The 230686-nt window shown below is 52.4% G+C and carries 206 protein-coding genes, 1 tRNA gene, 1 other RNA gene, 1 pseudogene and 1 other annotated feature (2 of these 210 cut by a window edge); of the genes and pseudogenes, 108 read left to right on the plus strand and 101 right to left on the minus strand.

What is annotated here, in order from left to right:
* From ppiD to fadM, 3 genes are all read left to right on the plus strand, one after another.
* Positions 1-1627: the 3' portion of a peptidylprolyl isomerase gene (gene ppiD, locus OOJ59_RS01320; RefSeq protein ID WP_085047635.1), read on the plus strand. 248 nt of this gene lie to the left of the window's left edge; 1627 of the gene's 1875 nt are visible here — the last part of the coding sequence; its start codon lies beyond the left edge, outside the window; its stop codon occupies positions 1625-1627.
* A gap of 146 nt (positions 1628-1773) precedes the next feature.
* On the plus strand, positions 1774-2148 hold the full coding sequence (locus tag OOJ59_RS01325; RefSeq protein WP_160955582.1) for a helix-hairpin-helix domain-containing protein: 375 nt from the start codon (positions 1774-1776) through the stop codon (positions 2146-2148).
* Between the two features lie 104 nt (positions 2149-2252).
* Complete coding sequence (gene fadM / locus OOJ59_RS01330; protein WP_087857049.1) at positions 2253-2651, plus strand: long-chain acyl-CoA thioesterase FadM; 399 nt, start codon at positions 2253-2255, stop codon at positions 2649-2651.
* A 58-nt stretch (positions 2652-2709) separates the two neighbouring features.
* Here the strand turns inward: fadM and queC are convergent, their stop codons facing one another.
* Together queC and OOJ59_RS01340 are read right to left on the minus strand one after the other, a co-directional pair.
* The gene (queC, locus tag OOJ59_RS01335; protein WP_038638285.1) at positions 2710-3405 is read right to left on the minus strand and encodes a 7-cyano-7-deazaguanine synthase QueC; all 696 of its coding nucleotides are present in this window, start codon (positions 3403-3405) and stop codon (positions 2710-2712) included.
* Positions 3406-3469: 64 nt separating this feature from the next.
* Positions 3470-5170 (minus strand): SgrR family transcriptional regulator, encoded by a 1701-nt coding sequence (locus tag OOJ59_RS01340; RefSeq protein WP_160955581.1) that lies wholly within the window; start codon positions 5168-5170, stop codon positions 3470-3472.
* 100 nt (positions 5171-5270) lie between these two features.
* Here OOJ59_RS01340 and cof point away from each other — a divergent pair, with 100 nt between their 5' ends.
* Positions 5271-6089 (plus strand): HMP-PP phosphatase, encoded by an 819-nt coding sequence (gene cof, locus OOJ59_RS01345; protein WP_069323962.1) that lies wholly within the window; start codon positions 5271-5273, stop codon positions 6087-6089.
* Between the two features lie 50 nt (positions 6090-6139).
* Here cof and OOJ59_RS01350 read toward each other — a convergent pair whose 3' ends face one another.
* On the minus strand, positions 6140-7195 hold the full coding sequence (locus OOJ59_RS01350) for a PLP-dependent cysteine synthase family protein (RefSeq protein ID WP_110498633.1): 1056 nt from the start codon (positions 7193-7195) through the stop codon (positions 6140-6142).
* 116 nt (positions 7196-7311) lie between these two features.
* On the opposite strand from OOJ59_RS01350, the gene decR reads away from it, so the two are divergent.
* The 5 genes from decR to amtB all read left to right on the plus strand — a co-directional run bounded on the left by decR (position 7312) and on the right by amtB (position 13232).
* Positions 7312-7770, plus strand: a complete 459-nt coding sequence (decR, locus tag OOJ59_RS01355; protein WP_003831023.1) for a DNA-binding transcriptional regulator DecR — start codon at positions 7312-7314, stop codon at positions 7768-7770.
* A 44-nt stretch (positions 7771-7814) separates the two neighbouring features.
* Positions 7815-9587 (plus strand): SmdA family multidrug ABC transporter permease/ATP-binding protein, encoded by a 1773-nt coding sequence (locus OOJ59_RS01360; protein ID WP_121528686.1) that lies wholly within the window; start codon positions 7815-7817, stop codon positions 9585-9587.
* Positions 9580-11358 (plus strand): SmdB family multidrug efflux ABC transporter permease/ATP-binding protein, encoded by a 1779-nt coding sequence (locus OOJ59_RS01365; RefSeq protein ID WP_038638298.1) that lies wholly within the window; start codon positions 9580-9582, stop codon positions 11356-11358. The genes OOJ59_RS01360 and OOJ59_RS01365 overlap by 8 nt, the downstream gene beginning before the upstream one ends.
* A 217-nt stretch (positions 11359-11575) precedes the next feature.
* The gene (gene glnK, locus OOJ59_RS01370) at positions 11576-11914 is read left to right on the plus strand and encodes a P-II family nitrogen regulator (RefSeq protein WP_006685697.1); all 339 of its coding nucleotides are present in this window, start codon (positions 11576-11578) and stop codon (positions 11912-11914) included.
* Between the two features lie 31 nt (positions 11915-11945).
* On the plus strand, positions 11946-13232 hold the full coding sequence (gene amtB / locus OOJ59_RS01375; RefSeq protein ID WP_085047630.1) for an ammonium transporter AmtB: 1287 nt from the start codon (positions 11946-11948) through the stop codon (positions 13230-13232).
* Positions 13233-13304: 72 nt separating this feature from the next.
* On the opposite strand, the gene tesB is transcribed toward amtB, so the two are convergent.
* Entirely contained in the window at positions 13305-14165 is an 861-nt protein-coding gene (gene tesB, locus OOJ59_RS01380) for an acyl-CoA thioesterase II (RefSeq protein WP_038638304.1), read from the minus strand.
* 211 nt (positions 14166-14376) lie between these two features.
* On the opposite strand from tesB, the gene OOJ59_RS01385 reads away from it, so the two are divergent.
* Positions 14377-14946 carry a YbaY family lipoprotein gene (locus OOJ59_RS01385; RefSeq protein WP_160955580.1) on the plus strand — a complete coding sequence of 190 codons (570 nt, stop codon included), beginning with the start codon at positions 14377-14379 and terminating at the stop codon, positions 14944-14946.
* A 31-nt stretch (positions 14947-14977) separates the two neighbouring features.
* On the opposite strand, the pseudogene OOJ59_RS01390 reads toward OOJ59_RS01385, so the two are convergent.
* A pseudogene (locus OOJ59_RS01390) lies at positions 14978-15367 on the minus strand (MGMT family protein).
* An 84-nt stretch (positions 15368-15451) separates the two neighbouring features.
* On the opposite strand from OOJ59_RS01390, the gene ffs reads away from it, so the two are divergent.
* The 3 genes from ffs (at position 15452) to OOJ59_RS01405 (ending at position 16169) form a co-directional block, all read left to right on the plus strand.
* Positions 15452-15548, plus strand: an RNA gene (gene ffs / locus OOJ59_RS01395) — signal recognition particle sRNA small type.
* Between the two features lie 154 nt (positions 15549-15702).
* Positions 15703-15954, plus strand: a complete 252-nt coding sequence (locus OOJ59_RS01400) for a hypothetical protein (protein WP_038638313.1) — start codon at positions 15703-15705, stop codon at positions 15952-15954.
* Positions 15951-16169, plus strand: a complete 219-nt coding sequence (locus OOJ59_RS01405; protein ID WP_038638314.1) for a hypothetical protein — start codon at positions 15951-15953, stop codon at positions 16167-16169. Before OOJ59_RS01400 ends, OOJ59_RS01405 begins: the two co-directional genes overlap by 4 nt.
* A gap of 59 nt (positions 16170-16228) precedes the next feature.
* On the opposite strand, the gene yczR is transcribed toward OOJ59_RS01405, so the two are convergent.
* Positions 16229-17656: a MocR-like transcription factor YczR gene (yczR, locus tag OOJ59_RS01410; RefSeq protein WP_121528688.1), complete on the minus strand. Its 1428-nt coding sequence runs from the start codon at positions 17654-17656 to the stop codon at positions 16229-16231.
* Between the two features lie 88 nt (positions 17657-17744).
* On the opposite strand from yczR, the gene yczE reads away from it, so the two are divergent.
* Positions 17745-18374, plus strand: coding sequence for a membrane protein YczE (yczE, locus tag OOJ59_RS01415; protein WP_160955579.1), 630 nt, complete (start codon positions 17745-17747; stop codon positions 18372-18374).
* Positions 18375-18438: 64 nt separating this feature from the next.
* Positions 18439-18792 (plus strand): DUF1428 domain-containing protein, encoded by a 354-nt coding sequence (locus OOJ59_RS01420; RefSeq protein ID WP_160955578.1) that lies wholly within the window; start codon positions 18439-18441, stop codon positions 18790-18792.
* Positions 18793-18843: 51 nt separating this feature from the next.
* Here OOJ59_RS01420 and OOJ59_RS01425 read toward each other — a convergent pair whose 3' ends face one another.
* Positions 18844-20397, minus strand: coding sequence for an EAL domain-containing protein (locus tag OOJ59_RS01425; RefSeq protein ID WP_085047627.1), 1554 nt, complete (start codon positions 20395-20397; stop codon positions 18844-18846).
* Positions 20398-20585: 188 nt separating this feature from the next.
* Between OOJ59_RS01425 and OOJ59_RS01430 the strand changes: the two genes are divergently transcribed.
* Positions 20586-20846, plus strand: coding sequence for a type B 50S ribosomal protein L31 (locus tag OOJ59_RS01430; RefSeq protein ID WP_038638331.1), 261 nt, complete (start codon positions 20586-20588; stop codon positions 20844-20846).
* A 1-nt stretch (position 20847) separates the two neighbouring features.
* On the plus strand, positions 20848-20988 hold the full coding sequence (gene ykgO / locus OOJ59_RS01435; RefSeq protein WP_159121101.1) for a type B 50S ribosomal protein L36: 141 nt from the start codon (positions 20848-20850) through the stop codon (positions 20986-20988).
* Between the two features lie 73 nt (positions 20989-21061).
* On the opposite strand, the gene OOJ59_RS01440 is transcribed toward ykgO, so the two are convergent.
* The 6 genes from OOJ59_RS01440 to acrA all read right to left on the minus strand — a co-directional run bounded on the left by OOJ59_RS01440 (position 21062) and on the right by acrA (position 27859).
* The gene (locus OOJ59_RS01440; RefSeq protein WP_069323967.1) at positions 21062-21532 is read right to left on the minus strand and encodes a YlaC family protein; all 471 of its coding nucleotides are present in this window, start codon (positions 21530-21532) and stop codon (positions 21062-21064) included.
* A 116-nt stretch (positions 21533-21648) separates the two neighbouring features.
* Positions 21649-22200 (minus strand): maltose O-acetyltransferase, encoded by a 552-nt coding sequence (maa, locus tag OOJ59_RS01445; RefSeq protein ID WP_085047626.1) that lies wholly within the window; start codon positions 22198-22200, stop codon positions 21649-21651.
* A 185-nt stretch (positions 22201-22385) separates the two neighbouring features.
* Positions 22386-22604: an HHA domain-containing protein gene (locus OOJ59_RS01450; RefSeq protein ID WP_002892050.1), complete on the minus strand. Its 219-nt coding sequence runs from the start codon at positions 22602-22604 to the stop codon at positions 22386-22388.
* A 27-nt stretch (positions 22605-22631) separates the two neighbouring features.
* Positions 22632-23006 (minus strand): Hha toxicity modulator TomB, encoded by a 375-nt coding sequence (gene tomB / locus OOJ59_RS01455; RefSeq protein WP_003021733.1) that lies wholly within the window; start codon positions 23004-23006, stop codon positions 22632-22634.
* A 487-nt stretch (positions 23007-23493) separates the two neighbouring features.
* Positions 23494-26643, minus strand: a complete 3150-nt coding sequence (gene acrB / locus OOJ59_RS01460) for an efflux RND transporter permease AcrB (RefSeq protein WP_038638345.1) — start codon at positions 26641-26643, stop codon at positions 23494-23496.
* 22 nt (positions 26644-26665) lie between these two features.
* Positions 26666-27859 carry a multidrug efflux RND transporter periplasmic adaptor subunit AcrA gene (gene acrA / locus OOJ59_RS01465; protein ID WP_038638348.1) on the minus strand — a complete coding sequence of 398 codons (1194 nt, stop codon included), beginning with the start codon at positions 27857-27859 and terminating at the stop codon, positions 26666-26668.
* A 141-nt stretch (positions 27860-28000) separates the two neighbouring features.
* Between acrA and acrR the strand changes: the two genes are divergently transcribed.
* A complete protein-coding gene (gene acrR, locus OOJ59_RS01470) occupies positions 28001-28651 on the plus strand; it encodes a multidrug efflux transporter transcriptional repressor AcrR (RefSeq protein WP_069323969.1) in 651 nt (216 codons plus the stop codon).
* A gap of 127 nt (positions 28652-28778) precedes the next feature.
* Positions 28779-32144, plus strand: coding sequence for a mechanosensitive channel MscK (gene mscK, locus OOJ59_RS01475; RefSeq protein WP_069323970.1), 3366 nt, complete (start codon positions 28779-28781; stop codon positions 32142-32144).
* 39 nt (positions 32145-32183) lie between these two features.
* Here mscK and OOJ59_RS01480 read toward each other — a convergent pair whose 3' ends face one another.
* From OOJ59_RS01480 to priC, 3 genes are all read right to left on the minus strand, one after another.
* Positions 32184-33095, minus strand: a complete 912-nt coding sequence (locus tag OOJ59_RS01480; RefSeq protein ID WP_137351072.1) for an Rpn family recombination-promoting nuclease/putative transposase — start codon at positions 33093-33095, stop codon at positions 32184-32186.
* A 69-nt stretch (positions 33096-33164) separates the two neighbouring features.
* On the minus strand, positions 33165-33332 hold the full coding sequence (gene rsmS / locus OOJ59_RS01485) for a pleiotropic regulatory protein RsmS (protein WP_006685679.1): 168 nt from the start codon (positions 33330-33332) through the stop codon (positions 33165-33167).
* 14 nt (positions 33333-33346) lie between these two features.
* Complete coding sequence (gene priC, locus OOJ59_RS01490) at positions 33347-33874, minus strand: primosomal replication protein N'' (RefSeq protein WP_087857063.1); 528 nt, start codon at positions 33872-33874, stop codon at positions 33347-33349.
* 69 nt (positions 33875-33943) lie between these two features.
* Here priC and OOJ59_RS01495 point away from each other — a divergent pair, with 69 nt between their 5' ends.
* The 8 genes from OOJ59_RS01495 (at position 33944) to hemH (ending at position 42110) form a co-directional block, all read left to right on the plus strand.
* On the plus strand, positions 33944-34321 hold the full coding sequence (locus tag OOJ59_RS01495) for a DUF454 family protein (RefSeq protein WP_038638360.1): 378 nt from the start codon (positions 33944-33946) through the stop codon (positions 34319-34321).
* A gap of 194 nt (positions 34322-34515) precedes the next feature.
* Positions 34516-35067 carry an adenine phosphoribosyltransferase gene (gene apt / locus OOJ59_RS01500; protein WP_006685676.1) on the plus strand — a complete coding sequence of 184 codons (552 nt, stop codon included), beginning with the start codon at positions 34516-34518 and terminating at the stop codon, positions 35065-35067.
* 117 nt (positions 35068-35184) lie between these two features.
* Positions 35185-37113 carry a DNA polymerase III subunit gamma/tau gene (gene dnaX / locus OOJ59_RS01505; RefSeq protein ID WP_085047621.1) on the plus strand — a complete coding sequence of 643 codons (1929 nt, stop codon included), beginning with the start codon at positions 35185-35187 and terminating at the stop codon, positions 37111-37113.
* Positions 36446-36510 (plus strand) — a sequence feature (DnaX frameshifting element). It overlaps the preceding gene by 65 nt.
* A gap of 57 nt (positions 37114-37170) precedes the next feature.
* Positions 37171-37500: a YbaB/EbfC family nucleoid-associated protein gene (locus OOJ59_RS01510; protein WP_003021764.1), complete on the plus strand. Its 330-nt coding sequence runs from the start codon at positions 37171-37173 to the stop codon at positions 37498-37500.
* A complete protein-coding gene (recR, locus tag OOJ59_RS01515) occupies positions 37500-38105 on the plus strand; it encodes a recombination mediator RecR (RefSeq protein ID WP_003021767.1) in 606 nt (201 codons plus the stop codon). Before OOJ59_RS01510 ends, recR begins: the two co-directional genes overlap by 1 nt.
* Positions 38106-38215: 110 nt before the next feature.
* Entirely contained in the window at positions 38216-40090 is a 1875-nt protein-coding gene (gene htpG / locus OOJ59_RS01520; RefSeq protein WP_110498625.1) for a molecular chaperone HtpG, read from the plus strand.
* A 231-nt stretch (positions 40091-40321) separates the two neighbouring features.
* The gene (gene adk / locus OOJ59_RS01525; RefSeq protein WP_003021773.1) at positions 40322-40966 is read left to right on the plus strand and encodes an adenylate kinase; all 645 of its coding nucleotides are present in this window, start codon (positions 40322-40324) and stop codon (positions 40964-40966) included.
* Positions 40967-41147: 181 nt separating this feature from the next.
* Positions 41148-42110, plus strand: a complete 963-nt coding sequence (hemH, locus tag OOJ59_RS01530) for a ferrochelatase (protein ID WP_038638369.1) — start codon at positions 41148-41150, stop codon at positions 42108-42110.
* Here the strand turns inward: hemH and aes are convergent.
* Positions 42107-43066, minus strand: a complete 960-nt coding sequence (gene aes / locus OOJ59_RS01535; protein WP_085047618.1) for an acetyl esterase — start codon at positions 43064-43066, stop codon at positions 42107-42109. The two genes, hemH and aes, sit on opposite strands and share 4 nt — an antisense overlap.
* 151 nt (positions 43067-43217) lie before the next feature.
* Between aes and gsk the strand changes: the two genes are divergently transcribed.
* Positions 43218-44522, plus strand: a complete 1305-nt coding sequence (gsk, locus tag OOJ59_RS01540; RefSeq protein ID WP_038638375.1) for an inosine/guanosine kinase — start codon at positions 43218-43220, stop codon at positions 44520-44522.
* A gap of 89 nt (positions 44523-44611) precedes the next feature.
* Here the strand turns inward: gsk and ybaL are convergent, their stop codons facing one another.
* Positions 44612-46291: a YbaL family putative K(+) efflux transporter gene (gene ybaL / locus OOJ59_RS01545; protein ID WP_042310032.1), complete on the minus strand. Its 1680-nt coding sequence runs from the start codon at positions 46289-46291 to the stop codon at positions 44612-44614.
* A gap of 225 nt (positions 46292-46516) precedes the next feature.
* Positions 46517-47737, minus strand: a complete 1221-nt coding sequence (gene fsr / locus OOJ59_RS01550; protein WP_042310030.1) for a fosmidomycin MFS transporter — start codon at positions 47735-47737, stop codon at positions 46517-46519.
* Positions 47738-47911: 174 nt separating this feature from the next.
* Between fsr and ushA the strand changes: the two genes are divergently transcribed.
* Positions 47912-49564 carry a bifunctional UDP-sugar hydrolase/5'-nucleotidase UshA gene (gene ushA / locus OOJ59_RS01555; RefSeq protein WP_160955632.1) on the plus strand — a complete coding sequence of 551 codons (1653 nt, stop codon included), beginning with the start codon at positions 47912-47914 and terminating at the stop codon, positions 49562-49564.
* Between the two features lie 240 nt (positions 49565-49804).
* Here the strand turns inward: ushA and ybaK are convergent, their stop codons facing one another.
* The 3 genes from ybaK to copA form a co-directional block, all read right to left on the minus strand.
* The gene (gene ybaK / locus OOJ59_RS01560; protein ID WP_160955631.1) at positions 49805-50284 is read right to left on the minus strand and encodes a Cys-tRNA(Pro)/Cys-tRNA(Cys) deacylase YbaK; all 480 of its coding nucleotides are present in this window, start codon (positions 50282-50284) and stop codon (positions 49805-49807) included.
* 202 nt (positions 50285-50486) lie between these two features.
* On the minus strand, positions 50487-51281 hold the full coding sequence (locus OOJ59_RS01565; RefSeq protein WP_085047617.1) for a TraB/GumN family protein: 795 nt from the start codon (positions 51279-51281) through the stop codon (positions 50487-50489).
* A gap of 100 nt (positions 51282-51381) precedes the next feature.
* The gene (gene copA / locus OOJ59_RS01570) at positions 51382-53883 is read right to left on the minus strand and encodes a copper-exporting P-type ATPase CopA (RefSeq protein WP_069323977.1); all 2502 of its coding nucleotides are present in this window, start codon (positions 53881-53883) and stop codon (positions 51382-51384) included.
* Between the two features lie 109 nt (positions 53884-53992).
* Between copA and cueR the strand changes: the two genes are divergently transcribed.
* The gene (cueR, locus tag OOJ59_RS01575) at positions 53993-54403 is read left to right on the plus strand and encodes a Cu(I)-responsive transcriptional regulator (RefSeq protein WP_069323978.1); all 411 of its coding nucleotides are present in this window, start codon (positions 53993-53995) and stop codon (positions 54401-54403) included.
* Here cueR and OOJ59_RS01580 read toward each other — a convergent pair.
* From OOJ59_RS01580 to OOJ59_RS01595, 4 genes are read right to left on the minus strand one after another with little or no spacing between them, the layout of a single operon-like run.
* Positions 54400-55116 carry a DUF3142 domain-containing protein gene (locus OOJ59_RS01580; RefSeq protein WP_160955630.1) on the minus strand — a complete coding sequence of 239 codons (717 nt, stop codon included), beginning with the start codon at positions 55114-55116 and terminating at the stop codon, positions 54400-54402. The two genes, cueR and OOJ59_RS01580, sit on opposite strands and share 4 nt — an antisense overlap.
* Positions 55086-57230: a hypothetical protein gene (locus tag OOJ59_RS01585; RefSeq protein ID WP_160955629.1), complete on the minus strand. Its 2145-nt coding sequence runs from the start codon at positions 57228-57230 to the stop codon at positions 55086-55088. The genes OOJ59_RS01580 and OOJ59_RS01585 overlap by 31 nt, the downstream gene beginning before the upstream one ends.
* 20 nt (positions 57231-57250) lie before the next feature.
* The gene (locus OOJ59_RS01590) at positions 57251-57709 is read right to left on the minus strand and encodes an NfeD family protein (RefSeq protein WP_160955628.1); all 459 of its coding nucleotides are present in this window, start codon (positions 57707-57709) and stop codon (positions 57251-57253) included.
* Positions 57706-58623 carry an SPFH domain-containing protein gene (locus tag OOJ59_RS01595; RefSeq protein WP_003831073.1) on the minus strand — a complete coding sequence of 306 codons (918 nt, stop codon included), beginning with the start codon at positions 58621-58623 and terminating at the stop codon, positions 57706-57708. Before OOJ59_RS01595 ends, OOJ59_RS01590 begins: the two co-directional genes overlap by 4 nt.
* A gap of 402 nt (positions 58624-59025) precedes the next feature.
* On the opposite strand from OOJ59_RS01595, the gene fetA reads away from it, so the two are divergent.
* Together fetA and fetB are read left to right on the plus strand one after the other, a co-directional pair.
* Positions 59026-59703, plus strand: coding sequence for an iron efflux ABC transporter ATP-binding subunit FetA (gene fetA, locus OOJ59_RS01600; RefSeq protein WP_085047614.1), 678 nt, complete (start codon positions 59026-59028; stop codon positions 59701-59703).
* Positions 59690-60469: an iron efflux ABC transporter permease subunit FetB gene (gene fetB, locus OOJ59_RS01605; protein WP_038638405.1), complete on the plus strand. Its 780-nt coding sequence runs from the start codon at positions 59690-59692 to the stop codon at positions 60467-60469. The genes fetA and fetB overlap by 14 nt, the downstream gene beginning before the upstream one ends.
* Before the next feature lie 78 nt (positions 60470-60547).
* Here the strand turns inward: fetB and OOJ59_RS01610 are convergent, their stop codons facing one another.
* The 3 genes from OOJ59_RS01610 to tesA are packed head-to-tail and all read right to left on the minus strand — an operon-like array spanning position 60548 to position 62886.
* Positions 60548-61402 (minus strand): co-chaperone YbbN, encoded by an 855-nt coding sequence (locus tag OOJ59_RS01610; protein ID WP_003847508.1) that lies wholly within the window; start codon positions 61400-61402, stop codon positions 60548-60550.
* Between the two features lie 58 nt (positions 61403-61460).
* Positions 61461-62231, minus strand: coding sequence for an SDR family oxidoreductase (locus OOJ59_RS01615; RefSeq protein WP_150344751.1), 771 nt, complete (start codon positions 62229-62231; stop codon positions 61461-61463).
* 28 nt (positions 62232-62259) lie between these two features.
* Positions 62260-62886 (minus strand): multifunctional acyl-CoA thioesterase I/protease I/lysophospholipase L1, encoded by a 627-nt coding sequence (gene tesA / locus OOJ59_RS01620; RefSeq protein ID WP_003021850.1) that lies wholly within the window; start codon positions 62884-62886, stop codon positions 62260-62262.
* Between tesA and ybbA the strand changes: the two genes are divergently transcribed.
* The 6 genes from ybbA (at position 62854) to OOJ59_RS01650 (ending at position 70080) form a co-directional block, all read left to right on the plus strand.
* A complete protein-coding gene (gene ybbA / locus OOJ59_RS01625; protein WP_038638411.1) occupies positions 62854-63540 on the plus strand; it encodes a putative ABC transporter ATP-binding protein YbbA in 687 nt (228 codons plus the stop codon). The genes tesA and ybbA overlap by 33 nt on opposite strands.
* Positions 63537-65951 (plus strand): putative ABC transporter permease subunit YbbP, encoded by a 2415-nt coding sequence (gene ybbP / locus OOJ59_RS01630; RefSeq protein ID WP_160955627.1) that lies wholly within the window; start codon positions 63537-63539, stop codon positions 65949-65951. The genes ybbA and ybbP overlap by 4 nt, the downstream gene beginning before the upstream one ends.
* Positions 65952-66138: 187 nt before the next feature.
* The gene (locus OOJ59_RS01635) at positions 66139-67272 is read left to right on the plus strand and encodes a porin (protein ID WP_069323985.1); all 1134 of its coding nucleotides are present in this window, start codon (positions 66139-66141) and stop codon (positions 67270-67272) included.
* A 245-nt stretch (positions 67273-67517) separates the two neighbouring features.
* Positions 67518-68348: a MetQ/NlpA family ABC transporter substrate-binding protein gene (locus OOJ59_RS01640; RefSeq protein ID WP_038638419.1), complete on the plus strand. Its 831-nt coding sequence runs from the start codon at positions 67518-67520 to the stop codon at positions 68346-68348.
* 63 nt (positions 68349-68411) lie between these two features.
* A complete protein-coding gene (sfbB, locus tag OOJ59_RS01645; protein ID WP_085047610.1) occupies positions 68412-69428 on the plus strand; it encodes a virulence-associated ABC transporter ATP-binding protein SfbB in 1017 nt (338 codons plus the stop codon).
* A complete protein-coding gene (locus OOJ59_RS01650) occupies positions 69421-70080 on the plus strand; it encodes a methionine ABC transporter permease (protein ID WP_137346936.1) in 660 nt (219 codons plus the stop codon). Before sfbB ends, OOJ59_RS01650 begins: the two co-directional genes overlap by 8 nt.
* Here OOJ59_RS01650 and mnmH read toward each other — a convergent pair whose 3' ends face one another.
* Both mnmH and allS read right to left on the minus strand, forming a co-directional pair.
* On the minus strand, positions 70081-71175 hold the full coding sequence (gene mnmH / locus OOJ59_RS01655; protein ID WP_085047608.1) for a tRNA 2-selenouridine(34) synthase MnmH: 1095 nt from the start codon (positions 71173-71175) through the stop codon (positions 70081-70083).
* 69 nt (positions 71176-71244) lie between these two features.
* Positions 71245-72171, minus strand: a complete 927-nt coding sequence (gene allS / locus OOJ59_RS01660) for an HTH-type transcriptional activator AllS (protein WP_038638428.1) — start codon at positions 72169-72171, stop codon at positions 71245-71247.
* Between the two features lie 227 nt (positions 72172-72398).
* Here allS and allA point away from each other — a divergent pair, with 227 nt between their 5' ends.
* From allA to glxK, 10 genes are all read left to right on the plus strand, one after another.
* Positions 72399-72881 (plus strand): ureidoglycolate lyase, encoded by a 483-nt coding sequence (gene allA / locus OOJ59_RS01665; RefSeq protein ID WP_038638430.1) that lies wholly within the window; start codon positions 72399-72401, stop codon positions 72879-72881.
* A gap of 45 nt (positions 72882-72926) precedes the next feature.
* Positions 72927-73778, plus strand: a complete 852-nt coding sequence (allR, locus tag OOJ59_RS01670; RefSeq protein WP_042309993.1) for an HTH-type transcriptional repressor AllR — start codon at positions 72927-72929, stop codon at positions 73776-73778.
* An 84-nt stretch (positions 73779-73862) separates the two neighbouring features.
* Entirely contained in the window at positions 73863-75644 is a 1782-nt protein-coding gene (gene gcl, locus OOJ59_RS01675) for a glyoxylate carboligase (protein WP_038638436.1), read from the plus strand.
* 12 nt (positions 75645-75656) lie between these two features.
* Complete coding sequence (gene hyi, locus OOJ59_RS01680; RefSeq protein WP_085047606.1) at positions 75657-76433, plus strand: hydroxypyruvate isomerase; 777 nt, start codon at positions 75657-75659, stop codon at positions 76431-76433.
* Between the two features lie 100 nt (positions 76434-76533).
* Positions 76534-77412 carry a 2-hydroxy-3-oxopropionate reductase gene (glxR, locus tag OOJ59_RS01685; RefSeq protein WP_121528703.1) on the plus strand — a complete coding sequence of 293 codons (879 nt, stop codon included), beginning with the start codon at positions 76534-76536 and terminating at the stop codon, positions 77410-77412.
* Positions 77413-77479: 67 nt separating this feature from the next.
* Entirely contained in the window at positions 77480-78730 is a 1251-nt protein-coding gene (locus OOJ59_RS01690; RefSeq protein WP_087857077.1) for an MFS transporter, read from the plus strand.
* Between the two features lie 98 nt (positions 78731-78828).
* Positions 78829-80289 (plus strand): allantoin transporter, encoded by a 1461-nt coding sequence (locus OOJ59_RS01695; protein ID WP_137351064.1) that lies wholly within the window; start codon positions 78829-78831, stop codon positions 80287-80289.
* 72 nt (positions 80290-80361) lie between these two features.
* Complete coding sequence (gene allB, locus OOJ59_RS01700) at positions 80362-81723, plus strand: allantoinase AllB (protein ID WP_085047602.1); 1362 nt, start codon at positions 80362-80364, stop codon at positions 81721-81723.
* Between the two features lie 58 nt (positions 81724-81781).
* Positions 81782-83080 carry a uracil/xanthine transporter gene (locus OOJ59_RS01705; protein WP_038638451.1) on the plus strand — a complete coding sequence of 433 codons (1299 nt, stop codon included), beginning with the start codon at positions 81782-81784 and terminating at the stop codon, positions 83078-83080.
* A gap of 21 nt (positions 83081-83101) precedes the next feature.
* On the plus strand, positions 83102-84250 hold the full coding sequence (gene glxK, locus OOJ59_RS01710) for a glycerate 3-kinase (protein ID WP_160955633.1): 1149 nt from the start codon (positions 83102-83104) through the stop codon (positions 84248-84250).
* Positions 84251-84329: 79 nt separating this feature from the next.
* Here glxK and allE read toward each other — a convergent pair whose 3' ends face one another.
* From allE to allD, 3 genes are read right to left on the minus strand one after another with little or no spacing between them, the layout of a single operon-like run.
* The gene (allE, locus tag OOJ59_RS01715; protein ID WP_121528705.1) at positions 84330-85115 is read right to left on the minus strand and encodes a (S)-ureidoglycine aminohydrolase; all 786 of its coding nucleotides are present in this window, start codon (positions 85113-85115) and stop codon (positions 84330-84332) included.
* Positions 85116-85125: 10 nt separating this feature from the next.
* Positions 85126-86361, minus strand: coding sequence for an allantoate deiminase (gene allC, locus OOJ59_RS01720; RefSeq protein WP_061381596.1), 1236 nt, complete (start codon positions 86359-86361; stop codon positions 85126-85128).
* 21 nt (positions 86362-86382) lie between these two features.
* On the minus strand, positions 86383-87432 hold the full coding sequence (allD, locus tag OOJ59_RS01725) for an ureidoglycolate dehydrogenase (RefSeq protein WP_160955626.1): 1050 nt from the start codon (positions 87430-87432) through the stop codon (positions 86383-86385).
* 316 nt (positions 87433-87748) lie between these two features.
* On the opposite strand from allD, the gene OOJ59_RS01730 reads away from it, so the two are divergent.
* From OOJ59_RS01730 to OOJ59_RS01745, 4 genes are read left to right on the plus strand one after another with little or no spacing between them, the layout of a single operon-like run.
* Entirely contained in the window at positions 87749-89416 is a 1668-nt protein-coding gene (locus OOJ59_RS01730) for an acyl-CoA synthetase FdrA (protein WP_160955625.1), read from the plus strand.
* Between the two features lie 9 nt (positions 89417-89425).
* Positions 89426-90685, plus strand: coding sequence for a DUF1116 domain-containing protein (locus tag OOJ59_RS01735; protein ID WP_038638468.1), 1260 nt, complete (start codon positions 89426-89428; stop codon positions 90683-90685).
* Positions 90686-90696: 11 nt separating this feature from the next.
* Positions 90697-91506: a DUF2877 domain-containing protein gene (locus OOJ59_RS01740; protein WP_160955624.1), complete on the plus strand. Its 810-nt coding sequence runs from the start codon at positions 90697-90699 to the stop codon at positions 91504-91506.
* A gap of 3 nt (positions 91507-91509) precedes the next feature.
* Entirely contained in the window at positions 91510-92403 is an 894-nt protein-coding gene (locus OOJ59_RS01745; RefSeq protein WP_085047596.1) for a carbamate kinase, read from the plus strand.
* Between the two features lie 41 nt (positions 92404-92444).
* Here OOJ59_RS01745 and purK read toward each other — a convergent pair whose 3' ends face one another.
* From purK to ppiB, 4 genes are all read right to left on the minus strand, one after another.
* Positions 92445-93512 carry a 5-(carboxyamino)imidazole ribonucleotide synthase gene (gene purK, locus OOJ59_RS01750; protein ID WP_038638475.1) on the minus strand — a complete coding sequence of 356 codons (1068 nt, stop codon included), beginning with the start codon at positions 93510-93512 and terminating at the stop codon, positions 92445-92447.
* Positions 93509-94018: a 5-(carboxyamino)imidazole ribonucleotide mutase gene (gene purE / locus OOJ59_RS01755; protein ID WP_038638478.1), complete on the minus strand. Its 510-nt coding sequence runs from the start codon at positions 94016-94018 to the stop codon at positions 93509-93511. Before purE ends, purK begins: the two co-directional genes overlap by 4 nt.
* A gap of 238 nt (positions 94019-94256) precedes the next feature.
* A complete protein-coding gene (lpxH, locus tag OOJ59_RS01760; protein ID WP_110498605.1) occupies positions 94257-94979 on the minus strand; it encodes a UDP-2,3-diacylglucosamine diphosphatase in 723 nt (240 codons plus the stop codon).
* Between the two features lie 2 nt (positions 94980-94981).
* The gene (gene ppiB / locus OOJ59_RS01765) at positions 94982-95476 is read right to left on the minus strand and encodes a peptidylprolyl isomerase B (RefSeq protein WP_003021875.1); all 495 of its coding nucleotides are present in this window, start codon (positions 95474-95476) and stop codon (positions 94982-94984) included.
* A 173-nt stretch (positions 95477-95649) separates the two neighbouring features.
* Here ppiB and cysS point away from each other — a divergent pair, with 173 nt between their 5' ends.
* Positions 95650-97035 carry a cysteine--tRNA ligase gene (gene cysS / locus OOJ59_RS01770; protein WP_003831109.1) on the plus strand — a complete coding sequence of 462 codons (1386 nt, stop codon included), beginning with the start codon at positions 95650-95652 and terminating at the stop codon, positions 97033-97035.
* A gap of 90 nt (positions 97036-97125) precedes the next feature.
* On the opposite strand, the gene OOJ59_RS01775 is transcribed toward cysS, so the two are convergent.
* From OOJ59_RS01775 to folD, 3 genes are all read right to left on the minus strand, one after another.
* Positions 97126-97650 carry a metal-dependent hydrolase gene (locus OOJ59_RS01775; RefSeq protein WP_069324001.1) on the minus strand — a complete coding sequence of 175 codons (525 nt, stop codon included), beginning with the start codon at positions 97648-97650 and terminating at the stop codon, positions 97126-97128.
* A 125-nt stretch (positions 97651-97775) separates the two neighbouring features.
* Complete coding sequence (ybcJ, locus tag OOJ59_RS01780; protein WP_085047592.1) at positions 97776-97988, minus strand: ribosome-associated protein YbcJ; 213 nt, start codon at positions 97986-97988, stop codon at positions 97776-97778.
* 1 nt (position 97989) lies between these two features.
* Positions 97990-98856 (minus strand): bifunctional methylenetetrahydrofolate dehydrogenase/methenyltetrahydrofolate cyclohydrolase FolD, encoded by an 867-nt coding sequence (gene folD, locus OOJ59_RS01785; RefSeq protein ID WP_003021887.1) that lies wholly within the window; start codon positions 98854-98856, stop codon positions 97990-97992.
* A 572-nt stretch (positions 98857-99428) separates the two neighbouring features.
* Between folD and fimA the strand changes: the two genes are divergently transcribed.
* The 6 genes from fimA to sfmF all read left to right on the plus strand — a co-directional run bounded on the left by fimA (position 99429) and on the right by sfmF (position 105513).
* Positions 99429-99998, plus strand: coding sequence for a type 1 fimbrial major subunit FimA (gene fimA / locus OOJ59_RS01790; RefSeq protein ID WP_038638492.1), 570 nt, complete (start codon positions 99429-99431; stop codon positions 99996-99998).
* A gap of 77 nt (positions 99999-100075) precedes the next feature.
* Entirely contained in the window at positions 100076-100609 is a 534-nt protein-coding gene (fimI, locus tag OOJ59_RS01795) for a type 1 fimbrial protein subunit FimI (RefSeq protein ID WP_160955623.1), read from the plus strand.
* A gap of 41 nt (positions 100610-100650) precedes the next feature.
* Complete coding sequence (fimC, locus tag OOJ59_RS01800) at positions 100651-101343, plus strand: type 1 fimbria chaperone FimC (RefSeq protein ID WP_038638498.1); 693 nt, start codon at positions 100651-100653, stop codon at positions 101341-101343.
* Positions 101344-101350: 7 nt separating this feature from the next.
* Entirely contained in the window at positions 101351-103972 is a 2622-nt protein-coding gene (locus tag OOJ59_RS01805) for a fimbrial biogenesis usher protein (RefSeq protein ID WP_193156924.1), read from the plus strand.
* 4 nt (positions 103973-103976) lie between these two features.
* Positions 103977-104984 carry a type 1 fimbria D-mannose specific adhesin FimH gene (gene fimH / locus OOJ59_RS01810; RefSeq protein WP_038638504.1) on the plus strand — a complete coding sequence of 336 codons (1008 nt, stop codon included), beginning with the start codon at positions 103977-103979 and terminating at the stop codon, positions 104982-104984.
* Positions 104977-105513, plus strand: a complete 537-nt coding sequence (gene sfmF, locus OOJ59_RS01815) for a fimbria assembly protein (RefSeq protein WP_121528712.1) — start codon at positions 104977-104979, stop codon at positions 105511-105513. The genes fimH and sfmF overlap by 8 nt, the downstream gene beginning before the upstream one ends.
* 49 nt (positions 105514-105562) lie before the next feature.
* Here sfmF and fimZ read toward each other — a convergent pair whose 3' ends face one another.
* The 3 genes from fimZ to fimW form a co-directional block, all read right to left on the minus strand.
* Entirely contained in the window at positions 105563-106195 is a 633-nt protein-coding gene (gene fimZ / locus OOJ59_RS01820) for a fimbria biosynthesis transcriptional regulator FimZ (RefSeq protein ID WP_038638509.1), read from the minus strand.
* A 586-nt stretch (positions 106196-106781) separates the two neighbouring features.
* Entirely contained in the window at positions 106782-107504 is a 723-nt protein-coding gene (gene fimY / locus OOJ59_RS01825) for a fimbria biosynthesis regulator FimY (RefSeq protein ID WP_087857088.1), read from the minus strand.
* Between the two features lie 386 nt (positions 107505-107890).
* Entirely contained in the window at positions 107891-108484 is a 594-nt protein-coding gene (fimW, locus tag OOJ59_RS01830) for a fimbria biosynthesis transcriptional regulator FimW (protein ID WP_085047585.1), read from the minus strand.
* A 37-nt stretch (positions 108485-108521) separates the two neighbouring features.
* Between fimW and OOJ59_RS01835 the strand changes: the two genes are divergently transcribed.
* Both OOJ59_RS01835 and OOJ59_RS01840 read left to right on the plus strand, forming a co-directional pair.
* Positions 108522-108701 carry a hypothetical protein gene (locus OOJ59_RS01835; RefSeq protein ID WP_069324008.1) on the plus strand — a complete coding sequence of 60 codons (180 nt, stop codon included), beginning with the start codon at positions 108522-108524 and terminating at the stop codon, positions 108699-108701.
* Between the two features lie 38 nt (positions 108702-108739).
* Positions 108740-108816, plus strand: a tRNA-Arg gene (locus tag OOJ59_RS01840).
* Positions 108817-108853: 37 nt separating this feature from the next.
* Here OOJ59_RS01840 and torS read toward each other — a convergent pair.
* On the minus strand, positions 108854-111610 hold the full coding sequence (gene torS, locus OOJ59_RS01845) for a TMAO reductase system sensor histidine kinase/response regulator TorS (protein WP_199963881.1): 2757 nt from the start codon (positions 111608-111610) through the stop codon (positions 108854-108856).
* A gap of 82 nt (positions 111611-111692) precedes the next feature.
* Between torS and torT the strand changes: the two genes are divergently transcribed.
* Positions 111693-112724, plus strand: coding sequence for a TMAO reductase system periplasmic protein TorT (gene torT / locus OOJ59_RS01850; RefSeq protein WP_160956082.1), 1032 nt, complete (start codon positions 111693-111695; stop codon positions 112722-112724).
* On the opposite strand, the gene torR is transcribed toward torT, so the two are convergent.
* Complete coding sequence (gene torR, locus OOJ59_RS01855; protein WP_087857091.1) at positions 112697-113389, minus strand: two-component system response regulator TorR; 693 nt, start codon at positions 113387-113389, stop codon at positions 112697-112699. The genes torT and torR overlap by 28 nt on opposite strands.
* Positions 113390-113520: 131 nt before the next feature.
* Here torR and torC point away from each other — a divergent pair, with 131 nt between their 5' ends.
* The 3 genes from torC to torD are packed head-to-tail and all read left to right on the plus strand — an operon-like array spanning position 113521 to position 117840.
* Complete coding sequence (gene torC / locus OOJ59_RS01860) at positions 113521-114699, plus strand: pentaheme c-type cytochrome TorC (protein ID WP_042309930.1); 1179 nt, start codon at positions 113521-113523, stop codon at positions 114697-114699.
* The gene (gene torA / locus OOJ59_RS01865) at positions 114689-117229 is read left to right on the plus strand and encodes a trimethylamine-N-oxide reductase TorA (protein WP_121528720.1); all 2541 of its coding nucleotides are present in this window, start codon (positions 114689-114691) and stop codon (positions 117227-117229) included. The genes torC and torA overlap by 11 nt, the downstream gene beginning before the upstream one ends.
* A complete protein-coding gene (gene torD, locus OOJ59_RS01870) occupies positions 117226-117840 on the plus strand; it encodes a molecular chaperone TorD (protein WP_160956084.1) in 615 nt (204 codons plus the stop codon). The genes torA and torD overlap by 4 nt, the downstream gene beginning before the upstream one ends.
* A 65-nt stretch (positions 117841-117905) precedes the next feature.
* Here the strand turns inward: torD and uspF are convergent, their stop codons facing one another.
* From uspF to cusR, 5 genes are all read right to left on the minus strand, one after another.
* A complete protein-coding gene (gene uspF / locus OOJ59_RS01875) occupies positions 117906-118334 on the minus strand; it encodes a universal stress protein UspF (protein ID WP_038638520.1) in 429 nt (142 codons plus the stop codon).
* A gap of 163 nt (positions 118335-118497) precedes the next feature.
* Positions 118498-119301, minus strand: coding sequence for an MBL fold metallo-hydrolase (locus tag OOJ59_RS01880; protein ID WP_160956081.1), 804 nt, complete (start codon positions 119299-119301; stop codon positions 118498-118500).
* A gap of 83 nt (positions 119302-119384) precedes the next feature.
* Entirely contained in the window at positions 119385-119594 is a 210-nt protein-coding gene (locus tag OOJ59_RS01885) for a hypothetical protein (protein ID WP_160956083.1), read from the minus strand.
* 120 nt (positions 119595-119714) lie between these two features.
* Complete coding sequence (locus tag OOJ59_RS01890) at positions 119715-121166, minus strand: Cu(+)/Ag(+) sensor histidine kinase (RefSeq protein ID WP_160956080.1); 1452 nt, start codon at positions 121164-121166, stop codon at positions 119715-119717.
* Positions 121156-121839 carry a copper response regulator transcription factor CusR gene (gene cusR, locus OOJ59_RS01895; protein ID WP_038638530.1) on the minus strand — a complete coding sequence of 228 codons (684 nt, stop codon included), beginning with the start codon at positions 121837-121839 and terminating at the stop codon, positions 121156-121158. The genes OOJ59_RS01890 and cusR overlap by 11 nt, the downstream gene beginning before the upstream one ends.
* Before the next feature lie 195 nt (positions 121840-122034).
* On the opposite strand from cusR, the gene OOJ59_RS01900 reads away from it, so the two are divergent.
* From OOJ59_RS01900 to OOJ59_RS01915, 4 genes are all read left to right on the plus strand, one after another.
* Complete coding sequence (locus OOJ59_RS01900; RefSeq protein WP_160956079.1) at positions 122035-123417, plus strand: efflux transporter outer membrane subunit; 1383 nt, start codon at positions 122035-122037, stop codon at positions 123415-123417.
* A 32-nt stretch (positions 123418-123449) separates the two neighbouring features.
* Positions 123450-123797, plus strand: a complete 348-nt coding sequence (cusF, locus tag OOJ59_RS01905; RefSeq protein ID WP_069323108.1) for a cation efflux system protein CusF — start codon at positions 123450-123452, stop codon at positions 123795-123797.
* 76 nt (positions 123798-123873) lie between these two features.
* Positions 123874-125166 carry an efflux RND transporter periplasmic adaptor subunit gene (locus OOJ59_RS01910; protein ID WP_160956078.1) on the plus strand — a complete coding sequence of 431 codons (1293 nt, stop codon included), beginning with the start codon at positions 123874-123876 and terminating at the stop codon, positions 125164-125166.
* An 11-nt stretch (positions 125167-125177) separates the two neighbouring features.
* On the plus strand, positions 125178-128321 hold the full coding sequence (locus OOJ59_RS01915) for a CusA/CzcA family heavy metal efflux RND transporter (protein WP_160956077.1): 3144 nt from the start codon (positions 125178-125180) through the stop codon (positions 128319-128321).
* Positions 128322-128373: 52 nt separating this feature from the next.
* Here OOJ59_RS01915 and rclR read toward each other — a convergent pair whose 3' ends face one another.
* Positions 128374-129228: a reactive chlorine-specific transcriptional regulator RclR gene (rclR, locus tag OOJ59_RS01920; RefSeq protein ID WP_038638546.1), complete on the minus strand. Its 855-nt coding sequence runs from the start codon at positions 129226-129228 to the stop codon at positions 128374-128376.
* A gap of 235 nt (positions 129229-129463) precedes the next feature.
* Here rclR and rclA point away from each other — a divergent pair, with 235 nt between their 5' ends.
* From rclA to OOJ59_RS01950, 6 genes are all read left to right on the plus strand, one after another.
* Positions 129464-130789 carry a reactive chlorine resistance oxidoreductase RclA gene (gene rclA / locus OOJ59_RS01925; RefSeq protein WP_268063322.1) on the plus strand — a complete coding sequence of 442 codons (1326 nt, stop codon included), beginning with the start codon at positions 129464-129466 and terminating at the stop codon, positions 130787-130789.
* Between the two features lie 168 nt (positions 130790-130957).
* On the plus strand, positions 130958-131188 hold the full coding sequence (gene rclB, locus OOJ59_RS01930) for a reactive chlorine resistance periplasmic protein RclB (RefSeq protein WP_319022736.1): 231 nt from the start codon (positions 130958-130960) through the stop codon (positions 131186-131188).
* Between the two features lie 11 nt (positions 131189-131199).
* Entirely contained in the window at positions 131200-131760 is a 561-nt protein-coding gene (rclC, locus tag OOJ59_RS01935) for a reactive chlorine resistance membrane protein RclC (protein WP_160956075.1), read from the plus strand.
* Positions 131761-132328: 568 nt separating this feature from the next.
* Positions 132329-133024 carry a flagellar brake protein gene (locus OOJ59_RS01940; RefSeq protein WP_085047572.1) on the plus strand — a complete coding sequence of 232 codons (696 nt, stop codon included), beginning with the start codon at positions 132329-132331 and terminating at the stop codon, positions 133022-133024.
* A gap of 306 nt (positions 133025-133330) precedes the next feature.
* Positions 133331-133627: a helix-turn-helix domain-containing protein gene (locus OOJ59_RS01945; RefSeq protein ID WP_268063323.1), complete on the plus strand. Its 297-nt coding sequence runs from the start codon at positions 133331-133333 to the stop codon at positions 133625-133627.
* Between the two features lie 99 nt (positions 133628-133726).
* Entirely contained in the window at positions 133727-134494 is a 768-nt protein-coding gene (locus OOJ59_RS01950) for a putative bifunctional diguanylate cyclase/phosphodiesterase (protein WP_268063324.1), read from the plus strand.
* Positions 134495-134638: 144 nt separating this feature from the next.
* On the opposite strand, the gene OOJ59_RS01955 is transcribed toward OOJ59_RS01950, so the two are convergent.
* From OOJ59_RS01955 to OOJ59_RS01965, 3 genes are all read right to left on the minus strand, one after another.
* Positions 134639-143977, minus strand: a complete 9339-nt coding sequence (locus OOJ59_RS01955) for an autotransporter outer membrane beta-barrel domain-containing protein (RefSeq protein ID WP_160956074.1) — start codon at positions 143975-143977, stop codon at positions 134639-134641.
* Positions 143978-144171: 194 nt separating this feature from the next.
* Entirely contained in the window at positions 144172-144750 is a 579-nt protein-coding gene (locus tag OOJ59_RS01960; protein WP_085047570.1) for a helix-turn-helix transcriptional regulator, read from the minus strand.
* A gap of 617 nt (positions 144751-145367) precedes the next feature.
* A complete protein-coding gene (locus OOJ59_RS01965; protein ID WP_160955735.1) occupies positions 145368-146543 on the minus strand; it encodes a DNA repair protein in 1176 nt (391 codons plus the stop codon).
* A gap of 293 nt (positions 146544-146836) precedes the next feature.
* Between OOJ59_RS01965 and pheP the strand changes: the two genes are divergently transcribed.
* Positions 146837-148231: a phenylalanine transporter gene (pheP, locus tag OOJ59_RS01970; protein ID WP_038638573.1), complete on the plus strand. Its 1395-nt coding sequence runs from the start codon at positions 146837-146839 to the stop codon at positions 148229-148231.
* A gap of 54 nt (positions 148232-148285) precedes the next feature.
* Here the strand turns inward: pheP and OOJ59_RS01975 are convergent, their stop codons facing one another.
* Both OOJ59_RS01975 and OOJ59_RS01980 read right to left on the minus strand, forming a co-directional pair.
* Entirely contained in the window at positions 148286-149530 is a 1245-nt protein-coding gene (locus OOJ59_RS01975; RefSeq protein WP_069323117.1) for a mechanosensitive ion channel family protein, read from the minus strand.
* Positions 149531-149601: 71 nt separating this feature from the next.
* Positions 149602-151041 carry an MFS transporter gene (locus OOJ59_RS01980; RefSeq protein ID WP_085047568.1) on the minus strand — a complete coding sequence of 480 codons (1440 nt, stop codon included), beginning with the start codon at positions 151039-151041 and terminating at the stop codon, positions 149602-149604.
* A 107-nt stretch (positions 151042-151148) separates the two neighbouring features.
* On the opposite strand from OOJ59_RS01980, the gene OOJ59_RS01985 reads away from it, so the two are divergent.
* Positions 151149-152012 carry a helix-turn-helix transcriptional regulator gene (locus tag OOJ59_RS01985; RefSeq protein WP_160955736.1) on the plus strand — a complete coding sequence of 288 codons (864 nt, stop codon included), beginning with the start codon at positions 151149-151151 and terminating at the stop codon, positions 152010-152012.
* Positions 152013-152058: 46 nt separating this feature from the next.
* On the opposite strand, the gene nfsB is transcribed toward OOJ59_RS01985, so the two are convergent.
* The 3 genes from nfsB to OOJ59_RS02000 form a co-directional block, all read right to left on the minus strand.
* On the minus strand, positions 152059-152712 hold the full coding sequence (gene nfsB / locus OOJ59_RS01990) for an oxygen-insensitive NAD(P)H nitroreductase (RefSeq protein ID WP_268063325.1): 654 nt from the start codon (positions 152710-152712) through the stop codon (positions 152059-152061).
* A 118-nt stretch (positions 152713-152830) separates the two neighbouring features.
* Positions 152831-153199, minus strand: coding sequence for an MmcQ/YjbR family DNA-binding protein (locus tag OOJ59_RS01995; RefSeq protein ID WP_038638590.1), 369 nt, complete (start codon positions 153197-153199; stop codon positions 152831-152833).
* On the minus strand, positions 153199-153780 hold the full coding sequence (locus tag OOJ59_RS02000; RefSeq protein ID WP_069323121.1) for a TetR/AcrR family transcriptional regulator: 582 nt from the start codon (positions 153778-153780) through the stop codon (positions 153199-153201). The genes OOJ59_RS01995 and OOJ59_RS02000 overlap by 1 nt, the downstream gene beginning before the upstream one ends.
* Positions 153781-153970: 190 nt before the next feature.
* Between OOJ59_RS02000 and OOJ59_RS02005 the strand changes: the two genes are divergently transcribed.
* Positions 153971-155125 (plus strand): MBL fold metallo-hydrolase, encoded by a 1155-nt coding sequence (locus tag OOJ59_RS02005; protein ID WP_160956280.1) that lies wholly within the window; start codon positions 153971-153973, stop codon positions 155123-155125.
* A complete protein-coding gene (locus OOJ59_RS02010; protein ID WP_003021996.1) occupies positions 155100-155441 on the plus strand; it encodes a RamA family antibiotic efflux transcriptional regulator in 342 nt (113 codons plus the stop codon). The genes OOJ59_RS02005 and OOJ59_RS02010 overlap by 26 nt, the downstream gene beginning before the upstream one ends.
* A 21-nt stretch (positions 155442-155462) precedes the next feature.
* On the opposite strand, the gene OOJ59_RS02015 is transcribed toward OOJ59_RS02010, so the two are convergent.
* The gene (locus tag OOJ59_RS02015; RefSeq protein ID WP_069323123.1) at positions 155463-155711 is read right to left on the minus strand and encodes a DUF1158 domain-containing protein; all 249 of its coding nucleotides are present in this window, start codon (positions 155709-155711) and stop codon (positions 155463-155465) included.
* Positions 155712-155777: 66 nt separating this feature from the next.
* A complete protein-coding gene (locus OOJ59_RS02020; protein ID WP_160956279.1) occupies positions 155778-156896 on the minus strand; it encodes a YbdK family carboxylate-amine ligase in 1119 nt (372 codons plus the stop codon).
* A 143-nt stretch (positions 156897-157039) separates the two neighbouring features.
* On the opposite strand from OOJ59_RS02020, the gene OOJ59_RS02025 reads away from it, so the two are divergent.
* Positions 157040-157744, plus strand: a complete 705-nt coding sequence (locus tag OOJ59_RS02025) for a GNAT family N-acetyltransferase (RefSeq protein ID WP_085047563.1) — start codon at positions 157040-157042, stop codon at positions 157742-157744.
* Positions 157745-157785: 41 nt separating this feature from the next.
* On the opposite strand, the gene OOJ59_RS02030 is transcribed toward OOJ59_RS02025, so the two are convergent.
* The 8 genes from OOJ59_RS02030 to OOJ59_RS02065 all read right to left on the minus strand — a co-directional run bounded on the left by OOJ59_RS02030 (position 157786) and on the right by OOJ59_RS02065 (position 166626).
* Positions 157786-158571 (minus strand): SDR family oxidoreductase, encoded by a 786-nt coding sequence (locus OOJ59_RS02030; protein ID WP_137346960.1) that lies wholly within the window; start codon positions 158569-158571, stop codon positions 157786-157788.
* A 34-nt stretch (positions 158572-158605) separates the two neighbouring features.
* The gene (locus OOJ59_RS02035; RefSeq protein ID WP_085047561.1) at positions 158606-159403 is read right to left on the minus strand and encodes an SDR family oxidoreductase; all 798 of its coding nucleotides are present in this window, start codon (positions 159401-159403) and stop codon (positions 158606-158608) included.
* 53 nt (positions 159404-159456) lie between these two features.
* Positions 159457-160524, minus strand: a complete 1068-nt coding sequence (locus tag OOJ59_RS02040) for an ABC transporter permease (protein ID WP_085047560.1) — start codon at positions 160522-160524, stop codon at positions 159457-159459.
* Positions 160525-160541: 17 nt separating this feature from the next.
* Positions 160542-162086, minus strand: coding sequence for a sugar ABC transporter ATP-binding protein (locus tag OOJ59_RS02045; protein WP_160956278.1), 1545 nt, complete (start codon positions 162084-162086; stop codon positions 160542-160544).
* Position 162087: 1 nt separating this feature from the next.
* A complete protein-coding gene (locus OOJ59_RS02050) occupies positions 162088-162708 on the minus strand; it encodes a DUF2291 family protein (protein WP_085047558.1) in 621 nt (206 codons plus the stop codon).
* 43 nt (positions 162709-162751) lie between these two features.
* Entirely contained in the window at positions 162752-163687 is a 936-nt protein-coding gene (locus OOJ59_RS02055; RefSeq protein WP_085047557.1) for a D-ribose ABC transporter substrate-binding protein, read from the minus strand.
* A 126-nt stretch (positions 163688-163813) separates the two neighbouring features.
* On the minus strand, positions 163814-165334 hold the full coding sequence (locus tag OOJ59_RS02060) for an FGGY family carbohydrate kinase (RefSeq protein WP_160956277.1): 1521 nt from the start codon (positions 165332-165334) through the stop codon (positions 163814-163816).
* 341 nt (positions 165335-165675) lie between these two features.
* Positions 165676-166626: a sugar-binding transcriptional regulator gene (locus OOJ59_RS02065; protein WP_085047555.1), complete on the minus strand. Its 951-nt coding sequence runs from the start codon at positions 166624-166626 to the stop codon at positions 165676-165678.
* A 360-nt stretch (positions 166627-166986) separates the two neighbouring features.
* Here OOJ59_RS02065 and OOJ59_RS02070 point away from each other — a divergent pair, with 360 nt between their 5' ends.
* Together OOJ59_RS02070 and OOJ59_RS02075 are read left to right on the plus strand one after the other, a co-directional pair.
* On the plus strand, positions 166987-167817 hold the full coding sequence (locus tag OOJ59_RS02070; RefSeq protein ID WP_085047554.1) for a transketolase: 831 nt from the start codon (positions 166987-166989) through the stop codon (positions 167815-167817).
* Positions 167810-168745 (plus strand): transketolase family protein, encoded by a 936-nt coding sequence (locus OOJ59_RS02075; protein WP_087857109.1) that lies wholly within the window; start codon positions 167810-167812, stop codon positions 168743-168745. Before OOJ59_RS02070 ends, OOJ59_RS02075 begins: the two co-directional genes overlap by 8 nt.
* 3 nt (positions 168746-168748) lie before the next feature.
* Here OOJ59_RS02075 and entD read toward each other — a convergent pair whose 3' ends face one another.
* Both entD and OOJ59_RS02085 read right to left on the minus strand, forming a co-directional pair.
* A complete protein-coding gene (entD, locus tag OOJ59_RS02080) occupies positions 168749-169372 on the minus strand; it encodes an enterobactin synthase subunit EntD (protein WP_087857161.1) in 624 nt (207 codons plus the stop codon).
* Between the two features lie 49 nt (positions 169373-169421).
* Positions 169422-171695, minus strand: coding sequence for a TonB-dependent siderophore receptor (locus tag OOJ59_RS02085; protein WP_160956276.1), 2274 nt, complete (start codon positions 171693-171695; stop codon positions 169422-169424).
* Positions 171696-171948: 253 nt separating this feature from the next.
* Here OOJ59_RS02085 and fes point away from each other — a divergent pair, with 253 nt between their 5' ends.
* The 4 genes from fes (at position 171949) to wzz(fepE) (ending at position 178663) form a co-directional block, all read left to right on the plus strand.
* Positions 171949-173166 (plus strand): enterochelin esterase, encoded by a 1218-nt coding sequence (gene fes / locus OOJ59_RS02090; RefSeq protein WP_159121131.1) that lies wholly within the window; start codon positions 171949-171951, stop codon positions 173164-173166.
* A 30-nt stretch (positions 173167-173196) separates the two neighbouring features.
* Complete coding sequence (locus OOJ59_RS02095) at positions 173197-173415, plus strand: MbtH family protein (RefSeq protein ID WP_087857112.1); 219 nt, start codon at positions 173197-173199, stop codon at positions 173413-173415.
* Positions 173412-177302 (plus strand): enterobactin non-ribosomal peptide synthetase EntF, encoded by a 3891-nt coding sequence (entF, locus tag OOJ59_RS02100; protein WP_160956275.1) that lies wholly within the window; start codon positions 173412-173414, stop codon positions 177300-177302. Before OOJ59_RS02095 ends, entF begins: the two co-directional genes overlap by 4 nt.
* A 227-nt stretch (positions 177303-177529) precedes the next feature.
* Entirely contained in the window at positions 177530-178663 is a 1134-nt protein-coding gene (wzz(fepE), locus tag OOJ59_RS02105) for an LPS O-antigen length regulator Wzz(fepE) (RefSeq protein WP_159121133.1), read from the plus strand.
* Positions 178664-178708: 45 nt separating this feature from the next.
* Here wzz(fepE) and fepC read toward each other — a convergent pair whose 3' ends face one another.
* The 3 genes from fepC to fepD are packed head-to-tail and all read right to left on the minus strand — an operon-like array spanning position 178709 to position 181499.
* A complete protein-coding gene (gene fepC / locus OOJ59_RS02110) occupies positions 178709-179506 on the minus strand; it encodes an iron-enterobactin ABC transporter ATP-binding protein (RefSeq protein WP_160956159.1) in 798 nt (265 codons plus the stop codon).
* Complete coding sequence (gene fepG, locus OOJ59_RS02115; RefSeq protein WP_160956158.1) at positions 179503-180495, minus strand: iron-enterobactin ABC transporter permease; 993 nt, start codon at positions 180493-180495, stop codon at positions 179503-179505. Before fepG ends, fepC begins: the two co-directional genes overlap by 4 nt.
* Positions 180492-181499 carry a Fe(3+)-siderophore ABC transporter permease gene (gene fepD / locus OOJ59_RS02120; RefSeq protein WP_160956157.1) on the minus strand — a complete coding sequence of 336 codons (1008 nt, stop codon included), beginning with the start codon at positions 181497-181499 and terminating at the stop codon, positions 180492-180494. The genes fepG and fepD overlap by 4 nt, the downstream gene beginning before the upstream one ends.
* A 109-nt stretch (positions 181500-181608) precedes the next feature.
* Here fepD and entS point away from each other — a divergent pair, with 109 nt between their 5' ends.
* Positions 181609-182844 (plus strand): enterobactin transporter EntS, encoded by a 1236-nt coding sequence (entS, locus tag OOJ59_RS02125; RefSeq protein WP_069323130.1) that lies wholly within the window; start codon positions 181609-181611, stop codon positions 182842-182844.
* A gap of 39 nt (positions 182845-182883) precedes the next feature.
* On the opposite strand, the gene fepB is transcribed toward entS, so the two are convergent.
* Positions 182884-183840 carry a Fe2+-enterobactin ABC transporter substrate-binding protein gene (fepB, locus tag OOJ59_RS02130; RefSeq protein WP_069323131.1) on the minus strand — a complete coding sequence of 319 codons (957 nt, stop codon included), beginning with the start codon at positions 183838-183840 and terminating at the stop codon, positions 182884-182886.
* A 187-nt stretch (positions 183841-184027) separates the two neighbouring features.
* Between fepB and entC the strand changes: the two genes are divergently transcribed.
* The 7 genes from entC (at position 184028) to OOJ59_RS02165 (ending at position 191416) form a co-directional block, all read left to right on the plus strand.
* A complete protein-coding gene (gene entC / locus OOJ59_RS02135; RefSeq protein WP_137346966.1) occupies positions 184028-185203 on the plus strand; it encodes an isochorismate synthase EntC in 1176 nt (391 codons plus the stop codon).
* A gap of 9 nt (positions 185204-185212) precedes the next feature.
* The gene (gene entE, locus OOJ59_RS02140) at positions 185213-186823 is read left to right on the plus strand and encodes a (2,3-dihydroxybenzoyl)adenylate synthase EntE (RefSeq protein ID WP_160956160.1); all 1611 of its coding nucleotides are present in this window, start codon (positions 185213-185215) and stop codon (positions 186821-186823) included.
* Positions 186824-186836: 13 nt separating this feature from the next.
* Complete coding sequence (locus tag OOJ59_RS02145; RefSeq protein WP_160956156.1) at positions 186837-187694, plus strand: isochorismatase; 858 nt, start codon at positions 186837-186839, stop codon at positions 187692-187694.
* Entirely contained in the window at positions 187694-188449 is a 756-nt protein-coding gene (gene entA, locus OOJ59_RS02150; RefSeq protein WP_137346967.1) for a 2,3-dihydro-2,3-dihydroxybenzoate dehydrogenase EntA, read from the plus strand. Before OOJ59_RS02145 ends, entA begins: the two co-directional genes overlap by 1 nt.
* Positions 188450-188451: 2 nt before the next feature.
* Entirely contained in the window at positions 188452-188865 is a 414-nt protein-coding gene (gene entH, locus OOJ59_RS02155) for a proofreading thioesterase EntH (protein ID WP_085047763.1), read from the plus strand.
* A 184-nt stretch (positions 188866-189049) separates the two neighbouring features.
* A complete protein-coding gene (gene cstA / locus OOJ59_RS02160) occupies positions 189050-191155 on the plus strand; it encodes a pyruvate/proton symporter CstA (protein WP_006685575.1) in 2106 nt (701 codons plus the stop codon).
* Between the two features lie 63 nt (positions 191156-191218).
* On the plus strand, positions 191219-191416 hold the full coding sequence (locus OOJ59_RS02165) for a YbdD/YjiX family protein (RefSeq protein ID WP_006685574.1): 198 nt from the start codon (positions 191219-191221) through the stop codon (positions 191414-191416).
* A gap of 105 nt (positions 191417-191521) precedes the next feature.
* Here the strand turns inward: OOJ59_RS02165 and OOJ59_RS02170 are convergent, their stop codons facing one another.
* The gene (locus OOJ59_RS02170) at positions 191522-192601 is read right to left on the minus strand and encodes an oxidoreductase (protein ID WP_160956155.1); all 1080 of its coding nucleotides are present in this window, start codon (positions 192599-192601) and stop codon (positions 191522-191524) included.
* 131 nt (positions 192602-192732) lie between these two features.
* Between OOJ59_RS02170 and OOJ59_RS02175 the strand changes: the two genes are divergently transcribed.
* Positions 192733-193893: a pyridoxal phosphate-dependent aminotransferase gene (locus tag OOJ59_RS02175; protein ID WP_160956154.1), complete on the plus strand. Its 1161-nt coding sequence runs from the start codon at positions 192733-192735 to the stop codon at positions 193891-193893.
* Here the strand turns inward: OOJ59_RS02175 and OOJ59_RS02180 are convergent, their stop codons facing one another.
* The 4 genes from OOJ59_RS02180 to dsbG all read right to left on the minus strand — a co-directional run bounded on the left by OOJ59_RS02180 (position 193894) and on the right by dsbG (position 197757).
* Positions 193894-194511, minus strand: a complete 618-nt coding sequence (locus OOJ59_RS02180; RefSeq protein WP_038638649.1) for an IbrB-like domain-containing protein — start codon at positions 194509-194511, stop codon at positions 193894-193896. It lies immediately after the preceding gene.
* On the minus strand, positions 194496-195719 hold the full coding sequence (locus OOJ59_RS02185) for a phosphoadenosine phosphosulfate reductase (RefSeq protein WP_038638652.1): 1224 nt from the start codon (positions 195717-195719) through the stop codon (positions 194496-194498). Before OOJ59_RS02185 ends, OOJ59_RS02180 begins: the two co-directional genes overlap by 16 nt.
* Positions 195720-195892: 173 nt before the next feature.
* On the minus strand, positions 195893-196804 hold the full coding sequence (gene citR / locus OOJ59_RS02190; protein WP_121528745.1) for a DNA-binding transcriptional repressor CitR: 912 nt from the start codon (positions 196802-196804) through the stop codon (positions 195893-195895).
* 206 nt (positions 196805-197010) lie between these two features.
* On the minus strand, positions 197011-197757 hold the full coding sequence (gene dsbG, locus OOJ59_RS02195; protein WP_085047538.1) for a thiol:disulfide interchange protein DsbG: 747 nt from the start codon (positions 197755-197757) through the stop codon (positions 197011-197013).
* Positions 197758-198123: 366 nt separating this feature from the next.
* Here dsbG and ahpC point away from each other — a divergent pair, with 366 nt between their 5' ends.
* Both ahpC and ahpF read left to right on the plus strand, forming a co-directional pair.
* Positions 198124-198687, plus strand: coding sequence for an alkyl hydroperoxide reductase subunit C (ahpC, locus tag OOJ59_RS02200; protein WP_004859485.1), 564 nt, complete (start codon positions 198124-198126; stop codon positions 198685-198687).
* A gap of 150 nt (positions 198688-198837) precedes the next feature.
* Complete coding sequence (gene ahpF / locus OOJ59_RS02205) at positions 198838-200403, plus strand: alkyl hydroperoxide reductase subunit F (RefSeq protein WP_038638660.1); 1566 nt, start codon at positions 198838-198840, stop codon at positions 200401-200403.
* 101 nt (positions 200404-200504) lie between these two features.
* Here the strand turns inward: ahpF and OOJ59_RS02210 are convergent, their stop codons facing one another.
* The 8 genes from OOJ59_RS02210 to OOJ59_RS02245 all read right to left on the minus strand — a co-directional run bounded on the left by OOJ59_RS02210 (position 200505) and on the right by OOJ59_RS02245 (position 208649).
* Positions 200505-201065 (minus strand): desulfoferrodoxin family protein, encoded by a 561-nt coding sequence (locus tag OOJ59_RS02210; protein ID WP_071888118.1) that lies wholly within the window; start codon positions 201063-201065, stop codon positions 200505-200507.
* 13 nt (positions 201066-201078) lie between these two features.
* Positions 201079-202740 (minus strand): medium-chain fatty-acid--CoA ligase, encoded by a 1662-nt coding sequence (gene fadK, locus OOJ59_RS02215; RefSeq protein WP_160955448.1) that lies wholly within the window; start codon positions 202738-202740, stop codon positions 201079-201081.
* 3 nt (positions 202741-202743) lie between these two features.
* Positions 202744-204066, minus strand: coding sequence for an MFS transporter (locus OOJ59_RS02220; RefSeq protein WP_038638665.1), 1323 nt, complete (start codon positions 204064-204066; stop codon positions 202744-202746).
* A gap of 66 nt (positions 204067-204132) precedes the next feature.
* Positions 204133-204417 carry a ferredoxin gene (locus tag OOJ59_RS02225; RefSeq protein WP_069323141.1) on the minus strand — a complete coding sequence of 95 codons (285 nt, stop codon included), beginning with the start codon at positions 204415-204417 and terminating at the stop codon, positions 204133-204135.
* Positions 204414-205706 carry an FAD-dependent oxidoreductase gene (locus OOJ59_RS02230; protein WP_160955447.1) on the minus strand — a complete coding sequence of 431 codons (1293 nt, stop codon included), beginning with the start codon at positions 205704-205706 and terminating at the stop codon, positions 204414-204416. Before OOJ59_RS02230 ends, OOJ59_RS02225 begins: the two co-directional genes overlap by 4 nt.
* Positions 205707-205751: 45 nt before the next feature.
* Entirely contained in the window at positions 205752-206708 is a 957-nt protein-coding gene (locus OOJ59_RS02235) for an FAD-binding protein (RefSeq protein ID WP_160955446.1), read from the minus strand.
* A gap of 19 nt (positions 206709-206727) precedes the next feature.
* A complete protein-coding gene (locus OOJ59_RS02240) occupies positions 206728-207492 on the minus strand; it encodes an electron transfer flavoprotein (protein WP_160955445.1) in 765 nt (254 codons plus the stop codon).
* Between the two features lie 11 nt (positions 207493-207503).
* A complete protein-coding gene (locus OOJ59_RS02245; RefSeq protein ID WP_069323144.1) occupies positions 207504-208649 on the minus strand; it encodes an acyl-CoA dehydrogenase in 1146 nt (381 codons plus the stop codon).
* A 393-nt stretch (positions 208650-209042) separates the two neighbouring features.
* Between OOJ59_RS02245 and OOJ59_RS02250 the strand changes: the two genes are divergently transcribed.
* From OOJ59_RS02250 to OOJ59_RS02265, 4 genes are all read left to right on the plus strand, one after another.
* Entirely contained in the window at positions 209043-210209 is a 1167-nt protein-coding gene (locus tag OOJ59_RS02250) for an acyl-CoA dehydrogenase family protein (RefSeq protein ID WP_038638685.1), read from the plus strand.
* 124 nt (positions 210210-210333) lie between these two features.
* Positions 210334-211647: an MFS transporter gene (locus tag OOJ59_RS02255; RefSeq protein WP_038638688.1), complete on the plus strand. Its 1314-nt coding sequence runs from the start codon at positions 210334-210336 to the stop codon at positions 211645-211647.
* 32 nt (positions 211648-211679) lie between these two features.
* The gene (locus tag OOJ59_RS02260; RefSeq protein WP_160955444.1) at positions 211680-212894 is read left to right on the plus strand and encodes a CaiB/BaiF CoA transferase family protein; all 1215 of its coding nucleotides are present in this window, start codon (positions 211680-211682) and stop codon (positions 212892-212894) included.
* A 68-nt stretch (positions 212895-212962) separates the two neighbouring features.
* A complete protein-coding gene (locus OOJ59_RS02265) occupies positions 212963-213913 on the plus strand; it encodes a helix-turn-helix domain-containing protein (RefSeq protein WP_038638694.1) in 951 nt (316 codons plus the stop codon).
* A 47-nt stretch (positions 213914-213960) separates the two neighbouring features.
* On the opposite strand, the gene uspG is transcribed toward OOJ59_RS02265, so the two are convergent.
* Both uspG and rnk read right to left on the minus strand, forming a co-directional pair.
* On the minus strand, positions 213961-214389 hold the full coding sequence (gene uspG / locus OOJ59_RS02270) for a universal stress protein UspG (RefSeq protein ID WP_016152215.1): 429 nt from the start codon (positions 214387-214389) through the stop codon (positions 213961-213963).
* Between the two features lie 188 nt (positions 214390-214577).
* Complete coding sequence (gene rnk / locus OOJ59_RS02275; protein WP_005120853.1) at positions 214578-214988, minus strand: nucleoside diphosphate kinase regulator; 411 nt, start codon at positions 214986-214988, stop codon at positions 214578-214580.
* A 276-nt stretch (positions 214989-215264) separates the two neighbouring features.
* Between rnk and OOJ59_RS02280 the strand changes: the two genes are divergently transcribed.
* Both OOJ59_RS02280 and OOJ59_RS02285 read left to right on the plus strand, forming a co-directional pair.
* Positions 215265-216095: an alpha/beta fold hydrolase gene (locus tag OOJ59_RS02280; protein ID WP_038638697.1), complete on the plus strand. Its 831-nt coding sequence runs from the start codon at positions 215265-215267 to the stop codon at positions 216093-216095.
* Positions 216096-216191: 96 nt separating this feature from the next.
* Positions 216192-216815 carry a flavin reductase family protein gene (locus OOJ59_RS02285; protein ID WP_087857129.1) on the plus strand — a complete coding sequence of 208 codons (624 nt, stop codon included), beginning with the start codon at positions 216192-216194 and terminating at the stop codon, positions 216813-216815.
* 41 nt (positions 216816-216856) lie between these two features.
* On the opposite strand, the gene rna is transcribed toward OOJ59_RS02285, so the two are convergent.
* From rna to citC, 8 genes are all read right to left on the minus strand, one after another.
* Positions 216857-217663, minus strand: a complete 807-nt coding sequence (rna, locus tag OOJ59_RS02290) for a ribonuclease I (RefSeq protein WP_160955443.1) — start codon at positions 217661-217663, stop codon at positions 216857-216859.
* 110 nt (positions 217664-217773) lie between these two features.
* Complete coding sequence (gene citT, locus OOJ59_RS02295) at positions 217774-219237, minus strand: citrate/succinate antiporter CitT (RefSeq protein WP_038638704.1); 1464 nt, start codon at positions 219235-219237, stop codon at positions 217774-217776.
* A 25-nt stretch (positions 219238-219262) separates the two neighbouring features.
* Complete coding sequence (citG, locus tag OOJ59_RS02300) at positions 219263-220168, minus strand: triphosphoribosyl-dephospho-CoA synthase CitG (protein ID WP_069323151.1); 906 nt, start codon at positions 220166-220168, stop codon at positions 219263-219265.
* Positions 220137-220691, minus strand: coding sequence for a citrate lyase holo-[acyl-carrier protein] synthase (citX, locus tag OOJ59_RS02305; RefSeq protein WP_085047526.1), 555 nt, complete (start codon positions 220689-220691; stop codon positions 220137-220139). The genes citG and citX overlap by 32 nt, the downstream gene beginning before the upstream one ends.
* A 3-nt stretch (positions 220692-220694) precedes the next feature.
* Positions 220695-222227, minus strand: a complete 1533-nt coding sequence (gene citF / locus OOJ59_RS02310) for a citrate lyase subunit alpha (RefSeq protein WP_085047525.1) — start codon at positions 222225-222227, stop codon at positions 220695-220697.
* Between the two features lie 9 nt (positions 222228-222236).
* The gene (locus OOJ59_RS02315; RefSeq protein WP_160955442.1) at positions 222237-223145 is read right to left on the minus strand and encodes an aldolase/citrate lyase family protein; all 909 of its coding nucleotides are present in this window, start codon (positions 223143-223145) and stop codon (positions 222237-222239) included.
* A complete protein-coding gene (citD, locus tag OOJ59_RS02320) occupies positions 223142-223438 on the minus strand; it encodes a citrate lyase acyl carrier protein (RefSeq protein ID WP_003831276.1) in 297 nt (98 codons plus the stop codon). Before citD ends, OOJ59_RS02315 begins: the two co-directional genes overlap by 4 nt.
* Entirely contained in the window at positions 223435-224511 is a 1077-nt protein-coding gene (citC, locus tag OOJ59_RS02325) for a [citrate (pro-3S)-lyase] ligase (protein ID WP_038638718.1), read from the minus strand. Before citC ends, citD begins: the two co-directional genes overlap by 4 nt.
* Before the next feature lie 388 nt (positions 224512-224899).
* Here citC and dpiB point away from each other — a divergent pair, with 388 nt between their 5' ends.
* Together dpiB and dpiA are read left to right on the plus strand one after the other, a co-directional pair.
* The gene (dpiB, locus tag OOJ59_RS02330) at positions 224900-226561 is read left to right on the plus strand and encodes a sensor histidine kinase DpiB (protein WP_038638721.1); all 1662 of its coding nucleotides are present in this window, start codon (positions 224900-224902) and stop codon (positions 226559-226561) included.
* Positions 226530-227210: a two-component response regulator DpiA gene (gene dpiA / locus OOJ59_RS02335; RefSeq protein ID WP_003831279.1), complete on the plus strand. Its 681-nt coding sequence runs from the start codon at positions 226530-226532 to the stop codon at positions 227208-227210. The genes dpiB and dpiA overlap by 32 nt, the downstream gene beginning before the upstream one ends.
* 149 nt (positions 227211-227359) lie before the next feature.
* Here the strand turns inward: dpiA and dcuC are convergent, their stop codons facing one another.
* Positions 227360-228742, minus strand: a complete 1383-nt coding sequence (gene dcuC, locus OOJ59_RS02340; RefSeq protein WP_038638723.1) for an anaerobic C4-dicarboxylate transporter DcuC — start codon at positions 228740-228742, stop codon at positions 227360-227362.
* A 451-nt stretch (positions 228743-229193) separates the two neighbouring features.
* Here dcuC and pagP point away from each other — a divergent pair, with 451 nt between their 5' ends.
* A complete protein-coding gene (pagP, locus tag OOJ59_RS02345) occupies positions 229194-229757 on the plus strand; it encodes a lipid IV(A) palmitoyltransferase PagP (protein WP_038638726.1) in 564 nt (187 codons plus the stop codon).
* 188 nt (positions 229758-229945) lie between these two features.
* Positions 229946-230155, plus strand: a complete 210-nt coding sequence (gene cspE, locus OOJ59_RS02350; protein ID WP_000034825.1) for a transcription antiterminator/RNA stability regulator CspE — start codon at positions 229946-229948, stop codon at positions 230153-230155.
* A 51-nt stretch (positions 230156-230206) separates the two neighbouring features.
* On the opposite strand, the gene crcB is transcribed toward cspE, so the two are convergent.
* Positions 230207-230590, minus strand: a complete 384-nt coding sequence (crcB, locus tag OOJ59_RS02355) for a fluoride efflux transporter CrcB (RefSeq protein ID WP_003831281.1) — start codon at positions 230588-230590, stop codon at positions 230207-230209.
* 90 nt (positions 230591-230680) lie between these two features.
* On the opposite strand from crcB, the gene OOJ59_RS02360 reads away from it, so the two are divergent.
* Positions 230681-230686: the 5' portion of a deaminated glutathione amidase gene (locus tag OOJ59_RS02360; RefSeq protein WP_160955900.1), read on the plus strand. Its footprint extends 783 nt past the window's final position; the window shows 6 of its 789 coding nt (coding positions 1-6); it begins with the start codon at positions 230681-230683; the stop codon falls past the right edge of the window.

The following is a 230686-nucleotide window of genomic DNA, read 5'->3' on the forward strand; positions in this document are numbered from 1 at the left end:
TATGAAAACGCTGCGTCAGCAGGTGCTGAATCGTCTTGTAGACGAAGCGCTGCTGGATCAATACTCCCGCGAGCTGAAGCTCAATATCAGCGACGATCAGGTTAAACAGGCTATTTTCGCCACGCCTGCTTTCCAGGTGGACGGCAAATTTGATAACAACCGCTACAATGCGATTGTTAATCAAATGGGAATGACCGCCGATCAGTACGCTGAGGCATTACGTAATCAGCTTACTACCCAGCAGTTGATCAACGGCGTTGCCGGTACGGACTTCATGCTGAAAGGCGAAACCGATGAGCTGGCGGCGCTGGTCGCACAGCAGCGTATCGTGCGTGAGGCGACGATTGACGTTAACGCGCTTGCCGCGAAGCAATCCGTTACCGAGCAGGAAGTTGCCAGCTACTACGAGCAGAATAAAAACAACTTCATGACGCCGGAACAGTTCCGCGTGAGCTACATCAAGCTGGACGCTGCTGCACTGCAGGAGACGGCCAGCGATGCTGATATTCAGTCTTACTATGACCAGCATCAGGACCAGTTCACTCAGCCGCAGCGTAACCGCTACAGCATTATTCAGACGAAAACGGAAGATGAAGCTAAAGCGGTACTGGATGAGTTGAGCAAAGGCGCAGATTTCGCTGCGCTGGCGAAAGAAAAATCAGCCGACATCATCTCTGCCCGTAAAGGTGGCGATATGGGATGGCTGGAAGATTCCACCACTCCGGATGAGCTGAAAAATGCCGGCCTGAAAGACAAAGGCCAACTGTCCGGTGTGATTAAATCTTCCGTTGGTTTCCTCGTTGCGCGTCTTGATGACGTACAGCCTGCGCAGGTTAAACCGCTGAGCGAAGCCCGTGACGACATTGCGGCGAAAGTGAAGCAGGAAAAAGCGCTGGATGCGTACTATGCGCTGCAGCAGAAAGTGAGCGATGCAGCCAGCAACGATAACGAATCCCTGGCGGGTGCGGAGCAAGCTGCCGGTATGAAAGCGGTTGAAACGGGCTGGTTTAGCCGTGACAGTCTGCCGGAAGAGCTGAATTTCAAACCCGTCGCTGACGTCATTTTCAATGGGGGTCTGGTTGGCGAGAACGGTACGCCTGGCAGTAACTCTGATATCATTACCGTGGATGGCGATCGCGCGTTTGTGCTGCGTATTGCAGAGCACAAAGCCGAAGCCGTTAAGCCACTGGCTGAAGTGAAAGAGCAGGTTACTGCGCTTGTTAAGCACAATAAAGCAGAGCAACAGGCTAAGCTGGATGCTGATAAACTGCTGGCGGACCTGAAAGCCGGTAAAGGCGATGAAGCGATGAAAGCCGCGGGTCTGAGCTTTGGTGAGGCGAAAACGCTGAGCCGCACTGGTCAGGATCCTCTGAGCCAGGCAGCCTTTGGTCTGAGCCTGCCAGCGAAAGACAAACCGAGCTACGGCGTGGCGAACGATATGCAGGGTAACGTTGTTCTGCTGGCGCTGGACGAAGTGAAAGCGGGTTCGATGCCTGAAGCGCAGAAGAAAGCGATGGTTCAGGGGATCACCCAGAACAACGCGCAGATTGTGTTTGAAGCGCTGATGAGCAACCTGCGTAAAGCCGCAAAAATTAAAATCGGTGACGCGCTGGAGCAACAGCAATAACCGAGGCTGCTCGCAAAAAATTGCAAAAAGTTGTATTAACCAAAGGCCGCTTTCGCGGCCTTTTCCATTTCTGTTATTTGCCGTTTGTCTGCTGTTCCGCACCTCGCTATCGTGATTCCACTGTTAACAAACACGGAGAAAACAGTATGAAACATGGAATCAAAGCCCTGCTTATCACCCTTTCATTGACCTGCGGCGCTATGGCCCAAAGCGCATTGGCTGCAGAGCCCGTTACCAAAAACCAGGCGACTCAAACCAAAGCGGATGCTTCCACAGTGGCGCAAAGCAAGGCTACGCAACCCGCTAAAGCAAGCGACGATGAAGGCACCAGGGTAAGCATCAACAGCGCTTCTGCGGAGGATTTAGCGCGAGTGATGAATGGGGTCGGACTGAAAAAGGCTCAGGCCATTGTCAGCTATCGAGAAGAGTACGGGCCATTTAAAACGGTCGATGATTTAAAGCAGGTGCCGGGGATGGGAAGTTCTTTGGTAGAGCGTAACCTGGCAGTTTTAACACTTTAATAACTTGCAGAGCGCTGAAATTTTGCCAGACTATAGAGGTCATACCAGTTATGGCCTCTTCACCCTGAATATGTACATATAAAAAAACGTAAGGTTTCTGCGCTATGCAAACACAAATCAAAGTCCGTGGTTATCATCTTGATGTCTATCAGCACGTCAACAATGCCCGTTATCTTGAGTTTCTGGAAGAAGCACGCTGGGATGGACTGGAAAACAGCGACAGCTTTCAGTGGATGACCGCTCACAACATCGCTTTTGTGGTTGTGAATATTAATATCAACTATCGCCGTCCGGCGGTGCTGAGCGACCTGCTGACTATTACCAGTCAGGTACAGCAGTTAAATGGCAAAAGCGGTGTGTTGAACCAGACTATCACCCTGGAGCCGGAAGGACAGGTGGTAGCAGATGCGTTGATTACCTTCGTCTGTATTGATTTGAAAACGCAAAAAGCGCTACCGCTGGAAGGAGAGTTGCGCGAGAAACTGGAACTGATGGTGAAGTAGTGGCTGCGAGTGCTTGCAGGCCGGATAAGCAAAGCGCCATCCGGCATCGCTCAACCCATTACTTTAACCCGGTTTTCTGCTTCATCGCCGTCATCACTGCCGGTTTATCCGCCAGATAATGGTTAAGACCGTTGGCGCGCAGATTACAGGCCGCGCAGTGACCACAACCGTCACCTTTGATACCGTTATAGCAGGTCAGCGTTTCTTCGCGTACCAGGTCCAGCTTGCCCCAGTAATCGGCCAGCGCCCAGGTTTCGGCTTTATCGATCCACATCAGCGGAGTTTCAAAGCGGATATCTTTTGCCATCCCCAGGCTCACGGCATGGTTCAGAGCCTTGACGAACTCATCGCGACAGTCAGGATATCCAGAGAAGTCGGTTTCACAAACACCGGTAATGACCGCCTCTGCCTGTACCTGATATGCGTAAATCGCCGCCAGCGTTAAAAACAGAATATTGCGTCCGGGCACAAAGGTATTGGGAATGCCATTCGCATCCGGTTCGTAATCAGGCACCGGAATGTTATCACGGGTCAGGCTACTGACAGCCAGTTCGCTAAGCAGCGTGACATCAAGCACTTTGTGCGCACGCGCGCCGAGTTTTAAGGCCAGATCACGTGCGACATCAATCTCAGCGCGATGGCGCTGACCATAATCAAAGGTCACGCAGTGGACTTCATCATACTGATGTAGCGCTTGCGCCAGACAGGTCGTGGAGTCCTGACCTCCACTGAATACAACAACGGCACGTTTCATGGCTTTTCCTGACAAATAACGAAACCCATATGGTAGCGCCTGGACGTGGTGTCGACCAGCTTCTTCATGCTGAAGGGGGCGGTAACCAGGCTTCGGTGAACTCAAACCAGCCGCGAGGATTCAGGCGAACACCGTTCACGCCTGGTGGCGCGCTAATACGATAGTGATAATTGAACAGCGGAGTCAGCGTGGCATCATTCATCAGCGTGGCGAACACTTGCTGTAACGCCGCGTGACGATCGTCTTCATTGGCCTGGACTTGCAGGGCATCCAGCGTGGTTTGCAAGTGCGTGTATTCAGGCGCATTGAGTACATGTGACCACAGTTGATCGCAACGTAACCACTGTTCGAGGGTATATTCAGGCGCTTCGCCAATCAGTCTGTCTCCCATCATCAGGTCGGCCTGCGCTAAAGGATGATTACCGTCCCAGTTTTTAGCATTATGAAATATAAGCGTTAATTCACAGCCGAGTAGCGCCAGCGCCTGGCGAAGCTGTTCAGCCATGGCATGTAGTTCAACCGGCAGGTGATACGCCAGCGTCAGTTTTTCCGGTAGCGCTACCTCGTTCAACTCATCCCATTGCGGGATCGTCCATCCAGGCAGCAGCGCATTGCTTGGGGTTATCAGGTTTTCATCTACCTCCAGCGTTTGTAGCAGGGAAGAGCGATGGATAATATTGACCAGCCGGCGGGCTTGCAAGGTATTCAGGCGCGCACTTTTTCTGAGCGTGAGATAGCAAAAACCGAGGCTTATCCCGCTGCTCACCTGGCTTAGCATGGGCAACTCTTCGGGTTTACCTATCGCTATTTGCACCGGATGGCGACAGCTGGTGCCCAAGTCCTGGGAGAAGAGTTGCGGAGTTATCCAGTATTCGATCGCTTTCAGGAGTGGATGACTCAGGTGGTAGTGATCGTGACTCTCGATACGCACCAGCTCAGGGGTAAACAACGTCAACCGGAATGGACCTGTACCTACAAACAGATGTTCCGGATGCGCCAAATGGCTGCTGTAGCTTGCCAGACGATGCGCCAGCCAGAAGTCGGGGCGATGCAGAATAAAGGTCAGACACTGGGGATGGGTCACCTCAATATGTTTGACGCTGATGAACAGCTTATTCAGCGCGGGTAGTTCTAACAGCTTCAGCAACTGCTGATGTAGCTGCGTACTGCTGACGGCATCGCCGTTATGCCAGTACAGCGTGGAGCGAATATAGAAATCCCAACGCAGGCCGTCGGCGGAGATATTCCAGTGGTGAGCTAAATCACCGCAGGGGCGTTGTGTATGCGTGTCAAACCGGGTCAGGCCAGAGAATACCTGCCCGGCGAGATGTTGCTCTGCGCGGCCAGGGAGAAATCCGGGGTGCAAAGGGTCGAGCTGGCGGTAATAGGGGATACGCAGGGTTGGCGTGTCGTTTTGCCACTGACCGCCCATAAACGGTTGTAGCAGGGTTCTTAATTCACCCGGCGCCAGTTGGGCCAGCTCCAGCACGCTAAGCTGTTCCCCCTTTTGCAGCGCCTGCTCCATCATGGTATTGCGTAGTGAGTCCGGCGTAACTAAAAAGCGTAGCTGCCCGCGTTTACCCCGCCCCGATTGGGCGTGCCACTCCAGCCAGCCTGCATCCTGCGCTTGTTTTAACAAGGTTCGCACGTGGCGTTCGCTGCAAAAACAGCGTTCAGCCAGTTCGCCAATGGTCACCGACTGCGGCTCCCCGTTCGAGGGTTGCCACAGGCGTTGGTATTGATTTAGTCGGTTCAATAGTCGCATATAAACCCGGAACAATTCATTTTATCTATTCACTATTACTTCCGTATATCTCAGGTGATACTGAATCACAAGTTAACCGCCTCACAGTGTGGAGAAAGAAATGGCTCGTCTGGCTGCATTTGATATGGATGGCACTCTTTTGATGCCGAATCACCATTTAGGTGATGAAACGCTTTCAACGCTGGCGCGCCTGCGTGAACGTGATATCACTCTGACATTTGCCACCGGTCGCCATGTGCTGGAGATGCGCCACATTCTGGGTTCTATTTCGCTGGATGCCTTTTTAATCACGGGTAACGGTACGCGCATTCACTCGCTGGAGGGTGATGTGCTGCACCGCCAGGATCTGGATCCGAATGTTGCGGATAGTGTATTGCACCAGAAGTGGGACACCACGGCCAGCATGCATGTCTTTAATGACAACGGTTGGTTCACCGGACAAGAAATTCCAGCGCTGCTTCAGGCGCATGTGTATAGCGGATTTCGTTACCAGATCGTGGATGTGAAACGTATTCCCGCCCACCAGGTAACGAAGATCTGTTTCTGTGGCGATCATGACACGCTGATCCGTCTGCGCATTCAACTCAATGAGGCGCTGGGTGAACAGGCGAATCTCTGTTTCTCCGCGGTTGATTGCCTCGAGGTGCTGCCGCTGGGATGTAATAAAGGTTCTGCGCTGGCGGTATTAAGCAACCACTTAGGTTATTCAATGGCCGAGTGTATGGCGTTTGGCGATGCCATGAACGATCGCGAAATGTTAAGTAGCGTAGGGCGCGGCCTGATTATGGGTAACGCGATGCCGCAACTGATTGCTGAACTGCCTCATTTATCGGTGATTGGGCATTGCCGTAATCAGGCAGTATCACACTTTTTGACGCATTGGCTGGACAATCCGCATCTACCTTATTCCCCCGAATGAGAGATCCCTTCCAGCAAGCCAGACTTCGCGTCTGGCTTTTTTTTGTCTGATTAGTGGGTATTCAGGAGTTGAGCCAGCTCCGCTTTCCACGGCGTTAAATCACCGATGTGCGCGTCGACCCACTGCGGGTTGTAATAGGTTTCCAGATAACGTTCGCCGCTGTCACACAACAACGTCACCAGCGATCCCGTTTCTCCTGCATCGCGCATACGGGCGGCAAGTTGTAATGCTCCCCACATGTTGGTGCCGGTTGAGGCGCCAACTTTACGGCCCAACTGCGTCTCCAGCCAATGCGCGGTGGCCACGCTGGCGGCATCCGGCACGCGCAGCATTTCATCGACCACATCAGGAATGAAAGACGGTTCTACGCGTGGGCGACCGATACCTTCGATTTTGCTACCTACCGGGCTGCGTAAGGTTGCATCGCGATCTTGCCAGAAGGGCAGAAAGACCGAGTTTTCCGGGTCCACCACCATCAAACGAGTGTCGTAGCCCTGACAACGAATATAGCGGCCAATGGTCGCCGAGGTGCCGCCGGTTCCGGCACTCATCACGATATGCCGGGGAACGGGGTTGGGCTCGCATTGCATCTGCCGAAAGATACTGTCGGCAATATTATTGTTACCGCGCCAGTCGGTGGCGCGCTCAGCGTAAGTGAACTGATCCATGTAATGGCCGTTCAGCTCACGCGCCAATTGTTCAGAAGCCGCATAAATTTCGCAGGCGCTTTCCACGAAATGACAGCGCCCGCCGTAAAACTCAATCTGTTCAATTTTACGTTTCGCAGTACACGAAGGCATAACGGCGATAAACGGTAATCCTAACAGACGGGCGAAATACGCTTCGGAAACCGCCGTTGAGCCGGATGATGACTCGATGATGGTAGTGCCTTCTTTGATCCAGCCATTGCACAGTCCATACAGAAACAGTGAGCGTGCCAGACGATGTTTCAGGCTCCCGGTCGGATGCGTGCTCTCATCTTTTAAATAGAGCTGAATGCCCGGAAACGCCGGGAGTGACAGACGAATGAGATGCGTATCCGCAGAACGCTGATAATCCGCGTTGATTTCATTGATGGCGTTTTTAACCCAGGAGCTATTCATCATTAAAAGATATCCATTTGTCATTTTGTGCCCAGAATAGCGAAAAGCACGGAAAAAATTGTTGCCATTTAGCCTTTAAAATAGAATGTAAGGAGAAAATTCTTCTCTGTGGAGTGGATATGTTAGACAAAATTGACCGTAAGCTGCTCGGCTTACTGCAACAGGACTGCACCCTTTCTTTGCAGGCGTTAGCAGATGCCGTTAATCTGACTACCACCCCTTGCTGGAAACGCCTCAAACGGCTTGAAGATGATGGTATCCTGCTGGGTCGAGTCGCCCTGCTGGATCCCGAAAAACTGGGGCTGGGCTTAACCGCGTTTGTGTTGATCAAGACTCAGCACCACAGCAGCGAATGGTATTGCCGCTTTGTCACCGAAGTCACCGGAATGCCGGAAGTTCTGGGATTCTGGCGTATGGCAGGGGAGTATGACTACCTGATGCGGGTCCAGGTCGCCGATATGAAAAGCTATGACGAATTTTATAAGCGCCTGGTGAACAGCGTGCCGGGCCTGTCTGATGTCACCTCCAGCTTTGCGATGGAACAGATTAAATACACAACTGCTCTACCGATTGAATAATTCTCCCGGCGCTCATTGCCGGAAATCTTGTCAGGACATAACGCGTGCGATTATTTGCTCAATTAAGCTGGTACTTCCGCCGGGAGTGGCGTCGCTACCTTGGAGCAGTGGCTCTGCTTATTATCATCGCTATCCTTCAGCTTATTCCGCCGAAAGTGGTCGGGATCATTGTGGATGGCGTAACAGCGCAACGCTTCACCACCGAGCGGCTGCTGATGTGGGTTGGCACAATCGCCCTGATTGCGGTGGTCGTGTACTTGCTGCGCTATGTCTGGCGCGTACTGCTGTTTGGTGCATCCTACCAACTGGCGGTTGAGCTGCGGGAAGATTATTACCGTCAATTGAGTCGCCAGCACCCCGAGTTCTATCTGCGCCACCGTACGGGTGATCTGATGGCGCGCGCCACTAACGATGTTGATCGAGTGGTGTTTGCCGCTGGCGAAGGCGTGCTGACGCTGGTGGATTCGCTGGTGATGGGGTGTGCGGTACTGATCGTGATGTCTACGCAGATAAGCTGGCAACTGACGCTTATTGCGCTACTGCCGATGCCGGTGATGGCGTTAATGATCAAACGTTACGGTGATCGACTCCATCACCGTTTTAAGCTGGCGCAGGCGGCGTTCTCCAGTCTTAACGATCGTACTCAGGAGAGCCTGACCAGCATTCGCATGATCAAGGCTTTTGGCCTGGAGGATCGGCAGTCGGCGTTATTTGCCGCAGATGCTGAAGACACCGGTAAGAAAAACCTGCGGGTGGCGCGTATTGACGCCCGTTTTGACCCAACGATTTATATCGCCATTGGGATGGCTAACCTGCTGGCGATTGCCGGAGGAAGCTGGATGGTGGTGCACGGTTCGCTGACGCTCGGCCAGCTCACCAGCTTTATGATGTATCTCGGTCTGATGATTTGGCCGATGCTGGCGCTGGCATGGATGTTTAACATTGTCGAACGCGGCAGCGCCGCCTACAGCCGTATTCGCGCCATGCTGGCTGAAGCGCCGGTGGTGGATGACGGTACTGAACCGGTGCCTGAAGGACGCGGCGAGCTGGCGGTGGCGATTCGCGAATTTCGCTACCCATTGACGGCTCAGCCAGCGCTGGAAAACGTGAATTTCCAGCTCAGACCCGGACAGATGCTGGGCATCTGCGGCCCGACCGGCGCGGGGAAAAGTACGGTGCTGTCGCTGATCCAGCGTCATTTCGATATCAGCCAAGGGGATATACGTTTTCATGATATCCCGTTATCGCGCTTACAACTTGATAGCTGGCGCAGCCGGCTGGCGGTGGTTAGCCAGACGCCGTTCCTGTTTTCAGATACCGTCGCCAATAACATCGCGTTAGGACGCCCGCAGGCCACGCAGGAAGAGATCGAACATGTGGCGCGTCTCGCCAGCGTTCATGAGGATATTTTACGTCTTCCGCAAGGCTATGATACCGAAGTGGGCGAGCGCGGCGTGATGCTGTCCGGCGGGCAAAAACAGCGAATCTCTATTGCCCGCGCGTTGCTGTTGAATGCTGAAATTCTGATCCTGGATGATGCGCTGTCGGCAGTAGACGGTCGTACCGAGCATCAGATCCTGCATAACCTGCGCCAGTGGGGTGAAGGCAGAACTGTGATTATCAGCGCTCACCGTTTATCTGCCCTGACGGAAGCCAGCGAGATTATTGTGATGCAGCATGGGCATATTGCTCAGCGTGGTGAGCATGATGTGTTGGTGCAGCAGCCAGGCTGGTATCGCGATATGTTTCGCTATCAGCAACTGGAAGCGGCGCTGTCCGATGCGCCAGAGATAAACGGGGAGGCGGCTAATGCGTAGTTTTGGACAATTATGGCCGACCCTGAAAAGGCTGCTGAAGTACGGTTCGCCATGGCGAAAACCGCTGGCGATAGCGGTAGTCATGCTGTGGGTGGCGGCTGCGGCTGAAGTCAGCGGCCCGCTGCTAATTAGCTATTTTATCGATAACATGGTGGCGAAAAACAACCTGCCGCTGGCGATGGTCGCCGGGCTGGTTGCGGCGTATGTGGGATTGCAACTGCTGGCGGCGGGTCTGCATTACGCGCAGTCACTGTTATTTAATCAGGCGGCAGTTGGCGTGGTGCAACAGTTGCGCACCGATGTCATGGACGCAGCGCTTCGTCAGCCGCTCAGCGCCTTTGATACTCAGCCCGTCGGGCAGCTTATCTCCCGAGTGACGAATGACACTGAAGTGATTCGTGACCTGTATGTGACGGTAGTGGCAACGGTTCTGCGCAGTGCGGCCTTGATCGGTGCGATGCTGGTGGCGATGTTTAGCCTGGAGTGGCGTATGGCGCTGGTCGCGATGGTCATTTTCCCGGCGGTGCTGGTGGTGATGGTGATTTATCAACGCTACAGCACACCGATTGTGCGCCGGGTTCGCGCTTATCTGGCGGATATTAACGATGGCTTTAACGAAGTCATCAACGGCATGAGTGTTATCCAGCAGTTCCGTCAGCAGGCGCGATTTGGCGAGAGAATGGGCGAGGCCAGCCGTTCGCACTATATGGCGCGGATGCAGACCCTGCGACTGGATGGCTTTTTGCTGCGTCCGCTGCTTAGCCTTTTCTCGGCGCTGATCCTCTGCGGTTTATTGATGCTGTTCAGCTTTACCTCTGGCAGTTCGATCGAGGTGGGGGTGTTGTATGCGTTTATTAGCTATCTCGGGCGGTTGAACGAGCCGCTTATCGAGCTGACGACCCAGCAGTCAATGCTGCAGCAGGCGGTTGTCGCCGGTGAACGTGTGTTCGAATTGATGGATGGGCCACGTCAACGCTATGGTGACGATGACCAGCCGCTAAAGAGTGGGGATATCGAGGTAGATAACGTTTCATTTGCTTATCGTGACGACAATCTGGTGCTGCAAAACATCAGTCTGTCCGTGCCTTCGCGTAGCTTTGTGGCCCTGGTCGGGCACACCGGCAGCGGCAAAAGTACGTTGGCAAGTCTGCTGATGGGATACTACCCGCTGACGCAGGGGGAAATCCGTCTTGATGGGAGACCGCTGTCTTCGCTGAGCCACGGGGTATTGCGTCAGGGCATCGCGATGGTGCAGCAGGATCCGGTGGTGATGGCGGATACCTTCCTGGCAAACGTCACGCTGGGCCGCGATATCTCAGAAGCGCGGGTATGGCAGGCGCTGGAAACCGTGCAACTGGCGGAACTGGCGCGCGGTCTGAGCGAGGGGATTCATACCCGGCTGGGCGAGCAGGGCAATAATCTCTCCGTTGGGCAGAAACAGTTGCTGGCGCTGGCGCGGGTGCTGGTTGAAACGCCGCAGGTACTGATCCTCGATGAAGCCACGGCCAGTATTGACTCCGGCACGGAACAGGCGATTCAGCAAGCGCTGGCGGCGGTACGTGAACACACCACGCTGGTGGTGATTGCGCATCGCTTATCGACGATTGTCGATGCGGACACCATTCTGGTACTGCACCGTGGACAGGCGGTTGAACGTGGTACGCACCAGCAATTACTGGCGGCGCAAGGCCGTTACTGGCAGATGTATCAACTGCAGCTGGCGGGCGAAGAGCTGGCGGCCAGTACGCAAGAGGATTCCATTATTGCCTGATAGCTGAGACCAACCCGGTATCGTAGGCCGGACGGCAATCAACAATCTGGTGCAAAAATGTAACGCACTATGCACCGTTATAGTGCGTTTTTTCTTCTTCTTCCCCAACTCCCCTCGGCTGGCCCGAATCATCCTGCTTTTTCATTCCTGGCACATCCCTTGCAGTATTCATCTGGTGTATCTGCAGCCACTACTGAATTCTGACTGGAGGGGATCTATGAAGCTGGTTACCGTGGTAATCAAACCGTTCAAACTGGAAGACGTCCGCGAAGCCTTGTCATCTATTGGTATTCAGGGGCTGACCGTCACCGAAGTGAAGGGGTTTGGCCGACAGAAAGGTCATGCCGAGCTGTACCGTGGGGCTGAATATAGCGTCAATTTTTTGCCCAAGGTGAAGATTGATGTGGCGATTGCCGATGACCAACTGGATGAAGTGATTGATGTCATCAGCAAGGCGGCCTACACCGGAAAAATTGGCGACGGCAAAATCTTTGTCGCCGAGCTGCAACGTGTGATTCGTATTCGTACCGGCGAAACTGACGAAGCCGCACTGTAACGTCTGACACACAGTGATAGGAAACCAAAAAATGAAGATAGCAACGATGAAAACAGGTATTGCTTCACTGGCGCTGTTGCCGGGACTGGCGATGGCGGCACCGGCGGTCGCGGATAAAGCGGATAACGCTTTTATGATGATCTGTACCGCGCTGGTGCTGTTTATGACCATTCCTGGCATTGCGCTGTTTTACGGCGGTTTGATTCGCGGTAAGAACGTGTTGTCGATGCTGACTCAGGTGACGGTGACATTTGCCCTGGTGTGTATTTTATGGGTGGTTTACGGCTATTCACTGGCCTTTGGCGAAGGGAATAATTTCTTCGGCAACTTCAACTGGGTATTACTGAAGAACATTGCGCTGACGGCGGTCACGGGGAGCTTCTACCAGTATATTCACGTTGCTTTTCAGGGCTCTTTCGCCTGTATCACCGTTGGGCTTATCGTTGGGGCGCTGGCTGAGCGTATTCGCTTCTCGGCGGTACTGATTTTTGTGGTCGTGTGGTTAACGCTGTCTTACATCCCAATAGCCCACATGGTCTGGGGCGGCGGTTTGCTGGCTTCTCATGGCGCACTGGATTTTGCCGGCGGGACAGTTGTACATATCAACGCGGCGATAGCCGGTCTGGTGGGGGCTTATCTGATTGGCAAACGCGTCGGTTTTGGTAAAGAAGCCTTTAAGCCGCATAACCTGCCGATGGTCTTCACTGGCACCGCCATTCTCTACATTGGCTGGTTTGGCTTTAATGCCGGTTCTGCGGGCACGGCGAATGAAATCGCTGCGCTGGCCTTCGTCAATACCGTGGTCGCCACCGCTGCCGCCATCCTCGGGTGGATCTTCGGAGAATGGGCGTTGCGCGGGAAGCCCTCTCTGCTGGGAGCCTGTTCTGGGGCCGTTGCGGGTCTGGTTGGCGTAACGCCTGCATGTGGTTATATCGGTGTCGGCGGCGCGTTGATTATTGGCGTGGCAGCCGGTCTGGCGGGCCTGTGGGGAGTGACGATGCTGAAGCGTTTTCTGCGCGTGGACGATCCGTGTGACGTGTTTGGTGTTCACGGCGTGTGCGGCATTGTCGGCTGTATCCTGACCGGGGTTTTTGCCGCCAGCTCGCTGGGGGGCGTGGGGTTTGCCGAGGGCGTGACCATGGGGCATCAGTTACTGGTGCAACTGGAAAGCGTAGCAATCACCATCGTCTGGTCCGGCGTGGTGGCCTTCATTGGTTATAAGCTGGCAGATATGACGGTTGGTCTGCGCGTACCAGAAGAGCAGGAACGCGAAGGTCTGGATGTGAACAGTCACGGCGAGAACGCTTATAACGCCTGATTTCTCAATATGCCGGATGGCGCTAACGTTTATCCGGCCTACAACGATATAGCCTGTAGGCCGGATAAGACATCAATTACGATTACGCATGACCCCTTCCTGTACGGTAGAAGCGACCAGCACGCCATCCTGCGTATAAAATTCCCCGCGCACAAAGCCCCGGGCGCCGGAGGCGGAAGTACTTTCGACGTTATACAGCAGCCATTCATTGATATTGAACGGACGATGGAACCACATTGAGTGGTCAATGGTGGCGATCTGAATCCCTTTTTCCAGGAAACCAATCCCGTACGGTTGCAGCGCGACGGGCAGGAAGTTCAGGTCAGAGGCATAACCCAGCAGATACTGATGGACGCGCAGATCGTCTTGCAGTTCACCGTTGGCGCGGATCCATACCTGACGGGTCGGAGGTGCGACATGACCTTTTAAGGGGTTATGAAACTCCACCGGGCGCACTTCCAACGGACGATCGTTGATGAACTTTTCTTTCAATAACGGTGGCAGAAGATGCGCCACTGAGCGGGCAATTTCTGTTTCTGATTTCAGCTCATCGGGACCCGGCGCATCCGGCATGGTTTTCTGATGTTCAAACCCGTCTTCTGGTGCCTGAAAGGAGGCGGTCATGTAAAAAATGGGTTTACCATTCTGGATTGCGGCAACGCGGCGCGCGCTGAAGCTGTTACCATCACGCAGGACTTCTACATCATAAATGATGGGTTTTTGGCTATCGCCGGGGCGTAAAAAGTAGCTGTGAAAGGAGTGCACCAGACGTTCTTCCGGAACGGTTTCTTTCGCGGCATACAGCGCCTGACCGACAACCTGTCCGCCAAAAACCTGACGTAACCCTAAGTCTTCACTTTGGCCGCGAAAGAGCCCTTCTTCAATTTTTTCCAGATTTAACAGTGTCAGCAAATTTTTGAGTGCCAGACTCATAGGAGCTCTCCAGGTGATATCGATGTCGCGCGAGTTAGGCAGAGTATAACGCAATTTTAAAAGTGGTCCGATGGGTGCAATTGTCTGAATTACTGGCCTATTACAGGCAAAAACAGCTGTCTTGTGCCACACTTAATCACGTTATGTTTTTGTTAACCACTCTTCTGGCGAGGAAAGTTCTCGCTGGTGCATAGATGATAAGGAGAATTTAATGAAACTCGTGCACATGGTAAGTGGTTTAGCGGTTGCAGTCGCTCTGGCGGCCTGCGCCGATAAAAGTGCAGATATTCAGACACCTGCGCCAAGCCCTAATACGTCAATTTCTGACACACAGTCTAAAATTCAACAGCCGAATGTATCTGGTACAGTATGGATCCGCCAGAAAGTGGCCTTGCCACCGGATGCTGTGCTAACTGTCACGCTGTCGGATGCGTCGCTGGCCGATGCGCCATCAAAAGTGTTGTCGCAAAAAGCGGTGCGTACTGAAGGCAAGCAAGCGCCATTTAGCTTTGTATTACCGTTTAACCCGGCAGATATTCAGCCCAACGCGCGTATTCTGCTGAGTGCGGCAATTACGGTGAATGGCAAACTGGTCTTTATAACCGATACCGTTCAGACGGTTATCAATCAGGGCGGGACGAAAGCCGACCTGACGTTGGTTCCCGTGCAGCAGACCGCAGTCCCGCTTAATGCTGGCGGCGGCGCAACCACCACGGTGCCTTCGACTTCACCAACCCAGGTGACTCCGTCTTCAGCCGTTCCTGCTCCCACGCAGAACTAAAGCAGTCGTAACCCTCTCCATGAGGAGAGGGTTAGTACACCCAGCGATAGCGCTGTAAATCGATTTGCCCGCTGCCGGAAACGACAACCCCTTCTGCCAGCAACGCCTGACGTTGTCGTTGCAGATCGGGGCCCGTCAGTGAAATAGCGCCGTGGCGATTGACGACCCGGTGCCAGGGCAGGGAACTACCTTTGGGGAGACGCTTAAGTACGCCGCCCACCTGGCGCGCAGCGCGCGGCGATCCGGCAAGTCTGGCGACATCGCCATAGGTGGTGACGAATCCTTCGGGGATTGACGCGACGATTTGCCAGACGCGTTGGGGGAAAGTGTCTTGTATATCCATCATTTATTCCTGCGCTAATCCTTCAGCATAATCCTGAATGGCGAGTGAGTGAAGCCGCATTGCGCAAGAAAACAGCATCCGATGCTGGATGGGTTGCATTTACAGGGTACACCAGTGATAATGCGCCTGCGCGTTGGTTAACAACGCTCTCAATGGGGGCTCTGTTGGTTCTCCCGCAACACTACTCTGTTTACCAGGTCAGGTCCGGAAGGAAGCAGCCAAGGCAGATGACGTGTGTGCCGGGATGTAGCTGGCAGGGCCCCCACCCAATTCTGCCGTCCGGCAATTTCCTTCTGCTTATCTTCTTTTTCTTTGTCACTGTATTGTCATTTTATTGTCATCAAATGCTGTCAATGTGTTTCGGGGATGTTGTTTGACGCTTTTACCGTCGCCGATCACAAGGACTTTTTACAATGTCGACTGCTGTACTGAATGTCAAAATTGATGAAGCGCTGAAAGAAAAACTTCGTCATTACGCCGAAGTGCATAATGAAAATCTAAGTGTCGCGACGGAAAAGCTGCTGCTGATCGCCTTTTCCGCCGTTGAAGAGGCGGGAGTCTCCGCTGAGGATATCGACAGCCAGCATACGGAAGAATCCGTCGTTGATGCACTGACTCCTAAAGAAATCAAAGCATTGCGCAGATTACTGAAGAAGAAAAAATGAAACAACAATCGTTCTCAACCGCCTGTAATTACAGCGAAGCCTGTGAATTGCTGCGATCTGGCTATGTGAAACATGTTCGCCTGAGCTGGAATGTCGGCAGCGATGAGTTCTTCCGTATTGCTTCCGACTGGTGTGATGCCGGGGCAAAAATTAAGAAGGACGGTGAGAATTTTGTGATTTCCCTGAAAGGTTTTCCGGTTCCTCCGCAGTTGTAATTGTGCCGGGACGTTGTTGTCCGTCACAACATACAAAAGCGGGCCCTTTGGCCCGTCGCTTAAATTATTTTGCGCATTTTCCCGCTGCTGGCCTGCAAACGCAGGTTATCCCAAATGGGTTGCAACACCCTGAAGGCGGCGCGTGCTGTATCATCCGGCAATGTGAAGGGCATGCGCAAAAAACGATCGAATGCGCCATCGAGGCCGAAGCGCGTACCGGTTCCTAACTGAATTCCCGCGCTTTCGGCGCGCGCAGCAAAGAGCGTCGCCAGCGTATCGGGTAGTTCGACCCAGAAAGAGAGTCCTCCTTGTGGTTGGGTAAACTGCCATTCCGGGAAATGTGTATGCATCAGGCTGGAGCACAGGTCGCGCTGCGATGCCAGCAAGCGTCTTCTGTCAGGCAGAAAGCGCCCGGCGTTATCCAACAACCAACGGGTGGCGAGTTGTTCAAGTACCGGAGAGCCCAAATCGAAAGTGTCGCGGGTTTGTACCAGGGCGGCAATTGTTCGTGACGAAGCCCGAATCCAACCCAAACGTAATCCTCCCCAAAAGCTTTTCCCTGCCGAACCCAGTAAAATGATTGGGGCATCGCGATTGAACGCGGCAAGCGGCGGTGGTGGCGGGGCGTCGTACCACAGGTTCACCATCGTCTCATCGACGACCAACGTCGTACGTGTTCTTTCGGCAATATCCGCCACGACCTGGCGGGTTGCGGCGTCCATACAACGCCCGGTCGGGTTGTGAAAGTCCGGCATCAGGTAGGCCATTCTGGGCGCCGTTTGCGCGATAGTGGCGACCAGACCCGCCGTATCCCAACCCTGCCCGGGTAGCGACACGCCAACGGGTCGACAGGATGCGCCCTGAATAGCGGCAATCGCCAGTGGATACGTGGGGTGATCAACGACGACGCGATCGCCAGGACCTGTCAGCAAACGCAGGATGAGCGCCAGACCGCTGACCGCACCATTCACCACCATTATTTCATCGGGCTGCGTTGGGAGTCCGCGCTCGCAATAATGCCGGGCGATGGATTCACGCAAAGCTGGCAGCCCCTGCGGCAGATACCCGGAACTCAGCAGATGCTGCGGCATCGCGAACAACGCTTGCTGATAAGCCTGATGAATTTCGGGACCGGCACTGAGCGCTGCCGTGGACAAATCAAGCGCTGTGCCAGTGCTGGTTCTCGTTGGCACATGGCGAATATGTTCCGGCAGAATAACCCGCGAACCGCTCCCATGACGGCTCTCCAGATAGCCTTCTTCACGCAGTTGCGCCATCGCGCTGGCGACGGTGGTTCGGCTCACTTCCAGAACGGCAGCGAGTTCACGCTCGCCGGGCAAACGGCTATCCAGCGCCAGCCGACCATCGAGAATCAATAGACGTAGCGCTTCTGCCAGCTGTCGCCAGAGGGGCGTTCGCGAGGGGCTTTCCTGCCAGTGGCCGAGCAGGCGCTGCAAAGACTGACTTCCATAACGGCGAGATGACATAGCAGTCCACTTTTTGAAAACTGGACGTTAATCATAGTGCCAATTGCGGGGAAGATGAAAGCTATCTGAGAGTGAGAGGGGAAAAAGCATGCTGCGTCGTTTACTTCAGCTGTATATCGGTCTGGTGCTGTACGGTGTGTCGACGGCCATGTTTGTTCGCGCCGATTTAGGGGCCGATCCGTGGAACGTGTTTCATCTGGGGGTGGCCAATTTACTGTCGATGAATATCGGCGTGGTGATTATTGTCGTAGGCGTGTTGGTGCTGCTGGCGTGGATACCGCTACGCCAGCGTCCCGGATTTGGCACCCTGAGCAATGTTATTATGATTGGGCTGGCGGCAGATGCCGCGCAGGTGGTGATTCCGGGATTCGAATCCCTGCCGGCGCGTAGCGTCCTGCTGGTGACCGCGGTGATCCTGAATGCATTAGCCACCAGTTTATACATTGGCGCTGGTTTTGGCGCGGGTCCACGGGACGGTCTGATGACCGGTATTCACGCACGTACCGGCTGGCCAGTACGACGCATTCGCACCACGATTGAAGTGTCAGTGTTGCTTATTGGTTGGCTGCTGGGAGGAACCGTGGGGGTTGGCACGGTATTGTATGCGCTGGCTATTGGGCCGTTAATTCAGATTTGCCTGCCGTGGTTTCGCCACCAGCCACAGTCGCGTATCCGAGTCAGGAGTGAACCTGGGGCACGATCGCCTGCTGGCGACTAAACTTAACCTCGACTGACGCGGCCAGAATCGGCTTGCCGCGCAGTACACTTCGGAGGTTTTTCTCATGAAGTATGTTGATGGTTTTGTCGTTGCCGTACCCGCTGAAAACAAGGAGGCGTACATTGCGATGGCGGCGAAAGCAGCTCCGCTTTTCAAGGAGTTCGGCGCATTACGCGTGGTGGAGTGCTGGGCAGATGATGTCCCTGACGGCAAATTAACTGATTTTCGCATGGCAGTGAAAGCGCAGGATCATGAAGAGGTGGTATTCAGTTGGATTGAATACCCTTCCAAAAAGGTCCGCGATGCGGCAAATCAGAAGATGATGTCCGATCCCCGTATGAAGGAATTCGGTGAGTCTATGCCATTTGATGGCAAACGAATGATCTACGGCGGATTTGCGCCCATTATGGACGAGTGATGTGACTGGCTGTGCGGCGTGCCGCCAGCCATCTCAACATCAACAGCCATGTCACAGCCGTTTTTCAGCCCACAGAATAAATTCCGCTTTTGGCAGTGCTTTACTGTAAAGCCAGCCCTGACCGTACTGCACGCCATGTTGGCGTAGCCAGGCTGCCTGATTTTCAGTTTCGATACCTTCTGCCACCATTTCCAGCTTCAGCGTCTTGGCAATCTCAATGATATGCGGCGTCACGTTGTTGTACTCCAGGGCATCAACAAAGGATTTATCGATCTTCAGGATGTCCACATCCAGATCCTGTAAATAGCTCAGGCTGGAATAGCCGGTTCCAAAATCATCGATGTATATTGAATGTCCCGCCTGACGATATTTAGCAATAAACGGCGCGCTGTTTTTCGGATCGGCAAACTCGCGTTCGGTCAGTTCCAGCGCGATTTGCGCTGGCTTAAGCTGCCAGTGCTTTACCTTCTGGCCTAACAGCGCGGGAAGCGTTTCAGAAGCCAGATCGGCTGACTCAAGGTTTATGGAGATATGCTGATCCGGGTGTTGACGCAGCCATTTTCCTAAATCGTCAAATACGCTTTCAATTATCAAACGCGTGAGGGGTTTTGTCAGTCCGGTCTCCTGCGCCATCGCGACAAAAATTTCAGGCGACAGATAGCTCCCATCGGCCTGCTGCCAACGGGCCAGTGCTTCTGCCCCGACCACTTTTCCCGTTGTGAGCGAGATAATGGGCTGGTAATGGACCTTGATATCCCGATGCTGGATAGCATCCTGCAACTGATGATGGGGGGACTGTAAGCGACGCAAAATGCGCAGAATAAAGGCGGCGGTAAGCAGGCCGATGATAATCCCGGCCGGGAGCCAGATCAGGGCTTGTCGGTGCCAGGTTTTTTGTAATGGTAGGGTAGATGCCCAGGTGACGATCGTGATGCCCAGTTCAGGAAAGGGGCGGGCATTAAAAATATTGCTATCTTTCTGAAAATGAGTGATCGAATGCTCTTGTTTTACATGCTGCAAAACGTCCGATGGCAGCGCGGCGCTACTGGCAACTACCACGTTGCGCGCGGTGCCAATGATAGTGACTTCGATTGGCCATGAGCCAAACGGGATGACGTCAATAAAGGAACCCGGATCGACCATCACGACATAATGCTCGCTACCTAAAGCTGCCATAAAACGCTTGATGCCCAAATCATTTTGCGTAGTAAGCCATGCGCGATATCCATCCGGCGTGACTTTCATTGCTGGTGGAAATGCGGCAGCCTGGCTGTTTTTTTCCAGAGATGAACATTGCGGAACATTGTCTTTGAGATACAGCACTTCCTGAATATAGCGATAGCTATATGACAAGCGACGCATTTCCAGCAGATGCTCATCACTACAAGGCACTCCCTGAAAGGACTCTATGTGGCGTAATGCTTTCCTGGCCTGCTCGCCGACGCGTTCTGTGCGCAATGCGACTCGTGTTGAGAACATATCGAGTTCATCAATAAACTTTGTTTCGACCTGACGATGTGCCAGCCACAAGCTTAAACCTACGGGGGCGAGGATAGAAAGAAACAGCACCCCTGTCACCAGGCTTATCAGATGTCGTGTTGTCACAATGATATCCTTATTAACACAGCGTAAGGAAAGTATATCCGAAAGCCGAAAAAGCTATTCGATTGGCATCATATATTTAGGGCCACTTATCACCCCGTTTGTTTGCCCGTCGCGTAAATCAGGTTGTGATTTAAATAAGAGTGGTGTACTTTAATGATTATGTTATAACGTAACAATTTGAGGTTGCCATGAAACCGGATATCCATCCTTTTTATCGTACCGTGGTGTTTCACGATACCAGTGCCAATGAATACTTTAAGGTCGGTTCGACCATCAAAACCGAACGTGAGATTGAGTTCGAGGGGAAAACGTACCCGTATGTGACCCTTGATATCTCTTCTAAGTCACATCCGTATTACACCGGAAAACAAAAGACCTTTGACAACGAAGGTAGCGCAGCCCGCTTCCAGAAACGTTTTGGTCATTTTATTGGCGCTAAGCGAGGTTAAAATGCAGGTACTCAATTCGCTTCGCAGCGCAAAACAGCGGCACCCTGACTGCCAGATAGTGAAACGCAAAGGGCGTTTGTATGTTATCTGTAAAACAAATCCGCGATTTAAAGCGGCACAGGGCCGTAAAAAAAGACGTTAATTTCTTTGCCGGCATTCAGGGACTAAAGTGCGTTTCCTTTACAGGGACGCACTTTTTTATGTCAGAGGCGAAATTACTGGCTGGCCTGCGGGCGGGTGAGCGTAAACACATCGTAGAACGAGAGTTCGCCTTTACGTGAAATCATCTTTTGCAGTTGTGTTTTATGCTCGCTATCAACGGAAGGGGAGTGCAAAATAGAGTCGATGAGTGAGGAGGGAACAAAACGCGTGTTGTACCATTCACCGTTATAACAAACTCTGAAATCCAGGACGTCGATGTCTTCATAGCGATAACGCGGCGCCACGTCGAAAAAGAAAAAGCCGTTAAGTATGACAAACAGTACTACCAGCAGCCATACCGAATCGACCAGCGTTTCTGACTGTAGCATTACCGCCAGCGTGGCAAACCATGCCACATACATACCGATAAACAGCCCCGGATGTTTGCGAATAAAACTGATGCTAAAGCGCGGTTTGTTGTCGCGCTTCTCGCGAATATTTAAGTCATCGATTGTTTCGGTAAGCAGGCGCTGTATTTCTGTCATCTCTTGCCTTCGTGATATCTGCAAAATTCAGGAGCGATCGCCCTATTTTAAAAGGGGATACCTGCTGAAGGTAGTAACAGATTAACCGCAATTTAGCATAACAGTTACATTTTAGATCACAGCGTTTTGATGATCCTCGCGGGATTACCGCCGACTACGCTGTTTGCCGGAACGCTTTTCGTCACTACCGCGCCAGAGGCTACAACGACATTATCACCGAGCGTGACGCCGGGATTGATCACTGCGCGGCCACCTATCCAGACATTGTTGCCGATAGTCACGGGCTTTCCGAACTCCAGGCCACTGTTGCGTTCGGTCGCATCCAGAGGGTGTGTCGCGGTATAGATATGGACGCCGGGTGCCAGCATGCAGTTGTCGCCAATATGGATTGGACAGACATCAAGCATGACGCAGTCGAAGTTGGCGTAAAATTCTTTACCGAGATAGATGTTATAACCGTAATCACAACGGAAAGAGGGTTCAATATATGCACCTTCGCTTTGACCCAGCAGATCATGCAGGATGGCCTGACGCTCACTTTTTGCCTCTGGCGAGGTGAGATTGTAGCGGTGAGTCAACTGACGAGCGCGTAGTCGGTCGTTGCGCAACGTTTCATCTGCCGGGCGATAGCGTTCGCCGGCGATCATTTTTTGCTTTTCTTTACTCATTACGAATTTCCTGTGTCCTGATGATCATTTCAGCACAGTAAAACGCAATGCAAGCAAAGGGAACGTTCCCGTTGGTTCGCTGTGATCGTAATCACGTGATTTGAATTAAATAACCATTGTAAATACGAAAATGGTCAGTCAGACAAACAAATGTCCCGCTATACCTGACTTAACCTCGAGAGCAATTAGCGAATGAATTTCCAAACGGAAGTTGGAATCTTGTCGTAGAGCTTATTCATGGTCAATTCAGCAAGACGGTGATCCGCTGCTGAGTAAAATACAGCCAGTTCGTTGTCGGACAATTCATATTTATTTTTTTCAATAACGCGCTCAAGCGTGTCAATTGTCTGGCAGCGTCGCAGGCGCATCAAATAATCTGTTTTAGTTAATGGTTTATCAGACATAACTCTTACCTATGATTGTAATAATTTTTAACAAGACAAACTAACAGGATTAGCCCTGGTGGCATTGACAAAACAGCGAAACAGTCGATTACCTGATTTCCGCCATTTCTGCAGATCCTGCGTATTAATACCATAACTGCTGAACAACATAAAAGTGTCATCCAGGTATTCATCTATCTGCGCAATCAGCTTATTGTCCTCATTGTACTTAATTTTATAATTAAGTGCGAAGGTTGCAATATGCTCTATCAGTTCATTGAGCTGCAAGCTGGTTGCAGAGGTAGGGTCGTTAACCCAGCCATGGTTACTTTGTTCAAGGTTTGCAAGACAGTCATGATACAGAGTTTCGCAGAGAAATTTAAGCTGCGCGATATCATGTCTTTTGGGTGAGTATTCATCCATAACGCATCCCCTTCTTCGTGGCTTAAACTAACCGAACACCTTCGGGATGGATACAACAAACTACCTGGAACTTGCCCGCGACTCCTGATGATTTAACTATAATCTAGTCTAAAAAAGATTTCATCGTCATATCACGAAAAATTACAATTATGCAAAATTATGACGTGGCGTCATTTTTACATTTTAACAGATAAGTACAGTTATTTGAAATCGGACAATTTCTTTATTCTTCGGGCAATCATCGAGTTATCTTCATTAGCTATCGCAACGACAGGCAACAACCGCCAGGATGGCGCGATAACCAGGAATAATCTTAATATTTATTAAGGTAAATAAGAACTCTCAACACTTTTTAAGAATAGCCTTTAAGGCTACAGGGATTATATCGCTTATTTAAGCCGGAGAAAATAAACCGAATTTCAATAAGTGGATTTTATGATTTTTCCAGAAAAAAGGCCGCTTGCGCGGCCTTATCTTTAGAGAGGTATCAATGATGATCGACTGAGTGGCTATGCTCAATATCTTCATTTTTGCGGCTAAAGCGGCGGCGTACCACCACAAAGAACACCGGAACAAAGAAGATAGCCAACACGGTTGCCGTCACCATCCCGCCCATTACGCCAGTACCAACGGCGTTCTGCGCGCCGGAACCTGCGCCGGAGCTGATTACCAGCGGCATTACGCCCAGAATAAAGGCCAGTGACGTCATGAGGATCGGACGTAAACGCATGCGGACCGCGTCCAGCGTCGCCTCTATCAGACCTTTGCCTTCTTTATCCATCAGGTCTTTGGCGAATTCGACGATAAGTATCGCGTTCTTCGCCGACAACCCAATGGTTGTGAGCAGGCCTACCTGGAAGTATACGTCGTTGGTCAGACCGCGGAATGTCGCCGCCAGCAATGCGCCGATAACCCCCAACGGTACTACCAGCATAACGGAGAACGGAATTGACCAGCTCTCGTACAATGCCGCCAGACACAGGAAGACGACGATCAGTGAAATGGCATACAGGGCAGGGGCCTGGTTACCGGACAGTCGTTCTTGGTAGGACATACCCGTCCAGTCATAACCGATACCGGATGGCAGTTTGCTGGCCAGTTGCTCCATCATCGCCATCGCTTCACCGGTACTTTTACCCGGTGCGGCCTGGCCTAAGATCTCCATGGAAGGCAGACCGTTATAGCGTTCCAGACGCGGTGAACCGTATTCCCAGCGTGAGGTAGAGAAGGCGGAGAATGGGACCATCTGTCCATCGCTGCCGCGCACGTACCAGTTGCCAATATCTTCCGGCAACATACGGTACTTCGCTTCAGACATGACGTAAACTTTCTTCACACGACCACGGTCGATGAAGTCATTCACGTAGCTTCCGCCCCATGCGGCACCCAGCGTTGTATTAATATCACTAATGGAAACACCCAGCGCCTGCGCTTTTTCCTGATCGATATCGATCTTGAACTGCGGCGTATCTTCCAGACCGTTAGGACGTACGCCGACTAACAGATCTGGATGTTTCGCAACTTCACCAAACAGTTGGTTACGCGCCTGGGTCAGTTTTTCATGGCCCAAACCAGCCTGGTCAATCAACTGGAAGTCAAAACCAGTGGCGGTACCTAACTCCACAATCGCTGGCAGGTTGAAGGCAAAGACCATTGCATCTTTAATCTGCGAGAATGCGCCCATCGCACGCTCGGTAATTGCCTCAACTTTATTCTCTTTACCTGGACGTTCGCTCCAGTCTTTCAGTGAGACGAACGCGATACCGGTGTTCTGACCACGACCCGCAAAACCGAAGCCGTTAACGGCAAATACCGATTCAACGTTCGCTTTTTCTTTCGTCAGATAGTAATCCGTCATTTCATCCAGCACCTTCTGGGTACGCTCTTGCGTTGCACCCGCTGGCAGCTGAGCCATTGACAGGAATACCCCCTGGTCTTCATCTGGCAGGAACGAACTTGGCAGACGAACGAACAGATAGGCCATGCCCACGACGATGATCAGATACAGCGCCAGATAACGACCAGTGCTGCGCAGAATACCGCCCACGCTGTCGGTGTAATGGTGCGTGCTCTTATCGAACATGCGGTTAAACCAGCCGAAGAAGCCTTTTTTACCTTCTCCGTGATCGCCTTTAGCAATCGGTTTGAGCATGGTCGCACACAGGGCAGGGGTCAGAATCAATGCCACCAGTACTGACAACGCCATCGCGGAAACAATGGTGATGGAGAACTGACGGTAAATTGCACCGGTAGAACCCCCGAAGAATGCCATCGGGATAAATACCGCTGACAGCACCATCGCGATACCCACCAGCGCGCCCTGAATCTGGCCCATTGATTTACGTGTTGCTTCCTTCGGCGGTAGTCCTTCTTCCGCCATAACACGTTCAACGTTCTCGACCACCACGATGGCGTCATCCACCAACAGGCCGATGGCGAGCACCATCCCGAACATCGTCAGGGTGTTTATCGAGAAGCCGAAAATCGCAAGGACGGCAAACGTACCCAACAGCACCACTGGCACAGCGATAGTCGGAATCAACGTCGCGCGGAAGTTCTGCAGGAACAGATACATAACCAGGAACACGAGGATGATTGCTTCCGCCAGCGTTTTCACCACTTCGTGAATAGAGATTTTCACGAACGGCGTGGTGTCATACGGGTAAACGATCTTCAGACCTGACGGGAAGAACGGTTCCATCTTCTTCAGTTCATCGCGGATAGCGTTTGCCGTGTCCAGGGCGTTAGCGCCTGTCGCCAGCTTGATACCCAGACCGGATGCTGGTTTACCGTTGAACTTCGCAATGATGTCGTAGTTCTCGCCGCCCAGCTCCACTTTCGCCACGTCACGTAAACGAACCTGGGAACCATCCTGATTCACTTTCAGCAGAATTTTGCTGAACTCATCGGCGGAGGTCAGACGGGTCTGCGCGATGATCGACGCGTTAAGCTGCTGGCCTTTCACCGGCGGCGTACCACCTAACTGACCGGCTGCAACCTGGGCGTTTTGCGCTTTGATTGCGTTGATGACATCAACCGGCGTCAGCTGGAAATTGTTCAGTTTGTTCGGATCCATCCAGATACGCATTGCGTACTGTGAACCGAACAGCTGAACATCGCCCACGCCTGAAGTACGGCTAATGGCGTCCTTCATGTTGGCGCCAACGTAGTCGGAAATATCCTCCTGCGTCATGGTGCCATTGGTGTTGATAACACCGACGACCATCAGGAAGCTGCTGGATGACTTCTCAACGCTAACCCCTTGCTGCTGTACTTCCTGCGGCAGTAACGGCATAGCCAGCTGCAGTTTGTTCTGCACCTGTACCTGCGCGATGTCCGCATCAGTACCAGACTGGAAGGTTAGGGTGATCTGCACGGTACCCGTGGAGTCACTGTTTGAGGACATGTACATCAGGTTATCGATACCGTTCATATTCTGTTCGATAACCTGCGTAACAGTATCCTGTACTGTTTTGGCATCAGCGCCAGGGTAGGTCGCGGAGATCGTCACTGCTGGCGGTGCAATAGTCGGATATTGCGCTACCGGCAATTTGAGGATCGCGAGCCCCCCTGCCAACATGATGATAATGGCGATCACCCACGCAAATATTGGGCGATCGATAAAGAAATTAGGCATGTCTTAACGGCTCCTGTTTAAGTTAAGACTTGGACTGTTCAGGCTGGCTACCGCTTGCGGCTTGCTGGTTGTTATCCGCGGTAATCTCCTGGGCTTTTACCTGCGCGCCAGGACGTACTTTTTGCAACCCAGTGACAATCACGCGGTCGCCCGGCTTAAGTCCATCAGTGACTAACCATTTATCGCCAATCGCTTGTGCGGCGACAATTTGACGCATTTCAACTTTGTTATCTGCACCGATAACCAAGGCACTGGCATCGCCACGCGGTGTGCGGGTAACGCCTTGCTGCGGAACCAGTAATGCAGTTGGGTTAGTCCCTTCTTCCAGACGAGCACGGACGAACATTCCCGGTAGTAAGGTGTGATCCGGGTTAGGGAAGATGGCGCGTAACGTAATCGAACCGGTGGTTTGATCTACCGTAACATCGGAAAATTCCAGCGTACCGGCCTGCGGGAACTTGATGCCGTCATTGGTCACCAGCTCGACTTTCGCTTTACCGTTCTCTTGCTTCAGCGTGCCGTTGGCCAACTCTTGTTTCAGGCGCAGGAAGTCGTTACTTGACTGCGTCACGTCTACATAGATAGGGTCCAATTGCTGAACGGTAGCCAGTGCGGTCGCCTGACCGTTTTGCACCAGAGCGCCTTCCGTAACGGATGACTTACCAATGCGGCCGCTGATCGGTGACGTCACTTTGGTATAGGCCAGATTGATGCGTGCAGTTTCTACTGCGGCTTTCGCGGCGACAACGGCGGCGTTCGCCTGCTGTGCGTCTGCCAGCGCGCTATCGTAATCCTGTTGACTGATGTACTTAGTACCCAACAGTTTCTGATAACGTTTGACCGTCAGTTGAGCGATATTTGCTGCGGCTTGTGCTTTGGCCAGATCGCCTTTTGCGCTCTCATAAGCGGCCTGGTAAGTCGCAGGATCAATCTGATAGAGAGATACACCCGCTTCGATGTCACCACCTTCCGTGAAATTACGCTTCAGGATAATACCGCTAACCTGAGGACGAACTTCAGCAATGCGATACGCACTGGTGCGACCCGGGAGTTCGGTTGTTATCTGTAGAGGTTCAGTTTTGAGCGTAACAACTCCAACCTCTGGCATCTGCTGGCCCCCTTGTTGGGCCTGTTTGTCGTCACATCCTGTTAGCGCTAAGCTGCCTGAGAGCATCAGAACGACTGCCAGAGGCGTTAACCCTCTGTTTTTGTTCATATGTAAACCTCGAGTGTCCGATTTCAAATTGATCAATGGCTTAAAGCCCATAAACCCATTGCTGCGTTTATATTATCGTCGTGCTATGGTACATACATTCACAAATGTATGTAAATCTAACGCCTGTAAATTCACTGACCTATGGCACGAAAAACCAAACAACAAGCACAGGAAACACGACAGCACATTCTCGATGTTGCTCTGCGTTTGTTTTCGCAACAAGGGGTATCATCCACCTCGCTTGCGGAGATCGCAAAAGCCGCTGGTGTCACGCGCGGCGCAATCTATTGGCATTTCAAAAACAAATCGGATTTATTCAGTGAAATTTGGGAGCTAGCAAAACCTAACATTGATGAGTTAGAGACTGAGTATCAAGCAAAATTCCCCGACGATCCACTATCAGTATTAAGAGAAATTTTAATTTACGTTCTTGAAGCTACCGTGACAGAAGAACGTCGACGTTTGTTGTTGGAAATTATATTCCACAAATGCGAATTTGTCGGGGAAATGGCCTCTGTTCAGTTGGCTCAACGCAGTCTGTGTATTGAAAATTACGACCGTATCGAACAAACATTGCGGCAGTGCATGAATGCCAACATGCTGCCGGAAAATCTGAACACGCGTCGCGTGGCGGTGCTGTTGCGTAGCTATGTTACGGGAATTATAGAGAACTGGTTATTTGCCCCTGAATCTTTTGATCTGAAAAAAGACGCGCGTGAATACGTCGCAGTACTGCTGGAGATGTGTCTTCTCTGCCCAAGCCTGCGGGTTAACGTGGCGAAATCCTGCTAACTTTTGCGGTCTGAACCAGGAATTATCCTGGTCGTTTTGCCTGCTGCTATTCTGCCGCTCACAGCCGTGATATTCTTGCCGCTTGACTATTTCCGGTCACTTTTCCGGTTCAGAAACGTTCATTCTCATGACTATGTTGCAGCTCTATAAACGTTCACAGCATCTTATTGCTATTACCTTTCTTTTCTTCATTCTATTGCTTTCTTGCCAGTCGTCAGCATTTGCACGGGCGCAACAGAGTGGGGATCTGCCGACGAAAGCGGATATTCAGAGCCAACTGGACGCGCTGAATAAACAAAAAGATCTCTCCGCGCAGGATAAGCTGGTTCAGCAGGATCTGACCGATACCATCGCCACGCTGGATAAAATCGATCGCGTGAAAGATGAGACCGTACAGCTTCGGCAGAAAGTTGCCGAGGCACCGGAGAAAATGCGTCAGGCGACAGATGCGCTAAATTCGCTCAGTGATGTTGATAATGACGATGAAACGCGAAAAACGCTGAGTACGCTCTCCTTACGTCAACTGGAGTCGCGCGTGGCGCAGGTATTGGATGACCTGCAAAGCGCGCAAAATGATTTGGCCGCTTATAACAGCCAACTGGTATCGCTGCAGACTCAGCCAGAGCGCGTGCAAAATGCGATGTACACCGCGTCGCAGCAAATGCAGCAAATCCGCAATCGGCTTGATGGTAATAATGTGGGGGAGGCGGCGTTGCGCCCCAGCCAGCAGGTGCTACTGCAGGCGCAGCAGGCGCTACTGAACGCGCAGATCGACCAACAGCGTAAAAGCCTTGAAGGCAATACGATTTTGCAGGACACCTTGCAAAAACAACGCGATTACGTGACGGCAAACAGCAATCGTCTTGAGCATCAGCTCCAGCTCCTGCAAGAGGCTGTAAACAGCAAACGGCTGACGTTAACCGAAAAGACGGCGCAGGAAGCGGTATCGCCTGACGAAGCTGAACGTATTCAGTCTAATCCGTTAGTGAAGCAGGAACTGGACGTCAACCATCAGCTTAGCCAGCGTCTGATCGCCGCGACCGAAAACGGCAATAACCTGATGCAGCAAAATATTAAGGTTAAAAACTGGCTCGATCGCGCGCTGCAATCCGAACGCAATATTAAAGAACAGATCGCCGTCCTGAAAGGCAGTCTGTTGTTGTCACGTATTCTGTACCAGCAGCAACAAACGCTGCCGTCGGCAGATGAGCTTGCTGATATGACCAACCGGATTGCCGATTTGCGTCTGGAACAATTTGAGGTCAACCAGCAGCGTGACGCCCTGTTCCAGAATGATGCGTTTGTCGCCAAACTGGAAGAAGGGCACAGCAACGAAGTCAACGGTGAAGTCCATGATGCCCTGCTGCAGGTCGTGGATATGCGCCGGGAGCTGTTGGATCAGCTGAATAAGCAACTGGGCAACCAGTTGATGATGGCGATTAACTTGCAAATCAACCAGCAGCAGTTGATGAGCGTGTCGAAAAACCTGAAAGGGATCCTCACCCAGCAAATTTTTTGGGTTAACAGTAACCGTCCAATGGACTGGGACTGGATCAAAGCCTTCCCGCAAACGCTTAAAGACCAGTTTAAGTCGATGAAAATCACCGTGAACTGGGAAAAAGCCTGGCCGGCGGTATTTATTGCCTTCCTGGCAGGGTTGCCGCTGCTGCTCATTGCCGGGTTAATCCGCTGGCGTTTGAAATGGCTGAAAGAATATCAGGCGAAATTAGCCGCCGCGGTAGGCAACCTGCGTAATGACAGTCAGCTCAATACGCCAAAAGCGATACTGATCGATCTCATCAGAGCGCTGCCAGCGTGTCTGATTATCCTCGCCGTGGGGCTGATTCTGCTTACCATGCAGCTGAATATCAGCGACCTGCTGTGGGCGTTCAGTAAGAAGATGACTGTCTTCTGGCTGGTATTTGGTCTGTGCTGGAAGGTGCTGGAAAAAGATGGTGTGGCGATACGCCATTTTGGCATGCCTGCAAAGCAAACCAGCCACTGGCGTCGCCAGATTGTGCGTATTAGCCTGGCGTTGTTACCGCTTAACTTCTGGTCAGTTGTTGCTGAACTGTCGCCGCTCAATCTGATGGATGATGTGCTTGGTCAGTCCGTTATTTTCCTCAACCTGTTGCTGATCGCCTTCCTGGTATGGCCAATGTGCCGTGAAAGCTGGCGTGACAAAGAGTCGCATGGTCTGCGTCTGGTCACCATTACCGTGTTGTCTATTATCCCGATTGCATTGATGGTGCTGACGGCGACAGGGTATTTCTACACCACGCTGCGCTTGTCGGGCCGCTGGATTGAAACGGTTTATCTGGTTATTGTCTGGAACCTGTTGTATCAGACGGTGCTCCGCGGGTTGAGCGTGGCGGCGCGGCGTATCGCCTGGCGTCGTGCGTTAGCGCGTCGTCAGAACCTGGTGAAAGAAGGGGCTGAAGGCGCAGAACCGCAAGAAGAACCGACCATTGCGCTGGAGCAGGTTAACCAGCAAACCTTACGTATCACCATGCTGGTGATGGTTGCCTTGTTTGGTGTTCTGTTCTGGGCAATTTGGTCCGATCTGATCACCGTGTTCAGTTACCTCGACAGCATTACGCTCTGGCATTATAACGCTACAGAAGCGGGGGCCGCAGTGGTGAAAAGCGTCACCATGGGCAGCCTGCTGTTTGCGATTATTGCGTCAATGGTCGCATGGGCGCTGATCCGCAACTTACCCGGACTATTGGAAGTGCTGGTGCTCTCGCGACTGAAGATGCGCCAGGGAGCGTCGTATGCGATCACCACCATTCTTAACTATGCGATCATCGCCATCGGTGCGATGACGGTCTTCGGTTCGCTCGGCGTCTCGTGGGATAAACTACAGTGGCTGGCCGCAGCCTTGTCGGTTGGTCTTGGTTTTGGTTTACAGGAGATTTTCGGTAACTTTGTTTCCGGTCTGATTATTCTGTTTGAGCGCCCGGTACGCATCGGCGATACCGTGACTATCGGAACATTCTCGGGAACGGTCAGCAAGATCCGTATTCGTGCCACCACTATTACCGACTTTGATCGCAAAGAGGTGATCATCCCGAACAAAGCCTTTGTGACGGAGCGTTTGATCAACTGGTCGCTTTCCGATACCACTACGCGTCTGGTGATCCGCATTGGCGTGGCCTACGGTTCGGATCTGGAGAAAGTGAAGAAAGTGCTGTTGCAGGCGGCGATGGAACACCCGAAAGTGATGCACGATCCGGAACCAGCGGTGTTCTTTACCGCCTTCGGCGCCAGCACCTTGGATCATGAGCTGCGTTTATACGTGCGTGAACTGCGCGATCGTAGCCATACGGTTGACGAACTTAACCGTGCGGTCGATCGTTTGTGTCGTGAAAATGACATTGATATCGCCTTTAACCAGCTCGAAGTGCACCTGCATAATGCGAAAGGGGACACCGTGACCGAAGTTAAGCGTGACATCATCAAAGGTGATGATCCGACGCCTTCGGTAGGTTAAGTTGCAATCAGGGTGGCCAGTTTGCCGCCCTGATTGTATTTAGTGAGTCAGCGCTGTCAGTTCTTCCTGCGTCAGGCCTGTAAGGTGTGTAATCAGATCCGGTTCCAGGCCGCGGGCGAGCATTTTTTGTGCGATATCACGGGCTTCTGCCTGCCGACCTTTTTCCAGCCCTTGCTGCATGCCTTCCGCTCTACCTTTTTCTTCTAACCATTCAGCAATTGTCATCAGCTGTTCCTTGTACTGTGGCGCACTCTGCGCCAGTTGGCGGACAAGTACGCCGGGTTCCGTGGTATTTCCTGCTTTCAGCATGTAATTAATCAAAACGTCGAGCTGATATTCTGTCAGGCGATCCTGCGTTAAGAGCGTAATGAGTTGATCCAATAACTCGCTCAGATCGCGTTGCCGAATATGTTTTTGCAGGAGTTCCAGCATCGCTACCCGTTGATGCTGCATGATCTGATTATCTGGCATAATGGTCAGGTCTACCAGCGCAAATTCATTGCCATAAAGCGCTTTCGCAAGCTGTGGCTCGCTAAACAACTGATGCCAGTTGAGAGTATAGGGCCACGGGCTTTCTGTACCATGATAAAACAGTACAGGTACCACCAGAGGTAAGGTTTTATGCCCGGCGTTAAGGTGATGCTGCATAGCAGCAACAGCGTAGCGCATCAGGCGAAAGGCCATTAATTTTTCGGGTTTACTCTGATGCTCAATCAGCGCATAAACGTAGCCGGGTCCATGTGTTGTTTGCAGGGAGTAGAGGATATCTGAATAGCAGGTGCGTAAATCGTCCTCAATAAAGCTGCCTGATTCCAGCGTTAATGTTTCCATATCGCATATATTGAGAAACGCTCGAGGCAGATGGATCTGCAAAAAATCTCGGGCGACCTCTTTTTGCGTCAGCATTTGCCGAAAGACCGCATCGTGCGGCGTGGTGGGGAGCCGTTCCATGATCTGTCCGTTATCGTCGTGATGTTGCGACGACTCTGACACCGAAGCCAATGGCAGACCAGAGGGCAATCAATCAGTTTGCGAGGCGCCTTCCGCACTTTTAAGCTTATTTTCATAATCGCGCATAACGATCTCCAGCGCGCGTAGCACTGTGCGTGCTGGAAGCTGATTTTCTTCAAGTAAAACAATCAAATCGACGGCCAGTTTGACCTCGTCCGGGGCGTTCTCTAATGACATAAATTCTCCGGGTATTAACGGGTTAAACGCGCCAGCACAGCTTCTATTCTTGCCAGCGCATGGCGACAGCGCGTCAGTCGCGCCTCGAACGCTTCTACTTCACGATGCAATTTCTGTTGTTCTTCAAAACCAGTAGCCTGGGACAGGCGCTCCTTGCGTTCACGCGTCATTTCAACCAGCCGGCGTTCAAATTCCTGGTGTTGAACCCGCTTGCGCTGCCAACGCGCCAGGCCGGGAGAGGCGCAGTCCCACTCTCTGAGCGACCAACTGGCTGTTTCGCGTGAAATCGCCTCTAACTGTGAAGCAAGGTGTTCCGCAAGCCAGCTAATTTGGGGGAGTTGTTGCTGATCCACCGCGCGGCGTAGGGCCGTGAGATTATCTTCTGCTTCATCCAGACACGCCTGCAGCAACGTGCTGCGAGTGTGAAACAGATGCCTGTCAAAGCGGGCGCTAAGCGTTGTATGATGCGCCAACGGGGCACAACGCTGGCGCAGGCGGTTAAGCTGGTTTTCGAGCGTCTGTAGCAGCATGACGGTTTTCACGACAACACTCCGATGAAAATGAGAACTGTTATGCTAAAGTAGCGATTCTCTGTGTTAAGTACTCATATTATGCAACGCATTATTCTAATCATCATTGGCTGGCTAGCGGTAGTATTAGGAACGCTGGGCGTGGTATTGCCGCTATTGCCCACGACGCCATTTATCCTGTTGGCTGCCTGGTGTTTTGCCCGCTCATCGCCGCGTTTTCACGATTGGCTGCTGTATCGTTCGTGGTTCGGCGGGTATCTGCGCCATTGGCAAAAACACCGCGCGATGCCGCCGGGCGCAAAGCCGCGCGCTATTTTGCTGATATTGATTACGTTTGGTATTTCACTGTGGCTGGTCAATATGATGTGGGTACGCGGCCTGCTGCTGGTTATTCTCGCCTGTTTACTGATTTTTATGTGGCGGATCCCGGTGATTGATGAAAAACAACAAAAGCAATAAAGCGCAATAATCGCTGTTGCAATTGTCGCTCACAGCCAGTAAATTCGACCGTTTTCGAGCACAGGCGCAGGTGGTCAAAGGTTAAGCAAATGTAACCCTGGCCCTTAATATAGACACAAAATCATTCAAGACACGTCGAGGATGAAGTGTATAGTGCGCCGTGAAGTAATACCGAATTAATCAGGCACAAACTTATGACCGCGACTGCACAGCAGCTTGAGTTTCTCAAAAATAGCATCAAAAGCATCCACGACTACCCGAAACCGGGCATTCTTTTTCGCGATGTCACCAGCTTACTGGAAGACCCGAAAGCCTACGCCCTCAGCATTGAATTGCTGGTTGAACGCTACAAAAATGCGGGTATCACTAAAGTGGTTGGCACCGAAGCGCGTGGCTTCCTGTTTGGCGCGCCGGTAGCATTGGGTCTGGGCGTCGGCTTTGTTCCGGTACGTAAACCCCGCAAGCTTCCGCGTGAAGTGATTGCCGAGAGCTATGAGCTGGAATACGGCACCGATCAGCTGGAAATCCACGTTGATGCCATCAAACCGGGCGATAAGGTACTGGTTGTGGACGACCTGCTGGCAACCGGCGGCACGATTGAAGCCACCGTGAAACTGATCCGCCGTCTGGGTGGCGAAGTGACCGATGCTGCTTTTATCATTAACCTGTTTGACCTGGGCGGCGAACAGCGCCTGGAAAAACAGGGGCTGACCTGTTATAGCCTGGTTCCGTTCCCGGGCCACTAAGTCGGCTATCTCATCTCGGCTGAAGAGATACCGAGACACACAACCTCGCCGTCGCTGCGAGGTTGTGTTAGCATTATCCTCCTGTGAATCCACCCTCCAGCCTTTCAGAGCCTGCCAATGAGTTATCAGGTCTTAGCCCGAAAATGGCGCCCACAAACCTTTGCTGACGTCGTCGGCCAGGAACATGTGCTGACGGCACTGGCGAACGGCTTGTCGTTAGGGCGTATTCATCATGCATATCTGTTTTCCGGCACCCGTGGCGTCGGGAAAACCTCTATCGCCCGTTTGCTGGCGAAGGGACTAAACTGTGAAACCGGTATTACCGCCACGCCGTGCGGCGTGTGCGATAACTGCCGTGAAATCGAGCAGGGGCGTTTTGTCGATCTGATTGAAATCGACGCCGCCTCACGCACCAAAGTCGAAGACACCCGCGACCTGCTGGATAACGTCCAGTACGCGCCTGCGCGCGGTCGCTTTAAGGTCTATTTGATCGACGAAGTGCACATGTTATCGCGCCACAGCTTTAACGCCTTGCTGAAAACGCTCGAAGAGCCGCCTGCACACGTTAAATTCCTGCTGGCGACCACCGATCCGCAGAAGTTACCGGTGACTATCCTGTCGCGCTGTCTGCAATTCCATCTTAAAGCGCTGGATGTTGAACAGATTCGCCATCAGCTTGAGCATATCCTCAAACAAGAGCATATCGCCCATGAGCCACGCGCGTTGCAACTGCTGGCTCGCGCCGCGGACGGCAGCCTGCGCGATGCGCTGAGTCTTACCGATCAAGCGATCGCCAGCGGCGATGGTCAGGTGTCGACCGACGCGGTGAGCACCATGCTCGGCACATTGGACGATGACCAGGCGCTCTCGCTTGTTGAAGCGGTTGTCGCGGCTGACGGCGAACGCGTTATGACGTTGGTGAACGACGCCGCCGCGCGGGGTATTGAATGGGAAGCGCTGCTGGTTGAGATGTCGGCTTTGCTGCATCGCATTGCTATGGTACAGCTTTCGCCCGCCGCGCTCGGCAGCGATATGGCCGCCATTGAACAGCGTATGCGCGAACTGGCGCGAATCGTTCCGCCAACTGACATACAGCTTTACTACCAAACCCTGTTAATCGGGCGCAAAGAACTGCCGTATGCGCCGGACAGGCGAATGGGCGTCGAAATGACGCTACTGCGTGCGCTGGCTTTTCATCCGCGCATGCCACTGCCGGAGCCTGAAGTCCCGCGCCAGTCGTTTGCCCCCGTCGCGCCGACTGCGGTGATGACCCCGACGCAAGTACCTCAGCAGCCTGCGCCAGCGCAACAGCAACAGAATGTGCCGCTCTCCGAGGCCACCAGCCAGGTGCTGGCGGCGCGCAGCCAACTGCAACGCGCTCAGGGAGCAACCAAACCAAAAAAGAGTGAACCGGCAGCCGCTTCCCGCGCGCGGCCGGTGAATAATGCTGCGCTGGAAAGACTGGCCTCGGTGTCGGAGCGTGTTCAGGCGCGTCCGGCCGTCTCTGCGCTGGAAAAAGCGCCGGCGAAGAAGGAAGCGTATCGCTGGAAAACGACCAATCCCGTAGCCGAAGTTAAAGAAGCCATTGCCACGCCGAAAGCGTTGAAAAAAGCGCTTGAGCATGAAAAAACGCCGGAACTGGCGGCAAAGCTGGCGGCAGAAGCCATTGAGCGCGACCCCTGGGCTGCTCAGGTGAGCCAGCTTTCGCTGCCAAAACTGGTGGAGCAGGTGGCGCTTAATGCCTGGAAAGAAGAGAATGGCAACGTGGTTTGCCTGCACCTGCGTTCCTCGCAACGGCATCTTAATTCCAGCGGCGCGCAGCAAAAACTGGCCGAAGCATTGAGTACCTTAACGGGGTCAACGGTTGAATTGACCATCGTTGAAGATGATAATCCTGCGGTGCGCACGCCGCTGGAGTGGCGTCAGGCCATTTATGAAGAGAAACTCGCGCAGGCGCGAGAGTCGATTATTGCGGATAATAACATTCAGACGCTGCGTCGTTTTTTCGATGCAGACCTGGACGAAGAGAGTATTCGCCCCATTTGATCGTCAGCCTGATGGTTGGACGGTCGTCATCCCTTAACGTGATTGAGAGAGAAGCCTATGTTTGGTAAAGGCGGTCTGGGTAACCTGATGAAACAGGCCCAGCAGATGCAGGAAAAAATGCAGCAGATGCAGGAAGAAGTCGCCAAGCTGGAAGTCACCGGCGAATCTGGCGCGGGTCTGGTAAAAGTGACCATCAACGGCGCGCACAACTGCCGTCGTGTGGAGATCGATCCAAGCCTGCTGGAAGACGACAAAGAGATGCTGGAAGACCTGGTCGCTGCGGCATTCAACGACGCGGCGCGTCGCATTGAAGAGACGCAGAAAGAGAAGATGGCTTCTGTTTCTTCCGGAATGCAGCTGCCGCCTGGCTTTAAGATGCCGTTCTGATGCAAACCAGCCCGCTGTTAACTCAGCTTATGGAAGCACTGCGCTGTCTGCCGGGCGTTGGCCCGAAGTCTGCGCAGCGCATGGCGTTCACGCTACTTCAGCGCGATCGCAGCGGCGGGATGCGTCTGGCGCAGGCGTTAACGAAGGCGATGTCGGAAATCGGCCACTGTGCCGATTGCCGCACCTTCACAGAGCAGGATGTCTGTAATATCTGTTCGAACCCGCGTCGCCAGGAAAACGGTCAGATCTGTGTGGTGGAGAGTCCGGCGGACATCTATGCCATTGAGCAAACCGGCCAATTTTCTGGACGTTACTTCGTGCTGATGGGGCACCTGTCACCGCTGGACGGTATTGGCCCTGATGATATCGGGCTGGATCGCCTTGAACAGCGACTGGCGTCTGAGCAAATCAACGAACTGATCCTCGCGACCAATCCCACGGTCGAAGGAGAGGCGACCGCTAACTATATTGCTGAGCTTTGCATGCAGTATGGCGTTGAAGCCAGCCGTATCGCCCATGGCGTACCGGTTGGCGGCGAGCTGGAAATGGTCGACGGCACCACGCTGTCGCACTCTCTGGCCGGGCGTCACAAGATTAAATTCTGAACAAACGGAGGCCGCGACGGCGGCTTCCGCTTGAAATCCTTCGCGCTTGTCCCCATTTCACCCTCAACGTGTTTTTACCATTGAAAATGGCATTGTTGAGGTAGATCTACATGAAAGGACAAGAAACTCGTGGTTTTCAGTCAGAAGTAAAACAGCTTCTGCACCTGATGATCCATTCTCTGTATTCCAATAAAGAAATCTTCCTGCGTGAGCTCATCTCTAACGCCTCGGATGCGGCAGACAAGCTGCGTTTCCGCGCACTGTCTAACCCGGACCTGTACGAGGGGGACGGTGAACTGCGTGTGCGTGTTTCCTTCGATAAAGATAAGCGTACGTTGACCATTGCTGATAACGGCGTGGGGATGAACCGTGATGACGTCATCGATCATCTGGGGACCATTGCGAAATCCGGCACCAAATCTTTCCTCGAATCCATGGGCTCCGATCAGGCGAAAGACAGCCAGTTGATCGGTCAGTTCGGGGTTGGCTTCTACTCGGCGTTTATCGTGGCCGATAAAGTGACCGTACGTACCCGCGCGGCGGGCGACAAACCTGAGAACGGCGTGTTCTGGGAATCTGCGGGCGAAGGTGAATACACCGTTGCCGACATCACCAAAGACGATCGCGGCACCGAAATCACTTTGCATCTGCGCGAAGGCGAAGACGAGTTCCTTGATGACTGGCGCGTACGTTCCATCATCAGCAAATATTCCGACCATATCGCGCTGCCGGTAGAGATCGAAAAATCCGAAGAGAAAGACGGCGAGACCGTGGTTTCCTGGGAAAAGATCAACAAGGCGCAGGCGCTGTGGACGCGTAACAAGTCGGAAATCAAAGACGACGAGTACAACGAATTCTACAAGCATATTGCCCACGACTTCACTGACCCGCTGACCTGGAGCCACAACCGTGTGGAAGGTAAGCAGGAGTACACCAGCCTGCTGTACATTCCGTCGCAGGCGCCGTGGGATATGTGGAACCGCGATCACAAGCATGGTCTGAAACTGTACGTTCAGCGTGTGTTCATCATGGACGACGCCGAGCAGTTTATGCCGAACTACCTGCGCTTTGTGCGCGGCCTGATAGATTCCAACGATCTACCGCTGAACGTTTCCCGTGAGATCCTGCAGGACAGCACCGTCACCCGTAACCTGCGCAGCGCGCTGACCAAACGCGTGTTGCAGATGCTGGAAAAACTGGCGAAAGATGATGCCGAAAAATACCAGACCTTCTGGAAACAGTTCGGCCTGGTGCTGAAAGAAGGTCCGGCGGAAGACCACGCTAATCAGGAAACTATCGCTAAGCTGATGCGCTTCGCGTCTACGCACACAGACTCCTCCGCACAGACCGTGTCGCTGGAAGACTATATCTCCCGCATGAAAGAAGGGCAGGAGAAAATCTACTACATCACTGCAGACAGCTATGCGGCGGCGAAGAGCAGCCCGCACCTGGAACTGCTGCGTAAGAAAGGCATTGAAGTGCTGCTGCTTTCTGACCGCATCGATGAGTGGATGATGAACTACCTGACCGAGTTCGACGGCAAGCCGTTCCAGTCCGTTGCGAAAGCCGACGAGTCCATCGATAAGCTGGCGGATGAAGTGGACGAGAGCGCGAAAGAAGCGGAAAAAGCGCTGACGCCGTTCGTTGAACGCGTGAAAACGCTGCTGGGCGATCGCGTCAAAGACGTGCGTCTGACCCACCGTCTGACCGACACGCCGGCCATCGTCACCACCGATGCGGACGAAATGAGCACCCAGATGGCGAAACTGTTCGCTGCTGCGGGTCAGGCCGTACCGGACGTGAAATATATCTTTGAACTTAACCCGGACCACGTGCTGGTAAAACGCACGGCGGATACCCAGGACGAAACGCAGTTTAAAGAGTGGGTTGAACTGCTGCTGGATCAGGCTCTGTTCGCCGAACGCGGCACGCTGGAAGATCCGAACCAGTTCATCCGCCGTATGAACCAGTTGCTGGTATCCTGATAGCCATCATCTAATGCCGGATGGCGCCAACGCGTATCCGGCCTACCATATCTTTTACTCGTAGGCCGGATAAGGTGTGTACACCGCCATCCGGCAATTTCACTCCTTATTTTCAATTTTCCCTCCATTAACCGTTTCAGCGTCGGGCGTCTTCCTTGAGCCAATTGCGTGATGGTGGTATCGTTTAGCGCTTTTTAAAAAATATCGACAACCTTTAAGGGGATTTTCGTAATGCGTATCATTCTGCTTGGCGCTCCGGGCGCGGGTAAAGGAACTCAGGCTCAGTTCATCATGGAGAAGTATGGTATTCCGCAAATCTCCACCGGTGATATGCTGCGTGCCGCCGTGAAATCTGGCTCCGAGCTGGGCAAGCAAGCGAAAGACATCATGGACGCCGGTAAGCTGGTGACTGATGAGCTGGTGATCGCGCTGGTAAAAGAGCGTATTGCTCAGGAAGACTGCCGTAATGGTTTCCTGCTCGATGGCTTCCCGCGTACTATTCCGCAGGCTGACGCCATGAAAGAAGCAGGTATCAACGTGGACTACGTTCTGGAGTTCGACGTACCTGACGAGCTGATCGTTGACCGTATCGTGGGTCGTCGCGTACACGCTGCTTCTGGCCGCGTTTACCACATCAAATTCAACCCGCCTAAGGTTGAAGGTAAAGACGATGTAACCGGCGAAGAGCTGACCACCCGTAAAGACGATCAGGAAGAGACCGTACGTAAGCGCCTGGTGGAATACCATCAGATGACCGCGCCGCTGATCGGCTACTACTCTAAAGAAGCGCAGGCGGGTAACACCAAATACGCGAAAGTTGATGGCACTCAGGCTGTTGCTGATGTGCGCGCAGCGCTGGAAAAAATCCTCGGTTAAGTTTTAGCGCAGTCAATGCCGGATGGCGGTGTAAACACCTTATCCGGCCTATGATTTTTTTGTAGGCCAGATAAGCGCAGCGCCATCAGGCAAATTCATGTCTTACCTCTCGCAGCAATTAGTTCTTCTTCATCACTTTTCCGCTACAATTATCAACAATTTGAATCGATAAGAGGCGGTAATGCGTCAGACGAAAACCGGTATCCTGCTGGCAAACCTCGGCACCCCCGATGCCCCCACTCCTGAAGCTGTTAAACGCTACCTGCGCCAGTTTTTAAGCGATCAACGTGTAGTTGATACTTCCCGCCTGCTGTGGTGGCCGTTGCTGCGTGGGGTGATCCTGCCGCTGCGTGCGCCACGCGTGGCAAAGCTATACCAGTCAATCTGGATGGAAGAGGGTTCGCCGCTGATGGTCTACAGCAAGGCACAACAGCAGGCGCTGGCACAACGCCTGCCCAATACGCCTGTTGCGCTGGGCATGAGCTATGGTTCGCCTTCGCTTGAAAGCGCAGTCGACGAACTGCTGGCAAGTGGCGTTGAACACATTGTCGTGTTACCCCTGTATCCGCAATATTCCTGTTCGACGGTGGCGGCGGTGTGGGATGAACTCGCGCGCATCCTGGCGCGTAAACGCGGTATTCCCGGCGTCTCCTTTATTCGTGATTACGCCGATGACAGCGCTTATATTGACGCGCTGGCAAAAAGTGCCCGTGACTCCTTCGCCAAACACGGCGAACCCGATTTACTGCTGCTCTCCTACCATGGGATTCCACAACGTTACGCCGACGAAGGCGATGACTACCCGCAGCGCTGTCGCGATACGACCCGTGAGCTGGTCTCTGCGCTTGGCCTGCCGCCGGAAAAAGTGATGATGACCTTCCAGTCGCGTTTTGGTCGCGAACCGTGGCTGACGCCGTATACCGACGAAACGTTAAAAATGCTGGCGGAGAAAGGGACCCGACATATCCAGGTTATGTGTCCGGGCTTTGCGGCAGATTGCCTTGAAACGCTGGAAGAGATCGCGGTGCAAAACCGGGAGATTTTCCTCGAGGCTGGCGGCCAGCAATATGAGTATATTCCGGCGCTGAACGCCACACCGGAACATATCGAAATGATGGTTAAACTGACCGCAGCCTATCGTTAAAGTTGTGCTTTGAAGTAACGCGCGCCCTCCCGCAAGGCATCGTCGGCGGTTTTCATCATCCGCGAGTAGTGCAGGAAGGCGTGCAGCGTGCCGGGGTACATTTTGTACTGGCAGGGCTGCTGATGTGCCTGTAGCGTCTGAAATAATAAGCGGCTGTCGTCAATCAACGGATCGAACTCCGCGCCGGCGATAAAACACGGTGGCACGTCGCGCGTCAGGTCGTTATTGAATAAGCAATAATACGGTGACTCGCGATCGTCGGCGCTACGCAGGTACGCGTTTTCGTACATCTGCAGATCCTCCCGCGATAAACCATCCCACGCTCCGCCCATCAGCCGTCGGCTGGGCGAATCCTGCAGGCCGTAAAGTCCATACCACAGCAATATGCCAGCGACTTTGCCGCAGGCAATCTGTTTGTCCCGCAGCCACAACGCGCTGGCAAGCGCCAGCATCGCGCCAGCGGAATCACCGGCAAAACCAATATGATCCACATTCAGAGAATAGTCGCCCGCGTGTTGGTGATAATACTGACAGACGGCGACAATCTCCTCGATGGCTTGTGGGAAACGAGCCTCCGGCGAGAGCGAATAGTCGATGCCAATTAACGTGCACTGCGTGTAAAGCGCCAGTAAGCGCATAATGCGATCGTGAGTATCCAGATTACCAAGAATGAAACCGCCGCCGTGCAGATAATACAGCGTGGCCTGGCTATGGGGTTGCGGAGAATAAATTCGCGTGGCAACGGGGCCGCGCGCGGTAGAAATGACGCATTCTCGGGTATTCATCTGCGGGGCATCGGCATTCCACAATTGCCGTTCGTGGATATAGTGTTGGCGCTGGGCCACGATGTCATCGGCGGCGGGCCAGGGCGGCAGATCGTCGCGATGAAAATTCACCACGGTTTTCATTTCGTCTGAAATTCCGTCGAGTACGGGGATCTTATTTTCCGGCTTCATAAACGCTCCTTGTGAAGGTGATTTATTGTAGAAATTCCCCCCGTATAAACTGCGATCCCATCGTCCGATATTGAAACTCAGCGCCGCATCGCATGCGTACAGGGGAATGTGCTACCATGCACCGCTCAGCTAATCACCCGTAAAATCGACCATGAAATTTCCCGGTAAACGTAAATCCAAACACTATTTTCCTGTCAGCGCGCGCGATCCGTTGCTGCAACAGATTCAGCCTGAAAATGAAACCAGCGCAGCCTGGGTGGTGGGTATCGACCAGACGCTGGTAGATATTGAAGCCAAAGTTAATGATGACTTTGTAAAGCGTTATGGATTAAGCGCCGGGCACTCTCTGGTGATTACAGACGATGTCGCCGAAGCGCTCTACCAGGAACTGGTACGTGACAATTTGATCACTCATCAGTTTGCCGGTGGAACTATCGGTAACACGATGCACAACTACTCCGTGCTGGCAGATGACCGCTCGGTGCTGTTGGGCGTGATGTGCAGCAATATCGAGATTGGTAGCTACGCGTACCGTTATTTATGTAATACCTCCAGCCGTACCGATCTGAACTATCTGCAGGGCGTTAATGGACCGATTGGTCGCTGCTTTACGCTGATTGGCGAATCCGGTGAGCGCACGTTCGCTATCAGCCCCGGACATATGAATAAGCTGCGGGCGGATAGCATCCCTGAGGCGGTTATTGCCGGGGCCTCCGCGCTGGTGCTGACCTCCTATCTGGTGCGTTGCGAACCGGGCGAGCCGATGCCGGAAGCGACCATGAAGGCGATTGAATATGCCAAAAAACACAATGTGCCGGTGGTCCTGACGCTGGGTACCAAATTTGTTATTGCCGATAACCCACAGTGGTGGCAGGCATTCCTGAAAGAGCATGTCTCCATTCTGGCGATGAATGAAGAAGAGGCCGAAGCGCTGACCGGCGAGAACGATCCGCTGCTGGCGTCCGACAAAGCGCTGGATTGGGTGGATCTGGTGCTGTGCACAGCGGGTCCGGCAGGTCTGTATATGGCGGGCTTTACGGAAGAAGAAGCCAAACGTAAAACCCAGCATCCGCTGCTGCCAGGGGCTATTGCCGAATTCAACCAGTATGAATTCAGCCGCGCCATGCGCCATAAAGATTGTACTAATCCGCTGCGCGTGTATTCGCACATCGCACCGTATATGGGCGGGCCTGAAAAGATCATGAACACCAACGGCGCTGGCGACGGCGCGCTGGCGGCATTGCTGCATGATATTACCGCCAACAGCTACCACCGTAGCAACGTGCCTAACTCCAGCAAGCACAAGTTCACCTGGCTGACCTATTCGTCATTAGCCCAGGTGTGTAAATATGCTAATCGCGTAAGTTATCAGGTGCTGAATCAACATTCACCACGCCTGACGCGCGGTTTGCCAGAGCGTGAAGACAGTCTCGAAGAGTCGTACTGGGACCGCTGAGTTCTTGCCCGATAGCGCTGCGCTTATCGGGCTTACTCTGGTGTGGGAATACGTAGGCCGGATGGTGTAGCGCCATCCGGCACGTAATATTAACTGGCAGTAGCAACGTCGCCGGCAGGTGGCGTTTCAATCAGCTCCAGCATAGTGCGGGCGATTTCACGCTCGCCCATGACGACCTGATTGGCCCCGCGGTCGGTAATATATTCCACTTCATCGTCATAATGCGCGCGGGCGATAATCTCAATCGACGGGCACTTTTCGCGAGCGGAAGCGACGATTTCACCGGCTTCATAGCCGTTTGGAATTGTCAGCAGCAGCCAGCGCGCGCAATCCAGATGCGCCAGATTCATAATCTCTTCGTTGGCGGCATTTCCCAGCACCGCGCGGATCCCGCGCTCACGCAGTTCATCCACCCGCGTACGTGAGGTTTCGATAACCACCAGCGGAATCCCGGCAGCCATCAATTTTTCGCCCAGCAGACTCCCGACGCGGCCAAAGCCTACCAGCAGGGCGTGATTGCAGATATCCACCGGAATTTGTTTCTCTTCTTCGATGGCTTCTTCCAGCGTCTGCTCTTCCAGCGTTTCGGTTTTCGCGAGATATTTTTCTAACACCGCGAACAGTACCGGATTGAGCATAATCGACAGAATAGCTCCCGCCAGCACCAGGTTTTGCCCTGCCTGCGGTAACAGGTTTAGCGCCATTCCCAGACCCGCCAGGATGAAGGCAAACTCACCAATCTGCGCCAGGCTGGTGGCAATGGTGAGCGCTGTACGTTGGGAGTGGCCAAACAGGCGCACGAGGAAATAGGCGGCAACGGATTTACCAAAGACGATAATCGCCAGCGTGCCCAGTACCGCCAGCGGCTGCTGGATCAAGATTAACGGATCAAACAGCATCCCAACGGATACAAAGAACAATACGGCGAACGCATCGCGCAACGGCAGGGTGTCATGCGCCGCACGGTGGCTCAGTTCGGATTCGTTCAGCACCATGCCAGCGAAGAACGCGCCCAGAGCAAAGGAGACATCGAACAATTCCACTGCGCCAAACGCGATGCCTAACGCCAGGGCAAGGACTGACAGAGTAAACAGCTCTCGTGAACCGGTGGCGGCGCTACGCGCCATGATCCACGGTACCAGGCGACGGCCAACCAGCATCATAATGGCGATAAACGCCACCACTTTACCAATGGTAATGCCCATATCGACGGCCAGCGATGCAAAGCCGACATCTTCTTTTTCCAGCATTCCGGCGACGGCGGGCAGAAGAACCAGCGTCAGCACCATCATCAGATCTTCAACAATCAGCCAGCCTATAGCAATTTGCCCGCGCTGGCTGTCAATAAGCTGCCGTTCCTCAAGCGCACGCAGTAGCACTACGGTACTGGCGGTTGAAAGACACAGTCCAAAGACGATACCCACCATTAGCGACCAGCCCATCACCGCTGAAAGCGCCATACCCAGTAGCGTCGCCACAGCTATCTGGGCAATCGCGCCGGGAATGGCGATGGACTTTACCGCCATCAAATCCTTCAAGGAAAAGTGTAGCCCCACGCCGAACATCAGCAGAATTACGCCAAGCTCCGCCAGTTCAGGCGCGAGTTTGGTATCAGCAACAAAACCAGGTGTAAATGGACCGGCCAGAACGCCCGCTAACAGATATCCCACCAGAGGAGAAATACGTAGTTTATTGGCAATCATGCCTAATATAAAAGCGAGCACAAGGCCGCCGACAATGGTGGTGATAAGCGGGGTGGCGTGATGCATTCCGTCTCCTTTGGTTGCTGTGTTGATCCTGAAAACCTAAATTCCGAGTAATAGTTTATGACAATTTTAATGTTTATGTTTATGAATAATTATTGAATTTTGATGAAAACGGGATTTTAGACGTAAAAAAGCACGGATCGGAAAACTACAGGAGTATGCGGGGAGTAAAGGCTGATGGTCTCTGTAAGTGAAGACGGCCAAAGTTTACTTTTGGCCGTCAGAAAATCAGGCTTTATGTCGGTTATCAGGTAAGAATATGGTCAGTATCCCCAGAAGAGGCAGGAAAGCACATATTTTATAGACCAAATCAATACTGGTATGGTCAGCAATCAGCCCTAAAACCGCGGCTCCCAAGCCGCCCATGCCAAAGGCAAACCCGAAAAATAGCCCAGAAACCATGCCGATACGACCCGGAAGCAGCTCCTGCGCGTAGACCAGAATGGCAGAAAAGGCAGATGCGAGGATAAAACCAATGATCACGGTTAAAATCCCGGTCCATTCCAGCGTTGCATAGGGTAAAACGAGGGTAAATGGCGCTACGCCGAGGATAGAGCCCCAAATAACATATTTTCTGCCAATCTTATCACCTAACGGTCCACCAATTACGGTCCCGGCCGCAACGGCAAACAGGAAGGCAAACAGATGAAACTGGGCGTTTTGTACCGATAATCCGAATTTTTGCATCAGATAAAAGGTGTAATAGCTGCTGATGCTCGCCATATAGAAGTATTTGGAGAAAATCAGCACCAGCAGAATGCTAACCGCCAGTACCACTTTATTACGCGGTAATGGATTAACAATAGTGACTTTCGGTTTTCCTTTGCTCATCCGATGCTGCGCGGCATACCAACGGCTGATTTGCGCCAGAACCACAATCGCTAATAACGCGGCCAACACAAACCAGGCTACATTACCTTTACCATATGGCGCGATGATGACAGCCGCCAGCAAGGGTCCGAGAGAGCTACCGAAGTTGCCGCCAACCTGGAAAATTGACTGGGCGAGGCCATGACGACCGCCGGAAGCCATGCGCGCCACGCGGGATGACTCCGGGTGAAACACCGATGAACCCGTACCGACCAGCGCCGCGGCGAGTAATACCATATGGAAACTGCCTGCCATGGCCAGCAATACGAGCCCGCTTAGCGTGAAGCACATACCAATAGGCAGCGACCACGGCATTGGATATTTGTCCGTCCAGTAGCCGACAACCGGTTGAAGCAGCGAGGAGGCGAGCTGGAAGGTTAGCGTAATCATCCCGATCTGCATAAACGTCAGCGAGAACTCTGACTGCAAGAGCGGGTAAATCGCCAGGATCAGCGACTGGATCATATCGTTTAGCAGATGAGAGAGACTGATCGCCCCTAAAATGCCAAATGAGGTGCGTGCTTTAGCAACCGACGCTGACGCGCCAGCCACTGGCGGGGTTGGTTCACTTATTGCCATAGAAAGTCACTTCTGTTTGGGTTGCGATTATGAGGGTAATCTATTTTGTTATTATTACCTGCCTAACATACCTGCGGAAGGTGTTTGAAGGAAGTCTCATTTCTGAAAACATTTTCGACTATTATTTCATATCATTGTAATTTCAGTCGTTGATTTTGGCTCAGGGAGAGAAATATGAAGTTTTTAAAGCGGGGCGTGGCGCTGGCGTTATTCGCCGCATTTGCGCTGGCAGGTCAGCCTGCGCAGGCGTACGAAAAAGATAAAACCTACAAAATTACCATTCTGCATACCAACGATCATCACGGCCACTTCTGGCGCAGTGAATATGGGGAATACGGGCTGGCGGCGCAAAAAACGCTGGTGGACGGTATTCGTAAAGAGGTGGCGGAAGAAGGGGGAAGCCTGCTGCTGCTTTCCGGCGGCGATATTAACACCGGCGTACCGGAATCCGATCTTCAGGATGCGGAACCTGATTTTCGCGGCATGAACCTGATTGGCTATGACGCGATGGCGGTTGGCAATCACGAATTTGATAACCCGCTAACCGTGCTGCGCCAGCAGGAAAAATGGTCCAAATTCCCGTTTCTCTCGGCCAATATCTATCAGAAAAGCACCGGCGAGCGGTTGTTTAAGCCGTGGGCCATCTTTAAGCGTCAGGATTTAAAAATTGCCGTACTCGGTTTAACCACTGACGATACGGCGAAAATTGGTAACCCGGAGTTTTTCACCGATATCGAATTCCGTAAACCTGCCGATGAAGCCAAACTGGTCATCCAGGAACTCAATATGGGTGAAAAGCCAGACATCATTATTGCGACCACCCATATGGGGCATTATGACAACGGCAATCACGGCTCGAACGCCCCTGGGGACGTAGAGATGGCGCGTAGCCTGCCGGCGGGTTCGCTGGCAATGATTGTGGGTGGTCACTCACAGGATCCGGTGTGTATGGCCTCGGAAAACAAGAAGCAGGTTGATTACGTACCGGGCACGCCGTGTGCGCCAGATAAGCAAAATGGCATCTGGATTGTCCAAGCGCATGAGTGGGGGAAATACGTGGGCCGGGCGGATTTTGAGTTTCGTAACGGCGAAATGAAAATGGTGAACTACCAGCTCATCCCCGTCAACCTGAAGAAAAAAGTGACCTGGGATAACGGTAAAAGTGAGCGCGTACTCTACACCCCGGAAATTGCTGAGAATCAGCAAATGCTCTCGCTGCTAACGCCATTCCAGAATAAAGGTAAAGCGCAACTGGACGTGAAGATTGGTAGCGTCAATGCGCGCCTCGAAGGTGATCGTAGCAAAGTTCGTTTCGTACAGACCAATATGGGGCACCTGCTGTTGGCTGCGCAAATGGCGCGGACCAGCGCTGACTTTGGCGTGATGAGCGGTGGCGGTATTCGTGATTCCATTGAAGGCGGCGATATTACCTATAAGAGCGTGCTGAAGGTGCAGCCGTTCGGCAATATTGTGGTGTATGCCGACATGAGCGGGAAAGAGGTGATTGACTACCTGACCGCCGTGGCGCAAATGAAGCCGGACTCCGGGGCTTATCCGCAGTTTGCCAACGTCAGCTTCGTGGCGAAAGACGGTAAACTTAACGATCTGAAAATCAAAGGCGAACCGGTTGAGCTGGCTAAAACTTATCGCATGGCAACGCTGAGCTTCAACGCCACCGGCGGCGATGGCTATCCGCGAATTGATAACAAGCCAGGCTATGTGAATACCGGGTTTATCGATGCGGAAGTGCTGAAAGAGTACGTGCAGAAAAACTCACCGCTGGATGCCAGTACGTATGAGCCGAAGGGCGAGGTGAGCTGGCAGTAACAGGGCTATTTTGTTCGCCATTTTGAACGCGGGCAGTGCTCGGACAAAACTCACAGAGTTTTGAACGCCCATCAGGGCGGCCCGGAGGGGGAGCGTAGCGAATAATCCTCACGTACTACATGTACGCTCCGGTTCCTGCGCGCTGGTCGCGTCCAAACTGCCTTCACCAATAACGCCCTGTAGAGTATTCGTATGTCGGCCTGATTTGCGTAGCGTCATCGGGCACCATGCTAAAACCGCTTAATCCCGGCGGGCGATGTCGGCTAACTTCGCATCCAGAATTTTCGCCAGATCGCCGGCAGCGAGTTCGATATCCAGCCCGCGTTTGCCACCGGAGACATAAATGGTGTCAAACGTTTGGGCTGGGGCGTCGATGAGTGTCGGCAATCTTTTTTTCTGTCCCAGCGGGCTGATACCGCCTACCAGATACCCCGTTGTTCGCTGCGCAACCATTGGATCGGCCATATCGACCTTTTTGGCCCCTAACGCTTTGGCGACTTTTTTAAGATCCAATTGACCCGCCACCGGCGTGACGGCAACGGCCAGATGCTTCATATCGCCATTTACGGCAACCAGCAGCGTTTTGTAAACCTGGTCTGCATTCAGACCTAACTTGCGTACTACTTCGTCACCAAAGTTTGTTTCGGACGGATCGTGATCGTAGGTGTGGATCTGGAAAGAAATTTTGTTTTTTTCGAGTAATTTAACGGCGGGTGTCATAGCAATTTTTCCTGGCCCAGACAAAATACGAGACAAGCATACGCCTGATGGCGGTCTAAAAAATAGTACCATCTTGCGCAATAGTATTGGCAGGATGATGACTTTGAGCGACAATCGACCTACACCGATGCTTTAAGCACCGGGATCATAATAATGATGAAATTCCTCTTTGACGGGCCAATAGAAATATTGGCCATTTTTTTTACCGTAACATCTCCGGCAAATTACCTTCTCCGTACAGATGCAGTGCGCCTACGGCCACCACATAATGGCCGGCTGGCATCGCCCTGAGTCGATCGCGCCAGGCGACATTGCGCTGATGCATCAATACGTCATATAACGACTGGCTGAAAGTATTAGGAAGCGTCAATTCGCTATCGCGCGGCGGCGTTTTAAGCCACCAGCCCATCATTTGTTGCAACAACCTGGCGTTGGTATGCCAGTGCGTCAGGGTATCATCCAGAAGAGCCTGGCCATTATCGGGTAACTGGCATAGCAGCTCGATTTGACTGGATGAACCTTCCAGCTCGATCACCGGTTTGTGAGCCTGTTTTGCCGCTTTCAGCAGTTGGTAATCAATCCCGTATTCCGCCCGCAACCCCAGCTGTTGTGCCTGCGTCGCCTGTAATACCATGGCTATTTGCCACAGAGGTTGCGTCGATAATAGGGAAGGGGAAATGCCCAATTCATTGGTGACTTTACGCAGATTATCTAATTGCTCTTCACTGATGCGTTCTTCCAGGGCGGCAAAGGTCGGAAGATCAGCAAATGGCGCGTCATCGCCGGAAACATCGGCTTCGACAATCAGCGCATCAGCACGATTGAGCTTTTTGAGTAATTTGGCAGGCAGAGGCGCCATATCACGGCTACCCATGTGAATACTGCCAATCAGATGAAAATGGCGGTTACCGGGTAAAGAGATGTCAATGGCGGGCCAGGTATAGTGGTTGCCGTGCAGTGCAGACCATAATTTTTTTACCCGGTATAACAAATCCATACGACCTCCCTAAGTGGACTTCCATGCTAGCGCGTGGTCCGGGAAGGTGCAACGCGTGAATTGCCGGATAGCGCGGTTGATAGCGCCATCCGGCAAAGGCTTACTCTTTCGGTTTGAAGCGTAGCAGACGGTTAGCGTTGCTTACCACGGTAATGGAGGAGAGTGCCATCGCTGCGCCGGCAACCACCGGGTTGAGCAGCGTTCCGGTGAACGGCCACAGGATCCCGGCAGCAACGGGGATACCGATGCTATTATAGATAAATGCGCCGAGCAGGTTCTGCTTCATGTTGCGCAGCGTTGCCCGTGAGATAGACAGCGCATCCGCAACGCCCATCAGGCTATGACGCATCAGCGTAATCGCGGCGGTTTCAATCGCCACATCGCTGCCGCCACCCATGGCAATTCCTACATCGGCCTGCGCCAGCGCAGGCGCATCGTTGATACCGTCACCAACCATGGCAACCTGACGTCCCTGGCTTTGCAGACGCTTAATCGCCTCGGCTTTGCCGTCCGGCAGAACGCCCGCAATCACCTCATCAATACCTGCCTCTTTGGCAATGGCGTTGGCGGTCGTTGGGTTATCACCGGTGAGCATGACCAGACGATACCCGGCACGATGCAGACGCTGCAGGGCCGCCACGCTGTCGCTACGCAGTGGATCGCGCACCGCTAACAGCGCCGCCGCTTTACCGTCAATCGCCAGCAGTACCGGCGTTGTCCCTTGGGAGGCTTGAGCGGTAATCTCAGCTTCCATTTCAGTGGTATCTACCTGCTGTTCATTGAGCAGCGCCTGGTTTCCCAGCAGCAGCATGTGACCTTCCGTTTCGCCACTGACGCCCAAACCGCGTAGCGTACGGAACCCGTTGACCTGCGGCAACGTGACATCACCGGCTTTGTCCAGAATCGCCCTGGCCAGCGGGTGACTGGAACCCTGTTCAAGGGCCGCAGCCAGGCGAATCGCCAGCGCTTCATCGGTATTGCCAAACGTTTTGATGGCGACAACCTGTGGCTTACCTTCAGTCAGCGTCCCGGTTTTATCAAACACAATGGTATCGAGCGTACTGGCGCGCTGCAGCGCATCGGCATCGCGTACCAGTACCCCAAACTCAGCGGCGCGCCCAACACCGGAAATAATCGACATTGGCGTCGCCAGGCCCAGTGCACAAGGGCAGGCAATAATCAGAACGGTGGTGGCAATCACCAGCGTATAGACAATTTGTGGCGCCGGTCCGAAGAAATACCAGATAGCTGCGCTAACCAGCGCAATAACGACCACCACAGGAACGAATACCGAGGAGATGCGGTCAGCCAGTTTGCCAATCTCCGGTTTACTGCTTTGCGCCTGGCGCACCATGCGAATAATGCGCGACAGCGTGGTATGGCTGCCTACGGCGCTGGCGCGGAATAGCACGCTGCCGTCCTGTACGACCGTACCGGCGTGGACGCTATCGCCTTCGCCTTTTTGTTGCGGGATCGGCTCCCCGGTCAGCATGGCTTCATCCAGCCAGGCTTCGCCCTGAGTGATTTCGCCATCGACCGGAACCCGGTCGCCGGTGGTCAGGCGCAGCAACATTCCCGCCTGAACGTCAGCCAGCGGCACACTCTTTTCACCTTCATCGGTGACGACGCGTGCGGTTGGCGGTGTCAGATCGAGCAGTTTTTCCAGCGCTTTGGAGGAGCGTTGGCGAGCCCGCGCTTCCAGCATATGTCCGAGGTTAATCAGACCGATAATCATCGCACTGGCTTCATAATAAAGGTGTCGCGCTTCCATCGGAAACCACTGCGGCCAGAGGTTGACGCTCATGGAATAGAGCCATGCCACCCCCGTACCCAGCGCCACCAGCGTATCCATGGTCGCGGTGCCATTCATCAGGCTTTTCCACGCATTGCGGTAAAAGTGACCGCCGGCGAAAACCATCACGGCAAGCGTTGCCAGACCAATCGCCAGCCACAGGCTGCGGTTGTCGTCACTCACCATCATGTTATCACCAATCATTCCCCACACCATGACCGGAATACCCAACAGCAGCGCGACGGCTGCCTGCCAGCGAAAACGTTTCATGGTCGCAACGGCGGTTTCCTGCTGGCGCTCGCGGCGCTTCGCGTCATCTTCTATAGCTTCAGCGCCGTAGCCCGCTTTTTCCACCGCCTGCACTAAATCTGCGGCGGACGCACTGCCCATTACCAGCGCAGTACGTTCCGCCAGGTTTACCCGTGCCTGGGTGACGCCGGGTACGCTTTGCAGAGCATTTTGTACGCGGGTCACACAACTGGCGCAGCTCATGCCGTTTAACAGCAACTGTTGGCTGTCATCATCAGCCGTAGCTGCCGGAAGCTCGGAAGGGACCGCTGCCAGTGCTTCCGACGGGATTGATGACTCCGTCAGCGGTTTAGCCTTTGGGTGGCTTAACTCCGCGCCGTAACCGGCTTGTTTGATGGTTTCAATCAGCGCTTGTGCACTGGCGCTCCCGGTGATGTGCGCTTCAGTCACAGTGACATCCGCTTGCTCAACGTCCGGGCGTTGCTCCAGACTCTCTTTAACGCGTTTTACGCAGTGACCGCAGGACAGGCCGTCCAGGGTTAGATCGATTGTTTGAGACATAACTAATTTCCTCTATGAATGGTCGGTTACTTATTGACCTTGGCAATCGTTTTGACTAACTGTTATAAAGGTTAAACCTTCCATCAAGGGGAAGGTCAAGGGAGAAGAGATGAATATATCCGATGTTGCTAAAAAAACCGGTTTAACCAGCAAAGCGATACGCTTTTATGAAGAAAAAGGGTTAGTGACGCCGCCGCTGCGTAGCGAAAATGGCTATCGTACATACAACCAACAGCATCTGAATGAACTGACGCTGCTGCGTCAGGCGCGGCAGGTTGGTTTTAACCTGGAAGAGTGCGGTGAGCTGGTAAACCTGTTTAACGATCCGGCGCGTCACAGCGCGGACGTAAAAAAACGCACATTAGAAAAAGTCGCGGACATCGAGCGGCATATCAGCGAGCTACAGGCCATGCGCCTGCATTTACTGGCGCTGGCGGAGAGTTGCCCTGGCGATGACAGCGCCGAATGCCCGATCATGGATAATCTTTCTGGCTGCTGTCATCACAAAGCGAAGGTTTAACGGCGAGGGGGATTAAGCATAAACACCACCGTGCCGCGGTACCACGGGGATTTCTCCAGCTGCGCTTCAGCCTGCAGATCCCGGCTACCGTTTTGCACCAGTCCCAGCTTAAATGGAATGCGCAGGCGGCTGAGCGCAGGCAGATACGCCTGGTAATTCGGCACCGTGCGCCGTCCCTGATAGCTCTGCACTACCAGTTCATCAACCGCCAGCGCGTTTAATGTGGCGACGTCGCCCGTTTTGGCCCAATCCAGTAGTCCGGTCACGCCAAGCGCAAACTCGGCCGGTAGCTGTTGGCGTAGCTGCTGTAGAAAACGGGCGTAATCGGTTAGCTGGTGGGTCGCCGCGTCAAAATCAACCTGCAGGCCGATGACGTGGTTGCCAGCGTTCTGCCAGCGTTGCATCAGCCGTATGATACGGGCAGGAATCACCTCCGGCACGTCGAGCGTGGTAAAGCGGACCGTCAGCCAGATTGAGGGAAAAGTCAGTCGACTGACCGGCAGTCCCAGGCGCTGGAAAACCACGTTACCCGACCGAACCAGCACCTCGCCCTGATGCAGATAGACCGTTTGCGCGTTTTTCAGCTCGTCACTGGCTTTCACTCCGGACCACAGCCAGAAGGCCGGATGGTCACGCGCGGCGACGATATCCGCCGCCTGTGCCTGGCCCGCCAGTAGCGCGGTTACCAGTAATATTTGAGTTTTTGCGCCCACGGGCTTCCCGGATACTGCGTTTTCAGTTGGGTGAACCAGCCCTTACGCTGCTGTTTATCCACGTCTTCACCGCCACATTCGTTAGAGCCAGATGGCGCATAGCACATGATGGCGCGATACAGTGCGAAGCTCTTATCTTCGACTTCCGCGGTGGGTGAGGTGATTATCTGCTGATAGTAGCTTTGCCTGTCGAACTGGCCGAACGGTTGCTTACGAGAAATTGCGGCTTCAAGCACATCGTTGCCGGTGCTGTTTTTCCAGAGGTCGACATGCGTTTGCGTGGTACGGAAAAATTCACCTAAACAGTTCAGTGCGTGGGCATCATCCGCTTTTTTGCTCAGGACCGTTACCGTTGCATTGAGGCTGCGGCAGGTGTAACCGGCCTGAGCCGCATCGCCGTTCCAGTCAAAAGTGCTCAGGTTGACGTCGTTAAACGCCTCGTCAATGACCGGCGGCGTGATGTCGCTGACAAGCTTTTTATCGTTTAACCAGTCGCCAAAACGATTCTCGGTAAGATCCCGTACCAGCAGCGTATGCAGGGCGATGGTACGCTCTTCGTTATTGGGCCCATGGACGGCCTGCTGGCGCAGTTGTTCCAGTGTGGCCTGTGTTTTCAGCACCTGCGAGCGAAAGCGCAGGTTGGTCACGGCGCTTTCCGGGGCGAAGATTGCCGCTACGTCACCGCTATAAACCAGCGTGGCGGCGAGCTTAGCCTGTACATACTGCCGCTGTTCGTTGTCCTGGCTGAGAGTCAGCAACTGCTGCCAGAAATCACGCGCCGCGGCCCAATTCTTCTGGCCCATCAGCGCTTCGCCGTACAGCACCTGCTCGCTGAAGGCCAGCGTATCGCGCGGTGCCAGTTTTTGCGCTGGCGCGACCGCCTGGATAATCGCCGCATAGTTGCCCGTTGCCAGCCACAGATTCAGTTGCAGATCGCGCCACAGCGGCAGTTTTTGGCTCTGCTCAAACACCGGCTTGCTGGCGTCGAGTTGCGCCTGGGTCAGCGTGGGTTTGTTATCGCTATTCAGACGCAGCGCGCGTAACAGTTCGATGTAGCTGACTCGCGGCGCATCGGGGAAGGCTTCCAGCACGGATTGCTCGTAAAACGCCATGCCGTAGACATTATCGTATTCGATGACAATTTTACGCAGCTGCTGCGCGTCAGCCGCCTGCTGGAGCGTCTGCTCATACAACCCGGCCAGTTGCGGCCATGCCTGTAAATACCAGTTAATACGACGCAACATACCGCGGGTGGAGTCGGCGTAGAGTCCTTGCGGCCAGCGTTGCAGATAGGCTTGCGCCAGCGTCTGAGCCTGAGAGGCGTCCTCGCGGTTAATTTTAGCGATATCAAAATCGCCATATTCGCCCACGCTGTTCTGACTGCTCTTGTTCAGCGCCGTACGCATCAGCATGTATTGCGCGGTCTCCGCCAGCCACGGGCGATCGCTTTTAGCGAGCTGAGTGAAATCCCGTTCGGCGCTGGCATAATCACCCGCATAGAAACTGGCGGCTGCCGCGAGATAACTTTTGTAGTGTTGAGCTGGCGAATCCGCCGGGAGAGTGGCGAGAGATGACTCAATCTGTTCGCGGGTCGCGTCGGAGAACAGCCCCATACGCGCTTGCGCTAAGGCCTGGCGTTGCTCTGCTGTTAACGTGGCATCGGCCAGCAGTGTGGCAAAATACTGGCTGACGCTCTCGGTATTATTCGAAACATGACGGTTCTCATGCTCAGCGTCGTTGAGATTGGCTTCATCCGCATTAATGTTCAGCTCGGCCATCTGTCGGGAGAGGGGGCTATCTTCAGCGGATACCGGGGCAGAGGCTGGTTGTGGGGCTGTTTCATCCCACTGCGGATGATACGCAAAATAGAAATCGCGGGAGCGGGTGATATCTTCAGGCATCGACTGCACGGGCAGATCAAATGCTTTTTCCTGGCTCAGCAGCCGCAGCAGGTTGTCGCGGCTGTCGTTTTCCGGGTTAAAGGTCGGCGTTCCTTTCAGCAGGCAGCTGTCGTCGCTCCATTTGCAGTCTTCCATATCGAAGGAGGCGAATGCCTGAGGCGCGCCAGCCAGCAAAGAACAAAGGGCAACGGCGAGAGACGTCTTCCTGATCATAGTCTGAATTCCTGTCTATTTTAGTGTGGTACCGCTTTGATAATCAGGGTAATTCCCTCAACGGCAATGACTTCAACCTGCGTTCCCGCGCTCAAATCGTCGCGGGCGCTGACGGGCCACGAACTGTCGCCGACGCGCATATGTCCGCGACCATTGACCAGAGCGCTTTCCAGAATAAATCGACGGCCAATCAACTGCTGACCGCGCTGGTTAAGATGGCTGTTGGCTGGTTTCTGCTCTTTCACGCGTTTTGCCAGCCACTTCCACCACAGCCAGGCCGCCAGCAGCGTGAGTACAGCAAACATCGCTCCCTGCCACGCCCAGTCGAGCGGGACGAGCCAAACCACCAGTCCGGTTAGCACCGCTGCCACGCCGCTCCATAGCAAATAACCGTTGCCGCCCAGCATCTCGGCGGCGAGCAACAGACCGCCGAGGCTGAGCCAGAAGATGTGCGGATGTACCAGAATCATCGCTATCATGATTTTTTCCGCTCGCTAGCGCTGTCCTTAACCAGTTCCGCGATCCCGGCAATGGAACCCATCAGGCTGCTGGCATCCAGCGGCATCATCACCACTTTGCTGTTATTCGACGAACCGATATGCTGCAACGCTTCGGTGTATTTCTGCGCCACGAAGTAGTTCACGGCCTGGATATCCCCGGCGGCAATGGCTTCAGAAACCATCTGCGTTGCGCGGGCTTCTGCTTCCGCGGAACGTTCACGCGCTTCAGCCTGTAAAAACGCGGACTGACGTTCACCTTCCGCTATCAGGATTTTCGACTGCTTCTCACCCTCCGCCTTGACGATTTCCGCCTGGCGGATACCTTCTGCTTCCAGAATGTAGGCGCGCTTGGTACGTTCGGCTTTCATCTGCGCGTTCATGGCGTCAATCAGTTCCGCCGGTGGACGCACGTCACGAATCTCAATACGGGTGATTTTGATGCCCCAGGGATTGGTGGCCTCATCAACAATATGCAGCAGGCGCGTGTTGATGTTGTCACGCTGGGAGAGCATTTCATCAAGCTCCATCGAGCCGAGAACGGTACGAATGTTGGTCATGGTCAGGTTGATGATTGCCAGTTCGAGGTTACTGACTTCATATGCCGCTTTCGGCGCGTCGATCACCTGAATAAAGCACACAGCATCAATCGAGACGTTGGCGTTATCTTTGGAGATGACTTCCTGAGAGGGGATATCAAGCACCTGCTCCATCATGTTGATCTTACGACCAATACGATCCATGAACGGCACAACAAGGCTTAACCCAGGTTGCAGAGTTTTGGTGTAACGTCCGAAACGCTCCACCGTCCACTGGTATCCCTGTGGGACGATTTTGACGCCTGCGCCGACGATGACCAGCGCGACAAAAATAAGAATAGGAATAAAAATGAGCATTGATGAAACCTCCTGTTGTGCTGTCCTTTACTGCTTCATTAGTCAAATTATACCCGATTAATCAAGGTGGCTCCCCTATAATAAATTACAGGAATATACCCTTCATACTTCAAGCTGCATGTGCGTTAGCTACGTTATTCGGCCCATCCTTGGGCCTCGCCCCTGCGGGGCCGCTGTAAGCAGCGTTCAAATCTGCTCCCGGCAGATTTGTCGTTCACTCCAGTCACATAGTTAGCTATGCTCCTGGAGATTAATGAGGGACATCCATGTCCCTCACCGAAGGCCAGCCTTTGACTGTTCAAATTCGTTCCTGACGAATTTGTCACTCACTTGCCGCCTTCATGCAACTCGAATTATTTTGGGTATAGACTGTCTGCACGAAAGAGGAAAAAAGGATCGATAATGGAAGAAAGCAGCATTTTGCTTCAGTTGAAAAATGTCGCATGGCAGGCAGGGGCGACGCAGGTTCTCAATAACATCTGTTTTAATCTCGATGCCGGAGAATTTAAGCTGATTACCGGCCAGTCCGGCTGCGGTAAAAGTACGTTACTGAAGATAGTGGCGTCGTTAATTAGCCCGAGTTCCGGTGAAATCCTTTTTGAGGGCAAGGAGATATCAACGCTAAAGCCTGAAGCTTATCGCCAGCAGGTCTCTTATTGCGCGCAAACGCCCGCTTTGTTTGGTGACACCGTCTACGACAACCTCATTTTTCCCTGGCAAATTCGCGATAAACGCCCGGAACCGGATGTATTTCTGGAAGACCTGGCCCGTTTTGAGTTGCCCGAGAGTATCCTCAAAAAAGGGATCAATGAACTGTCCGGCGGGGAAAAACAGCGCGTCTCGTTAATTCGTAATTTGCAGTTTCTGCCTAAAATCCTGCTGCTTGATGAAATCACCAGCGCGCTGGATGAGTCCAACAAACGTAACGTGAATGAATTAATTCACCACTATGTTCGCGACAAGAAAATTGCCGTGCTGTGGGTGACGCACGATAAAGATGAGATTAATCACGCGGATAATGTCATAACTCTTCAACCGCACGCCGGAGAAATGCAGGAAGTCAGCAATGAACGAGCATAATATTACCAATGAATCACTGGCGTTAGCGATGATGCTGGTGGTGGTCGCCATACTGATCAGTAACAAAGAAAAGCTGGCGCTGGAAAAAGATATTCTCTGGAGCGTTTGCCGGGCGGTGGTTCAGCTTATTATCGTCGGCTATGTGCTGAAATATATTTTCGGCGTCAATCACAGCATTCTGACCTTATTAATGGTGCTGTTTATCTGTTTTAACGCCGCCTATAACGCGCAAAAACGCAGTAAATATATTGATAACGCTTTTCTCTCGTCGTTTATTGCCATTACGGTTGGGGCGGGGTTGACGCTGTCGGTACTGGTGTTGTCCGGCTCTATCGAGTTCACGCCGATGCAGGTGATCCCAATTTCCGGGATGATTGCAGGCAATGCGATGGTGGCGGTGGGGCTGTGTTACAACAATCTGGGGCAGCGGTTTAACAGTGAACAGCAGCAAATCCAGGAAAAGCTCAGCCTCGGCGCGACGCCGAAGGTTGCTTCCGCGCCGCTGATTCGCGACAGCATTCGCGCCTCGCTGATCCCGACGATCGATTCTGCCAAAACCGTGGGGTTGGTGAGTTTACCGGGAATGATGTCTGGGTTGATTTTTGCCGGTATTGACCCGGTAAAAGCGATTAAGTATCAGATTATGGTGACGTTTATGCTGCTTTCGACCGCCAGCCTGTCAACCATTATTGCCTGCTACCTGACCTATCGGAAGTTCTATAATTCACGCCACCAATTAGTCGTAACGCATTTGAAGAAGACGTGATGTGATGCCGGAGGGAGCGGTATTTGTTGAATTTCCAGGCCCGATAAGCGCAAGCGCCATCGGGCAAAATCAAACGGATTAGTACAGCAGCGCGTACAACTGGCGGCGGTATTTCGAGGCCAGCGCATCGCCGGTTCCCAGCGCGGCAAGGATCTCCTGGAAGGTCTTACGCGCCTGACCGTCGGCAGCGGTAAGATCTTTCTTCAGGTGGCTGAACAGCAATTCCAGCGATTCTTCGTTACGTCCGACCTGATGGAGTTGAATGGCTAATTGCGTGGCCAGCGCGGCATCCTGCGGGTTGCTGGCAACCTGTTGCTGCAACTGTTGGATTTCCGGCGTATCCGCCGCCTGCTTCAGCAGTTCAATCTGTGCCACCAGCCCCTGATAACGGGTATCCTGATCTTGTAACGGAATCGTTTTCAGCACCGCTTCGGCATCGTCAGAACGATTGAGGGCGATTTGCGTTTCCGCCAGCAGCAGGCCGATTTCGCTGCTCTGGTTGGAGATTTGCCAGGCTTCTTTCAGCAGCGGCAGCGCATCCGCGTGATTACCGGCTTCGATAAACTCGATAGCCTGGCGTGCTTTCAGCTCTTCTTCGCTCGGCAGCACTTTCTCCAGCAGCGCGCGAATAACCTCTTCTGGCTGCGGACCCTGGAAGCCATCTACCGGCTGACCGTTCTGGAACAGATAAACCGTTGGGATCGCGCGCAGTCCAAACTGGGAGGCGATCATCTGTTCCGCGTCGCAGTCGAGCTTAGCGAGAATAAACTGACCATTATACTGGGCGGCAAGGCTCTCCAGCACCGGCGTTAATTGCAGACAATGCTGGCTGCGCTCAGACCAAAAATAGAACAGGACCGGTGTGGTCATCGACTGTTCAAGGGTCTGCTGCAGGTTCGATTCATTAATGTTAACAATATTCTGTGTGGACATGGAGTTACTCTCTTTTGTCGATTTCTTGTTACATGGGGGCTGACGCGCGAGCTTCAACTCAACCCTGTAAAATTTTGTCCATTATGCGGCCTGGCAGCAGGCGTTTAAGCAGCATAATGGCCCAGGTCACCAGCGTAACCGGATAACGTAGCTTCGGTTTGTCGCTTTCGAACGCGTGACGCACTTTGGCGACAACCGCTTGTGGTCCCAGCGTAAACCGCGCGGCAATGCCGGGATTTTCCACGGGGGCATCGCTTTGCGTCTGGTTGACGTTTTCGGTAAAACGGGTGCGGATGGGGCCCGGTTCAATCAGGCTGACCTTAATCCCACTGTGACGCAGCTCCATACGCAGCGCGTCGGACCAGGCTTCCAGCGCATATTTACTGGCGGCATAGGCGCCACGTCCCGGTGTGGAGATCAATCCCATTACCGAGGAGGTCATCACGATGCGTCCTTCGCCGTGAGGTAGCATGGCGGGCAACAGGCGCATGGTGAGCTGATGCGCGCCAAAGAAGTTGGCGGAAAACTGCTGCTCCATCTGCTCGCGGCTAATCGTGGGCAGTGGGCCGTAGACGCCGTATCCGGCGTTGTTAAAGATCCCATATAAACGATTATCGGTCAGGGCGATCACCTCATCGGCGGCGCGATCCACGCTTTCGGGTGAATCCAGATCCAGCAATACGCCGGTGAATCCCATGCTGTTCATACGCGCGACATCGTCAGGTTTGCGGCAGCCGGCCAGAATTTGAAAACCCTGGCGCTTTAGCTCAAGTGCGCTTTCCAGGCCGATTCCGCTGGAACATCCTGTTATTAAGACCGATTTTTGCATAACTTTACCTGTCAGGATCTCCGTTGAATTACGAGTCGTGATTAACTAGAGGAGTGAGATGTTGCGCCATCCAGTCGGCAATAAACGGCTGGGCGTCACGATTAGGGTGAATACCATCATCCTGCATCCACTGGGGTTTCAGATAAACCTCTTCCATAAAAAAGGGCAGCAGAGGGATATCAAACTCTTTGGCGAGCTTTGGATAAATCGCGCTAAAGGTTTCATTATAACGGCGACCGTAGTTTGCCGGCAGACGAATTTGCATTAATAGCGGTTCGGCATTTGCCGCTTTCACGTCCTGCAAAATCGTGCGCAGGGTTTGTTCGGTTTGCGCAGGCGCAAAGCCGCGCAGGCCATCGTTGCCGCCAAGTTCGACCAGTACCCAACGCGGCTGGTGCTGCTTGAGTAATGCAGGCAGACGGGCCAGGCCCTGCTGCGAGGTGTCGCCGCTAATGCTGGCATTCACCACCGGCGTTTTGGTTTGCCATTTATCATTAAGTAGCGCAGGCCATGCGGCGCTGGCGGACATACGGTATCCGGCGCTCAGGCTGTCACCCAGAATTAATAACGTGTCCGCAGCGGCGGCGCGGAAAGTTAACAGGACCAGGAACAGGAAAGGCCAATGCCAGCGGAAAACATTGTTGAAGTTCATCATCTTAAGAAATCCGTCGGTCAGGGTGATCATGAGCTATCCATCCTTACCGGAGTTGAACTGGTTGTCAAACGCGCCGAGACCATTGCGCTGATTGGCGAGTCGGGATCGGGGAAATCCACGCTGCTGGCGATCCTCGCCGGGCTGGACGATGGTTCCAGCGGTGAAGTCAGCCTGGTGGGGCAGGCGCTACATACCATGGATGAAGAAGCCCGGGCGCAGCTGCGGGCAAAACATGTGGGATTCGTTTTCCAGTCATTCATGTTAATCCCGACCCTGAACGCGCTGGAAAACGTCGAACTGCCCGCGTTGCTGCGTGGCGAAAATAGTGGTAAAAGCCGCGACGGGGCAAAAACGCTGCTCGAGCAACTTGGGCTGGGAAAACGTCTGGATCATCTTCCGGCCCAGCTTTCCGGCGGGGAGCAGCAGCGCGTGGCGCTGGCACGGGCCTTTAACGGGCGTCCGGATGTGCTGTTTGCCGATGAGCCGACGGGCAACCTCGATCGCCAGACCGGAGACAAAATTGCCGACCTGTTGTTTTCTCTGAACCGGGAACACGGCACCACCCTGATTCTGGTAACGCATGACCCGCAGCTGGCGGCGCGTTGCGATCGGCGCTTACGTCTGGTGAATGGACAGTTGCAGGAGGAGGCATGATTGCCCGTTGGTTCTGGCGCGAATGGCGCTCGCCTTCATTACTGATTGTCTGGCTGGCGCTGAGCCTGGCGGTAGCCTGCGTACTGGCGCTGGGCAACATCAGCGACCGTATGGAAAAAGGGCTGAGCCAGCAAAGCCGCGAGTTTATGGCGGGAGATCGCGCGCTGCAAAGTTCACGTACCGTGCCGAAAGCGTGGATTGACGAGGCGCGGCAGCGGGGGTTGAAAGTTGGCGAGCAGCTGACTTTCGCGACCATGACTTTTGCCCGTGACACGCCGCAGCTGGCGAACGTCAAAGCGGTAGATGATGTGTATCCGATGTACGGCACGTTGCAGACCAATCCGCCGGGGCTGAAACTGCAGCCGGGTTCGGTGCTGCTGGCCCCACGCCTGATGGCGCTGCTCAATCTAAAAATCGGTGATTCCATTGACGTCGGAGACGCCACGCTGCGCATCGCCGGCGAGGTGGTGCAGGAGCCAGATTCCGGTTTTAATCCGTTCCAGATAGCGCCGCGCCTGATGATGAGCATGGCGGATGTCGAAAAAACGGCGGCGGTCCAGCCGGGAAGCCGCGTGACATGGCGCTATAAATTTGGCGGAACGCCGCAGCAACTGGACGCGTACGAAAAATGGCTGTTGCCGCAGCTAAAGCCTGAACAGCGCTGGTACGGGCTGGAGCAGGATGAAGGCGCGCTGGGGAAATCACTTGAACGTTCACAACAGTTTCTGCTGCTGTCGGCGCTGTTAACGCTGCTGCTGGCGGTCGCTGCGGTTGCTGTGGCGATGAGCCATTATTGCCGCAGCCGTTACGATCTGGTGGCTATACTGAAAACCCTCGGCGCGGGCAGAGCGCAACTGCGTAGGCTGATTGTTGGTCAATGGTTGATGGTGCTGGCGTTGTCTGGCGTGACCGGTGGGCTTTTCGGGCTGTTATTTGAGCACGCGCTGGTGGTGTTACTCAGGCCGGTCCTGCCCGGCGATCTGCCGCCCGCCAGCCCCTGGCCGTGGCTGTGGGCCTTAGGCACCATGACGGTAATTTCGCTGTTGGTAGGGTTGCGTCCTTATCGGCTACTGCTGGCGACGCAGCCGCTACGTGTGTTACGCCGTGACGTGGTGGCAAACGTCTGGCCGCTGAAGTTTTATTTGCCGGTGGTATTGGTTGTTGTGGTCGTCCTGCTCGCTGGACTGATGGGCGGAAGCCTGCTGTTATGGGCTGTGCTGGCCGGTGCGGTAGTACTGGCGCTGGTGTGCGGCGTACTCGGTTGGATGCTGCTTAACGTGCTGCGTGGTCTGACGCTCACCTCGCTGCCGTTGCGTTTAGCGGTCAGTCGACTGTTGCGCCAGCCGTGGTCAACGCTCAGTCAACTGTCGGCATTTTCACTTTCCTTTATGCTGCTGGCGCTGCTGCTGGTGCTGCGCGGCGATCTGCTCGATCGCTGGCAGCAGCAAATGCCGCCGGAAAGTCCAAATTATTTCTTGATCAACATTGCCAGTGAACAGGTTGTACCGCTGAAGTCATTCCTGTCGGAACATCAGGTGATCCCGGAATCGTTCTATCCCATTGTACGTGCGCGTCTGACAGCCATTAATGATAAGCCGACCGAAGGAAATCAGGATGAGGCGCTTAACCGCGAACTTAATCTGACCTGGCAGGATACCCGCCCGGATCATAACCCTATAACCGCCGGAAGCTGGCCGCCAAAAGCGGGTGAAGTGTCGATGGAAGAAGGGCTGGCGAAGCGGCTAAACGTGAAGCTCGGCGATCGGGTGACCTTTATGGGCGATACCCAGGATTTCAGCGCCACGGTCAGCAGCCTGCGTAAAGTGGACTGGGAAAGCCTGCGGCCTAACTTCTTCTTTATTTTCCCTTCCGGGGCGCTGGACGATCAGCCCCAGAGCTGGTTAACCAGCTTTCGTTGGGAGAACGGCAACGGCATGTTGACGCAGCTTAACCGCGAATTCCCGACCATCAGCCTGCTGGATATTGGCGCCATCCTCAAACAGGTGGGCCAGGTGCTGGAGCAGGTAAGTAGAGCGCTGGAAGTGATGGTGGTGCTGGTTACCGCCTGCGGCATGTTGTTGCTGTTGGCGCAGGTTCAGGTGGGGATGCGTCAACGTCATCAGGAACTGGTGGTCTGGCGCACGCTGGGAGCAGGCAAGAAATTGCTGCGTACCACGCTGTGGTGCGAGTTCGCTATGCTCGGGATGGTCGCCGGGCTGGTGGCGGCCATCGGTGCGGAAACCGCGCTGGCTGTATTGCAAACCCGCGTATTTGACTTCCCGTGGGAGCCAGACTGGCGGCTTTGGGTTGTGCTGCCGCTTTGTGGGGCATTGCTCCTCTCTTTATGCGGCGGATGGCTCGGTTCACGACTGCTTAAAGGTAAAGCGCTGTTCCGTCAGTTCAGTAATTAATTCCTGCCAGTGATGATTACGCACCGGTTTTTTAAATCGGTGCGTTTTTTTATCTATGTAGCACAAATTGATAACCCCTTGATATTTAACAGCACAGAACAATAAAAACCCAGCAACACGAGTGTATTAATAAACGTTAATATTTGTATGCTTAATAATTGGCAGGCTATCTATCAAGGTACAAATAATGACTATAAAAAAAACGGCGCTGGCGGTATCGATCGGCGCAGCAGTGGCATTAACGACTTTCGCTTCCCAGGCGGAAATCACGATCCTGAAACAAGATCCGCAGGCGGGCGATCCGCTGAGCCGTCTTAACTTCACCGTCGGCGGGAGTATTCGTCCGCAGTTCCAGAATATGGCCGGTGACGATGGTAAGAATGGCTACAAACGTAATGGCTTCGACGGCGGGACGCGTTTCCGCTTCGCCGCAGACTACTATCTGTTTGATGATATCAGTTGGGTGAGCTACTACGAGCTGGGCGTTAACTTCCCGGCCATGTTCAACTGGGATAATCACTACGCTGACGGCGCCAACGATACCACGCGTCGTATGCTGTACACCGGTCTGAAGAGCGCGACCTGGGGTACGCTGACCTTCGGCCAACAGAACAGTATTTACTATGATGTGGTCGGGGCGAAAACGGATATCTGGGATTACGATATGATCGGTCAGGCGCCAGGTAACGGTATCAATGGCGACTATGACGGTTCCTATCGTACACGTAAATCATTGAAGTATAAGAAAACGGTGGGGGATGTTGATCTCTACGCGTCTTATCTGTTCAGCGATGATTACAACCCGAACAACGGCCTGCGCTACAAGCGTAAAGGCGGCGGCTCGTTGGGTGTGGATTACCACATCACCGATGACCTGACCTGGGGTACGGCGTGGAACTACACCCGTGCGGAAATGCGTGGCGACACCAGCAAAACCTACGATCAAAACATCGTCGGTACCGCACTGAGCTGGAAACCGGACAACTGGACCTTCTCAATGGGCGGCGGCTGGTATCAAAACTTCATGACCACCAAAAAAGTTTCGGTTAACGACTACTTTGCCGGTGATGCCTGGGGTCTGGAATACTTCGCGGGTTATACCTTCCCGATTGGTCAGTATGCGCTGAAATCTGTTCAGCCGTACTTTATGGGCGATCGTATCGAATACGTGAATGGTCGTAACTATCTGCGTACCGACAACGGTGTGGGTATCAGCTTCCAGTTGGATTACGGTTTCCGTGTGGATTACGAACACGTCTTTACCTCCAGCACCGACAACCTGGGCGATATGAACCTGGTGCGTCTGCGTTACGACTTCTAAGTCAATTTTCCTTCCAAAGCCGGGTAGCCAGGGCGTTATCCGGTTTTTTACTCTCCGTTGCCGAAAAACGCATAAGCACCTTCCTTGCACATTCAACGACATACTTCGCAACATCATGAAATAATTTCAAGGACAGCGGGTTGTGATCTGTGTCATGTTAGAAATCTGCCTGTTATCAGGCCAACGAGAACAACGCCGCATGAACGGCGTGAGACATGACACCACAACGTTAAAATGGAGAAAATATGGGATTGCGTCAGAGTTTACGCGTCGCGACCGGGGCGCTGTTACTGGCCTGCGGCTTACAATTTGCTCATGCGAACAGTGACCCGCATACCATCGTGTTTGGCGTCGCGCCTGGACCGTACGGCGATATGGTGAAACAGGCTATTGCCCCTACGCTGAAAGAGAAAGGCTATAAGGTGGTGGTGCGCGAATTCAGCGACTACGTGCAGCCGAATATGGCGCTCTCCAACGGCAGCATTGATGCCAACCTGTTCCAGCACTCGCTCTATTTTGACAAATTCACCGCCGATAAAGGACTGAAGCTGAGCAAGCTGATTGTGGTCCCGACGGCCGGGATGGGGTTTTACTCGCACAAAATCAAAAGTCTGGATGAGTTGAAAAAAGGGGATGTGATCACGCTGTCCAACGATCCGACCAACCTGGCCCGCGGTCTGCGTTTCCTGCAATCCATTGGCCTTATCACCATCAAAGACAATATCGATCCCACGAAAGCCTCCGAGCGTGATATCGCCAGCAACCCGAAAGGGCTGGTGTTTAAACCCTTGGAAGCGGCGCAACTGCCGCGCACTTTGGACGGTGTGACCGGCGCGCTGGTCAACGGCAACTTTGCCGTGGCGGCAAAACTGGATCTTTCCAGCGCCATCAAGCAAGAGCATCTGGATGAAAACCTGAAAAATATCATTGCGGTACGCAGTGAAGATGCGGATAAACCGTTCGCGAAAGATATTGTTGAAGCGGTGAAGTCTCCGGCGTATCGCGCGGTGATCGACGATCCGCAAAACATCTACAGCGCTTTCCAGAAACCGGAATGGATGTCGGCAGCCCAATAATCGCTGCATGCAAGGGTTAACAGGGGCAGCGGCGACTGCCCTTTTCGCATTTCTGAGGTGGATATGATTGAGATAGAAAAGGTTTGCGTGGATTTTACCGCAGGCCGTGGACCCTCAACCCGGGCGGTTGATGACGTCAGCTTGCATATTGGCGCGGGCGAGATATTTGGTATTGTCGGGACCAGCGGTGCGGGGAAAAGTACGCTATTGCGCACCTTGAACGCCTTAACGCGTCCGAGCAAGGGAAGTGTGAAGGTGAACGGCGTAGAAATTTCTGCGCTGGAAGGCACTCAGTTACGTAAAGCGCGTCAGCGCATTGGCATGATTTTTCAGCACTTTAATCTGATGCATACCCGCACCGTGGCGCAAAACGTCGCCTTTAGTCTGAAAGCTGCCGGATGGGAACGCAGCAAGATTGCTCCACGCGTCACGGAGATTCTGGCGCTGGTCGGACTGTCTGATAAGGCGAACCGTTTTCCGGTTCAGCTCAGCGGTGGTCAGAAGCAGCGCGTGGGTATTGCCCGTGCGATTGCCAATCATCCGGATGTGTTGCTGTGTGATGAACCCACTTCCGCGTTAGATCTCGAAACCTCGGCCACGATTCTGGCGCTGCTTAAGCAGATCAACCAACAGTTGGGGATCACGATCGTGCTGATCACTCACGAGATGAACGTGATCAAATCGATTTGCGATCGCGTGGCGGTGATGTCAGGCGGCAAGGTGGTGGAGTCCGGGGAGGTGTTTGACGTTTTTGCTCACCCACAGCACGCCTTCACCCAGCAACTGGTGTCGCATACCCTCAATCTGACGCTACCTGAGCGTCTGCGCCAGCATCTGCCCGGCCAGTTGCTGAAAATTCTTTTTATCGGCGATTCGGCGGAACAGCCTGTGCTGTCAGAAGTTGCGGTTAAATTTGGCGTGGCGGTGAACATTCTGCACGGCAAAATTGAATATATCGGCGAACGCGCGCTGGGGATTCTGGTGGTACAACTCACCGCGCCGCATAACCCTTCTGCGGTGGATGTCGCCGTGGAACATATTCGTCAACGTACTGCTCAAGTGGAGGTGATTCGTGGATGATTTATTGCCTGATTTGACGCTGGCGTTTAATGAAACCTTCCAGATGCTGAGCATCTCAACGGTGCTGGCGATTATTGGCGGTTTGCCGCTCGGTTTTCTAATTTTCGTCACCGATCGGCATTTATTCTGGCAGAACCGTTTTGTGTATCTGCTCAGCTCCGTGCTGGTAAATATTATCCGCTCGGTACCGTTTGTGATCCTGCTGGTGCTGCTGCTACCGCTCACCCAGTTTTTGCTCGGCAATACCATCGGACCGATTGCCGCCTCCGTGCCGCTTTCCGTGGCGGCGATTGCTTTTTATGCCCGGCTGGTGGATAGCGCGCTACGTGAAGTGGATAAAGGCATTATTGAGGCGGCGGAAGCGTTTGGCGCCACCCCGATGCGCATCATCTGCACCGTGTTGTTGCCGGAGGCCAGCGCGGGACTGTTGCGTGGACTGACGATCACGTTGGTGAGCCTGATCGGTTACTCCGCGATGGCCGGGATTGTCGGTGGCGGTGGGGTAGGTGACCTGGCGATTCGCTTTGGTTATTACCGCTATGAAACCCAGGTCATGATCGTCACCGTTGTCGCGTTGATTATTCTGGTGCAGGTCGTGCAGGTGCTGGGCGACTGGCTGGCGAAACGCGCGGATAAGCGCGACAGGCATTAATTACTGTGCGTTAAGCCATCCGGCAACGTCCTGCCATGTGCCGCGAAAGACGATTTTCGCGGCTTTCTTTTCCAGTTGATAGCGATACATCGGGTCGTAATACTCGTTGAGCAAAGGCACCAGCCAGCCCATGTGGGCGTCGGTACTGCCCGTCGATTGCTGTTCGCGCAGAGCCACGTCAAGCAGGGCGGTCAGCTCGGCAAAACGCTGTAACCCCAGACGACGGCGAATAGCGAACAGGCCGTGGTGCAGATACTCACTGTATTCCTGCCAGCCCCGGTTCTCACCATAAGCGTGGGTAAAATCGTGGTGCATGCGTACGAAATACTCCTCGCGCAGGCGCTCCAGACGCAGCTCAAAAGGATCGTCCACCACCGCAATGGACGCCTCGGTCATGCGCTCGCGCAGGCATTCGGGCAGATGGTTAGCGCCGATCATGCGGCCTTCATCTTCCAGCACCCACTGGCGTAAATCCTGTCGGCTGTCCGTTTTGAGCATTTCGACCGCCAGCAGGTTTTCAAAACTCGCCTGGCTTAGCTGCGGCTCTACGGTACGTCCAAACGAGGAACCGCGATGGTGCGCCAGTCCTTCGAGATCCACACCGTTCGGCTGCTGTTGAACCAGTTGCGTTTTACCGTTCCCGGTACAGCCGCCAATTAAGACGATCGGTTTTTGCACCAATTCTTCCGTTATCCGTATGACCGCCTGGCGCAGAGCCTTATAACCGCCCTGTATCAGCGGATAGTCAATGCCGGACTCGTGCAGCCACTGCTGCACAATATGCGAACGCTGACCGCCGCGCGCGCAGCATAAATATCCTTTTGGGTGTTGACGACAGGCATCCTGCCAGGCGTACATGCGCTGTTGGCGGGTTTCACCCGAGACCAGTTGATGGCCCAATTCCAGGGCAGCCTCAGGCCCCTGACGTTTATAACAGGTACCGACGGCGGCGCGTTCGTCATCGTTCATTAAGGGGAGATTGACTGCGCCCGGCATCGCGCCTTGTTGAAATTCGACGGGGGCGCGTACATCGATAATAGGCGTACCGGCGAGCAGAATCGCGCGATAGTCCTGTGCTGTTTGTGTGTCTTGCATAGTAAAAAACGAAACCTCAAATCATCTTGCGTATCATTTTACGCGCCAAAGAGCAGGATGACTTGATTTTCAATCGCGTGCATTGTTGAAAATTGCTAAAAATCCGGCGATTTCTGGTTTTCGCTGCGTAAATAACGTCACAATATCTTCCACAGCCTTACCTGCGCCAAACTTATGCCAGGCGAGACTTAAGGGGGAAGGGGGACGCATGGTAGGAATAATGCTACTGACCAGTTGCCCGTTATCAAGCAATGGCTGGCACAGCGGTTGCGGAACAAAGCCGATACCCACCCCGGCAAGATGCGCCGCAATTTTGGTTTCCATGTCCGGGACAATAATCTCTTTTTGGCCGGGAAGCCGCCACGCGACCCGTTTGGTCAGGGTGCGCGCACTGTCTTCAATGTTGATCGCCGGAAAACGGCGCAACTGCGCTTCCGTTAATGGACCACTGACGTCTGCCAATGGATGATTCGCCGACATAACAAACCGCCACTGAACAGACCCCAAAGGATCGAGGGTAAAGGTGTTGGCCATTGGTTCAGTACCCGTGACGCCGATAGCCAGAGAGAATCCTTCATACAGCAGTGAATCCCAGACGCCCATATAGATTTGCCGGGAAAAGTGAAACTGAGTAAAGGGATAGCGGGCGTTAAGCCAGGATAACAGGCGAGCGACGGCTTGCGGGCTATACAGCAGGTTGTTGACCACGATATTCACCTGACGCTCTACGCCGTCGTTCACTTGCTGTAATTCGCTGGGCATGCTGTCCAGCCAGGCGAGCCAGTCCTTTGCCTGAGAAAGAAGATGCGAGCCCGCGGCGGTTAACGTAACGCTGCGGGTGGTGCGAAAGAACAGAGCAACCCCGGTATTTTCTTCCAGAAGCTTAATGCGATAGCTGATGGTGGCCGTGGTTTTACACAAGCGATCCGCCGCCCTGGAGAAACTCCCTGTTTCGGCTACGCCAATAAAAGTACGCAGTGTTTCTGGATCAAACATCGTCAGCTACTCCCTGAATGCTCTTCCGCAAGCCTGATTTCTTGTTCTCTGATTTATAAGTATTTTTACATAATGGCCTTGTTTAAATTGTGGTCTAAATCGAATTTTGGAAAAATATTCCAACTTTTGTGTTGATGTTAAATCCCGAAGGTTTTAGATTGCATGATATTGAAGCCGCTAACTGTTCTGGCTGCGGTTCAGAGGAATTCAGTTACAAGGAAAAGATGATGAAACTTGAGGTATTACCGTTAAATCAGCACACGTTCAGCGCCTATGGCGATGTCATCGAAACCCATAAACGTGATTTTTTTCATATCAATGATGGGTTGGTTGAACGTTATCACGATCTGGCTAATGTGGAGATCCTTGAGCAGGACCGAACGCTCATCAGCATTAACCGCGCGCAACCGGCAGCGATGCCTATTATTGTGCATGAACTGGAGCGCCACCCGCTGGGTACCCAGGCATTTATGCCCATGAAGGGCGAAGCGTTTGTGGTGATTGTCGCGCTTGGTGAGGACAAACCCGATCTTTCCACCTTAAAAGCCTTTATCACCAATGGTCAACAGGGGGTGAATTATCACCGAAACGTCTGGCATCACCCGCTGTTTGCCTGGCAAACCGTGACCGATTTCCTGACGGTCGATCGTGGTGGTAGCGATAATTGCGATGTTGAACGTATCCCGGCACATGAACTCTGTTTTGCGTGACGCTATTGGCCTTCTTGCTTAATATGAGCATATTGTTCATTGTTTATGCTCATATTTTGGGCCGGAGTAAATGTAGTGGAGACGGAAGTAAGACGGCGCGGCAGGCCTGGACAGACGGAGCCGGTTGCGCAGAAAGGCGCTCAGGCGCTCGAAAGAGGCATTGCGATTTTGCAGTATCTCGAAAGAAGTGGGGGGAGTTCGTCAGTCAGCGATATTTCCGGCAGTCTGGATTTACCGCTCTCCACGACTTTTCGCCTGCTAAAGGTTTTACAGGGTGCTGATTTTGTCTATCAGGACAGTCAGTTAGGATGGTGGCACATCGGTTTAGGCGTCTTCAATGTGGGCTCCGCGTATATTCATAATCGCGACGTCCTGTCGGTAGCCGGACCATTTATGCACCGATTAATGCTGCTGTCAGGCGAAACGGTGAATGTCGCGATTCGTAATGGCACTGAAGCGGTGCTGATTGGCCAGAAGGAGTGCAAATCGATGGTCAGGATGTGTGCACCTTTGGGCAGCCGTATGCCGTTGCATGCTTCCGGCGCGGGGAAAGCACTGCTTTATCCGCTGATGGAAGAAGAGTTAATGGACATTGTCGTGAAAACGGGTTTGCAGCAGTTTACGCCGAACACGTTGGTGGATTTTCCTACTCTGCTGCGTAATCTGGAACAGGCGCGCGAGAATGGCTATATCGTTGATCACGAAGAACATGTTGTTGGATTGAATTGCATCGCTTCGGCTATCTATGACGATGCAGGCAGTGTAGTGGCTGCCATCTCTATTTCGGGGCCCGCATCCAGACTGACGGAAGATCGTTTTATTAGTCAGGGGGAGCTGGTACGGGATACAGCACGAGATATCAGTACGGCGCTTGGGTTAAAAGCACCCGTAGCTTAAGTCGCAACCCGCTCAGAGGAGCGGGACTTTTTTGGATTTTTTTAAAGTTGGAAAAATTTTCCAATAAATAGAGGTAGAAAGAAAATGGCAAAAATGAGAGCCGTTGACGCGGCAATGTATGTGCTGGAAAAAGAAGGTATCACCACCGCATTTGGCGTGCCTGGAGCGGCAATCAACCCGTTCTATTCCGCAATGCGTAATCACGGCGGCATCCGTCACATTCTGGCTCGCCACGTTGAAGGCGCCTCCCATATGGCGGAAGGTTATACGCGTGCCGCTGCAGGCAACATTGGCGTCTGCCTTGGCACTTCAGGCCCGGCTGGAACTGACATGATCACTGCACTGTATTCCGCCTCTGCCGACTCTATTCCTATTTTATGTATCACCGGCCAGGCGCCTCGTGCCCGCCTGCATAAGGAAGATTTTCAGGCTGTCGATATTGAATCTATCGCCAAACCGGTCAGCAAAATGGCGGTAACGGTACGTGAAGCGGCACTGCTGCCACGGGTTTTACAGCAGGCATTCCACGTCATGCGCTCAGGTCGCCCTGGCCCGGTGCTGATCGATTTGCCTTTTGATGTCCAGGTTGAAGAAATCGAATTCGATCCCGACATGTATGAGCCGTTGCCGGTCTACAAACCTGCCGCCAGCCGCAAGCAAATTGAGAGAGCGCTGGAAATGCTGATCCAGGCGGAACGTCCGGTCATCGTCGCAGGGGGCGGGGTGATTAATGCTGATGCTTCCGCACTGCTGCAACGTTTTGCGGAGCTGACCCATGTACCGGTTATCCCCACGTTGATGGGCTGGGGATGTATCCCTGACGATCATGAGTTAATGGCCGGCATGGTCGGGCTACAAACCGCGCACCGCTACGGAAATGCCACGCTGCTTGCTTCTGATATGGTGTTCGGTATTGGTAACCGTTTTGCTAACCGTCACACCGGCTCGGTCTCGAAGTACACCGAAGGGCGCAAAATCATTCATATCGACATTGAACCGACGCAAATTGGCCGTGTTCTGTGCCCGGATTTGGGCATTGTTTCTGATGCCAAAGCCGCGCTGACCTTGTTGATTGACGTCGCTCAGGAAATGCAGAAAGCCGGACGTTTACCTTGCCGGAATAGCTGGGTTGATGAATGCCAACAGCGTAAGCGGACGTTACTGCGTAAAACCCACTTCGACAATGTCCCGGTGAAACCACAGCGTGTCTATGAAGAGATGAATAAAGCCTTTGGTCGCGACGTTTGCTACGTCACCACCATCGGATTATCACAAATTGCCGCTGCGCAAATGCTGCATGTGTTCAAAGAGCGTCACTGGATCAACTGCGGCCAGGCTGGTCCTCTCGGCTGGACGCTGCCTGCGGCATTAGGGGTTTGTGTTGCCGATCCAACACGCAATGTCGTCGGGATTTCGGGGGATTTTGACTTCCAGTTCCTGATTGAAGAACTGGCGGTAGGCGCGCAATTCAATATTCCTTACATCCATGTGCTGGTCAACAACGCCTATCTGGGCCTGATTCGTCAATCGCAGCGTGCTTTTGATATGGATTACTGCGTCCAACTGGCGTTTGAAAATATCAACTCCAGCGAAGTAAACGGCTATGGCGTCGATCACGTCAAAGTGGCAGAGGGATTAGGTTGTAAGGCTATTCGCGTCTTCAAACCTGAAGATCTCGCTCCGGCGTTTGAGCAAGCCAAAGTCCTGATGGCGCAGTATCGCGTTCCGGTTGTTGTCGAAGTGATCCTTGAACGAGTGACCAATATCTCGATGGGTAGCGAGCTGGATAACGTGACCGAGTTTGAAGAGGTTGCAGACGGTGCAGTTGATGCGCCAACCGAAACCTGTTTTATGAAATATGAATAGAGGAGGTGACAGATGTTACGGTTCTCAGCCAATCTTTCCATGCTGTTTCTGGAATACAGTTTCCTTGAGCGTTTCGACAAAGCGGCGCAAGCGGGGTTTCGTGGCGTAGAGTTTATGTTTCCCTACGATTACGACATTGACGTCTTAAAGGAAAAACTGCAGACCAACAAGCTGGAGCATACGTTGCATAATCTCCCCGCCGGAGATTGGGCTGCGGGTGAACGTGGTATCGCCTGTATTCCGGGGCGCGAAGAAGAGTTTCGTGATGGTGTGGCCGCGGCTATTCGCTATGCGAAGGGGCTGGGCAATACAAAAATCAATTGCCTGGTAGGTAAAACACCGGCGGGTTTTTCGGCTGAACAGATCCAGCAAACGCTGGTGGAAAATCTGCGCTATGCGGCCAACATGTTAGCGAAAGAAGATATTTTATTGCTGATTGAGCCGATCAACCATTTTGATATTCCTGGTTTCTTTCTCACCGGTACGCATCAGGCGTTAGCGTTAATTGATAGCGTCGGATGCAATAATATCAAAATTCAGTATGACATTTATCATATGCAGCGCATGGAAGGGGAATTAACCCAGACCATGACCACGTGGGCAAATAAAATAGGTCATTTGCAAATTGCAGATAACCCTCGTCGCGGAGAGCCAGGGACCGGGGAAATCAATTATGACTTTATTTTTAAGTTTATTGATAAATCAGGTTATGACGGGTGGGTAGGCTGCGAATATAAGCCGCTGACGACCACCGAAGCAGGATTATCGTGGATTAATCAGTATCGATAATTTGTAAGTAATTTCAGGCAACACTATTTTTTCCACTCTGTTGGAAGGGAATCGTTTTGCCTGAATTCAGGAATACCGACAGATATAAAAGAGGTTGCAAATGAAACTGGGATTTATTGGCCTGGGTATTATGGGATCGCCAATGGCGATTAATTTGGCTCGCGCCGGACATCAATTACATGTCACGACCATTGGACCGGTGGCTGAAGAGTTGCTGTCACTGGGGGCGGTTAATGTTGAAACTGCGCGTCAGGTGACTGATTTCGCAGATATTATATTCATCATGGTGCCGGATACGCCGCAGGTTGAAGAAGTGCTTTTTGGTGAACACGGATGCGCTAAAACTGCATTGCAGGGAAAAACCATTGTCGATATGAGTTCTATTTCTCCTATCGAAACCAAGCGTTTTGCTCAGCAGGTTAATGAACTTGGCGGGGATTATCTGGATGCGCCCGTGTCCGGCGGGGAAATTGGCGCTCGTGAAGGGACGCTGTCCATTATGGTTGGCGGTGAACCTGAAGTATTTGAACGGGTGAAACCGCTCTTTGATATTCTGGGAAAAAATATCACTCTGGTGGGCGGGAATGGTGATGGCCAAACCTGTAAAGTGGCTAACCAAATTATCGTGGCCTTAAATATTGAAGCCGTTTCTGAAGCGCTGGTATTTGCCTCTAAAGCGGGCGCAGATCCGGTTCGCGTGCGTCAGGCATTAATGGGCGGGTTTGCCTCATCTCGTATTCTGGAAGTACATGGTGAGCGCATGATTAAGCGCACTTTTGATCCCGGATTCAAAATTGCACTGCATCAAAAAGATCTCAACCTTGCATTACAAAGTGCCAAGGCGCTCTCATTGAATTTGCCTAATACGGCAACTTGTCAGGAGTTATTTAATACCTGCGCCGCGAATGGTGGAAGCCAGTTGGATCACTCGGCAATGGTTCAGGCCCTGGAATTAATGGCTAATCATAAATTGTCATGATCGTTGGTATCGCTGCAATCCTGCAGCGATACATTTTAATCAGACACACTTTGGAAAGGTGCATGTCATGAGTGAAAAAAATACATCCGGTATTGAATACTGGAAGAAGATCGTCGTCGTAATGAGTCTGGGTTGGGTCGCAATATGGATTTATCGCACCGTATTAACCCCTATTTATCCTGAGATTCAGGCTTCCCTGGGCAATGTCAGCAATGCTGAAATTGGCGCCATCGCCAGTTTCTATTTTTTCGCCTATTGCAGTATGCAAATTCCCTGCGGAATTTTGGTCGATAAGCTTGGCCAGAAAATTATGCTGATGTGTGGGTTTACGCTCTTTATTATTGGTACGCTCAGTATTGCAAAAGCCACGGGACTGGTGATGATCTATGCCGGTTCGCTGATGGCAGGAGCGGGCTGCGCCTCTTTCTTTAGTTCTGCGTATTCTCTCTCTTCGGCAAATGTCCCGCAGGCTCGCCGGGCACTGGCAAACGCCATCATTAATAGCGGCTCTGCGATTGGGATGGGGATCGGTTTAATCGGCTCCAGCGTGTTGGTTAAAAGCATGAGCATGGCCTGGCAAAACGTGTTGTTTCTGGTTGCGGCTGTGTTGGTGGTGATGCTGTGCGTATTTACTTTGGTTATCCGCGGTAAGGTAAAAAGCGAAACGGCGGCGTCAGAGCAAAAAACGCAGACGACAACGATGACAGAAGAGAAAAGTCCGCCGCTGTTTTCGGGTTTGTTATGCAGCGTCTACTTCCTCTATTTCTGTACCTGTTATGGCTATTACCTGATTGTGACCTGGCTTCCGTCCTATCTGCAGACTGAAAGGGGATTTGATGGTGGCGCGATTGGGGTTGCCTCGGCTTTGGTCGCCGTGGTGGGGGTTCCCGGTGCGTTGTTCTTCAGCCATCTGTCCGATAAATTCCGTAACAGTAAAGTCAAAGTCATTCTTGGGCTGGAAATTATGGCCGCCGCAATGCTGGTGTTTACGGTGTTATCGCCGAATACCACGATGTTGATGGTCAGCCTGACCCTGTACGGTTTACTGGGAAAAATGGCGGTGGATCCCATCCTGATCTCCTTCGTGTCTGAGCAGGCGTCGGCGAAAACGTTGGGCAGAGCATTTAGCCTGTTTAACTTCTTTGGTATGAGTTCAGCCGTTATTGCGCCAACGTTAACCGGATTTATTTCCGATTTGACTGGCTCAAAAGAGATAAGCTTTGTCATCTCGGCTTGTCTGGTTGTTACCGGAACGCTTATTTTTGCCGGCGTGACGTTATATAAAAAGAAAGTAACACCAGTTACTGCTTCAGCATAAAAATATAATTAAAACTATTTGCATTACTTAATATATTGTTTTTGTTCCACATAGCTAAACCCATTACAACGTTATCCGATACGTGACAAGAGGGATTTATGGAACAGCAAAGAGATCTATACCAACAACGTGGTTATAGTGACGACTTATTACCGAAAACGGCAGCACAACGAAACTGGAAAACATTTAACTATTTTACTTTATGGATGGGGTCAGTACATAACGTACCTAATTATGTTATGGTTGGCGGGTTCTTCATTCTCGGACTGTCCACATTCAGTATTATGCTGGCTATTATTATTAGTGCATTGTTTATTGCATTAGTCATGGTTATGAACGGCGCCGCCGGAAGTAAATACGGTGTACCTTTTGCAATGATTCTGCGTGGCTCGTATGGTGTACGTGGCGCGCTTTTTCCCGGATTATTAAGAGGCGGGATTGCGGCAATTATGTGGTTCGGGCTGCAATGTTATGCCGGATCGCTGGCTTTTCTTATTCTGATTGGCAAGATATGGCCTGGGTTTTTAACGCTGGGCGGTGATTTTACACTACTGGGGTTGTCTCTGCCGGGGTTAATCACATTTCTTATCTTTTGGCTGATTAACGTTGGTATCGGTTTTGGCGGTGGTAAAGTATTAAATAAATTTACTGCGATCCTGAACCCTTGCATTTATATCGTTTTTGGCGGAATGGCTATCTGGGCGATATCCCTGGTAGGGATTGGCCCCATCCTTGACTACATTCCGGGCGGTGTGCAAAAAGCGGGAAACAACGGATTCCTGTTCCTGGTAGTGATTAACGCCGTGGTTGCGGTATGGGCCGCTCCGGCGGTGAGCGCATCGGACTTTACGCAAAATGCCCACTCATTTCGTGAACAGGCGTTAGGCCAGACGCTGGGTCTTATTGTCGCGTACGTGTTATTTGCGATTGCCAGCGTGTGTATTATTGCCGGTGCCAGTATTCATTATGGAACGGATACCTGGAATGTGCTGGATATCGTACAGCGTTGGGACAGTCTGTTTGCCTCATTCTTCGCAGTTTTGGTTATTCTGATGACCACAATCTCAACAAACGCTACGGGTAATATTATCCCGGCTGGTTATCAGATTGCCGCAATTGCGCCAACAAAACTAACATATAAAAAAGGTGTATTGATTGCCAGTATTATTAGCTTACTGATTTGTCCATGGAAGCTTATGGAAAATCAGAGCAGCATTTATCTGTTTCTGGACATCATCGGCGGTATGCTTGGTCCTGTTATTGGTGTTATGTTAGCGCATTATTTTGTCGTTATGCGCGGCAAGATTAATCTTGATGAATTATATACCGCCAGCGGTAATTACCAATATTATGATAATGGATTTAACCTGACGGCATTCTCCGTAACGTTAGTGGCGGTAATTCTTTCACTGGGTGGAAAGTTTATTCCATTGCTTGAGCCGTTATCGCGAGTGTCGTGGTTTGTTGGGGTTATTGTCGCATTTGTGGCATATGCCTTACTGAAAAAAAGAACGGTTGGACAACCTGCCGCAGTAGAAAAAGCAACAGGTCAGTTGTAATGAAATCAGTAAACGTAGGTGTAAGCGTGCGTTATTTATAAAAACTATCTGTATCCATACAAGGAGTTCGTTATGTCTTTTGATTTAATTATTAAGAACGGTACTGTTATTTTAGAAAATGAAGCTCGTATTGTTGATATTGCCGTCCAGGCAGGAAAAATCGCCGCCATTGGTGAGAATCTGGGGGAAGCAAAGCAGGTAATGGATGCGACAGGTCTGGTGGTTTCACCGGGCATGGTCGATGCGCATACCCATATCTCTGAGCCGGGACGTACACATTGGGAAGGCTATGAGACCGGAACGCGTGCCGCGGCAAAAGGCGGTATCACCACGATGATCGAAATGCCTCTCAACCAGCTGCCCGCGACGGTGGATCGCGAAACCATCGAACTTAAATTTGATGCGGCAAAAGGCAAATTGACCATTGATGCCGCGCAGCTTGGCGGTCTGGTTTCTTACAACCTTGATCGTCTGCACGAGCTGGATGAGGTCGGTGTCGTCGGTTTCAAATGCTTCGTTGCCACCTGTGGCGATCGCGGAATCGACAATGACTTCCGTGACGTTAACGACTGGCAGTTCTACAAAGGCGCGCAGAAGTTAGCAGAAATGGACCAGACGGTGCTGGTGCATTGCGAAAATGCGCTCATTTGCGACGAGCTTGGCGAGGAAGCTAAACGCGAAGGCCGTGTGACGGCACATGATTATGTGGCTTCACGTCCGGTTTTCACTGAGGTGGAAGCTATTCGCCGCGTGCTGTATCTGGCAAAAGTCGCCGGTTGCCGCCTGCACGTTTGCCATATCAGCAGCCCGGAAGGCGTGGAAGAAGTGACCCGTGCCCGCCAGGAAGGCCAGGATGTGACCTGCGAATCCTGCCCGCATTATTTTGTGCTGGATACCGATCAGTTTGAAGAGATTGGCACGCTGGCAAAATGTTCTCCGCCGATCCGCGATCGACAGAATCAACAAGGCATGTGGGAAAAACTGTTCAATGGTGAGATTGACTGCCTGGTTTCCGACCACTCGCCATGCCCACCAGAAATGAAGGCTGGCAATATCATGCAGGCGTGGGGCGGCATTGCCGGACTGCAGAGCTGCATGGACGTCATGTTTGATGAGGCCGTGCAAAAACGCGGTATGTCGCTGCCGCTATTCGCTAAATTGATGGCAACCAACGCCGCAGATATTTTTGGCCTGAAACAGAAAGGACGTATTGCCCCGGGTAAAGATGCTGACTTCGTCTTTATTCAACCGGACAGCAACTACGTTCTGAAAAACGAAGACCTGGAATACCGTCACAAAGTCAGCCCGTATGTTGGCCGGACGATTGGCGCGCGCATTACGAAAACTATTCTTCGCGGGGATGTTATCTATGACATCGAGCAGGGATTCCCGGTAGCGCCAAAAGGTCAATTTATCCTTAAACATCAACAATAATATGATGCGAATTAATGCCCGTCATGCTGGCGGGCATTCTCTATTTTAAGGTATGAATATGCTTCCTGTTATTAACCGCGAAAGTTTGCTATCTGGCTTTCAGTGGTTTTTCTTTATTTTTTGCAATACGGTCGTGGTCCCCCCAACGCTGGTTTCTGCATTTCATCTCCCCGCGAGCAATCTGTTAATGCTCACGCAATACGCTTTTTTCACGACATCGCTGGCCTGCCTTGCGCAGGTCATTTGTGGCCATCGTCGCGCCATTATGGAAGGCCCGACCGGTTTATGGTGGGGCACCATTCTGACAATTACCCTGGCTGAGGCGTCACGCGGGACACCGCTCAATGATATCGCCACCAGTCTGAGCGTCGGGATTGTCATTTCCGCTGTGCTGACGATGATTATCGGCTTTAGCGGCTTAGGACACCGGTTGGCCCGGCTATTTACCCCAACGGTGATGGTCTTTTTTATGCTGCTGTTGGGCGCTCAGCTCACCACTATCTTTTTTAAGGGCATGTTGGGATTGCCTTTTGGCATTGCTGACACCAGCGTCAAAATTCAACTGGCGCCTTTTAGCCTGGCGGTTGGCGTGATGTGCTTCATCCTTGCGATGATCATTTTTTTACCGCAGCGGATCTCCCGTTATGCACTGCTGGTGGGGGCGGTAGTGGGATGGGGACTCTGGCGATTGTGCTTTCCATCAACGTCTTTGCCGTCTGGTGAATTAAGCTGGCAGTGGTTCCCGTTAGGCAGTCATGGCAGGCTGTTACCCGGTATTATCCTGACGGCGGTTATCACCGGTCTGGTGAATATCAGTAATACCTATGGCGCGGTGCGCGGCACGGACGTCTTTTATGCGCATCAAGGCTCCAGCAGCTCGCGTTATCGTCGTAGCTTTATCATTTCCGGTTTTATGACGCTGGTGACAGTGCCTTTTGCCGTGATTCCATTTTCACCTTTTGTCTCCTCTATCGGGCTGTTAACACAAACTGGCGACAGCTCGCGAAAATCATTTATTTGCGGCAGCGTATTATGTTTATTGGTGGCGATAGTAACGCCGCTAACCCGTTTATTCTGCGCTATTCCACTGGCGATCAGCAGTGCCGTTATGCTGGTCTCTTATCTGCCGTTGCTCTATTCCGGTCTGGTTTTCAGCCAGCAAATCACCTTTACCGCACGAAATATTTATCGGCTGGCACTCCCGCTGTTTGTGGGCATTTTTTTGATGGGGCTGCCACCGGTTTATTTACAAGATCTTCCACTGACTATTCGGCCATTACTGAGTAATGGCTTATTGGTGGGGATTTTACTGGCAGTGCTTATGGAAAACCTCATTCCATGGGAACGCATTAAATAACAGGATGAAAAAGGATTAATGATGAAAATTGTAATTGCGCCAGATTCGTTTAAAGAGAGCTTAAGCGCCGAACAATGCTGCCAGGCAATTAAAGCTGGATTTTCAAGCATATTCCCGGATGCAGAATATATTTGTTTGCCCATTGCGGATGGTGGGGAGGGGACCGTGGATGCCATGGTGGCGGCGACTGGTGGAAAAGTGGTCTCGCTGGAGGTCTGTGGGCCGATGGGGGAAAAGGTCATGGGATTTTATGGCCTGACCGGTGATGGAAAGACCGCCATTATTGAAATGGCTGCGGCGAGTGGACTGATGCTAGTCGAACCGCAGGCGCGTAATCCGCTGCTGGCGTCAAGTTACGGTACTGGCGAACTGATTCGGCATGCGCTGGATGCCGGTATTCGTCATATTATCCTCGGTATCGGCGGGAGTGCGACAGTTGATGGCGGCATGGGGATGGCTCAGGCGCTGGGCGTGCGGTTTCTTGACGCGCAAGGGGCATCATTGAGGGCGGGAGGCGGTAGCTTGTCTCGCCTCGCGAGCATTGACCTGCAACAGTGCGATCCGCGGCTGACAGCATGTCGGATCGAAGTCGCTTGTGATGTGGACAACCCATTGGTTGGCCCGCGCGGCGCGGCAAGGGTATTTGGTCCGCAGAAGGGGGCGACGCCGGAAATGGTTGAGAAACTGGAGGAAGGGTTACTCAACTACGCGCATGTGCTGCAAGCGTTGACCGGTGAAGAGGTATCTCAGGTTGCGGGCGGTGGGGCGGCGGGCGGAATGGGCATCGCCGCGGCTATCTTTCTGCAGGCCATCATGAAACCAGGGATTGAGATTGTGCTGAAGGCTGTGCAACTGGAGCAGTCCATCAAAGATGCATCGCTGGTCATCACCGGCGAGGGACGTATTGATTCGCAAACGGTCGGGGGAAAAGCGCCAATCGGTGTTGCTTCTGTTGCTATGCAGCATCGTGTTCCGGTTATTGGTATCGCCGGGGTGCTGGGGGAAGGCGTGGAGGTGGTTCACGATCATGGTATTGATGCGGTATTCAGTATTTTGCCGCGACTCGCGCCATTGGCGGAAGTGCTGGCGAGCGGTGAAACCAACCTTTATTACTGCGCGCGTAATATTGCTTGCGCGATGAAGCTCGGTCAGGCGATGAATCTGCGTTAAGCATAAAAAAAGCCACGGTGTTAACCGTGGCAAAACCCAACATAGCTAAATAAAAAATTATCAGGCGGGCTGTTCGCCGTTAAATCTCTACATCCCGGTTGCAATCTTTGGAATAGATATAGCTGAATGCTTCGCCACGCCCCACGCCGTAACCCGCCTGCAGGGAGTACGCGCCCATAAAGATGTAGTCGCCTTTTTTCACCGGGACCCATTGGTTATCGAGGTTATAAACGCCCTGGCCTGAGAGAATATAAGCCCCATGTTCCTGTACATGCGTTTCGATATAACCATGGCTGGCGCCGGGTTCGAATGACAGAATATGCATATTCATATCGAAGCCTAATTCTTTAGGCAGGAAATCCAGCAGGATTACGTCATCCATGCCTTCATAATGAATACGTTCTAACTGGTTGGCATTACCGGAGACCAGCCATGGCGAATGGCCGGCCACCGGCGTATAACGCCGTTTGTATAAAAACAGTTGGCTGTCTTCTGTCTGGGCATTATTAAAGGTGAGCAGTTCACCTGGCGGGCAATACAGATATCCGCCCTGAGTCAAAGCAAATGTTTTACCTTCCGCTTTTGCCTCAACTTTGCCGGAAATAACATACACGAACGTTTCAATACCTTCGCCGCCAAAACCGCTGTGGTGGCCGCCGTTCTGGTGTAGGGTCACCAGATAGTCAACAAATGACGCGCCCAGTTTTGGCGTTGAGAGGATGGTGACGTCACAGTTTTCAAAACCCGGAATGATATTTTTAACCAGTCCGTCCGGGGTTAACAGGGCAAAGTTACCGTGTTTTACAATTGCGCGATTAGCCAGTAAATCATCGCGATAACCCGTGACGTTATTCAGATATCCCATGAATGGCTCCTTATTTCTGCCAGGCAAGTTGATGAAGCATTAATGCCAGAGTTTTGACCCCTTCGGCAAGGTCGTTAATGTTTGTGCGTTCAGCGGGGTTGTGGCTGATACCGTTAATGCTGGGAATGAAAATCATGCAGGTCGGTACACGAGGGGCAAAAATCTGCGCATCATGGCCCGCGCCACTGTGCATGACACGGTAGTTCAGTTGTTCCTTTTCACACAGTTCGGTAAGGGTGGAGACCAGTTTACTGTCCATCGGGACTGGCGTTTCATCCATCCACAAATCGATATCAATACCGATATCCATTTCATCACAGATGGCGCGCATGTCGTTTTCCAGTTGCTGAGTAAAATCACGCAGTACGTCGGCATCGGTATGACGGCAATCGATTGTGAAGGTCGTTTTTCCAGGCACCACGTTGACGGTGTTTGGCTGTGGCTCTACTTTACCAAAGGTCAGTACCAGAGGATCGCCATGCTTTTTGGCTTTCTCGATAGACTGGCTGCAGATGCGACTGAAAGCGTAAACGGTATCGCGACGGTAGCTCAGCGGCGTTGTACCCGCATGGTTGGATTCGCCGTTCAGCGTTACCGTATAGCGACGTTGGCCGACAATCGCGCTGACGACGCCTATCGACTGACCATTACTTTCAAGCACGCAACCTTGTTCGATGTGTAATTCAACGAAGGCTTTGATGTCATTACGAGCATGAAGCGGCTCTGCGGGGAGGGTAAAGCCGCAGGCGTTCATTGCGTCAACAAAACGGGTGCCTTTCGCGTCCTGGATGTTACGGACGTCATCAGGATTTGCCAGTCCAAAAATGTTTTTGCTGCCCCAGAAGACATACGGGAAACGGCTGCCTTCCTCTTCCGCCATGGAAACGACTTCGACCGTTTTCAGCGGGGCACCATAGGTGCTCTTGAGCCAGTCAACCGCGAGCCATGCCGCCAGCGCGCCAAACTGGCCGTCAAGATTGCCGCCGTTGACGACGGTATCAATATGCGAGCCGCTTAAAATGACCTGTTCCGGCGATTCACTCCCGAGCAGACGACCGTATAAGTTGCCCACTTCATCAAAGCGCGTTTCCAGGCCACTGGCGTCCATACGCTTTTTGAATTGCTGTTGTGTTTCAAGCCATTCTGGCGAATACAGCAAGCGCGTCATCCCACCGGTAGGATCCGCGCCAAAGGAAGAGAGCCAGGGAAGGGTTTCTTCAATTGCGTGACGAAAATGGTTGATCATATGAAATTCCTGTTTCAATAATTATTGTGCAAAGGGATTCTTTGTTTCGTATGACTTGAGATAGAGGGCATCGGAAATCAGGTATTGATAAATATCGTCAACAATGTCGATACCATGGACCGCGGCATTGCGTTGATTAATATCTTGATCCTGTCCGGGGTAATAAACTTGTTTAAAGCCGGGGGCCGGAGTAATGTTATTTAACTCTTGCATGGTCTGGCTGAGGTGCTGGCGGAATAATTGGCTGGAGGAGAAAAAGTCGGGATTAATAACCAAATGCAGTTGGCCTAAATTCCGACCGGCATGTAAATCCTCATACATTGAACTGACCTGACGACCAAACGGTAATCCCAATAAAATGCCGGATAACACATCGATCATCATCATCAGGCCATAGCCTTTAGGCCCGGCCGCAGGTAGCAACGCATTGACAGCAAAGGGATTGGAAGTTGGCGCGCCGTTTTTATCGACTGCCCAGGTATTAGGAATCGGCTCGTTGCGGGAGCGGGCATCCAGAACTTTTCCCCATGCCTGCACCGTTGTCGCCATATCAAACGTCATGATGTCGTCGCCTTCTCCTGGCGCAGCGAAGGCTAACGGATTGGTACCGTAGTAAATATCTGCGCCGCCGAACGGTACCACCATCGGGTCGGACTGGCACACGGAGAGGCCGATCAGACCAGCGCGAGCGGCTTGCTGCACAAAGTAAGAAATGGCACCGCTGTGCCCCATTCGGCTAATGCCAACGACGGCGACACCATTTTTTTTAGCAATTTTAATGGCATGCTCCATACCCATCTTTGCTGCGACTTGCCCGGCGGCATTATCGGCATGCAAAATCGCTGTACAGGGACCGGTTTCTTCAAAACGAAATGTGGGTTCGCGGTTAGTGCCGCCTTTTGAAATGCGCTCAGCATAGTATTCAACGCGTACGGCGCCATGAGAGTGAATGCCTCTGGCATCGGCGTAAACCAATACCTCAGCAACCGTTGTGGCGTGCTCACGTTTTAGTCCGGCCTTGCAAAGCTTATTCTCGATAAGCTGGTGGAGTGTTTCCCGACTGATTTTCATCTGTCTTCCTTTTTAACGACGGTGTGAAGCATGACTGCCGTTAACATACCGGGAATAAAAATTGATTATGTGATCCAGACACACAAAAAAATATAGTTAGAATTTATTTGATAATCAGTATGGATTTGCCCTTTCTTTTTAAATAAATAATGCCGTTAGAAAATAATGTTTAATCTTCTGGTGGTTATTAAATTTATTTTGTTAATAATTCCAGTGTGATGCCAGTCACTCTATTTGTGATCCCAGATATATACCTTGAGCTACACATTAACACTACTCGTGCAATTGCCATGGGTGCAATTATTAAGGGGTTGTTATGATCCACGCCTTTATTAAAAAAGGGTGTTTTCAGGACTCTGTCAGTTTAATGATTATTTCACGCAAGCTGAGTGAGTCCGAAAATGTAGACGATGTATCGGTCATGATGGGAACGCCAGCGAATAAATCATTGCTGGAAACGACCGGGTTTTGGCATGACGATTTTAATAATGCGACGCCAAACGATATTTGCGTGGCGATTCGTACTGAAACGGCTGATGAAAGTATTACACAGGCCATTCTGCAACAACTGGATGAGTCGTTGCAGCAGCTGGCGCAGGCCACCGGCGGTAGCCAAACGCTCCTGCAGGCCAGACGCTGGGAAAGCGCGTGCCAGAAACTGCCTGAGGCGAATATGACGCTCATTTCCGTTGCTGGTGAATACGCGGCGGAACTGGCGAACCAGGCCTTGGATCGCAACCTGAACGTCATGATGTTCTCCGATAACGTTACCCTGGACGATGAAATCGCTCTGAAGCGCCGTGCACAGGATAAAGGTTTACTGGTGATGGGACCTGACTGCGGAACTGCCATGATTGCGGGTACGCCGCTGGCTTTTGCCAACGTGATGCCGGAAGGCAATATCGGTGTGCTGGGCGCCTCCGGGACAGGGATTCAGGAGCTCTGTTCACAGATAGCGCTGGCCGGGGAAGGCATCACCCACGCCATCGGTCTGGGTGGGCGCGACCTGAGCGCCGAGGTGGGGGGGATTAGCGCGCTTACCGCGCTGGAGATGCTTGGCGCAGACGACAAAAGCCAGGTGTTGGCTTTTGTGTCGAAACCGCCGGCGGAGGCTGTTCGCCAGCATATCGTGAACGCGATGAAGGCCACCGGCAAACCCGTGGTAGCTCTGTTTTTAGGTTACACCTCCGCGGTCGCTCGCGATGAAAATGTCTGGTTTGCCGCGACGCTGGACGATGCGGCCCGTCTGGCCTGTTTACTGGCGAGAGTCGCGGCGCGACGCAGCTCGCTTTCAACCACAGGAGACGGTGTGATCCGAGGGTTATACACCGGAGGTACGCTGGCCGCCGAAGCCGCTGGGCTGCTGGCCTCCCATCTGAATGTCGCCGCGGATGCACAACATCACCATGGCATGATGCTGGATGCCGCCGGGCACCAGATTATCGATCTGGGGGATGATTTTTACACCGTCGGGCGGCCGCATCCGATGATTGACCCTGCCTTACGTAATCAACTGATTACGGATCTGGGGGGGCAGCCGCAGGTACGCGTGCTGCTAGTTGATGTCGTGATTGGTTACGGCGCGACGGCAGATCCGGCCGCATCGCTGGTTCAGGCCTGGCAGAAGGCGTGCGCTGCGCGAGACCACGAGCAACCGCTGTATGCGATTGCGACGGTGACAGGTACAGAACGCGATCCGCAGTGTCGCTCACTGCAGATTGCCACACTGGAAGATGCCGGCATTGCCGTAGTGAATTCACTGCCTGAGGCAATGCTGCTTGCCGCCGAACTGATTCGTCCATCTCAACCGTTATCTGACAAATCCGCACCTTCGCTACTGGAAAAAGTGGCGGTCATCAATGCCGGGTTACGCAGTTTTGCACTGGATTTACAGGCTGCGGAAATGCCTGTGGTGCATTACCAGTGGGCGCCTGTCGCTGGCGGTAATAAGAAACTGGCTCGTTTATTAGAACGTTTGCAATAAGGGGTTCCAATGTTTACATCAGTGGCGCAAGCCAATGCTGCAGTAATCGAACAAATTCGTCGTGCGCGTCCACACTGGCTGGATGTGCAACCTGCCTCCTCATTAATCCGCGAGCTCAATGAAGGGAAAACGCTGCTGCATGCGGGACCGCCAATGCGTTGGCAAGAAATGACCGGTCCGATGAAAGGGGCCTGTATTGGTGCATGTCTGTTTGAAGGGTGGGCCAATGATGAGATGAGCGCGCTGGCTTTACTGGAGCAGGGCAAAGTCCGGTTCGTACCTTGCCACCATGTTAATGCTGTGGGGCCAATGGGGGGAATCACCTCTGCCAGCATGCCGATGCTGGTGGTGGAAAATATCACCGACGGTAACCGGGCTTACTGCAATCTCAACGAAGGGATTGGCAAAGTGATGCGCTTCGGCGCGTATGGCGAAGATGTCCAGCAGCGTCTACGTTGGATGCGCGATGTCCTGATGCCTGTTTTAAGCGCGGCGCTGGCCAATCTGGAACAGGGTATTGATCTGACCGCTATGATGGCGCAGGGCATTACGATGGGCGATGAGTTCCATCAGCGCAACATTGCCTCTTCAGCTCTGCTGATGCGAACCCTGGCGCCGCAAATTGCCCGTCTGGAACATGATAAGCAGCAGATTGCTGAGGTGATGGATTTCCTCAGCGTGACCGACCAGTTCTTCCTTAACCTGGCGATGGCTTACTGCAAAGCGGCAATGGATGCCGGGGCACTGGTGCGTTCCGGCAGTATTGTGACCGCAATGACCCGTAATGGCGACATGTTCGGGATCCGGGTGAGCGGACTTGGCGATCGCTGGTTTACCGCGCCGGTTAACACACCGCAGGGGCTGTTCTTTACCGGCTTCTCGCAGGAACAAGCTAACCCGGATATGGGCGATAGCGCCATCACCGAAACCTTTGGGATTGGCGGTGCCGCGATGATCGCGGCCCCTGGCGTAACGCGGTTTGTCGGCGCCGGAGGAATGGAGGCCGCGAAGTCCGTTTCCGAGGAGATGGCTGAAATCTATCTGGAACGCAATATGCAGTTGCAGATCCCTGGCTGGGATTTCCAGGGGGCTTGCCTTGGTCTTGATATCCGTCGCGTCGTGGAAACAGGTATTACGCCGCTGATCAACACGGGTATTGCCCATAAAGAAGCCGGTATTGGTCAGATCGGCGCGGGCACCGTTCGTGCGCCGCTGGCCTGCTTTGAGCTGGCTCTGGAAGCGCTGGCTGAAAGTATGGGCATTAGCTAAGAGAGCCGCGCATGATGATCATCCGTCCTCTGATGGGCAGTCAGCAGTCTCCGGATTTTCGCCAGTCATGGCAGCTATCCGGGATCTGGCGGCGCTCGATTAACCTTGTGGCCGAAGGGGGCGCACTGTTAACGCTGCACCGCCAGGGCAGTGGTTTTAGCCCGGGAGGATGGGTGATCCGTGCGCCTGACTTTGATGCGCTGCGTACGGCGTTAAGCGGTAGCGAAACCCCTCAGGCTGTCCCCGAGGGGATTGTGCTGGGACCGTTTCTGTTACGCCAACCGCAGCGTTGTTGTTCGTTGAAAATAACGTCCCGTCCACATGCCCCGCGCCTTGCATCCGCCTGGATGGATCGCGGCGAGGAAACGGGATTATTCGGGCCGTTAATGCTGGCGGCAAATTTGCCTTTGTGCCCCGAGTTACGTCAGTTCCGCCATTGCTTTTTCTCGGCGCTGGCTGGCTTGTCGACAGACTGGCGGCAGTGGTTAGGCAAGGGGCCAGGTTTAACGCCCAGTCATGATGATACGCTGACCGGAATGCTGCTGGCCGCCTGGTATTTCGGCGTGCTGAATAAGGATTCCGGCCATCGTTTCTTTGAATATTCCGGCAATCTTCAACTGGCGACGACTGTGGTTAGCGTGAGCTACTTACGCTACGCGGCATTAGGGTACTTCGCTTCACCTTTGCTCCACTTCACTCATGCTTTGGGCCGACACCAAAGGATGGACGCGGCGATAAATTCGCTGCTGGCGCTCGGGCATACCTCCGGCGCAGACACCTTGTTGGGGTTCTGGCTTGGGCAACAAATTATAGAAGGATAGGGAATGAAAACGCTGGTTGTTGCTCTTGGCGGCAACGCATTATTGCAGCGCGGCGAGGCGCTGACGGCAGAAAATCAATATCGTAATATTGCCAGCGCCGTACCTGCCCTGGCGCGTCTGGCACGTTCGTACCGCCTGGCCATCGTACATGGCAATGGGCCGCAGGTTGGTCTGTTGTCGTTACAGAATCTTGCCTGGAAAGAGGTTGAACCTTACCCGCTGGATGTGCTGGTGGCAGAGACTCAGGGCATGATTGGTTATATGTTGGCGCAAAGTCTGACCGCTGAACCGGAGATGCCGCCGGTGACCACAGTGTTAACGCGAATTGTGGTGTCTGAAGACGATCCCGCGTTTATGGCGCCGGAAAAATTTATCGGCCCGGTGTATTCGCCTGAAGAACAAACGCAACTGGAAGCCACCTACGGCTGGCATATGAAACGTGACGGCAAATACCTGCGTCGTGTTGTCGCCTCGCCTGAGCCTCGCCAGATCGTCGAAAGCGATGCCATTAAGCTCTTGCTCAAAGAAGGCCATGTGGTGATTTGTAGCGGCGGTGGCGGCGTGCCGGTGACCGGGGAAGGGGTAGGGTCTGAAGCGGTCATTGATAAGGATCTGGCGGCGGCATTGCTGGCTGAACAGATCGATGCCGACGGTCTGGTTATCCTCACCGATGCTGATGCGGTCTATGAGAACTGGGGCACGCCAGAGCAACGTGCGATTCGTCAAGCCTCTCCTGATGAACTGGCGCCGTTTGCTAAAGCCGATGGTTCGATGGGGCCAAAGGTGACAGCCGTAAGCGGATACGTGAAGCGACGTGGAAAACCCGCGTGGATTGGCGCGCTGTCTCGCATTGAAGACACGTTGGCGGGGAAAGCCGGAACCTGCATTCGTCTGTAAAAGTAACGGGAGGCGTGCGCAGGCGCACCTCCCGTATCGGTTTATTTCAGCTTTGACTGCGCCCAGATGATGCCGCTGGCATATTCCGGCGGCAGCAGGGGAATGAGCGCTTCCAGCGTGGCGCTAAGGCGCGCGGTATCGCTGTCGCTCAGATTCAGGTGTCCCACCTTACGCCCTTCGCGTACCTCTTTGTCATACCAGTGCAGATGCACCAGCGGCAGCTTCAGCCAGTCATAGTTCAGGTCGCTGCCGATCAGGTTTACCATCACCGAAGGATTGTTCACCACCGGCGTCGGCAACGGCAGGCCGGTAATGGCGCGCAGGTGCAGTTCAAACTGGCTAATGCTGGCGCCGTTTTGCGTCCAGTGCCCGCTGTTGTGCACGCGCGGAGCCAGTTCATTGATCAGCAAACCTTCCGGGGTGATGAAACACTCCATCGCCATCACACCGACATAGCCCAGCTCCTGCATGATGGCAGAGAGCATCGCTTCGGCCTGCGCCTGTTGTTTAGCGTTAGCCTGCGGAAATACCACGCTGGTGCGCAGAATGCCGTCCTGATGCAGGTTATGAGTCAGCGGATAGAAGACGGTGCTGCCGTCGTGCGCACGTGCGCCAACCAGCGAGACTTCACCGGAGAAGTTGATTCCTCGCTCGACGATGCACTCGCCGTAGCAGTCGTCTGGCAGTTGTTCGGTTTCATTCGCGCGTAAACGCCACTGTCCACGACCGTCGTAGCCGCCGACGCGACGCTTCACAATCGCCAACTCGCCGAGTTTGTCAAACACCGCAGACCATTCGCTTTTATCCGCCAGCAGTTGCCATGGTGCGGTCGCCAGGTTGAGTTTGTCAAAAAGCTGTTTTTGCGTCAGACGGTCAGCAATAATCGGGAAGACGTCGCGGTTAACAAACGCCGGGTGACGCGCCAGTTCGCGAGTGAGCGCCGTTTCCGGCCAGCGCTCAATCTCAGCGGTAATCACGCTTTGTTGAAAAGGAACGGCAGCGGGTTCGGCGTCCAGCCCGACGGGCCAGACCGCAATCCCCAGCGGCTCACCGGCCTGACGCAGCATGCGTCCTAGCTGACCATTGCCGAGTACACAGACCTGCTTCATGCGACACCTCGCGGGTCCGGGTTCTCCAGTACCTCATCGGTTTGCGCTTTACGCCACTCAGCCAGACGCTGATGCAATTCGTTGTCGTGTGTTGCCAGAATTTGCGCGGCCAGCAGGGCCGCATTGGCTGCGCCCGCTTTGCCGATCGCCAGCGTGCCCACCGGAATACCGCGAGGCATCTGTACGATGGAGTAGAGACTGTCTACGCCGCTCAACGCTGCGCTTTGTACCGGAACGCCTAAAACAGGCACCAGCGTTTTCGCCGCAATCATTCCTGGCAAATGTGCAGCACCACCGGCACCGGCAATAATCACCTGATAACCGTTTTCTTCAGCGCCTTCGGCGAAACTGAACAGTTTGTCTGGGGTACGGTGGGCGGAGACGACCTCAACATGGTGTGGAACGTCCAGCATTTCGAAGATTTCGGCGGCGAACTGCATGGTAGCCCAGTCGCTTTTGGACCCCATCACGATGGCGACACGCGCCGGATTATTGCGGGAAGACATGCGTCTGAAAACTCCTGTGGTGCACTACACTCGACTTTTGAGGGCACAGAGAATAGCATAATTCACCGTCAAGGAAAACGATTGCGCGCTTTACACTTCACTCTTCAAGCTGCCTCTTTGTTGGCTGCATCTGCTCACCCCAGTCACTTACTTTAGTCAGCTCCAGGGGATTCACGGATTTGCCGCCTCGATGCAACTCGAATAGTTTTGTGTAAAGAGGAACGGGGTATTTGCAGAATTAAAACGGGAATGCGATCAGTTCAACGTCGTGCGGTGTGACTTTGATCATCGAACCTTCGCTGTGCCAGGCGCCTAATACTACGCGGAAGGCGGGTTGCCCATTGGCCGTAAGTTCGTGGACTGCCGGACGGTGGGTATGACCGTGAATTAACCACTGGGCCTGATGTTTTTCCAGCTCGGCAATAACGGCCTGCTGATTCACATCCATGATCTCCAGCGACTTACTGCTGTTGGCTGCTTTGCTGTTGGCGCGCATTTTCGCGGCAATACGTTGGCGAATGAACAATGGCAGGGCGAGGAATAGTTTTTGTAGCCAGTGTTGATGCACTTTGGCGCGAAACGCCTGATAGCCAGCATCGTCGGTGCATAACGTATCGCCATGCATGATCAGCACCTTGCGACCATACAGATCGAGCACTTTCTCTTCGGGCAGTAAGGTCATGCCGCTCTCACGGGCAAAACGTTTGCCGAGCAGAAAATCACGGTTACCGTGAATAAAAAAGCAGGGAACGCCGGAATCAACCAGTGCTTTTATCGCCGCGGCTATTTGATGATGCAGCGGATTAGGGTCGTCGTCGCCAATCCAGGCTTCGAACAGGTCGCCGAGAATGTACAGCGCATCGGCTTGTCGCGCATCACCGGCTAAAAAACGCAGAAAACCGGCGGTGATCGCCGGTTCTTCTGTGCAGAGGTGAAGATCTGCAATAAACAGTGTCGCCACGATTACTCGCTGACGGTCACGTTTTCGATGATGACGTCTTCTTTCGGCACATCCTGATGCATCCCGCTGCGACCAGTGGAAACGCCTTTGATTTTATCAACCACGTCCATGCCTTCAACAACTTCAGCAAACACGCAGTAACCCCAACCCTGCATGCTTTCGCCAGAGAAGTTCAGGAAGTCATTGTCAGCAACGTTGATGAAGAACTGTGCGGTTGCGGAGTGCGGAGCCTGAGTACGCGCCATTGCCAGCGTACCACGGGTGTTTTTCAGACCGTTGTTCGCTTCGTTTTTGATCGCTTCTTTTGTGGCTTTTTGCTTCATGCCCGGCTCGAAACCACCGCCCTGGATCATGAAACCGTTAATAACACGGTGGAAAATGGTGTTGTTATAAAAACCTTCGCGGCAGTAGTCCAGGAAGTTTTTAACTGTTTCCGGCGCTTTATCATCAAACGTTTTGATTACGATATCGCCGTGATTAGTGTGGAAAGTAACCATTTTTGCATCCTGTTCCGATAGATTGGTGCTTCGACCCTGTTAAGGGTCAGAGTTAGGGGGGTGTTATAGCATAACCGCAAGCTGCGATCACCTTGCAAAGTGTGCTGCTTCGATTACGAATAATATGTATTATACGGATATTATTACCCACACACGTCTACACGGAATCTTCGATGTTAAAAATCTTTAATACACTGACGCGCCAAAAAGAGGAATTCAAACCTATTCATGCCGGGGAAGTCGGCATGTACGTGTGTGGTATTACCGTTTACGATCTCTGTCATATTGGCCACGGACGTACTTTCGTTTCTTTCGACGTCGTTGCGCGTTATCTGCGCTTCCTCGGCTATAAACTGAAGTATGTGCGCAACATTACCGATATCGACGACAAAATCATCAAGCGCGCGAATGAAAACGGCGAGAGCTTTGTCGCGCTGGTCGATCGCATGATTGCGGAAATGCATAGCGATTTCGATGCGCTGAATATTCTGCGCCCGGATCTGGAACCTCGCGCTACGCATCATATTGCCGAGATTATTGAGATCACCGAACAGCTGATCGCCAAAGGTCACGCCTATGTTGCCGATAATGGCGACGTGATGTTCGATGTCCCGACTGATCCGAACTACGGTCAGTTGTCACGCCAGGATCTGGATCAACTGCAGGCAGGTGCACGCGTTGACGTGGTTGACGTGAAGCGCAACCCGATGGACTTCGTGCTATGGAAAATGTCCAAAGAGGGTGAACCGAGCTGGCCATCTCCGTGGGGCGCTGGTCGTCCGGGCTGGCATATCGAGTGTTCGGCGATGAACTGCAAACAGTTGGGCAACCATTTTGATATTCACGGTGGCGGCTCCGACCTGATGTTCCCGCACCATGAAAACGAAATTGCCCAGTCCACCTGTGCGCACGATGGCGAATACGTGAACTACTGGATGCACTCCGGGATGGTGATGGTTGACCGCGAGAAAATGTCCAAATCGCTGGGCAACTTCTTTACCGTGCGCGACGTGCTGAAATACTACGACGCCGAAACCATTCGCTACTTTCTGATGTCGGGGCATTACCGTAGCCAGTTGAACTACAGCGAAGAGAACCTGAAACAGGCGCGTTCCGCGCTGGAACGTCTGTACACTGCGCTGCGCGGCACTGACAAATCCGTTGCCCCTGCGGGTGGCGAGGCCTTTGAAGCGCGTTTCATTGAAGCGATGGATGACGACTTCAACACCCCGGAAGCATACTCCGTGCTGTTTGATATGGCGCGTGAAGTTAACCGTCTGAAGGGGGAAGATATGGCGGCGGCGAACGGTATGGCTGCGCATCTGCGTAAGCTCTCCAGCGTGCTGGGCTTGCTGGAACAGGATCCAGAAGCATTCCTGCAAAGCGGCGCGCAGGCGGATGACGGTGAAGTCGCCGAAATTGAAGCGTTAATCCAGCAGCGTCTGGACGCCCGTAAGGCGAAAGACTGGGCGGCGGCCGACGCCGCGCGTGACCGTCTCAACGAGATGGGCATCGTGCTGGAAGATGGTCCGCAGGGCACCACCTGGCGTCGTAAGTAACTCTGTAATGCCCGGTGGCGCCTACGCTTACCGGGCCTACAAAAGAGCGAGTGTAGGCCGGATAAGACGCAGCGCGTCGCATCCGGCAGATTAATATTTTCGATACCACCACAGCACACCCATCATCATCATTCCCGGTAGCCACACCCATAATAATTCCGAAATAATCACCTGATGCCCGTAAGGGGTCGCGTAGCGTGACAGCGCGAACGGCGCGACTTTAATCACCTGCCACGGCGCGAAAAAGCGTTCATCCGACCACGGCCACAGCCAGCCGACGCCTTTGCCGCCGGTGGTGACAGAATCCAGCACACTGTGCGATAGCAGTGAAACTGTCAGGAATAGCCAGCAGCGAATCAATCCGGCTTTAAACCATCGTCGGCCAATCAATACGCAAAGTAGCGGCACGACAAAGGCGAACAGCAGTGAGTGGGTAAATCCACGGTGGCCAAACACGTTGCCGTAGGCGACGCCAAGCTTAAATGACAGCACGTCGGCATCCGGCAGCATCGCCAGAATGACGCCAGTAAACAGTAATCGTGGGGGGATGACTTTAAGTCCGAGACCTAATCCTAAACAGAGTGGAACGGCCGCGTGAGTAACGATGGTTGGCATGATGTTCGCTTCATGTGGGAAAACGACATGCTAACTGTTCACTGTGAAGTGGGGATGAAGTTATTATCTGAAAATGAGACGGGGAAGCGGCCGGACAGGGCGTTAACCTCATCCGGCACTTGGGGTCACGCTACGATGTTAATGCTGTGGCCTTCAAAGCTGACGGTCTGTCCGGCAACGATTTTACAGCGTTTGCGCGTTTCAACCGCGCCATCGACCTTCACCAAGCCTTCGCCAATAGCGATCTTTGCCTGGGCGCCGCTTTCGCTCCAGCCTTCCAGCTTCAGCAAATCGCAGAGTTCAACGTGTGGGTGCTTACCCAGTGAAAATGTGGCCATCTTAAACGTCCTTTACATCATGGTATTCAACACACGCCTGTAGCGTGTTTTCGATAAGTGTGGCGACAGTCATTGGGCCTACGCCGCCCGGTACTGGCGTGATATATGACGCACGTGCGGCTGCATCTTCAAAGACCACATCGCCTACTACTTTACCATTCTCCAGACGGTTGATGCCGACATCAATCACAATCGCACCTTCTTTGATCCACTCGCCGGGTATAAAGCCCGGTTTGCCGACAGCAACAATCAGCAGGTCCGCATGCTCTACGTGGCGACGCAGATCTTTGGTGAATCGGTGGGTGACCGTAGTGGTGCAACCAGCCAGCAGCAGCTCCATGCTCATTGGGCGACCGACAATATTTGAAGCGCCAATCACTACGGCGTTCAGACCATAGGTATCGATGTTGTAACGCTCAAGCAGAGTGACAATCCCGCGCGGAGTACATGGACGCAGACGCGGCGCGCGTTGACACAGACGACCAACGTTATACGGGTGGAAACCGTCTACGTCTTTATCTGGTGCGATACGTTCCAGCACCTTAACGTTGTCGATACCTGCCGGTAATGGCAGTTGTACCAGGATACCGTCGATGGTGGTATCTGCGTTGAGCGTATCGATCAGCTCAAGAAGCTCCGCCTCGCTGGTGGTTTCAGGCAGGTCATAAGAGCGGGAGACAAACCCCACTTCGTCACAGGCTTTGCGTTTACTCGCGACATAAATCTGCGAAGCCGGGTTGCTGCCTACCAGCACAACAGCCAGGCCCGGGGCGCGTAATCCAGCCGCTAAACGCGCCTGAACTTTTTGAGCAACCTCAGAGCGCACCTGCTGCGCAATCGTTTTACCGTCAATAATCTTTGCTGCCATCAGAGAGAGGATTCCATCTGTTACGTTAAATCGAAGGGGATGTCACTATTTTGTCAGAAGCAGAACGTGCTGTCAGTTTTCGTTTGCGTTTTTACGTGCGATCGCGGGGAGAGCGGTCAGTGAGCAGGGGCAGTTCAGTCGCTGAAGCCCTGCGCATCATTCATGATCATGCTAATTAAATTTAACGTCAATGAAACAACTCATCACCCTGGTGTTTTCAAGGTTAATGCACCATAAACCAGTCTGTTACGTTTGATTATGATGTCTTTACCTCATTTTTACTCGGATTTTTCCTGGATCCCAATAAGAATTAGCCAGGGCCATTAAAAGGATTTGCAGGTATTTTTCATTAATTTAAATGTTTAATTTAACGCTGTGACGAAATAGTCATATTCGCGAAGATTAATTAGTGAATCAAATACTCGGAGAGTTGGGTAAAGGTTAGCTAATTCTCTTGCGATATATATCTTTACAGGATGCAGAGATAATTCGCCTGACATTTAATGTCGATAATGATTCAAACGGATCCCGCAGGACGCCGGAGCCGGATGTGTGTAATTCAAGGGAAATCCATGAAACGTAAATTAATAGCCTCTTCTGTTATTGCCAGCCTGATGTTAGTCGCGGGCGCAGCGGTTGCGGCCGATCCGGCGGCGACCGATCCGGTAAGCGTTAGCGGCGGTACTGTTCATTTTGAAGGTGAACTGGTCAATGCAGCCTGTGCCGTCAGCACTCAGTCATCCGATCAGGTTGTTACGTTAGGCCAGTATCGTACCGCCAGTTTTACTGCAGTCGGTGATACCACGGCACAAATCCCGTTCACTATCGTACTGAACGACTGCGACCCGAAAGTGGCTGCGACCGCCGCGGTTGCTTTCTCTGGCCAGACCGACATCACTAACAATAACCTGCTGGCCGTTTCCTCCTCGGATAACAGCACTACCGCGGGCGGTGTAGGGATTGAAATTCTGGACAATACGTCCACCGCGCTGAAGCCGGATGGAGCAACCTTCTCTACCGCTCAGGCGCTGGTAGAAGGGACCAACACCCTGCGTTTCTCTGCCCGTTATAAAGCGACCGCGACCAGCGCTACGCCGGGTCAGGCGAATGCCGACGCGACGTTTATCATGAAGTACGAATAAGCCGTTCAGATTCGCGCAAGGATGATGTTCGCCTCATTGGATGAGGCAATATCCGGGGATGAAAAAGGATGCGGCAGATGATAGGGAAAGGCGTGGCGCTGGCGGGAATGCTGTGCGTAATGCCTGTGCTTGCTCATACGGTAATACTGGAAAGCGGACGCCTCCACTTACGGGGACAGCTCGTTAACGGCGCCTGTACGGTCGCCACCGACAGCCAGAATTTGCGGGTGCAAATGGGGCAATATCGTACCAATGCCTTCTCCGGAACGGGAAGCTTTGCCTCTACCAGCGTACCGTTTTCACTGCGATTAACATCGTGCAGTTCTGATGTTTATGACCACGTCGGGATTGCGTTTGCCGGTGTGACGCCAGCGGAAGATCCGCAGGTTTTTCTGGCCAGCGGCGATGCGTCTGCATCTTCTGGGGTTGGTCTGGCGTTATTTGACGAGCGACAACGGCAAATAATTCCTAATGCGCTACCGCTTCATTACGCGCCGATTATCACCCAAGAGATGACGTTTCATTTCACTGCTCGCTATCGGGCCGTCTCGGAAAATATCACACCGGGAATACTTCGTTCAGACGTGTGGTTTACGTTGGTTTATCCCTGATTTATTTCCCAACGATAATCGCATCAAAGGTATTTGTAGCTATGTTTAATAATCTAAAATCAGGTTTTATCCTTTTACTGGCCTTATTTTCTGCTGCCAGTGTGCAGGCAGCCGGCGGCATTGCATTAGGCGCTACCCGTGTTATTTATCCAGCTGATGCCAAGCAAACTTCGCTGTCTATTAGCAATAGCGATACCAAAGAACGTTACCTGGTAAATTCATGGATCGAGAATAGCGCAGGGGTTAAAGAAAAATCGTTTGTCGTGACGCCTCCGTTGTTTGTCAGTGAGGCTAAAAGTGAAAACACGTTGCGTATCATCTACGCAGGCGCGCCGCTGCCAAAAGACCGTGAATCGCTGTTCTGGATGAACGTGAAAGCCATTCCGTCAGTCAACAAGAACAGCCTTGAGGGTAAAAACGTTCTGCAACTGGCGATTTTGTCGCGCATTAAACTTTTTGTCCGCCCAAATAATCTGCCGCACATCCCGGAAGATGCTCCCGGCATGCTGCAGTTTTCCCGTTCCGGCAACCACCTGAAAATCAACAATCCGTCTGCGTATTACGTCACCCTGGTCAACCTCACTGTGGGGAAAACGAAGATCGATAACGTCATGGTTGCGCCGAAAAGCGATACGCAGGTGCTGCTGCCAACGGGCGTACAGGGCAACGTTACCTTCCAGACGGTCAATGATTATGGCGCGGTGACCACCGCTCAAACGGTAAGCGTGCGTTGAGATAACGATGAATAAGACAACGTATTTTCCTGACCTGTTACCGGGGGTTACGCCACCGCTGGCGGGGGTGGCGTTGTCCACGCTGGCGGCGCTCTTTCCCTCTTTAAGCCATGGGGAAAGCTATTTCAATCCGGCATTTTTATCTGCGGATACGGCAACCGTGGCGGATTTATCACGTTTTGAAAAAGGTAATCATCAGCCTGAAGGCGTTTATCGTGTGGATATTTGGCGCAATGATGAATTCGTTGCTACCCAGGACATTCATTTTGCCAGCAGTGCGGGAAAGGCAGGGGAGAAGTCTGGCGGACTGATGCCATGCTTTGGACTCGACTGGGTAAAACGCCTGGGCGTTAATATTGCCGCGTTTCCGGCACTCAGTCAGGATCCGAACGCGACCTGTATCAATTTGCCTGAGGCGATTCCCGGCAGTGAAGTTGCCTTTGATTTTTCTACTTTGCGCTTAAACATCAGTCTGCCGCAGGCGTCGATGTTAAACAGCGCGCGCGGCTACATTCCACCGGACGAATGGGATGAAGGGATCCCGGCGGCGCTGATTAACTATAACTTTACCGGTAGCCGTGGGAGCGATACTGACAGCTATTTCCTGAGCATGTTGAGTGGCTTGAACTATGGACCCTGGCGGCTAAGGAACAATGGCGCGTGGAGCTATTCCAAAGGTGACGGATACCATTCACAAAGCTGGAAAAACATCGGTACATGGCTTCAGCGCGCGGTTATCCCGCTGAAGGGTGAACTGGTGATGGGCGACAGCAATACCGGAAATGACGTTTTTGACAGCGTCGGTTTTCGTGGCGCGCGACTCTATTCCTCAGACAGCATGTATCCCGACAGCTTACAAGGCTACGCGCCTACCGTACGTGGCATTGCGCGTACCGCAGCGAAACTGACTATTCGTCAGAATGGCTACGTGATTTATCAAAGTTATGTTTCACCGGGCGCTTTTGCGATAACCGATCTTAACCCGACCTCCTCCAGCGGTGACCTTGAGGTGACGGTGGATGAGAAAGACGGTAGCCAGCAGCGCTATACGGTGCCGTACTCCACGGTTCCGTTGTTACAGCGAGAAGGGCGTTTCAAGTATGACGTGGTTGCCGGGGATTTTCGCAGCGGCAATAGCCAGCAATCCTCACCGTTTTTTTTCCAGGGAACATTAATCGCCGGGTTACCAGAGGGGTATACCGCTTATGGTGGTACGCAGTTAGCCTCACGTTACACTGCGGTAGTTTTAGGTACTGGCCGAAATCTGGGGGATTGGGGGGCAGTTTCCGTCGATTTAACCCATGCGCGCAGCCAACTGGCGGATGACAGTACGCACCAGGGGCAGTCTCTGCGTTTCCTGTATGCGAAGTCATTGAACAATTTTGGCACTAACTTTCAGCTGTTGGGCTACCGCTACTCTACGCGTGGCTTCTATACACTCGACGACGTCGCGTATCGCAGTATGGAAGGCTATGAGTACGAATACGACAGCGAAGGCAATCGCCACGACGTGCCGGATGTGAAGAGTTACCACAATCTGAGCTACAGCAAGAAAGGCCGTTTTCAGATCAACATTTCGCAGAATCTGGGGGATTACGGATCGCTGTATATCTCAGGTAGCCAACAAACGTACTGGAATACCTCAGACACCAATACCTGGTATCAACTGGGCTATGCCAGTGGTTGGCAGGGGATTAGCTATTCACTCTCCTGGTCGTGGAATGAATCAGTCGGCATCTCCGACACCGACCGCATTATGGCGTTCAATATGTCAATCCCGTTCAGCCTGCTGAGCGGGCGGCGTTACTCGCGTGATAATGCCTTCGATCGCACCTACGCCACCTTTAATGCCAACCGCAATAGCAACGGACAAAATAGCTGGCAGAGCGGGATCGGCGGTACGTTGCTGGATGGCCGTAACCTGAGCTATAGCGTGAATCAGGGTCACAGCAGTACTAATGGTTACAGCGGAAACGCCAGCGCTAACTGGCAGGCGGCCTATGGCACGCTGGGCGTGGGATACAACTACGACCGCGACCAGCATGACTACAACTGGCAGCTCGCCGGCGGTGTGATAGGACATGAGGACGGCATTACGCTTAGTCAGCCGCTCGGCGATACCAATGTGTTGATCAAAGCGCCAGGCGCTCAGGGCGTGCGGATAGAAAACCAGACCGGCGTGCAGACCGACTGGCGTGGATACGCGGTGATGCCGTATGCCACCGTCTATCGCTATAACCGCGTCGCGTTAGACACCAATTCGATGAACAACAATACCGATGTGGAAAACAACGTCAGCAGCGTCGTGCCAACGCAAGGAGCATTGGTGCGAGCGGCGTTTGATACACGTATCGGTGTGCGGGCGCTGATGACGGCGAAATATGCCGGTAAACCTGTGCCATTTGGCTCCGTGGTACGTGAAAACACCAGCGGCGTGGCCAGTATGGTGGGTGAAGACGGGCAAATTTACCTGAGCGGCCTGCCGCTTAAAGGCGAGTTGCTGATCCAATGGGGGGAAGGCGCAAAAGCTCGTTGCGTGGCGCATTATGCCTTGCCTGAAGAGAGCCTGAAACAGGCGGTGACGCTCACGAATGTGACGTGCGAATCGCCAGCGGCACGACGGGAATAATACGATGAAACGACAAACAGGTTTGTTACTGGCAAGCGCGTTACTGCTGATGGCGCAACCGTCCTGGGCAACGGTCTGCCAAAATTCGAATGGCACACCAACGGATGTTTTTTACGATCTGTCGAATGTCTTTAACAGCAGCAACAACCAGCCGGGACAGGTGGTGACGTTGCCGGAAAAATCAGGCTGGATTGGCGTTAATGCCACCTGTCCGGCAGGGACGACGGTGGATTATACCTATCGAAGCTATGTCACTGAACTTCCGGTTCAAAGTACCGAGGGCGGTTTTCAGTACCTGAAACTCAATGACTACCTGCTGGGGGCTATGAGCATCACCGACAGTTACGCCGGGTTGTTTTATCCCCCGCGTAACTATATCCGCATGGGGACTCACCCTAACGTGCCTAAGCAGCAACCTTTTGGCGTAATGGATTCAAAGCTGGTGTTTAAACTCAAAGTGATCCGCTCATTTATTAACATGGTGCCTATTCCCCGGCAGACGATGTTCAGAGTCTATGTCACCACCAGTACCGGAGATGCGCTGAGTACGCCGGTTTACACCATTAGCTACAGCGGTAAGGTGGAGGTTCCACAAAACTGCGAAGTGAACGCCGGACAGATTGTCGAGTTTGATTTTGGCGATATTGGCGCATCGCTGTTTAGCAAGGCGGGCGCGGGCAACAAGCCTGAAGGCATCAATCCGCAGACAAAAACGGTGGCCATAAAATGCACCAACGTTGCCGCTCAGGCCTACTTGACCATGCGGGTAGAAGCGGAGAAAGCCTCCGGGCAAATGATGGTTTCAAACAACCCGGATTTAGGTTTCATTGTTGCCGACAGCAGCGGTAATCCGCTAACGCCTAACAATCTGTCCAGCACTATTCCATTTCAACTGGACGACAACGCCGCGGCGAGTGTTGGGATCCGGACATGGCCGGTCAGCGTGACGGGTAATAAACCCACGGAAGGGCCTTTTACTGCCCGTGGCTATCTGCGAGTGGACTATGACTAATAAGCAAAAGCCCGGCGCATGGGCATTTCTGGCGATTATGCCGATGCTGGCATTCAGCGCGTTATGCCAGGCCGCCTCGTCGCTGGGAGAAATCAATATTGAACTGCGCGGTAACGTGGTGGATTTTACCTGCGCGGTGATTGCCAGCGACAGCAATAAGTCGGTTGATTTAGGCACCTGGCCGACAAAGCAGTTACAGACCAGCGGAGACACCACCCAACCGGTCTCGTTTACGCTGAAGCTTGAAGGCTGTCCGCCGGGATCCGCGTCGATAACGTTCTCCGGGACCCCGGCCCCAGGTACTACGCTACTGGCGCTCGATAACGCGCTTATGGCGCAAAAGGTGGCGATTGAGCTGCGCGATAGCGACCGGACGCGATTGCCGCTTGAGCAGGCCAGCCAGGCCGTCGGTATTGATGAGAATGGCAATGCCACGCTGACTTTTTTTGCCAACTATATCGCGCTGGCTGATGGGGTGCAGCCCGGGGTCGCCAGGGCCGATGCCACGTTTATGATTAACTATAACTAATCATTGCGCTGACAAAACACTCCCGAACGACATCTCGCCGGGAGTGTTGTTACATTAATTCATGCATTTTGGCGTAGTCGATCAGTTCAACGATGGTATGCAAACCGAGCTTGGAGTAGATATTAGCTTTGTGAGCGCTAATCGTTTTATTGCTGAGTAGCAATTGCTCAGCAATTTCCTTGTTGGATAGCCCGTTTGCCAGATAACGTAAAACCGTCACCTCGCGGTTAGAGAGCGGCATATCATTTAATACACCTTTTTGCACATTTACATTGTTAATAAAGTTCAGTGTATCCGAAGGGAAAAAAGAATATCCTGATAAAATCATTTTTACCGCATTGTAGATATCATTTAGATCCTTTCGTTTACTGACAAAACCATTTGCCCCGGCGCGAATAGCGCGCCCGGCATAAAAAGACTCAGATTTTGAAGACAGAAATAGCACCCGAGTATTCTCCTGCAATGATTTTATTCTCTTGAGTAATGTAAAGCCATCAGAGCCAGGCAGTTCAATATCCAGGATGACAAGATCGACAGGGTACGTGCGTAGATGTTCTATTGCCGCGCGGCTGTCATCGGTTTTCAGCACAACCTGAATATTACTGTTTTTTTCGAGGAGTACTTCTATCGACATTCTGACAATAGGGTGTTCGTCCATAATGATAACGGATGCTGGTTTCATTGTTGTATGCCTCAAACTGTTTGCGTATCTTGCGAATTTGATAAAACATCAGGCGTTATAATATTGTCAAATAGCCAAGAGTTGTTCTGAGGAGAACCGAATAAATACTATTTCGTCCTTGTTTATTCGGTTGTTCTTCTACAGAACAATGAATTTGTGGAACATCCATTTCACACTGGAAAAACTAACAATTAATCAGGAAACAGTGAGGATTATACCTGCTCCGCTCTTTCGGAAAAGACTTACAACATCCCGATTGTTAATGGCAGTTAGGATGTTCTGAAAGATCCAGATGTGTTAATGACTATTGGCATTATTTATCTGCGGTTCGAATTATGGCAGATTGAAAATTTATTTTAAATAGTAAAAACGATACAATAAGCTAATTGTTTAGGTTTTGTTAAGTCAGCGGGAACACTATTTTCGAGCGATGTACGCAGAAACAGTAAGGTTAAGTGTGGAAGAGGTGGTATCTATAATACCAGGAATAGTTGTAAATATTAAATATTTGTGAAAATTGGATCAATTTTCTCATGCTAAAATAAGTAATTTCCTAAAAAATCTTACTGGACATAGGGTTATGGTGTTAAATTAAATGATGAGAGGTAACGTTGAGACGATGTATCAGATGCAAAAAGCGCTGCCGGTTTGGTAATCCCAGGCGGGTAATCAACTGGTTCAGGCGATAGATGATGCGGTGGTAGGGTTGTGTCTGTAACTGAGCAATCTTTTTTAAGGAGTTACCTTGTAAAAGTAAGGTCACCATCTCCCAATCGACCTGCTTTATGCGCCTCGAATGAATATAATTTAGCACCGGGGATAATAACGCCTGACGCATCTCTGGGAGGTGTAGACTGCGTGATAAGATATAAAATGGGCCAGACAGTGATATAAAGGTTTTAAGATCTTCATCATGACTGGAAAGCAATATGAAGATTTGGATATCATTCCGCTGTTTAAGTAGTTGGCGCAGGCACTGAAGAATATCGAAGTAAGAGCTTGTTAAGCCTTCCATATCAACCACTAACTGACTAATGACCGACTTTTGCAGGCAGACCAGCGCCGATTCAATGGACCGGAAGATCGCGGTGCGCGTGCCTGAGAATAAATGGCGGCTCAGTGTATAGGCAAGATAATAGTCTCCTGTAATAATCGCCTGAGATATAGTATCGCCCGGTATGGTGTATTCGATTTTTTGCGCCAGATACTCGATTTGGTCGAATACTTGTGAGGTACAGTGGGGATATTGATGGGTACAGTTAGCGTTTCGTATACGGCGATGTCGTTCCCGGCGTTTTGCGCTGTGCATCCGTTTCCATTCCATTTCTGTTGCGGCAGCTCTGGATAAATTGCTGACAACAAACATCCCTGACCCAAATTTTTCCAGCGCGACGGTGAGTTCCCTTGTGCCGTTGGGTTTCAATGTCTTCAACAATCACCAGACTGGCAATTGAGTATCCCATCAGAATAATCTGCCGGAAGTTTTCTGATGTCTTACTCAATGCCCAAAAGATCGTTTTATCCAGTTCAACCTCTCTCTGGGGTTAGTTAAAATATTACCGGGTGTACCTTTCGGTTACCTCATGAATTGTATGACTGGATTATTCTGGCAGTCAGCTGCCAGGTACAGTAGGAGCCGATACTTAATTGATGGTGAGATATTTCTCAATAAAAAATTAGGCGGAGAGGTTCCACCTAATTTTGTAGAAAGTTCAGATGCGCACGGATGTATCTTAAGAATTGCTGATCGTTTTTCACGTGCAGCTTTTTCATAATGCTGCGACGGGTTGCTTTGGCATGGATATCGCTGATTGAGAGCAGGTGAGCGGTTTCGGCTAACGTATATCCGCTGGCAAGAAACATTAAGAACTGGCGCTCTGCAATAGAAAAGTTGCGGGTGGTGCAGTAATGGCAGATAGTCGCCGGTACGCTGTTGCGTAACGCGCGTTTTTGCAAGATGAGGACTAATTTTTTGGTGATCTCGTCAACGTCATCTTCCCGATAGATCAGCGGCAACATGTACAGGCAGGGCCGGAACATCAGCTTATCTTTATCGTTTCTGTTGCAGATCACCACCCGGTGTTGGCGCCTGGTGTGAACCGGAACCTGATAGCATTCGGCGCTGAGCCAATCTTCATCCAGTGAGATAAACGCGATGTCGGCGCGATCGATCTCCTCGACAGGCAAAAAACTAATCTCCTGATGCCACTGACTTGCCAGATGGGAAATAATGATTTTCAGCCCGTGTTCGAAGTGACTATTTTCTTCCTTGATGGCGATACTTAACATTGAAGAGTTCCTGAACCGCTGGAAAGAGGGTAAGGGAATGTTAAGCAAAATCATAAATATTCTAAATACATGTATCCTTAAATCTGGCGCTATGCGGGCTGAGTTGTTACCAGGTGATTTCCTGGATACCCTTGAACGACCAGAAAAAATCAACATTCGTACACTTCACCAGCAACTGAAACAAAAGGCATTGACTCAGCAAGCGCTGACCGTATAATTCACGCGTTTCTCTGCATGAAGTTATCACTTCACAATGCGCCCTTAGCTCAGTTGGATAGAGCAACGGCCTTCTAAGCCGTAGGTCGTAGGTTCGAATCCTACAGGGCGTACCATTTCACAGTAAGTCCAATTCTTAGCTTCTGCGTACCGCTACGACTTTTCCTTCTCCAGCCATATTTCTACTTCATTAAGACTGCGATGCACTTCCTCTCTGAGTGAAAAATCCGCAAACGGCTGTTGTTCCAGCGCTGCACACATCTTGCTGGCTGAGCGCATTCCCATGCTGGCACAACTGCTTTTAAGCTGATGCGCCAGGCGCTTTAGCTGCTCGTATTCGCCTTCTGCGCGTGCAGCGTCAATGTCATCTAATAAAGGCAGGGTATGTTGCTTAAAGAGTGCTAACCATTCATGTACTTTTTGTACACCCATGGCCTGGATATCGTCGGCCAATTGCTGAGTGTCCAACCGTGCGCTTTCCCCCCCAGGGGGTTGCGAAATGGCTTCGTTATCGCGCAGATAATGGGTAATCAGCCGACTGAGTTCATCCCGGGGGACCGGTTTTTGAATAATGCCGAGAAACAAGGTGCTGGTTCTTTGGCTAAGCGTTTCGTCGATAACGTGCGCGCTAAAGCCAATCAGGTTAAGCCCTGGATACGTGCGAATTAACTGTTGTGCCAGCGTGATACCGTCGATATCCGGCAGATCGAAATCAACCAGAGCAGCGTCATAACGAGCATCTTTCTGCAATATTTTTAGCGCATTAGCAGCGCTGTCGGCAGCGGTGACCTGCGCACCATTGAGAGTGAGCATTTCCGTGCTGATGTGCTGTGTGAGGGGATTATCCTCAATAAGTAATAAACGCAAACCTTGTAACGATACCCTGTGTTGGATGGATTCAACCATGGGCATTGCGGCCGCGCGTAATGGTAATCGCAGGCGAAAACAACTCCCGACACCGGGTGTACTGGTAACGCTCAATTCTCCCTGCATCGCCTGAGCCAGACTTGCGCTGATGGTGAGTCCCAGCCCGGTTCCTCCACGTTTGCCGCTGACTTGTACAAACGGCTGAAAAATATCGCGCTGACGGGAGGGGTCAATCCCACATCCGGTATCTTCAACCTCGATATACCAGTCTTTGTTTTCACGCCGGCTACGCAGGATGATGTGTCCATGATCGGTAAAGCGTAGTGCGTTGTTTAATAAGTTAGTAATAATTTGTCGGATGCGCCGCGGATCGCCGCGTAGGGCCATGGGCACGTCATCGGCAAATTCCGCTACCAACTCGACGGGGCGACTCGCGACGCGGCCATGCATTAGCTGAAGCGAACTTTCCAGCAAGGGTTTGTGTTCAAAAGGTTCATCGCCGATCGCTACATTTTTACCACCAGCTTCGATGGCGGAATAGTCCAGAATATCGTTAAGGATGGTCAGTAGAGACTCGCCCGAGTCGGTGATGGCGCGTAAATTATCCCGATGCTGCGCCAGTGCGGGATTGTCTGAGAGCAATTGCGCGGTGCCAAGGATCCCATACAGCGGAGTGCGTATTTCATGGCTCATGGCGGCAAGAAACGCCGATTTTGCTTGGTTGGCTTTTTCGGCCTCAGCGCGCGCTTGTCGGTGTTCATATACCAGAGAGCGAAGCTCTGCGGTGCGAGCTTTAACCTGAGCAGCCAGATGCTCACGATGGCTATTGAGCGTATGAACGCTGGTACGAAAGGCATCCATCAAACGACCAATGGTATCCAGTTCGCGAACACCCGCGGTTTCCGGGAAGGGGGAATCAATATCGCCTTCCAGAAGGCGCTGTAACGCCTGCGTCTGCTGTGCCAGCGGACGGGTGACTGAGCGATAAACCACACGCCAAAGAATGAGAATCAACAGGCATAATGAGACGCCGCTCAACAGCAACAACAGGTTTTGCCCGCGCTGGCTGGCTTGTTTGAGATGCGCCAGTCCGGTCTGGTTGCGTTGGCCGATGATGTCCACCAACTGACTGACTTCGCTACTGAAACGGGTGAATTGCTCGATATTGTTCTGCGATAAGATCTGTAACCGGGTGGTGATGTCATTATCCTGACGATACAGGGCCAGCAGATCAACATAACGGCCAATCGTATCGACGGTATTGGCAACCTGAGTGCGTACCACCGGATCCTCAATACGAATTTGTCGGCGGTGAAGCACTCTGACGGCGGCATTGAGCTGGGTTTCCAGCGCCGCCAGGTTATTCTGCGCCTGGTTATTCCCCAGATTCATCACCCTTTGCTGCACCCGTAACGCGCTCAGACGCAGTTCGTTCATCTGATTATAATATTCCAGATCGATATCAATGAGCCTGTCCAGCGCTTGTTCAGCGGCCTGGCCCTGACGGCCCTCGATCAGATCATAAATACTTGCCTGAGTAGCGCCCGCAGACGTGGCGGCATTATTGGCCTGTCCGCGCGCCATTTCGGCTACGTCTGTGGTGGCCTCAACAATTTGCTGGCTGAGTTGCTGTTGTTGATCGCGTAGCTTCAAACGCTCGCCAACCATCTCCCCCTGATGGCTTAACGACTGGGCGATCTCTTTTTCCTGTTGTTCAATGGCCGAGGTGTCAAAGCCCTGCTCGCGAAGGGTTTTCAGTAATGCAGTTATTTTCAGGCTTTGGGCGGTTAACATCCGTCCCTGAGCCAGCCACATATTTTCATTATCTGCGGTAGTCAGATTCTGCGCGGCAAACAGTTCCCAGGCGCTGGCTTCGCTGAGCTGGCGCGCCATATCCATGGTCGGGATAAGCGCCTGAGTATTGGCCTGCTCAACCTGGCTGACAAAACGCAGGTTATACCAGCCTACCAGCGTGCTGATGAGGGTCAGTGCCGCCATCAGCGCAAAGCCAATCCACAGTCGTTTGGTCAGAGATAAATTCACTGTCTGGTCGCCACAGATTAAAAAGGTTGAGTCCAAAAGAGGAAAGCAACTAGGATAAAGCCTTATCAATGATGAGGCTATCATGCGCGTATTGCTTTTCCTGCTGATCACACTTTTTCCCGGTCTGGGTCACGCGACCGAGTCCCTATTGCTGCGCTGGCAGGGTACGCAGCAGGCTGTCCCGCAATCGCAACTGACCGTGACGGCAAACAAGGCATGGAAACTGTGCGCGTTGTATCCCAGTCTGAAGGATTCCTATTGGCTTTCTGTAAATTACGGCATGCTTGAGGCCGCAAGAAAATATGGGGTAAGCCTGAAGGTGTTTGAAGCGGGAGGGTATCGCCAGTTTAGCACGCAAAAATCGCAAATCGCCCAGTGTCAGCAATGGGGCGCGGATGCCATTTTGTTAGGCAGTAGCACGACAACTTTTCCGGATTTGCAGGCGCAGGTGGGCACGCTGCCGGTTATTGAGGTGGTGAATGCGATACATGACGCGACGGTGAAAGCCCGGGTTGGGGTGCCGTGGTTCCAGATGGGGTATCAGCCAGGTCGCTATCTGGTTAAATGGAGCGGTAGCAGGCCACTAAAAGTTTTATTATTGCCAGGCCCTGACGACGCGGGCGGCAGCCGCGAAATGGTGGATGGATTCCGCCAGGCGATTGTCGGTAGTCAGGTACAGATTGTGGATATGGCGTTGGGTGATAATGATATTGAAATACAGCGTAACCTGCTGCAGGAGATGCTTGAGCGTCACCCGGATGCCGATGTGGTTGCCGGTACGGCAATTGCGGCAGAAGCGGCGATGGGGGAGAGACGTAATCAGGGAACGCCATTGACCGTGGTCTCTTTTTATTTGTCGCATCAGGTTTATCGCGGGCTTAAACGCGAAAGAATTATTATGGCTGCCAGCGATCAAATGGTCTGGCAAGGCGAACTGGCGATTCAGCAGGCTATCAGGGTGTTGCAAGGGCAGTCGGTGCCGGAAAATATCAGTCCGCCGATCCTCGTGCTTACGTCGAAAAATGCGGACAGCCGGCATGTTCAGCGCTCACTGTCACCCGGCGGATTTCGCCCTGTTTATCTGTATCAGTACACATCGGCTGCTAAAAAATAGCCTTCCCCGTGCTGTGTCACCAGCAAATCGGCCCGCAGCTTGTGGCGCAAACGGCGGATCAGAACGTCCACAGTGCGTAAGTCTGGATTATCTACCCGTCGTGCGGAAAGCATGCGTAATAAGCGTTCCCGACTGAGAATCTCCCCCGGATTAGTGACAAAGGCGACCAGCATTTCATATTCGGCGCGAGTGAGTTTGATGGCTTCATCGCCAAGCTCCAGGGTATGGCGGGAGACATTCAGACAATATCCGGCAAACTGATAGCAGTTGTCTTTGGTCTCCGGCTGCGTCTGGCGGGCAAGATCGATCCGCCAGAGCAAATTTTTCACCCGAACCACCAGTTCACGTAGCTCTAACGGTTTAGTGACATAATCATCTGCCCCCATTTCCAGGCCAACGATACGGTCGATTTGGTCGCTGCGACCCGTCACCAGAATGATGCCCACCGTTGAGCGTTCGCGCAGGGCGCGCGTCAGCATTAAGCCATTTTCGTCCGGGAGATTGATGTCTAACAGAATCAAATCGACAGGGTGTAGCGACATGATTTCACGCAGACCGGCTCCGCTGGCGGTGACTGAGACGTGATAACCTTCCTGTTCGAAGTAAGCCTGTAACCGCGCCTGGGTAACCGGCTCATCTTCAACAATGACAATGTGATGCGACATCCTGGTTGCTGTCTCTTTCTGTTCATATCTGTTCACATTGTGCCGTAAGCCATTCATCCTGACCAGTGTTGCTGTTCACATTTGGGAAATAAGATCCTCTGTAACTAAACCATATAATTACAGGGGCTATTATGCGGAAACTATGGAGGGCGCTGCTCAGACCGAGCGCACGTTGGTCAGTGTTGGCGCTGGTCGTTATCGGAATTGTGGTCGGCATCGCTCTGATCGTCTTACCGCACGTTGGCATTAAATTAACCAGTTCAACCGAGTTTTGCGTGAGTTGCCACAGCATGCAGCCGGTTTATGAAGAATATAAACAGTCGGTGCATTTTCAGAATGCCTCCGGGGTGCGCGCAGAGTGTCACGATTGCCACATTCCATCAGATATCCCTGGTATGGTGAAACGTAAGCTGGAGGCCAGCAACGATATCTACCAGACCTTTGTTGCCCACTCTATTGATACGCCTGAGAAATTCGAAGCCAAGCGCGCCGAGCTGGCGGAGCGCGAATGGGCGCGAATGAAAGAGAACAACTCCGCAACCTGTCGTTCCTGTCATAACTATGACGCGATGGATCACGCTAAACAGCATCCTGAAGCCGCGCGCCAGATGAAAATTGCGGCGAAGGATAACCAGTCCTGTATCGACTGTCATAAAGGCATTGCGCACCAACTTCCCGACATGAGCAGCGGTTTCCGCAAGCAGTTTGATGCGCTTCGCGCCAGTGCGAATGATGATGGCGATACGCTCTACTCCCTTGACATCAAACCTCTGTATGCCGCGAAAGGTGATAAAGAGCCCGCTGGTTCACTGCTGCCCGCCTCTGAAGTCAAAGTGTTAAAGCGTGACGGCGACTGGCTGCAAATTGAGATTGTGGGCTGGACCGAAAGTAACGGACGTCAGCGCGTGTTGGCGCAACTGCCGGGTAAGCGCATTTTTGTGGCTTCTATTCGCGGTGATATCCAGCAGCACGTGAAAACGCTGGAACAAACCACCGTCGCGGAAACGAATACGCCGTGGAGTAAGTTGCAAGCCACCGCCTGGATGCACAAGGGCGATATGGTTAACGACATCAAGCCGATTTGGGCCTATGCCGACTCACTCTATAACGGAACCTGTAACCAGTGCCACGGCGCCCCAGAGAAAGAACACTTTGACGCCAACGGCTGGATTGGCACGTTGAACGGCATGATTGGGTTTACCAGTCTGGATAAACGCGAAGAACGTACCTTGCTGAAATATCTGCAGATGAATGCCTCTGACACCACGGACAAGCCACATAGCGCTACGGGAGAAAGCAATGAAAAATAACGATCTCTTTCAGGCATCTCGCCGACGTTTCCTGCTGCAATTGGGCGGTTTGACCGTAGCCGGTATGGTAGGCCCCTCTCTACTCACACCGCGTAGCGCCAGTGCCGCCGAGGTACAGGGAACAGGTGTTAAAGAGGGGATTTTGACCGGTTCTCACTGGGGAGCAATCCGTGCCACCGTGGTTGATGGGCGTTTTATCGAGGCGAAGCCGTTTGAGCGTGATAAGTACCCGTCCAAAATGATCGCCGGACTGCCGGATCATGTACACGGTGGCGCGCGTATCCGTTATCCGATGGTGCGCGTTGACTGGTTACGTAAACGACACCAGAGCGATACCACACAACGCGGCGATAACCGCTTTGTGCGCGTTTCCTGGGATGAAGCGCTGGACTTCTTCTATCAGGAGCTGGAGCGCATTCAGAAGACCTATGGTCCAAGCGCGCTGCTTACGGCCAGCGGCTGGCAATCAACCGGCATGTTCCATAACGCTTCCGGTATGCTGGCGCGCGCCATTGCGCTGCATGGCAACAGCGTGGGTACCGGGGGAGACTATTCCACCGGCGCCGCTCAAGTGATCCTGCCGCGGGTGGTGGGTTCAATGGAGGTGTATGAGCAACAAACCTCCTGGCCATTGGTGTTGAAGAACAGCAAAACCATTGTGCTGTGGGGCTCCGATCTGATCAAAAACCAGCAGGCGAACTGGTGGTGTCCGGATCATGATGTCTATGAATACTACGAGCAGTTGAAGGAAAAAGTGGCGCGTGGCGAGATCTCTGTCATCAGTATTGACCCGGTCGTCACCTCGACTCATGACTATCTGGGTCGTGATAAAGTTAAACACATTGCCGTAAATCCGCAGGCTGATGTGCCGCTACAGTTGGCGTTGGCGCACACGCTCTATACCGAGAAGCTCTATGACCCGCATTTTCTCGATAACTACTGCGTGGGGTTTGAACAGTTTCTGCCTTATCTGCTGGGAGAAAGTGACGGACAGCCTAAAGATGCCCTGTGGGCGGAAAAGATATGTGGGATCGATGCCGACACGATTCGTGAACTGGCACGGCAGATGGCAGGGGGGAGAACGCAAATTATTGCCGGCTGGTGCGTCCAGCGCATGCAGCATGGGGAGCAATGGGCGTGGATGATTGTGGTGCTGGCTTCAATGCTCGGACAAATCGGTTTACCCGGCGGGGGCTTTGGTTTTGGCTGGCACTATAACGGCGCGGGTACGCCAGGCCGTAAGGGTGTAATTCTGAGTGGTTTTTCTGGCTCCACCACCGTTCCTCCGATACATGACAGCACCGATTATAAGGGCTATAGCAGCACCATCCCTATTGCACGTTTTATTGATGCGATACTGGAGCCGGGCAAGCAAATTAACTGGAACGGTAAAACGGTGAAATTGCCGCCGTTGAAGATGTGCGTTTTCGCCGGGACCAATCCTTTTCATCGCCACCAGCAGATCAACCGCATTATTGAGGGCTGGCGGAAGCTGGAAACCGTTATCGCTATTGATAATCAGTGGACCTCGACCTGTCGCTTCGCCGACATTGTATTGCCTGCGACGACGCAATTTGAACGTAACGATCTCGACCAGTATGGCAACCACTCCAACCGCGGCATTATCGCCATGAAACAGCTGGTACAGCCGCAATTTGAAGCGCGTAATGATTTCGATATTTTCCGCGATCTATGCCGCCGCTTTAATCGTGAAGAGGCCTTCACCGAAGGATTGGATGAGATGGGGTGGTTGAAGCGGATCTGGCAGGAAGGAAGCCAGCAGGGGAAAGGGCGCGGCGTTCATCTCCCGGCATTTGACGTCTTCTGGAATCAGCAGGAGTACGTCGAGTTCGAGCATCCGCAGATGTTTGTTCGACATCAGGCATTCCGCGAAGATCCCGATCTTGAGCCGCTGGGGACACCAAGCGGTTTGATCGAAATTTTCTCGAAAACTATTGCCGATATGCAGTATGACGACTGCCAGGGGCATCCGATGTGGTTTGAGAAAATCGAACGATCACACGGCGGGCCGGGGTCGCAGCGTTGGCCGCTGCATCTGCAATCCGTCCACCCGGACTTCCGTCTGCATTCGCAGCTTTGTGAATCTGAAGCGCTACGTAAGCATTATGCGGTGAGTGGCAAAGAACCGGTGTTTATCAACCCGCAGGATGCCAGTGCAAGAGGGATTCGCAATGGTGATATCGTCCGTGTATTTAATGCGCGTGGACAAGTACTCGCCGGGGCAGTTGTCTCCGATCTCTACTCGCCAGGCGTCGTGCGTATTCATGAAGGCGCCTGGTACGATCCGGAGAACGGCGGAGAAATCGGGGCACTGTGCAAATACGGCAACCCGAACGTGTTAACGATAGATATCGGCACGTCTCAATTGGCACAAGCCACCAGTGCCCATACTGCGCTGGTGGAAATCGAGAAATATACCGGCAAGCTGGCGAATGTGACGGCATTCAGCGGCCCGATAAAAATGGTAGCACAGTGCGAATATGTTCCGGCAGAGCAGGGGAGGTCATAATGAAAGACTCTTCTCTGACACCAGAGCAGGTGGCCTGCGTTTACGCGTGGCTGGCGCAGTTGTTTTCCCGTGAGCGCGATGACGAAAGCCTGGAACAGTTGCAGTCCAGCGAAATGGCGGGGTGGTTTGCGTTGCTAAAAAGTGAGCCATCGCTTGAGGCGGAAGTACTTCTGCTGGAGGAAAAAATTGCGGCGCTTAAGATGCGTGAAGACGTCACTCTGGAACTGGCAGCTGATTTTTGCAGTCTGTTTCTGATGTCGGACAAACACGCGGCGTTACCCTATGCGTCGGCTCATCACGAAGGGGGATCGAACTACGGCGTCATTAAACAACTGTTATCTGATGCGGGGATGCAGGTCAGCAATACGTTTAGCGAGTCAGCCGATCACCTGGCGATTTTCGTCGAGCTGCTGAGTCATCTGCATTTTTCACTGGCTGAAGCTGGCTTGCGTCATCAGCAAATTGACGCGCTGCGCAGAGAAACGCTGGCGGGGTTGTTACGCTGGTTACCGGAATTCACCGCTAAATGCTGTCGCTATGATGATTTTGGGTTTTATGGTGCGCTGAGCCAGCTGTTGCTGGCATTGGTCAGGCTGGATAATCAGCACTGAGTGCTGACCTTAGTCGGAAAAAAACGGGCGTAAATTTACGCCCGTGTTTATTGTGTTAGCCAGTGTCACCGTACAACCAGCACCGGACATTTCGCATGGCGGACTACGGCAGAAGCCGTTGAACCCAGCAGGTAGGTGCTAAAACCAGGCTTATGCGAGGCGATGACGATAAGTTCGGCGTCAACCGCCTCCGCCAGTTTGAGGATCTGATCCTTCGGCGGGCCGTAAACGACGTGGATTTGACTCCTGCCTGCAGGAATGTTGAATTGCTTAACAATCTCTTCGAGTTTTTCGCTGGCCTTGGCCTGCAGACCACTGCGGTCCGGGAATTCGCTTGAGTAGGCCAGCCCCAGCGAGGCATAGAACGGAACGGTAGGAATAACGGCCAGAAAATGGACCTTGGCGGTTTTGGCATGCGCCTGAACCTGCGGCACAACATGGCGGGTTAAATCGGCTTCAGAGATATCAATGGGCACCAGAATTGAGCGATACATATTCACTACCTCCTGTTTGTTTACCTCTATCCTGAGTGTACCCAAGGTTGTCTCTGTATAATAAGTGACCAGATCAAGGTTGCGTGCATAATTGTCGTCAATGATAAACGGGGAACGTAAGTTCCCGTTTTCTAATGCAGATGTGGGGCACGTTTTACCGCCTTTAGTTCGCCAGCACGATGACATCCCCCGTTGCCGGGGCTTTTGTTCCCGGTAGCCACAACCGTCCCCACGAACCGGTACAATGACAGCCGAGCAGTTTTTCCGGTTGCTGCTGCTTAATAAATTGCCGCGTCCGCCACAGCTTAGCGGGAGAGGCGGCGCGTAAATGGAACCCACCGATGAGGGCGTGAATTTTGCGAATGCCGGTGATGTTCTGGCAATGGCGGACGATATTTTCTATTCCCCGGTGCCCGCAACCGGTAATGATCACCAGCCCACGGTCAGATTTATAGATCAATACGCCTTCATCGCTGATGTAATCCGGCTGAGGTGTTTTCTCGTGAATAACACCGTAGGCCTGCGGTGTGGATACGCTAATTTCCCCGGACCACAAAAAACGATCGCTAATCGCCAACGGTTCGCGGGTGTATTCCATATTCAGGCGAGAGTAGTCGTTATCGCGGGAGAGTTTTTTAATTTGTCGCGGCTTTCCCGCAAGCGTTATCGACGCGTAACGCTCACAGGCTATTTGAGGATGGCAAATAATACGACTGTTATCGGCAAGCCAGGGGACGCCGCCACAATGATCGTAATGACCATGTGACAGCACCACGGCGGTTAATTGTGTCAGGTCGATCCCCATTTGCGCGGCGTTTAGAATGAAGCTGTCATCCGGCCCGGTATCAAACAGTATGGTGTTGGTTTCATCCTGAATTAACAGACTTAATCCGGGTTTTGCCCGTAATGATTTATCTGCGCCAGCAGCGCGCCGGTTTTCAAGCAACACCGTGAGGGTTAAAGCCATGCCTGACTCCAGTATTAAAACGGCATACTGTAACGCACAGCTTTTGAGAGCGCTGTGATCGCAGCGCCCTTTGGCGTTATCCGTTATTGTGCAGAGTTTGCCTGCGCACGGTGTTTTTCCGCCTGCTGCTCATGGGCATAGGAATGAGCATTATTTGTCGACTGATGTACTACCATCGCTTTTTCATGTTCATTCATTTGCGAAAATGATTGTGCATGGGGTGACGTTTCGGCTGCATTAACGCCTGCTGAGATAAAAAATGCGATAGCTAAAAAAGAGGACATCTTATTCATCATATTTCTCCTGTGTGGGTTTACGGAAGAAATTATAATTAGCGAGGGCTGTCAGTGACGTGACAGGAATATGACGGTTGTGTCAGAGAACAGGAAACACTTAACCGTCATCAGCAGAGATTAAATTGCATGCCGGGGCAGCGTCAGAATAAAGCGGGTGGCATGTGAATCAGATGTCACTGCAACTTTTCCCTGATGGGCAATGACTATCGATTTCACGATCGCAAGGCCAATGCCGCTGCCTTCTCCCTTACGTTGCCGGGAAGGATCTACCCGATAGAAGCGGTCAAAGAGTCGCGGAAGATGTTGTGGAGGAATTGGCGGGCCGGGGTTTTCAACGACTATCTGCACCTGTTCATCGGCCTCTTTCACCCGCACGGTCACTGACTCGCCTTTTGGCGTGTAACGCATGGCATTTGAAAGCAGATTACTCATTGCCCGGCGTAACATTAACGGATCGCCCGATACCCAACATTCGCGCCCCTCAAAGCGTAAACCAACCTCACGCTCTTCTGCCCAGGCTTCGAAAAAGTCGAACACTTTACTGACCTCATCAGCCAGATTGAGCGCGGTCTTTTCCGGGATCAGTTGATTATTATCCGCTTGCGCCAGAAACAGCATGTCACTCACCATCTTCGACATCCGGCCAAATTCTTCGAGATTGGAATACAGCACGTCCTCCAGCTCTTTTTGGCTGCGGATCTGGCTTAGCGCAATTTCCGTTTGCGTGACCAGGTTGGTAATTGGGGTGCGGATCTCATGGGCAATATCCGCTGAGAAATTCGATTGACGTTTAAAAACATCCTCGATGCGTTCGATCATGTGATTAAACGAACTGACCAACTGTTCCAGTTCAATAGGCACGGTTTGCGGATCAAGGCGTACGTCGAGATCTTTCGAGGTGATATTTTGGATGCGGCGACTGACATTACGGATCGGTTCATGACCTTTATAAACGGCGAACAGCACGATAAAAACAATCATCATGCTAATCAGTGATGCCGTCATAATCAGCTTGTTTTTCAGGTCATTAATATAGTGCAGATGAAAATCGATCGATAATGCCAGGTACAGCGTATATGCCGGTTTTCCATCGGCAAGCTGGCCTACAGGCAAACGAATCATGCGCCAGTTTGATGATGTCATCTGACCGTGCGTATGTTTGGGCGTTTGCAGCATGGGGCCGGATATAATAAAGACATCGCGGGCTTGGGCATTTTTATCCGGCCTTGCACTGGCGATAAATTGCCGAAGATCCGGGGCGTCAGGTGAATGAAAAATAGCCTTCTGATTGCTATCTTCCAGAGAAATAATGACGTTCGAGTAACCTGCCACGACGTTTTTTAGCGTTTCCAGTCGGCGTGGTTCAGGTTCGTTCGGTTGATTAAGAATACGCTCCAGCGTGGCGCTGATCTCTTGTAAATCATTGATGTCCTGCTCGGCGAAATGCACTTTCACTGAGTGGATCATTATCCATGCGAAGGCGAAAAATGAAGCGATAGTCGCCAGACTGATGAAAAAGGTCAGTCGTGTCGCCAGGGAAAAAGGGCGTTGCCATCGTTTACTGGCCATCAGGAACCTCAAGCATATATCCCACGCCGCGCACGGTCTGAATCAGTTTCGGCTCAAAGTCATTATCGATTTTGGCGCGCAGACGCTTAACGGCGACATCGATGGCGTTGGTATCGCTGTCAAAATTCATATCCCAGACCTGAGAGGCAATCAGCGAGCGGGGTAAAACTTCTCCCTGGTGGCGCAGGAAAAACTCAAGCAGCGTAAACTCTTTGCTGGTCAGGGTGATGCGCGCCCCGCTGCGGGTGACTTTTCTACTCACCAGATCAACCATTAAATCTGCGACCTGAAACTGGCTTTCAACAATTACCGCCGCACCCCGGCGTAATAGCGTTCTGACCCGCGCCAACAGTTCGGCAAAGGCAAACGGTTTGACCAGGTAATCGTCAGCGCCTAATTCCAGACCTTTAACCCGATGTTCAATGGTACCCAGCGCAGTGAGGAGAAGAATGGGCATGCCTTTATTGGCGCTACGTAGCATGCGTACGATATCCCAGCCGTTTACATCCGGCAGCATGATGTCGAGGATGAGCAGATCGTAATCGCCGGTCATCGCCAGGTGGTACCCGTTCAGGCCGTTATCCGCCAAATCCACGACAAAACCTGCTTCCGTCAGGCCTTTCGTCAGGTATTCACCGGTTTTTTTCTCATCTTCGACTATCAAAATCTTCATCGCATTCTCCTTCTCGCACTGCTTGTGCGGACTTTCAATTCTAGGGAAGCGGGATCGGATAGCAATCGGTTATTGGGAAAATGACAGTTTTGTCATTTTCCTGTCACCGGTTAAACAGAGTCACTTCGTTAAAGTACAACCCTATAAATTCCTACATATTTTAGGGTCATCAGTCCGGTCAGGACGTGAAGAACTATGAGCAAATTTAAGCTTCTTACCCTCAGCGCTATATTCGTTCTCGCCGGTTGTTCATTAGCGCCGGACTATCAGCGCCCGGCTTTGCCGGTGCCACAGCAATTCTCCTTAAGCCAGAATGCGCTGGTGTCAGCCTCTGGGAATTATCAGGACACCGGTTGGCGGACCTTCTTCGTTGACGACCAGGTTAAGGTGCTGATTGGTGAGGCGCTGGCCAATAACCGCGATTTGCGTATGGCTGTGCTGAAGGTTCAGGAGGCGCGAGCGCAATATGGCGTCACGGACGCTGACCGCTATCCGCAAATTACGGCAGGATCCAGCGGTACCTACAGCGGTAAATTAAAAGGCGACAGCAGCACCGATCGCCAATTCGAGGCCGGACTGAATCTCAGTTTCGATTTGGATTTTTTTGGGCGGCTGAAAAATATGAGTGAAGCCGATCGACAGAATTTCTTTGCCAGCGAAGAGGCGCGTCGGGCGGTACATATCTCATTAATCTCTAACGTGTCGCAAAGTTATTTCAATCAGCGTCTGGCTTATGCACAACTGCAAATTGCCGAAGAAACGCTGCAAAACTATCAACGTTCCTACGCCTTTGTTGAAAAACAACTGGTCACTGGTAGCACTAATGTACTGGCGCTGGAACAGGCGCGGGGCGTGATTGAAAGTACGCGCAGCGAAATCGCGAAGCGTAAAGGTGAACTGGCGCAGGCCAACAACGCGCTGCAACTGTTGCTGGGTACCTACGGAAAATTACCCGATGATAGGGCGCGCAGTCGCGGAGATATTAAACCGGTTACGCTGCCGCCATCACTCTCGTCGCAAATACTGTTACAGCGTCCGGATATTATGGAAGCTGAGCACGGATTAATGGCGGCGAATGCCAATATCGGCGCCGCGCGGGCGGCATTTTTCCCGTCGATTACCCTGACCAGCTCCGTGTCCAGTAGCAGCAGCGATCTCTCCAGCTTGTTTAATGCTGCCAGCGGCATGTGGAATTTTGTCCCCAAAATAGATATTCCAATTTTTAACGCCGGACGTAATCAGTCCAATCTTGATCTGGCTGAAATTCGCCAACAGCAGTCGGTGGTGAATTACGAACAAAAAATTCAGGGTGCATTTAAAGAGGTGGCCGATGCGCTGGCGTTGCGCCAAAGCATTGCCGATCAAATTAGCGGCCAGCAGCGTTATCTGGCGTCATTGCAAATCACCCTACAACGTGCCAGAGCGCTGTATCAGAATGGCGCGGTTAGCTATATCGAAGTTCTGGACGCCGAACGTTCTTTATTTGCCACGCAGCAATCGCTGCTCGATCTTAATTACGCCCAGCAGGTTAATGAAATTAAGCTGTTTGCTGCCTTAGGCGGCGGTTGGGTGGAGTAAACCTTAATATTAACTTTTCAGGAGCATCAACTATGAATACTACCGCCAAAGCCGTGCTGTTAAGCCTTTTCTCTGTGGTCATATTTAACGCTCAGGCCAATGAGCATCAACATGGCGAGATGATGAGTATGCAGCCGGCGGCTCAACAGGAACAACGCATTAGCGCGACTGGAGTGATTGAAGCTGTTGATATGGAAAGTAAAAAAGTCACGATTAAACATGATCCTATTCCGGCGGTGAACTGGCCGGCGATGACGATGCGTTTTACGCTGGTGGCCGACACCAGGGCTGACGATATTAAACCGGGCGATAAGGTCGCGTTTACGTTTGTTCAGCAGGGAAATCTCTCTGTGTTACGCGATATTCACATCAGTAAATAACGTTCTCGCTGGTCTCTTTAATTCTTGCCCGGGTTCTTGCGAGCGCGGGTGAGATTATCGCGCAATGGAAATCATTATGGCGTCTTTAAATATTAAAAATACCGCGCTTATTCTCGCTGGCATGATTGCAGGTGGGATTATTTCTGTCGGTGTTTATACTTATTATTCATCCGCAAAAGTATCGAGCGAAACCGGACCGGCTTCGCCAAAAGAAGCCAGAAAAGTTCTGTTCTGGTATGACCCCATGTATCCGAATACGCGTTTTGACAAGCCGGGCAAATCGCCGTTCATGGATATGGATTTAATCCCGAAATATGCAGATGAAGAGACCGCAAGCGCGTCAGCACCTGGCGTGCGCATCGATCCCACTCAGACCCAGAATCTGGGGCTAAAAACGGAACCCGTGCGTCGGGGACCACTGCACTATGCGCAAACTTTCCCGGCTAACGTGAGCTATAACGAATACCAGTTTGTTATTGTCCAGGCACGCTCCGCTGGCTTTATCGAGAAGGTTTACCCGCTCACTGTGGGTGACAAAATCAAGAAGGGTTCTCCGCTCATTGACCTGACGATTCCTGACTGGGTTGAGGCGCAGAGCGAATATTTGCTGCTGCGCGAGACCGGCGGCAGCGCGACGCAGGTGGAAGGGATTCTGGAGCGATTACGCCTTGCCGGTATGCCGGAAGCGGATATCCAGCGTTTAAAGTCGACGCGTAAAATTCAGACCCGCTTTACCCTGAAAGCCCCCATTGATGGGGTGATCACCGCATTCGATTTGCGTACCGGCATGAATATTTCTAAAGACAATGTGGTCGCGAAAATTCAGGGAATGGATCCGGTATGGGTCAGCGCGTCGGTCCCGGAATCTATTGCCTGGCTGATTAAAGACGCCTCGCAATTTCGCATCACTGTTCCTGCCTGGCCGGATAAGCCATTCACCATCAGTAAGTGGAGTATTTTGCCAAGCGTTGATGCTACCACGCGTACCCTCCAGTTGCGTTTGCAGGTTGATAATCCCGACGAAGCGCTCAAGCCTGGAATGAATGCATACCTGCAATTGAAAACGCAAAGCGAGCCGATGCTGCTGATCCCGTCTAAAGCGTTAATTGATACGGGTACCGAACAGCGGGTGATTACCGTTGATCATGAAGGTCGATTTGTGCCGAAGCAGGTTGCTGTATTCCATGAATCTCAGGGGCTGACGGCTATTCGCTCAGGTCTGACCGAAGGTGAAAAAGTGGTGTCCAGCGGCCTGTTCCTGATTGACTCCGAGGCGAATATTTCTGGCGCCCTTGACCGTATGCGCGCCCAGCACAGTGGTGCGCAAGACGCAGGCGCGATGCCAGCCCAGGCGACCCATTCACATTGAGGACATGATAAATGATTGAATGGATTATCCGCCGTTCAGTGGCAAACCGCTTCCTGGTGATGATGGGGGCGCTGTTTCTCAGCATCTGGGGAACCTGGATCATCATTAACACCCCGGTTGATGCGCTGCCCGATCTCTCTGATGTCCAGGTGATTGTCAAAACCAGCTACCCCGGACAGGCGCCGCAAATCGTCGAGAATCAGGTCACTTACCCCCTGACCACCACCATGCTGTCGGTACCGGGCGCGAAGACGGTGCGCGGCTTCTCGCAGTTTGGCGATTCCTATGTGTACGTCATTTTCGAGGATGGCACCGATCCTTACTGGGCACGCTCGCGCGTACTGGAATATCTCAACCAGGTGCAGGGAAAATTGCCGGCAGGCGTTAGTGCCGAAATGGGACCGGACGCCACGGGCGTCGGCTGGATCTTTGAATATGCGCTGGTGGATCGCAGCGGAAAACATGACCTCGCGGAATTACGTTCTCTTCAGGACTGGTTTTTAAAATATGAGTTAAAAACGATTCCTAACGTGGCGGAAGTGGCCTCGGTGGGCGGCGTGGTTAAACAGTACCAGGTGGTTATCGACCCGATGAAGCTGACGCAATATGGCATCAGCCTGGCGGAGGTGAAATCTGCGCTGGATACGTCAAATCAGGAAGCGGGCGGCTCGTCGGTGGAGATGGCTGAAGCCGAATATATGGTGCGCGCCAGTGGCTATCTGCAAACGCTTGATGATTTCAATAATATCGTCCTGAAAACCGGGGCCGACGGTGTACCGGTTTATCTGCGCGATGTGGCACGCGTTCAGATTGGACCGGAAATGCGCCGCGGGATCGCCGAGCTGAACGGCGAAGGCGAAGTGGCGGGCGGGGTGGTTATCCTGCGCTCCGGTAAAAATGCGCGTGAGGTGATCTCCGCCGTTAAAGCCAAACTCGACACCCTGAAAAGCAGCCTGCCGGAAGGCGTTGAGGTAGTTACAACATACGATCGCAGTCAGCTTATCGATCGCGCCATTGATAACCTGAGCTACAAGCTACTGGAGGAGTTTATTGTCGTTGCGCTGGTGTGCGCGCTGTTTCTGTGGCATCTGCGTTCGGCATTGGTGGCGATTATTTCCCTGCCGTTGGGGCTGTGTATCGCGTTTATCGTGATGCATTTCCAAGGGCTGAACGCCAATATTATGTCGCTCGGGGGAATTGCTATTGCCGTTGGGGCGATGGTTGATGCGGCAATCGTGATGATTGAGAACGCCCATAAGCGACTGGAAGAGTGGGGGCATCAGCATCCGGGTAAAAAGCTGGATAACGCCACGCGCTGGAAGGTCATTACTGACGCCTCGGTGGAAGTCGGCCCGGCATTGTTCATCAGCCTGCTGATAATTACGTTGTCGTTTATCCCTATTTTCACCCTTGAAGGGCAGGAAGGGCGGCTGTTTGGTCCGCTGGCGTTCACCAAAACCTATGCTATGGCGGGCGCGGCATTTCTGGCTATTGTGGTTATTCCGATCCTGATGGGATTCTGGATCCGCGGAAAAATACCGGCGGAAAGCAGTAACCCGCTTAACCGCTTTCTGATCCGTATTTACCATCCGCTATTGCTGAAGGTGCTGCACTGGCCCAAAACCACCCTCCTGGTCGCGGTGCTGTCAATACTGACGGTTATCTACCCGCTGAATAAAGTCGGTGGTGAATTCCTGCCGCAGATTAACGAAGGCGATTTGCTGTATATGCCTTCGACACTACCGGGGATCTCGGCGGCGCAGGCGGCGGACATGCTGCAAAAAACCGATAAGCTGATCATGACCGTTCCTGAAGTGGCGCGCGTATTTGGTAAAACCGGTAAAGCGGAAACCGCAACTGATTCCGCGCCGCTGGAAATGGTTGAAACGACGATCCAACTGAAGCCGCAGGATCAGTGGCGTCCGGGTATGACGATGGACAAAATCATCGCCGAGCTGGACAAAACCGTGCGCTTGCCGGGGCTGGCGAATCTGTGGGTGCCACCAATTCGTAACCGTATCGACATGCTCTCTACCGGGATAAAAAGCCCTATCGGGATTAAAGTGTCAGGTAACGTGCTGGCTGATATCGATGCGACGGCGGAACAAATTGAAGAGGTGGCCAGAACCGTGCCAGGCGTCGCCTCTGCGTTAGCTGAGCGTCTGGTAGGGGGGCGCTATCTCAACGTGGATATTAATCGTGAGAAAGCGGCTCGTTATGGCATGACCGTTGGTGATGTACAGTTGTTTGTGACCTCCGCTGTGGGGGGCGCGATGGTGGGCGAAACGGTAGAAGGGATCGCGCGTTATCCTATCAACCTTCGCTATGCGCAGAGCTATCGCGACAGCCCGCAAGCGCTGCGTAATCTGCCCATTCTGACCCCCATGAAACAGCAAATCACGCTGGCTGATGTGGCGGATGTCACGGTCGTTTCTGGGCCGTCAATGTTAAAAACAGAAGATGCGCGACCCACCAGTTGGATTTACATCGATGCCCGCGATCGTGACATGGTTTCGGTGGTGAACGATCTGCAAAAAGCGATCGCGGAAAAGGTGCAGTTAAAGCCGGGGACCAGCGTGGCGTTCTCCGGGCAGTTCGAACTGCTTGAACGCGCCAGCCATAAGCTCAAATTGATGGTGCCGATGACGCTGATGATTATCTTCGTCCTGCTTTATCTGGCTTTCCGTCGCTTTGGCGAAGCGCTGTTGATTATCACCAGCGTCCCCTTTGCCCTGGTAGGGGGCATCTGGTTCCTTTACTGGATGGGGTTCCATATGTCGGTCGCGACCGGAACCGGGTTTATTGCGTTGGCCGGCGTGGCCGCAGAGTTTGGCGTGGTGATGCTGATGTATCTGCGTCACGCCATTGAAGCAGAGCCTGCGCTGGAAAACCCGCAAACCTTTACGGCGGATAAACTGGATGAAGCGTTATATCACGGCGCTGTACTGCGCGTGCGCCCGAAAGCGATGACCGTGGCGGTGATTATCGCCGGTCTGTTGCCCATCTTGTGGGGGACGGGAGCCGGGTCAGAAGTGATGAGCCGCATCGCCGCGCCGATGATTGGCGGCATGATCACCGCGCCGCTGTTGTCGCTATTCATCATTCCGGCTGCGTATAAGCTGATGTGGCTGCACAGACATCGCAAGCAAAAGTAACCTTCTCAATCATACGCCTGTCTTCGGTTTGTACCCCGAAGCAGGCGTAGCTCTATGCTTCCAGCGCTTTCACGCGTTTGCGGTACTCGCCCGGCGTACAGCCGAATTCGCGTAGAAAGACTTTATAAAACGATGACTCGCTGGCGTAGCCCACCGATTCAGCTACCACAATCAATGGTTGCGATCCGCGTGACAACATCTGAGCGGCGAATTGCAGGCGCAAAGTGGTTAACACCGCCATCGGTGTGGAGTTTGACACTTCACGGAATAATTGCGCAAAGCTGGCCCGCGACATGTGTACGCGCTTCGCCAGCTCTTCGACGCTCCATGCAAAGGACGGTGATTCGAGCATCAAAAACACCACAGATCCGAGTTTGGGGTGCAGCAGTAAATTCAACACGTTTTGTGCGGGCGATGCTCTGGTTAACCACTCACGAACGGCTAAGGCGAACAGCGTGGCGCATTGTTGGCTGCATACAGCGCTGGAACCCGGCAGCCCACTAATGGATTCCTGTTGCAATAGCGCAATCACGGCCTTGAGCCAATGGCTGACGGGACTCTTTTCTTCAGGCGCCAGAATCAGTGCTTCCGGTAGCGCGGTTAAAAAATAGCGTGAGGTGGCGTGCAGTCGCAGGCTACCGCAAACGATATGCGTTTGTTCATCCCCTGACTGGCAAAGTCGATGGGCGGAGTTCTGCGGCAGGATAACAAGAGTCCCTGGCCGCAGGGTGAAAGATGTCCCGTCAGGCATGTCAAGTTGGGCTGCTCCCTGAGTGACTGTATGCCAGCGGATAACGGATAGCTCGCCCGCCGCATGCGGCAGTTGCCAGTTTCTGCTCAACAAACAGTTTTGATCGATCGAGCCTTGCGGATCGTTAAGCATGAGTAATCGACTAAGGGCATCCATGAAGACTCCTGGGCAGTTTTAATCACTATTGGTTTGGCGGAATTATCTCGTCAAGTTTAAATTAAAGTAATACCTTCAAGGTGTTAATTTATTATGCTTATGTATTTCATGAAAAGAGGTTAAAAGTGATTTAGACGATTTAACAGTAATAAGCGCGTTCTGGATACATTTCCCTTGTCTGGTTACCCCTATACTTCAGTTCAACAAATGAACAGTGACCAGGCGGAGAGAGAGCATGAATCAGTATCAGGCGATTATTATTGGATTTGGCAAAGCGGGTAAAACGCTGGCAGCTACCCTGGCAAAAACGGGCTGGCGGGTGGCGATTGTTGAACAGTCGAACACCATGTATGGCGGGACATGCATCAACATCGGCTGTATTCCAACCAAAACCCTGGTACATGACGCTGAACTTCAACATGATTTTGCTGCGGCGATGCAGCGCAAGGCTGCCGTTGTCAGTTTCCTGCGCGATAAAAACTTCCATAATCTGGCCGACCTGGAAAATGTCGATGTGATCGACGGTCGTGCTGAGTTTGTCGATAACCATACTGTGCGAGTTGTGCAGTCAACAGGCGCGATTGAGCTAAGCGGCGAGAAGATCTTTATTAATACCGGCGCGCAGTCAACGGTTCCAGACGTGGAAGGGTTAACCACCACACCGGGGGTGTTTGACAGCACCGGGCTGTTGAATTTGACGCAACGGCCTGAACGTCTGGGAATTTTGGGTGGCGGTTACATTGGTGTGGAGTTCGCATCAATGTTTGCTAACTTCGGCAGCAAAGTTACCCTTTATGAAGCCGCTCCGCTGTTTTTAGCCCGTGAAGATCGGGATATTGCCGAAGCTATCGCCAGGATTTTACGCGACAAAGGCGTTGAGATTATCCTTAATGCCAACGTACAGGCGGTTTCGTCCGGGGACGGCGCGGTACAGGTGAAAATGCCGGGAGGCGTCCAGACCGTGGATGCGCTGCTGGTGGCATCGGGCCGCAAACCGGCGACCGAAAACCTGCAGTTGCAGAAAGCGGGTGTGGATGTAAACGACCGCGGTGCAATTATTGTGAATAAATATTTGCGTACCTCGGCAGATAATATTTGGGCAATGGGCGATGTTACCGGGGGGTTGCAGTTCACGTACATCTCACTGGATGACTTCCGCATTGTGCGTGACAACCTGTCAGGCGAGGGGAGACGTCACACCGGCGATCGTCAAAATGTACCGTATTCCGTCTTTATGACGCCGCCGCTTTCCCGCGTGGGGATGACCGAAGAACAGGCTCGCGCCAGCGGTGCTTCTGTGCAGGTTGTCACGCTGCCGGTCGCGGCGATTCCGCGTGCGCGAGTGATGGATGACACACGCGGCGTACTTAAAGCGGTGGTGGATAGTGAAACGAAACAGATATTAGGTGTTTCGCTATTATGTATGGATTCACATGAGATGATTAATATCATCAAGACGGTTATGGATGCAGGATTACCCTATACAACCTTACGCGATCAAATATTTACCCATCCGAGTATGAGTGAATCATTAAACGATCTCTTTTCTCTCGTTAAATAATAAAAGCGTAGTCTGCATGTTTGCCCCACCCGTGTGGGGCTTTTTTTGTCTTTTTAACGGCTGGATACTCATTGACAGTTATTCTGGCGTCCTGGATGAAATAAAATAAATTGGCATGTTTTATTATATTGCCACTGAAATCACTGTTTAATGGAAATAGGAATGAACATGTTTAAAACTACGTTACTAATGACCGCGTTACTGACTGCACCGGTGACATTTTCCGCATTGGCGCAAACCGAAGTTGTCCGTGTTAGCGTGTCTGCCATATCTGGTGCGCCTTCCGAGATAGAGGATGCTATTGCGAAACTGGCGCAGGAAAATAATGCAACGTCCTGGAAGATCACCTCAATGCGCATTGATGGCAGCACTCACGCAACGGCAATTTTATACAAGTGAGGAGAGCCTGCATGGAAAAGTATCTGCGTTTATTCAGTAAGGGCGATAAAATTGGATTGACCTTAATTCGCCTGAGCATTGCAATTGTTTTTATCTGGATTGGGTTATTAAAATTTGTACCTTACGAAGCTGACAGTATTACGCCATTTGTTGCTAATAGCCCGGTAATGTCATTTTTTTATGAACATCCAGAAGAGTATAAGCAGCATTTAACCCACGAAGGTGAGTTTAAGCCACAGGAGCGTGAATGGCAGGCGGCGAATAATACCTATACATTCTCCAATGGTCTGGGCGTAGTCGAAGTTCTTATCGCTTTATTGGTGCTGGCAAATCCTGTTAGCCGTTGGTTGGGATTAATTGGCGGCATACTGGCATTTGCCACGCCGATTGTTACCTTATCCTTTTTGATTACCACACCAGAGGCATGGGTAATGCCGTTGGGCGATTTACATCATGGTTTTCCGTACTTGTCCGGGGCCGGGCGTCTGGTATTGAAAGACACGCTAATGCTGGCGGGAGCAGTGATGATCATCGCAGACTCATCTCGATCAATAATTAAGCAGAGGTATTGAATTTTTAACGTTGTACCCTCTGTAATGTAGCAAGCCACTCTAGTTCTATTCGGTATTTGCCGGGCCAGCAGGATGCTGGCTTTTTTCTGACTTAAGGGAAATTTATTTAATATATAAAATGTAATTATTCACTTTATAACAATCACGCGTCAGGCTGTATTAGCAGTTAATGATATGAAGATGTAAGCATCATACGCACTGACGACAAAAGCGCGACAACCTGCGCATTGCCCAACCATCCCAACACCTTCATTTTTCTTTGTTTTTTTCTGTGCAATTCTTGCTATTTGTTATCTCAAAACAGCATCTTAAATAAAATTATTATTCATTTTTGTTATAGTTAATCCATAAGTTCGCGTGGTTTTAAGCGCGGCTTAAGCTAGAATTATCCTGATTAAATGTTTTTACGTATCAATAATTGGCTAAAGATAGTTAAAAACTTAATTTTTAACCAACTGTCTGACATGGAATCCACTATGGTAATTAAGCACCAGGGCGGATGCTGATCTCGCGTTTTTGGGTAACCAAAAGCGGGACATATCTTAAATATGGAAATAAGGGTTTTAGAATGAGCTTTGGATTAGCAAAGGACAACAAGTTTGAAATCATCGCTATCCTTCGTGAAGAGCTGCACAAGAAAACGAAACTGGAAGTCTTATGCGAAAACAGTAGCGTTATCACACAGCTAGAGAAGGTCGATTTCGAACGGTTTGTCATCTCCGGCCATGAAGAGATTGTGCCTGAAAAGGTCCAATACTTTATCCTGCACAGCGAAAGCGGGATTGTAAAATTTAGTGCCAGATTTGAACAAACCCCACCCGCAGGTGCGGAGGCAGGATTATCCTACCTCATCCCGGATATGATTTTCTTTGCCCAGCAGCGACAAAATCAGCGTTTTTCCTTCCTGAAGGGTTATGACTTTTTCTGTTTTGGTCGTTACAAAAACGGAGAAAACTACTCTTTCAGGATTAAAAACATCTCTCAGGGTGGCTGTGCGTTAATTGTTAAAGATGTAAATACCCGCTTTGTTTATAAAGATGCGGTGATTAAAAATGCCTCACTGGAGTTTGATACGTTTGGCAGTTTACAGCTGGATTTAAAAGTGATCGATGTCGTCACGATCAATGAGTTTGATGAGGATAATCAGTTGTACTCCTGTCATCAGATCTCGTGTGAGTTCGATTTTAAAAATCGTCGTGAAGAGGCTGAAGTCGAGAAAATTATTATCAAATTTTTAATGAGTAACAAGATCAGAAGCTTATAAGGAGCGGTAAACAGGATGTTGATGTGTGGCAATGATAATTTTGTGGGCAACGGTATGTTCGCCTACCTGACCAGCAAACATGTACCCGTACAAACATTCCAGTTTGAGGATATGTTGCATCAGTCATCATTATGTCAGCATTAAACCATGATTTTTAATATCATTAATAATGAACAACCGTGTTCAGACGTCGTACAGTTTCTGAATAAAAATCGATTCAAGTTCTATAATAACGTCGTAGTCATTGTAGCTGACAGTTTGGTGGCGAAATTATGCGTGGAGTTATTATATATTGAGAAAGCAATAGTGTTGACTGAGAAATCTTCACTGCGAGATTTCGGTCAATTGGCGACGTTGTCAGTCGGGAAATGGAATCCCCGGCTGTATCGTTCGCAGAAAAGGTTAACCGAAAGGGAACAGCAGATCCTGAGTTTGCTGGTAAGTGGCTATACCGCTAAAGAAATTTCTGAGTTAGTGAGCCTTAACTATAAAACCATTCAGGCTCATAAAATGCGCGTCGTCGCCAAGTTGGGACTGAACAATACTTCTGATTTAAATAAATTAATTGTCAGATTCACCCATCGGATGTCTTTTTTACCCTAGTCTGGTGATTCTTTTCTGATGTAAAACATATCATAGTAGATATAATTCGGGAGCGATGCTGACTGGTTTTAAATTTTATGATTTGTAGAGGTAGAGGGAATGTTTAATTCCAACGAGGTGCTCACCGCGCTTGAACAGGCATTGAATACCATTCAGTTTTATATGGTTTATCAGCCCATTTTTAATTTGCACACTCAGCAAATTAGCGGATTTGAAGCATTAATGCGTTGGAACAGCCCTCAGATGGGGATGATCTCTCCCGATATTTTTATTACGTTATTGGAAGACAGCGGCAATATCATTTCAATTGAAGACATGGTTACCCATACCCCCTGGGATGTGGCGACGTCCTGGCCCGATCCTCTTGTATTATCAATCAATATTTCCGCACTTGAATTTTGTGACCCTCTCTTACCGCAACGCGTCAGACGTAATCTCACCCTCTGTGGACTACCGCCTTATCGATGCCAAATTGAGGTTACGGAAACGTCACCACTGCGCGACAGCCAGATAGCGGTTAACAATATGCTGGAGCTAAAGGAGATCGGGGTTAAACTCGCTCTTGATGATTTTGGTACCGGTCACGCAAATCTTAATTATCTGCTGAAGTATCCTTTTGATACCCTAAAAATTGATAAGGAATTTGTTGCTGGCATTGAGCCCGATACCCGATCGACAAAGATTGTTGAGGGCATTATTTCACTGGCGCACAATTTTGGCATTGAAGTTCTTGCTGAAGGGGTGGAAACCCAGTCCCAACTGGACCGTTTAACGCAGATTGGTTGTGACAAAATTCAGGGCTTTTTCATTTCTCCGCCGGTGTTAGCAGAAGAAATCCCGTTACTCCTGACGCAGTATAATCATTAATCCCACCTTTTTACGTTTCCCAAGCCCTTGATTGTTCTGCGTTGTCGTTAAGTTCGTAGGACTGATAAGCGTAGCGCATCTGGCAGCCCTGAAAGGCAAAAAAAAGCCCCCTGCAGAACAGAGGGCTGGTGAGTTTATGACTGCTTAGAACGATTTCTTAAAGCCAATGGAAGCATTGATCGGTGCTTCAACTTGCGACTTACTGCCACCGTTGCTGAATTGCGTACCCAGTTCACCGTAGACCTGCACGTTTCTGTCGATTGACCAGGACAGACCGGCCGCAACTTCGGTGCTGGAGTACTGCTGTGAGGATTCGAGCGTGGTGGTGGCGACCGCATTGCTAAAGTGCGTTTTGTCTTTTGAACCCAGACCCTGCCAGACGTTTACCCTGCCGTACGGCTGGAATTTGCCATGGTTGGTGTCATAGTCAGCAACCAGACGTACGCCCAGACGGGCGGTAAAGGAATCAGCGGTATCCATTTTCACTTTCGTTTGGGTCACACCATCAAGCCGACCATTATCAAAATCGCTGTATTGGTAGATTAACTGAGCCTGAGGTTCCAGACTCCAGGCGCTTGAACCCAGACGGAACGATTTACCCACCTCCGTTGACGCCGTCAGCGTGTTGCCTTTGACGGTATAAGAACCGTTGTTCCCGGTCGCCGCCAGGCGAGATTTATGGTTACCGTACTGCAGGACGTTATCAACATACATCCCGTCGCCCGAGAACCAGGTGGCGTAACCGCCGACGTAAAACGCATTGTCATCGATGTTTCCGCCTTTGCCGTCGCTACCCGTCTTCGTGCCTTTCACATTGCTGTCGATGTCAAGGATGCTGGTATACATCCCGGCTTTCCAGCTTTCGTTAGCATACATATCGACGCCGACCTGGATACCCATAGTATGGGAGCTGGTTTGCGTCCCGGCCGCATCGTCCAGTTTGGTTTTACCGGAGTAACCAAGCATTCTCGCCCAGGCGCGATTATCTTCATCAATGCCCGGTTTAACCTCGTCGCCCATACGTTGGTGCATGTTACCCAGCAGACTAATGTCACCCTGACGCACGACGCTGGCAAGGCCTGAATACAGCATGGTTTCCGGACGATATTCGCTTCTCAGATACCAGTTTTCCCCCTGACCCTGAGCATTGCCCGCATGCAGTTGGTACTCAAACGCGCCTGCTGCCATACGATCGGCGGCCAGGTGGAAGGCGTCGCGCGACGTTTGCGCGGTGGTGGTGGCGCCATTGAGGGCCGTGACCACCTCGATACCATCCCCGACGGTCGGTGCGCCGAGGCCAGAACCATCAACGTCCAGCAGCGTACTCCCGCTGGCTTTACCGCCATCAATAATCAGACGGTCGGCAATACCTGCACCGCTACCATTCTGAATGGCCGCCATGTTGATGATCCCTTTTTCGCCGACGTAATCCCCTTTGACGGTTAACGTTGTGCCAGTCTGCTGGCCGATGAGCGAGACATCACCGCCGTTGCTCAGGCCTGCGACGGTCTGGTTGTATCCCTGCGTGTTCAACATGGTGTCAGCGACAACGTAGTGGTGTGACGCGCTACTCAGGGTGTTGGCATTACCCGCCTGCAGTACGCCGTTGGCAATCAACGTTGCGCCGCTGTAGCTGTTTTCACCTTGCAGTTCCGTAATACCGCTGCCGGTCTGGTGCAACTGGCCTTTACCGCTGATATTGCTCGTTAACGCCAGGGTATCCGCGCGATCAACCTTGAGTACGCCGTTATCAACGATATCTCCCTGAATGCTGCCGATGTTACCGCCATTACCCAACTGTAAAACGCCTTGTTCGATGGTAGTGCCCCCGGTGTAGGTATTATCCAGCGTCAGGGTGAGGGAGCCTTTACCGGTTTTGGTCAGATGACCATTACCTTCGACTTCCGTCAGCAGGGAAACGTTATGTCCGTTGGTATCGAATGTCCCGCCGCCGGATTCCAGCGTCACCTGACGGGCGGTATCAAATGCTTCGCCATACTTCAGCGTACCGCCGTTGAAGGTAATCCCCGTCTCTGGCGCGCCAAGGTTGGTATCACCCGCCACCTGCAACGTACCTGAGGTGATGGTGGTTCCACCGCTGTAGGTGTTGTCGCCAGTAAGTATCAGCGTCCCGAGATCGCCTTTATTCAGGCCGCCGGTACCGCGGATCACGCTGTCGATAGTTGCGGTGTAGTTTGCGCCGTCTACCGTGCCATCGCCGACGCGAATCAGCGTGTTCGCTGTGTCGGTGGTAATGGCCTCACCCCCCACGCGATAGCCATCGGTGGCGAACTGTGCGCCGCTGATGATAACGTCGCCTTTGCTGTTATCGACGGTGACGTTGCCCGCTTCACCCTGGAAGACGGCGAAGGCGGCATCGGTAAACGGTGCATTCAGCGCGCCTTCTGGCGTGGATTCATCCGTGGTCCAGTTGTCGTTACCCTGGCTGGATTGCCAGATACCGTCGCCGCCGTTGATGACGCCGTTGTTTTTAAGCTCGCCATTCTCACCGCCGGTACCGTCCCAGAAGCGCAGCGTCAGTCCGGCATGGTTGACCAGGTTAACCTGGTTGTTAACCGAGGTTTGCACGTACAGGCTGTCTGCGGCTTCCGGCGCGTTGGCAATGTCCATCACATTGTTGGTCAAGGTGCCGGTGTAGTTGATGACGCGGTAAACGCCCACGTCAAAGCTGCCGCCCGGAGAGGTCTCGATATTGAGCTTACCGTCGAGCGTCAGGTCGCCATTCACATCAATCAGGTCGTTGAAGGCACCGCCTGGGGTATAAGCCTGACCAAACTGATAATCCAGTTGGGCGTTATCACTCAGCGTCAGTGAACCGGTGGTCAGTTTACCCACGCTGTTGATGGCGGCGCCAGCTGTAATATGACCGTCGTCCAGCACGTCAACCGCGCCGCCGATAATACCGTTCCCGCCGAGCGTCGCGCCGGATTTAACCGTTACCTGACCGGTCGCGGCAGACTGGTTGCCGTTGACCAGCAGCACGCCCTCATTGACGTCCGTGGTGCCGGTGTAAGTGTTATCGCCTGTCAGCGTTAAGGTGCCGTCACCGATTTTCACCAGACTACCGTCGTTACCGCTGATAATGCCGCTGATGGTGTCATCAAGTTGCAGATTCCCCAGCGACAATGCTTTATTGCCCAATTCGACATTCCCCGCGCCGGACAACGAGCCGATAGAGGTTGCGCTGTCGACCGCGCTGATATCGACCTTACCGCCCACCAGGTTTTTAACGACGGTATTTTCCGCCATCGCCAGGTCGGCAAAGGTCATCAGTCCGCTGTTATTCACGCTGGCATTGCCGCCGCTGGCATTCTCTTCCAGAGCCAGCGTACTGTCTTTTGCCACGTTAACCGTCGCGTTGCCTGCGGTGGCGTTGTCGGTTAACAGCGCTTTTGCAGCGCCAGTCAGGTTGAGTTTGGCGCTTGCGGCGGTGACATTATCCGCCAGCGTTAACAGGCTGTCGGCGATGTTCATGGTCAGGGATTTCAGACTGGTCTCTGTCCCGCTGACATTGAGCGTCGCCCCCTTATTGACGTTCACGGTGCTGCTTTCATTGCTACCAAAGGCCCCGGTTTTGCTGACGTTGACCGTGACATTGTTGGCATTACCCGTACCGGCGATTTCGGTATCGCCTTTGTAGCTGTTGGCGCGATCGAGCGACAAGGTGCTGCCCGCATCGCTTGAGCTGCTGGTGACTTTCAGTTTACCGTCGCCGGTAATCTCACCGGCTGGCGTGAAGTGGCGTGAATTGAGGTCAAACACCGCCGCGTTATCACTCGCTCCCAGCTCGATAGTGCGATTGCTGGTCAGGTCCGCACCCATCTGCAGGGTGGAGCCGTTGTTAATAACCAGATCGGTTCCGCTTTGGCCGAGGTTGCTGTCAGAGGAAATCTGCAACGTACCGCCATCAATGCGCGTGCCGCCGCGATACTCGTTATCACCGCTGAGGATCAGACGACCAAGGTCGGTTTTCACCAGCGTCAGTTTGTCAGTCGTGCTGGCTTCGCGGATCACCGACTCAATGGCCGCGGTATAGTTTTGACCCGCGCCACCGGCGCCAACGCGCAGCAGCAGTTCACCGGTGCCTGGTGTCTGGCCTGCATGGGTCGCGTTTTCTGTGGTGGCATACGCGTTAAGCGCATCACCTTTAACGATATAGCCATCGGCGTCAAACTGTGCCCCGGAGAAGTTAACTTCTCCCGCGGCGTTATCCACGGTAACGGTTCCGCCTTTGGTGGTGAAGACGGCAAAGGATTTCTGCGCCCAGGGGGCGTTACCTTCACCGGTTGCCGTAGTCCAGTTGTTGTCTCCCTGGCTGCCGATCGCCATCCATTTGCCATCGCCGCCGTCAATTTTGCTGTTGCCTTCAATGCCCGATGCGCCATGGCTCTGATTGACGGTTGCGCCGTCCCAGAACTGCAGGGTAACGCCGTTGGCATTCACCAGGTTGACCTGTTTGTCGATAGAGGTCTGGACAAAAATATTACTTTTATCCTGGCTGTCTGGTATTGCGCCGAGCTCCAGCGTCTGGTTATCCAGCCTGCCGCCATAGTTATAGATACGATATACGCCCGCTCCGAAGTTACCACCCTGTGAAGTGGTAACATCCAGGGTTCCGTCAAGCTGCAGATCGCCTGCGACGTTGACCAGATCGTTTAGCGCACCGCCTGGCGTATAAGCGTTGCCCAGTTCGAAAGCGGAGGTCGTTTTGCTGCCAAGCTGCAAGTTACCGTTAATGGTGAGCGTACCTGCACCGCCATCACCCGCGCTGAGGGTGGTGGCATCGTTCATCAATACATTGCCGCCGATAATGCCATTCCCGCCAAGTGTGGATGTGCCGCTGACGGTCGTAGCGCCGCGCGCCGCGCTTTGATCGCCATTCACCAGCAGCGTACCGTTGGTGACGGTGGTGTCGCCGGTATAGGTGTTATTGCCGTTCAGACGGGTAATGCCGCCGCCGATTTGTTGCAGCGCGCCGATGCCGGAGATCACCCCGTTGAGCAGGACGTTGTTGGCGCGGTTGATCGCCAGCACACCGTTGTCGATGATGTCAGATACGGCGCTGACTTCGCCCTCATTGCCGCCGTCACCCAACTGCAACGTACCGGTTTGCGCGATGGTGGTAGAGCCGGTGTAGCTGTTGTTGGCGGTAAACACCGTGGTGCCGCCCGCCGCACGTTCAAATTTCCCGTCGCCGCTGATGATGCCACGATAGATCTGCGCCGCTGACGCATCTCCCAGGGTATCGAAGATAACCCTGCTGCCTGCGCCCTGGGTCGTCACATCGTAATCGCCAATGCTGGCGGCAGTACTGGTCGGCTCAACGTGATCGCCGGTGCGCAGCGTTGCGCCATTGTTTACGGCAAGGGTTTTGCTCGCCAGACTCAGGTTTTCAACGATGCGTACATCCGCGTTTGATCCGCTGATGGTCAGGGAATCCCAGCCGGTGCCAATGTTGGTGCCGGTATTCAGGTTGTCGCTGGCAAGCGTGCCAATCTTCGCATCTTTCGTATTGGTGAAGGTGAGGGCATTGCCCGTACCCGCAGCGGTAATGATGTGGCGCGTTTTATCCAGTATTACATTGCCGATGTTGGCTTTATTGTTGCCGCCAGTGCCAGCGAAATTCACTTCGCCCGCATAGGAACCGCTGCGCCAGTTGAAGGTATCTCTGCCTTCGCCGGTATTGATTACGCCGCTGGTGATACCGCCGCTGATATCAATGGTGTCATTGCCTTTACCAGACTGAATAGCCACTGCCGTGTCGTTGATGGCCTGAAGGGTACCGGTATTGGTGATTTTTTTCTTGCTGTCGCCGCTGGCGTCAATCACCGGTGAGGTCGTGCTGGCAGAAATAATCTTCCCGCTGTTGGTTAATGCGCTGACGTTTTTCGCGATGATCGCAGAACCGCCTGCGCTGTTATGTACGTTGATGTCGGCACTGGTCGTGACCTGGCCATCCGTGTTGGCGCGGATACCGCTACCTTCGCTGTTTCGCACCTCAACGGTATAGCCTTTGCCGATGGTCAGATCGCCCGTCACCGCGTCGCCATTGCGCTGCTCAAAGGCGAAACCGGTACCTTTCCCGTTGACGTTGAGGATGTTGTTCAGTCCATCGTTCATGGTCAGCGCGACGCTGGTGCGGATCCCTGGACCATCGTTGGAATCGATAGTGACATCACGCAGTGTGATATTGGTGTTGTTGGCATCGTTTTGAATACCGGCACCAGTCCCCTCAGCGCGAATCATCACGCTTTGCGCGGCCAGCGCGCCTGCACCCTCGGCCAGACGAATACCGTCAGCAGATCCATTAGTGGTAATGCTGTCGCCAGTTTTACCGTTGATCAGCAGACTGGCCCCCTGGGTCAGCAGAACGCCAGCAGTACCATCATCAACCTGAATTTTGCCCAGCTTACTAATCTGCGCGTTAGAGCCTGAGGCGCGTACGCCGATGCCGTTGCTGACATGCAGGGCGCTGGAGGAGTTATTGGTTAAGTTCCCGCCTTGTTGCACATCAACGCCGATGCTGTCGACGCTGGCCAGATCGATGATCGATTTGGTATCGAGGAGCAGGTTGCCCAGATTTCTCGCCACATAGGCAATAACCTTGTTGCCGCTGGCTTCAGAGGTAATCTTCGCGTTTGAGGTGAGGGTGGTGCTCGTGGCATTCCCCTGCGTGTTGCCATTCAATTGATGCGCCTGACCATCCACCACCCCGGCAACGGTGCTTTCACCGGTTAAATTGATGGTGGTTTTATCGCTGATGGTACCGTTGGCGCCGCCTTCGATGACCAGCGCTGCGGAGTTGGTGCCCTTAACGGTAAACGTCGCTTCCCCGGTATCTACGCTACTGCCTGCGCCGGTGGCGAGCACGCCAACAGAATTGTTGCCGCTGAGCGTCAGATTCAGGTCAGAAGTGGACTGATCTTTCGGGTTAGTCGTATTACCGGCCAACAATGCGCCATTGGCGATACGGAAAATAGTGGTGCGATCCTGGCCGTTGTCATTCATCACCGCCTGCCCAATATTGGCGGTCGCGCCTTTACCATACAGGTAATAACCAATCTGATCGGTGTTGTTGAACGCCGGGCTACTCAGACTATCGACGTTAGCGATGGCGTTATCACGCACGTGTACGCCGATGTTACCTGTCTGATTCAGGGTGATATCAGAATAGACATTGACCGTTGCCTGACCGTTGGCGCCGCCTTCTGCCCAAATAGCATAGTTTCGGTTACCGACGCCGCCGTCACCGTCTACTACGATAGAACCAGAAGCGCTGGTGGTGACTTCGGCATTTTTCTTATTGGCGCTGACGTGGATCCCGACGTTATTGTTGCCATTAACGTTAATTTTGCCGTCATTTCTAATGATCTGACCATTCTCTGCGCCACTGTCACGCACAGTAATGCCGTAGTTCTTGCTGGTGCCTCCACGGCCATCGCCATTGATTGCGATAGTGCCGGTATTCAGCACATTACCTGTTGCATTGCCGATCAGGATCCCGGCGGCGTTACGTATGCCGACGCCAAGGGTGATGAGACCGTTGTTAATCACCTCTTTGGCGCTTTTGGTCATGATACCGGCGCTTGGGCTGGAACCGCCTGGCAGTATGGCATCCTGGGAGGAATTATTAGCATCGCGGCCAAGGTAAATAGAGGCATTCTGGGTGTTGGTAAATGTGGCGTTGTCCGCGACTTCTACGCCAAAGGCGGTGCCGTTACCAAAGGGGTTATTGTTTTTGTGTCCGTTGACGATATTGATATCGCCGTTATTAGTGCCTTGCGCGTCGTTGGACAACTGCATACCAATGGCCAGCGTCAACGAAGTCTCGGGATCGTCTTTACTCCAGGGATCGGCAGCAGAAGCGGTACCGAAGTTATCGGTAGTAATCGCCTGGTTGATTGTGCCTTCGTTGGTAATTACGCTGGTGCCTTGCCCCTGCATGCCAAATGCACCGTAGCTGTTGACGTTTTGGTTACCGTCCTTATCAATAAACAGCCCGGCGTTAATCGTTCCGTGGTTGGTTGCCGTCGCATCTTTCGCCAGCATGCCAATTGCCAGGCTCTGGCCGGTAGAGGTACGCAATGCGTTCAGTTCGCCCAGGTTAGTGATAACCCCGCCGTCAATGGCTTTCATCACGCCATTAATACTGCCGTCTACGGCGATCATCGCATCTTTATTCAACGTACCGGCGGTACCCGCGCCGTTGGCATAGATAGCGTGTAGCTCACCGCGTTCGGCGGTCGTGTTATTGCTATGCGACTCGCCATCGGTCCAGACGTCGTAATCCCAGGAGATAACATCAGATGACTTACCTGAAGTCAGTAAGTCATCTATCAGCTCAGCATACTTCGCTTGCGCGGCGGAGACGGTTGTGATTTGACTGTCTTCAACATCCAGCCACAACTGGATCTGACTGACTTTTTGTCCATCCGGTTTTTGCGCGGCATCATCGCTTTCGCCTAACAACCAGCTATTGAACTCAGCCAGTTCCGCAGCCGTGGTAATTGAGAACGTTTTTTCCCCCGTTTCGATAACCTCGCCAGCGTCGTTATAGCCATATGTCATCAGCGTTACATCGCCGCCAAATACGGAGGTCGTCCTGGAACCGTTAAACGTTTTGGTCGGAATAACGGGGGCGGCGTTAAATTTGATGTAGTTATCGGATTGCCAGTTCACCTGGCTGTTGGCGCCTTGCGCTTCCAGCAGCGAGGAATCTTTAGCCAGTAATTCGATGGTATTGGCTTTGTCACGTACATGAAGCGTATCGTTGCCAATATTCAGATTGGCCGTGGCGCCATTGGTCGCCAACGCGATGCCAAATTGCTTATAGATTTGCGTTTGTTGCGCATCATACGTATTTAAAACAGCATCGCCGATTTGTGACTCAGTGATAAACCCGGCTAACGCGCTGGTATCAAAAACTTTAATGGTTTCTGGCTCTCCTGGGAGCGCCGGATCAAAAATATCAAAGTTCGTGCTTTGCGAAGGCTTCGCTGACTGGGTATGAATCAGGTATTCTGCCAGTTCTTCCACCGTAGAGATTGTTTTTACGCTCTGGTCAGGGCTGGTAGCCTTAAGCGTGATTTTGCCGGTTTGCAGCAGCTCCCGGATAGTCGTTGACTCAACAACGCCGCTTTGGCCTGGGGTAATCGTCGGGATCGCGCCGCTGATATTGAGCGCCTGACCAGTGGTATTATCTTCATATAAGAAGCCGTAGTTATGAATTCCCTCATAAACGCCAGCGGAAATTCCTCGCTGGTAGTCAGTAGAAATATTATGATCGCCGATATCAATAATCGGATCAGCCGAGGCCATCATCGACGCTCCGCTTAATGCGCCAGCAGCGAGGACGGCGACAGTTTTACGTGAACTACTTTTTTTCTTGCCTTTAGTTAATTCAGAAACGACCACCCAGATGCCGAGCGCCGCGTTCCAAATAATGCTGTAAACTTTGTTCATATATAACCCTCGTCTACATTCCTGTTATGTATGTGTTAATACGTTGAGTTGTTGGCTATGATTGGCCCGCGGATGCGCTACCCGGCATATTGATTTTTGGGAATAGGGCTCCCTTCCGAGCGTTGCGGAATTAAAAATGAGCCGAAAGGAAAGATTTAAATAATAACCGTGATAATTGTCCTTAAATAAGTCAGTTACGGCTGGCTATAGTGGGAAATGGTGTACTTGAGCCGGGTGTTATTTTTGCCGAGCTTTCTGGCAATGTTGCTTTTGTACGCCCCGATGGTTTTTTCACTTTTTTGTGACGCCCCGGCGATTTGTGCCAATGACCAACCCCGGGCAAGCATCATCATGACATTGAATTCGTTTGCGGTAATTTTAGTATGTAGTGCATTGATATTATTTTGTTTTTTATTCTGTATGATACGTGTAACGGCATGCAGTAGCCGATCGAGACTGGCATCTTGATCGAGTAATTGCATGTTCTTCCCGCAAACGGTTTGAAAAAGAGAAAAGGTGGCTTCATCTGCCAAAACAATAATTTTTGTGGCAGGGCGGATAGCCATGCTGCGGATAATCCGGGCATATTTTAAAAAATCTGATTTGTCAGGATTAATAATGATGTAATCCGTGCCATCTGGCAGGAACTTGACTGCTGAAAACGTCTGAGAGGAGTGGTATGTGATATCAATATATAATGATGAACCACGTAGAATTTCTCGCATGCCTAGCCAGGGATAAAGTGAATCACCCAAAAAAATAGCCTTAGACATTACGATCTCCTTGAAATTTTAATGCAAGCAGTCGCCTCTTTTTTCTGGCTGAAAAAAGAGTTTCTTGCGACGCGCGGAATGTTAATTAAATCTCGTATAACGTTCTTTGGTTTGAACGTATCCTTATTTATTGCCGATTCAACAGATATTTTCTGTATTTATTTGAAGCATTAACTATTCTGAAAGTAGATATTACACTTTGTTAAAATTTAAGATAAATCGTTTATATCACCTCTGAGCAGATGATTGATAGATTTCGCTTATGGATCACCACAAGAATGGGCCCACCTTTTCCATAAAGGCAGGATATTCCTGGGCTTATTGACGGCGATTTTTTTAAAAATGATTATATTTCAAAGGAATGCCAGCTTGTGATGATGGACTGGTTGATGGGTAGGAGAATTCTTAATTAAGATTAGGAAGAAGGGGCGGGTGGGAACAGTGAAGATGGAAATATCGCCAAATTTACATTAAGCATCTAAAAATGTTTTAATTTAAGACTATTTAGCCAATTAAACAAAGATTCATGGTTTTTTATTCTGAGTTGGTCTTTTTGTGCTTTATTTGAGCATGTTGCTTGCCGTTGTCATTTTATCTGCTTACTTCGCTGCTAGCGCTCAGCCCGCTAACAGCTCCTGCTCGACCTGTTGCACCTGTTGTTCCAGCGAGTTGCGGATTTCCGTCAGCGCCCGTTGCTGGTCAGAGAAGTAAGCCTCTTTATCGGTCACGGAGGAAGCAAGGCGCCAGGCGTTTTCCGCCTCTAGTTCGGTAATCTCTTTCAGCAGTGCGTTAATTTGTTCTCTGAGCTGCTGTATTTTGCTGCGTAAATGCTGCAGATCGTTCAATCGGTCACTCGCCATCATCGGTTCGAGACCAGTTTGTAACTGGGTCAGTAACGCCCGTACGGCGGCAAGGTCGGCATTTTGGCGCGCCTGGTTAAGCTGTACCATCATCTGATGCGCTTTCTCTTTCAGATCATCCGCCACTACGTCCGGGTGGCAAAGACGACTGGCCTGCCGCCACAGGCGCTTTAGCTCGCTACGCTCATCGGGAGAAAGTCGTTGATCGCGGGTAAAACGATGCTGTGCGTCCTGCTGCTGCTCCTGATATTCATCATATTCATGACTGGCCTCTTCTTGTGCCTGGCGAGTCGCGCTGTCGTCCTGGCGAGAAAAGTCGTTTTCCAGTTCACGAATCTCCGCCAGCAGGGCGGTGATCAGCTCCGTTTGTTGCTGAATGCGTTGCCGGGTTTCGACAGATTCGCGCGAATCTGAGTGCTGGTTCATCCATTGCTGCTTGAGTCTGGCCAACTGCTCAACGGCCTGGGAAATATAGTGCTGACAGGATTGATAGTCTTTTTCCCGGCGTTTTCGCTCCGCTTCCTGCTTACGTTGCGCGCTGGCGGCCAGTTGCTTACGCAGCTCAAGGATGCGGCTCATCAACGGCCCAAGACGAAGATGGTATAGATCGTTGAAATCATCGAGGATTTGAATGCGCGTGTTGCGCTTATCAATCAGGTCACGCAATTGTGTTTCCAGCGCTTTCAGTTCGAGTTTACTCGCCGCAATCGCAGGATCCTGCCACGTAGAGACTGCCCGCTGAGATTGCAGCCAGGCGGTGATTTCACGCAGAGCATCGCTAAAGCGCCGGGCTTCGATCGCCTGCACGATGGTGCCTGGCACGACTGACAAAGGCTCATTTTTCAGATGCGCCACCTGTTGGAAAATAATCTCCTCATCTTCCAGTTCAATAGCGCTTTTGACGATTTCCAGTCGTTTGATGATCTTATTCATGACAGTCGTTGCCTGGCTTGGCTTAAAAACGAGTGACTGAAATACAACAGGCTCACCCATTTGAAAATGTTAGAAAAACAGTAAAGCGCATTCTGTGGCCTGGAATGCCTTTTCGTCCAGAATAATTCACTGTAATTATGAAAAGCGTGAGCTCTGGTAAGGTGCAGCCCCATGAAAAATAACAACGGCTCAGGCATCGCTGATGACCATGGTGTTAAACGATTGCGCCTTGCGGCAACCAGGTTGAAATGTTAAAAGAAGCCCCTTCAATAAAAACGACACAGGGGAAGGGCGTGAAAAACGCGTCAACTGCATCTGACACCAGCGTGTCTGATGCCGCGTCGACGAATGAGCCGACGCTTCAGCGGGGGTTGCAAAACCGCCATATTCAGTTAATTGCGCTGGGCGGCGCAATTGGAACCGGCCTGTTTTTGGGCATTGGTCCGGCCATTCAGATGGCGGGGCCTGCGGTGTTACTGGGTTACGGCGTAGCCGGAATCATCGCTTTTTTGATTATGCGTCAACTGGGCGAAATGGTGGTGGAAGAACCCGTTTCCGGATCGTTTGCCCATTTTGCCTATAAATACTGGGGACCGTTTGCTGGCTTTTTGTCCGGTTGGAACTACTGGGTGATGTTTGTGCTGGTTGGCATGGCGGAGCTGACAGCGGCCGGAATCTACATGCAGTACTGGCTGCCCGATGTCCCCACCTGGATTTGGGCCGCCGCGTTTTTTGTGATCATCAACGCCGTCAATCTGGTTAACGTACGTCTGTATGGCGAAACGGAATTCTGGTTTGCGCTGATTAAAGTGCTGGCCATTATCGGCATGATTGGTTTTGGCATCTGGATGCTGTTTTCCGGTAACGGCGGGGAACATGCGAGCATCGATAATCTCTGGCGTTACAACGGCTTTTTTGCCACCGGCTGGAACGGATTGATCCTCTCGCTGGCGGTGATTATGTTCTCGTTTGGCGGGCTGGAATTGATAGGGATCACTGCCGCGGAAGCGCAGGATCCGCAGAAAAGTATCCCGAAAGCGGTAAATCAGGTGGTGTACCGTATTTTGCTGTTTTACATCGGTTCTCTGGTGGTGCTGTTGGCCTTGTACCCGTGGGTGGAAGTGAAATCAAACAGTAGCCCGTTCGTTATGATTTTCCATAATCTTGACAGTAACGTGGTGGCTTCTGCACTGAACTTTGTCATTCTGGTGGCTTCGCTGTCGGTCTATAACAGCGGTGTTTACTCGAACAGCCGCATGCTGTTTGGCTTGTCCGTGCAGGGAAATGCGCCGAAGTTTTTAACCCGCGTCAGTCGTCGTGGCGTTCCGGTGAACTCATTGATTCTGTCCGGCGCGATTACGTCACTGGTGGTGTTGATCAACTATGTGCTGCCGCAAAAAGCGTTCAGTCTGTTGATGGCGCTGGTTGTCGCGACGCTGCTACTAAACTGGATTATGATTTGTCTGGCGCATTTGCGATTCCGCGCGGCGATGCGCCGCAAAGGACGTGATACCCAGTTTAAAGCGCTGCTGTATCCGGCCGGAAACTATCTGTGCATTGCCTTCCTCGGCATGATTCTGGTGCTGATGTGCACCATGGATGATATGCGCTTGTCCGCTATTCTGCTGCCGATATGGATCCTGTTCCTGTTTGTTGCCTTCAAACTGCTGCGCCGTAAATCCCGCTAATATCTAACCGATCTCATCCTGGCGATGAGATCGGTTACCACTTCTCATTGCCGATTAACGCTGAAAAGCCCCTGACAATGCGCGAATATCATTTCCGGTAGGCGACTGATGAATGCGTAAGCCAAACTCTTCGATCACTGCGAATATATGGTCGAAGATATCAGCCTGAATACTTTCATATTCCAGCCAGACTACCGTATTGGTAAAAGCATAAATCTCGATCGGCAAACCATGATCGTCTGGCGCAAGCTGGCGTACCATTAACGTCATATCTTTGCGAATCCGCGGATGGTGACGTAAATATTCGTTCAGATAGGCGCGGAAAGTGCCAATATTGGTCATCCGGCGGTGATTCAATACGGATTCAGGCGCATCCAATAGCTGATTCCACTCGTCAATTTCCTGATGACGCGTGGTTAAATACGGCTTTAGCAGGTGTGCTTTATGCAGTCGCTGGCGTTCATCTTCGTCAAGAAAATGAATGCTGGTGGCATCAATGCTGATGCTGCGTTTAATGCGTCGCCCCCCGGAAGCAGACATCCCGCTCCAGTTTTTAAAAGAGTCCGATACCAGTGACCAGGTGGGGATAGTGGTGATGGTGTTATCCCAGTTGCGCACTTTCACCGTGGTCAAACCAATATCGATAACCGCGCCGTCTGCGCCGTATTTCGGCATTTCCAGCCAGTCGCCCAACTTCAACATATCGTTGGCTGAAAGCTGTATGCCGGCCACCAGGCCGAGGATGGGATCTTTAAACACCAGCATTAAGACGGCGGCCATCGCGCCCAGGCCGCTTATCAGTATTGCCGGGGACTGACCAATCAGCAGGGAAATCATCAAAATCCCAACGATAATTGCGCCGATCAGTTTGATTCCCTGGAATATACCTTTCAACGGTAGCTGAGATGCGGCTGGGAGTTTTTGCGACAGATTGAGAATAACGTCCAGCAGGGAGAACAGGGACAGCAGGGCGTACATCATGATCCACAGCTGAGCGCAGGTCACTAATATCTCTGCGGCTTCGCTGCCTTTTTGTAACCACAGCGCGGCCTGAATGTTGACAATGATACCCTGCAGGGTGAATGCCAGCCGGTGAAATAACTTGTTCTGCGTGATGATTTGTAGCCACAGACGGGAACTGGCGTTCGCACGCTTTTCAAATGCGCGCAGCACCACCCAGTGCAAAATAACGTGAACAATAATGGCGGTGAGAAAAATAATGCCAAAAATCATCACCAGCGAGGTGGTGTGGTTTATTTCAATGCCGAGTTCTTCTACCTGAGATATCAATTCCTGCATAATGTCTCCTTAATAAACAGCGGCCTATGATGACCGCTGTGGGGAGCTTATGCAAATTACGCTCGTCTTGCCTACGATTTTGCGGTGATGCTGGCGCACACCGGATTGATATTCAGCGTGCGGCGAAATAAAAAGGTAGTCAGTAACAGTACGGTCATCATTGTGGCTTCGACGGCTAAAAAGCCGATAACCGAGCGCGTGTAATCACCATGGTAATGTTGCTGCAGATGCAGGAACAGCGCCCCCAACACGGCGGGACCGAGTCCTAATGTTGCCTGCTGCAACGTACTCAGGATGGTGGTTCCGGCGCCCGCATCGTGCGTGGCGATATCGCGCATACCGATGCGATAAAAACTGTTCACAATCAGCGCCTGACCATAGCCGATAAACGCTGTCGCCGGAACGAGCGAAATGGCCGAGGTATGCATACCTGAATACCAGAAGGTCATCATTAAGCCCATCAAGCCAGCGATCTGAATAATCAACCCGGTGAGCAGAATACGTCCCGTGCTATAGCGGGCAATGAGTCGCGGTGCGTAACAGGCGGAGATAAAATAGGCTGCGCCAAGCGCAATAAAGCTATTGCCGGATTCCCAAGGCGCCATCCCCAGACCGGCCTGTAGCGTCAGCGCCATACAGAACATAAATCCTGACCAGGCGCTAAAAAACAGTAATGCGATCAGCACGCCGAACCGGATGCTGCTGAGTTTTAACAGGCGTGGCGGTAAGAGAGGATGTTGCCCGGTCTGTTCTTGTCGTAACGCATTGCTGCGCATCCACCATCCCAAAGGCAGGATGGCGACCAGAGCAAGCTGAGTCTGCCACGGCCAGCCGGTTTCCGGGCCTAATGCCATGGGAAACAACAAGCAGCAGAGAATCGCAGCCAGACTGCTGGTGCCCAGCCAGTCGATGCGGGTTCGGGTTTCTCGTGTGGTTTCCGGGACATAGCGTTGGCTGAACATCAGAACTAACAGACAGATCGGGACATTAATAAAAAAGGCGTTGCGCCAGCCCAGCCCTGCAATATCTGCCGAAACCAGCCAGCCTCCGCCCATCTGGCCGACAATAAACGCGATGCCGCCAATTCCTCCATACAAACTGATGGCCCGCGCATGTGCAGGACCTTTCAGCGTGACGTGCAGGGTGGCAAGGATCTGCGGCACGATTAGCGCCGCGCCCGCACCTTGTAGAACGCGGGCAGCCAGTAACATATGAATGGAATTCGCCATCCCGCATAAAAGAGAGGCGATGCCAAACAGCACGACGCCTGTCATAAACAGGCGGCGGCGACCATAGTTATCACCGAGTTTGCTGCCCAGCGCCAGACAAACGGCGAAAGTCACCCCGTACAAAGCGACAATCAGCTCCAGCTGTGTGGTGGTGGCCTGAAGCGACTGGGTAATGGAATCCAGAGCGACATTGGTAATTGATGTATCAATGAGCGGGAGCATTTGGCCTGTCAATAACAGGAGCAACCCTATGCGGCCGGGTGAAACAGTTGATGTACTCATAGTAACTCCATTGCATCATTTTGCAGATGGACGTAGCATCACTGAAAAATTAAACGGGTACCAGTTCCTGGTTATACTGGTATTGGTACTACTATGCTGGAGAGTCCATGTTGGTAATAGCGCAACAGGAATCCGCGGTTATTCTCCCTGATGACAGCCGCAAGCAGCTTGGCGCGTTTTTACGTGCGCGACGGGAAAGCCTCGATCCGCAGCGTCTGGGTCTGCCGCGCATTGGGCGGCGAAGAACGCCCGGTCTGCGCCGCGAAGAAGTCGCGATGTTGGCTAACGTTGGCGTCACCTGGTATACCTGGCTGGAGCAGGGGCGAGAGGTCAATCCGTCGCAAGCGGTCTTGCTGAATGTGGCGAGCGCGCTGCAATGCAGTCCGCTGGAAACCCGCCACCTGTTTGTACTGGCCGGATTGACGCCACCGGAATCCACGCCAGTGATGGTGTGTGAAGGGATTGCGCCAGGCACCCGAAAGATGCTCGACAGCCTGATGCCGCAGCCCGCCAGTATTCAGAAACCCAGTTTTGACATCGTGGCCTGGAACGACAGTTTTTGCCGGTTGATGGGCGTTGATTTCTCCACGCTCCCGAGCGAAGACCGCAACTGTATTTACCTCTATCTCACGAATGAAACCTGGCGTAGCCGGATAGAAAACTGCGATGTATTACCGACGTTTGTTTCTTATTTCCGTGCGGCAATGGCGGAACATCGCAGCGATCCTGTTTGGGAAAATAAACTGGCGCGCTTTTTTGCCGCATCGTCTGAGTTTGAAGCATTATGGCATCAGCGTTATGACGTTCGCGGTGTGGAAAATCAGGTCAAAAACTTTGTTCATCCGCAGTTAGGGCGTTTTAGCTTGCAGCAAATGTACTGGTATTCCGCCCCGCGTAACGGTTCGCGGCTGCTGGTTTATTTACCGATGGATGAAGCGGGGGAGCAGGCTCTGGCGTGGCTGAATCAGTAGTGATACGCCCGATGACGGCGACACGCATCGGGCATAACGGCAAAAATCAGACTTCAGTCAGCGTTGTTTCCAACGGCAGACGAGATTTCGGCAGCGCGGCGTTGAAATCCTCTACGCTGTGATGACCTACCGGGACCACGACTACGCTGGTGAAACCTTTTTCTTTCAGGCCAAACTCTGCGTCGAGAACGGCAGCATCAAAGCCTTCGATTGGCACCGCGTCCAGCCCCATCGCCGCAACGCCCAGCAGGAAGTTACCGACGTTCAGGTACACGTGTTTCGCCATCCAGTGGTTGTCATCTTTGAGATCTTTGCGGTGCAGGTCGGCAAAGAAAGTACGGCCTTTGTGGTTAGCGGCTTTGGCTTCCGGGGTAGCGAAACGGCCATCGCGCTCTTCTTGATCGACGACGCGCTCCAGCCATGCATCGTCCATCGCCGTTTTGGCGCAGAACACCACAACGTGGGATGCATCCAGCATTTTACGCTCGTTGAATACAAAGCCGCCGGCTGCGGATTTCGCCACGCGCGCTTTACCTTCGTCAGTGCTGGCAACGATAAAGTGCCACGGCTGAGAGTTGGTGCTGGACGGGCTAAACTGCAGCAGCGTTTTTAATTTTTCGGCCTGCTCAGCGGTCAGTTTTTTATTCGGATCGAATGCCTTAGTGGAGTAACGTTTTAAGGCGACAGAAACAATATCCATAACTACTCCTGGTGGTTTTCCTACCCTGCGGGTGCGTTTAGTTTCAGCAGGGTACAGGGTTAGCGAGAAAATGATAAGAGCGAAAAATGCAAAAACACTTATCGACGCTAACGATAAATCAGCCTGGCCGCAGGCGTTGCTGATCGCGCTTAGGCAAACCATCCACCACCCGGTGCCATGAGTCGCTCACCAGGTCCGTCAGCAATGACTCGGTAATGTCGTCGCCTGGATAGACTGAGATCCAGTGCTTTTTATTCATGTGATAACCGGGTTCAATACTGGGGTAGATCTGCTGATTTAACAGTGATTTTTGCGGATCGGATTTCAGGTTAACCAACGGGCGTCCGTGATGTTCAAAGACCAGCATGAAAATCTTGCCGCCGACCTTGAACACGTCGTATTCCGGGCCAAAAGGCCAGCAGTGCTCAGTAAAAGGCAGTTCAAGCGCAAGGCGCTTCGCGCAGACATGCAGTGTCTTTCCATCCATTATTTTTCCTCGCGGGTCAGGGCGCGCCACATGGCTTCAAACCCCAACGAAATGTATTCAGTCGCGCGGGCAGGGTTGCGGGCAGCGAATTCCATGGTTGTTTCTGCAAGTGTCAAAAAAAGCCCGTCGCCGAAGGCGCGATACTCGTCCGACATAAATTCAGGGCGCACGGAGCGATGACAAAGATCGCGCAGTTCCGGAAACATATCGTCAGCCTGCTGTTCAGTTTCTTTGCTGATTTTCTCGCTGACGGCCAACTGACGAATGGTGCGATGTCCGCAGGTATGATTCAGACCCCAGCTAATGTAGCTGTTCCAGATGTAGTGAGTCATGGTTTTGGCATCGGTCACTGAACGGTCCAGATTAGCCATCATCGACTGGCAGAGATCGTGTTTTAAAAAGAGGTAAAGCTCGTTGATCAGATCATCTTTGGTCGCGAAATAGCGAAACAACGTTCCCTCCGCAACCCCTGCATTGCGCGCGATTACGGCGGTTGAGGCCGCAATACCTGATTGTGCAAATGCTGTGGTTGCAGCTTCCAGTAATGCCAGTTTTTTGTCTTCACTCTTCGGACGAGCCACTACACTTTACCCTTAAGTCTGTAAAAAACATGATTGAATCACGGCCTTTGCAGCACCGCAACGGAGAATGTCAAAGATTGAAAATCATCTTGACGGCGAACTTTCGATTTCTATAATGAGTGCTTACTCACTCATAATCAAGAGTCAGTCGCGCAAACCAGCGGAAAGGAGGCGCGTTTAAGGTCAGGATATGAAGCGTCTCACAGTTTGTGTGGTTGTTATTATGCTTATTGCCGCTGCTACAAGTTTACCGTTTGTACTCAATGCCGGATTTGGCCAGGCGCCGCAAGGGGCACAACTGAGTCAGGTTGAACAGTCGCCACACTATCGTGATGGACAGTTTCATAACCAGGTGCCAACACCGGGCTATACCGGTAACAAAGGTATGCTGGCGGCCTGGTGGGAGTTTCTGGTCGCTAAGCGTGAAAATGCGCGGCCAGCGCAGCCGTTACCCCTGGTGGCGAGCGATCTCGCCGGGTTACCGCCGCAGCAGGATACTCTGGTCTGGCTGGGCCACTCCTCATGGTATTTGCAACTGGCGGGTCAACGCATCCTGATTGATCCGGTGTTCAGCAACTATGCCGCGCCGTTTTCATTTCTGAACAAAGCCTTTGCCGGGGATTATCCATGGACCGCGCAGACGATGCCGGAGATCGATCTGCTCATCATCTCGCACGATCATTATGACCATCTGGATCTCGCCACCATCAAGGCGTTAATGCCGAAGATTAAACGGGTGATTACGCCGCTGGGTGTGGGGTCGCATCTGCGTTATTGGGGAATGCGCAGCGAGATAATCGACGAACGTGACTGGAATCAGTCCGTCAGAGTGACGGATTCACTGATTGTTCATGTTCTGCCAGCCCGCCATTTTTCGGGGCGAGGCATTAAGCGTAATCAGACGCTGTGGGCCAGCTTTATGTTTGAAATGCCGGGGCAGAACGTTTATTACAGCGGGGATTCCGGCTACGGGCCGCATTTTAAAGCCATTGGCGAGCAGTTTGGCGCGGTTGATTTGGCGATTATGGAGAACGGTCAGTATGACCAGGACTGGAAGTTTATTCACATGATGCCGGAAGAGACGGCTCAGGCCGCGGCGGATCTGCATGCGAAAGCCGTTTTGCCCGGTCACGCAGGTCGTTTTGTTCTGGCGAAACATACCTGGGATGATCCGTACAAACGACTGGCGCTTGCCAGCCGCCAACAAGATTACCGACTGCTGACGCCGATGCTGGGTGAACCGGTCATACTGTCCGAACCGGACCAAACGTTTACGGCCTGGTGGCAGCAGGCGAATCATGAACACAGGGGAGAGCATGATGACGATTTCTGCTCAGGTAATTGATACGATTGTTGAATGGATTGATGATAATTTGAATCAACCATTGCGCATTGATGATATTGCCCGCCATGCGGGTTATTCAAAATGGCACCTACAGCGTCTTTTTATGCAGTACAAAGGCGAGAGCCTGGGGCGTTACATCCGTGAGCGTAAACTGCTGCTGGCGGCGCGCGATCTGCGCGATACCGATCAGAAAGTGTACGACATCTGTTTGAAGTACGGATTCGATTCACAGCAGACTTTTACGCGTATTTTCACCCGTACGTTTAGTCAACCGCCGGGCGCTTATCGCAAAGAAAATCATAGCCGAACGCATTAACGGTACCGGGTTCTCGCGGGTTTAATCCGCCAGCGAGAACCAGCGCCGCCAAATGTAGCGCAGCACAAAATACTCAATCACCCCCAGTAGTAAAAACCACAGGCAAAACAGCAACGTGTAAAACTGGTTGAGATCCATCAGATGAAAAGTGGCAACGAGTTTTTGCGCCAGCACCAGGCCAAGTGAAGGGGCAGGTAAGAGCAGGCAGGACAGAAAAGCCAGCAGCAGGATCCCAGCGGCGGTCATCAGCGATTCAAGCGGGTGTTTCATGGTATTGTTAAACTTGAGTTAAAATACCATTGTCCGGGATCTCAGCGGGCAACGCAAACCCCACGCCTAAAGCCCTGCCCAAATCTCACAGTGTTTTTTCACCAGACCACTCAACGATCCGCCTTCCGCCACGAAATCACGCATATTCTGTGCTTCATCATGACCATGTTTAACCTGCAGGCGTAAGGCTTCAATCGCGCTGGTCGCCCCCACTTTGTCCGCAGAGGCGGCGATATTCTCCAGCAGTCGTAGCGTGTCATCCGCCAGGCGATGCCCATCGCCCGTATTCACGTCGGTGACAATCCCCGCCATACCAAAACGGCAGGCCTGAAAACGGTTGAATTTATACAGTAAATAATCACGCTCCTGGTGTTTGAAGGGACGTTTGGTGAGTAGCCAGTGGGCGGTGGACTGAATCAGTCCCGCCATATTGACCGCGTGTTTAAGGGTCAACGGAGTGTCCATTACCCGAACCTCAACCGTACCGAAGTGCGGGCTGGGGCGGATATCCCAGTGCAAATCTTTAATGCTATCAATCATGCTGGTGTAAGCCAGCCGGCGAAATAGTCCCGTAAATTCCTGCCAGTTATTCACCCATGGCATCGGACCGTTATCGGGAAAGCCGGAGAATATATTCAGGCGCGCGCAGGCAAATTGCGTGTCGGATGTCTGCATGTAAGGCGAGGCGGCAGAGAGCGCAATAAAATGAGGAACAAATCGCGACAGCCCGTGCAGGAGGTAAATTGCATCATCACCGTTGGCGCAGCCAACATGGACGTGCTGACCGAAAACGGTCGCCTGCTGAATAAGATAACCAAAATTTTCCAGGTTACGTCGATAGCGTTCGTCATCGCAGACTTCCTGACGTTGCCATTTTTGAAATGGGTGCGTACCACCGCCGCAGATGGCGAGGTGATGCTCTGCCGCAACTCGCATGATTATCTGCTGCATGGCCGACAATTCAGCATCAGCCTGGTCGATATTGCGACAAACCCCGGTTGCCATCTCCAGCATACTTTCGGTGATATCGTGCTTCACTTCCCCGGCGGTAAGCTGTGGCTTAATGGCGTCAATCAGCCGGGAAGAATCCTGGCTCAGGTCGTAACCTGGGGGATTAACCACCTGCATTTCCAGTTCAATGCCTAGCGTAAAAGGGTCGGAAACATGAAAATCGGGTAGTGACATAGGGTTCTCTTCAGCGTTGATTTTAATTAAGTATAGAAGGACTGCTGGTTTTCTGTTTTGCGTAAGAAATCACCGGGTGACGCTTTGAAGGTGAAATGGCAGGTGCTATAACTATTTTTTGCTTCGCAACAGGGGTTGAATCCGTGCCGGAAATAAATCTTTATGGTCAGACCGTCGGCGATGTTGTGCCGGACTGGAAGGGGGCCGCCGTGCTGCCACGGGAAGAGCTTGTTGGACAGTATTGCCGTTTGGTTCCTCTGGATGCCGACAGCCATGCCGCCGACCTGTTTGATGCCTATGCGCAGGCACCCGACGATCGCGACTGGACCTGGCTTGCAAGCTCCCGCCCAACGAGCGTTGAAGCCGCGGCTTGCTGGATCGCGGCAAAATCCACTGACGCCTCCCTGGTTCCCTATGCGGTAATTGAACAGCGTTCCGGGCGTGCCGTTGGCCTGGTGTGCTTTATGGCGATCGAACGGGAGCATGGCTCGGTCGAAATTGGTCATGTGACCTGGTCGCCGCGCATGAAAAATACGGTACTCGGCACCGAAAGCGTCTGGCTGCTGCTGCGTCAGGCGTTTGCGTCAGGCTATCGGCGCGTGGAGTGGAAATGCGATTCGTTGAACACGGCGTCGCGACGGGCGGCAGAGCGTCTGGGGTTTATCTTCGAAGGGCGTTTTCGCCAGAAGATCGTGCGTAAGGGGCGCAACCGCGACAGCGACTGGTTATCAATGATTGACAGCGAATGGCCGCAGCGCGATGCCGCATTGCAGCGTTGGCTGGCTGCCGACAACTTTGATGAACATGGGCGGCAACGAAAAACATTGGCGGCATGTCGTGGCGAGTAAATAAACGCCCGCAGTTAAAAACGCTGCGGGCGACTGACTGTTTACCAGCAGATGAATCCACCGTCGACAACCAGGTCTACACCAGTGCAAAATGAGGCCGCATCGCTGGCAAGAAATAGTGCCGGACCGGCCATCTCTTCTACTTTCGCCATGCGCTGAATCGGCGTCTGGCTTTCAAACTCTCGCGTCTGATGAACCATCTCCGGGCGAGTGTTCATCGGTGTGGCAGTATATCCCGGGCTGATGGAGTTCACGCGGATCCCTTTTTCAATCCACTCCATCGCCAGACTTTTTGAAAGATGAATCACCCCCGCTTTAGCGCTATTGTAATGAGCCTGTTCGAGGCCACGGTTGACAATAATCCCGGACATGGAGGCGATGTTAATAATCGAGCCGCCGCCGGACTCCAGCATCAGCTCCGCCTCAGCTTTACAGGAGTTCCACACGCCGGTGAGGTTAATATCGATAACGCGTTGCCACTGCTCGCTTTCCATTTCCAGCGCCGGGTTGGCGTTGGCAATGCCTGCGGCGTTCACCGCGATATCCAGGCGACCAAAACGTTCCTTCGCCAGGGCTACGGCGGCGCGCAAGTCGCTAAGCTGACGGACATCACCCGTATAGAGTGCCGCCAGGCCGCCGATCGTCGCGATATTATTAACGGTCTCTTTTAGACCACCGTCTTCGCGCAGATCAAAGCACACCACGCGCGCGCCAGCGCTGGCAAGCGCGTATGCGATGGTCTGTCCAATGCCGCTGCCCGCACCAGTGACAAAAGCGACACGTCCCTCAAGGTTAAACAGTTGCTGAGCAAAATCTTTTGCGATCATAGTGATGACTCTCTTCGCGAACACCCTGCGGGTGTTATGACATAATCAGGCCGCCATCGATGTTGATGGTTTGTCCGGTAAGGTAACGCGCATCGTCAGATGCAAGGAAAGCGACCAGCCCGGCGACATCCTCAGGTTTACCCGCGCGTTTCATTGGGATGCCTTTAACCCATTCAGCCATCAGCTCACCCTTGCCATAGCGTTTATCCTCAGTGCTGAGGATCTCACCCCATACGCGGTCGTTGTAATCCCACATTTCGCTTTCGATAATCCCCGGGCAGAAGGCGTTGACGGTGATATTCCATGGAGCCAGCTCATGCGCCAGGCTTTGCGTGATACCAATTACGCCCATCTTGCTGGCGGCGTAATGTGGGGTATAGATGAAACCCTGGCGACCCTGACCCGAGGAGGTATTAATCAGACAGCCATGTTGTTGTTTAACCATATATTTCGCCGCTTCCCGGCAGCAGAGCCACACGCCGGTGGTATTTACAGCGAGGACTTTTTCGAAATCAGCTTTCGGCATACGGTCGAAATAGTCGATAGTGATGACGCCCGCATTCTGAACGGAAACATCAATGGTGCCAAAGCGTGCTGCGGCCTGCTCGTACAGAGATTGCACCTTTAGCTCATCGGTCACATCCACCTGTAATGACAAAATATCTGCCTGATAGCGCTGACGAAGTTGCTCCGCCGTTTCGTGGACGCGCTCGGCATTAGACACCATCACCAGATTTGCGCCGTCGCGGGCGAAACGTTCGGCGATACCTGCGCCAATCCCACGACAAGCACCGGTGATAACAATCGTCTTACCATGAAAATCACGTTGCATATTTTTATCCCCTGTATAGGCCGGACAAAGCATGCCCGGCGGAATGTTGCTGCTTAACTGGATACGGTATTTACTGAGGGTGCTGCCGCCAACTTTTCTTCATGGCGACGCATCAGAATGACTTTGTTCTGCAGCTTTTGCTGGAACTGATCGACGATCACCGCGGTGACGATAACTACTCCTTTGATGACCATTTGCCAGAAGTCGCTGACGCCCATCATCACCATGCCATCAGCGAGGAAGACAATGACGAAAGCACCGATAATGGAGCCGGAGACGCGTCCGCGCCCGCCTGCCAGCGCGGTTCCGCCCAGCACGGTTGCGCCGATGGCATCCATCTCAAACATATTGCCGGTCATCGGGTGGGCGGTTTGCAGTTGCGAGGCGACAATCAGCCCAACAAAGGCGGCACACAGCCCGGAAAAGGCGTACACAAAGATTTTCGCTTTTACGATAGGCACCCCGGCCAGGCGTGCGGCGGATTCGTTGCCTCCAATCGCGTAGATATAGCGGCCAAGCGGCGTTTTGGTAGTTACCCAGTAGCCCAGCAACAGGAAAGCGATCATCAACCAGATGGGCAGATAAATCCCCAATAGCGTGCCTGAACCCAACGTGGCAAAACCGGTATTGCCGAGAGCATCCATGCCGTTGAGATTTGGATAAGTGCTGCCGTCGTTAAACAGAAGAGCAGATCCCCTGGCAACGTACATCATGCCGAGCGTACAGATAAACGGCGCCACTCCGAAACGCGTGATGACGGCGCCGTTAATGAAACCAACGATAATCCCGAAGACGGCGACACAGAGAATCACCTCTGGCACGTTGAAGAAGATGATGTTCCCGCCCCAGATGGGCAGACCATTGGTGAGCAAGGCGCCCGCAACCATACCGCAGATACCCGCCACCGCGCCGACGGATAGATCGATGCCGCCCGTCAGTATCACCAGCGTCATACCAATTGCCAGTAACCCCGTTATGGCGACGTGTTGAGTCATGATCAGCAGGTTAGATGTGGTCAGGAAATTCGGTACCATCACGCTGAAGAATGCGATCACCAGCAGCAGCGCGATAAACGTTCTGGCCTTCAGCAGGTACATATAAATCATATATTTCTGGTTCATGATGGATTCCAGCCTGATTAATCTTGAGGTGTAGAAGCCGCGATTAACGTCTCGCGGGTGACTGCATGGCGGGGAACATCGGCGGTGATTCGGCCATCGGCCATTACCAGAATGCGGTCCGCCAGCGCCATCACTTCGTCCAGCTCTGATGAAGAGAACATCACAGCCAATCCTTGCTGCGCCATTTTGCCGATAAGGTGATACACATCGGTTTTGGCTCCTACATCAATGCCTCGGGTGGGTTCATTCAGGAAGACCACCTGCGGTTGCGTCATTAATGCTTTACCCAGCACCACTTTTTGCTGATTACCACCGCTTAAGGAGGTGATAGGCAATTCGGGATCGCTCACTTTGATGGCCAGTTGCTGGATCATCGCCTTCACACTGGCCTGCTCTTTATGCGGGTTTAGCCATTTCCAGGCCCGACGAAAGCCTTGCAGGCTGAAATCAGACAGCGTCATGTTGGACTGAATCGACATCATCTGCACAACGCCTTCGCCCTGTCTGTCTTCCGGCACCAGCGCCAGCCCTTTTTTGAGGCGTGACTGAAAATGGGCTTTATCAATGCATTCGCCATTGAGCTGTACGCTGCCGCTCTGACAGGGCATGAGTCCGACCAGACCTTTGAACAATTCCGTCCGTCCTGCTCCCAGCAGGCCATAAATCCCGATGACTTCACCTTTGCTGAGACTAAACGTCACATCATTTAGCTTATAACCGCCGCTTGGGTGAAGCGCGGTAAGTCCCTGTACGGCTAGCACCGTTTCACCTTGTGGGGCGGGTTGATAATCAAAATGTTTTTTCTTGTCACCTACCATCTGTTCAATGATCCACGGAATACTGGCATCATTCACCGGGCGTTCACTGATAAAACGGCCATCGCGGAAAATCGTAATGTAATCACCAATTTCCATCAGCTCTTCCAGACGGTGAGATATATAGATGATGGTGACGCCGCGCCGTTTGAGTTGCTCTATTACGTTAAACAGCACCTTGACTTCGGACTGACTAAGCGCGGAAGTGGGTTCATCCATAATCAAAACGCGGGTATCTTTGGAAAGTGCGCGGGCAATCTCGACCAGTTGCTGATGGCCGATCCCAAGCTCTTCCAACGGTGTATACGGATCAACGTCCAGCTCCAGCCTTTCCAGCAAAGATTTCGCCAGTGCGTATTGATATTTTTCGTTGATTTTCCCTTTCTGAAAGAATTCGTTAGCCATGAAAATGTTATCCATGACATTCATATTTGGGAATAAATTCAACTCCTGAAAAATAATGCTGATACCCAGTTTTTCGGCCTGATGAGTCGAATTTAATACGACTGGCGTACCATCCAGAATAATTTTTCCGGAAGAGGGGCTTTCGACACCAGCAAGCATTTTCATCATGGTGGACTTACCCGCACCATTTTCTCCGATCAGTACGTTTACTTTATTCCGATAAACCCGGTAGTTGACGTTATCTAATGCTACTACGCCAGGATAGATACGTGATAAATCGTGGGTTTCGATAATAACTTCAGATTCGACGGATTGAGGAGCGACGATATCTTGCTGCTGCATGTTAATGTCCTCCCGCAGATTCTATTTTTGCTGGTGTAATATCTGGAATAGATTGTGGTATATCCCACCCAGAAAAAACGCCATAAACGTGCACTGCTTCTCCGGTTTTAAGCTGTGCTGACTGGATCATCTTTATTGCTTGTTCGTTAATCGCCCGACCATATTCGCCAAACAATACCTGGTCATTGAAATCACCATAACTCGCGCCTTTAAAGGCATCGCGTAATTGCGTACCGCGCAGCGTGGGGCCTATCTGCACAATGATGTTGTTCCCGCTTTTATCTGCGATGGTCATTTTCCCACTGCGAGAGGCGGTGTCGAGTTTGCTAATTGTTCCCTCCACATGGATGTAAAAGATGCAGGGATTCTCTTCCTGAGAGCGGTAGCCGAGGTTTTTACAGGCGCTATCGAAATCTTTCTCAGAGTGTAACGCCGCCATTAACTCTGCGGCCGGGCGAGCCTGCCCAACAATTTGCGGGACAATTTGGTTTTGCCACGTTTGGTCTATATTGGCCATATGTGGATTCGGTGGTGACTTGAGGTCCGCTAGCTCCTGCTGAGAGACGATACGGCATCCGCCCACGGTCAGCACGGCCAGCGCCAGCCAGGCTTTTTTAGACATAATATTCTCCTCTGCGCCTCCTGAGAGGCGCAACAACTCGAGATCAGGACTTGATATTGAAATCCTGTACTTTATCTGCGTTATCTTTAGTGATGAGAATGCCGCGGAACATGACGCGTTGTTTTTCAGGCTTTATGCCTTTTTGCAGGTAGTTATCCAGATCGGTAACCCCTTGCGCGGCGATAGCCTGTGCCTGGAGCATGACGGTTGCCTGTAGAGTGCCGGCTTTCACCGCATCGCGCTCATCGTTGCTGCCGTCGATACCAACCACGACCACGTCGCTGCGGTTTGCCGCTTTTAATGCCGCAATAGCGCCCAGTGCTACAGGCCCATTACCGCAGATAATACCCTTCACATCCGGGTGAGCCTGCAGGATGCTGTCCATAATACGTTTGCCGTCGATAAGCGTACCTTTGGCATCCTGTTTGGCGACACTGACCATGTCCGGGAACTGGTCAATAACCTGGTGGAAGGATTTGGAACGCGTGACGCAGTTATTATCGGCGAGATTACAGGTCAGCTCCGCATATTTGCCTTTTTCACCCATTTTTTCGACAAAAACGTTGGCAACTTCAGAACCTGCCTGGAAGTTATTATGTGTGATTTGCACCAGCGCAACATCATCGACTGGAATTTCACGGTTGATCAATATTACAGGAATTCCAGCCTTTTTCGCTTTTTCAATTGCAGCGACGCTGGCCGTTGAATCGGCATTATCCAGCACGATACCCTGGACTTTTTTACCGATTGCCGTATCAATTAATTCATTCTGTTTTTTGACATCTTCGCTGTGCGACAAAATTGTGGTTTTGTAGCCTAACTCCTGGGCTTTTTCACTGGCGCCTTTGGCTTCAGAAGCGTAATAAGGGTTATCCAGTGAATTAACCATAATCATAATTGTCCCTTTTTCCGCGGCATGAGCGGTAAAAGATAAAGCGGTCAGGGTTGCAGCAGTTAACAGCGTTAAACGTAATTTCATGACAATGTTCTCTCTGTGTTGTTATTGTCGGGTACGGTGAAACAACGTAAAGCCTGAATTCTTTTATGGTCCGGAGTTCTCCTTTATAGGTGGTAAAAATCGTCACGCGTTTTCCCTGGTGAGGCGTCAGGCGGACGGGGCCGGTTTCCATAATGTTCTGTTCACCGCATGGCGCCATTCCTGCCATCTTTTTTGCAGTCGCTGATGGCGCGCCATGTCGGGTTGAAATGTACTGTGTACGGTTAGAAAAGCTTTTAAATCAGTTAGCGAACCTGGATAAAGGGCTTTACGCGCCAATAATGCCGCGCCGATGGCGGAAAGTTCCGCTACATCGCTGCGCATTACCGGGTAACCCAACAGGTCTGCCTGATATTGCATTAGCCAGTCATTTTTAGTGGGGCCGCCATCAACCATTAGTGCGGATAACTTGAATTCATTGTGCTGCTGCATGGCAATCATAACATCGGCGATTTGGTAGGTAATCGACTCAAGCGCAGCGCGAATAAGGTGTGCACGTTTTACTCCCCGGCTGAGTCCGCAGATGACGCCACGGGCGCTGTCATCCCACCATGGCGCGCCAAGTCCGGTCAACGCCGGAACAAAATAAACGCCGAGGGTTGAATCAACGGAGGCGGGTAGGGTATTGAGTTCATGCGTCAGTTCGTCATCCGGAAGCTCGCTCAGACCGGTGCTATCTGCCATCCATGCCACCGCATCCCCGGTGTGCGGGATATTGCCTTCCAGGCCATAAATGATGCTATCGCCATCGTGCCAGGCGATGGTCGTGGCCAGCGCGCCAATATCGCATTGGGCTGATTTGACCGGCGCCATCACCGATGACCCGGTGCCGTATGTCGCTTTAACGCATCCCATTTCGCCGAGAGCATGACCAAACAGGGCGGCATGCGAGTCACCCACCACTGACATCACCGGGATCCCATCTGGAATGCCATTCAGGCCACGGGTATGACCAAACAAGCCGCTGGAAGGTTTGATTTCCGGTAAGGCGGCGCGCGGAATGTGGAAAAGCGCCAGCATGGCGTCATCCCACTCTCCGGTATGCAGATTCAACAACTGTGTGCGGGCGGCGTTGGAATAGTCGCAGCAGAAAGCCTCACCGGCGGTTAAATTCCACAGTAACCAGCTGTCGATGGTACCCAAGCAAATTTGTCCCTGGGCAGCGAGCTGTGGGCCATCGGTCACTGATTCCAGTAGCCAGCGCATTTTAGACGCCGAGAAAAGCGGTGCGATTGGCAGGCCGGTGGTAGATTTGATCAGTTGCTCTTTATTCTCATGCCGCAGTTCCTCGCAGTAAGCCGCGCTGCGCGTGCATTGCCAGGTAATTGCGGAATTCAACGGCTTACCTGTCTGGCGATACCAGCCAATGGCGGTTTCACGTTGATTACTGATGGCCAGCGCCGCCACGTTGTTAGCGCCAACGTGATTTACAGCTTTGGCAATGACGTCAATGGATGCCTCAATCAACACCTCGCCAGATTGTTCAACCCAGCCTTCACGCGGCGTCTGAATCGCCAGCGGCTGAGAAAACTTTGCGACCACATTGCCCTGTGCATCAAGTGCGACCGCTTTGGCGTTGGTCGTGCCTTCATCCAGCGCAATAATGAACTCTTTTTTCGCTGCACACATAGATTATCTCCTGAGTCACATTGCGTCCCGGCTTAGAGGATAAGGTATCCCTCATTGTCGCGTCATTACTTCATCAGGCCTGCTGTGACGTCATCCTTTTAATTATTGAATATATATTCGGTATTGATTATTTATTTAATACCTTAGCCAGAATATTTCCGTTGGGCTACCGAAAAAATCATCAATTGTGCTGAGAATCACACTTACACAGGTGGGACAGTAACAAAAAGGATACGAAAGTAAGAGGAGGTGAAACCTTTCAGTTTATTGAAATATATATGTTTTTTGAGTAGCCTTTGCCTCCGGTTTCTTTCGTGCAAAGGCTATAAGAGGTTGCGGAATTAGCCTGTGACCAGCATCCGGGCGGTAGGGTAGTCAGTAATTAGTACGTCGATATAGCCCCCATTTAGCGCCCCTTTAATGGCGGCAACTTTGTCTGTACCACCCGCCAGCGCCACGACATTGGGGCATTTTTTTACCTTGTCGAGGGCCATACCAATCACTGGATCTTCGTCATCCTGTAAGACCGGCTGGCCCTTGTTATCGTAGTAATGCAGGCAAATGTCACCGACTGCGCCGCGATCGGCCAGGACCTGCAACATATCTTCGTGGTAGTAGTTGCCCGAGGTTTTCAGCAACTGCGATGGTTCGAGGATCCCGACGCCAACAATGGCGATATCGACATTATCAAAGCGTGAAATGACATCGGCGACATCTTTGCTGGCAACCAGACGGTTTTTCTCTTCAACCGAGCCTTCAATACTCTGCGAGGGAAGCAGCCAGGCCTCGCAGTTCAGATGTTGCGCCAGCGTCTGCGTCAGAATTGTTGCCTGCACGTTGCCGTTGGGACCCACGCCGCCCAACAATTGAATCACCCCGCCGGCTTTCAGGTTTTGCGTATGGACTTCATCCACCATCGCCCGGATTGTTGAGCTCCATGAGGAAACCCCCACAAGATCTTTAGGGCGCAATCGGGTTTCCAGATAGTGGGCTGCAGCAGAGCCAATGGCGCGTTTGATGGTATGGTCGCTGGCATCCTCTTCGGTATCAACCACAATGGCCTGCTTAATTCCGTAACGTTCCTCGATGCCTTTTTCAAGATTCAGGAAGATATTCGAGGGCTGAACGACGCTGATTTTCACTACCCCTTCTTTCTGACAGCGGGTGATAGCGCGGGAGATAAACGACTGAGAAAGCGAGAGAAGTTGAGCGATATCGGACTGTTTGCGTCCTTCAAGGTAGTAAAGGGTAGCGATTTTAACCAATAGCCGTTGTTCGTCCTGCTTAGCCATATATTTCCTCGAAAATCATTTACGTATCGCCATATCTTAGAGCGTTTTATCATACGCGAAAAATGAAGACAGGTAAGTGTGATAAAGCTCTAACTTTAACCAATCCTCAAAAACAGCTATGGACAAATACGAAAATCTGGTTACATAATTGAATAAAGAGTCATTCTTGAATATATATTCAAGATGATTGCCGGTCAACTGATTATTATCAGCGCCAGCGTGGTCGTGGTAAGGAGGCAGAATGTTCCTGAGTATGATGCAGCGGCGTAAGCCTAATGATGCTAAACATGGGGATGTCTGGTTTTTTTAGTCCCAGCCGGAATAAATATTCCATATTGAAAATAAATTCAGAGGTGTTAAATGAATCCCTGGAACTATGATATCCAGACTCTTGAGCGTAAAGCGCGAGCCGTGCGCCGTCACATCGTCAGATTAAATGCCAACAGCCCTGCGGGCGGGCACACTGGCGCAGATCTCTCCCAGGTTGAGGTGCTAACCGCGCTCTATTTTCGAATATTAAATGTGGGGCCTGATCGCATCACGGATGAGAATCGGGACATCTACATTCAATCCAAAGGCCATGCGGTGGGCTGTTATTACTGTGTTCTGGCGGAAGCGGGCTTTTTCCCCGTGGAGTGGCTGGAAACCTACCAGCATGCCAATTCCCATCTTCCTGGACATCCGGTTCGCCAGAAAACGCCGGGTATCGAATTGAATACCGGTGCGCTGGGTCACGGTTTGCCTGTTGCGGTGGGGCTGGCGCTGGCTGCGAAAAAAAACAACAGTTCCCGCCGCATCTTTTTAATTACCGGCGATGGCGAACTTGCCGAAGGGAGTAACTGGGAGGCGGCGCTGGCTGCGGCGCATTATGGTCTCGACAACCTGGTCATTATTAATGACAAGAACAACCTTCAATTAGCCGGACCGACTCGCGAAATCATGAATACCGATCCGCTCGCCGCGAAATGGCAAGCGTTTGGTATGACGGTGACTGAATGCCAGGGGAATGATATGGCGTCGGTTGTCGCTACCCTGGAAGGACTGAAGCAGGAAGGTAAACCTAACGTCATCATTGCCAATACCACGAAAGGCGCGGGTATATCGTTTATCCAGGGGCGTCCTGAATGGCACCATCGTGTGCCCAAAGGTGAAGAGATCGAACTGGCACTGGAGGAATTGAAAGATGAGTAATACAGAACACCTCGCGAACGTCATGGTTCAGGCGTTTATCGATGCAGTAGAAAATGGTGTTGATCTGGTGCCTGTTGTCGCGGACTCAACATCAACCGCGAAAATTGCGCCTTTTATAAAGCAGTTTCCAGGTCGGTTGGTCAACGTAGGTATCGCCGAACAAAGCATGGTTGGAACGGCGGCAGGACTAGCCCTCGGCGGTAAAGTGGCTGTCACCTGTAACGCCGCGCCATTCCTTATCTCCCGCGCCAATGAGCAAATTAAAGTCGATGTTTGCTACAACAATACCAACGTGAAGTTATTCGGTCTCAATGCCGGTGCCAGCTATGGCCCGCTAGCGAGCACTCACCATTCGATCGATGATATTGCCATTATGCGAGGCTTCGGCAACATCCAGATTTTCGCCCCGTCTTCGCCGCGGGAGTGCCGCCAGATTATCGATTACGCGCTTGGCTATCAGGGACCAGTTTATATCCGTCTTGACGGAAAAGCGCTGCCGGAGCTTCATGACGAGAATTACCGTTTTGTCCCAGGAGCGGTGTTGACGCTGCGTGAAGGGGGGGCTGTGGCGCTGATGGCGACCGGTTCTACAGTTCATGAAATTGTCGATGCCGCCGCGCTGTTGGCTGACGTGGGAATTCAGGCGAAGGTGGTCAGTGTGCCTTCAATTCGCCCCTGCGATACCAAAGCCCTGTTATCTGCGTTACAAGGCTGTAAAGCGGTGATTACCGTGGAAGAGCATAATATTAATGGCGGGTTGGGAAGCCTGGTGGCCGAAGTGCTGGCAGAGGCCGGAATGGGGGCAATTTTGAAGCGTTTAGGCATCCAGGATGGGGAGTTCGCGGCGGCGGCTGATCGTGGCTGGTTACGCCAGTACCATGGCTTTGACGCCGCAGCCATCGCTGCTCTGGCCCGTGAACTGCTTTGAATTCTATACTGTTGCCAGTGTGATTACAGCGTTGTCCGAAAAACGCCATTGCACACGATACGTTTGGTGGTGTGCGCGGAGGATCATCTGGTTATGCTGTAACACCACGATTTGATATTGCGTAAACCCGGCGTCTGCTTGTCTTGATGCCTGGGTTGCTTTAAAAGCGCTCTCTTTGGCGGAAAACGCCAGGGTGAGCGCCTGTTCAATAGACAAGCAGCCGTTTGCCAACAATTCTTTCTCAGCATGAGTGACAATGCTACTTGCCAGTTCGGCTGCCGTTTTCGGCGTAAAAATGGCTTCTATGTCAATACCCACCGGCTGTCTTGATACCACCGCCAGCGCTCTCGATGCGCTATGGCTGATGCTGCCAAACATCTTTTGCGGCCACAATGGTTGGCGTTGCGCGCCGATGCCAGGCACAGTTTTGATACCATATTCACGTAATGCATGTACTGCGGCAATACGTCCTGCTAAGTGCTCTGCTTTACGCTTACGTCCACTGGACAGGAGCTGAGCGTGGTGGGGCAGCCAGAGCAGGTCCTGCTCATGGAAGCTGGCGGGATCGAACTCGACAATGTGCAGCGTGTGGTCTGCGAAAGTGAGCGGTGTGTGCGTGGTGTGCATCATGGTTATGCTTTCCCTCTCCCCGCAGGGAGGAGAGGGGGAAACGTTATCAGAAGTGTGTGTTAACGCTCATGAACCACGTCCGGCCTGGTTCGTTATAGGTGTTCGCGCCCGCGCCCGCCATATAGTTTCCGGTCACAATATCGCCCGTGGTCTGGGCATTACCTTCACGCCATAAACGCTTGTCAAAGACGTTATCCACGCCGCCGGTCAGGCTGACGTTTTTCGTCACATCCCAGGTCGCGCTCAGGCCGACGATGCTGTACGGGCTGACTTCACTCGCCGAACTGCCGGTTACCGGTTTGCCCTGGTAATCATATTTTTTCGGCTGCTGTTTACCGTACCAGGTGAAGGTGGATTGCAGCGACAAATCTTCGCGTGCCTGCCAGCTCAGGGTCGAGTTCAGCGTGTACTCAGGAATAATCGACAGGCGTTCGCCGGTCTCTTTATTCTTACTTTGCAGCATGTAAGTGATGTTGTTGGTCCAGGTAACGGTTTCGCTAACCGGCACGTTCAGCGTACCTTCCAGACCCTCAACCACCGCTTTAGGAATGTTTTCCCACTGATAGATATCGGTGTAAGTCGTCTTCCCTTTGCTGGTGATGGACGTTCTGTCGAACGGTACCGTCCCCGCTTCAATCTTGTTGCGGTAATCGTTGCGGAACCAGGTTACCCCGGCCAGCCAGCCGTCACGCTTAAACTCAAGACCAATCTCTTTGTTGATACTGGTTTCGGCCTTCAGATCGTCGTTGCCCATCATGTAGCAACCGATGCCGGTGGCGGAGCCAGTGGCGTAGCAACCCTGGCCTTTACTGTAGAGAATATAATTCGGGTTGAGCTGATACAGGCTTGGCGCTTTATAGGCGCGCGCAATCCCCATCTTCAGGGTGAAGTCATCGCCCAGACCTTGTGACAGGTTCAGAGATGGGCTCCAGTTATCGCCGACGATACTGTGGTGATCGAAACGCAGACCCGGCGTCAGCATGGTGCTGTCGGTCAGTTCCATGTTGTTTTCAGCAAACAGAGAGAAAATTTCCGCATCGGAGTACGGGCTGCGGTTGGTGCTGCTGTAACCTGGGATATCACCGCCCATAAAGGTCTGCGAATTGGAGAGCATATCCTTCATGCGCTGCTGATTCCACTCGGTACCGAGCGTCAGGTTTTGGTTGACCAGCAGGTCCAGTGGAATGCTGATTTCACTGTGCAGCATGACGTCATTCAGGTCGGCATCGACATATTTTTGTGACGCATTCGGGTCAAAGATCCCCTCGGTTCCTCCCGCCAGACCTTCCGGCGTACGGGAGTTACGCGTATGTTCATATTGCACCCAATTGCTGGTGGTAACGCCATTATCCCAGCCGCCGTTCCAGGTCAGAGAGTAGTTCTGACGATAAAGGCGGTTGGTCTCTTTCCCGTAGTTATCTTTCACCAGTTGGTTGGTGTTGGTGTTTTGGGTATCGCCCGCGTACAGGTTGCCCTGGCGGCTATAACCCGCTGCCAGTTCCAGCGACTGGAGCGGGGCGAAATCCCAGCGAACTACGCCGTTAATGTCTTTATTGATAACGCCTTCACGACCGGCCGGTAAGGTATTGGCGTAGGTGCCAGTACGTTCTGACTGATGACCCTGGTTGATATCCCAGGCATCGGCCTGCGTTTTATCCAGATTACCGTACAGACGGAAGCTGAAATCCCCGCCCATTGGGCCGTTCAGGCTAAAGTTGGTACGTTTGGTCGAGCCTTCGTCTTTGTGTTCCGGGGCATTGAAATAGGTATCCCACGAACCGTGCCATTCATTGCTGCCTTTTTTGGTGATGATATTCACCACGCCGCCCGCAGCTCCGTTGCCGTAACGTGCTGCGGCAGGACCACGCAGCACTTCAATACGCTCGATCATTTCCGGTGGCACCCAGGCGGTATCGCCACGGGTATCACGCTCGCCGCGCCAGCCCTGACGCACGGAGTTACGGCTGGTCACCGGCTTACCGTCGATCAGAATCAGGGTGTTTTCTGGACCCATACCACGAATATCAATCTGACGGTTGTTACCGCGCTGGCCGCTGGTTGAGTTGCCGGTCAGGTTAACGCCAGGCATGGTACGGATGATTTCCGCAACATCGCGCGCGGGAGGATTTTTACGGATTTCATCCGCGGTGATGGTTGAAACACCCGGCGCCTGCAGGTTTTGCTGCGCGGCGGTAACGACGATGGTGTCTTCATGAGAGACAGCGGCGTTATCAGTTTGATCTTCTGCCATTGCTGGCAGTGCTACCCCGTAAATCCCTAAATTGACCAATAAGGCCAGTGAATGAATCTTGTTGTTCATTGTATGTCCTGCTGTTCTTTTAGCCACGAGTACCCATGTGCCGTGGTGCGGCATTTGGTCTGATGTCGCCCGCATCCGCGTAAACCCTCCGTTCCAGAAAAAGTACGCAGCGCCAGGTCGGTTTATAAGTGGTGAAAAACTGTGCGCGCTTCCCACAGCGCGACAATACGCTATTGCAAATGCAAATAGTTATCAATAATATTATCAATATATTTCACACTAGATCATAAAAATTCACAGTAAACATGGGGTTATGGCGGTGACGACGTTAAAGACGGGAAGCGAAGCGTGGTGGCAGTCGAAAAAAGGCCCGGAGTGGGAGCGTGAAGAGAACGGAAATTATCGGGTAACCTTCTGGTGGCGTGACCCGCAGGGAACGGAAAAAGAGTCCGCCATTCGTCGTGTGTGGGTCTATATCACCGGCGTCACCGACCATCATCAAAATGTCCCCCCTCAGTCGATGCAACGCATTAACGGTACAAATGTTTGGTGCTGGAGTGTTTCCCTCAGCGCCAACTGGCGCGGTAGCTACTGCTTCATTCCCACCGCGCGGGATGACATTTTTGCCGCGCTGGCGGTGGACGAAACGCCTGACCGAAACGTGCTGCGTGAAGGCTGGCGACAATTGTTACCGCAGGCGATTGCCGATCCTCTCAATCCGCAGAGCTGGCGGGGAGGTCGTGGCCATGCGGTGTCAGCGCTCGAAATGCCAGACGCTCCCGTACAGCCCGGCTGGGATCAGCCTGCGGCTCCCGATTGCCCCGCAGTTTGCCTGCAATGGCACAGCGCCAGGCTTTGCAATACGCGTCGCGTATGGGTATTTACCACCGGTGACGACCAACCAGAAGCACGTCCGCTGGCTATCCTGCTGGACGGTCAGTTTTGGGCGCAAAGTATGCCGGTGTGGCCTGCGCTGGCTTCGCTCACGCACCGCGGAGATCTCCCTCCCGCCGTATATCTCCTGATTGACGCTATCGACACATCTCATCGTAGCCGCGAACTGCCGTGTAACGCCGATTTTTGGTTGGCGGTACAGCAGGAGCTTTTGCCGCTGGTGAAGACGACCACTGCGTTCAGTGACGATCCGCAGCGCACGGTGGTTGCCGGACAAAGTTTTGGCGGGTTGTCTGCGCTGTATGCCGGGCTGAACTGGCCCGCGCGCTTTGGCTGTGTGCTCAGCCAGTCCGGTTCTTTCTGGTGGCCGCATCGCGGCGGTCATCAGGATGGGGCGATTGTTGAACAACTGAAGAGCGGCAAGGTCAGCGTTCAGGGGCTGCGTATCGTTCTGGAGGCCGGGATCCGCGAGCCGATAATTTTTCGTGCCAATCAGGCGCTATATGCCCAATTACCCTCTGCACCACAATCTATTTTCTGGCGTCAGGTTGATGGCGGACACGATGCGCTTTGCTGGCGCGGTGGCCTGATGCAAGGGCTAATGACGCTCTGGCAACCGCTTTCCGAGACGATTTAACCGGACGATGTTCCACGACAGGAGTTGAGTATGGAGTTCAGTAACCCCTTCGATAATCCGCAGGGCCAGTTTTACATTCTGCAAAACCCACAGCGTCAGTTTAGCCTCTGGCCGCAGCAGTGCTCACTTCCTGCTGGCTGGCAAGTCGCGTGCGAACCGCAATCGCAGGAAGCCTGCCAGCAATGGCTGGATGCAAACTGGACCACGCTGACGCCAGCAAACTACGTTGATGTGCAGGAGGCTCCATGACTCAGCGTTTACCGTTAGTCGCGGCTCAGCCGGGGATCTGGATGGCGGAAAAACTCTCCACCTTGCCCTCGGCGTGGAGCGTGGCGCACTATGTAGAATTAACCGGCGAACTGAACGCGCCGTTGCTGGCAAAGGCAATCGTTGCCGGTATGGAGCAGGCTGATACTCTGCGGATGCGGTTTAGCGAAGATAACGGCGAGGTCTGGCAATGGGTTGATCCTGCGCTCACCTTCGCGGAACCTGAAATTATCGACCTGCGCGAAAAATCTCACCCACATGAAGCAGCCCGCGCACTGATGCAGGCCGATCTGCAACAGGACTTACGCGCTGATGGTCATAAACCGTTGGTTTTCCATCAGCTCATTCAGGTAGGTGATAACCGCTGGTACTGGTATCAGCGTTACCATCATCTGCTGGTTGATGGCTTCAGCTTTCCGGCCATTACCCGCCAGATAGCCGCCATTTACTGCGCATGGCAGAGTGGCGAACCCACGCCGGATTCTCCTTTTACGCCGTTTGCCGAGGTCGTGGAAGAGTATCAACAGTATCGTCAAAGCGATGCCTGGCAACGTGATGCTACTTTCTGGACCGAGCAGCGTAAACAGTTACCGCCCCCGGCGTCGTTGTCGAACAAACCGTTGCCGGGGCGCTCGGCCAGTGCCGATATTATTCGTCTGAAGCTCACCGCGCCTGAAGGCGCGTTCCGCCAGCTTGCAGCACGTATGCCTGATGTGCAGCGTGCGGATCTGGCCCTCGCGCTGGTAGCGTTGTGGCTGGGACGTTTATGCAGCCGAATGGATTATGCCGCCGGATTTATCTTTATGCGGCGTATGGGATCGGCGGCACTCACGTCCACCGGACCGGTTTTAAACGTTTTGCCCTTTGGCGTGAGGCTGGATGCGGCAGAAAGCTTGCCTGCGCTGGCACAGCGGTTGGCAGGGCAGTTGAAGAAAATGCGCCGACATCAGCGTTATGACGCTGAACAAATTGTGCGCGACAGCGGGCGTGCAGCCGGTACCGAGCCGCTGTTTGGTCCGGTGCTGAACGTGAAAATATTCGATTATCAGCTAAATATTCCCGGCGTTCAGGCGCAGACCCATACCCTGGCGACAGGCCCGGTCAACGATCTTGAGCTGGCGCTATTCCCGGATGAAAACGGTGGGCTGAGTATTGAAATCCTCGCCAATAAACAGCGTTATGATGCCGCGACACTGGCGCAACACGCATCGCGTTTAACCGCGCTTATCGAACAGTTTGCCGACAATCCGGCGCTATGCTGTGGTGAGGCCGGGATGCTGTTGCCAGCGGAGTATGAGCAACTGGCGAAGATTAACGACACGACCGTGGAGATCCCGGCCACGACGCTGAGCGCGCTAGTGGCACAGCAGGCCGATAAAACACCGGATGCCCCGGCGCTGGCCGATGCTCGTTATCAGTTTAGTTATCGTGAAATGCGCCAGCAGGTTGTGGCGCTGGCGCAGCTACTGCGCGCGCGGGCCGTACAGCCAGGTGACAGCGTTGCCGTGGCATTACCGCGTTCAGTATTCCTGACGCTGGCGCTGCACGGTATTGTTGAAGCCGGAGCCGCCTGGCTGCCATTGGATACCGGATACCCGGACGATCGCCTGCGGATGATGCTCGAAGACGCAAAGCCAAAATTAGTGATCGCAACTGAAGATCAACTGGCGCGCTTTGGCGATATCCCGGGGCTGGAAAGTCTGTGCTACAACGCGCCGCTGCCAGCGGGAGATACCGCGCTGTTGGCCCTCTCTCAACCGTATCAAACGGCCTATATCATTTTTACTTCCGGTTCTACCGGCAGACCCAAAGGGGTGATGGTCGGGCAAACGGCGATCGTCAATCGCCTGTTATGGATGCAAAATCACTATCCGCTGACGGCAGAGGATGTGGTGGCGCAAAAAACGCCATGCAGTTTTGATGTCTCGGTGTGGGAATTTTTCTGGCCGTTTATTGCCGGCGCAAAATTGGTGATGGCGGAGCCCGAGGCGCACCGCGATCCGCTGGCGATGCAGCAATTCTTCGCCCAATACGGGGTGACGACCACTCACTTTGTTCCTTCCATGCTGGCTGCTTTTATTGCGTCATTGACGCCGAAAACTGCGCAGAAAAGTTGTGCTTCGCTGAAGCAGGTATTCTGCAGCGGCGAAGCCTTGCCTGCAGATTTATGTCGTGAGTGGGAACAGTTGACCCATGCGCCGTTGCACAATTTGTACGGACCAACTGAAGCGGCGGTTGATGTGAGCTGGTATCCGGCCTGGGGGGAAGCGCTCGCCGCCGTAACCGGCAACAGCGTGCCGATTGGTTATCCGGTATGGAACACCGGTTTGCGGATCCTCGATGCCATGATGCGTCCGGTGCCCTTCGGCGTAGCGGGTGATCTATACCTGACGGGGATCCAACTGGCGCAGGGCTATCTGGGACGAGCGGATCTGACGGCAAGCCGCTTTATCGCCGATCCGTTTAATGCCGGTGAACGCATGTACCGTACCGGGGATGTGGCCCGCTGGCTGGAAAATGGTGCGGTGGAATACCTGGGGCGCAGCGATGACCAGCTTAAAATTCGCGGACAGCGTATTGAACTGGGGGAAATTGATCGGGTGATGCAGCAACTGCCCGACGTCGAGCATGCTGTTGCCCATGCCTGCGTATTTAATCAGGCTGCGGCGACCGGCGGCGATGCGCGTCAACTGGTGGGGTATCTGGTGTCGCAATCGGGTTTACCGCTGGACACCTCTGCATTGAGGGAGAGTCTGCGCGAAAAACTGCCAGCGCATATGGTGCCGACGGTATTGTTGCAACTGGCGGAGCTGCCGCTCAGCGCGAACGGTAAATTGGATCGTAAAGCATTACCGATGCCTCAGCTAACGTCACGCACAACGGGACGTGCGCCGCGCCCTGGGATCGAAACCACCATTGCGCACTCTTTTGCGGCCTTGCTGGATTGTGAGGTCAATGATGTGGAGGCAGATTTCTTCGCGCTGGGCGGACATTCTCTGCTGGCGATGAAGCTGGCGGCGCAATTGAGTCGTATGTTTGAACGACAGGTGACGCCAGGTCAGATTATGGTGGCTTCTACCGTTGAACAACTCAGCGCATTGCTGGAGAGTGATGATGATGAACAGTCGCAGCATCTGGGGTTTGAGACGCTGCTGCCGCTGCGTGAAAGTCACGGCCCAACGCTGTTTTGCTTCCATCCCGCGTCGGGTTTTGCCTGGCAGTTTAGCGTGCTGTCGCGTTACCTCAGCCCGCAGTGGTCGATTACAGGCATTCAGTCGCCGCGACCGGATGGACCCATGCAAACGGCGGAAAACCTCGATGCGGTATGTGACCATCATCTGGCAACGCTGCTTAACCAGCAGCCTCACGGTCCATACTATTTATTAGGTTACTCGCTGGGGGGGACGCTGGCGCAGGGGATTGCCGCGCGTTTACACGCCCGGGGGGAGGATGTTGCCTTCCTGGGGCTGCTGGATACCTGGCCGCCTGAAACGCAAAATTGGCAGGAAAAAGAGGCCAATGGCTTGGATCCTGCCGTACTGGCGGAGATCGAGCGTGAACGTGAAGCGTTTCTGGCCGCACAGCAGGGGAATGCGTCTGACGCGTTATTCAACGCTATCGAAGGCAATTATGCGGATGCGGTTCGCCTGTTAACCACAGCCCACAGCGTACCTTTTGCGGGTCACGCTACGTTGTTCGTGGCTGAACGCACATTACCGCAGGGCGTTAGCCCTGAACGTAGTTGGTCACCATGGATATCCAGTCTGGAGGTTTATCGTCACGACTGCGCGCATGTCGACATCATTTCTCCCATCGCGTTTGTGACGATAGGGCCTGTAATCAATGCGTTGATTAATCAATCTGCGTAACAAAGTCACTTTTGCTATTACGGCAATCGAACAACTCCATAATGCAATGTCATGTTGTGGAGTTGTTGCTTTGGTGTGGAATGGGGTGGCGAAGGGAGTGAATAAATTCCGAAGATAATTTTTGGTAGGGGCGGATGCGTAAAGAAAGTTTCAGATAATTCTGACTAGCTGGTAGACTTCTCCCACGGGAGTGTTTTTCTTTTGGGAAAGTTTTCAGGTCACGCAACATGTCATCATTGAATATTAAGCAAGACAACGTTTCGGAATTTACTGCTTATCCTCAGCCTACGGTAAACGCCAACGAAATTGATTTAATTAACCTGGTCGAAATCTTATGGCGCGCCAGGACGAAAATTGTGGCTACCGTTTTCGCTTTTGCCTGCGTGGGTATTCTGGTCTCTTTCCTGCTGCCGCAAAAATGGACCAGTCAGGCCATCGTGACGCCGGCAGAACCCGTTCAGTGGCAGGATCTCGAGAATACGTTGACCAAATTGCGCGTGCTGGATATGGATATTAACGTCAGCCGCAGTGATGTGTTTAACCTGTTTATCAAAAAATTTCAGTCGCCCTCATTGTTAGAAGATTATCTGCGTTCTTCACCCTATGTGATGGAGCAATTGAAGGGCGCTGATATTGACGAAATGGACCTGCATCGGGCAATCGTCAGGCTCGGTGAAAAAATGACCGCGGTTGACAGCAATGCGGGAAAAAAGAGTGAGACCTCGCTGTATACCTCATGGACGCTGAGCTTTACCGCTCCTCAGGCTGAAGAAGCCCAGTCTGTGCTACAGGGTTATATCCATTATATTTCTTCTATTGTTGAGAAAGAAACGCTGGAAGATATTCGCAATAAACTGTTCATCAAAACCAGTTATGAAAAAGAAAGACTGGCGATGGATCGCGTCAGGCTCAAAAACCAGATGGAAGCAAATATTCAGCGGCTCAACTACTCCCTGGAGATTGCGAATGCCGCCGGGATTAAAAAGCCGGTCTACAGTAATGGCCAGGCGGTGAAAGATGATCCTGATTTCTCTATTTCACTGGGCGCGGACGGTATCTCGCGTAAATTAGAAATTGAAAAATCAGTAACAGATGTTGCGGAAATTAACGGAGAATTACGTAACCGCCAATATCACGTTGATCAGCTGTTAGCCATGAACGTGAGTGACGTAAAATTTACGCCGTTTAAATATCAGCTTTCACCTTCACTGCCAGTGCATAAAGATGGTCCGGCTAAATCGAGGATCGTTATTCTGGCTGCGTTACTGGGTGGTATGGTGGCCTGTGGTGGCGTTCTGCTGAACTACGCCATGGTGTCGCGTAAGCAAAAAATGGCGTTTATCGATCAGCAACTGGTGTGATTAATTGCCGTATGGCGGCAGGCAGCCGCCATACGTTAACTCTCGCTATTTGTTGCGCCCTAGCGGTACGACTAACGGCGTGCCGGCAACCGGATCGTCGATAATCATACAGCGTAATCCATAGATTTTTTCGATAAGCTCCGCCGTAACTATCTCCTTCGGCGCCCCCTCGGCAATAATTTTTCCGTCACGCAGCGCAATCAGGTTCGTTGCATAGCGACAGGCCTGATTGAGGTCGTGCAGAACGGCGGCCAGCGTATAACCCTTCTCCCGGTTTAGCTCACTGAGCAGCTCCAGCAGATCAATCTGATGACTGATATCCAGCCAGGTGGTGGGTTCATCGAGCAACATAATCGATGTTTCCTGCGCCAGCACCATTGCAATCCATGCGCGCTGGCGTTGTCCGCCGGAAAGCGTATCTACACTTTGCGCCGCCAGATGGGTGATCCCTGTGGCCTGCATCGCTGTGTTTACCGCGATTTCATCTTCTTGCCGCCAGCGAGTAAACAGCGGCTGATGTGGGTAACGCCCGCGAGCAACCAGCTCCTGTACGGTAATATCACCCGGCGTGGTGGCGTTTTGCGCCAGCAAACCTATTCTGCGTGCAACCTCTTTGCTGGCATAGTGCTGAATATGCTCACCGTCGAGCCAAACCTTGCCGTGGGCGGGCGTCATCAGACGACTCAGTGTGCGCAGTAGCGTTGATTTCCCGCAGCCGTTTGGCCCAATAATCGCGGTAAAGTGACCGTCGGGAATCGACACATTGAGATTTTCCGCGACGGTAAACTTGCCATAACCCAGCGTTAACTGGTCGCCGCGCAAACGGGCAACTGATTCGATCATTTTTTGCGGGACTCCTGAATTAACAAGACGATAAGATAAATACCGCCGAGGCTTACGGTGACAACGCCCACCGGAAGCTGATAAGGCATAAACAGCTGTTGGGCGCATAAATCTGCCATCAGCAGCAGTAGCGCGCCGCATAGCGCTGACAGGGTTAATCCCCAGCGGGATGTGCCGCTAAGTCGACGCGCAATATGGGGGGCGACGAGAGCAATAAAGGAAATTGGACCTGCCAGCGCGGTGGCGGCGGCGGTCAGTACCACGGCGACCAGCATCATCATCAGACGCGAACGCTCAACGCTGACGCCTAGCGCGCAGGCGCTGTCGTCACCCATTTCCAGTAAACGCATCCGGCGCACCAGCAGCGTGGCGCACATCAGCATCACAATAATCAGCGGGGCAGAAGGCCAGGTCTTGGCCCAGGTCAGACCATTGAGCGATCCGGCGTTCCACAGTCCGGCCGTTAATGCGGTTTCTAATGACGCTTTCAGCAGCAGCCAGGTGTTGAACGCCACCAGCATAGCGCGTATGCCGATACCGATAATAATCAGCCGGAAGGTGTCGATGCCGTTGCGCCAGGCGAGCGCCCAGACCACCAGTGAAGTCAGGATCCCACCCAGCATAGCCGCCAGCGCGATAGCGGTGAGATGCTGTCCAAACAGCACCATTGCCACCAGTACACCGCTCCAGGCACCGGTATTGAAACCCATCACATCCGGGCTGCCCAGCGGGTTGCGCATCAGCGACTGAAATATTGCGCCGCTCACGCCGAGCGCCGCGCCAATCAATAACGCCATGAGCACGCGCGGCAAACGCCATTCGGTGACCACCAGCGTGATACTGCGCGGCGCATCGCCGAACAGGGCGGCAATAATTTGCTGGGTTTCCAGCGTAACGACGCCGCTACGCAGGCTCCACAAGCCAACGGCGAGACAGCCTACAACCAGCAGCAGACTGCTGATAATCAGACGACGGGAGAGGTGCATCATGCGCCACCCCCGCGCGATTTACGGCGAACCAGAAAGATGAGCACCGGCGCGCCGATAAATGCGCTGACCACCGAAACACGCAGTTCGCCGGGGACAATCACACGCCCGATAATATCGGCAATTAACAGCAGAGAGGGGGTTGCCAGCAGGGTGACGGGCAATGACCAGCGGTGATCCGCCCCCACCAGCCAGCGCGCCATATGCGGCATCATCAGGCCGATAAAGGCGATAGGACCGACAATTGCGGTCGCGCTGCCGCACAGTACGGTGATCGCCAGCAGGCCGATAAACTGCGTGCGGGCGACTTTACTGCCCAGCGCGGTAGCAGTGTCGCTACCAAGACTCAGGCTATTCAGGGCGCGGCTGAGAAACAATGCGGCAGCCGTGGCAATCAATATCGGCACCAGCACCACCTTCAGCGTTTGCAGACTGCGGATATCCAGAGAACCGGCCTGCCAGAATCGCAACTGATCGTAGACGTCCGGGTTGAGTAGGGCGATGCCGTTGGATAGCCCCTCGAGCACTGCACCCAGCGCAACGCCCGCCAGCGTCAGTCGTACCGGACTGAGCTGCCCGCCGCCCTGGCTACCGGTAAACGCTACAATCAGCGAGGCGATCAGCGCCCCGGAAAAAGCCATCAGCAATTGTTCCTGTGGGGAAGAGAAACCGAACAGCGACGCGCCCAGCACGATGGCGAAGCTGGCGCCAGAATTAACCCCAAGGATCCCCGGATCGGCGAGCGGGTTACGCGTGAGCGTTTGCATTAAGGCGCCCGCCAGACCCAGCGCGCCGCCGGCGAGCAGTCCTGCCAGCGTGCGTGGCAGTCGCGCGTCCAGCACGATGGTGCAATCCGCGCTTTGGCAACTGCCGGTGAGTGCATCCAGCACCACGGATGCAGGTAGCGATTTTGCGCCAATAACCAGACTTAATACCGTGGTGAGAACAAGTAATAACAATAGTCCGGGCACGGCGAAAGCGCGTGTCGCGGAAACAGAGCATGACATATCAACTTCCCTGATAATGATAGTAATTATCGTTATCGATCTTATTTGGATATGTTAGCATGTGCAGCCATCGAATGGATATTGAAAAAGTACCTGGTAAGGCTCTGTAATGAATCGACAATCCTGGCTGCTTAACCTCAGCCTGTTAAAGACCCACCCTGCATTTCGCGCCGTCTTCCTCGCTCGTTTTATTTCCATTGTCTCTTTGGGGCTACTCGGTGTGGCGGTTCCGGTACAGATCCAGATGATGACCCAGTCGACCTGGCAAGTGGGTTTATCGGTGACGTTGACCGGTAGCGCAATGTTTATTGGCCTGATGGTTGGCGGCGTACTGGCCGACCGCTATGAGCGTAAAAAAGTGATCCTGTTGGCGCGTGGAACCTGTGGCGTCGGCTTTATTGGTTTGTGTCTGAATGCGCTGCTGCCCGAACCGTCGTTACTGGCGATTTATCTGCTTGGCTTATGGGACGGTTTCTTTGCCTCGCTGGGCGTGACGGCTTTGCTGGCAGCAACGCCGGCGTTGGTCGGGAGGGAGAATTTGATGCAGGCCGGGGCGATTACCATGCTGACGGTGCGTTTGGGTTCGGTCATTTCGCCGATGCTTGGTGGGGTACTGCTGGCGACCGGTGGCGTGGCCTGGAACTACGGCCTGGCGGCGGCAGGCACGTTCATAACCTTACTGCCGCTGCTGAGCCTTCCCGCGTTACCTCCACCGCCGCAGCCGCGCGAGCATCCGCTGAAATCGCTGCTGGCAGCATTTCGCTTTTTGCTCGCCAGTCCGCTGATTGGCGGCATTGCGCTGCTCGGCGGCCTGTTGACCATGGCGAGCGCCGTGCGGGTGCTGTATCCGGCGCTGGCGATTAACTGGCAGATGTCGAGCGCGCAAATTGGTTTGTTGTATGCGGCCATTCCTCTTGGCGCGGCGGTGGGCGCTTTGACCAGCGGACAGCTGGCGCACAGCGTTCGTCCGGGATTGATCATGCTGGGTTCTACCGTGGCTTCATTCCTGGCTATCGGTCTGTTTGGCTTGATGCCGGTCTGGGAGCTTGGGGTTGTCTGCCTGGCGTTGTTCGGTTGGTTAAGTGCGGTTAGCTCTTTGTTGCAGTACACCCTGTTACAGACGCAGACGCCAGAAGCGATGCTCGGGCGAATTAACGGTTTGTGGACGGCGCAGAACGTCACCGGGGACGCGATTGGCGCGGCGTTGTTAGGTGGTTTGGGTGCGATGATGACGCCGGTCGCCTCGGCAAGCGTAAGTGGATTTGGGCTGGTGATTGTCGGTCTGCTACTGCTGTTGTTGCTGGGGGAATTACGTCGATTCCGGCAAATGCCTGTGAATACCTGACGGGCCGGATAGGGCGTTAGCCGCATCCGGCGCTGGCGATTAAAAGAGAGCTGACAGACGTTGCAACAGCAGCGTCGCGCTGTAGTAGTCGAGACGGAAGGTTTCCGTGCCCAGGGCGTAAACACGTTTATTTTGCACGGCTGGCAGATGCGCCAGAAGCGGATTGGCATAAATGGCGTCGGCATCTTTGCTGTCGCCAGCAAACAGGAACAGCGCTTCGCCGTTCAGGCCAGCCGCCAGATTTTCACCGCCAAGCTGGATGATATCGTGGCGTTTGCCCTGGCTCTGGCTGGTGTGCAAACCGGCAGGTAGCGGCGCCAGTGTGAAGCCTAACTGTTCCATCAGCTTGCCCTGTGCCGACTCAGGCGTCCAAAGATTGGCGCTGTGCGCCGCCGCGGTATAGACCAGCGCGTTGACCGGCTGTGGCGGTAGGGTGATCCGTTGCTTAACCGCTTGCAGTTGCTTATCAAATTCGGCAATTCGCGCGGCTGCCTGCGGCTCCTGACCGGTAATTTCACCCAGTTGCGTCAGCAACGTCTGCCAGCTTTTGTCGTCGTAGTTGATGATAAGCGTGGGCGCAATGGTGGACAACTGATCGTATAGCGCGAGGGCGGAGTCGCCGCCGGTGGCGCTTACCAGAATCAGATCCGGCATTTGTGCCGCGACGGCTTCCGCACTTGGTTCGCCGATGTACAGACGGCTGAGTTTGCGTTCCCTGGCCACGTCGCTCCATTGACGTAAAAAGCCCTGCGCATCGCCAATGCGGTTGTTCGGCGTGGTGGCGCCGCTGGCGATGACCGGGGCATCAATCGCCAGCAGCGAGCCGGTAAGGGTGACGCTGGTGGAGACAATGCGCTGCGGCTTATGCTCCAGCGTATGCGTGCCACGGCTGTCGGTGATCTGACGCGGCCAGTCGGCGGCGTGACCTAAAGAAATTCCTGAAATAAACAAACCAGTCAGTAAAAGCACGGTGCGACGAAAAGAGGGGAGACTCACGAATCAGCTTCCTGTTATCAGTATGGTTAATGCTTCTCATTTTCATTGTTAGCGGGCGAGGATGCAAGCCAAAGTCGCACATTGTGCTGCCACAAGAGTTGACATACAGCCGCTTTGCTTTTAGGTTAGCGACCGAAAATATAAATGATAATCATTATTAGAGCCTTTATCATTTTTGGAGGATGATATGGATATGTCACTGGCCGAGGAAAAAACGCAGACTATGCCGACGCTCGCTCCCGACAGTTTTTTCTTTATGTCGCCGTATCGTAGTTTTACGACGTCAGGATGCTTCGCCCGCTATGCGGAACCGGCAATTGATGGCGATTCGCCAGACAGCCCTTTCCAACACAAAATGCACGCACTGTTTGCTGATGCCAAATCGCAGGGCATCGCTAACCCCATTATGGTCGGGGCAATTCCTTTCGATACCCGCCAGCCATCATCGCTGTTTATTCCCCAATCGTGGCAGAGCTTCTCTCGCACGGCAAAGCAGCAATCATCACGTTACTTTACCCGGCATCAGTCATTAAACGTCGTTGAGCGTAAATCGATTCCGGAACAGGACTTTTTTGAAGAGATGGTTGCCCGGGCGGCTGCGCTGACGGCCACGCCGGAAGTCGACAAAGTGGTGTTGTCACGTCTGATCGATATCACCACCGATGCCAACATTGACAGCGGTGCGCTGCTGGAGCGTCTGGTGGCGCAAAATCCGGCGAGTTACAACTTCCATGTCCCCATTGAAGACGGTGGCGTATTGCTTGGCGCCAGCCCGGAACTGCTGTTGCGCAAAGAAGGCGATCGTTTTAGCTCGCTGCCGCTGGCCGGTTCGGCGCGCCGTCAGCCTGATGATGTGCTGGACAGGGAAGCGGGGATCCGCCTGTTGGCGTCTGAGAAGGATCGCCATGAGCACGACCTGGTGACGCAGGCGATGAAAGCCGTGTTGCGCGATCGCAGCAGTGAATTGCAACTCCCTTCCTCTCCGCAACTGGTCACTACGCCTACGCTCTGGCACCTCGGCACGCCGTTTGAAGGAAAAGCCAACGCAGAGGAAAACGCGCTGACGCTGGCGTGCCTGTTGCATCCGACGCCTGCGCTGAGCGGTTTCCCGCATCAGGTTGCGCGCAACATTATCGCCGAGCTGGAGCCGTTCGATCGCGACTTGTTCGGCGGCATCGTCGGCTGGTGTGATGCTGAAGGTAATGGCGAATGGGTGGTGACGATCCGCTGCGCGAAGCTGCTGCGTAATCAGGTTCGTTTCTTTGCCGGCGCCGGTATTGTGCCTGCGTCTTCTCCGGTTGCGGAATGGCGTGAAACGGGAGCCAAGCTTGCCACCATGTTGAATGTTTTTGGACTGCATTAAGGAGTCATGATGAGTATTCCTTTCACCCGTTGGCCGGAGGAGTTTGCCCGCCGTTACCGTGAAAAAGGCTACTGGCAGGATTTGCCGCTGACCGACATTCTGACCCGTCACGCCGAGAGCGATCATACGGCGGTCATTGATGGTGCACGCCATCTGAGCTATCGCCAGTTGAATCAGGCGACTGACAATCTCGCCTGCAGCCTGCGTCGTCAGGGAATCAAACCTGGCGAAACCGCGCTGGTGCAGTTGGGCAATGTGGCGGAGCTGTACATCACCTTCTTTGCGCTGCTCAAGCTGGGCGTCGCTCCGGTGCTGGCGCTGTTTAGCCATCAGCGTAACGAACTCAATGCTTATGCTAAACAGATCGCACCCGCGTTACTGATCGCCGATCGCCAGCATGCGCTGTTTAGCGGGGAAGATTTTCTCAATACCTTTGTGGCTGAACACAATTCAGTGCGCGTGGTACAACTGCGCAATGATGAAGGCGAACATAACCTGCAAATGGCGATCGACCAGCCTGCGGCTGATTTTACCGCGACGCCATCGCCTGCTGATGAAGTGGCGTACTTCCAGCTTTCTGGCGGTACCACCGGGACGCCGAAGCTTATTCCTCGTACCCATAACGATTACTACTACAGCGTGCGTCGCAGTAATGAGATCTGCCGCTTCACTAGGGAAACGCGCTATCTGTGCGCGATCCCGGCGGCGCATAACTACGCCATGAGTTCGCCTGGTTCGCTTGGCGTGTTCCTGGCTGGCGGCACCGTGGTTCTGGCGGCTGACCCGAGCGCAACCCTGTGCTTCCCGCTGATTGAACAGCATCAGGTTAACGTCACGGCGCTGGTGCCGCCGGCGGTGAGCCTGTGGCTGCAGGCGATTGCGGAGTGGGGGAGCAATGCGCAATTGGCTTCGCTGACGCTGTTGCAGGTCGGTGGGGCACGGCTTTCCGCCTCGCTTGCGGCGCGTATTCCGGCGGAGATTGGCTGCCAGTTGCAGCAGGTTTTTGGCATGGCGGAAGGGCTGGTGAACTACACCCGTCTGGACGACAGCCCTGAGCGCATCATCAATACCCAGGGACGACCGATGTGCCCGGATGATGAAGTCTGGGTCGCCGATGCTGATGGTAATCCCCTGGCGCAGGGCGAAACGGGCCGCCTGATGACGCGAGGTCCGTACACCTTCCGGGGTTACTTCAACAGCCCGGAGCACAATGCCAACGCCTTTGACGCTAACGGTTTTTACTGCTCCGGCGATCTGATCGCTATCGATCAGGATGGCTATATCACCGTACAAGGGCGTGAGAAGGATCAGATCAACCGGGGTGGCGAGAAGATCGCAGCAGAAGAAATTGAAAACCTGCTGTTACGCCACCCATTGGTGATCCATGCCGCTCTGGTCAGTATGGATGACGAACTGATGGGCGAGAAAAGCTGCGCATGGCTGGTGGTGAAAGAGCCGCTGCGCGCGGTGCAGGCACGCCGTTTCCTGCGTGACCAGGGCGTGGCGGAATTCAAATTACCTGACCGTGTGGAGTGCGTTGAGTCACTCCCGCTAACCCCGGTCGGTAAAGTGGATAAAAAACAATTACGTCAGTGGCTGGCGTCACGTTCACTGGCCTGAAGGAGAAAAAGAGATGGCAATTCCTAAACTGCAGGCTTATGCACTGCCTACGGCGCTTGATGTTCCAGCCAATAAAGTCGACTGGACGTTTGAACCTGAACGCGCCGCGCTGCTGATCCACGACATGCAGGACTATTTTATCGGCTTTTGGGGGGATAACTGCCCGATGATGGCGCAAGTGGTGGCTAACATTGCCGCACTGCGTCAGTACTGCAAAGAGCATAACATTCCGGTGTATTACACCGCGCAACCCAAAGAACAGAGCGATGAAGACCGCGCCCTGCTGAATGATATGTGGGGACCGGGCCTGACGCGTTCGCCGGAACAGCAAAAAATCGTTGATGCGCTGGCTCCCGATGAGGCGGATACCATCCTGGTGAAATGGCGTTACAGCGCATTTCATCGCTCTCCGCTGGAGCAGATGCTTAAAGACACTGGCCGAAATCAACTGATTATTACCGGTGTGTATGCCCATATTGGCTGCATGACCACTGCGACTGACGCGTTCATGCGCGATATCAAGCCGTTTATGGTCGCCGATGCGTTGGCGGACTTCAGCCGTGATGAACACCTGATGTCGCTGAAATACGTGGCGGGACGTTCCGGTCGGGTGGTGATGACCCAGGAACTTTTGCCAACGCCGGTTCCGGCGAGTAAAGAGGCGCTGCGCAGCGTGATTCTGCCGCTGTTGGATGAGTCCGAGGAGCCAATGGATGACGAAAACCTGATCGACTACGGGCTGGATTCCGTGCGCATGATGGCGCTGGCGGCACGCTGGCGTAAAGTTCATGGCGATATTGATTTCGTGATGCTGGCGAAAAACCCGACCATAGACGCCTGGTGGAAGCTACTCTCCCGCGAGGTGAACTGATGGCCGGATTTGATTTTACCGGGAAAACCATCTGGGTGACCGGCGCGGGTAAAGGCATTGGCTACACTACGGCACTGGCATTTGTGAAAGCCGGCGCGCAGGTGACTGGCTTCGATCGCGAATTTCCTCAGGATAACTACCCGTTTGCGACCGAAGTGCTGAATGTGGCCGATGCCGGGCAGGTGGCTGAGGTGTGCCAGCGAGTCCTTAAAGCATGCGAGCGGCTGGATGTGTTGGTCAATGCCGCCGGTATTCTGCGCATGGGGGCCACTGACGCACTGAGCGTTGAAGAGTGGCAGCAGACGTTTGCCGTTAACGTTGGCGGCGCGTTCAATCTGTTTCAGCAGACGATGGCGCAGTTTCGTCGCCAGCAGGGCGGGGCGATCGTGACCGTCGCCTCAGATGCGGCACACACACCGCGTATCGGCATGAGTGCTTATGGGGCGTCAAAAGCCGCGCTAAAAAGCCTGGCGCTCACCGTCGGACTGGAACTGGCGGGCAGCGGTGTGCGCTGTAATGTGGTTTCGCCAGGCTCGACCGATACTGACATGCAGCGCACGTTATGGGTCAGTGATGACGCGGAGGAGCAGCGTATTCGCGGGTTTGGCGAACAGTTTAAACTCGGTATCCCGTTGGGGAAAATCGCCCGACCGCAGGAGATCGCCAACACCATTTTATTCCTCGCCTCCGACCTTGCCAGCCACATTACGCTACAGGATATCGTGGTGGATGGCGGCTCAACGCTGGGAGCATGATGATGATCTGGAAACGCCATCTCACGCTGGATGAATTGAATGCCACCAGCCACAACACCATGGTCGCGCACTTAGGCATCCTTTATACCCGACTGGGCGATGATGTGCTGGAGGCCGAAATGCCAGTTGATACCCGCACGCATCAGCCGTTTGGTTTGCTGCACGGCGGCGCGTCGGCGGCACTGGCCGAAACATTGGGTTCAATGGCGGGTTATCTGATGACCCGCGACGGGCAGTGTGTAGTCGGTACAGAACTGAACGCCACGCACCATCGGGCGGTTTCGCAGGGCAAAGTGCGCGGCGTTTGTCAGCCGCTGCATCTTGGACGGCAGAATCAAAGCTGGGAAATCGTCATCTTTGATGAGCAAGGACGACGCTGTTGTACCTGCCGATTAGGTACTGCGGTGATGGGGTGAAGTCGCCCGACAAAGTAAAATGAAATTGCAGGGTTAACAGGTAAATGAAGTGATCTAGTTAACACTGCAATGTAAAAACTCAGTGATACTTCGGGTTTGTATGGTTGTCATGTTGTTAAATTCAGAAAAGATGTTATAGAAACAAAATGTAACATCTCTCTGACCTGGACAACGGATAATCAATATGAATAAATCAGGGAAGTACCTCGTCTGGACAGTGCTCTCTGTGATGGGAGCATTTGCCCTCGGCTATATCGCATTAAACCGTGGTGAACAGATCAACGCGTTGTGGATAGTCGTGGCGTCGGTCTGTGTCTACCTTATCGCTTACCGTTTCTATGGCTTGTACATTGCGAAAAATGTGCTGGCGCTGGACCCGACGCGTATGACGCCAGCCGTGCGCCATAACGACGGTCTGGATTATGTTCCTACCGATAAAAAAGTGCTGTTCGGTCACCATTTTGCGGCGATTGCCGGGGCGGGTCCGTTAGTCGGACCGGTACTGGCGGCACAAATGGGTTATCTGCCGGGTATGATCTGGCTGCTTGCAGGGGTGGTACTCGCGGGGGCTGTGCAGGACTTCATGGTGCTGTTTGTTTCTACCCGTCGCGATGGTCGTTCCCTTGGCGAACTGGTGAAAGAAGAGATGGGCCCAACGGCGGGCGTTATTGCGCTGGTAGCCTGTTTTATGATCATGGTGATTATCCTCGCGGTACTGGCGATGATCGTCGTGAAAGCGCTGACCCACAGCCCGTGGGGAACCTACACCGTCGCGTTTACCATTCCGCTGGCGATCTTTATGGGGATCTACCTGCGTTATCTGCGTCCGGGCCGCATTGGCGAAGTGTCGGTCATCGGTCTGGTATTCCTGGTGTTTGCCATTATTTCCGGCGGTTGGGTGGCCGAAAGTCCGACCTGGGCACCGTATTTTGACTTTACCGGCGTACAACTGACGTGGATGCTGGTGGGCTACGGCTTTGTCGCTGCCGTGCTGCCGGTATGGCTGTTGCTGGCCCCACGTGATTATCTCTCTACTTTCCTGAAAATCGGCACCATTGTTGGCCTGGCGGTAGGGATTTTGATCATGCGTCCGACGCTGACCATGCCTGCGCTGACCAAGTTTGTTGACGGTACTGGCCCGGTCTGGACCGGTAACCTGTTCCCGTTCCTGTTTATTACCATTGCCTGTGGTGCGGTATCTGGCTTCCACGCGCTGATCTCATCCGGTACCACGCCGAAGATGCTGGCGAACGAAGGGCAGGCCTGTTTTATCGGCTATGGCGGAATGTTAATGGAATCCTTTGTCGCCATTATGGCGCTGGTTTCCGCGTGCATCATCGATCCGGGCGTGTACTTTGCGATGAACAGCCCGATGGCGGTGTTGGCTCCGGCGGGTACGGCGGATGTCGTGGCTTCTGCAGCGCAGGTGGTCAGCAGTTGGGGCTTTGCTATTACCCCGGACACCTTGCATCAAATCGCCAATGAAGTCGGCGAACAATCCATCATTTCCCGCGCAGGCGGTGCGCCGACGCTGGCCGTTGGGATGGCGTATATTCTGCATGGTGCGCTGGGCGGCATGATGGATGTGGCGTTCTGGTATCACTTCGCCATTCTGTTTGAAGCCCTGTTTATTCTGACGGCGGTTGACGCCGGTACCCGCGCCGCACGCTTTATGCTGCAGGATCTGTTGGGCGTGGTATCACCGAGCCTGAAACGTACCGATTCACTGCCTGCGAACCTGCTGGCTACAGCGCTGTGCGTACTGGCCTGGGGTTACTTCTTACACCAGGGCGTGGTGGATCCACTGGGCGGTATCAACACCCTGTGGCCGCTGTTTGGTATCGCCAACCAGATGCTGGCCGGTATGGCATTGATGCTCTGTGCGGTGGTGCTGTTCAAGATGAAACGTCAGCGCTACGCATGGGTGGCGCTGGTGCCAACGGCCTGGCTGCTGATTTGTACTCTGACTGCGGGCTGGCAGAAAGCGTTTAGCCCGGATGCGAAAATTGGCTTCCTGGCTATCGCCAACAAGTTCCAGGCGATGATCGACAGCGGTAATATTCCGGCGCAGTACACCCAGTCGCAGCTGACGCAACTGGTGTTTAACAACCGTCTGGACGCGGGGCTCACTATTTTCTTCATGGTGGTCGTCGTGGTGCTGGGGCTGTTCTCGATTAAAACTGCGCTGGCAGCGCTGAAAGAGGACAAACCAACTTCGAAAGAAACGCCGTACGAACCAATGCCTGAGAATGTCGAAGAGATCGTGGCGCAGGCGAAAGGCGCGCACTAATATTCTCTTAACCAACAAGCCCTCTCCGGTACGGGGAGGGCGTTTGTACGACAGGGAATCACTATGTTTGAAACGCTCTCCAAAGCTGGGAAGTATTTAGGGCAAACCGCCCGCTTGATGATCGGTGTGCCGGATTATGACAACTATGTTGAGCATATGCGCGTCACGCATCCGGATCAGACGCCAATGACCTACGAAGAGTTTTTCCGCGAGCGGCAGGATGCGCGCTATGGGGGCAAAGGCGGCGCGAAGTGCTGTTGATTTTTTGCCGGATGCGCTGACGCTTATCCGGCCTACAACAATGCTTTGGCCGTAGGCCTAATAAGGCGAAGCCGCCATCAGGCAACCTGCACCATAGTCACACCGTCAACGTTCTACCTTCTCAAACGCTGCGCGCAGGGTATCTGGCGTTAACGTTACCGGCAGCGCATGAATAGATTCCACCGGGCGCAGGGTATGCGCAATCACCTTATCGATCTCAGCGCGATTTGCGATATCCACGTCTAACTGGGCCAGCCTGGTGGGGAGATTGAACCGCTGATAAGCGGTGACAAGTTGCGCCAGCACATCATCTTGCCCAAGTAATGCGCTCTGCACCAGAATGCCATACGCCACTTTGGTGCCATGGAGAAACTTCTCCGTTTGCGGGAGGACGGTCAGACCGTTATGGACCGAATGTGCCGCCGCCACACGGGTGTAGCGCTCGCCCAGACCACCAACCATACCGCCGCCGGCTATAATCGCATCCACCACGTCGCAAAACGCCTGGGTTAGTTCACCACGCTGCTTATCTGCCAGTGCCTGCTCGCTGCTTTCCAGCAGGACGTCGCGGATGGCCAGCGCGCCGTTGATGCCCAGACGTACGGTCAGAGGTAGCGTTTCTGGCTGCGGAGCCAGCACCACTGCCTCATACCATTTCGCCAGCGTATCGCCAATACCGGCCAGTAAATACTCTTCAGGCGCGTTAAGTATGATTCGTGGCTCAACCAGCACCAAAAAATTGGCATCGTCGAATATTTCGAAATGCAGCGCCTGACCGGCATCGTTGTACCAGACGGAAAGCGGCGTCCAGGCCGCGCAGGTGGCGGCGATGGTTGGGATCGCCACGAAAGGTAAATCAAGGCGGCGAGCCAGCGCTTTAGCCGTATCGAGCAGTGTACCGCCACCCACGCCAATCACGATGCTGCGATCATCTCCCGATTCTTTTGCCAGTTGAGCAACATCGGTTTCGCTGCAATGTCCCGTAAACAACAGGCGCTTAGCTTCGGCAAGATGAAAAGCTTCTGGCAGATAAGGACGCGCCGCGGCGATAGCTCGCTCACCGTAGACCCAGACGGCGTGTGAGAGTTGATCCGGGGTGAAAAAGTCGTGCAGTCTGGAGAGGCTACCGGTGTGGGAAAAGTAGTTAGCCGGGCCGGTGACGACGCGAATCTCGGTATTACTCATGTTGTGTTGTCCTTGTGCTGTCCTGATCTGGCAGGTTATTTTTATATAGACGTCTGAACGTCTTGATTGCCAAATACTAACATCGTGCTATAGTGGCTTCAACAACAACATCACACGTCGGGATAACAATAATGAGCAATAACCCACTGATTGTGCAAAGCAAACTCCCAAATCTGGGGACCACAATATTTACGCAAATGAGCGCGCTGGCACAGCAGCATCAGGCTATTAACCTCTCGCAGGGATTTCCTGATTTTGACGGTCCACATTTCTTGCAGGAACGTCTGGCATATCATGTCGCGCATGGCGCTAACCAGTATGCGCCGATGACGGGCGTGCAGCCGCTGCGCGAAGCCATTGCCGATAAAACCGCGGAGTTGTACGGTTATAAGCCCGATGCGACAAGTGAAGTCACCGTCACGGCAGGGGCTACAGAAGCATTGTATGCAGCCATTACGGCGCTGGTGCGGCCTGGTGACGAAGTGATCTGTTTTGATCCGAGCTACGATAGCTATGCGCCTGCGGTGGCGTTATCCGGCGGCGTGGTGAAACGTATTGCGTTGCAACCGCCGTCATTTCGTGTGAACTGGCAGGAATTTGCCACGCTACTCAGCGAGCGCACCCGGTTAGTGATCCTCAATACACCGCATAACCCATCTGCTACCGTCTGGCAGCGCGCTGATTTTGATGCGTTATGGCAGGCGATTAAAGAGCGCGAGATTTTTGTTATTAGCGACGAAGTGTATGAGCATATCTGCTTTGCCGCTCATGGACATGCGAGCGTGCTGGCTCATCCGCAGCTACGGGAACGCGCTGTTGCCGTTTCATCTTTCGGTAAAACGTATCATATGACCGGCTGGAAAGTCGGCTATTGCGTTGCACCCGACGCCATTAGCGCCGAGCTACGCAAAGTCCATCAGTACCTGACGTTCTCAGTCAACACACCGGCTCAGCTGGCGCTGGCGGATATGCTGCGGGAGAGCCCAATACACTACCGCGAGCTGCCCGCGTTTTATCAGAGAAAGCGTGATGTGCTGGTGAATGCGTTACGCGACAGCCGACTGGAAATTCTGCCGTGTGAGGGGACCTATTTTCTGCTGGTCGATTACAGTGCGGTCTCAACGCTTACTGACGTTGAGTTTTGTCAGTGGTTAACTAAAGAAGTGGGGGTTGCGGCGATACCGCTGTCGGTGTTCTGCGCCGATCCTTTCCCGCATAAGCTGATCCGCCTATGTTTTGCCAAGCAAGAATCGACGCTGTTAGCAGCCGCAGAGCGTCTGGCTTCGCTGTAATTATTTTACTGTCCAGGCTTTGGAAAACCGACGGTCGGCAAATAACTCCTGCAGGCCGTTGATTTGTTTCAGTCGCAACACTTCATCATTATCCATGCCCAGTTCTTTAGCGATTTTTTCTTCACTCCAGCCCAGTTGCGATAATTCACGCACGATTTCCGACATGGCGTGGATTTGGTGGCGTCCGCGGGCGCGATTATGGCGGATTGTCGCCGCCATACGTTCATGGCGATCGCGTTCCAGGCAGGCGACGGGCAGATAGCCTTTTAATCGTGGTTTTAGCGATGCTTTGTTTTTTCCTAATTCATGGCGGTGAAAGCCATCGATGATTTCATACTCTTCTTCCGTTGAGTGAACCACGACAATCGGCTGGGTGAAGCCATCCGCTTCGATGGATTTCAACAGCAGCTTTTTCTCCGGCGGCGCAACGTTATTAGGATTGTAATCATTGGGCGAAATGTGATCGCTTTTAATCCATAACACGCAATCTACTGGTTCTTCACGAAATGGACTGACGCTGTGGATTGCCATTCTGAATTCATTAATGGCTTCAATTCTATCTTTTTCTGGCAAACCAGAAAGAAAGCCGAGGAGTTCCTGTGTTAATCGTTGTTGCATAACAACCCCCATTCCTGACGTTTGGTTTTCATGCGTTCAGTATATCGCTGGTAGTTTTTCGTCTTTGTGGGGCTGAACGAAAGTGCCCGACACCAGTAATCATTATTCAGGAGTACTTTGCAGATCCTTCTCCATGAGGGGATATCCCTGGAACCAATATCGCCTTCCTGACTTTCCGGGATATTGTCCATGCCTTTTTTCTTATACCACTGTATATAGACAGCGATTTTGTTGCGGTAATGTTCTGCGGTCTGTTCTGGCATGCTGTGTAATAGCAGCATGGCGTATTGCTGCCAACTTAAATGCTCTGGTTTGAGTATTTTCCGATGACCGTAAAAATGGTTGTCATGACCGGCGTAAATCCCGCCACTTTTAACGCCGCTGACGCGGGCGCACATAGCCGCCCATCGCTGTGGCTCAATGACATGGTACAGCCACAATCCCTGGCGTTGTTCCGGTCCAAAGGGCTCGCAAATACGCATATATCGTGTTGGGACCCCGGCCTGATACATCAGATTATACAAGGGATTGCACGGCATTTTTGTCTTCGCAAACCATGTCCAGATATCGGCTGTTTTCCAGTCATATAACGGATAAATATACCAGGTGTGGCCACCTGGCGCTGCCGTCGTCCACGGCTTGTCATCGGCAAAACGTTGCTTACGCGAGTTGGCGATGGCCACAAAGCGGTTATAGGACTCGTCCGCGCGAATGCCGACCATCATCGCTGCGGGACGCTTTTGTGAAAACCAATCTGCGAACTCGCGAACGAAGAGCTCAAAGGTCATACCGGGCTGATAGAAAGAAAAGAAATTGGGGTCGGTAATGGCATCGGCCGGTGGCTGACGCACCCACTGTATATTCGGCTCCCAGCACTGCCATTCGGGTTGATATTGTGAAAGCGCGTTTTGTGTGGTCAGAGGTAATGCGACCCAATAAAATTCTTCGATAACATCGGAATAACTCTCGCGTAGCGCCTGGACATAATCGATAGTGCAGGAAAACTGAGCTTCCCAGTCAATAAATAAGACGCTAATTTTTTTCTGTAACTGGCGGGCAAGGGTGGCCGTAAGATGGAGCATAAGACCGGAATCTTTTCCTCCCGATAATGAAACACAAATGCGCGGCAGCGTGTTGAGCGTCCATGTAATGCGCTCCTGTGCGGCTTCAAGTACATGTTGAGTTAGAGGTATTTTATAAACAGACATATCAAATCCATAGTGAGGAGCTGTTATTCCCCGCTATGGTAAATGGTCAGCATAAGAAATGCTAATCTATATGTGTCGTAATTCTCATAAATAATTCACCATTTCAATAAATGGCTTTTATGAATTATTAACATGAATTAATTACGCTCACTGGGAAAATAATTAACAGGCGTTTATTCGCTATCTGGTGTGATTCTTTTTATATATGAGGCAAAGGAATCGTTAGAAAGCGAAGCGCGGTTATACATCAAATACAGTTTTGCTGACGGCAATTTTATACCGATGCTAATCTCTTTGAGATTAAAGACAGGGGAGAAGAATTCGTACATAATTCTGGGTATAATACCAATGATATCAGTGTTTGATATAACGTTAACGATTGAAATCAAAGAGTCGCTACTGAAACCAATATCACGATTGGCTAAAAGTTGATTCGTTTGTGACTGATACTCTTTCATCCCCTGTTCCTCAGTGAGGAGTAATGTAAATTTTTCCTTTAATAATTGTTCTACGGTACTTGAATCATTAATTCTGGGATGGTTACTGTTACGGACTAACACCCCTTCGAGCGTTTTGACCGGCGTGCATACAATGGAGCGGTTATGTACTGGTACGATTGTGAATACCAGATCCGCTTTGCGGTAAGATAGAATATTTTCAGCAGTTTCTGCGCTCATTAGAATGTCGTGATGTTCAATCTCAATATCAATATCAGAACCTTCTCTGAGAGAATGAACCATCTCGTATAAATTTAAATTGGTTGCCATTTGCGGGCTATAAATAATAAATTTTTTCTTTAAACTGGAGTTATGCATGATGTTAATTGTTTGCTCCAGTGAGTTGAGGTTTTGTTCCAGATGATGATGAAGATTGATGCCAGTTACTGTAGGCGTGATGCCTTTTCCCGAGCGAATGAACAATGGATCGTTAAACTGAGTACGAAGTCGTTGCAATGACTGGCTCACGGCCGAAGGTGTAATAAAAAGTGTTTCTGCAGCCTTGCTGATGCTCAGGTGCTGATAGATACATTCAAAAATAACAAGTAGGTTTAGATCGAATTTTTTAAGATCGTAAAGATTAGCCATGTATACTTTCCTCTGACGGTAAAATTTGAAATAATTAAATTATGAAATAGTTTGAAATGTACTTATTTACAGACTTTATGTTTCAGTGCTTAATGAACGATTAATTTAAACTAACATAGCACAAAACACTTTATTTTCACGAGAAAAAAAAGAAGTGTGGTGAGTGATTGAAATGAGAACGATAACAATCACTCATTTTATTACCTTTATTTATTTCCCATGATAATGTTTAATTTCTCCTGATCGGGTAACCCGACTTCCTGTTGCAGCGTATTGTCTTTACTCATGTAGTAGATGGCTGGCGTCACGTTAGCACCCAAATCATCCATCAACTTTTGATTGATATTGAGTATCTTCATCTGCTCGGGCGGGAGAGAGGCAGGAATTTCCAGCTTCATTTTGCCGCCGGAGGCTTCATAGTCATGCCAGGTTTTGGCCGGATCTTTTGTCGACAAGATTGCGGCAGCTGTTGCCGGGCTTTCAGGTTTGATTACGCCCACCAGTAGCGTACGCAACTGAACTTTACCGGAATCGACCCACGGACGCGCCTGCTGCCAAAACTGTTTGCAATAAGGGCAGAAGGGATCGGCGAACACGTAGACAATCACCGGGGCCTCTTTCTTACCATCCAGAATCCATGAGGCTTTTTCCATTCGCTGCCACATCTCGCGCCCTGCTGGGGCATAGATCTCTTTTTCTATCAGTGCATTACTGAGGTTTTCACCTTTCTCATTGTACATGTAGCCTGAGATAGCATGTTTGCCGTCGGGCGTGACGTAGATAGTGACGCCCATATCCTGATATTTACCCAGATAACCTTTCATTCCGCCAGGGGCATCGAAAGGTTTCAGAATAGTAATGCCCTGTTTCTCAATGGCTTTAACAGGGGCAGGTAGCTCTTCGGCATGAACGATAGCGGGAAGTAAGGATAAGAGTAAGGTACGCTTGAACATTGATTTTCCTTATAAAATCAGAAGGAAAGGGGACTGAATTGCAAAACCTATCACAGCCATAGGTAAGATCGACAGTCTGTCGATTGCCCTTTCTTTAGTTGGGTGATGTAATCCCAATCGCTGTTACGACCTTTGTTAAGGTAATGTAGAGCGCAACACATAGCCAGTTCTGCTGGTACTGAAGTTACCTGCGGGTAGCTCGGGTAATGAGGCTCCCTGCAAAGGGGGCCTTTTTTACTTTTGTCTTTTAGGTTCGATTGAGGAAGTTGTTAGTTAACGCTTATTGATTTGATAAAGGAAACGCATTAGCCCTTGGAAGAGATTTTCGTTAACTTATCTCTCAACGAAAACACGGAGGAAGTACAGATGTCTTTGATTAATACCAAAATTAAACCTTTCAAAAACCAGGCGTTCAAAAACGGTGAGTTCATCGAAGTAACCGAGAAAGATACCGAAGGTCGCTGGAGCGTCTTCTTCTTCTATCCGGCTGACTTCACCTTCGTATGCCCGACCGAACTGGGCGACGTTGCAGACCATTATGAAGAACTGCAGAAACTGGGCGTAGACGTTTACTCTGTTTCTACCGATACCCACTTTACGCACAAAGCATGGCACAGCAGCTCTGACACCATCGCAAAAATCAAATATGCAATGATCGGCGACCCGACTGGCGCCCTGACCCGTAACTTCGACAACATGCGTGAAGATGAAGGTCTGGCTGACCGCGCAACCTTCGTTGTTGACCCGCAGGGTATCATCCAGGCAATCGAAGTTACCGCTGAAGGTATCGGCCGTGATGCGTCCGACCTGCTGCGCAAAATTAAAGCCGCACAGTATGTTGCATCCCACCCTGGTGAAGTTTGCCCGGCTAAATGGAAAGAAGGTGAAGCGACACTGGCTCCATCTTTAGACCTGGTTGGTAAAATCTAAGCTAATTTGTAGGCCGGATAAACATAGTGCATCCGGCATTCCACAGGCGCAAATTTGCGCCTGTTTCATTCCAGCACCATGACGCAAGTTGCATTAATGCAGTCCCGCGAAGTCGGCTTGCATGATGATGTTTTCAGAGAGGGAAGAAGAATGCTCGACACAAATATGAAAACCCAACTCAGGGCTTACCTTGAGAAACTGACCAAACCTGTTGAGCTGATTGCTACGCTGGATGACAGCGCTAAATCGGCAGAAATCAAGGAACTGCTGACTGAAATTGCTGAACTGTCAGAAAAAGTCACCTTCACAGAAGACAATACTCTGGCAGTGCGTAAGCCATCGTTCCTGATTACCAATCCTGGCTCTCACCAGGGGCCGCGCTTTGCGGGTTCTCCGCTGGGCCATGAATTTACCTCGCTGGTGCTCGCGCTGTTGTGGACCGGTGGTCATCCGTCAAAAGAGGCGCAGGCGTTGCTGGAGCAGATCCGCGATCTCGACGGTGATTTTGAATTTGAAACCTATTATTCACTCTCCTGCCATAACTGTCCGGACGTGGTGCAAGCACTGAACCTGATGTCGGTACTGAACCCACGCATTAAACATACGGCGATTGACGGCGGTACGTTCCAGAATGAAATTACCGATCGTAACGTGATGGGCGTTCCGGCGGTATTTATGAACGGTAAAGAGTTCGGCCAGGGTCGCATGACGCTGACTGAGATCGTGGCGAAGGTGGACACCGGCGCAGAGAAACGTGCGGCTGAAGAGTTGAACAAGCGTGATGCTTATGACGTACTGATTGTTGGTTCCGGCCCTGCGGGAGCGGCTGCGGCGGTGTACTCTGCACGTAAAGGTATCCGCACCGGTCTGATGGGCGAACGTTTTGGCGGTCAGGTTCTGGATACCGTTGATATTGAAAACTATATCTCGGTACCGAAAACCGAAGGCCAGAAACTGGCTGGCGCGCTGAAAGCACACGTTGATGACTATGATGTTGATGTGATCGACAGCCAAAGCGCCAGCAAACTGGTTCCTGCGGCGCAGGAAGGTGGGCTGCATCAGATTGAAACGGCATCCGGCGCGGTGCTGAAAGCGCGCAGCATTATCATCGCGACCGGTGCGAAATGGCGCAACATGAATGTTCCGGGCGAAGATCAATATCGCACCAAAGGCGTAACTTACTGTCCGCACTGTGATGGCCCACTGTTTAAAGGCAAGCGTGTGGCGGTGATTGGCGGTGGTAACTCCGGTGTTGAAGCCGCTATCGATCTGGCGGGCATCGTGGAACATGTGACGCTGCTGGAGTTTGCTCCTGAAATGAAGGCCGATCAGGTGCTGCAGAATAAACTGCGTAGTCTGAAAAACGTCGACATCATTTTGAATGCGCAAACGACAGAAGTAAAAGGCGATGGCAGCAAAGTCACTGGGCTCGAGTATCGTGACCGCGTGAGCGGCGATGTTCACAGTGTAGAACTGGCAGGTATTTTTGTTCAGATTGGTCTGCTGCCGAACACCAACTGGCTGGAAGGCGCCGTTGAACGTAACCGCATGGGTGAAATTATCATTGATGCGAAGTGCGAAACCAGCGTGAAAGGTGTTTTCGCTGCAGGTGACTGCACAACCGTACCCTATAAGCAGATCATCATCGCGACAGGCGAAGGCGCGAAAGCCTCGTTAAGCTCCTTTGATTATCTGATTCGCACCACAGTAGCATAAAAAAGTAAGACTCACCTGCAATGCCAAAACCGCCAGTCATCCGCTGGCGGTTTTTTATTTCGCTAAAGTGCGCACAACATGCTGACCTGCAATGTGATCCGTCAAAATGTGTACCGCCACAACCCATGCTGGTTGCACCAGGTATAGGCTGAAAACCCTCGTTTGCAGTTGAATTTACACTGTTTCCCTTTACAGATTGGGCGATCGCAATAAACATAAGCATCATTGCCCGCGAGTGCAAAAGTGGCTTCCGGCGGCGCGCCTGGCGGCAGATATTTAAATTGCCCCCCCTGAAAGGTGTAAATAAAGATCCACTCCAGATAGTGATCTGCCGTCATTGGATGCGCCGGATTACCTACCGTTACGGAAAGCGTATTTGATTCAAATCCCCCGGAAATGGTCATCAGTGGTTGATGCTGTTGGGCGAGCGCATCGGTAGTAGTGGCATCATTAACCCGTAACGCGACGAGTGTTTTTCCACAGCAGGTTATCGGGGATGTTGCGTCACGTATAGCCATGGTGACAAGGAACGCCCCGCACTGAGGACAACGGTAGAAGTTCGGGTTAGGGCGGATAAAAGTGGGTTTGGTACTGTTTTTAATCCGGTTTGATACCCTGCGTACGTTGCGGGAATGTTCGGGAACAGTATGAGTGAGAGACATAACGCGCTCCTTCTTACGCCGAGGTTGTTAGACCAGTCGTTTCTTGCGAGAGGGATGCCAGACGCTGGAGAATATCCTGTCGGAGAATGTATTTTTGAATTTTGCCTGAGGCCGTACGCGGTAATTTGTCTATAACAACCAGATATTCCGGGTATTTATATTTTGCGATACGCCGTTGAGCGAAAAACGCGATGATATCAGCCAACTGAAGTGTTTTTTGTGAATGACTCAGTACGACATAAGCGCAAGAACGTTCACCCAGGCGTTTATCCGGCATGCCCACCACAGCGGCATCGTGGATATCCGGATGAAGCAGCAGAATATCTTCTATTTCGCGACTACTGATGTTTTCACCGCCACGAACAATAACGTCCTTTTTTCGGCCAGTAATTTTGATATAGCCGTCTTTATCCATCCGGCAATAGTCGCCGCTGTAATACCACCCGTCGTCGTCAAGCACCTGGTCGGTCAGTTCCGGTTCATCAAGATAGCCGACAAAAACATTGGGGCCGCGAGAGGCTTCTTCGCCCTCATTATTTTCCGCCAGAGTCATCTTCTTCTGGTCGACCACTCTGATTTCAACGCCTGCAGCGGCTCTGCCATCCGTGTTCATTTGATGAGTCAGAGAGTCATGCGGTCGCACTATCGCATGGGGAGCACTTTCTGTACTTCCGTATACGCCAAGGAGTTGAATCCCTGCCTGGTGACATTCCTGCAGAAGTTTTCCTGGGATTGTGGTTCCCCCGCACAGAAAGAAGCGAAGAGAAGAGAGACTGCTGCGCTGTGCTTTGGAAGCATACAGCAGATCGCACACGAACGGTGTTGCTCCCATGATGCAGGTGCAGCGCTCTTGCGCCAGTAATGCCAGGCACTCTTGCGGAGAAAATATGTCCATCAACACGCTGCTGGCGCCCGTTAAAAAAGGGGCGGTCACGCCATGCAGAAATCCTGTTGCATGGGCTAGCGGAGCGGGCATGAGAATCGAATCCGTCCAGTTAATATTGAGCGCCGCGCAGAAGGTTCGTTCACTGGCGATGATGGTATTGTGCGTCAGCATCACGCCTTTGGGATGACCTTCCGTACCGGAAGTAAAAAGAACTGCCGCCAGATCGTCGCTATGCGTTAGGACGTGATGCGCTATTGGCTGAGAATCATTGAGGATCTGGCTCAGAACGGGGCCTGTGGGCGCAGGCGCCAGCTTATCAACCGCCACCACCTTCTCAAGCCAGGGCAGATCGGAACGGAGTGCGGCGATCCTATCTGCCGGGTTGTCGTTTTTAAAACTCGTTGGTGTAAACAGTATCCGGGCCCGGGATTTATTGAGTATCCAGGTCAGTTCACACTCCCTGAAAGCAGGCAGGAGCGGGACGATCACGGCTCCGCTTTTCAGACAGGCCAGATAAATTATCGTGAATTCACACCAGCCGGGCAACTGGAGCGCCACGCGATCGCCCGGGCGGATACCAGCGTCAATGAGCCAGGACGCCAGCCGTCCTGCGGCAATATCCAGCGCTTTATAAGTATAGTTATCCCCCCGATTATCGGTGACCGCCACTTTGTCTGCATACGCTTTGGCCGACAGGGACCAGTAATCGGCTAATGTCGCATCTCCCCAGTGGCCCTGTTGCCGGTATTGCGCTTTACGCTCGGCATTGATTTTTAGGTTCGTTGTCATTGGTTATGTCTCAGACTGAGTTCTTTTTTTGCAATACATCGCCAGTGCGCCAGCCAGTAGCGGCAGAGGCAAAAACAGAAAGACGTCACTGAATGTCCAGCCTGCTGCGAGCATGAGCGAACCCACGCCTGCGCTGGTAATCGCGCCCAGCCGACCAATGCCCGTCGCCCAACCAACGCCGGTTGCCCGTATTGAAGTCGGGTAAAAGTGCGCAGCCAGTGCATAGCAACCGGGGTTGATCCCGTTGAGAGTGAAGCCAAGAATAAGAACCAGGGCATAGAGCAGGAAAAGCGAAGGGGTGAACAGCCCCAGAACTAATGCGCCGCATATGCTGCCTGACAGCGTCAGAATAATAGCCTCGTGTTTGCCCCAACGATCCATTTCAATACCAATGCAAAAATTGCCTATCATGCCGCCTATCTGAAAGACAGACCCCATAATGACGGCTTGAGAGAGCGTAAGTCCGGCATCTTTTATCATCAGGGGTAACCAACTGGATAAAAGGTAAACGCTGAAGAGTCCGACAAAAAGCGTCAACCACAGCGCCACCGTTCCCAGCGTGTAAGGGGGATGCAGCAGTGACTTTGCCGTGCTGGCGCGGGCTTTTTGCGGCTCGGTGGTGTAAAAACGCGTATCTTTGTCTGCAATTCCGGGAATAAACAGATTTAGCAGGCGAACCAGGCGTGCATCGTTACCGGCGTGCTGCACCAGATACAACATCGATTCAGGTAAACAACGCAGTAAAACTAGTGCCAGCAATAATGGCAAAATGCCGCCTGCGATAAGCACGGCGCGCCAGCCAAACGTTCCGAGCAACTGTTGGCTAAGTATGCCTCCCAGCGCTGCACCAGAATTAAAGCCGCAATGGATCACCGTTGACAGGCGAGAGCGATAACGGTGGGGGGCGTACTCTGCAACCAGCGTCGTGATGTTGGGCATGGCTGCGCCTAACCCGAGTCCGGTAATAAAACGAAAAAAAGTCAGGCTGGATAAATTCCAGGCCCCGGCAGAAAGCAGGCTGCTGAGACCAAAAAAGACAACTGACCCAATAATTAACTTTTTACGTCCATAGCGGTCAGCTAGCGGGCCAGAAATTAAAGAGCCTGCCGCCAGCCCCAATAATCCACTCATCATGACCGGGCCCAGATCTTGTTTGGATAGTTGCCAGTGATCTATTAATGCCGGAGCAATGTAGCCAATTGCCGTGACATCGAAACCATCAATACCCAGAACAAAAAAACCGAGAAAGACAATAAACCATTGCCGTTTGCTGATGGGGTGTTTGTCTAAAATCGTACTGATATCAATTTGATTCTGTACTGACATGGTCTTCTCCCTGAACCGCGAACACGAGGTATCTCCTGATACGGCGATATGCTGTTTTGCAGGGGGTTAGCCGAAGCGAAATTCAACGCCAAACGTTCCTTGTGGATATTCCCATTTTTGTAGAATGGTGTGTGAACACAGCACCCGGCATGTGCCGCATTCGAGGCAGCCAGCATAATCAAAGTGAATATTGCCAGCGTCATCCTGCCGGTATAATCCGGCGGGGCAGGCGAGGATCAGTTTACGGAACTGCTCTGGATCGGGGTTTTCCACCAGGACAATATGGGGATGGCTTTCATCGACCCTGAATTTATTCGTGCCCAATTTCACATCGACGTTCACGGTATTCATAATGCGCGAACTCCTTTAATGCCGTCTTTTAAGAGATTAATTAATCCGATTTTTTTGCCGTGCGCTAATACTGTCGAGCACAGTGAAGCAGGGGCCTTGCCGTTGACGGTAAACAGAGACGCCATGAGATCGGTTGCCATTTGCGGATATTGTTGAAAAATTCGCGGGTTCTCCATCATTGCGGGGAGGCGGCGGTAGTGGCGCATATCGCGTAACACCGCGCTTTTCTCCAGTGCGTTGGGATAAGCCTGGAGTTTTCCTTTACTGAAATCATTGGCATTTTTCGCGGCAATGACCGTTTGCGCCGCCACATTGGCTGCTGTGATGGCGAGATCCATGCCCCGCACGGTATAGCCCAGATTCAGACACATTCCGGCCGCATCACCGACAATCATCACTCCGTTCTCGACTAACGTTGGAACCATATCTATCCCGCCTTCCGGCACCAGATGCGCGGAATATTCCTGTAGCGTACCGCCTTCGATTAGCGGACGGATAGCAGGATGCTGTTTGAAGTCTTCCAGCATTTGCGGCACGGTTTTACGGGCATGCTCGATACCGTCGAGGCCGCATACCAGACCCAGTGAAAGCGTATCGCGATTGGTATACAAGAAACCGCCACCCATTAATCCGTCTGACGGTGAACCGGCAAACAGCCAGGCGGCGCCTTCGTTACCTGTTAGCCCGAAGCGCTGCTGAATTTGTGCGGATGGCAGTGAAATCACCTCCTTCACACCAACGGCATAATGGTGCGGCGATGATTCTGGCACCATACCGATAGCGCGGCCCAGTAGAGAATTTACACCGTCGGCGAGGAGAACCACATTTGCCCCCAGGGTATCGTCTCCGGCCTGAACTCCCGTCACTCGTCCATTTTGACGGATCAGTGAATCTACTCTGATGCCGGTGATGAACTGAGCGCCAACGGCTTCTGCTTGTGCCATGAGCCAACTGTCAAATGTGCGGCGAAGCACCGTCCATGATTCTGCGACCGGGGCCTGTTGGGGGAGGCTCGCGAGATAGTCCAGCGTGACAGCGCTTTCTGTTGTAAGAAAGGAAATTCGCTCCCTGACTACTTTTCTTTCAACGGGGGCTATATGGGTAAAACCCGGCATAATTTCTTCCAGGCTGTGCGTGTAGAGTCGTCCTCCGGTCATATTTTTACTGCCCGCAGTATCACCACGCTCAATGACCAGCACATCCAGTCCTGCTTTTGCCATTACATAAGCGGCGATGCAGCCTGAGATGCCTGCGCCGACAACAATGGCGTCAAATTTTTCGTCCGACATCGCTTTTGCTCCTGTTGCCGCCATTCGGGATGGCGGCGTTAAATGTTAATGCTGTAGCAGTTCCGTTAATGCCGGGACGACTTTATATATATCGCCTACCAGCCCGTAGTCGGCGTACTGAAAGATTGGCGCATTCTTATCTTTATTAATGGCGACAATGATTTTGGCGCCATTACCGCCGACCATATGCTGTATCTGCCCTGAGATGCCCAGCGCCAGATACACATCGGTTTTAAGCAGTACGCCAGAAACGCCAATGTAACGTTCACGATCCATCCAGTGCTCACCTTCAGCAATGGGGCGAGAGCAGCCGACTTCCGCATTCAGCGCAGCGGCTAAATCCCAGATCATATGCAGATCGTCTTTGGCCGCTAAGCCACGCCCAATACCGACGACACGACGGGCTTTACTGAGATCGATGCTGCTGACCGATTTTGCCCGGCGCGCTTTGCATAAAAGCTCATGTTGCGGTGGGATATAGCTGACGGGTATGGGAGCAAGCTGATGCGGCGCATTTGCTTCCAGCGGCTCGAATACGCCACTCGAAACGGTCACGATAGCCATAGGTGTGTTAATTTTTTCCCGACCAAACGCCAGACCGCCATACATTCGATGTTCGGCATACAGTTCGCCATTCTCCAGCGCCAGGCTGGTGGCATCATTAATCAGCGCTGATTGCAGCAGGATGCTAAGTCTGGCCGCCAGGCTTTTTCCTCGTCGGGTTGCCGCCAGCAGGATTAATGTTCCCGTCCTGAGCGCACTGTCGTCTTTTTCGGTATTTTGTATCAGGGCAGCGAGGGTTTCTGCATAGTTTTCTAACCGTTGCTGTTCTGACTTTCCGCTCAGGACGTACACCGCGTCGGCATGTTGTACCTGCAAAGCCTCGCTCTCATCCCAGATGACCGCACTCACGTGTTCACCGAACTGCTTTGCTCCTGCAAGGAGATCCGCGTAACGGTCGGCGCTGTCACTCACTACCCATACCTGATTGATTTTGCTCATTCCAGCTTCTCCGTTGTCTTCAGTTCAGCACTTTATTGAGATGCTCTGCCAGGCGAGCGATATCTTCTGCGCCGTCGCCTTCAATGATGATGTGTTTACGTTCTGCCTGCTGCGGGGCATAAATATTGACCATTTCGGCCTCGGGAGATACCGGCGACCAGCCGATGTCATCGGCCGTCCATTGGGTAACGGGCTTTTTCCCTGCGCCGAGAATCGCTTTCATGGAAGGAATACGCGGTTCATTAATATCTGACGTGACGCACAAGACGGCAGGAAGCGGCACATCAATAATCTCTATTTCATTTTCCAGTGTGCGTTCGACCGTAACGTAGCCGTCATGGATTTCAATGTGGCTGACGGTATTGACGGTGGGCAGATGAAGCATTTCCCCGACACGCAGCCCGGTTTGCTGTGCATAGAGATCGCCAGAGCCTTCGCCACACAGCAGCAGATCAAAACCGATTTTCTTCGCTGCTGCGGCAATGACCCGGGAGGTTTCGTGTGCAAGCGCAGTTGACAGCCGCTCGTCGCGCACCAGGTAGAGTCCATGAGGACCTCGGGAGAGCAAATCTTTTCGCAGTTTGGGGTTATCCAGCGCCTGACCGCCAACGCACAGGGCTATGACTTCATCGTTTTCACCGGCCAGCAGGACGGCCTCTTCAATAGCATTGAGGTCGAATGGGCTGATTTTTTCTCCAGCACGCGTTGTGTCCAGTGTTCTGTCGGCGGTGATACTGATGTCTTGTTCTTCCGCGACCAATTTATAACAGGCAAGTAATTTCATGACGTATCCTATTATTTTTCATACTGTTTCAGGATCTGGCGGGCTGAGATATACACCATGATCTCGTCAGTACCGCCACCGATGCGGTTAACACGGGTATCTCGCCAGAAGCGAGATACCCGGCTGTCATTGGTGTAACCAAGGCCACCTAAAATCTGCATCGCATCGTCAATGACTTCACAGGCTGACTGTGCGCAATACAATTTGCACATCGGCGCGGACAGGCGCATGGGTAAATCGTTGTCACATTCCCATGCCGTGCGATAGACCATGTTTTTCATGTTTTGGATTTTTATCGCCATTTGGGTCAGCTTGAGCTGAATCATCTGGAACTGGCCGATATTTTTATCGAACTGAATACGTTGGTTGGCGTAGCGGGCGGCATCTTCAAAAGCGCATTCCGCCACACCCAGCGAGTGTGCGGCGATGACGAGACGTTCAATATCGAAGTTTTCCATCATGTGAATGAAGCCGTAACCTTCGCGGCCCACCATCGCGCTTTCTTCCAGTTCAACGTTATCGAGAAAAACCTCACAGTTGCTGACCATGTGCCAGCCGATTTTGTGCAGGCTATTGCGCTTAACGCCCGGCATGTTTGGATCCACCCACCACAGGGTGAAGCAACGCTTCGGATCTTCCGGTTCGGGATTGCGTGCCAGCACCAGCATGTATGGGTAATCTTTGGCGCCCGTGATGAACGTTTTTTGCCCGTTCAGATAAACTTTGCCATTTCTTCGGGTATAGGTTGTAGCGACGCGGTTATTATCCGATCCCGCCTGCGGCTCGGTGAAGGCGAGTGAATAGGCAGGGATCCCGGTCAGCCCGACTTCAGCCGTTTTCGCCAACTGTTCTGCATTGCCAAAGCGCTGCATATTATGGATGCATTGGCCTTCCGTCATAATGTAGGCGGGAGCCCCCATGCGCGCGATTTCCTCCAGAACCAGCACTTGCGTCATCATATCGGCGGGGATGCCGCCGAGTTCTTCTGGAATGCCTAACAGCCCCACGCCGCTTTCGGCCAATGCCTGAAAGAACTTGCTGGGGAAGGCGCCATTTTCATCACAGGTCTTGAAATATTCTTCGGGAAAATCTCGTGTTATCAGTTCGCGGATACTGGCTAAAAGCAGTTCCTGCTCTTCGGTCAGGCTAAAGTCCATGATGTCTCCTGATAAGAATTGATGTTTCGGACGATGTTCATTTCTTTATATTCTGATCGTGCCTGGACGCCGACTTGCAGAATAATTGGTATGAGGAGAATAAATTCAGCGGGCATTAATGATGCATAGACATATTTAACAACGTCCTGGACAAAATGAGCATTTAGTATGTTTTTGTGATGCGGGTTCAGAAATAAGCGCTGGGTTTTGGTGATGTTCGATTTGTCCTGTTTTTGGTTAAATCTGTCAATGTCAGGAGGACGAATTTTATTTTTATAATCCATCACGTTAATTCATGGAAACAGGTTGGTTAGAATATCTTATCTTTTATATATTCATATTCTTATGGCCTGCATTCTTACCTGAGTATTCAACGTGGAGTGGGGTTGGTATATGTCCATTTTATCTCAGCAGCAACTGGAAGCATTGAAGAAAAAAGTCAGAAAGGTTACCGAAACTGAGCTGGAAGAAATTCAACTGGAAGTTGAGCGGACGAATGTCTTTCCTGACTCTTATTACGACGTTTGCCGTAAAAACGATCTGTTTCGTCTGGCAATGCCTGAAGAATTTGGCGGTATGGGACTCAACTGCGAACAGTTCTTTTCGGTGATGGAAGAGTTTTGCCGCGGGCCTGGTGGGATGCGTATGAACCTGCACCACGCCAACGGATTGAACTGGCGAATTATGTACGATCATGGCGCAGAAGATTTGCGCGCTAAATGGTTACCGCTGCTGGCAAATAAAGATGCGTATATTAACTTTGCATTAACTGAGGCGGATTGCGGTTCGGGTGCAGATATTCGTACTACCGCGGTTAAAAAAGGGGATAAATATATTCTTAACGGAACTAAGACGTTGATATCTCATACGGATATATCCGATGGGAGCTATGTTATTGCGGTTACGGATGAGAATAAGCGTAAAAAGGGTGGCTTAACAGCATTCTTTATCGAAACGAATACCCCCGGTTATTACATTGATCCTATGCCGCATATGATGGGGTGCCGTGGTGCGGGTCATGCTTATCTGCGTTTTGAAAACTGCGAAGTCCCTGCTCATAACATTATGGGGAAAGAGGGCGATGGCCTGGATATTTTCATGAATGCGCTGGCGCATTCACGCGCCATGATTGCCGTAACCTGCCTTGGCATGTCACAGCGCTTCCTGGAGCTGGCGATTGCCAGAGCAAAAGATCGTGTGACTTTTGGTAAGGCTCTCGTTTCTCGCCAGGCGATTCAACAAACGCTGGCGGATATGGGCACGCAGGTACATGCGCTGCGCGTCATGCTGCGCGACTGTGCGCAAAAATTCGATCGTGGCGAAGATATTGAGATGGTTTCAGCCATGTGCAAACTGCACGGCATTGATACCGTGCGTACGGTATCGGATAGCTGTCTCGAAATCTTTGGTGGTATTGGCTATTTCGAAGATAACCCGTATGGCCCGGTAGAAAGGATGTACCGCGATGCTCGTGCCCTGTGGTTTGAAGAAGGCCCACGTACCGTGCAGCGACTGACTATCGCACGCCCATTGATTGCCGCAGGTGGTGAGATTCGCTAGTCCGGGGGCGTTTGCACCGTGTCAGAGGTTAGCCGATTTTACGGGACACTAACCTCATTTTTGGTCGTACGTCGCTGTTTATCCTGTGGCTACGGCCATTTTTGCTTTTTTGCGAGAGTGACCTATGAGTACATCACCAGGGAACAGACGCTGGGGCATTATTGTCCTGCTCATTATTGATTATTTCGTCATGTTTGTGGCGCGAAGTGGGATGTCGATGTGTGGGCCTGCATTAATGCAGGAATATGGCTGGAGCGCTATGCAGTTTGGCTGGGTATCCACGGCGTTTTTCATTGGCTATGCCGTCACAATGTTACCCGCGGGTTTACTGGCGGACAGGTTTGGCGGCGGGGTCGTTTTGGTGACCGGAACATTATGGTGGGCAGTTTTCACATTTCTAACGCCGTTAGGATCAACGCTGGGCATCATGATGTTGCTGCGTATTCTGGTCGGGATTGGCCAAGGGTTGCTTGTGCCGGCTAACTTTTCACTGGCGGCAAAATGGGTACCTAAGCATGAAGCCGGAATGGCGACAGGATTATTGCAGATAGGTTGCCCTACTGGTATCGCCGTTGCCATGGTTCTGGCTGCATGGATAGTCCAACGCTGGGACTGGCAGGCCGTGTTTTACGTTGTATCGGTACCCGGCGTACTGTGGTGTCTGCTGTGGTGGAAGCTCGGCAGCAACCGTCCGCAACAGGATACATTTATCACCCAGGGTGAACGAGACTATATTCTGGCTGGGCAAGTCTCTACTGAAATCTCTCCGGCCACACAAAATGAGCCGCTAAGTAAAGGCGATATTCTGGCAACCCCTTCAGTCTGGGCATGCGCCTTATGTTACTTTTGTACCAATTACCTCTTTTTTCTCTTCATGACCTGGCTGCCAACCTACTTTGCTATGGGGCGTGGAATCGATCTCAAACAAAGCGCGATTTTTTCTATGCTGCCGTATCTGGTGGCAATCTTTGCCTATCCGCTGGGGGGCGTAGTTACTGATGCCGCATGTCGTCGATTTGGACAAAACGTCGGACGTAAGATTTCTCCGGTACTGGGGTTATTATTAGCTGGGGTATTTTTGATCCTCGGCACTCAGGCAAACAGCTTGTGGAGTGCCGCCACGCTTATCTCTGCGTCGAACTTCTTCCTGTGCTTCACGATGGCTGCACACTTTTCAATTCCTATTATTTTCTCGCAAAAAGACACCGGTATGTTGGTCGGGCTGAACGGAGTGTTCGGGACGTTGGCGGGTATTCTCTCGCCTGTACTCGCTGGCTGGGTGATTGATGTCTCCGGTGGTCAGTACGAGTACGCACTGTATCTGGGCGCGGGCGTGGCGATTGTCGGAGCCTTCTTTATGTTAATTGCGCGCATTCGGCCAATAGAAAATAAATCAGCACGCGTAAGCGCCGGTGGCCGTAAAGGATTTGCCGGTTAAACAGGCTACTCATTATTGAGGGAATATGACGTATGAGACCATTAGAGGGCGTTAAGGTCGTTGATCTGACATCATTTCTGGCTGCGCCAACGGTAGCGCGTATTTTAGGTGATTGGGGGGCGGATGTGATCAAAATCGAACCGCCCATCGGCGATCCTGGTCGTACGCAGGCGTCAGTTTTTAATATGCCGTATGAAGATGATGAGAATCCGGCATTTGATATTTCCAATGCCAATAAGCGTTTTCTGTGCCTGAATTTGAAACAGGAGCGAGCGAAAGAAATTGCCTGGCGTATTCTTTCCACCGCTGATGTGGTAGTGACCAGCTATCGGACGAAAGCGCTGGAGCGGCTAGGGTTCTCATGGGAAGAGTTGCACCTGCGTTTCCCTCGTTTAATTTTTGCTCAGATTCTGGGGTACGGTGAGCAAGGACCAGAAAAAGATACCGCAGGGTTTGATGCGACGGCCTATGTTTGCCGGGGAGGGATCCTGGGGTCGACAAACGAACGGGGGGAAACGCCGATTAACTCAGTTAATGGGTTTGGCGATTTCCAGGCCTCCATGTGTCTTGTTTCGGGTGTCTGCGCGGCGTTATATGGTCGTACGCTCTCCGGACAGGGGGATAAGGTCACTGTGAGTCTGCATCATACCGCGTTGTTTATGATGAGTATTGCCGTCACATCGGCGCAATACGGCAACGTATATCCTAAATCCCGTTGTGAAGTCGCGAACCCGTTCAACAATACCTATAAAACCCGTGATGGTCGCTGGATGGTAATTTGTATCCCAGAGTACGATCGCTTTTTCAATAAGTTCATGACGCTACTTGGTCGCGAAGATTTGGTCGACAGTCCCGAGTTTTGTCGTATTGCCGATGTCAATCTGCATGGACGTAACCGGGATATTATCAGGATCATCAGTGAGCAGGTCGCTAAACGCTCGCTTGATGAAATGATGCAGATGTTAAAACAAAACGACTTTGCTCATGAGAAAGGCTTCACGCCTGATGAAATCCTTGATGATGAGCAGGCGTGGGCGACGGACTGTCTGCGAAATGTTGAATATATCACTGGTAACCGACGCGTGCTGGTGACCCCTCCTGTGAACATTGGCAGTATGGGGCCTGCACAAATTCGTCCATCCCGCAGTTTAGGGCATGATTCGCAGCAAATTCTTTTGGAATACGGATATTCTGTCGAGGAGATAGCGCGTTTGAATGCTGACGGCGCGGTCATTATGCCCGCATAACCTTAGCCCGCCAGGGGATGACACCGTTGCCGCCTGGCGGGTCCATTTGATTGGGTGGGGAAGCATTGATGACAACGACCATTCCTACTTATGCGTTATATGGCGAGCAGTCGGAACCAGGCTGGGAAAATTTCTTTAATGTAGAAATGATCTCATTGCGTTCAAAACCCCTGAACTGGAAAGCCAGCCCGCATATTCATGACTCATTGATTCAGACCCTCTTTATTCAGAGTGGCGAGGTTGATGTTTTAATGAATTACACCCGGATGAAGTTGAAGGGGCCGGGTCTCATCCTTGTACCTGCGCAGACCGTTCATGGTTTTGATTACCGACCCGGTACGGAAGGGATGACGATCACTGCCTCACAAGGGCCAATGGAGTCGGTAATGGGATTATTGGCGCCCAACGTTCTTACTCTGATGCATAAGCCCTGCGTAATCCCTCTCGATGGCTCCCCAGAAGACGGGAAAATTATTCAGGGTTTTTATCAGTCTTTACAAAAAGAGATGCAGAAACCGAGGGTTAATCATAAGGCAATGTGCATTTCGATTTTTATTTCCATCCTGGTTCACCTCACGCGTATCAGTACCCTGACAGAAGAACAGCAGAAATTTGATATCTGCTCGCGTAAGGCCTCACAAATAAACAAATTCCTCCTGCTGGTGGATCAGCGCTTTCGCCAGCGGCTGACCGTTAATGATTATTCTGAAGAGATGGGTATGTCCCCGGGGCATCTGTCGCGCTTATGTCGGATAACATTAGGCATGTCCAGCCTGGATGTGATTAATATGCGCGTACTGCAGGAAGCCCAACAGGAGCTGGTCTACACCTCTAAGACGATAAAACAGCTTGCGGCTTTTTTAGGATTCAATGATGAAGCCTACTTTACGCGTTTTTTCCATAAACATACGGGTGTCAGCCCAGGACAGTACAGGGAGTTGGCCTTACAAAAAATATCTACAGGGGAGGTATGCCAGGTTATGGGCGCTGCCGATGAGAAAGAGTGCATCACGCAATAACCCCCACCCGTAAGACGGGTGGGGTTGTTACAGTAAATCAGACGCAGTTAACGGACAACCAGTACCGGCAGAGTGGCGTGGCGGACAACGCTGGAGGCGTTTGAGCCGAGCAGGTGGGTACTGATGGACGGGTTACGTGACCCAATGACCACCACATCCGCATTCAACTCTTCACCCAACTCGTTGACCACGTCACGGACGCTACCAAAGCGCACGTGTTGTTTAATGCGGGAGGGATCGATGCTGAAGTGACCGACCATTGTTTGCAGACGCGTTTCCGCTTCGTGTTGCAGATGCTCTTCAAAACGACGAACGTCTGCCGCAAAGCGGTGCAGGCTTAAGCTTGCTGAGCCTGGCAGCACATGCAGCAGATGGATAACGCCGTTTTCCTGTGCCAGGAATTCTGCATGGCGAATAGCCTTGTCACTCAGTTCCATTTCGAATACATCAACAGGCATTATGATTGTGTTGTACATAAACATTCTCCTTGTCATTACATGAACACATAACAGCATAGTATTAAAAATGATTCTGTCAGTCACGGCACAGATTTATGTTTTGCGAACAGGAAATAACGTGAGGAGCGGGGAGATGAGGAGTAACCGGAAAGAGGATGCAGATGCATCCCCTGCAAGATAAAGCGAATAGCTTTGATAAGACAGAGTTAGCGCAGGTAGTCGCCCGCAGCTTCTGGTTGGTACTCAAGCTCGATGACTTCGAGGTGTGTTGATGTACCGCCCGGCAGTTCCCAGTGAATGGTGTCGCCAACGCGCAGGCCCAGCAGTGCCGCGCCAACAGGCGCCATGACGGAAAGCTGTGTGCTGCTGTCAGTCATATTAGCCGGATACACCAGGGTACGCACACGGACTTCGCCATCACTCAGATTGCGGAATTTCACGCGGCTGTTCATGGTCACGACATCGTGCGGCATGGTTTCTGGAGAACACATTTGCGCGCGATCCAGCTCGGCGTTCAGGGCGTCGGCAATGGGTAAACCAGCAAACGCAGGTTGCTCCAACAGGCGGTCAATGCGTTCCGCATCGAGGTCGTTAATGATGATAGTTGGTCTGGACATTTATTACTCCATGTCGTCGATACTGCGGGTGCGCAGGTAAATAATCCCAAAAGAAAACCCTCACCGTCAGGCGGCAAGGGTTTAGCTTGTATGATGATACTGAGACTTACCCCATGTTTGAAGTGATTTAGTTCACATTCAGGTAAATCATCAATATTGTCGCATATGGTGTGATTTTAGCCGAAAAACGTGATCGTTCTCCAATTTGCATTATGCTTTTTAAGCGCTCGTTGCGGGTGCGTCAATACAACTCAGTGTTCCGCTACAGGAGATCTCATGAGCCAGTACGACAAACTTACCTTAAAAGACGGCAGCTATTTGCATTTTAAAGACTGGGGAAGTGGACAGCCCATCGTGTTCAGTCATGGTTGGCCGCTGACGGCAGATGCGTTTGAGGATCAGATGCTGTTTCTTGGGTCGAAAGGATTTCGTGTGATCGCCCATGACAGGCGCGGACATGGCCGCTCGGCCCAACCGTGGGATGGCCACAATATGGATCAGTATGCTGACGATCTGGCTGAACTTACCGCGCATCTCAATCTTAAAGATGCCGTGCATGTTGGGCACTCTACCGGCGGTGGGGAAGTGGCGCGTTATATTGGCCGCCATGGGACGCAGCGGGTGGCAAAAGCGGTGTTAATTGGCGCGGTGACGCCCATCATGATCAAGACCGACTTTAACCCGAATGGCGTGCCGAAAGAGGTGTTTGATGGCATCCGGGAAGGGGTAGTGAACGATCGCGCCGCCTTCTTCTATGAACTGACCGCGGCATTCTATGGTTATAACCGTCCGGGCGCAAAAGAGTCGAAAGCCGTCCGGGAAAGTTTTGTTGAACAGGGCTTACAAGGGTCCATCAAAGCGTTGTACGACTGCATTCATGCGTTTTCAGAAACAGACCTGCGTGGCGATCTCGAAAAAATGACCATCCCGACGCTGGTGATCCACGGCGATGACGATCAGATTGTCCCGTTTGAAACCTGCGGCAAGGTCGCGGCAGAAATATTGCCGGATGCGCAGTTGAAGGTATATGCCGGTGGTTCTCACGGTATTTGCACCACCCATAAACAGCAGATCAATGGCGATCTGCTCAACTTTATTCAGTCGTAATCTTTAACGGATTGTTCTACGCTGATCTTCTTTTTCCAGGGAGATGAGCGAAGCATAATTCGTGCTGCGCTACCGTTAATGACACCAGAGAAGGCTATGTATTTCTATCAACCATCACAGGGACACGGCTTACCGCACGACCCGCTAAATGCCATCATTGGACCGCGCCCCATTGGCTGGATTGCGTCGCGCGACAGTAACGGGCGACATAATCTGGCGCCATACAGTTTCTTTAATTGCTTTAACTACCATCCGCCGATTATTGGTTTTGCCAGCAGCGGCTGGAAAGACAGCGTGCGGAATATTGTCGAAACCGGTGAGTTTGTCTGGAACCTGACCACCCTTGAACTGGCTGGCGCGATGAATGAAACGTCTGCCAGCTTGCCGCACGGCGAGGACGAGTTTTTTGCCGCTGGGCTGAATAAAGCCGACAGCCGGATTGTCAGCGTGCCGCGCGTGGCGCAAAGCCCGGTTAATTTTGAGTGTCGTTTATCGCAAACTCTGCAACTGACCACTGCTGACGGCGCGCCTGTAGAAACCTGGCTGGTGCTGGGAGAAGTGGTGGGCATCCATATAGATGAAACGCTACTGGAAGAAGGCATCTACCAGACGGCGAAAGCGAAGCCGGTACTGCGTGCGGGTGGACCCACGGCGTACTATTCAATCAGTGAAACACACCGTTTTGATCTGGTTCGCCCGGACGCCCGTTTGCAACGCTAAGCATGCAGACCGACGCCCGGTTTGCGCGTCGGTCATGATTTTCAGTATCCAGCCTTGTCGATAATAAACTGTTTACCGCAGTTACCCGGATGCGGCTGCGGTAAGAATGACTGCGCAGATAGCGGTTGATTGATGGTGTCGGCTTTCAGGGATAGCTGGATCTCTGTGAGATAAGCCGGATTGCCGTGGCAGCTTAGCTTCACGGCTTTGACGTTCTCTTTGCCCCAGCTTTTGGCGATAGCGGCGTCAAATGCGTTGCGGCTGACGGTTTTGCCGTAGTTATCCGCCAGGAACTTGCCCGCTTCACTGTTTTTGAATTCATTATTCAGCCGCACCATCGTGCCAAAGTACACGTCGGGATCAAAACCAAAACAGGCGCCGTGTTTGGCATACTCGTAGCGTTCCAGGCAGGATGTTCCGCCAGCGCCTGGCATCACCGCGCTCAGTTTCGCCGCACTCTCCAGTGACAGGCCGGTTTCAGGCGCTGCGCATTTACGGCTGGCACGCGCTTCAGGCAGGTTAGGGACAGGACGCGTTGCGCAGCCAAAACGCATCCAGCGGCGGTTGTCTACCCCGCGAGCGGCGATTGATTTTGGCAGGCTGGGCCACAGGCCGTGAACGGTCAGAAAATCCGCTTTGTCTGCAATCTCTTTTTGCAGACGACATTCGTCGGGTTCCTGACGATTACGCTCGTGTTGGCTTTGACAGAAACCGGTTTGCCAGGAGAGGGCCAGCACGTAGCGGTCAAAATCAGCGTACTGTTTTGCCTGAAGTTCATCGGCCTGAGCCACAGAAACTGGCAGCAGAAGCGCTGCCAGTAAAGAAGAATAACGCCACGTTGATGTCATGATGATTTCGGATACTTATATAAATTCTGAATATCATCTATTTAATCATAAAAAATGCCAGTCAGGTTTAGCTGACTGGCATCATTTTCATCAGGCGTGAGCCGGAATGATTAGCTCCACATTGCCAGAATCGGCCAGCCGACCAGCAGAAGCATAGCGATGTAGATAACGCCGAAGATAGCTCCCAGACGCCAGTAGTCTTTAGACTTCACATAACCACAACCGTAGATGATAACGCCAGGGCCGGTTGCATACGGCGTCAGGCAGCCCATGATACCGATGGACAGCACCAGCAGGATACACAGATGTTCCATTGGAACGCCCGGGATACCTTTACCGACCGCCAGAATAACCGGCAGCATGGTGGCGGTGTGTGCGGAAAGGCTGGCGAACAGGTAGTGAGCAAAGTAGAACACCAGCACCAGCACGATCACGGTCGCGTTAGGTGAGAAGCCTTCCAGGTGCGTGCTCATGGTGTTAGCGAACCAGTCAATGAAGCCTGAACGGGTCAAACCATTTGCCATAACAACCAGCGTGGCGAGGTTTACCAGAGTGTTCCATGCGCTGTTATAGCGGGTAATATCTTTCCACGGTACAACGTGTAGCGCCAGCATCAGGGAAACCGCCAGCAGACCCACCGCGGTGGCATCAATCAGTTTACCCCCGAAGACCCACAGACCCAGGCTGAGCAGAACCAGACCGATCAGGGTCAGCTCTTTACGCGTCAGTTTACCCATGGTTTTCAGTTCTTCACCGGCCCATGCGGCAACTTCAGCACTGTGAGTGACTTCTGGTTTGTACAGAACATAGGACAGCCACGGCGCAACGATCAGCAAAATAATACCGACCGGCAGGAAGCTGAGGAACCATTGCAGCCAACTGATTTGAATGCCAGCAATTTTGTTGACGAATTCCAGACCCAGTACGTTCGGCGCCGCGCCGGTCACGAACATAGAGGAGCTCAGGCTGGTACTGATGACCATCATCCACATCAGATATCCGCCGATACGGCGCGCGGAAGGATCGTTCGGGAATGATTTAAACAGCGGCGGCAGGTTTTTGATAACCGGGAATACGGTACCACCGGTACGCGCGGTGTTGGACGGTGTAAACGGCGCCAGCAGGATGTCGATAATAACAATCGCATAGCCCAGCGTCAGGGTACGTTTACCCATGAATTTCACCATGAACAGCGCGATACGACGACCCAGGCCGGTAACTTCATAACCCAGTGCGAAAATAAACGCGCCAAACACCAGCCACACGGTGGTGCTGGAGAAGCCCGCCAGACCCCATTTCAGCGCTTGCTTACCCGCTTTGAATGCCGGGTCGGCCAACTCGGATGCGTCAAACAGCAGATAGTTACTGCCGATAACGCAGATCGTCACGGCGATAAAGCTGATTGCCGTTGCCGGAATGGGCTCCAGAATCATCCCGACAATCATGGCCACGAACACGGCAAAATAGTGCCATGCCTGTGGGGGCATGCCATCAGGGACGGGGATAAGAAACATGACGCCCATGACTACCAATGGGGCCAGTAACTTCCAAATTTTATCTTTTGCTAAAGACATGTGTGTGATTCTCCGGAAAGGATCTTTAATTGTGATAATGATGAACTTGTGAAATCTGAGCTAAGAACCATGTGACGATCAGCAGATCGGCGCAGCCTCCAGGACTGAGGTTGCGTTCAATGCACTGTTGGTCGAACTGGCGTAGGTATTCGAGATCGGCAGGGGTACGAATCCCGCCTTGTTGTAACAACGTGGAGGCCTGCTGCTGTAGCCAGCGCAAACCTTCTGCGCCACCACGGGAAGCCACGTTGGTGTCGCCGTTGATAGACATCAGCAGCAGTAACGTATCGAGTAACGCCAGTTCAGGATCGCGGCCCTCAGCCAGCAGTGCACGGTAGTGCGGCAGAGCATGCTGAATGACGAGGGGATATCCTGCTTCGGCTTCGCCGCGTGCGCCGGTTAATCCCAGTTGCTGATAAAGACGTTGGCCAGCCGTGAGTTGTTGGTTGTTCTGGCGCAGTTCGCGCTCGGTCAGGCCACGGCAAAATGTTGCTGCCGTAGAGCAAAGGGTTTCAGCGGTAACGCTCAGGCGGAGCTGGAGCAGGCGGCCAATGGCGGCGCACAGTAATCCCAGCGAGAAGATGCTGCCTTTATGGGTGTTCACTCCGGCAGTAGCGCGAAACATATCGGCTTCGCAGGCCATGCCCAGCGGACGTAGTCCTGGCAGGACATCTTCCGGCGACTGCTGTGCGCTAAAGGCGCCGTATTCGATAAAACGCGGCAGCCATGTCTGAATCGCTTCAGCACTGCGATAAAAATCTTCCAGCGCCATATCTTTATGCGCGCCGTTATTAATACGATCCACCAGACCCGGTTTAGGCGACAGGTTGACTTCCGTCAGCATGGCGCGCCACGCCAGCGTGGCGTAAGCGTCAGGCAGATCCAGAGGAAGAACTGCGTTATGAGTTGATGTTGCGGGAATCGGCATCATGCAGCAGTGCCTCCATCTGAGTGAGTAAGTCGGAAAGCGCGTGAGTTTTACCTCGCGCGCATTCGGCAGCGCTTTGCTCGCACAGCAGACAGCGGCGGGCAGGGAGCGCGAAATGACGCCGGGACAGAATTTCCCCTTCAGGGTTCAGGACGTCGATGTCCCATAACCGTCCCAGCGGATGTGAATGCTCAAGTCCGATAGTGGCGAGCTTGAGGTCCAGGGCCGGAGCCTCAATGGCCAGCAGGCCTTCCGGTCCGCTGGCAGAGACCAGCGCAGTTTGCTCCCTGACAATCCAGGCGGATTTTTCCGCCAGCGCGAGCAGGGCGGTGACGCCGTGATTAAAGATGCGACGGGTTAATTCGCTGTCTTTAATCGGACCTGGCGCGACCACGGTAAACGAGACCAGTGGCGCGTGATGACGCGTGAGCCAGGCATGCTGCCTTGCTTGTCTCTCATCTCGGCTGGCGAGCAGCTCAGGGATGGAAACCGCGTGGCAGGTGGCGTGTTCAGGGAGCAGGTGCATGGTTTATTCCTTCACCTGATGCACAACGTCAATTACCGAACCATCGCGGTAGCGCACAACGGCAATTACGCGATCGGTAAATTCGATGGCGCGCGGTTGACCGGTTAGCTGCTGTGCACGTTCGCGCAGCCATTCAATCGACACCACTTTCATGCCAGCTTCTTGCAGGCGTTCCGCCAGTTCAGGGCGAGCAGGGTTGACGGCGATACCGTGGTCGGTAACCAGAATGTCAACGCTGGAACCTGGAGTTACGCAGGTCAGCACGTTATCTACCAATGTCGGGATGCGTCCACGAACCAGCGGTGCGACGATGATAGAAAGCGCTGCGGCCACAGCCGTATCGCAGTGACCACCGGAAGCGCCACGCAGTACGCCGTCGGAGCCGGTCAGTACGTTAACGTTGAAGCTGGTGTCTACTTCTAATGCGCTCAGTACCACAACGTCCAGGCGGTCAACGGATGCGCCTTTCGAGCCCCAGTTAGCGTACTGGTTAGCGCTGATCTCAATGTGGTTTGGATTGCGGGCCAGAGATTTCGCGGCGGTACTGTCGAAGCTTTGTACATCCAGCAGTTTGCGGATTAAGCCTTTTTCATGCAGATCAACGATGGTGGCGGTGATGCCGCCCAGCGCGAAATCGGCATGGATGTCACGGCTACGCATTTTGTCTTCCAGGAAACGGGTAACGGCCAGAGACGCGCCGCCGGTTCCTGTCTGCAATGAGAAGCCTTCATTGAAGTAACCGGAGTTAGCAATGACGTCTGCCGCGCTGCGGGCGATCAACAATTCACGCGGATTGGTAGTCATACGGGTCGCGTCAGCACCAATTTTGTCCGCATCGCCGACCTGGTCGATCTGCACGATCAGATCCACTTGATCCTGGGTAATGCTGGCCGGGTTGTGCGGATAGCTCAGCAGTTGTTCTGTCAGCAGAACAACCTGCCTGGCGTTCTCGGCATCGACGCGGGCATAGCCCAGTGAGCCGCAGCACGCTTTGCCGGTATAACCGTTAGCATTACCAAACTGGTCGCACGCCGGTACGCCGAGGAATGCGACATCAATGTTGAGTTCGCCACTTTGCACCAGGTGTACACGACCACCGTGGGAGTGGATTTGCACCGGCTCAGCCAGCAGACCACGAGAGATCTCTTCTGCCAGCGGGCCACGCAGCCCGGAGGTATAAATTCGGCTGACCACGCCCTGACGGATGTGCTCAACCAGCGGCGCGTGGCAGTCGCTCAGGGAGCTTGAGGCCAGCGTCAGATTTTTAAAGCCCATGTTGGCGATGGCGTCCATCACCAGGTTAATCGTCAGATCGCCACCGCGAAATGCGTGGTGGAAAGAGATAGTCATACCATCCTGTAAACCTGAACGACGAATGGCGTCTTCCAGATTAGCGCACAGCTTTTTGTCGCGCGGTTTTTGCGCCTGCAATTCTACTTTTGCGGTGCTCTGATAAGCGGAAAGCTCGCTTTCTGCATGACGGCTCCAGGTCGCCACGCGATCCTGGCGTTGAGACTGTTCGATTTTCTGCGTCATTTTTTTGCCTTATTCTTCGCGAATGCCGGAAAGTTCTGCACGGGAGATAACCAGAAGGGCGCGCTCGATAACCGGGCTGTCGACCATCTTGCCGTTCAGGGAAACCACGCCACGACCTTCGCGGGCTGCAGCTTCAGCGGCTTCCACCACCAGACGGGCATGAGCCAGCTCTTTGCGCGTCGGGGCATAGAGGTTATGCAGAAGTTCAATCTGGCGAGGGTTGATCAGCGATTTGCCGTCAAAACCCAGTTGCTTGATGTGTGAGGCTTCGTGCAGGAAACCTGCTTCGTTGTTGGCATCGGAATAGACGGTATCGAATGCCTGAATACCGGCAGAGCGCGCAGCCTGCAAAATAGAGCAGCGGGCAAACAGCAGTTCAGTCCCTTCCGGGGAACGTTCAGTGCGCAGGTTACGCACATAATCTTCAGCACCCAGTGCAATACCAATCAGGCGCTCGGAAGCGTGGGCGATTTCTACCGCGCGGGTAATGCCTAACGGCGATTCGATAGCGGCTAACAGACCGGTGCTGCCGGGTTCGCGACCACAGGCGTTTTCGATGCGCAGGATTTCGTTTTCGATGTCGATGACATCCTGTGCGGTATCGGTTTTCGGTAAACGCACGATGTCGGCGCCGCCGCGCACAACGGCTTCGAGGTCGTTGATGCCCCATTCGGAGTCGAGGGCGTTTACGCGCACGATGGTTTCTACGTCGTGATACAGCGGATGTTGCAGCGCGTGGTACACCATGCGGCGGGCGGTATCTTTTTCACGCAGCGCGACGGAGTCTTCCAGGTCGAACATCAGCGCATCAGCCGGGTAGATAAACGAGTTGCTGACCATGGCGGCATTGGCGCCCGGTACGAACAACATGCTACGGCGGGTACGGGTTTTACGTTGTTGTAAAGATTCGGCAATCACTGGCAATCCTCCCATGGCAGTGCCGGAATACCGCCAGCGCGGGCCAGTAGTGCTTCCAGTCGCGCACGTAAAATGCAGTCCAGTGCGCCTTTATCATCAACATTTAATTGCACGCCGCGTACGTTGTAGCGGGACAGTACGTCCAGAATGGTGGCCCGAATGGCATCACCGAACTGCTTTTCGACGCTACTGTTAACCTGCAGGTCAATATCCTGCGAATCGAGTGGGGCGATGCGAATCATCACATCACCGGACTCGAGTGTGCCTGCGACGGCTGCCTGGTTTATTTTCATTTTTCACCTGTTGCTAATGCGGGGGTATTTTGGCGGACTGCCGCACCCGATGAGGCTCGTTCAACCATGCTTTGCAGATAGCGCAGCGTGGCGTCAGGAACCAGGGATGCGATAGCCGTGAGATCTTTTTTAACCAGCAGCTTGCGCACCCAGGAGGCGGAAATCGGCATCTCCTGGAAGCACAGCCGCTCAATTTCCACCAGTTCAATCGGTGGGGCGGGAAGCGTTGGGGTCTCCAGCCAGTAACGCATATCGTTGTTGTACTGGGAGGTGACGGTGCAATACGGCTCGGTACCCACGAAACGGTGCGTAACGCCGAGAGCCGGGGCCAGGTACTGGCGGAAGATTTTCAGGTCTATTTCGGTGTAGCAGTGGTTAATAACGCTCTGCTCTTTGATGAAGTAGCACGGGAACGTGGCGCGGGAAATGATGTATTCCGAACCGCGATGCACGGTTAAACGCGGAATGTCTTTTGTCCCTTTAAGTACCAGATCCAGTCGGTCTTCATACGGAAAACGCGAGGTATCTTCTTTCACCAAAAACAGATGCAGCCAGTCACATTGCGCGGCCGCCTGTTGGATCAGAAAACGATGACCGTTGGTGAAGGGGTTGGCGTTCATGACGATACAGCCAATTTTTTTCCCTTCATGACGCTGTTTTGCCAGCGATTCGGCGTAGCGTTTCAGCCGCGTGGTGCTGTTTTCCATCAACACCATAATGCCGGGCACGCTGGTGAGTGTGGAAAAGCCGCACTGTTTAAACAGCGATTCGTACTCGGTTTTGGTATAGATGAAGAGGTGCGTACAGTGGCGCTCATAGGCGAGGTTGATGAGTTCTGTCGCCAGCGTCAGCGCCAGGCCTTCACCGCGCACGGACTCACAAATCGCGACGCACTTAATGATATTTCCGGCGATACCGCCACAGGCAATCAGGCGATCGTCACGGGTGACGGTGATAAATACTTCGACGGTGGTATCAACGCTCAGATCGTTCTCTTTCAGAAATTGCGCGATAGCCGCCATCTTTTTATTTTCTGAGCGTTTAACTTGCGTGAATATATTATTACCGAACATAGTAAATAGAGCCCCGATGCTATATTTGTTACTGGGTTTCTGTTTTTGTTGCTCTGATTAGCAACCTGATAACGTTTTGTTTGCAATTGAAGGGAATGGTTTTTTATTACGGAGTATTTCTTTTTTTCCCTGCTGCATACATCGTAAGGAGTATTTTGGAGGTAATTTTTGATTTATTTCACAATAAGTTAGAAGGTTTTAATGTGTTTTATGGTTTTAAGTTTTTTAATTAATTTAACCCGGAAATAGCGCGTGGTTTTAATTTGTTTAATTGATTTAAGGTGGGGAATCTGCAACGATCCTGTTTTATATCGTCACTTTTAAATAAAACATTTTTATTACAACTACAATAGAAAATAAGTTTCGGTAACGTCGGTGAGGAAAATTTATGGCAGAACAGAAAAATAAAACACGGTTTCCTTTTTTTCGCAGTCTGGCGTTTCCGTTACGCATTTTTCTGCTCATTCTGGTCGTTTCTGTTCTTATTATCGCAGCGTTAGCACAATACTTTACCGCCAGTTTTGAAGATTATCTGACGACACATGTCCGCGATATGGCAATGAACCAGGCCAAAATCATCGCCTCTAATGACAGCATCATCACGGCGGTGAAGCATCGTGATTACAAGCGTCTGGCGACTATTGCCGACAAACTACAGAGCGGGACTGATTTCGATTATGTGGTGATTGGAGATACCCATTCTATTCGTCTTTATCATCCGAACCCGGAAAAAATTGGTTACCCGATGCAGTTCACCAAGCCTGGCGCGCTGGAAAAAGGTGAGAGCTACTTTATTACCGGCAAAGGATCTATTGGGATGGCAATGCGCGCCAAAACCCCTATCTTTGATGACGATGGCAAAATCATTGGCGTGGTCTCAATTGGCTATCTGATCAGTAAAATTGATAGCTGGCGATCGGATTTCTTACTGCCAATGGCTGGGGTATTTATCCTGCTGTTGTTGGTACTTATGCTGCTCTCCTGGTTTTTTGCTGCCCATATTCGTCGGCAGATGTTGGGGATGGAGCCTAAACAAATCGCGCGGGTGGTGCGTCAGCAGGAAGCGCTGTTCAGCTCGGTGTATGAAGGGTTGATTGCCGTGGATCCTGACGGATATATCACTGCGATAAACCGCAGTGCGAGGAAAATGCTGGGGCTGTCATCGCCGGGCAGAAAGTGGCTGGGCAAACCGGTAAATGAAGTCGTTCAGCCAGCGGACTTTTTCACCCAGCAGATTGCGGAACAACGCCAGGATGCGATGGTTAATTTTAATGGGTTGAGCGTTATCGCCAACCGTGAGGCGATTCGCTCCGGTGACGAACTGCTCGGCGCCATTATCAGTTTTCGTAGTAAAGATGAAATTGCTACCCTTAATGCGCAATTAACGCAAATCAAACAGTATGTTGAGAGCCTGAGAACGCTGCGTCATGAGCACCTGAACTGGATGTCGACTATCAATGGCCTGCTGCAAATGAAAGAGTATGACCGGGTGCTGGCTATGGTTCAGGGCGAGTCACAGGCACAGCAACAACTGATTGACAGCCTGCGCGGCGCCTTTGCCGATCGTCAGGTGGCGGGTCTGTTATTTGGTAAGGTGCAACGTGCGCGGGAACTGGGTCTTACGATGACCATTGTTCCTGGCAGCCAACTGCGCCAACTGCCTGAAGGGCTGGATAGCACAGAGTTTGCAGCAATTGTTGGCAATCTGCTTGATAATGCATTTGAAGCGAGTTTACGCACCCAGCAAGGCAACAAAGTCGTCGAACTTTATTTGAGCGACGAAGGGGATGATGTGGTCATCGAAGTTGCCGATCAGGGATGCGGTGTGCCGGAAGCATTGCGTGAAAAAATATTTGAACAGGGTGTAAGCACCCGTACCGATGAACCAGGCGAACATGGCATCGGTTTGTATCTGATTGCAAGTTATGTGAGGCGCTGTAACGGGGTGATTACGCTCGAAGATAACTCCCCTTGCGGCACCTTATTTTCTTTATTTCTTCCGAAAGTGAAAAAAAATAATGACGGAACCATTAACGCTACTGATCGTTGAGGATGAAACGCTACTGGCGGAAATGCATGCTGAATATATCCGCCATATACCCGGCTTCAGCCAGATATGGCTGGCGGGTAATCTTGCGCAGGCAAGAATGATGATTGAGCGTTTTAAGCCCGGTTTGATTCTTCTTGATAACTACTTGCCGGACGGTAAGGGTATTACTTTGTTGCATGAGCTGACCCAGGCGCGTTATCCGGGCGGTGTGGTCTTTACCACGGCGGCCAGCGATATGGAAACGGTCTCCGAAGCCGTGCGCAGCGGCGCGTTTGATTATCTGGTCAAACCTATCGCTTACGAGCGGTTGGGGCAGACGCTGACGCGGTATCAACAGCGCAGACGCATGCTGGCAGGCAATGACAGCGCCAGTCAAAAGCAGATTGATGAAATGTTTAACGCCTACGCGCGCGGCGAGCCGAAAGGCGATTTGCCGACCGGGATTGATGCGTTAACGCTGAATGCGGTGCTGAAGCTATTTGCCGATCCGACGGTACATCATACTGCGGAAACGATCGCCCAGGCGCTCACCATCAGTCGTACGACCTCCAGACGTTATCTGGAGTACTGCGCCAGCCGCCATTTGATTATCGCGGAGATTATTCACGGGAAGGTGGGTAGACCGCAGCGTATTTATCACGGCGGCTAATACACGTCATCCTTTAAGCTGCCTCTTTGTTGGCTGCGTGCAGAAACCCCAGTCACATAGTTATCTATGCTCCTGGGGATTTCTTTACTTGCCGCCGCGATGCAGCATAAATGATTTTGTGTATTAAGGTCAGGTATTGACAGGTATCGTTAACCGCCAATCAGGGCAGACGTTGCCGGTACCATCACTTCGGTGGCGATAATCACCACCAGCAGTCCGACCAGCACCGGAACCGAGGTACGTTTCACAACTTCGAACGGAGAAATCTTCGCCATCCCAGCCACAGCCACAACGACGCCGGAGACTGGGGAAATGGTACGCCCGAGGTTGGAGGCCTGAAGCATCGGGATAGCGAGGTAAGCCGGGTTAATGCCGGAAGAGTGTGCCAGTTTCGGGATCATCTCAACGAAAGCATAGAACGGCGCGTTACCGGAACCCGTGGTCATGGCCGCCAGCATGGTCAGGATCACCAGTACCAGCATCAGAATAATACTCGCTGAGCCAAACGAGGTGGCGATAGAAATCAGGCTTTGAATAAAGCCGATGGTACTCAAGCCCTGGGCAAAAACACCCGCAGCGACGAGCAGCATCACTACGTTAGCAAAGGCGTCCGCCATGCCCCGGTAAGCGACTTCCAGACCTGAAAACACCTTCTGAGTATTGAATCCGCGAACAAATTCCAGAACGGCGGCGATGAGCATGCATAGTACCAGGATAGTAATAATGTGCAGCTGCGGACCCCATTTACCATCAAAAATCAGAACGCCTACGATCGGTGTAAACGGCAGGATGGCGTAAAACGACGGCGCGGTAGTGGTGATTTCTGCTACGTCTAACATTTCGTGAGAAATGTTCTCTTTTTTATCCAGGTAGCGCTGCCAGAAAAAGTGTGCGATCGCCATAGCAATGATGGCGGCAATGGAAATTGGCAGCGTGGTTTTAAACGCGAAATCAATCAACGGCATTTCTGCGGCTTTTGCCGCCAGCACCACATCACCGGATGTCGGTGAAAGAATGATTGCGGCAGGGGAAGCGCATATGGCCGCCGCGGCGCCACGGCTGATCCCAACGTTAACCATAACCGGGAAAAGCGTTGCCATCAGCAATACGCCCAGGCCGGTAGCTGACGAGACTGCCAGCGACATCAGACAGGCGACAAAATAGGCGGCAATCATCAACAGATAAGGTGAGTTGATATATTGCAGCGGTTTGGAGGCCAGCTTAACGACCATATCGTTCGCGCCAATATGCGTCATGTAGGCGGCAAAACCGCACAGCATCATAATCATCATGCCGAGATCGCCACCGCGGCTCATCAGCAAAATTTTAATGTATTCAACAATGTCTGTAGCAGTATAGCCCGTCGTTGCTGCGCTGGAAGGCAGAACTTTATGTCCCATCACCGCACTGATAATCAGCAAAACCAGACCGCCAACAAACAGTACGCCGGTGGCGGAATAACCTTTGATGATGTAGCGCGCCACACCCACAATAACCACAACCCCAATAAGGAGTTCAATAAATGTCAACATTGTTTCCCCTGTCGCATTGCTGCCCGGAAAGTAAAAAAACTAAAAAAAGTAAAAAGTGGTGACAGAATGTGCCTAATAAACCGATAACTATTGCTGATTGAAATCAATAAAAATACGGATTCAACCGATGGCCTGACTGTTTTTTCAACATCGTGGTTTAAAAAAGAATATCCCCGGCAAAAACTGTGAAACAGCATTGCTGTTGTGTGTATTTTGATATGAGAGTGTTAAATTATTGTTTCTTTATTTGTCCATCACGTTTGAAAAGAACAATTTATTAGCAATCAAGAGAAAATTATTCCTGTAATAAAGCCCAGTAAATAGAGGGGGAATCATCTTATAAGTATTGCCCGAAGAATATTCTGATTTTTTACCTGCGCATTTTTGTTAAGTTAACATTAAGGTTGAGTTTGCTACAATTGCTAATAACTTCCAGGATGGTAATTAAGTTGTGATTGTCGCTAAACGATATTTTCTCATTTTTTCATTTCTTTTTATTCAGTTAGCTTTCATTCCCCAAGGGGCTGCTGAAGATAAAGGCTGGTTTGCCACGTTTAAAGATAATGTCAGTGAAACCTGGCAGCAACCGGAGCATTATGACCTGTATGTACCGGCTATTACCTGGCATGCCCGTTTTGCCTACGATAAAGAAAAAACCGATCGCTACAATGAACGCCCATGGGGGGCCGGATTTGGCCAGTCCCGTTGGGATGATAAAGGTAACTGGCACGGGCTTTATATTATGGCCTTTAAGGATTCCTACAATAAATGGGAACCGATTGGCGGCTACGGCTGGGAGAAAACCTGGCGACCGCTGCCTGATGAAAACTTCCATACCGGCCTTGGCTTTACCGCTGGTTTTACCGCACGCGATAACTGGAACTACATTCCCGTACCGGTGCTGTTACCGCTGGCGTCAATCGGTTATGGTCCGGCAACGTTCCAGATGACCTACATTCCAGGAACCTATAACAATGGTAACGTCTACTTTGCGTGGTTACGCTTCCAGTTTTGATGGACTGCCTGTATTGTCAGTCAGGTTTTAAAAAAACCATTAAAAACATATGGATGGAAACGGTTACTGAAAAATAACGCGACATTTATCACTTTTTGATAAAGTTCGACTGGACAAAGCGCATCACAATTGTTGTACTGATACCCGACACAGCATTTGTGTCTATTTTTCATGTAAAGGTAATTTTGATGTCTAAGATTAAAGGTAACGTTAAGTGGTTTAATGAGTCCAAAGGATTCGGTTTCATTACTCCGGAAGATGGCAGCAAAGACGTGTTCGTACACTTCTCTGCAATCCAGACCAATGGTTTTAAAACTCTGGCTGAAGGTCAGCGCGTAGAGTTCGAAATCACTAACGGTGCCAAAGGCCCTTCTGCTGCAAACGTAATCGCTCTGTAAGCATACGACAGCAAGCATTCAAAACCCGCTTAATTGCGGGTTTTTTTCGCTCTAATGTGCGGGAGAGGCAGAAACCAGCCAGAATGCCAGGGCGGTCATCGCAAATGATCCCAGCAGATTAACCAGCACATTCACCATAGCCCAGCCAAAGCGTCCTTCCTGAAGTAAAAACACGACCTCTGCCGAGAAGGTGGAGAACGTTGTCAACCCGCCGCAAAAGCCGGTAGTAATCAGTACTTTCCACATTGGATCGATGTTTGTCATGCGATTAAACCACGCCAGACCCATACCAATGATAAACGCGCCAAGTAAGTTTGCCGCCAGCGTACCGAATGGGATAGCCTGATGCAGTGGGTTGAAGCGCATGCTCAACATCCATCTTGCTACGCTACCTGTACCACCACCGATAAAAACCGCTAAAAGAAGTTGTAACACTGCTAAATCCTGCTATTTGATTGTATATAGGATGAGTTTAACGCTGAATAATCACTGTTGGCGAGCCTGACAAACTTTTCTGGAGGGAATATGTTC

The organism is Citrobacter sp. W9, assembly GCF_026719375.1.
In the GTDB taxonomy this organism is placed as follows: Bacteria; Pseudomonadota; Gammaproteobacteria; order Enterobacterales; family Enterobacteriaceae; genus Citrobacter; species Citrobacter werkmanii.

Bases quoted from the DNA above. Each gene is read 5' to 3' on its own strand.
- OOJ59_RS01325 (WP_160955582.1), top strand. From the start codon at position 1,774: ATGAAACATGGAATCAAAGCCCTGCTTATCACCCTTTCATTGACCTGC.
- fadM (WP_087857049.1), top strand. From the start codon at position 2,253: ATGCAAACACAAATCAAAGTCCGTGGTTATCATCTTGATGTCTATCAG.
- queC (WP_038638285.1), bottom strand. From the start codon at position 3,405: ATGAAACGTGCCGTTGTTGTATTCAGTGGAGGTCAGGACTCCACGACC.
- OOJ59_RS01340 (WP_160955581.1), bottom strand. From the start codon at position 5,170: ATGCGACTATTGAACCGACTAAATCAATACCAACGCCTGTGGCAACCC.
- cof (WP_069323962.1), top strand. From the start codon at position 5,271: ATGGCTCGTCTGGCTGCATTTGATATGGATGGCACTCTTTTGATGCCG.
- OOJ59_RS01350 (WP_110498633.1), bottom strand. From the start codon at position 7,195: ATGATGAATAGCTCCTGGGTTAAAAACGCCATCAATGAAATCAACGCG.
- decR (WP_003831023.1), top strand. From the start codon at position 7,312: ATGTTAGACAAAATTGACCGTAAGCTGCTCGGCTTACTGCAACAGGAC.
- OOJ59_RS01365 (WP_038638298.1), top strand. From the start codon at position 9,580: ATGCGTAGTTTTGGACAATTATGGCCGACCCTGAAAAGGCTGCTGAAG.
- glnK (WP_006685697.1), top strand. From the start codon at position 11,576: ATGAAGCTGGTTACCGTGGTAATCAAACCGTTCAAACTGGAAGACGTC.
- amtB (WP_085047630.1), top strand. From the start codon at position 11,946: ATGAAGATAGCAACGATGAAAACAGGTATTGCTTCACTGGCGCTGTTG.
- tesB (WP_038638304.1), bottom strand. From the start codon at position 14,165: ATGAGTCTGGCACTCAAAAATTTGCTGACACTGTTAAATCTGGAAAAA.
- OOJ59_RS01385 (WP_160955580.1), top strand. From the start codon at position 14,377: ATGAAACTCGTGCACATGGTAAGTGGTTTAGCGGTTGCAGTCGCTCTG.
- OOJ59_RS01400 (WP_038638313.1), top strand. From the start codon at position 15,703: ATGTCGACTGCTGTACTGAATGTCAAAATTGATGAAGCGCTGAAAGAA.
- OOJ59_RS01405 (WP_038638314.1), top strand. From the start codon at position 15,951: ATGAAACAACAATCGTTCTCAACCGCCTGTAATTACAGCGAAGCCTGT.
- yczR (WP_121528688.1), bottom strand. From the start codon at position 17,656: ATGTCATCTCGCCGTTATGGAAGTCAGTCTTTGCAGCGCCTGCTCGGC.
- yczE (WP_160955579.1), top strand. From the start codon at position 17,745: ATGCTGCGTCGTTTACTTCAGCTGTATATCGGTCTGGTGCTGTACGGT.
- OOJ59_RS01420 (WP_160955578.1), top strand. From the start codon at position 18,439: ATGAAGTATGTTGATGGTTTTGTCGTTGCCGTACCCGCTGAAAACAAG.
- OOJ59_RS01430 (WP_038638331.1), top strand. From the start codon at position 20,586: ATGAAACCGGATATCCATCCTTTTTATCGTACCGTGGTGTTTCACGAT.
- ykgO (WP_159121101.1), top strand. From the start codon at position 20,848: ATGCAGGTACTCAATTCGCTTCGCAGCGCAAAACAGCGGCACCCTGAC.
- OOJ59_RS01440 (WP_069323967.1), bottom strand. From the start codon at position 21,532: ATGACAGAAATACAGCGCCTGCTTACCGAAACAATCGATGACTTAAAT.
- maa (WP_085047626.1), bottom strand. From the start codon at position 22,200: ATGAGTAAAGAAAAGCAAAAAATGATCGCCGGCGAACGCTATCGCCCG.
- OOJ59_RS01450 (WP_002892050.1), bottom strand. From the start codon at position 22,604: ATGTCTGATAAACCATTAACTAAAACAGATTATTTGATGCGCCTGCGA.
- tomB (WP_003021733.1), bottom strand. From the start codon at position 23,006: ATGGATGAATACTCACCCAAAAGACATGATATCGCGCAGCTTAAATTT.
- acrB (WP_038638345.1), bottom strand. From the start codon at position 26,643: ATGCCTAATTTCTTTATCGATCGCCCAATATTTGCGTGGGTGATCGCC.
- acrA (WP_038638348.1), bottom strand. From the start codon at position 27,859: ATGAACAAAAACAGAGGGTTAACGCCTCTGGCAGTCGTTCTGATGCTC.
- acrR (WP_069323969.1), top strand. From the start codon at position 28,001: ATGGCACGAAAAACCAAACAACAAGCACAGGAAACACGACAGCACATT.
- mscK (WP_069323970.1), top strand. From the start codon at position 28,779: ATGACTATGTTGCAGCTCTATAAACGTTCACAGCATCTTATTGCTATT.
- OOJ59_RS01480 (WP_137351072.1), bottom strand. From the start codon at position 33,095: ATGGAACGGCTCCCCACCACGCCGCACGATGCGGTCTTTCGGCAAATG.
- rsmS (WP_006685679.1), bottom strand. From the start codon at position 33,332: ATGTCATTAGAGAACGCCCCGGACGAGGTCAAACTGGCCGTCGATTTG.
- OOJ59_RS01495 (WP_038638360.1), top strand. From the start codon at position 33,944: ATGCAACGCATTATTCTAATCATCATTGGCTGGCTAGCGGTAGTATTA.
- apt (WP_006685676.1), top strand. From the start codon at position 34,516: ATGACCGCGACTGCACAGCAGCTTGAGTTTCTCAAAAATAGCATCAAA.
- dnaX (WP_085047621.1), top strand. From the start codon at position 35,185: ATGAGTTATCAGGTCTTAGCCCGAAAATGGCGCCCACAAACCTTTGCT.
- OOJ59_RS01510 (WP_003021764.1), top strand. From the start codon at position 37,171: ATGTTTGGTAAAGGCGGTCTGGGTAACCTGATGAAACAGGCCCAGCAG.
- recR (WP_003021767.1), top strand. From the start codon at position 37,500: ATGCAAACCAGCCCGCTGTTAACTCAGCTTATGGAAGCACTGCGCTGT.
- htpG (WP_110498625.1), top strand. From the start codon at position 38,216: ATGAAAGGACAAGAAACTCGTGGTTTTCAGTCAGAAGTAAAACAGCTT.
- adk (WP_003021773.1), top strand. From the start codon at position 40,322: ATGCGTATCATTCTGCTTGGCGCTCCGGGCGCGGGTAAAGGAACTCAG.
- hemH (WP_038638369.1), top strand. From the start codon at position 41,148: ATGCGTCAGACGAAAACCGGTATCCTGCTGGCAAACCTCGGCACCCCC.
- aes (WP_085047618.1), bottom strand. From the start codon at position 43,066: ATGAAGCCGGAAAATAAGATCCCCGTACTCGACGGAATTTCAGACGAA.
- gsk (WP_038638375.1), top strand. From the start codon at position 43,218: ATGAAATTTCCCGGTAAACGTAAATCCAAACACTATTTTCCTGTCAGC.
- ybaL (WP_042310032.1), bottom strand. From the start codon at position 46,291: ATGCATCACGCCACCCCGCTTATCACCACCATTGTCGGCGGCCTTGTG.
- fsr (WP_042310030.1), bottom strand. From the start codon at position 47,737: ATGGCAATAAGTGAACCAACCCCGCCAGTGGCTGGCGCGTCAGCGTCG.
- ushA (WP_160955632.1), top strand. From the start codon at position 47,912: ATGAAGTTTTTAAAGCGGGGCGTGGCGCTGGCGTTATTCGCCGCATTT.
- ybaK (WP_160955631.1), bottom strand. From the start codon at position 50,284: ATGACACCCGCCGTTAAATTACTCGAAAAAAACAAAATTTCTTTCCAG.
- OOJ59_RS01565 (WP_085047617.1), bottom strand. From the start codon at position 51,281: ATGGATTTGTTATACCGGGTAAAAAAATTATGGTCTGCACTGCACGGC.
- copA (WP_069323977.1), bottom strand. From the start codon at position 53,883: ATGTCTCAAACAATCGATCTAACCCTGGACGGCCTGTCCTGCGGTCAC.
- cueR (WP_069323978.1), top strand. From the start codon at position 53,993: ATGAATATATCCGATGTTGCTAAAAAAACCGGTTTAACCAGCAAAGCG.
- OOJ59_RS01585 (WP_160955629.1), bottom strand. From the start codon at position 57,230: ATGATCAGGAAGACGTCTCTCGCCGTTGCCCTTTGTTCTTTGCTGGCT.
- OOJ59_RS01590 (WP_160955628.1), bottom strand. From the start codon at position 57,709: ATGATAGCGATGATTCTGGTACATCCGCACATCTTCTGGCTCAGCCTC.
- OOJ59_RS01595 (WP_003831073.1), bottom strand. From the start codon at position 58,623: ATGCTCATTTTTATTCCTATTCTTATTTTTGTCGCGCTGGTCATCGTC.
- fetA (WP_085047614.1), top strand. From the start codon at position 59,026: ATGGAAGAAAGCAGCATTTTGCTTCAGTTGAAAAATGTCGCATGGCAG.
- fetB (WP_038638405.1), top strand. From the start codon at position 59,690: ATGAACGAGCATAATATTACCAATGAATCACTGGCGTTAGCGATGATG.
- OOJ59_RS01610 (WP_003847508.1), bottom strand. From the start codon at position 61,402: ATGTCCACACAGAATATTGTTAACATTAATGAATCGAACCTGCAGCAG.
- OOJ59_RS01615 (WP_150344751.1), bottom strand. From the start codon at position 62,231: ATGCAAAAATCGGTCTTAATAACAGGATGTTCCAGCGGAATCGGCCTG.
- ybbA (WP_038638411.1), top strand. From the start codon at position 62,854: ATGCCAGCGGAAAACATTGTTGAAGTTCATCATCTTAAGAAATCCGTC.
- tesA (WP_003021850.1), bottom strand. From the start codon at position 62,886: ATGATGAACTTCAACAATGTTTTCCGCTGGCATTGGCCTTTCCTGTTC.
- ybbP (WP_160955627.1), top strand. From the start codon at position 63,537: ATGATTGCCCGTTGGTTCTGGCGCGAATGGCGCTCGCCTTCATTACTG.
- OOJ59_RS01635 (WP_069323985.1), top strand. From the start codon at position 66,139: ATGACTATAAAAAAAACGGCGCTGGCGGTATCGATCGGCGCAGCAGTG.
- OOJ59_RS01640 (WP_038638419.1), top strand. From the start codon at position 67,518: ATGGGATTGCGTCAGAGTTTACGCGTCGCGACCGGGGCGCTGTTACTG.
- sfbB (WP_085047610.1), top strand. From the start codon at position 68,412: ATGATTGAGATAGAAAAGGTTTGCGTGGATTTTACCGCAGGCCGTGGA.
- mnmH (WP_085047608.1), bottom strand. From the start codon at position 71,175: ATGCAAGACACACAAACAGCACAGGACTATCGCGCGATTCTGCTCGCC.
- allS (WP_038638428.1), bottom strand. From the start codon at position 72,171: ATGTTTGATCCAGAAACACTGCGTACTTTTATTGGCGTAGCCGAAACA.
- allA (WP_038638430.1), top strand. From the start codon at position 72,399: ATGAAACTTGAGGTATTACCGTTAAATCAGCACACGTTCAGCGCCTAT.
- allR (WP_042309993.1), top strand. From the start codon at position 72,927: ATGCTCATATTTTGGGCCGGAGTAAATGTAGTGGAGACGGAAGTAAGA.
- gcl (WP_038638436.1), top strand. From the start codon at position 73,863: ATGGCAAAAATGAGAGCCGTTGACGCGGCAATGTATGTGCTGGAAAAA.
- hyi (WP_085047606.1), top strand. From the start codon at position 75,657: ATGTTACGGTTCTCAGCCAATCTTTCCATGCTGTTTCTGGAATACAGT.
- glxR (WP_121528703.1), top strand. From the start codon at position 76,534: ATGAAACTGGGATTTATTGGCCTGGGTATTATGGGATCGCCAATGGCG.
- OOJ59_RS01690 (WP_087857077.1), top strand. From the start codon at position 77,480: ATGAGTGAAAAAAATACATCCGGTATTGAATACTGGAAGAAGATCGTC.
- OOJ59_RS01695 (WP_137351064.1), top strand. From the start codon at position 78,829: ATGGAACAGCAAAGAGATCTATACCAACAACGTGGTTATAGTGACGAC.
- allB (WP_085047602.1), top strand. From the start codon at position 80,362: ATGTCTTTTGATTTAATTATTAAGAACGGTACTGTTATTTTAGAAAAT.
- OOJ59_RS01705 (WP_038638451.1), top strand. From the start codon at position 81,782: ATGCTTCCTGTTATTAACCGCGAAAGTTTGCTATCTGGCTTTCAGTGG.
- glxK (WP_160955633.1), top strand. From the start codon at position 83,102: ATGAAAATTGTAATTGCGCCAGATTCGTTTAAAGAGAGCTTAAGCGCC.
- allE (WP_121528705.1), bottom strand. From the start codon at position 85,115: ATGGGATATCTGAATAACGTCACGGGTTATCGCGATGATTTACTGGCT.
- allC (WP_061381596.1), bottom strand. From the start codon at position 86,361: ATGATCAACCATTTTCGTCACGCAATTGAAGAAACCCTTCCCTGGCTC.
- allD (WP_160955626.1), bottom strand. From the start codon at position 87,432: ATGAAAATCAGTCGGGAAACACTCCACCAGCTTATCGAGAATAAGCTT.
- OOJ59_RS01730 (WP_160955625.1), top strand. From the start codon at position 87,749: ATGATCCACGCCTTTATTAAAAAAGGGTGTTTTCAGGACTCTGTCAGT.
- OOJ59_RS01735 (WP_038638468.1), top strand. From the start codon at position 89,426: ATGTTTACATCAGTGGCGCAAGCCAATGCTGCAGTAATCGAACAAATT.
- OOJ59_RS01740 (WP_160955624.1), top strand. From the start codon at position 90,697: ATGATGATCATCCGTCCTCTGATGGGCAGTCAGCAGTCTCCGGATTTT.
- OOJ59_RS01745 (WP_085047596.1), top strand. From the start codon at position 91,510: ATGAAAACGCTGGTTGTTGCTCTTGGCGGCAACGCATTATTGCAGCGC.
- purK (WP_038638475.1), bottom strand. From the start codon at position 93,512: ATGAAGCAGGTCTGTGTACTCGGCAATGGTCAGCTAGGACGCATGCTG.
- purE (WP_038638478.1), bottom strand. From the start codon at position 94,018: ATGTCTTCCCGCAATAATCCGGCGCGTGTCGCCATCGTGATGGGGTCC.
- ppiB (WP_003021875.1), bottom strand. From the start codon at position 95,476: ATGGTTACTTTCCACACTAATCACGGCGATATCGTAATCAAAACGTTT.
- cysS (WP_003831109.1), top strand. From the start codon at position 95,650: ATGTTAAAAATCTTTAATACACTGACGCGCCAAAAAGAGGAATTCAAA.
- OOJ59_RS01775 (WP_069324001.1), bottom strand. From the start codon at position 97,650: ATGCCAACCATCGTTACTCACGCGGCCGTTCCACTCTGTTTAGGATTA.
- ybcJ (WP_085047592.1), bottom strand. From the start codon at position 97,988: ATGGCCACATTTTCACTGGGTAAGCACCCACACGTTGAACTCTGCGAT.
- folD (WP_003021887.1), bottom strand. From the start codon at position 98,856: ATGGCAGCAAAGATTATTGACGGTAAAACGATTGCGCAGCAGGTGCGC.
- fimA (WP_038638492.1), top strand. From the start codon at position 99,429: ATGAAACGTAAATTAATAGCCTCTTCTGTTATTGCCAGCCTGATGTTA.
- fimI (WP_160955623.1), top strand. From the start codon at position 100,076: ATGATAGGGAAAGGCGTGGCGCTGGCGGGAATGCTGTGCGTAATGCCT.
- fimC (WP_038638498.1), top strand. From the start codon at position 100,651: ATGTTTAATAATCTAAAATCAGGTTTTATCCTTTTACTGGCCTTATTT.
- OOJ59_RS01805 (WP_193156924.1), top strand. From the start codon at position 101,351: ATGAATAAGACAACGTATTTTCCTGACCTGTTACCGGGGGTTACGCCA.
- fimH (WP_038638504.1), top strand. From the start codon at position 103,977: ATGAAACGACAAACAGGTTTGTTACTGGCAAGCGCGTTACTGCTGATG.
- sfmF (WP_121528712.1), top strand. From the start codon at position 104,977: ATGACTAATAAGCAAAAGCCCGGCGCATGGGCATTTCTGGCGATTATG.
- fimZ (WP_038638509.1), bottom strand. From the start codon at position 106,195: ATGAAACCAGCATCCGTTATCATTATGGACGAACACCCTATTGTCAGA.
- fimY (WP_087857088.1), bottom strand. From the start codon at position 107,504: ATGCACAGCGCAAAACGCCGGGAACGACATCGCCGTATACGAAACGCT.
- fimW (WP_085047585.1), bottom strand. From the start codon at position 108,484: ATGTTAAGTATCGCCATCAAGGAAGAAAATAGTCACTTCGAACACGGG.
- OOJ59_RS01835 (WP_069324008.1), top strand. From the start codon at position 108,522: ATGTTAAGCAAAATCATAAATATTCTAAATACATGTATCCTTAAATCT.
- torT (WP_160956082.1), top strand. From the start codon at position 111,693: ATGCGCGTATTGCTTTTCCTGCTGATCACACTTTTTCCCGGTCTGGGT.
- torR (WP_087857091.1), bottom strand. From the start codon at position 113,389: ATGTCGCATCACATTGTCATTGTTGAAGATGAGCCGGTTACCCAGGCG.
- torC (WP_042309930.1), top strand. From the start codon at position 113,521: ATGCGGAAACTATGGAGGGCGCTGCTCAGACCGAGCGCACGTTGGTCA.
- torA (WP_121528720.1), top strand. From the start codon at position 114,689: ATGAAAAATAACGATCTCTTTCAGGCATCTCGCCGACGTTTCCTGCTG.
- uspF (WP_038638520.1), bottom strand. From the start codon at position 118,334: ATGTATCGCTCAATTCTGGTGCCCATTGATATCTCTGAAGCCGATTTA.
- OOJ59_RS01880 (WP_160956081.1), bottom strand. From the start codon at position 119,301: ATGGCTTTAACCCTCACGGTGTTGCTTGAAAACCGGCGCGCTGCTGGC.
- OOJ59_RS01885 (WP_160956083.1), bottom strand. From the start codon at position 119,594: ATGAATAAGATGTCCTCTTTTTTAGCTATCGCATTTTTTATCTCAGCA.
- OOJ59_RS01890 (WP_160956080.1), bottom strand. From the start codon at position 121,166: ATGGCCAGTAAACGATGGCAACGCCCTTTTTCCCTGGCGACACGACTG.
- cusR (WP_038638530.1), bottom strand. From the start codon at position 121,839: ATGAAGATTTTGATAGTCGAAGATGAGAAAAAAACCGGTGAATACCTG.
- OOJ59_RS01900 (WP_160956079.1), top strand. From the start codon at position 122,035: ATGAGCAAATTTAAGCTTCTTACCCTCAGCGCTATATTCGTTCTCGCC.
- cusF (WP_069323108.1), top strand. From the start codon at position 123,450: ATGAATACTACCGCCAAAGCCGTGCTGTTAAGCCTTTTCTCTGTGGTC.
- OOJ59_RS01910 (WP_160956078.1), top strand. From the start codon at position 123,874: ATGGCGTCTTTAAATATTAAAAATACCGCGCTTATTCTCGCTGGCATG.
- OOJ59_RS01915 (WP_160956077.1), top strand. From the start codon at position 125,178: ATGATTGAATGGATTATCCGCCGTTCAGTGGCAAACCGCTTCCTGGTG.
- rclR (WP_038638546.1), bottom strand. From the start codon at position 129,228: ATGGATGCCCTTAGTCGATTACTCATGCTTAACGATCCGCAAGGCTCG.
- rclA (WP_268063322.1), top strand. From the start codon at position 129,464: ATGAATCAGTATCAGGCGATTATTATTGGATTTGGCAAAGCGGGTAAA.
- rclB (WP_319022736.1), top strand. From the start codon at position 130,958: ATGTTTAAAACTACGTTACTAATGACCGCGTTACTGACTGCACCGGTG.
- rclC (WP_160956075.1), top strand. From the start codon at position 131,200: ATGGAAAAGTATCTGCGTTTATTCAGTAAGGGCGATAAAATTGGATTG.
- OOJ59_RS01940 (WP_085047572.1), top strand. From the start codon at position 132,329: ATGAGCTTTGGATTAGCAAAGGACAACAAGTTTGAAATCATCGCTATC.
- OOJ59_RS01950 (WP_268063324.1), top strand. From the start codon at position 133,727: ATGTTTAATTCCAACGAGGTGCTCACCGCGCTTGAACAGGCATTGAAT.
- OOJ59_RS01955 (WP_160956074.1), bottom strand. From the start codon at position 143,977: ATGAACAAAGTTTACAGCATTATTTGGAACGCGGCGCTCGGCATCTGG.
- OOJ59_RS01960 (WP_085047570.1), bottom strand. From the start codon at position 144,750: ATGTCTAAGGCTATTTTTTTGGGTGATTCACTTTATCCCTGGCTAGGC.
- OOJ59_RS01965 (WP_160955735.1), bottom strand. From the start codon at position 146,543: ATGAATAAGATCATCAAACGACTGGAAATCGTCAAAAGCGCTATTGAA.
- OOJ59_RS01975 (WP_069323117.1), bottom strand. From the start codon at position 149,530: ATGCAGGAATTGATATCTCAGGTAGAAGAACTCGGCATTGAAATAAAC.
- OOJ59_RS01980 (WP_085047568.1), bottom strand. From the start codon at position 151,041: ATGAGTACATCAACTGTTTCACCCGGCCGCATAGGGTTGCTCCTGTTA.
- OOJ59_RS01985 (WP_160955736.1), top strand. From the start codon at position 151,149: ATGTTGGTAATAGCGCAACAGGAATCCGCGGTTATTCTCCCTGATGAC.
- nfsB (WP_268063325.1), bottom strand. From the start codon at position 152,712: ATGGATATTGTTTCTGTCGCCTTAAAACGTTACTCCACTAAGGCATTC.
- OOJ59_RS01995 (WP_038638590.1), bottom strand. From the start codon at position 153,199: ATGGATGGAAAGACACTGCATGTCTGCGCGAAGCGCCTTGCGCTTGAA.
- OOJ59_RS02005 (WP_160956280.1), top strand. From the start codon at position 153,971: ATGAAGCGTCTCACAGTTTGTGTGGTTGTTATTATGCTTATTGCCGCT.
- OOJ59_RS02010 (WP_003021996.1), top strand. From the start codon at position 155,100: ATGACGATTTCTGCTCAGGTAATTGATACGATTGTTGAATGGATTGAT.
- OOJ59_RS02015 (WP_069323123.1), bottom strand. From the start codon at position 155,711: ATGAAACACCCGCTTGAATCGCTGATGACCGCCGCTGGGATCCTGCTG.
- OOJ59_RS02020 (WP_160956279.1), bottom strand. From the start codon at position 156,896: ATGTCACTACCCGATTTTCATGTTTCCGACCCTTTTACGCTAGGCATT.
- OOJ59_RS02030 (WP_137346960.1), bottom strand. From the start codon at position 158,571: ATGATCGCAAAAGATTTTGCTCAGCAACTGTTTAACCTTGAGGGACGT.
- OOJ59_RS02035 (WP_085047561.1), bottom strand. From the start codon at position 159,403: ATGCAACGTGATTTTCATGGTAAGACGATTGTTATCACCGGTGCTTGT.
- OOJ59_RS02040 (WP_085047560.1), bottom strand. From the start codon at position 160,524: ATGAACCAGAAATATATGATTTATATGTACCTGCTGAAGGCCAGAACG.
- OOJ59_RS02045 (WP_160956278.1), bottom strand. From the start codon at position 162,086: ATGCAGCAGCAAGATATCGTCGCTCCTCAATCCGTCGAATCTGAAGTT.
- OOJ59_RS02050 (WP_085047558.1), bottom strand. From the start codon at position 162,708: ATGTCTAAAAAAGCCTGGCTGGCGCTGGCCGTGCTGACCGTGGGCGGA.
- OOJ59_RS02055 (WP_085047557.1), bottom strand. From the start codon at position 163,687: ATGAAATTACGTTTAACGCTGTTAACTGCTGCAACCCTGACCGCTTTA.
- OOJ59_RS02060 (WP_160956277.1), bottom strand. From the start codon at position 165,334: ATGTGTGCAGCGAAAAAAGAGTTCATTATTGCGCTGGATGAAGGCACG.
- OOJ59_RS02065 (WP_085047555.1), bottom strand. From the start codon at position 166,626: ATGGCTAAGCAGGACGAACAACGGCTATTGGTTAAAATCGCTACCCTT.
- OOJ59_RS02070 (WP_085047554.1), top strand. From the start codon at position 166,987: ATGAATCCCTGGAACTATGATATCCAGACTCTTGAGCGTAAAGCGCGA.
- OOJ59_RS02075 (WP_087857109.1), top strand. From the start codon at position 167,810: ATGAGTAATACAGAACACCTCGCGAACGTCATGGTTCAGGCGTTTATC.
- entD (WP_087857161.1), bottom strand. From the start codon at position 169,372: ATGCACACCACGCACACACCGCTCACTTTCGCAGACCACACGCTGCAC.
- OOJ59_RS02085 (WP_160956276.1), bottom strand. From the start codon at position 171,695: ATGAACAACAAGATTCATTCACTGGCCTTATTGGTCAATTTAGGGATT.
- fes (WP_159121131.1), top strand. From the start codon at position 171,949: ATGGCGGTGACGACGTTAAAGACGGGAAGCGAAGCGTGGTGGCAGTCG.
- OOJ59_RS02095 (WP_087857112.1), top strand. From the start codon at position 173,197: ATGGAGTTCAGTAACCCCTTCGATAATCCGCAGGGCCAGTTTTACATT.
- entF (WP_160956275.1), top strand. From the start codon at position 173,412: ATGACTCAGCGTTTACCGTTAGTCGCGGCTCAGCCGGGGATCTGGATG.
- fepC (WP_160956159.1), bottom strand. From the start codon at position 179,506: ATGATCGAATCAGTTGCCCGTTTGCGCGGCGACCAGTTAACGCTGGGT.
- fepG (WP_160956158.1), bottom strand. From the start codon at position 180,495: ATGATGCACCTCTCCCGTCGTCTGATTATCAGCAGTCTGCTGCTGGTT.
- fepD (WP_160956157.1), bottom strand. From the start codon at position 181,499: ATGTCATGCTCTGTTTCCGCGACACGCGCTTTCGCCGTGCCCGGACTA.
- entS (WP_069323130.1), top strand. From the start codon at position 181,609: ATGAATCGACAATCCTGGCTGCTTAACCTCAGCCTGTTAAAGACCCAC.
- entC (WP_137346966.1), top strand. From the start codon at position 184,028: ATGGATATGTCACTGGCCGAGGAAAAAACGCAGACTATGCCGACGCTC.
- entE (WP_160956160.1), top strand. From the start codon at position 185,213: ATGAGTATTCCTTTCACCCGTTGGCCGGAGGAGTTTGCCCGCCGTTAC.
- OOJ59_RS02145 (WP_160956156.1), top strand. From the start codon at position 186,837: ATGGCAATTCCTAAACTGCAGGCTTATGCACTGCCTACGGCGCTTGAT.
- entA (WP_137346967.1), top strand. From the start codon at position 187,694: ATGGCCGGATTTGATTTTACCGGGAAAACCATCTGGGTGACCGGCGCG.
- entH (WP_085047763.1), top strand. From the start codon at position 188,452: ATGATCTGGAAACGCCATCTCACGCTGGATGAATTGAATGCCACCAGC.
- cstA (WP_006685575.1), top strand. From the start codon at position 189,050: ATGAATAAATCAGGGAAGTACCTCGTCTGGACAGTGCTCTCTGTGATG.
- OOJ59_RS02165 (WP_006685574.1), top strand. From the start codon at position 191,219: ATGTTTGAAACGCTCTCCAAAGCTGGGAAGTATTTAGGGCAAACCGCC.
- OOJ59_RS02170 (WP_160956155.1), bottom strand. From the start codon at position 192,601: ATGAGTAATACCGAGATTCGCGTCGTCACCGGCCCGGCTAACTACTTT.
- OOJ59_RS02175 (WP_160956154.1), top strand. From the start codon at position 192,733: ATGAGCAATAACCCACTGATTGTGCAAAGCAAACTCCCAAATCTGGGG.
- OOJ59_RS02180 (WP_038638649.1), bottom strand. From the start codon at position 194,511: ATGCAACAACGATTAACACAGGAACTCCTCGGCTTTCTTTCTGGTTTG.
- OOJ59_RS02185 (WP_038638652.1), bottom strand. From the start codon at position 195,719: ATGTCTGTTTATAAAATACCTCTAACTCAACATGTACTTGAAGCCGCA.
- citR (WP_121528745.1), bottom strand. From the start codon at position 196,804: ATGGCTAATCTTTACGATCTTAAAAAATTCGATCTAAACCTACTTGTT.
- dsbG (WP_085047538.1), bottom strand. From the start codon at position 197,757: ATGTTCAAGCGTACCTTACTCTTATCCTTACTTCCCGCTATCGTTCAT.
- ahpC (WP_004859485.1), top strand. From the start codon at position 198,124: ATGTCTTTGATTAATACCAAAATTAAACCTTTCAAAAACCAGGCGTTC.
- ahpF (WP_038638660.1), top strand. From the start codon at position 198,838: ATGCTCGACACAAATATGAAAACCCAACTCAGGGCTTACCTTGAGAAA.
- OOJ59_RS02210 (WP_071888118.1), bottom strand. From the start codon at position 201,065: ATGTCTCTCACTCATACTGTTCCCGAACATTCCCGCAACGTACGCAGG.
- fadK (WP_160955448.1), bottom strand. From the start codon at position 202,740: ATGACAACGAACCTAAAAATCAATGCCGAGCGTAAAGCGCAATACCGG.
- OOJ59_RS02220 (WP_038638665.1), bottom strand. From the start codon at position 204,066: ATGTCAGTACAGAATCAAATTGATATCAGTACGATTTTAGACAAACAC.
- OOJ59_RS02225 (WP_069323141.1), bottom strand. From the start codon at position 204,417: ATGAATACCGTGAACGTCGATGTGAAATTGGGCACGAATAAATTCAGG.
- OOJ59_RS02230 (WP_160955447.1), bottom strand. From the start codon at position 205,706: ATGTCGGACGAAAAATTTGACGCCATTGTTGTCGGCGCAGGCATCTCA.
- OOJ59_RS02235 (WP_160955446.1), bottom strand. From the start codon at position 206,708: ATGAGCAAAATCAATCAGGTATGGGTAGTGAGTGACAGCGCCGACCGT.
- OOJ59_RS02240 (WP_160955445.1), bottom strand. From the start codon at position 207,492: ATGAAATTACTTGCCTGTTATAAATTGGTCGCGGAAGAACAAGACATC.
- OOJ59_RS02245 (WP_069323144.1), bottom strand. From the start codon at position 208,649: ATGGACTTTAGCCTGACCGAAGAGCAGGAACTGCTTTTAGCCAGTATC.
- OOJ59_RS02250 (WP_038638685.1), top strand. From the start codon at position 209,043: ATGTCCATTTTATCTCAGCAGCAACTGGAAGCATTGAAGAAAAAAGTC.
- OOJ59_RS02255 (WP_038638688.1), top strand. From the start codon at position 210,334: ATGAGTACATCACCAGGGAACAGACGCTGGGGCATTATTGTCCTGCTC.
- OOJ59_RS02260 (WP_160955444.1), top strand. From the start codon at position 211,680: ATGAGACCATTAGAGGGCGTTAAGGTCGTTGATCTGACATCATTTCTG.
- OOJ59_RS02265 (WP_038638694.1), top strand. From the start codon at position 212,963: ATGACAACGACCATTCCTACTTATGCGTTATATGGCGAGCAGTCGGAA.
- uspG (WP_016152215.1), bottom strand. From the start codon at position 214,389: ATGTACAACACAATCATAATGCCTGTTGATGTATTCGAAATGGAACTG.
- rnk (WP_005120853.1), bottom strand. From the start codon at position 214,988: ATGTCCAGACCAACTATCATCATTAACGACCTCGATGCGGAACGCATT.
- OOJ59_RS02280 (WP_038638697.1), top strand. From the start codon at position 215,265: ATGAGCCAGTACGACAAACTTACCTTAAAAGACGGCAGCTATTTGCAT.
- OOJ59_RS02285 (WP_087857129.1), top strand. From the start codon at position 216,192: ATGTATTTCTATCAACCATCACAGGGACACGGCTTACCGCACGACCCG.
- rna (WP_160955443.1), bottom strand. From the start codon at position 217,663: ATGACATCAACGTGGCGTTATTCTTCTTTACTGGCAGCGCTTCTGCTG.
- citT (WP_038638704.1), bottom strand. From the start codon at position 219,237: ATGTCTTTAGCAAAAGATAAAATTTGGAAGTTACTGGCCCCATTGGTA.
- citG (WP_069323151.1), bottom strand. From the start codon at position 220,168: ATGATGCCGATTCCCGCAACATCAACTCATAACGCAGTTCTTCCTCTG.
- citX (WP_085047526.1), bottom strand. From the start codon at position 220,691: ATGCACCTGCTCCCTGAACACGCCACCTGCCACGCGGTTTCCATCCCT.
- citF (WP_085047525.1), bottom strand. From the start codon at position 222,227: ATGACGCAGAAAATCGAACAGTCTCAACGCCAGGATCGCGTGGCGACC.
- citD (WP_003831276.1), bottom strand. From the start codon at position 223,438: ATGAAAATAAACCAGGCAGCCGTCGCAGGCACACTCGAGTCCGGTGAT.
- citC (WP_038638718.1), bottom strand. From the start codon at position 224,511: ATGTTCGGTAATAATATATTCACGCAAGTTAAACGCTCAGAAAATAAA.
- dpiB (WP_038638721.1), top strand. From the start codon at position 224,900: ATGGCAGAACAGAAAAATAAAACACGGTTTCCTTTTTTTCGCAGTCTG.
- dpiA (WP_003831279.1), top strand. From the start codon at position 226,530: ATGACGGAACCATTAACGCTACTGATCGTTGAGGATGAAACGCTACTG.
- dcuC (WP_038638723.1), bottom strand. From the start codon at position 228,742: ATGTTGACATTTATTGAACTCCTTATTGGGGTTGTGGTTATTGTGGGT.
- cspE (WP_000034825.1), top strand. From the start codon at position 229,946: ATGTCTAAGATTAAAGGTAACGTTAAGTGGTTTAATGAGTCCAAAGGA.